Below are 169,808 nucleotides of genomic sequence, written 5' to 3'. Positions count from 1 at the left end.
TCATCGGGAAAATAGGCTTAAAAAAGCCCCAAAAACTGCGGTTTTTTCGCAGCCTTTGAGGTCTTTTCTCTATGTTCAGGATATTTAGTTTTGCCCCTTGCAGGATAGAAGGGTTTGTCTGGTGACATAGAGTAAAAACCTTGATTACATTATATCATTATTTTTTGAATTATCAAGGCTTTACTTCTATGTAAAATATATTAGTTTTTATTTCGTCGTACTTCCAAATCCACCGTTTCTTACTCCATCACAATCATCATCTACTGTAATTCCATACTGCATAAACACTCCCTGTGCAAATCCTTTTCCAGCCGGAATGTTAATTTCTTTGTCTCCACGATTCACAAGTTTGATCATGATGTGACCTTCGTTATCAGAATAAAAATAATCTGAATCTATTAGTCCTAAAGTATTAGAGATGCCTAACTGATATTTGAATCCCAGACCGCTTCTTGGCAAAATAAATAATGCGTAATCTGGATTCGTTTCACAACAAATTCCCGTAGGAATTACAACTGCTTTTCCAGGCTTAAGTCTAATATTCATTGGAGCATAGAAGTCATAGCCGGCAGATCCTGTTGTAGCTCTTTTTGGTAATTCTAATTCATCATAAGCACTCTCTGCAAGAAACCAATGATTATCTGCACATTCTTTTACGATTTCTCACATCTTCCTTTGTAATTTTTCTTTTGCATATTTACCACCCTTCTTTTTCCCAAAAACGTCCCCAAAAACGTTAGAAAACTCCCAAAAACATATAAATTTTCCCAAAAACATTTATTTTTGGGGAATTTCAAAAGTCCCAGAACCATTGATTTTACTGAGGTTGCGAGCATTTTTTAGATTTTCCCAAAAACGTGGTTCCCAAAAATCTATATGTCAAAAAACAACCCCTTCTATCCTCAAAAAGGCAAACTCATTTATCCTCTAACATTTTTAGCACATTTTCAGTTTGATTTTTCAATTTTTCATCATTCTAATGAAATCCCCGTTTCATCGGGAAAATAGGCTTAAAAAAGCCCCAAAAACTGCGGTTTTTTCGCAGCCTTTGAGGTCTTTTCTCTATGTTCAGGATATTTAGTTTTGCCCCTTGCAGGATAGAAGGGTTTGTCTGGTGACACCTCTTACAGCAAAATTATATTATGTTTTTCGCATTCCTCACGCATATCTGAAGGCCAGATACTAGCCTGTACTTCTCCTACATGTGCACGGTCCAATAACAGCATACACAGTCTTGACTGTCCGATTCCGCCGCCGATTGTATATGGAAGCTCACCATTTAACAGCATTTTATGGTATGGAAGATTCTTTCTTTCTTCGCATCCGGCTTTTTTCAGCTGTTCTTCCAGAGATTTTTCATCAACACGGATACCCATGCTGGAGATTTCAAGTGCGCAGTCAAGTGTCTCGAACCAGAACAGAATATCTCCGTTTAACTGCCAGTCATCATAGTCCGGTGCACGTCCGTCGTGTGGCTCTCCACTTGCAAGTTTGTCACCGATCTTCATAAGGAATACACAGCCGTGTTCTTTTGTGATCAGATTTTCTCTTTCCTTCGGAGTTTTATCCGGATACATGTTTTCCAGTTCCTGTGAAGTAATGAAATAGATATCTTCCGGAAGCTTTTTTACTGCCTGTGGGTATTTGTACCATACTTCGTGTTCCATATGTTTGATGATCTTGAAGATTGTACGCACTGTTTCTTCCAGTGTCTCTACGGTACGTTCTTCTTTTGTGATCACCTTTTCCCAGTCCCACTGATCCACGTAACAAGAATGTAAGTTATCCATCTCTTCATCTCTGCGGATTGCGTTCATGTTGGTATAGAGTCCTTCTCCTGGTTTGAATCCGTATTTGTGTAATGCCATACGTTTCCATTTTGCAAGGGAATGTACAACTTCGATTGTTTCTCCCGGAATACCGGCGATGTCAAACTGTACCGGACGTTCTACACCGTTTAAGTCATCGTTCAGACCACTGCTCTTTTCTACGAATAATGGTGCAGATATTCTTTCCAGGTTCATTTCTTTTCCGAATTCTTTCTGGAAGGTATCCCTGATGTATTTGATTGCTTCCTGTGTTTCTCTTACGCTTAAGCGTGGGTCATAATGTTCTGGTAATACTAATCCCATGATATGTTCTCCTTTTTCTTTGTCTGCTGTATCATTTATAAAAATGTCTCTGTTATCATTGATTATGCTTCTTCAAATACTCTCTGCGCATAATAGACGGACTGCATTGCGTCCTTTCCATAGAAATCTGCACCGATCATATCTGCATAATCCTGGTTCAGCACAGCTCCCCCTACCATGACTTTACACTCAGGTTTTTTCTCTCTCAATAACTTAATGGTTTCTTCCATACTCACAACGGTTGTTGTCATAAGTGCACTCAAGCCTACCAGACGGATATCCTGCTCAACTGCAGTCTCTACAATCACTTCCGGAGGTACATCTTTCCCCAGATCGATAACATCAAAACTGTAATTCTCCAGAAGGACTTTTACGATATTTTTTCCGATATCGTGAATATCACCTTTTACAGTTGCAAGAATTACCTTGTTCTTTGCCTGCACTTCCCCGCCTTCCTGTGCAAGTACATCCTTAATTACCGCAAATGCTATCTTGGCTGCATCTGCACTCATCAGAAGCTGCGGAAGGAATACGGTTCCTTTTTCAAATCCCTTTCCGACACTATCCAGAGCCGGAATCAGATGTGCATTAATAATATCAAGCGGAGCCTGTTCTTTTAAAAGTTTTCCGGTTGCATGATGCGCTTCTTCTTTCAGTCCTTTTTCAATGGCTTCTTTTAATGTCAGCTCTGTTTTTGCTGCCGTCACCGGTGCTCCGGCTTTTTGATTGCCATATACCCGGATATAATCTTCACAGTTTTTATCGTAATTCATCAACGCGCAGAAGGAATAATATGAACGCATCATATCTTCTGATGACGGATTGATAATTCCTGCGCTCAGTCCATTCTGCATGGCCATCGTATAGAAGTTCGAGTTGACTGCCGGACGATACGGAAGTCCGAAGGAAATATTGGAAACTCCGAGAACCGTACAGACTCCGTATGTTTCTCTTACTTTTTTCAATGCTTCCAATGTAACTTTAGCACCTTCCGGTTCGGAACTGATGGTCATTGCAAGTACATCAATTACAATATCTTTTTTATCAATGCCATATTTTTTTGCTTCTTCAATAATCTTTCCTGCCACACGGACTCTTCCGTCAGCAGTTTTTGGAATGCCTTCTTCATCGATGGTAAGACCGATCACAACACCACCATAACGTTTGATAAGCGGAAATACCGCATCCATGTTCTCCTGTTTTCCATTTACAGAGTTCACCATCGGTTTTCCGTTATAGATTCTCATAGCTGCTTCCATAGCTGTAATGTCTACGGTATCGATCTGCAGTGGGAGGCTTGTCACACTCTGCAGTTCTGTGATGACTTCTTTCATCATCGCCGGTTCATCAATATCCGGAAGTCCTACATTGACATCCAGAATGTGTGCACCTTTGTCCTGCTGTGTAATCCCTTCCTTCAGGATATAATCCATATCGTGGTCTTTTAACGCCTGTTTGAATTTTTTCTTACCGGTCGGGTTGATTCTTTCTCCGATGATCATTGGCTTTCCGCCAAGGATAACGGCGTGTCCGTAAGAAGATACCATGGTGATATCTTTCTTTGTTACCGGAACCACATCCATTCCTCTGGTGTGATCGATCATTGCTTTGATATGCGCCGGTGTCGTACCACAACATCCACCGATAACGTGTGCACCCATTTCAACAATTTTTTTCATATAACCTGAAAACTGTTCCGGTTCTACATCATAGTAGACTTCTCCGTCACGTTGTTTTGGAAGTCCTGCATTTGGCTTTACAATAATCGGGATCGAACAGTATTTTAATATGTCTTCAAGGATCGGCATCATCTGCTCCGGTCCCATACCACAGTTGATCCCCAGTGCGTCTACACGAAGTCCTTCAAGCATGGCAACAACTGCCGGGACATCTCCACCGGTTAACAGTTTTCCTTTTTCATCAAAGATCATGGTAACAAATACCGGAAGTGATGTATTTTCCTTTGCCGCAAGAACTGCCGCTTTCACCTCGTAACTGTCACTCATTGTCTCTATATGAATCAGGTCTGCTCCTGCTTCTTCGCCGTAGATCATCGTTTCTTTAAATGCTTCGTACGCATCTTCAAAAGCCAGGTCTCCCATTGGCTTTAAAAGCTTTCCGGTCGGACCTACATCCAGAGCCGTATACACTTCTCTTCCATCATGTACACCTGCTTTGGCAGCTTTTTTTACATTCTGAATACCGGCAGTTACAATATCTTTCAGCTGATATTCTGAATCATGAAATTTGATTGCATTTGCACCAAATGTATTAGACAGGACAATGTCACTTCCCGCCTCAAAATATTGTCTGTGGATATCAATGATTTCTTCTGTATGTTCCAGATTCCAGACCTCTGGGAGTTCTCCGGGTTTTAGTCCTCTGGACTGCAGAAGTGTTCCCATTCCACCGTCAAAATATAATAATTCTTTTCCCAGTCGTTCTAATAACATCTGTCTGCTCCTATTTTTTACTTGTATCTTATGCTCTGCGATATGCACAGTCTGTTTTCTGACATGCTTCGCATCCTTTGGTATGGCATGGTACTTTTTCCCTGCTAAGTCCGATCAGGGCTGTAACGGATTTTGAAGGAGTCAGCATATTTCCATCTGTAAGTGACAGACCGATTTTTTTTGCAGAGTCCAGCATCCGCAGGATCATATCCTGATGGTCAATGGAAAAATCCCCATATCCCGGACTAAAGCGCGGTCTCAGATAATAGCCCTCTTTTTGCATCTCCCGGCCCAGATTATCCTGCCATTCATCCAGATATTCTTCCAGCATAGCTGCTGCACATGCCTGCAGCGTAACAACTCTTGCCATATCACCAAGTGAATATTTTCTCAAAAGAAGATCCACCTTTGGTCCAAGCGTTGCGCCAAGAAGAACTGCTTTTTCACATCCGATCAGGTTTCTGGTCAGATTACGGCTTTTGATATCTAAGCTTCCAAGTTGTATCTGTCCATTCTCGGGAAATTCCAAGTCAAAAATGCGATAGACGATTCTACCACATGCTGCGTGCGAAAGTTCTTCAAAACAGCTTTCCACCAGTGCAAGTGTATGCTCATCTACCGCATGTCTGCCATATCCCAAGTAACGAATTGCTTCTTTCGTTCTTGCGTCCATTCTATATTCCTCTGCTATTTATTCAAAATATAAGAAAGGTTATCCATGATCGCAGATGCAACTTCCGGCTTATTCATAGAATATACATGTACATGGTTGATGCCATTTGCGAACAGGTCAATAATCTGATCTGTTGCATATGCTACACCTGCCTGCTGCATTGCTTTTGGATCATCTCCAAAACGGTCTACGATTGCTTTGAATCTTTCCGGCAGGTTTGTTCCTGACATCGATAAGATTCTCTTTACCTGATTTGCATTTGTTACCGGCATGATTCCAGGAATGACAGGAACCATAACCCCCTTCTCTCTTGCTCTGTAGAGGAAGTTATAAAGAATATTGTTATCAAAAAACATCTGTGTTGTCAAAAAGTCTACACCACAGTCCACTTTCTGTTTTAAGTGCAGGATATCATCTTTTTTATGCTCGGATTCTACATGTCCTTCCGGATAGCATGCAGCACCGATACAGAATTCTCCCTGGCTCTTAATATCCTGTATCAGTTCATATGCGTACTGATAATGATTCGGAAGCGGGAATTCGCTGTCCTTTGGAATATCTCCGCGAAGTGCAAGGATATTTTCAATTCCGGCTGCTTTTAATTCATCGATTACCTGGTGTACTTCATCTTTTGTTGATGATACACAAGTAAGATGTGCAAGACTTGGTACGTCAAATTTGTCTTTGATATGCGATGCAATCTTCACAGTATTCTTACTTGTACCGCCGCCTGCTCCATATGTAACACTCATATAAGATGGCTTCAGTGCAGCAATTGCTTCCGTTGCACTTAACACGCCATCGAAAGCTGCATCTGTCTTCGGAGGGAATACCTCAAAAGACAGATGAGGTGTCTTTTCTACTAATATATCACGAATCTTCATGTATTGTGTCTTACTCCTTTAGCTTGATTTTACATTTCGTCGTATAATGCTTCGTACTGTTTTGCAGAATTCTTCCATGAGAAGTCTTTGTTCATAGCACGTTCTATAATCTTGTTCCAGTCACGCTTCTTATCATAGTAGATCTGCTCGGCGTAACGTACAGTTGCCATCATTTCATGCGCATTGTAGTTTGTAAAGCTGAATCCAGTTCCAGTCTTTTCATACTCATTGTATGGCTCTACTGTATCTTTCAGTCCACCAGTCTCACGTACGATTGGAACAGTTCCGTAACGTAAGCTCATCAGCTGGCTGAGTCCGCAAGGCTCAAATAACGATGGCATAAGGAATGCATCACAGGATGCATAAATCTTATGAGACATTGCTTCTGAATAGTAAATGTTTGCAGATACTTTTCCTGGATACTTCCATGCAAAATGGCGGAACATATTTTCATACTGTTCTTCACCTGTACCAAGTACCACGATCTGGATGGCGTCCTGACACAGTTCATCCATTACATATGCAACCAGGTCGAATCCCTTCTGATCAGTCAGTCGTGAAACAACACCGATCATCATAGTCTTTGGATCTTCGTCAAGTCCAAGTTCTTTCTGAAGTGCAATCTTATTTTTAATCTTTTCTTTGCGGAAATTATTTACGTCATAATTTCTTTCGATCTTATTGTCTGTCATCGGATTATAATCATCATAATCGATACCATTTACGATTCCTGAAAGACAATTTGAACGGGCATTCATAAGACCATCCAGTTTTTCACCATAGAATGGTGTCTTGATTTCTTCTGCATAAGAATTACTTACAGTTGTAACTCTGTCTGCATACACAATACCACCTTTTAAGTAGTTTGCATCTTTGTATGCTTCCATCTTATCCGGTGCAAAATAGTACTGTGGAAGTCCTGTAATGTCTCTGACACGTTTTGGATCCCATGTTCCCTGGAATTTTAAGTTATGTATCGTCATAACTGTCTTGATACCGCGGTAGAATTCGTTACCATATCTGAAGTTATCCAGATAGATTGGTACAAGTCCTGTCTGCCAGTCGTGACAGTGAATGATGTCTGGTCTGAAATCAATTAACGGAAGAGAACTTAAAACAGCCTTTGAGAAGAAGGCAAATTTTTCGATATCCGCATACATATCACCATATGGTGCATATCCGTTAAAGTAGTACTCATTATCTATAAAATAGAATTTGATTCCGTCATACTCCATCTCCAGTACACCAACATACTGTTTTCTCCAGTTAAGATCCATATAAAAATGTGTATGGTACTGAAGTTTTTCTTTCCATTCATCTTTCATGCACATATACTTTGGCAGCATTACGCGCACATCGTATTTTTCTTTATCAAAATATTTCGGTAATGATCCGACAACATCGGCAAGTCCTCCTGTTTTGATAAATGGGACTGACTCTGATGCCGCAAATAATATTTTCTTCATTGCATTTCCCTCCCAACTTTAGAATACTTTATCATTATAGCGTATTTTTATTCAGAATAAAAGGGTTGTTTATCGGTTTTTATTTTCTAATCGTATCGTATCGGCAATTAATGCAATGAATTCCGAATTTGTCGGCTTCCCTTTTCCATTACTGACGGTATATCCAAAAAGTTCATCCAATGTATCCAGCTTTCCGCGGCTCCATGCCACTTCGATCGCATGTCTGATTGCACGCTCCACCCTGCTTGCGGTTGTTTTGTGCATCTTGGCAATCGTCGGATATAAAACCTTTGTGATCGCATTTAACACATCCATATCATCGACCGCCATGATGATCGCATCCCTGAGATAATGATAGCCTTTGATGTGTGCTGGTATCCCAATTTCATGGATCATATCTGTGACGCGCGTTTCCAGATTATATTCTTTTTTCTTTATACCAGATTCCAGTGTTTTTGCAGGTACGGCTACTGTGTGTCCGCTTCCGGCGTCTTTGATTCTTCTTACGATCATATCATTCTGAAATGGTTTCATCACATAGTAACTTGCTCCTTTTCGAAAGGCATCTTCTGTAATCCGTTCCTGCCCTACAGCAGTAACGATGATAAATTCAGGGCGTTTGGTAATGTGTATGTCAGAATTTACTTTTTCCATCACGCTGAGTCCATCCAGTTTTGGCATGATCAGGTCTAATAACACAACATCCGGCGTTTTTTCTTTGATCAGACGGTAGATATCTTCTCCGTTATTTGCCTTTCCAACCAGGTTTAAGTCTTTGTCCTGTTCTATGATTTCTCCCAGCATGTCTAAAATTCTTTCATTGTCGTCAGCGATTGCTACATTAACTTCTCCCATTTTACGTAATGCCTCCTTGTTTCTTCAATAAATATGTCGAGTTTTATTATATATTTTCACATATTTCAGAACAAGAAAATGTTGTCGTAAAAGCATGACCCGCATCGACATTTTTCTGATTATTCTACATGTTTCAGCATCTTTTCGATAAATATGCCATATCCTTTCGTAGGATCATTGACAAATACATGGGTGACTGCACCTGCTATTTTCCCGTTCTGGATAATAGGTGCACCGGACATTCCTTGTATGATTCCCCCTGTAATTTCAAGGAGTTCCGGGTCTGTCACTTCGATCTCAAGTCCCTTGTTTTCTTCTTTCGTGAATTTGTCAATTTTTGTAATACGAATTTTATAATCTTTCACTTCCCCCTCTACATTGCACCGGATTAACGCCGCTCCTTTTTCAAGTTCCTGTTCTGAAGCAACTTCCAGTGGTGTCTGGTCAAAAAATAATGTATCGATACGGTCAAGTTTACCAAAGATTCCGCAATCCGTGTTTTTATCAATGTTTCCAAGAACATTGTACCGGTTATATACGATTACGCCTTCGATACCTCCTGGTTCTCCGTTCTTCCCTTTTTGAATGCTGCGGATACTGGTCTCATATACACTGCCTTTTTTTATCTCCATCAGTTCATTGGTATTGGTATCATGAATTCCATGTCCAAGCGCACCGAATCTGCTGTTTGAATCCAGAAACGTAACTGTGCCAAGCCCCTGTGCATTGTCCCGCACCCAGATGCCAAGCTTTTTTTCACCATGTTTATCTGTTGCCGGCGTTATTTTTATCTTCAGATATTTTTCATTTCGTCTGATCTTTAATACCGTTTCATTATCCGGAAGGTTTTTTAATATGCGCTGAAGTTCTTTTTTGTTCTGGATCATTGTCCCGTTACACGCTACGATATAATCTCCGGCTTTTACAAGATGCGCCGCCGGTTCACAGGATACGCCGTCTGCACTGCTTATTTTATCTGTCCCAAGTACCATAACTCCTTCCGTTTCCAGATAGATTCCAATCGGCATGCCTCCGGGAATTACCATGTCCGGTGCAAGCGTATCGGAACTGACTTCCTGCTTAGAGAGCTCTTTTTGCATCTCCTTTACAGAATATCCCGTTCCAAAAATGACAGAACCAATCAATATAATCATTAAAACTCTCCGATACCAGTATATTCTCATCATCCGCACTCCTATAAAAAAAGATAGACGTCTTTTTTACGTCTATCTTAGTATGTGGTATTTTCCCAAAAATACTCTGTATATTTTATTTTGTCTGTTTTGCGAGATGTTTCATTTCTTTTGCACTTTGTATTACCGTATCAGTTATCTTCGCACCGCCAAGAATTCTTGCAAGTTCCATGACAGATGCTTCTTCGGACAACGGATAAATCTTGGTACGTGTAACTGCATCCTGCGTCGACTTTTCAATCAGATAATGATGATCTGCCATTGCTGCAATCTGTGCCAGATGTGTGATACAGATCACCTGATGTTCCCTTCCAATCAATGCCATCTTTTCCGATACTTTCTGTGCAGTCCGGCCACTGATTCCTACATCAATTTCATCGAAGATCAATGTCTCGATCTCGTCCTGATCTGCCATAACAGCCTTAATTGCCAGCATAATTCTGGAAAGTTCACCACCCGATGCAACCTCTGCCAACGGTTTTACAGGTTGACCCTGATTTAATGATATCTGGAATTCAATATCATCGATTCCGTCTTTTGCATAGTCTTTCCTTTCGGAAAAATGAATCTTAAACTGTACCTGTTCAAAATTAAGATCTTCCAATCCTTCCTGGATTTTCTGTTCCAGTATCACAGCCTGTTTTTTACGATATGCAGACAATTTCCCTGCTTCTTTTAAATACAGGTTTTCCAATTTCTGACAGGTTTCCGACAGATTCTGAAGATAGGTATCAAAGTTTTCCAGAATTTCAATTCTCTTCTCCTGCTTTTCCCGGTAAGCCTGTATTTCTTCCAGGGAGTTGCCATATTTTGTCTTCAGGTGATTGATCTCATTCAGACGTTTTTCCGTCTCATAAAATTCCTCATCTGAAAAATCACAAGATTTATTATATTCAGCCAATTCATGATTAAAATCATTCAACAGATTATCAACATCTGTCAACTGTTCATACAACTGTGCTGCATGTGCATCTACATCAGCAACCTCTGCAAGTGCACGAAGTGCACGTCCAAGTCCTTCACTTGCACTATCATTTCCCTCTCCGGTATAATGATAGGCTTCTGTGATGCTTTCTGCAATCTTCTTGCCATTAGACATCCGCTTATAAAGCGCCTCCAGATCTTCATCCTCATGTAGTTTCAGATCTGCCTGTTCAATCTCATCCACCTCAAAATGCAGAAATGCCAGTTCCTTCGCACGCTCTGCCTCATCCGTAGATGCTTCTTTTAATTCTTTTACTTTTGCTTTATATTCCTGGTATGCATCTGCCACTTTCTGCTTACGCTCTCCTGCTTCTTTCCCGGCAAATGCATCCACTATCTGCAGATGATTTTTCTTATATAACAGTGACTGATGTTCATGTTGTCCATGAATGTCGATCAAAATCGCGGATACTTCTTTCAGGGTTGCCATCTGGACAGTCTCTCCGTTAATCTTGCTGACACTTCTGCCTTCCATAAGCCTTCTTTGTAAAGTCACAAATCCTTCTTCCGGATAGATATCCAGTGCTCTTAACTGTTCTGTCTGTCTTTTGTTTTCTACTGAAAATGTCAGTTCGACAAGGCCATATCTTGTCCCTTCCCGCAGAATGTCTTTTGTATAGCGGCCGCCAAGTGCCAGACCAACTGACCCAAGTATAATTGATTTACCGGCACCGGTTTCACCGGTCAGGATATTTAATCCTCTGCCAAATTCTACTTCAATCTCATCGATCAAAGCCAGATTCTTCACATGTAAATATTGTAGCACGCTTCCTCCTATAAGATGATCTTACTGATCTTGTCCATTACTTTTACGGTATCGTCTACACTGCGGATTGCACACATGATGGTGTCATCACCTGCAATACTTCCCACAATTTCATTCCATTTCATGGCATCGAGTGCTGCACATACTGCACTTGCCATTCCCGCAACTGTCTTGATCACAAGAATATTCTGTGCCATATCCATAGAGAGATAGCCTTCTCTTAATACACGGATGTATTTCTCACTCATGCCATTTTCATGATGACTTTGATGCAGGGCATATCTTTGTTTTCCGTTCTCAGATGGAATCTTAGTCAGCTTCAGGTCACGGATATCTCTGGACACTGTCGCCTGTGTTACTTTGAATCCTTCCTGGTTCAGATATTCTGCCAGTTCTTCTTGCGTTTCAATATGATATTTATTGATAAGTTCAATAATCTTTGCATGTCTGTTTACTTTCATACTATCAATTTCCCTTCATTTTTCTACGTAATATTTCCAAAAAACTGATTTTATTTATTTTCATAATTCTGGTTGTTTCTTTTGCTTTCTGAATCGTTAAGCGGTCTCCCGTCTGCAGTCCGATACTGGTAGCCCCATCAAAAGTCACAAGCACTTTTTCAATATTGCCACGTCTGCCTTCCCCGATCTCGATCACAATCTCATCATCCCCGGATAATACAATGCTTCTTGTATTCAATGCATGAGAACAGATTGGCGTGATCACGGTAAGAGAAGCCGTAGGCTCCACAATTGGTCCGCCAGCAGACATATTATATGCGGTAGAACCTGTCGGTGTCGATATGATGATTCCGTCTGCTTCATAAGAATTCAAAAGTTCTCCATTTACAAATAATTTAAAATAAATAATCCGCAGATCGTCTCCCTTTCGGGATACAACAATATCATTTAACGCAACATCTCTATGTCCATTTTCAAAGATTCCTTCCAGCATCATCCGCTCTTCGTAGAGATACTCCCCGCGGAGCATCTGGGAAATGTCATCTTCCAGATTGCTTAGTTCTATTTCTGTCAGATATCCAAGCGTTCCCATATTGATACCAAGAATCGGGACATCTCTTTTCCACAATGTCCTTGCGACCTCGATCAGACTTCCGTCCCCACCTATTACGATCGCACAATCCATCATGTCCGGAATCCGTTCCCTGATAATATTCTTTTCTGCATCTTTTTCACACAACATACAGCTTCTTCCGGAGATTTCCAAAAGTTCTTTTACCTTTCCTGTCACTGCATGGTTGGTGTCTTTTCCATCATTTGTAACAATCCAAAACTTTTTTAACATATGTCTTTAACCTTTCGCAAGTGTATCAAATGCCTGGTCGACTGTCTTATCAACATCAATCAGTTCAGATATCTGGTCCGTCTGTCCACATTTTTCAAGATGTACCAGATATTCAATATTGCCTTCCGGTCCTTTGATCGGGGAAAATTCCAGATTCAGGACTCTAAAGCCTATAGACATTGCATAATCGATTACTTTATGAATGACTTCTCGGTGTGTACTTTTTTCACGTACCACGCCTTTTTTTCCAACCTTTTCACGACCCGCTTCAAACTGTGGCTTAATCAATGCTACGATCTGTCCATCTTCTGTAAGATAGTTACTGATCGGCTGTAAAACCTTTGTAAGTGAAATAAAGGATACATCAATGGACGAAAACTGTACCGGTTCCCCGATATCTTCCGGTGTTACATAACGGATATTCGTTTTTTCCATACATACCACGCGTGGATCCTGTCTTAATTTCCAGTCAAGCTGTCCACGCCCTACATCGATGGCAAATACTTTGACTGCCCCGTTTTGAAGCATACAGTCTGTAAATCCACCGGTAGAAGAGCCTACATCCGTGCAGACCTTTCCTTCTACACTTACGTCAAAATTCTTGATTGCTTTTTCTAATTTCAGGCCGCCACGACTGACATATGGAAGTGTATGACCGCGGACTTCGATCAGTGCCTCTTCTGGAAATGTAGTTCCGGCTTTATCTTCTTTCTGCCCGTCTACATATACAATCCCTGACATGATAATCGCTTTTGCTTTTTCTCTGGACGATGCCAGATTTCTTTTTACCAGTAATACATCTAATCGTTCTTTCATTCGTTTTTTATTTCTCCCTTAATCTTTTATATGCGTTCTGGATACGCATAGTCATAGAATCAACATCCAGTCCGGTTTCTTTCCTGAGCACATCAATATTACCATGCTCTACATAATCATCCGGAAGCGCAAGAATCAAAGTCCTTACATCTGCCCCGGTTCTGGAAAGATATTCCGTCACATGTTCACCAAATCCACCTGATTGAACATTTTCTTCGATTGTTACAATCATTTTATGTGTCTTTGCAAGCCGGTCTAAAAGTACAGTATCCATTGGTTTTACAAATCTTGCATTGACAAGTGAGCAGGAATATCCTGCTTCTTTTAACTGTTTTCTTACTGCAAGTGCTTCTTCAAACATATGACCTACAAATACAATCGCAATGTCCCTCTCTTCATACAGTATCTCACCTTTACCGTATTCAACCGGACTTCTGAATTCCTGACAGACATCGGATGCACTTCCTCTTGGGTAACGGATCGCAATCGGGCCGTCATATGACAGCGCGAATCTCACCATATCTGCCAGTTCCCATTTATGCTTCGGCGACATGACAACCATATTCGGGATATTACTCAGATACGAAAGATCAAAAATCCCCTGGTGTGTCTCGCCATCATTTCCCACCAGACCGGCCCGGTCCACTGCGAACACTACAGGAAGGTTCTGTAATGCCACATCATGGATCAGTTGGTCATATGCTCTTTGTAAAAAGGAAGAATACACCGCAAATACAGGTTTCATTCCACCAGCTGCAAGTCCGGCTGCAAACGTTGTTGCATGCTCTTCTGCAATTCCCACATCGAAGAAGCGGTCCGGATATTTCCTGCGGAACTTTGAAAGTCCTGTTCCATCTGCCATAGCCGCTGTGATTGCTACAATTTTCTCATTGCGTGCCGCTTCATCGTATAATACTTTTCCGAATACATCTGTATACGTATCTTTTTTCTTCGGATTTTCCGGTTCTCCGGTTTCTATCTGAAATGGTCCGATTCCGTGGAATTTATCCGGCTGTGTTTCTGCCGGTTCATAGCCTTTTCCCTTCTGTGTCAGAACGTGAAGCAATACCGGACCTTCTATTTTTTTCGCTTCATTAAATGCCCGCACAAGCATCGGAATATTGTGTCCCTGGATTGGTCCAAGGTATGTTATCCCCATGTCTTCAAAGAACATACCCGGAACGATCAGCTGTTTCAGACTGCTCTTTGTCTTGCGGATATGTTCGATCATAGGATTCCCTACAACCGGCACGTTGTGAAGCATATTTGTCACACCTTTTTTCAGATCTGTATAAAAATCTGCTGTGCGCAGTTTTGCCAGGTAATCAGACATTCCTCCTACATTTTCAGAAATGGACATGTGATTATCGTTCAATACAATAATAAAATTTTTCTTCAGGCGTGAAGCATTGTTTAATGCTTCATATGCCATACCTCCTGTAAGGGAACCATCTCCGATTACAGATATGACACTATAATCTTCGTTTTGCAGATCTCTTGCGCATACATATCCAAGTCCTGCTGAAATCGATGTGGAACTATGTCCGGTATCAAATGCATCACATGCGCTTTCTTTTCGTTTCGGGAATCCGCTCATCCCACCGTATTTTCGCAGATCATCAAATCCATCTTTTCTTCCCGTTAGGATCTTATGTGTATAGGACTGGTGTCCCACATCCCAGATGATCTTATCTTCCGGAAGCGTACATACCAGATGCATTGCCATTGTAAGTTCGACAACGCCAAGGTTGGATGCCAGATGTCCGCCCGTTTTACTGATTTTTTCAATCAGAAATTGTCTGATCTCCTGCGCAAGTGCCGGCAGTTCTTCCGGATTCAGTTCTTTTATATCATTTGCTTTTTGGATTCTTTCTAACATAACCAGATATCCCCTTTATCTGTCCCTGTGAATCAGCTGTACTAAAAGCTGCTCCAGGAATTTGTTTTCTCCCGGGAGTTCATGTAACAGTTCAATGGCCTGTCCGGAAAGATCTGCCACAACCTCTCCCGCTTTTTCAATTCCCATCAATGTGACATAAGTCGTTTTTTCGTTCTTTTCATCACTGTGAATTGGCTTTCCAAGAACTTCTTCCGTACTTGTCACATCCAGAATATCATCCTGTACCTGAAATGCCACACCTACATAGTGCGCAATCTTTTCTACTTTTTGAACTTCTGCATCCTCTGCACCACCAAGTACCGCACCGATCATCATGGCACATTCGATCAGTGCACCCGTTTTCAGTTCATAGATGGTGTCCAGAACATCTTTTGATATAGCATGACCAGTTTCTTTTACGTCTATAACCTGGCCGCCGATCATTCCATAGATACCTGCTTTTCTTCCGAGAATAGCAAGTGCACGTCCAATCTTCAAACTGTCTTCCGGAGATTTTTCAAATGCACGGAACGCTGTTTCAAATGCATAATTAAGAAGTGCATCTCCTGCCAGGATTCCCATATCCTCTCCATATACAATATGTGTCGTCTTGCGTCCTCTGCGGTATTCATCGTTATCCATAGCCGGCAGATCATCGTGTACCAGAGAATAGGTATGGATCATCTCCAGTGCTGCCATGAATGGATGCAGTACTTTTGAGGTATCTTCTTTTCCGATTCCTTTTACATCAGCAAACAGACGGTAAGTTTCCATCATAAGCATCGGGCGAAGACGTTTCCCGCCTGCCATAAGGCTGTATTCCATCGCATCCATGATAATTTTCTGATATCCGGTTTGTTCCGGCAGATACGATACTAATATCTGTTCGATTGTGCTAACTTTTTCTTTCATCTGTACTGAAAATTCTTTTTCTGAAATTCTATTTTCCTTAGAATTCATGCTCTTCACCCTCTTCATCCAGTAGAAGCATCTTCTTTTCTACTTTATCAATTTTATCATTGCAGGCTTTCAGCATATCCATTCCCTGATGATATAACTGGAAAGATTCTTCCAGGGAGATATCCTCTTCTTCCATTTTTTTCATTGTGCTTTCCAGTTTTTCAAAAATCTCTTCCAGATTCATTTCTTCCCATATGGTCTGTTCATTTTCTGCCATTTTTATTACCTGCCTGTTTTATTTATTATTACTGTCTGCACAGTAAATGTAATCGTCTCTTTCGTTAAATCAGTTTTTCTCTTTTTTCTACACCATCTACAGATGCATGGATCACTCCATCTGTTACATGAATACGGAACTTCTGATCTTTTCTTACCTGGCTGACCTTCTTTATTACACGTCCATCTTGATCTTCCACATAAGAAAAGCCCTGATTTAACTTTCGAACCGGCGATACCCCGTTCATTCTCTCTATCTGGATTGCAAGTCTGTGTCTTGCATCTTTTACTTTTTCTTTCATACAATCTCTTAGTTTTTCTTCCAGATCCACTGCCCGTTGTTGTTGTTCCTGAAGCTTGTATCTTGGATGCTGGTAAGAAAGCCTTGTCTGAAAATCTCTGGCATGAAGACGTTTCATACGGATCTGTGTCATCATAGTCCGTTTCATACGTACCTGGCATTCATTCAGATAAGCAGCATATTGCCTGTAATCCCATACCGCCAGCTCCGCAGCTGCCGAAGGTGTCGGTGCTCTTAGATCTGCAACATAATCGGCAATGGTTGTATCGGTCTCATGCCCTACAGCTGAGATAACCGGAACACGGCAGTTAAAAATCGCTCTTGCAACTTCTTCTTCATTAAAAGCCCAAAGATCCTCGATCGAGCCACCGCCCCGTCCGACAATAATTACATCCACATCATGACTTTCCAGCATCTCGATTCCACGCACGATACTTTCTTTTGCGCCTTCTCCCTGTACCTGGGCAGGAAATAAGATGAGCTGTACATATGGATTACGCCTTGCGGAAATGTTCATGATATCCCGGATTGCGGCTCCTGTCGGTGCTGTTACAATCCCAATCCTCCTGGCGAATCCCGGAATTTCTTTTTTATATTCCGGTGCAAACATCCCCATCTCCTCTAATTCCTGCTTTAACATCTGGAATTTCTCATACAGGACGCCTTCTCCGTCCAGACGGATTTCTCTTGCATACAGCTGATACGATCCGCTTTTTTCGTACACATTTACTGATCCAAGTACAATTACCTGCTGTCCTTCGCTCATATGAAAAGAGAGCCCGCCTCGCTGCCCTGCAAACATAACACAGGCAATCGTTCCGGACTCATCCTTTAATGAAAAATATATATGTCCCGATGTGTGATACTTACAGTTAGAGACTTCTCCTTTCACATAGATACGGTTCAGCATAAAGTCCTGGGTGAACATATTCTTGATGTAAGAATTCACCTGTTTTACTGTATATACATTTCGAGCCATTCTCTACCTCTGTGATTAATCTGCAAGTTTTGCCAACACACCATTTACAAATGATGCACCGCCTTCACTGCTGTATTTCTTTGCAAGATTTACAGCTTCATTGATTGCAACTCCTGTCGGAACATCTTCGTCCCATTTGATCTCATACACTGCAAGTCTTAAGATGGTAAGGTCTACTTTGTTCATACGGGTTGTCTTCCATCCGGTTGTATGTTCATTGATCAAAGTATCGATCTCTTCAACCTTTTCCATTATCTTCTGTGCTTTTTCACTGATATAGCTGATGTCCTTTTCAGTTGCACCTTCTAACTGCTCAAAGTATAACTCTGTCTGAACGGTATGCTCTGCGGCATCATTAAAATCTGCACCAAATATTAATTTAAAGATATGTTCTCTTTGTTCTGTTCTTTTCACTTATGCTTCCTCCGGTATCTCGACTCCGGCAACACGGATATTTACATCGGCTACCTCAAGTCCTGTCATATTCTCGATTGCAGCTTTTACTTTTTCCTGCACTTTAGAAGTAATATCTTTAATGCTGTATCCATAAGTCAGATTCAGCGCCAGGGATACAGTTACGATGCCATCTAACACATCTACTTTTACTCCTTTGGATAAAGACTTCATTCCAATCTTACTGATCAGCTCTCTGGTTGCATTACCAGCCATAGAAGATACACCTTCTACTTCCATTGCTGCAAGTCCTGCAATGATTGCAACGACTTCGTCTGCGATCTTAACGTCTCCAAGGTTTGCATCTGCTTTTATTGTATACGTATTCTTTTCTTCTTTACTCATCTTTTTAGAAACCTCCCGTCTGGTTTTTCACTGATTTTTATTATAACAAATTTATATTCATTTGAAAACCCCCAGACACGCCGGGAGTCCTCGTAAATATATTTTATTTTCCAAATTCTGTCAGTCTCAGGCCTTCATTACGGTCAACGGTCATACGGATACTCCATTCATTGACAAACAGAAGCAGCGGACGGCCCTTCAGGTCTTTGACTTTCTTCATGTCAGAAGTTCCTGTAAGCTTATCCAGATCAATCTCTTCGTTTTCAATCCAGCGGATGTATTCATACGGAAGGTTTTCCAGACGGATCTCTACGTTGTATTCATTTTCCAGTCTGTATTTTAATACGTCAAACTGCAGTACACCTACAACACCAACGATGATCTCTTCCATTCCGGTATTATATTCCTGGAAGATCTGGATCGCACCTTCCTGGGCAATCTGGTTGATTCCCTTGATAAACTGCTTTCTCTTCATCGTATCCACCTGTCGTACACGTGCAAAATGCTCCGGTGCAAAGGTCGGGATTCCTTCATAAGTAAAGCGGTCCTGTGCAGTTGTCAGTGTATCACCGATGGAAAAGATTCCCGGATCAAATACACCGATAATATCTCCGCCATAAGCCTTACTGATCATTTTACGTTCACTTGCCATCATCTGCTGCGGCTGTGAAAGACGCACTTTCTTACCACCCTGCATATGATAAACATCCATGCCTGCTTCAAATTCTCCGGAGCAGATACGCATAAATGCAATTCGGTCACGGTGTGCTTTGTTCATATTTGCCTGAATCTTAAATACAAAGGCAGAAAAATCTCCTTCCTCCATCGGGTCGATCGCACCCTTATCCGAAATTCTCGGAAGTGGTGAAGTTGTCATCTGAAGGAAATGCTGCAGGAACGTCTCTACACCAAAGTTTGTAAGTGCAGAACCAAAGAAGACCGGTGAAAGTTCTCCTTTGCTTACAAGCTCCTGATCGAATTCTGCTCCTGCACCATCCTGCAGTTCGATCTCTTCTTCGAGCTGCATTCTCTGGTCGTCTGTGATCAGCCATGAAATCTCCGGATCATTGATGTCTACTTTTTTTACTTCTCCCTGTGTTGTTCCTTTTTTCGTATCAGAGAAAATCTCTACCTTCTTGCTTGCTCTGTCATATACCCCTTTGAATTCTTTACCGGAACCAATCGGCCAGTTGATCGGGCATGTGGCAATTCCAAGTTCATTTTCAATATCATCCAGAAGTTCAAACGTATCCATCGCTTCACGGTCCATCTTGTTGATAAATGTAAAGATCGGGATATGACGCATGGTACATACTTTAAAAAGTTTTCTTGTCTGCGCCTCGACACCCTTTGATGCATCGATTACCATCACTGCGGAATCTGCTGCCATCAGTGTACGGTAAGTATCTTCCGAGAAATCCTGATGTCCCGGTGTATCCAGAATATTGATACAATATCCATCATAGTTAAACTGCAATACAGAAGAAGTAACCGAAATACCTCTTTCTTTTTCAATCTCCATCCAGTCAGAAACTGCATGCTTTGCTGTCGCTTTTCCTTTTACACTTCCCGCCTGATTGATAGCTCCTCCATATAACAGGAACTTTTCCGTAAGTGTCGTCTTACCGGCATCCGGATGCGAGATGATTGCAAATGTTCTTCTTTTCTTTATCTGATTCTTTACTTCATTCGTAATCTGTGACATATATTAAACACTCCTAATTATAGTATATCCGTTTATAGGCACTATTAATCAGTATAACATATGTACGCTGGATGCTCAATTATATTTTTTATTTGTTTATAGATTTGTTTGCGGATTATTTATTCGTGGATTCATCGGCATATACCGGATTGATCACAATATTCTGTGCGGCAACACCGGTCTTTCTGGTCACGATATCTTCGATCTGTGCACGGTTTGCATCGCTTAACTCAGATGCGCCGACGATTACATCCGCCTGTTCATCTGTAATGCTGACGACTGCATCGGAGAATCCCTTTGCTGCAAGCAGTGATTCTGCTGCCGTCTCTTTTTCAGAGATTTCCGTCATCTGGACCATCTGGTTAATGGCATCCTTTTTTTCTTCTTCACTGATGTCCTTATTATCAATAATATTCTGAAGCGTTTCTTTATTCCTGGATCTTACCTGCTCCCGGCTTACTTTTGCCTGTGCTGCTACCGAACTGACATTTCCATTTGTCAGCACTGCTTCTCCAGGTGTCCCATCCACGCTGCCATCGCTTTTGGTTCCATCCTGACTATTGATATCTCCGGAAGTGGCAGCTGCATCTTCCTCGGAAATGTCAAGAAGTTCCTTGCTTGCAAGCTCTGAACTGGTCTGCTGCGTCTTACTTTTTCCAGAAAATATTTTTCCGGAATAATTCATATAACCGGCAGCAGCTATCATAACTGCAAGTGTTGCGATAATGATCTGATTCTTTCTGGCTATCTTTTTCACGGTTCGTCCTCCTGCTCTTAACATAGTTAACTGGTCTGCTTTTTCATTATTCTAATCTTATGCGGTTCAATATCAAATAATGCCTGGACAGCTCCGCTGATATTTTCCTTTACCACAGCATTCCCGCCTCCATCTGCAAGCACCACTACACCTTCTACTTCCGGACTTAGTTCTTTGCTTACGTACGGACTTTCGTCCGTATTACTTCCGTCATAGATTGTAGATTCCTTTTTATTTGACCGGCTGGTCTGTCTTGTGCCTCCCTGGCTGTCTCTTTCCGTCGTTGTCTCCTGATCAGACTCCACATCTTTATCAAGCACTTTTTCCGAAGAGGACTTTAAGGTAATCATAACTTCCACATTTCCTGCTCCATCTATCTGGGAAAGGAGCTGGGCAAGCCGCTGCTCCAGATTCTTTGTATAAGCAGTCATATCCGCACTCCCCTGACCGGATATGGAGAATCCACTCTCATCTGATGTTCCTGTATCGTATGTTTCCGACGATCCATTTTTGGACGTATTTTTTACCGGAACTGCAATTACCATCAGAAGAATGCCAACAAGCAGCAGGATAAGGAGCTGATCTTTCCTAAGATTCCGAAGTGAAGCTATTCCAAAATTTTGCGACGAAAATTTTTTCCACTTCTCATTCTTCCAGAACGGCATTCCCGTCTTTTCTGATTTCAATCCGCTCCACCTCGATTCTTTGATTATGTTCTATATCATCATTTTCCAGATCTTTTTCATTCGTTCTGTTTTTTTGCTCAAGAACAGTGATCTGTTCTATCAACTCCTGGCTTTTTTTACTATTTTCCTCCAACTGCTCCCTATATTCCCTGCTTTTATAAATATCCGTAAAAATATTTTCTTTTCCGGTCACTTTGAATATCGGAAGGATCAACATCGACACCATCAGAAGCCCGGTAAAAAAGCGTACATATTTTTGGAATCCCTGATCTGGTATCATCTGCAAAACAGCTGTACTTAATATTGCAAAAAAAGCCAGATTTTTCACCCAATTATATACGGTATCTATGATGCTCAATATAACGCTTCCCTTCTATTATTGGTTCTGCCAGTCTGTAAATATATATTGTCGCAGACCTTTAGTTTCCCGTTAATGCAGCTACAATTGCAATTGTAAGCAAAAATAACAATCCCACAGTAAACACCATTTGCAGCAACAATCCGCATCCTTCTGCTACCGCCTCCACACATCCAATAACCCTGTCATCGGAAACCGGTTGTATCATCACTGCCGTCATCTTATAAAGCAACTCTGTTGCCGCAATCTGTATAAGCGGAAGTGTACAAAGTGCAATGCAGATAAGAGCACCTGCCATTCCAATCCCGTTTTTCACCAGAACAGCCGTACCAATCGCCACTTCCGTCATTCCTCCAAGCAGATTTCCGACGCCCGGAATCGCTTCTGCGCCTTTTGTCACGGCACTTCGCCGGACTGTATCAATGGCAGGACTGATCATTCCCTGGATCAGATTCACTCCGATCACACAGGCAAGAGCAGTCCTTAATGTCCACTTTACAATCAGTGCCAGAAGTTCTGAAAATTTTTCAAACATTTCTTCCGGCGTCAAAAAATTAAGAACCCGGATCATCATATAGACTCTCACTACCGGCAGCAATATTTTCCCAATAATCAATTCTACCCCATAGATTAAAAATAACATCAGATTATAAAACGCCACAGACGTTACGCTTCCTTTAGCAACCGCTACCGCCAGAAAATACACTGGACAAAACACACTCATAAAGCCTGTAACTGCCAAAATTCCAGCTTCAACCTTACTTAACACAACATCGAATGCAGTAATCGTCAATGCAATCAGCATCAGATAAATAATATAAAATCCTATCCCCGCCACTTGTCTGTTCTGCAGAATTCCGGTAAACTGATTCATCACTGCTGCGATCATGGCAATCATTACAATATAGATCAGCGTCTTTTTTTCCATCTGCAGCAGATAGACGCACTGTTCTTTGGCAAATGTTCCTAACAATCGAAAAGAATGCTTTAAATCCCCGCTCAAAATCTCTGATAAAACATCTTCGAATTTTACCTGTGCATCCGGGAACAATTCCTTTAAAGAGTTATCGATCTCTCCGTAATCAAACGTCGAAAAGATAGCATCCCGGATTTCCGAAGATGATTCAGATATGGATGCTGATGTGTCCGTATCATCTGCATAAGCAACGGTATATAGACAGAAACTGCATAAAACGATGCACATGCACAACACCACACCAAGCATGACCAGACTCTTATGTATTATTCTGGCTGTTTTGCTGTTATGAAAACTGGTATTCCCATATGCTTTCATATCAGGAAGCTCCGTATTGTTTGTAATAGTGCCATCAAAACAGGAAGGCTTAATACCATAATTGTAATTTTGGCAAACACTTCAATCTGAAGGGCAATCGTCTGATATCCGGCGTCCTTACAGATGGAAGAAGCAAATTCTGCCACATAAGTAACTCCAAGCACTTTCCATAATGTTTTCAGGTAATCCGAATCCAGATTTACCGCATCTGCAATCTCCTTTAATACCTCCATGAGCCAGCTGATCTTATCTAAAAGAGAGGCAAATATTAATAGTCCAAGTGCAAGACTTATGTACATTCCATATTCTGCTTTTACATTCTTAAACTGTACCGCCAGAAGTACCCCTGCCACTCCAAGCACTCCTACCTGCAGCATACTCATAAAGCAACTTCCACCCTTTCCTGTCATTTTATTATTTATGGCTTTCACTCTATAAAGAAAACAAATTCTGAATAGATTCGAACAGATCATATATATATGGCACAATCCAGAACAATACCAAAAGCAGCCCGGCAAGACTAGTAAGAAATGCCTGTTCTTCTCTTCCGCTGTGCTTTAATACCTGGCATAGAATCGATACCAGAATTCCTACGGCTGCTATTTTAAAAATCAGATTTATGCTCATATCAATACTCCCTGTTTTTATAACAATATAATAGAAAGAAAGATTCCCGCCGTAATACCTATACATCTATGCAGGCGGATTCTTTCCTTTTCTTCTGCATGCAGTTCTTCCATCCGCTGCTCCATACTTTCCATATACAGATCCAGCGTCCGTATCTGCATCTGCAAGTCAATTGTTCCAAGCTCACTTCCAATTCTTCCAAGACTCTCCACGATTTCTTCCGGAAGCTCTGCGTCTGTCAGATACTCTTTCACTTCTTCCTGCCATATGACCGAAAGACTTGTACCTTGTCTGTTGCGCAGCCTTTCATACAGGGACAACAACCATGACTGATATGGTTCCTGCGCATCTTTTCCTGTCAGCAATACGGCTTCCGGAAGCATCTGTCTGGAATACTGTAGCTCACTTCGTAATCGGAAGATCAATTTTCTTAGATAACGCATCTGTCTATAACATTCCTCTATCTTCCATGCCTGACACATTCCCCATCCAGTAGTTGCAATAATAATCAGCATTGCACCAATACATCTTTGCATCTTCCATTCACTTCGCAATCTCTTCCAGTTCCCTGTAAAGAAGGCTTCCTCGATTATCAAAAATCCCTTCGATCTGTCCTACATGAGAATCATTACCAAGCAGGATATAACGATCGAATCTCCCCTCGCCAACCATCCGGTTAAACAGTGGTTTCTTTCTCAGCTCTTCCATAGATTCTGCATGCACTGTTGCCAGCATTTTGCATCCACAATGCATTGCATATTCAATGGCATGTACATCTTCCGTTGTCCCGATTTCATCTACTGCGATTACCTGCGGTCCCATTGAACGGATCAGCATAATCATACCTTCTGCTTTAGGACAACCATCTAATATATCTGTCCGGATTCCCAGATGATTCTGTGCTACCCCCATGTAACAGCCGCCGATTTCAGATCTTTCATCCACCACACCAACAGCAAGACCCGGAAGCCATGTATTCCCTTCCGAAATCTGCCGGATCAGATCCCTTAAAAGTGTTGTCTTCCCACATCCTGGCGGCGATACAATCAGCGTATGACATAACGCTTTATTGCATACAATATATGGAAATACCCGGTCTGCACAGCCAAGCATCTCATGTGCCACACGGATATTTACGGAGGAAATATATTTCAGATTCTTAACCTTTCCATTTTCCATAATAGCCTGTCCCGATAATCCCACTCTGTGCCCTCCTTCGATTGTAATGAATCCCTGACGCATCTCCTGCTCACATGCATAGAGGGAATAATTACTGATGTATTCCAGCATTTCACGGATATTATCTTTAGTCACCAGATATGGTTTGTTCATCCCAGATCCCGGAATAATCTCTGTATCATGATATAAGAAAATCAGAGGTTTCCCTTCTCTGAGACGGATTTCCTGTAAATATTCAAATTCCAGCTTTTCCTTTTGTATAATACTTCTGACATCCCATGGCAGGACTTTTAAGATCGTATCTTCTTTCATTATCATCACCCCTTTACATCCATGTATATTGTGAAAGACATCTGGATATGACTAAAACATCTTTTATCTTTTATTTTGTACGACAAGGTCCTGCGCCTGTCTGAAAAATCATTCTTTTTTCACCGGAAGTTTTCTTCTGTATTTTGTCTGTTTAACAAAAAACGTCTCTTTTCAAGATTCTGAAAAGAGACGTTTTCAAAGAGAAAAATGCTACCTTTTATCAAACACATATTTTGTGAATATCAACAAACTTTTATCCAATTCCACCATAGAAAATTCCTGCCACAAGTGCAATTGCCGCACATGAGCAATATACGTATTTTCCAAGAGGGTAAAACCATGAACCAATTGGTTCTTTCATTCCTTCGCTTACTGCATGTTCCACATATTCTTTTCCCGCGATCCAGAAAAAGAATACCGCCGCCAACAGTGCTCCTAACGGGCAGAGATAAATTGATACAATATCCATCCAATTCGATACAACTGCCTGAATAAAGAGCGCAACAGCTCCCCCAAAAGCCAGGATTGATGCAGTGGCCGGTAAACGTTTCATACCGAATTGTTCCTGTAAAAATGCTACAGGTGCTTCATATAGATTGATAATAGAACTAACCCCGGCAAATGTTACACATATAAAAAATACAACCCCTACGATTCTTCCGCCAGCCATACCATTCATGACATTAACCAAATATATAAACATCAGTCCCGGTCCTCCGGAAGACAACTCTGCATTTCCAACAGCCATAGCCGGGATAACGACAAGAGCAGACAATATTGCCGATAGAGAATTAAAGAATGCTACGCTTAACGCTGCTCCTGGAATGGATTCACTTTTACTTAGATAGGAGCCATAAATTACTGAACCATTCCCTGCAACCGACATCGAAAAGAACGCCTGCCCAAAAGCAAAAATCCATACTTCCGGATTCATAAGTCCTTTTGGATTCAATGTAAAGATATAGCGATATCCATTCATTGCTCCTGGAATTGTCGCGATGTAAACCGCAAGAGCCAGAAACATTAAGAATAAAAGCGGCATCATAATCTTATTCGCCTTTTCAATTCCTCCTGCAACTCCCATCACCATAATGGCAAAGCTCGCTATAATCGCGATGATAATCCACACATTAGCTCCCCATGCTCCTGCAGTAGATTCAAATGTTCCGACAATCGTATCCATATCCTGTCCCATCTTGAAAAGATTCCCATTTACAGACATCACTGTATATTTGAAAATCCATCCAATGACGCATGTATAACCAATTGCCAGAGCTAATGCTCCTATAATCGGAATCGCTCCGACACGCTCCCCTATTTTTTGATTACCGGTCCGTATCTTCGTACATTTTCCAAATGCACCTACCGGACCGGCTCCTGCTGAACGTCCCAATGAAAATTCCCCAATCACACCGGTCGCTCCGATCAAGACAATAAAAAGGAAAAATGGAATCAAAAACGTCAGTCCACCATACTTCGAAACCATAATTGGCAGGCGCCAGATATTCCCCATTCCGACTGCCGAGCCTACACATGCCAAAATAAATCCCCACTTTGACTGAAAACCGTCTCGAGTTTCTTGTATTGCTTTTTCGTTAGCCATAATATTCTCCTATAGATCCTATTGCATTGCACCGGTGCATATTCACTTAGTTTCAGCTATTTTGTTTTATTCTTTTATTTTTATCTTTTTATTACAGAACTTTTTATAGATATCCTGCTTCTTATTTTTCTTCATTTGGATATGGCTCAAGGAACGCATGGAAGTGACGCATTGGTAATGTATGTCCCCATACAATTCTCATGTTCGGAATATTTTCACGATCTTCGTAAAGCTCTTTTACCGCTGCAATTACATAATCCAGATGTTCTTTCGTAAGTCTGCTGCGATCAATTGCGAAACGTACTACATTCGCAAGTTCTGCCTGCTGTTCCGGTGTCTTCAAATCGTATTCCATAGAATAATCACCAAGTTCCGATGTACGGATACCATAACGTCTGATCAGCTCAATACTGAATCCCTGTCCGGCAAATGTATCATGTCCTCTCTTGCCATCAAAGAATTCATCCATGTTAATGTATACCGCATGACCTCCTGCCGGAAGAACCACTCCCTTAACACCTGCATTGTAGAATCCTTCTGCCAGGTAATTACACTGTCCGATACGATCGTGCATATAATTAAAATCACAGCTTTCATATAAACCAACAGAAAGTGCCATGATATCACGTCCTGACATACCACCATAGGAATCATTACCATAACATGAAATCTGTTTCACTTTCAAAAGAACGCCTACATCTGTTTTGATTGTTCCGTCTTCATTGAAATCCGAGAATTTCTTCCAGAATAAACCTCTGTCTCTAAATGCCAGCATACCACCCATATTTGCATGTCCATCTTTTTTCGCAGACATTGTAAATGCATCACAAAGCGAGAACATCTCTGTGGCAATCTCTGCCATGGATTTATCGGCATAGCCTTCTTCATTCATTTTAATGAAATAACAGTTTTCAGCCCATCTTGCGGCATCGAATACCAGCGGGATATCATACTTATGAGCAACACGGTTGATTTCTTTTAAGTTTGCCATGGATACTGCCTGACCACAGATTGGGTTATTTGTAATACAGGTAAAGATTAAAGGTACATTCTCTACTCCGCAGATATTGATCAATTCTTCCAGCTTTTCAATATCCATATTTCCTTTGAATGGATTCTTTTCATATTTTCCACCTTCAGGGATCTCATATAACAGCTCTTTGTTATATAAATTCCTAGGAATCGAACCCATCTGTTTGATATTACCTTCTGTTGTATCAAAATGTCCATTAGAAGGAATTGTAAATACTTTTCCCGGATGTCTCTGTGCAAGAATCTTCTTTACAATCTCCATCAGTACAGATTCTGCTGCACGTCCCTGCTGGATAATGAATGTATTCGGACGTTCCATCTGTGCTGCTCCACCATTAAAAAGTCCGCCTTCATATTCACACAGATACAATTCATCCATCATCTTTTCAACATCTCTGCAATCTGTTCTTACAAGGTCGATGGAGCGTTTCCAGTTCTTTTCACCTCCACGCTCGAAAATATCGCGGAAGGTGTCCAGCAATACATAGTATCCTGTGTTACGGCCATAAGATTCATCCCCAAGAAAAAGTGACGCCCACTGATGGTTCGTCATTGCTGTTGTACCGGAATCCGATAACATATCAATGGTAAGCATACCGGCAGGAAATGCAAACTCATTGTAATGTGTTGCCTTCAATGCACGTTCCCTCTGCTCTACCGTTACGTTCGGAATATCTCGAACAGCAAATGTGTAGTGGCTAGGTGCCGGAACATTCAATGGGTATTCTTTTGTACTTTTTGTCATGTTGTTTACCTCCGTTTTTATTATTTTTGTGATGAGAATACATTATCATGATAATAAATTATTGTCAACTTATTTTGTCGTTTTTGTGTGTTATGCATGAGTATTTCAGCAATTATTTGTGCATAATGCTTATATTTTATGCTATTATTTATCATTTTTGCATTTCTCCATCTTGATTTTGAGAATATTTTATTGAACCAGATACTTTCAGATGCTATAATAAAAAAAATTAGAAACATACAGAGGAAGTTATGATATGAAAGAAAATTCACTTCAACAATTTGTAAAACTGGTTCCATTTCTTGGGAGCATGCTGGGACCAGATTATGAGATTGTATTACACGATCTGGCAGCAGATCCCCCATCTGTTATCGCCATTGCCAACCAGCATGTCAGCGGGCGTAATATCGGAGCTCCGCTGACGAATCATGCCATGCAGCTGATCGCTGATAAAGCATACAAAAAGCAGGACTGGGATCTAAATTACAGAGGACAGGCTGAGAATGGTAAAGTCCTTCGTTGTTCCACGCTCTTTATCAAAGATGACGATGGTGAACTGGTCGGACTCTTATGTATAAACTTTGACGACTCACGTTACCGTGATCTGTCTGAACGTATCTTTGCATTATGTCATCCGGATGAATACGCCACACAAAATATCAGCATCAATGCGGCACCATTCAAATCCGCTGCTGAAGATAACGAACAGGAAAGCTTTTATAATTCCATATCTTCTGCTATCGATGATGCCCTGATTGCCGTAATGAATAGTTCACAGGTACCGGCCGAGCGACTCACCCAGGATGAAAAAGTCAAGATCTTACAACTATTAGAAGAGCGTGGTATCTTCATGCTCAAGGGGGTTATTCCGATTGTTGCACAGAAACTTGCCTCCTCCCCGGCAAGTATTTATCGTTATTTGAATAAAATCAAATTAGAAGGACGTCCAAGATCGTCGTAGTATATGATTGTTCATAAACATCAACGTTTTTTGCGAAACACGAAGCGGACATCTGCAATCGAAGCAAGAGATTTACTTAATTTGGTTAAACTTTATTATTGTGGGAACACTCTAGATAACAAAATAACGGGAAATCCCTCAAAGATTGATTTTCCCCTTATTTTTTGCTATATTTTAAGGGGAAAGGAGATGATTAAGGGAATGCGGACATTTAACTATTCAAAAATCAAAGATCAGACATGGGATTCTGAAATTCTCGGTCTGATTGCTGCTATCTATAAAGAAGTTGGGAAACAGGAACTTTATTTGAAACAAAAGCCAGAAGAATTAGAAAAATTAGTTGAAATTGCAAAGATTCAAAGTACCGAAGCATCTAATGCTATTGAAGGTATTGTGACTACAAGTACACGTATCAAACAACTGGTCGAGGACAAAACCACTCCCAAAAACAGGGATGAACAGGAAATTGCCGGTTACCGAGATGTTCTGAATATCATTCACGAAAATTTTGATGCTATTCCAATTACACAAAACTATATTCTTCAATTGCATAAAATCATGTATAGCCATATGAACAATCCAATGGCAGGAAGGACAAAAAATAATCAAAATTATATCAGTGCTACTTATCCAGATGGGCACACTGAAATACGCTTCACACCTCTTGCTCCATATGAAACACCAGAAGCCCTTGATAAAATCTGTGAACAATATAATCTTGTCATTGGAAATTTCGAAGTAGAACCGTTAATTATAATCCCCATTTTTATTCATGATTTTCTCTGCATTCATCCTTTTAATGATGGGAACGGAAGATTGAGCCGTCTGCTTACTACGCTTTTATTGTATCGGAGTGGATTCTATGTTGGAAAATATGTATCTCTTGAATCAAAAATTGCTCAAAACAAAGATTTATACTATTCTGCTCTTAACCAGGCACAGAATGGCTGGCATGAAGGAAGCGAAGATGTAATTCCATTTATCAAATATATTCTCGGAACAATTCTTGCAGCATATAAGGATTTTGAAGACCGTGTTTCAATAGTCGAAGAAAAGCTGCCTGCTATCGACATGGTACGTAAAGCCGCTCACAATAAACTTGGACGTTTTACCAAACAGGATATCCGCGAATTCTGTCCTACTCTTAGTGACAGTTCTATTGAAGGAGCTCTCCGAAAAATGCTGGATTTAGGAGAATTGCGACGCGAGGGCGTTGGCCGTGCTACGTGTTATGTGCACCTGAAATAATCCTGCTATATTTATATTTCCTGATGATTTCTCTATATCAACACATCTATTGGTAATATAATAGATGTGTTGATATAGAATTTTATAAATTATCTAATTTCCCTTTTTTCCAAAAGCTTCCTGTTGGTTGAAATTGATTTGCATCTGAAGTCCCGTTTATGAAATCTTTAATAACACCATCATTTCCAATATATCGGATACAAATATCTGGATTTCCTGGTTCCATATAATAACGGTACTCTTCACCATTTCCATATACAAATGCAAAAAGAAGCTCATTATCTTCGTAATAATATTCTGCCGTATATATATTTCCGCCGGGTACTTCACTTTCAGGAAAAACACCTGCCGGAACTATAATTTTCTTTATAAGCGCACCTTCGGAATACACCGTTTTGCCTCTTTGTACTGATTTATTATAAGAATCCAGTTTTTCCTGTGTTCCGTAATATACGTCCCGAATATGTTGTATTTTAGCATTTTGGCTTGTGTTTGTATCAAAATTTTTCGATTCCTGACTTTGTGCTTGATCCGAACTTATATTTGTATTTTCTGTTATATCAGTCTCTTTATTTTTTTCCAGGAAATTTTTTATATTTATAACAGTCTTATCTGCCACTTCGCTATTTATCTCTTCTGACAGTTGTTGATCTAAAGTAAATGTCTTATTGGTCTCCTGCATATAAAATCGTACTTCTTTTTCCGTGTCATTGTTTACTTTATATATATTAATAATCATAATATCATCAAGCTTGTCATCATTATAATCAGTAAATGAAAAATCTTCTATCTTTTCATATTCTTTTCCAGTACGAATATTATTCTGTTCCATTGCTGGTAATTTCATATCCGTTCCATCTTGAAGCTTTACATGAAATATGGCATCTGCATATTTGTTTACAGAAGTATCTGGATTAAACACTATAAATTCAATATCCCCAATTCCATTTAATGTAGCTTTTACTGATAATGCTTTAGTTTCTCTAGTTTTAGCGTTTTCCTTCGCTTTAATTTTTTTGCTATTTTCCTTAACTGTTGTTTTCTTTTCTTCTTTATTTCCTAGAATATCAGGAACAAATTTAATTGTAAATACAGCGATTATTATAATTACCACAGTAGCTACAATAAATGAAAATAGAATCTTTCCTCTTGATTTTCTTTTTTTATCTAAAGTGGGGAAAGAATCTTTTTCACTTTTTTCGAAATTTGACATAAGGAACTCTTCTACAGGTTCACCACATTCTGGACAAAACATTGCTTCATCTACTAATTTCTTTCCACAGCTTGTACAATATCTTTTTCCATTAGTTTCCATATTTTATTCTCCGTAATATTTAAATATCCAGCTAGATTTGAATCAAATTCTTCTGTATAAATCGTCATGTATTCAGAAGACTCTATCCGTGTTTTCTTCTATAAATCAAACGGGTTCCATAGAACAAGATGGTACCCGTTTGATAATCTTCATTTAGTTTAAATATTATTTTGCAGTATACGTTTCCGTAGCGGTATCCGTTTTTAATACCAGCTTCGTATCATCAACCGTATAATCTGCATAATAATCATTATTCATATCTACATCTTTATCTTTGGATTTGGAAAAGTACAACTTGCCATCTTTGTATTTATAATTTCCCTCTTTTTCCCACTCTGTAATGAGTGTTTCAAATTGTTCTAATTTTAATTTTCGATCAACTTCATAAAAATCATTAATCATTTCTTCAGTGCTGGAATATCCGCTATCGACTGCTCTCTCCTTAAGATTTTTATATTCTCCATCTTTTTCATCTGCTTCTTTCAAATTGCGTATCATTCTCTTTTTAATTTTTTCTTCGTACCTATCAAGTACTTCTTGGTAATTTTTTTCAAATTTCCTTTCAGATGCAGATATCTTGTAAGTTTTGAGTGTAAAATTAAGCGTAAATTCAACGTTTAACTCATCCAAATCTACGACTTTTGTAAAATTCCCCTGATAGATTGCTTCTTGATTTGATTCACTTGTACTATCTATAATGTCCTGGATATTTACTTCTCTTACCCATTTTCTGGCCAACCCACCAGATCCTATTGATTTGTTTCCACATCCTACCAGTACTGTCGAAAGGCTCAAAACAACTGCCATTCCTGCACACATCTTCTTCATTAGTTCTCTTTTTTTCATATTCTTTTTCCTTTCCTACCAGGATTATAATATCCTGGACTTTTTGTAATAAAATTTATCATTTTTCAATGATTTTCCATATACACATCGATTCCATCAGCAATCCCTTGAACCATCTTCTGCTGATATTCGGTTGACTGCATTAACATATCTTCCTCCGGATTTGTCATATACCCCATCTCTACAATCGTCACTGGTACCTTGCTCCAATTATTTCCACTCATGGTATCTGTTTCCCAAACATATTCCTTATTGCATCCAGTAATTTCACAATATTTATCAAGAATTGCTTCTGATAATGCTTTACTTTCTCCATATATCGTGGAATTGTAAGGACTATTTGCTGTTGTACAAATTGTCATAGCCCCTTTTGCATTAGAATTTTCTGAACCATTGGCATGAATTCTTACATATGCATCTGCATTAGCGTTATTGGCAACCTCCGCTCGTTGTATACAACTAATTGGAACATCATTTGATTCTCTTGTCATAATCACCTGATATCCTCGTTGTTCCAACACTTCTTTTAATTGTAAAGACACATTCAATGTTAATTCATACTCTGGTACACCACTGGAAACACCACTTGTCCCACTGGCGTCTGCTGCTTTTTGCTCAGTTGATCCGGGTCCTAACGGTTCCATTCCTGTTGCTACAACTGCTGAATGCCCCGGATCAAGAACAATAATTCTTTTATCTATAGCATTCTGGTTTTCATAAACCGTATTGCTCTGTGAATCAGTGGTCGTAGAATTTGTTTCATTGTCCACTGTATCAACTGAACTATCAGCTTTTTTAGGAGCTTTTTTGTTCTTTTGCTTCTGTGCCTGATTTGTCTGCCTATTTTCACTGATTGTTTTTACATGCGCTTTTTGCGTACAGCCACATAATGCAAACAGAACAATTAGCAAATATAGTGCTCTTTTCATATTCTTCATATCTTGATATTTTCCCTTTGTTTATTGATCTAATTGATATCCTCCATTTTGCGCCCTGTTCTCTGCATCTTTTAAAAATTCTGCATTTCTTTTTTCAATATCTGAAAGCAGTTGGTCACTGTAATTTGCATCAAAACTACTTCCGTCATATTTTCCGACATACCAGCTTTTACTTTCGAAATAATTTCTTAATTCCTGTGAATCGAATTTTCTTCCATGTCTTGCATATATTTCATTTTTGGCATAATTTAATTCTCTTGCCGTCAAACCTTGAATATCTGAATCTGTTAATAATCTTGTCGCACTGTCTGCTATGATATATTCACTGTTAGTAGTATCTTCCGGCTGATTTTTAGCAGATTCATTATTTTGATATACATTCGAAGTAGAATCTTCCTTTTTTACTGATTTTGTATCTTCTTTTTTCTTTGTCTTCTTTTTATTATTATCTTTCTTTTTGGCCGTTTTGCTTTTTTCTTCTGTCGTTACCTGCTCCTTTGTATTCACATGAATTGTTGCATAAAGCGTAGCTATTCCAGCTATAATTACCAACGACACAATTGTAGCAACTATCATATAACCTTTATTTTTTCTGGAAACAGGTGTCCCGCAATTACTGCAAAATACAGAATCTTCTGCCAGCTCTTGTCCGCATTTTCTGCATCTCATATCTTTGCTCCTTTTTCGCTTTGATGTACCTTCTTTACTGTTTGATTCTTGAAACAACTTTAATATCAACAAAGGATGTCATGAACCAATTTCCATTTTCTTTTACCAGGGAATATTTACATTCCTGAGTCATTAGTTGTAATGCTTCTCCTGAAACCTGTACATAATAAGTTTCCCTTGTTGAAATGACACAATTGTTTTCATCACTATAAGACACGTCCGTCAATTCATACGAATCCAATTGTTCAGATATATCTCTCTGTACATATTTTTCCTGTTCTGTATAAATCGGACTGCCCTTTTGCAAACAATTAGATATTAATGAAAAATCAGAATGATTTACTGCATCATCAAAGTTTTTCAAATAGTCTTCAACGACTGCCTCCGGACCATCTTTATATAAGGTTGCGCTTCCCGCACTTAATAAAACATTTGGTGTATATGTATAATTACATTCTCCTCCATATTTTACGCTCTTATATCCTGTCTTTATATCTGACTGGGCGTTAATATCAGCTCCTGTCCCGTCTTCAAATTCAACCATATATAATTGTTTTTCCATACGGTAGATCTTTTCATATATTTCCTGCATAGAATTTACCGCATTGATGTTATAATATTCTCCGCCAGTCTGATTTGTAATCGTATAAAGATCGGTTGTATCTACGGAGCCGATTCCAATAATAAATACAGGGACATGATATCTGTTCGCAACATTTACAACATCCATTGCCGAGCAATCACTATAGTTATCATTCCCGTCTGTAAATGCAATGACACATCTTGCTCCTGACTGTGTTGCAACTCTTTCTACCGCTGTATAAAGCGCATCATACAAACTTGTCATATCCCCGGTGATCAAATCATTGATTTCATCAATTAAAAGAGAAGCATCATCTGTAAATTCCTGTTCTAGTCTTACTCCTGTTGCAAACGAGGTAAGTTCTACCTGATCACCCGCATCAAACTGCATACTATTTACAAAATTTGACATACACATTTTGGCTTCACTTAACGGAGTGCCACTCATGCTTCCACTTACATCCGCAACCATATCTACTTTTAAAGCTTCCTGTTCATTAAGCTGTGAAACCGCTTTTACTTTCTGTTTTACATAATTTGCTGTTGCATCCTTTTTTAACACGTAGAACGATGTATCATCTAAACCACTTGGAACATTTCCCGTATTTTCATCCCGGATATTCAAATATAATTTCACTTTCGGGAAATCAGATGCATCTACTTGCTGTATAGAAATGTCTAATACATTTTCCGGATCTATATACATATAAACCGTTTGATCCATTTTTGAAAAAGCCTTTTTAATTGCTTTATAATTTTTATCTTTTGCAGCTACTAAATTATTGATTTTTTCTAAATTTTCTTTATATTCTTTCTTCTCACTGTTCTCTGCATTTGCCATATCGATCGCCTGATACATAGAAACACGGTCTTTAATATATTTATTATCTGCATTTATCAAATTAGTTCTGGCCGTTTCTACTTTATTGTATTTATCAAATGTATCCTGTGCTTTCTTATTGATAATCGCTTTTTGACATTGATTTAAAGCTTTGACATATTTCTTATAACTTTCTTCATCTAATTTATAATTTTCTTTATTACCTTGTAACTCTTTTATACTGTTGCTGCATTCAGTAAATTTATCTACATTGCTCCCAATCTTCTGCAAATCATTAATTACAGCTTTTTTCCCTGAAATATCAACAATCCCACAACGATTCCATTCATGTACTGCTTTTGCTTTTTGTTGATTAAATTCCGGTATATCTGCTTTTTCTATTTTAGTTATCAGCTTTTCCTTTTTCGTATTTAATCCTACCGTGGCGTACAATACACCTGCCACAATGATTACAATTAGAAAAATTCCCAGTATCATATATTTTTTCTGGTTGTTCTTTTTAGGCTGCTGATAGTCATTATTTCCAGATCTTTTAATTTCAGAGCCACATACCGGGCAGAATGCGGAATCATCATCTATCTTACTGCCACATTTTCCACAATACATTTAATCACCTTCCTTTTTCATAAGTTCATATCCTTCAGCGATGCCTCTTGCATCTGCATCAGCCCATTTTTCCAGTAATTCTCCTGTTAATACAAGTTTTCGTATTTCAGGAATGGTATGAAAACCATGCTCTATAATTAGCCCTGGTACATTTACTGTAGCAGCTCCACGTAACACACCATAGTAATCACCATGTTCTCCCCATCTGACACATACAGTTCCTGGTACATTTAGTTGATCATTATATTCATCAGACCATTTTTTTACTTCTTCTTTACTCTCAATGCTCTGAAACTTTTCAGATTCTGATACTTGCATATTGTAATTCACTTCTGTAAGATATGATCCGATTGCATTGGCAAGATGTAACATCCTGTTATCTTCATATGCCACTGCATTAACAAATACCAATGTCTTATTAATACTGATTGGCTGTTTATCTGTAGCATATCCATTTGCATTATCCTGATTTGCATTCGTATGAAGTGACAGGAATAAATCACTTCCCTGCGCATATCTTCCTCTTAAACTAATATGCCCTTCGTCTAAACTATCATTTGTATAGCCACCTAAAGTGATGTCGTCTGTCGTTCGGGTTAAAATACATGTTATACCGTAGCTAAGTCGCAATTTCTCTTCAAGATTTTTTGCAAGTATCAATGTTGCATTACCTTCTGAATAGCTGCTCCCATCTGCATCTACTATTTTGTTTTTTCCTGAAAAATGTCCCGGATCGATACAGATAAGCAAATTACTGGCATAGATACTATTTCCTTCTACTGGTTTATATTTTTTCGTATCTGTAACACTGACGTCTATTCTGTACTCATATTGCTGTACCGTATCTTCTTTTAGAATATCTGCCAGTGTTAATTCTCTGTCTTGTATATTATGATCTGATTGAAGCTGTCCAACCTGTTTCCATTTATTTTCATTAGGCTTTCTTCGCATCAAATAATATGTATCTACATACGGATTCTTCTGATCAGACCAAGTAATATCAATTTCTTTTTCCGAAACACGTACAAATTTTATATCTGAAATGCAGATTTTTTCTGTTTCCCAATCATCTGAAAGCTTTTCTTCCTTGCAAGTTTTTAGAACTTCTTTTTTTTCTTTTTGCGTCTTATTATTTTCTTTTTGAGGAATGCATAAGTAAATAACGACCAGTAACACCGTCATTAAGAACAGCATAATTAATCTTTTATACTTCATCCTTTATGACACCTACTTTTGCAATAAACTTTTATCGGTAGTTTCTGCGCTTTCTACCGGATATGAATTGGAATAATATTCTTCATCCTGTCCAAGCTGTTTATTGGACACTTCTTCACTTTCGATTTTTCCATTATTAATTTCAATATGTGAAATGGTTTCTCCCATCATATATCCCTGTACCTGAATTATATATTTTTCTGTTCCTCCATTTTCATCTTTATAAAACATCGTATGAAATCCAGATATCTCTCCAAGGTATTTACTTTTATTATTCTGTATTGTATATGCCTGATAAGTATAATCTGCTTCACATGTTCCATTTTGAACAAGAAGTTCCTTTATTCCATCTTTATCTATATCGCATAAAAAGTAATTCATAACTTGTATCCCGTCATAATACTTACTGTATGCAGCATCAATAATCGGTCCATATTCTGCAAGATATGTATCAGATGTTACAGAATTTGAACTTTCAGCTATGGATTGACTATCTATTGACGTTTCTTTTGAAGACGAATTAGTTGTATCTCCATACTTTATCTGAATCACAACTTTTCCAAACTCATCTGGATTATATCCTTGTATAGAATTAGTCGCATTACTATAAACTTTATCAGCATCAAACCCTTCATTTTTTCCTTGAATTCTTAATAAAATTTCATCTACGGAATCTTGAAATTCAAATACTGATTTTCCTGTTTCTTTTATTTTTGCAGCATCCTTATTCAAACCAAGTTTTGTGAGCATTTCTATCATCTTTTGTTGTGTTTCATCTGGCATGAAATCTGATCCTGACATTGGTTCTGTCTGACCTGCTTGTTCTACAAATTGATTATTTTCATAAGTTAATACAAAAGATTTAATTGTTGCTCCAGTGGCATAAGTACACACTACTTCATCATTACTTCCACATATATATGTTTTTTTATCTTTTGTAATTAAAAAGATACCTGCATTTTCATTATCCCCATATCCAAGAACAGGATATAATCCCCAGTATTCATCCTGTAATGTTACTTCTCCATTAACCAACGCATACATTTGTAAATAAACTGCATTCTGATTTTCTCCAATACCAATAGAATTTTTTTCACTTTTCTTCAGTAACAATACCAGCAATTCTTCCTTGCCATCATTGTCATAATCCATGATATTCCAATTCATTACGCCTTTTTCAGATTGAAGAGGTTTTACACTAACTCCATTATAAGAAGTCCTCTCATATTTGCATTCATATTGACCTTCTTTACATTGTCCTTCTTTTGGGATCAATACTTTATCTACATACGTATACAGATCATATCTTTGCTGAATTTCTTCTGATTCTTCCGTATCTACATTTTTCACAGCTTTTTTTAATATATTCGTTGCTTCCTTTTGCTTTCCCTGAGCCATATAAAGATCTGCAAGTTTGATATATGGTTCTTTCTTTTTCGGTTCGATAGAAATGGCTTTCAGATATTTATCTTCTGCTTTTTCATAATCTAAATCTTCAATATACTTATTTCCCTCATCCATCAATGCCTGATAATTATTATTTTTCTTTACATTATCTGTTCTCCGTGTGGCATATGACATTCCAATCCCTACAGATATTGCAATAATAAAAAATGCAATAATCAATGGCCATATTCTTTTTTTCTTTTTTACATTGTTTGTCGCATTTGGCTTTTCACGACCTGACGCTGTCTCCGTCCCACAATAAGGGCAGAAACGGGCATCCTCTCTAATTTGTTTCCCGCATTTTTTGCAAAACATGCTTTCTCTTCCTTTAACTAATCAACATATTTATTTACAAAACGATCCGCTGTCGGAACGTGTATAGTTCCCTGATTCAAAGCTTTCACTCCCAATATAATAAAAAGCAGTTTCTGGATTATCTCTATAACACCTGTAATTGCTATCGTAAGATTGGTCACGAATTTTTCCGTAAAATCTATTCCCATAGCCAAAATGATATGTTCCATACAATCCATCACATCTGGAATTAAATGTACGATTGTAGTTGCCATGGAAAATATGATCATTAATACAATTGCTTTTACAGCATTCCTTCTAAGCCACTGATTATTTTCCACTAGCAATACATATCCTGTTAAAAATACTGCAACAAAATATCCCCCAAATAATCCAGTAAAATATATTGCCGCACATAACGCACCTACCGATATTCCCAACTTTGTCTTTTGCATTCTTTTTCTCCTCTTCTCAATTATTCTTATCGTTTAAGAATAATCTTTATCAAATATTTAAATATATAAATCATCAGCTGCATATATCCTGCTCCGCAAATGATTCCTGTAAATAATCTTCGGACATTCGTTGACTCTTTTATTCCCAGATATTGAACATGCCAGTCTACGAACATAATTATGCACATAGACAGGCATACTTCTATTGAAAAATGTATTTTTAAATACAACAGTCCACCAACCAAATATCCTAATCCAACGCCTGTACATCTTGCACATACAGGGAATTGATAGCCGTGCCAGAAAAAGCTTCGATCTGCTCTTTGATGACATCCGGATGATTTTCCTATCTTCATTAAGTATTGATGTAGTTTATGCTTCTGTAGATTCATGTTCTAATTTTTGATATTCCTCTTTCTCTTTGCGCAGCAGATTCCATTGTGCAAATGCCATTAAAACATAGACAATTGCCAATATTAACAAGAGCTTTCCCATGAAAGAAATATGAGACACCCAGAAAAATGCAGCACCTAAAAGTGCAAATACACTAATACAAAGTGACGCTTTCATTGCGGTATCTTCTTTCTCCAATTCATTTTTCCAGTCTTCAAGATTGCGGAATTTATTACCACAATCCGAGCATACCCAATAAGTTTTATTTGTAGTATCTACAGATGTCTTCTGCTTACTTCCACAATTTCCGCATAGCAAACCAAATGGTCCTAATACTAACCATCCCAAACATCCCTTTGTAGATGAATATCCTCCACCTGAGGTTTTTACATGTGTATCTGTTTCTGTAGTAATTTGTAATCTTTTTCCACCACACTTCGGACACTTAACTGTTTTAATCTTATAATCTTGAGGTTCAGATTCCTGTTTTTTTGCTACAGAATCAGGCATTCCCTGATATACAATCTCTGGTTGTTTTTCATCTGTGTTGACAGAATTCTGTTTTTGTTCTGCGCCACATGCTCCACAAAAACGTGCCCCCTCTGGTAATTTGTTTCCACACTTTCTACAATACATCTCTTTTCCTCCGTATCTCTCTATTCCTTTTCTAAATATATAGTATCTGTTCCATCTTGTAACTTTTCAAACTGAATTCTGACCTTTTACTCACATTCTGCTTTTCAATCTTTTGGATAACTTGGAAATCCTGTTTTGCACCACACACGCCACAAAACTTTGACCCATCCGGTAGTTTTTTCCCACATTTTTTGCAATACATCTTGTTAATCCCTTTTCCTCGTATGATAATTATTCAATCTTCATCCCACAGTTGATACAAAACAAATCGCCCTGTTCAACTTCTTTACCACAATTTGGACATTTATTCTGCAGAATTGTATCATCACTAATCTCATCAATCGCCTGTTCTAATTTCATTCCGCACGATATACAGAATTTCTGCTCCTCATTAACCATTACATTACATCGAGGACATCTTTTTTCTGGTGCTGTTTCTTCCATTACTATTGGGTTTTCTCCTGTTTCATTGCTGCTTTTTTCAACTTTCCATCCGCATCCTGTGCAAAAAGTATTCCCCTGAGTTATAACTTTTCCACAATTCGGACATACATTCATATTTTCTTCTGTTTCACTTTCTTCATTTACCATTTCTTCTAATGTGTCTTCTTCCTTTTCTCTTTCAACAATTTTATGGCCACATGATGTACAGAATGCAAATCCATCTTCTATTGGTGCACCACAATTTGAACATCTCTTTTCCTGCTTCGCTTTATCAGGTACTTTCTCTACTTTCATCCTGCTTCCACATGCATTGCAAAATACAGAATCCGAAGATACCTCTGCACCGCAATTGGGACAATTTATCATTCCCCTTAAGACATTAAGTTGTTTTTGCTTCAAGAGAACTCTCTCTTTACCTTCATCAATTTTCTGGCACAGCTCTTTCAACTGTCCTTCTGCATCTGATGAACAATTTTCATAAAAATAAATACCTATCTGCTTATATAATTCTTCCTGATTTTTTTCTTCTTCCTTAATTTCATTGGATATCTTCATCGATCCAGACATTTCTTTTGCTTTGTCTGTTCCTGCATTGATCCAATTGGATAATCTCTGATCCACATCGTCTAATAAAGCCATCTCTTCTCTCCTGTTCATTTAAAATATAATCAATTCTTTGTGTAATTAAATAGTGAAGTCGTGCATTCCGCAGTATCTACATTAACATCCGCTCCTGCAACAAATTCGCCATTTTCCGTAAAAGTTACATTTACTAATGTACATTCTCCTGTTTCCCAGTAATACGGATTATCTGATATCGTCATTGCAATATTGTCTGAGTCTGGTACTCCTAATTGTTGTTTTATATATGCTATTTGCTCACGTGTAAATATACCGTCATTTTCTGTATTTTCAGATTTTTCCGTTGTATCTTCAACCGCATCTGTTATATTATTCTCTGGCTTAGCTTCACTTAATTGAATGACTCCCCATTTTCCATTCTTTTTCACCCAGCATTTTCCATCATATACCGGAAGGATTTTTTCAAAAACACCCGGAAGAATTACCAACTTATTATCTGTAGTCCTCATTTCCCATTTTTTGTTTTTAAAAAGTGTAATATAACCTTCTGTTGCAGCATAACAATAATCCTTCTGGATTGTTTGTCCTAAATCCGCATAATATTCATTCCATGAGGCATCATACTCTATTGGAATAACTTCCTTTCCGAGTTTATCTATGTACCCCCATTTTCCATCTTTTTGCACTGCCATTAATCCTGAATTTTCAGATCCACATTCATCATATATGTAACTACCGATCAAATTTCCATCTTTCCACAATGCATATTTTGATGAAAGATTTTCAATCCATATTCCTGGGTCTCCATTTGATGATTCATTGTATAACCTATCCGCTTTCTTCAATGGAATGGTTGTTGATAATTCTTTAAGTTTTTCAGTATATTCCTGATCGTCAGAATATTTCATTCCAGATAATGTATTCTCTATACTGTTATAAAAATAATAACTTCCCTGTAATTCTATCTTCTCATAATCCGGACAGTTCTCTACTTTTCCCTCGTCCGTAATGATACAACTGTCTCCGCCATCTACGCTTAACCAATAATAGCCATCTAACGTTTTTACACTATCAACAACAAATTTCTTATTTGAATCAGAATTACTTTGTCTCGCAAATGTGTTTACGGCCTTATCTAAATCAATAATCTTTCCATCCATTTCAATCAGGCTATATCTATCCTTTTGTTTCAAAACAGCGTATTTTGATTCCTTTTGTTTTTGAAGTTCATTTGTAGCGTTTTCCCGGTTATCACTTGCTCTTAAGTAATAAATATCATCCGCTTCAATTTCAGGCTGTAAAACCCATGTATATTCTGAGGCATTTGATATCTCTTCTTTTTTCTCTTCAATTTCTTTTTTTATTTTAGAAATATCATTATTCTTTTTTCCTTTTTCCTCTGTTACTGCCACATTTTCAGAAGCTTCTTCCAAGATTTTTACTGCTTTATCATATTGTTCCTGTGCAACATATACATCAGCCAGCTTTAGATATGGATCCTTTCTTTTAGGATCTATCTTTATTGCTTTCAGATAAGATGCTTCTGCTTTTTCATAATCCAGATCTTCTACATATTTATTTCCCTGTGTAATCTGATTATTATATTCGTTTATCTGCTTTTCTTCCTTTGGCTTTGATATCCAAAGTCCGGCAATTATACCTGCAACAATTATTACCAGAATAAAAAAGATTCCCCATTTCTTTCCTGTATTTTTCTTGCTAGCTTCCTTGTTTTCTTTCTGTAAAGCATATGCTGACTGGTCATGCTGCAACTGACTTCCGCAATTTTTACAGAACTTCGCACTATCATTATTCTTGGTCCCACACTTTTTACAAATCATAACTTTTCCTCATATTATTTATCCGATTTTCGCACCACAATTTCCGCAGAACATATCTCCTGCTACAACCGGCTTTCCACACTTCGGGCATCTGCCTTCTGTTTGCTGCTTTATAAGCATGTTGTTTTTTATCGTATTAATTTTTTCAAAAAGAGGTAACAGTTGTGGCAATGGATCTTCAAAGGCTCCTTCGTAATATTCCTTTCCAAGTTCCATATATGCCTGCTCTAACATATCTTTTGTATTCATTTTTTCTTCATTTACCAGTACGGTTCTATCATTTTCCATAATTCTTCCCCTTTTCTTATCTATGCTAATCTGAACATATTTTCATTCAGACCTTGTTCATTTTTAATTACAATTTTCATTGCCCGGGGCAGATAATAAATTCTTCCAGCTCCCAGTGGTTGCCCGCTTTCCAGGTGAACACAACATTTCTTTTGAGGTATTACAACATATTCATCATATTTCGTATCATAATATATTTTTGCAAGACACTTTTCTTTACCTTGATTATTTTTTAAGATAATGTTGTTATTCTCCTTTAATATGTATACATACTTTTCTTTGTCCATTGGAAATACTTTTCCCGTATAAGGAATCTGCACTCCTTCTATTGCCCCAAAAAATTCTTTCTGTTCTTTATGATTAACACTGATATCATTTACTGGATAAGTTTTCACATCTTCATGGATATATGGAGTGGTTGGAATATAATCCGGTACAAATTCTTTTCTGTATTCTTCCTTTTTATATTCTTCTTTTCCCATATTCATAAGACCATATATATTTATTACAACCGCTGCAATCTGCAATAATCCCCACAGAATAAACGGCATCATATTGAATTGCACAACATTTCCGATTCCAAAATAACTTACAGTACTCCCGATCATATCCAATTTTTCTTTGATCATCCGAAACAGCAGAACTGCTGTAATAACTATCACTGCCTGTCCTGCAAGTTCTATACAATAAACCGCTGATGAGCGTATTACCCATGCTGAAACTCCAACAGCAATTGTTAATATAATCAAAAACAACAACATATATATGTATGAACTCATATATTGCTTTAGTGCTGCCTGAATGCTTCCTGTAAAGGTGTCGTTTGATTTACCATATATCATATTTAACATTTTCAGTAATGACACATCCCATGTACTTATTTTCAGAACAGGGAAAAATATAATTTCTAATGTTAAAAGAATCAGTATGCCTGATATATATTTCTCTTTTCTATCACTCATCCCTTTTTCTCCTACTCTTCTTCGATTTGTGTAAGTAATTGCCGTCGCTCTTTAGGGAACTTCCGCATTGTAAAAAGTAAACCACCTATGCTTCCAACAATTCCGATACAACCAGCTATCACTATTAATAAGCCTCTTGTAATCTCCATTTTATAGCCATCCCCCGCTTCTTACCTGTTGATATACATTTTCCAATAATTGCATTTCTGAATCTGTATCATTATTTTTTAATTGTGCATAATATAATTTTTCAGCACGTTCATAATACTTTTCAAATGCTGAATAATCCCGGAAATCATTGCCTTTTTGTTCCTGCTTATCTATCTCTAAAAAAGCAAGGCGTTTTTCGATATTATAATCATCTCCGTAAAGTTCTATCATTTGTGTGAGTATATCTGCAGTGTCTGCCAGATTCTTTTGTTTCTGGTATAAAATTGCCAGGTTATTATATGTTGTATACGTTTCCCATCCTTGTTCAATTACTTCTTTACTAAGATTAATTGCTTCGTTTCTTAACTGTGTGTCTCCGGCATCAGCAAGATCAATATCAACTTGAATCAGTTTTTCTAAAATCTGCATCTGATTCTCCATCGGAAGATTATTTCTTGCTTCAAGTAATATTGCTCTTTCTTCTTTATCTTCTCCGGCTTCTTCGTATATTTCACTTAATAACAGGTATGCTCTTGTCTTCAATTGATCATCCTCTGTAATTCCAATACATTGCCGGAATTCTGATATGGCATCACTTTCGTTATTTAGTGCTTTTTCAATCTCACCTTTTGTAAAATGAATAGAATCTTCGTTCAGTCCTTTATCAATGGCATCCTGTAAGATTTCTTCGGCTTTTTCTGTATTTCCGTTATATGCTAATGCAATGGCATAGTCTCTGTAATACAGACTGTCTTTTGCTCCAAACTGGAATGCTTTTTCAAAAACGTCTACTGAACTTTCGTAATCTTCCAGTTGGAAATAACTTTCCGCTTCCAGATAATACAAATCTCCCATTCTCTCATCTATAATATCTACTTTTTCATTTTGCAGTACATCATATTCTACAAAGTCTATACATTTTTCATATTTTTCTTCATCATACAAGGTATATGCATTTTGATAATAGCTTTCCAACTTATCCGGAAATACTTTTATTGCACTCTTATAGACTTTTCGTTCTTTTCCATATTTCCCTGCCTCACGGTACATAACCTGTTTTTCGACAAGATTATTGTATTTTTCAACACGTTCTAGCTTTACTTCATGTATTCCATATCCTGTGCCAGCTATAGATATTCCAAGCAATAATATAAACCCAGCCCTTATAGCTCTTTGTCTTGCCAATAACCGCTTGTATCTTTTATCTTTTTTATAAATATTTTGAAATGCCTGATACATCTCATAAGCATTCGCATATCTTTTATCACGTTCTAATACGATTGCTTTCATGATGACACTTGCAAATCCTTCACTGACATGCTCCTGTAACTCTTCATATTCTCTTCCAGATCTGTGACGCTCCAGTTTATGTCCTGTAATCAGATGATAAAATGTTGCCCCTACACTGTATATATCACTTTTTTCATCCACCACAGTATGATTCGGTATCGCATGTATAGATTTTTTATCTAATGCAATAATGTATTGTTCCGGAGAGGTATAACCCTCGGTATATCCAAGAACCGTGTTTTCATCCATAAAGAAGGAAATATTAAAATCAATCAGACATATATTTCCCTGTGGCGTTAACATAATATTTGCCGGTTTAATATCGCCATGAACAATCGGTGGCTTCTGGCTATGCAAATAATACAAAGCACTACATAACTGCATTCCCCACCGTATTAATTGATTTTGTGAAAACTGAACTCCTTCCTCTAGTAATTCTTTAAATGAGTGTCCCGGTATAAAGCTCATAACCGTATAGATTTCGCCGTCAACATTCAAAAAATCTAATACTTGTGGTAAATATGAATGATTCAGATTTTTCAATATATCTACTTCTTGTCTGTTAATCCTCATATTTACATTCTTTTGTTTAATTCTTTTTAATACAACCTCTTTTTTTAATCTCTTGTGATAAGCTTTATATACGGCACCTCCGCTTCCAGATTGAAGATACCCTATAATTTCATATGTATCTGAAAATATATTTTTTTCATTGCTCATAATACTGTAATCCTTTTTATCTCCGGTCTTTTGCAACATTCTTTAATAGTATCGTTCCCAATACCATCATGATGACCGTCATCCCTATCAGGATTCCCCAGGAAGATACAACATGCATTTTTGATGCTTTAAAAAAGCTTTCTGCTTTGTGTTCCAGCATTGGAAAATCTGCCTGCATTTTTAATTCAAGTTTATTCAATCTGGCAATACTTCCAAGTGCTTCTACTGACCATCTACTTACTGTGCAATAGGAAATTTTTTTACCCATTCCTTCCAGGTTAAAAAGAATTCCACTAAACAGAAGTTGTATAATCAATACAAATGGAGCTGCTGTCATCGCCTTATCCCCGCTTTTAGCTATAGACGAGATAATAAATCCCATTGCAATAGCTGCCACAACGGTCAACCAGATTGTAAAGAGTATTTCTATTCGAAAATTTCTAAGAAAAATACCTTTTTCCCCGCTTTTCGTTAATGTAAGAAATACCATTGTCAAAGTAACTGCCTGTACCATTCCAAGTAACATTTGCAATACAAATTTTGACATCATATAACATGGCAGTTTTAAATTAGCCATGTATTCTCTTTTTAAAATAACTCTTTCTTTACAGATTTCCTGTATAGAATCAAACATTCCAATCCAGATTCCTGAACAACTCAATGCAAACAAAATAGATTTTGTGCTCTCATATATATTGAAAATATTCTCATCTGCCACGATATTAAGTAATATCGCAATCAGACACGGCTGCAATAACAAAATTATCAAACGCAAACGGTCATTCCATAATAATTCAGCATATCTTTGTGTCAAAATCAAAAATTGTCTTACAGCCGAAACTTTACTTCCTTTTTGTTCTATATTTTTCTCAACAGGTTGATTTATAGTTTTTCTGCTATTTCCATGTCTGGAACGTTCGAATTTTTCCTGCCAATATTGTGGATTTTCCGCTATCATATTATATATATTTACTAATTCACCGGTCTGATAAAATGCTTTCGCTTCCTGTACATTTCCGCAAAAACACAAACGGCCTCCGGGACCCATAAAAATGACTTTATCGCATAATTGCAGATTCTGTGTCGTGTGAGTAACTATAATAACGGTCTTATTCTGTTCTTTCGCCAGATCTCTAAGCGTCACCATCAGATTTTTTTCTGTTCCAGGATCAAGTCCAGAAGTAGGCTCATCTAAAAAGAATAATTTAGGATCAGCTAATAATTCAACAGCTATACTTGCTCTTTTTTTCTGGCCACCAGATAATTTCCTTATATAAGTATTCTGATGCTCTGTCAGATCAACCATTTTAAGAACTTCTGTGATTCTGTCTTCCATTTCCTGTCTTTGTGTATCTTCAGGCATCTTTAATTTTGCAGTATATAGAAGCATTCTTTTCAATGTAAGATTTTCATAAATAATATCCTGTTGAGGGACAAATCCAATAATATTTTTCATATATTGAAATTGCTCTATCAGATTGATTCCATTACAATATACATTTCCTGAAAACTCTTTTTCAAAACCGCTGATTGCATTCATCAACGTAGTTTTTCCAGCTCCCGATCCACCAATAATTGCAACAAATTCATTTGGATGAATTTCACAATTTACAGATTGTAATATCTTCTTTTTCTTTTTTCCTCTTCCAACTGTTTTATTGATATCACAGGCTCTGAGAGAAATTCCAGAAGTTAGCGTTCTATAATAAATACAGGTATTAGAATAGAATAATTGATAATCAAGAATCTGAATAATATCTTTGTCCATCAATTCTCTGTACTGTCTGACCGGACTTCCATTTACCATTACACCATTCGCACTATTCAGATCACGGAGAATCGTTTGGCCGTCTTTTTTATATATTGCACAATGGGTTTTTGATATACCTGGATGGTTTAATACAATCTGATTCGAACTGTTTCTTCCTATTAATATTTCACTTTTATCTAAAGATTGTCTTTTCCACATCTTATATTCATCTGCCATTTGATATAAAATAAGTACCATTTTTTCTGGCTCATGAATATTCCCAATTCTCATAATTGATTGATCATAAAGATCTACATATCCATCTTTCTTTTCAAGCATTTTCCTTTTTTCTGCACTTCCAAGATATGTCCCATTACTGCTATCTTCGTCTCTATATAAAAGATACGAATGTTCCACCTGAAATGTCCCATGAATTTTGGATATGATTGAATCTGCTATGACAATGTCGCATTTACTTTCATCTCTTCCCATATAAAGCAGTGTTTTACCAAATTGATTCAAATCAATTTCTGACATGTTTCCACTGCTATCTATAATCGTTAATGTTCTCTTTAGCATAGGCTAATTCTCCATAATTTCTATAACTTCAAATTCTTCATCTAAAGACAACCGAAACTTCATTCCGGGAATGAGTTTAACAGGTTCACTTATCACTTTATCATTCACAAATGTATGGTTTAGTGACTTCAAATCTTCCAGCCAAAATTCACAATTGATTTGATAAATCCGGGCATGTCTTCTGCTTATCATAGGATTATCCTTTATTACATAATCATTTTCTGCCTGTTTACCTATCATAAATTCATTGTCATCTACTTTAATCCGTTCTCCTGTTTTGAGTCTTTCTAAAGTCAAACAACATGCTTCAAATGGTGCAAATACCGTTTCGTCTTCATCGATATAAAGATTTTCTGCCAGAATGGTTTCATCATTCTCTTCTACATCTGGAATTAATTCCTCTTCTTCAGGCAAACTAATATTTCTAAGAATTACAGTTTCTGTAAAACCTTGTTTTTTTACCGGCGGAATATATACCTCAGTTCTATCTTTCCATCCTAAAAGTAGTTCTCTCATCCCTCATATTCCTTTCTACTCTTATCTTTCGATATATTCGTTCTTACGAAGATATTATATTCTTTTTTACGAAGATATTCAATCTATAAAAACTATTTTATGCTTATTGTATGCGCAAACAGGAGGCACAAGTATAAAATGATTGACTATAGCCCTTTTTGGAAAACACTTGAGAATTCTAATGAGAATTGGTATACATTAACAAATAAACATCATATGTCCAATAGTACCCTGCACCGTCTAAAACATAATAAAGATATCTCTACCAAAACATTGAACGATTTATGCAGGATATTGAACTGTAATATTCAAGATATTATTCAATACATTCCTTCAGATACAGATCAAATTTTATAAAAAATACCTCAGACTTCCACTTTCGGAAGCCTGAGGCATTTTCATATCTCTATCTTATTCATATGATTTTTTCAATTCTATTCCGCTACATCCTTCATTGAGAATGAAATTCTTCCCATCTTGTCTTTTCCAAGGCATACTACCTTGACAACATCGCCAAGTGTGAGAACGTCTTCTACGCGGTTTACTCTTTCTTTGGAAAGTTTGGAGATGTGTACCATTCCCTCTTTTCCCGGTGCAAACTCAAGGAATGCACCAAAATCTTTGATGCTGACAACTTTTCCTTCCAGAACCTGTCCTGCTTCAAAGTCTGTTACGATGATGTGGATCATCTTCTGAGCTTCTTCCATGCCCTTAGCATCTGTTCCACAGATAGATACTGCACCATCATCTGTGATGTCGATCTTAACACCTGTCTGCTCGATGATTGCGTTGATTGTCTTTCCACGCTGTCCTACTACGTCACCGATCTTCTGTGGATCGATCTGCATCTGGATGATCTTTGGAGCGAATTCTCCAACCTGTGCTCTAGGAGCATCGATTGCTTTATTCATAACTTCATCAATGATGTAAAGTCTTGCTTTTCTTGTCTTAGCGATTGCTTCTTCAATGATTGGTCTTGTCAGTCCGTGGATCTTGATATCCATCTGGATTGCTGTGATACCCTTGTGTGTACCAGCTACTTTAAAGTCCATGTCTCCGAAGAAGTCTTCGAGTCCCTGGATATCTGTAAGTACAAGGTAATCATCATCTGTCTCACCTGTTACAAGTCCACATGAGATACCAGCTACTGCAGCCTTAATTGGTACACCTGCTGACATCAGTGACATAGAAGATGCACATACACTTGCCTGAGATGTAGAACCATTGGATTCGAATGTCTCAGATACTGTACGGATCGCATATGGGAATTCAGATTCGCTTGGAAGTACTGGAAGTAATGCACGCTCTGCCAGCGCTCCGTGTCCAATCTCACGACGTCCCGGTCCTCTGGATGGTTTTGTCTCTCCTACAGAGTATGATGGGAAGTTGTAGTGGTGCATATATCTCTTTGTTGTCTCTGCTTCATCTAAACCGTCCAGCTTCTGAGCTTCAGAAAGTGGTGCCAGTGTACAGATATTGCAGATCTGTGTCTGTCCACGAGTGAACATTGCCGAGCCATGTACTCTAGGAATCAGGTCAACTTCTGCAGCCAGAGGTCTGATCTGGTCAATCTCTCTTCCGTCCGGACGTTTGTGGTCTTTTAAGATCATCTTACGTACAGTCTTCTTCTGATACTGGTAAACAGCCTCTGGAAGAACTGCAAGCCACTCTTCGTTTTCTGCAAATGCTTCTTCTAACTTCTCTGTTACGACACGGATATTTTCTTCTCTTGTCTGTTTGTCATCTGAGAATACTGCTACTTCCATCTCTTCTGGTGTAACGATCTCTTTGATTGCTGCGAAGAGTTCTTCCGGAACTGCACAGCTTTCATATTCGTGTTTTGGTTTTCCGCATTCTGCTACGATTGTGTCGATGAATGCGATTACCTTCTGGTTTAATTCGTGTGCTGCAAAGATTGCATCGATCATCTGCTGTTCTGGGACTTCGTTTGCTCCGGCCTCGATCATGATTACTTTTTCTCTTGTTGAAGCAACTGTTAAAGCCATGTCAGAAACTGCTTTCTGAGCTGCTGTAGGGTTGAATACGAATTCTCCGTCTACCAGACCTACCTGTGTTGTAGAGATTGGTCCGTCAAATGGGATATCTGAAATTGTTGTAGCAATTGCTGCACCAAGCATAGCTGTAAGCTCTGGTGAGCAATCCTGATCTACAGATAATACAAGGTTTTCCAGTGTTACGTCATTACGGTAATCCTTTGGAAACAGTGGTCTCATCGGACGGTCGATAACACGGCATGTCAGGATTGCATTTTCAGATGCTTTTCCTTCTCTTTTATTGAATCCTCCAGGAATCTTTCCTACTGCATACATTCTTTCATTGTATTCTACGCTTAATGGGAAGAAGTCGATTCCCTCTCTTGGTTTTTCTGATGCTGTTGCTGTACAAAGTACAGTTGTGTCACCATAGTGCATTAATACTGCACCGTTGGCCTGTTTTGCAACTCTGCCTACGTCAACTCTTAAAGTTCTGCCGGCAAGTTCCATCTCAAACTTTTTATACATAAATGTTTTCTCCTTTAATTTTTCTTTTGTGGTTTAAGATTACCCCGAAACTACTGAAAAACACATTTTTTAATTAAAAAAAGTCACTGCTGACAGCTGTTTTGCCATATAAAATCACTGCCCATAACTGTTTTTTAGATAAAATATACTTTTCAGTGGTCTCGGTGAAGTTTTCCCAATCCACAATCTTAATTATTATAACATATCACATATCACATTGCTACTCATATTTCAGGAAATCTGTAAATTCACGAAAGTATTGTTACTGTCCACACGTTGTGCAAACAGTAACAATAATTGCAACGTTTATTTTTTTACATAAGCAGCAAAGAAAAAGGGGACATTCTTCCGAATGTCCCCCATAAAAAGCATGAATTATTTTCTTAATCCAAGTTTTTCAATCAGTGCACGGTATCTTTCGATATCTGTTTTCTTCAGGTATGCAAGAAGTCCTCTTCTCTGTCCTACCATCTTAAGAAGTCCTCTTCTTGAGTGGTGATCCTTGGGATTAGCTTTGAAGTGATCTGTAAGATCATTGATTCTTGCTGTCAGGATAGCGATCTGTACTTCCGGTGATCCTGTATCTCCTGCTGTTCTACCATACTGTGCTACGATCTGTTCTTTCTGCTCTTTAGAAATCATTGTTGTTCCTCCTAATTATTCTTTCTTATAATTCTAAACGCCTGATATACGTGAAATCTGCTGTTCACATCTTCCACTGCATACTTAAGTATTAAGTAACGGTTGGAGTTTCCAGTTACCGAACACCGGCTTCAACGTTGCTTAGTATATCATATGCCCCAGTCAATGTAAAGGAAAATTTACGCAATTCCAAAATATTCTTTTCCTCTTGCAATGTCTCCATCTATCTGCTCTTTCAGCTCTTTCACCCCGGCAAATTTACGCTCAGGTCTGCGGAATTCCACAAGCTCGATCTTTGCACTTTTTCCATATGCATTGCCGGAATATCCGAACAGGAAACTCTCGATCAAAAGCCGCTTTTCTTCTGTTACCGTCGGTTTAATACCAATGTTGGCAATTCCCGGATATTCTTCCCCGTCAATCTGAACTCTGCAGAGATAGACCCCATGTGCTGGTACCAGTTTGTTTTCCGGCCATGCAATATTAAGCGTTGGAAACCCCAGTGTCCTTCCAAGCTTCTTTCCATGCTCTACAACACCTTCTACTGTATACGGATAGCCAAGCAGGGTTTCCGCCAGGCCTACGTTACCTTCTTTTACTACTTCTTTTACATAGGTGCTGCTGATAATACGGTCTTTGTACCGCTCTTTTTCAATTACGATCAGCTGATAGTCATATTTATCTGCATATTCTGCCAGCATCTTTACATCGCCCCGTTTTTCACAGCCGAAATTAAAATCTGTTCCTACCACAACGTATTTCGCATGGAACAGCTGATAGATGATCTTTTCAATAAAATCTTCTGCACTTACCTGACGGAAAGACTCTGTAAACGGGCATTCTATCAGATAATCAACATCAGTTTTCACATGCTCATACCGTTCTTCTCCTACCATCAGAAGCTGTGGTACAATATTCTTTTCCTTCCATAACGGTGTCATATCAAACGCACACACTACGCTGCTTATATGTTCTTTTTCTCCTAATTCATGGACTTTTGATATCAGTTTTTGGTGTCCTCTGTGCAACCCGTCAAACTTTCCAAAAGTCACTGCTGTCCTGCCGCTTCCTTTATAATCCGCAAGCCATTTGATATACTGCATATTTTTCGTCCTCGTTAATCGTTAAAAAACATTTTTACGATATGGTATTGTCTGTCTTTTTCTTTCCATTTATAAATGGCAATGAACTTTCCTTCTTCATCATAGAGACGTACCTGTGTTTCATCAGCCGGTATCGTTTTTCCATCTGTCAGCATCTTTGGCTCTAACGGATTGCCGTTTTTTGCAAATGCTTTCCACTTTTCTTTCACTATGATTTTCGGATATGAAGGAAACATTTCATCAATCGGGACCAGTATCTTACTGAGGATACCGTCCCCTCTTAGCTGTTCAATCTCGCTTAACGTCTTGGCATCTGCAATCTGAAAACTCGATACCCTGGTACGGATCAACGACTCCATACAGCCGCCACATCCCAGTTTTTCACCTATATCATGGCACAATGTCCGGATATAAGTTCCTTTCGAACATGATACTTCCATTCTGACTCTTGGAAGATCTACATCCAGTATGTTGATCTCCAGGATCTTTACCGGGCGTGCCTTACGTTCTACTGTCTTACCTTCACGCGCCAGCTCATATAATTTTTTCCCATTCACCTTTAATGCGGAATACATCGGTGGTATCTGATCATAATCACCGACAAATCCCATAACGCACTCTCTTACCGCTTTTTCTGTAAGATCCTGCGTGCTCCTTTCTTCCAGTATCTCACCGGAAGTATCCTGTGTATCCGTTGTTCTTCCAAGAAGCAATACTGCCTCATAGGTCTTATCTTTATCCGTCAGAAGATCACACAGCTTCGTTGCTTTTCCAAGACACACCGGCAGAACACCTGTCGCATCCGGATCCAGTGTTCCCGTATGGCCGATCTTTTTCTGACCGACAATTCCACGAAGCTTTGCTACCACATCGTGGGATGTAAATCCCTTTTCTTTATACACATTTATGATTCCGTGTATCATAGTTTACTGCTCCTGTGTTTTTTCCAGTTTTTCCAGCTGTTCTTCAATCTGTTTTGACAGATTGTTAAGCACATCGAATGGTGTTCCCGCCATTGTAAATCCTGCTGCCTTTTTGTGACCGCCGCCTCCAAAGTACTGCGCGATCTTGCTGACATCCAGTTCACTCTTGGAACGGAGGCTTACTTTGAATTCATTCTGTTTTAATTCATACATGAATACTGCCACTTCTACACCTTCGGTTACCCGAAGCTGGCTTACAATTCCTTCCAGATCTTTTGGTACTACACCGTAAAAATCCATGACATTTTTCCGGATAAAGGAAGCGATTCCGACTCCATTTAAGAACAGGATACTTTCCATCAATGCCCGTCCCATTACCTGGTTCTGTGCATAGGATTTGGCATAGAATGTATCTTCTATGATCTTTGGTCCGTCAATTCCTTTTTCCAGAAGTTTCGCTGCCACGCGGAACGTCTCCGGTCCTGCACACGAATACTGAAATACACCGGTATCGTGTACAATTCCAAGATACAGTGCTTCTGCAACATTTTTCGATATCTTTTCTTCATCCAGCAACCCATATACAAGCTCTGATGTAGAACTTGCTTCCGCTACAATATGATTTACATCAGCAAATCCGATATTGCTGATATGATGATCTACACAAAATGTATGCTTTGCATGATCCAGTAATGGTTTGGAATAATCAAGTCTTCCTGTATCCCCACAGTCCAGTGCGATGAAGAGATCGTATTCTTTCTCTTCATCTGCTACGGACTCCAGAATCGTCTCGGTTCCCTTTAAGAAATGAAATGACTCCGGGATATCTTTCAGATATATATCTACGGTTTTATCACTGTAGTTCTCACGGATATACTGTCCAAGTCCTACACACGAACCCACACAGTCTCCATCCGGACGTACATGCCCGCCGATTGCGATCGTGGACACGCTTTCCAATACTTTATTCAGCATCTTCCTCAACACCTTCCGTTTTCAGATCCTTGGTTACTTCATCAATCTTCTTTGACATATTCACGCCATATTCGATAGACTGATCCAGAACGAACTTAATCTCCGGTGTATTACGAAGGTTCAGTGTTCTTGCCAGTTCACGGCGGATATATCCTTCTGCACTCTGTAATCCCTTGATCGTCTGTTCCTGCTCATAAGCATCACCCAGTACACTGATATATGCCTTACAGGTCTTAAGATCCGGTGCAACTTCTGCTGCTACAACAGAAGTCCATGGTGCAACACGAGGGTCTTTTAAGCCCCCGCGGATAATATTAGATAACTCATGCTGCACTTCTGTGTTTACTCTTGTATTTTTTATACTTCTTTTTCTCATTTATATCAACTCCTAGCGTGGAATCTCTACCATCTTGAATGCCTCTACGAGGTCTCCTTCTTTGATGTCGTTGAAGTTAGCAAATACGAATCCACATTCGTAACCTGCTTTGACTTCTTTTACATCGTCTTTGAATCTCTTCAGAGATGCCAGAGGTCCTTCAAATATTACAATACCGTCACGTGTCAGGCGGACAGAGCAGTCTCTTTCAAATACACCATCCAGGACATAAGATCCTGCGATTGTTCCAACTCCGGAAGCCTTAAATGTCTGACGCACTTCTGCGTGTCCGAGTACTTTTTCCTCAAAGACTGGATCCAGCATACCCTTCATGGCAGCTTCTACGTCTTCGATTGCATTGTAAATGACACGGTACAGACGGATATCTACACCTTCACGGTCTGCTGTTTCTTTTGCTGTTGCATCCGGACGTACGTTAAATCCGATAATGATTGCATTCGATGCGGAAGCCAGACTTACGTCTGATTCGTTGATCGCACCTACACCACCGTGAATGATCTTAACAACAACTTCATCGTTAGAAAGCTTCAGCAAGCTCTGTTTGATTGCTTCTACAGATCCCTGTACGTCTGCTTTTACTACGATTCCAAGTTCTTTTAAGTTACCTTCCTGAATCTGTGTAAACAGATCATCCAGAGAAAGTTTTGATTTTGTCTCTTCCAGAAGCTTAACCTTGCTCTGTGAGATGAATGTCTCGGCAAAGTTTCTTGCTTCTTTTTCATTTGCACATCCTACGATGACTTCTCCTGCATTTGGAACGTCATTCAGTCCAAGGATCTCTACTGGTGTAGACGGTCCGGCCTCTTTGACTCTTCTTCCTTTATCATCCATCATGGCTCTTACTTTACCGAATGCAGAACCAGCTGCGATTGGATCTCCGACACGGAGTGTTCCTTTCTGAACCAGGATATTTGCAACAGAACCTCTTCCTTTATCCAGTTTTGCTTCCAGTACAAGACCTCTTGCACGGCGGTTTGGATTGGCTTTTAATTCCATTACTTCTGCTGTTAATGCGATCATTTCCATCAGATCTTCCAGACCTTCGCCTGTCTTAGCTGATACTGGAACGAAGATTGTGCTTCCACCCCAGTCTTCCGGAATCAGTTCGTACTCTGTCAGTTCCTGTTTTACACGGTCAATGTTCGCACTTGGTTTATCCATCTTATTAACGGCTACGATAATCTCTACACCTGCTGCTTTTGCATGGTTGATAGCCTCTACTGTCTGTGGCATAACACCGTCATCGGCTGCTACTACAAGTACAGCGATATCTGTAGAGCTTGCTCCACGCATACGCATAGCTGTGAACGCCTCATGTCCCGGTGTATCAAGGAATGTGATCTTTTCTCCGTTGATCTCTACTACATAAGCACCGATATGCTGTGTGATACCACCAGCCTCGCGGTCAATGACATTCGTATGACGGATTGCATCAAGAAGGGAAGTTTTACCGTGGTCAACGTGACCCATAACGCACACTACAGGCGGACGTTTTTTCATCTTCTTTTCGTCTTCTTCCTCTTCTTTAAGAAGTTCTTCGATTACATCTACAACTTCTTCTTTCTCGCAGAGAACGTCAAATTCTAATGCGATCTCTTCTGCTGTCTCATAATCGATCTCCTGGTTTACTGTAGCGATCTTGCCCTGCATGAAGAGTTTCTTAATGATTACAGACGGAACGATCTTCATCTTATCAGCCAGTTCTTTGATTGTAAGAACTTCTGGAATTGTGATCTGTTTGATCTCTTCTTCTACCTTCTGTTCTTTCTGCTGCGGCTTCTGAAGCTGCTGTTTTGGCTCGTTTTTCTTCTTGCCCTTTGGCATTCTTTCTTCATCATCACGACGGTAATCTTTTTTCTTATGATCGTCTTTACCCTTTACATTCTTTCTCTGTGGCTTCTGTCCTTCGATTGCAGGAGCAGGAATGCTTGGGTTATTCTTTCTGTCGTTTCTTCTGTTGTCATTTCTGTCTGAGAATTTGCGTCCCTGTCTGTCATCTCCACCACGGTTATTATCGCGTCTGTTGTCACGGTCTCCCTGATTTCTGTCGGAACGGCCATTCTGTGGACGGTCTCCTCTCTGGAATCTCTGTCCGCCTCTTCCTTCCTGACGGTCAGAACGTCCGTCTCTTCCTCCCTGACGTCTTTCGCCGGAGCGGTTATTATTTCTGTTGTCGCCTCTTCCGTCATTTCTGTCATTTCTTTCCGGACGTCTGGAAGTCTGTGGTCTGTCGGATGTTCTTTCTGTATTTCTCTTTGGTGCCTGGTCTGCGCTCTCTGTTCTCTTGGCTGTGTCATCTGCTGCCTGGCGTCTGGATGGGCGTCCGTTATTAACCTGCATAGTTTTTCCCTGTGCGCCCTGTCCCTGACGGTTTCCACCTGTTCTTCTGCCTTTATTTCCGCCGTTCTGTGTATTCTGCGGACGGAATACGTGCACGATGTTCTTTTTCTTTGGTGTTTCTGATTTTTCTATATTTTCATTTGTAGTTGTCTCTATATCTTTGTTTGACATATAATCTGCCTCCTCTATGCAATTGTCTCATTCTCTGTGTCCATATGTTTCCGGATCCCTTTGGCAAATCCCTTATCAAGGATTACCAAAGATGCTCGGAATTCTTTTCCCATTGCATGCCCCAGCGTATCTTTATCTTTGTAAAAATAAATCGGGACCTGATAAAAGTCACACATGTTCTGAAATTTCTTTTTTGTATTGTCTGATGCATCTCCCGCAACGATCACAAGATATGCTCTTCCGGATTTTACTTCTTTTTCCGTGCAGAACTCACCACTTGCAACTTTACCGGCTTTTGTGGCAAGACTGATCATGGATAATGCTTTACTCTGACTCAAGTACTTCCATCTCCTTTTCCAGTGCTTCATACACTTCTTTTGGGATAGCCTGCTTAAAGGATCTTTCAAGGCCCTTGTTTTTCACTGCTTTTGCAAGACAGTTACTGTCCGGGCAAAGATAAGCACCGCGTCCGTTCTTTCTTCCTGTTGCATCCAGAAGAAATTCTCCCTCCGATGTGCGGATGACACGAATCATTTCTTTTTTATTTTTCATTTCCTGGCATCCTACGCATTTACGCATAGGAACTTTTTTATTTGCTCCCACGAATTATCACCTATTCCTCTGTATCCTCTACTTCATTGAATGTGATCTCTGCGTCGTCTTCTGGAACTTCTGTCTCATCAGCCACTTCCTCTACATCCATGACTTCTTCCTGATCGTTATCATATTCCTCTTCGAATACACCTTCGCTCAGTTCCATATAGTTCTCCGGAAGTTCTCCTGATTCGATAGCCTGTGTCTCATTCTTGATATCAATCTTGTATCCGGTAAGTCTTGCTGCCAGTCTTGCATTCTGACCTTCTTTACCGATGGCAAGTGATAACTGATAGTCCGGAACGATAACGCTTGCTGTCTTCTCATCCGGATCAGCCATTACAGAGATAACTTTTGCAGGACTTAATGCATTCTCGATCAGGATGGCCGGATTATCGCTCCAGTTGATGATATCGATCTTCTCACCACGCAGTTCATTTACAATTGCATTTACTCTTGCACCGTTCATTCCGACACATGCTCCTACTGGATCTACATCCGGGTCATTCGACCATACAGCGATCTTTGTTCTGCTTCCTGCTTCTCTTGCGATGCTCTTGATCTCTACAATTCCGTCTTTTACTTCTGTCACTTCTGATTCAAACAGACGTTTTACAAGCTCCGGATGTGTACGGGATACTAAGATCTTAGGTCCTTTTGTTGTATTCTTAACTTCTACGATATATAACTTGATACGCTCTGTAGGTTTGAACACTTCACCTTTTACCTGTTCGTTCTCTGTCAGCATTGCATCTGCTTTACCAAGGTCGATGCTGACATTCTTTCCAACATAACGCTGTACGATACCTGTTACGATATCTTTTTCCTTTTCAAAATACTGATCGTATACAACTTTACGCTCTTCCTCACGGATCTTCTGAAGAATCAGGTTCTTTGCATTCTGTGTTGCAATACGTCCGAAAGATTTGGACTCGATCGGAATGTGCACGATATCACCAAGTTCAAACTTGCTGTCGATTTCTTTCGCATCTTCCAGGCTGATCTCTTCCAGTTTGTCTTCTACTTCTTCTACAACTGTCTTTTCTGCATATAACTGATATTCGCATGTCTCTTTGTTCATGATCAGTTTGATGTTGTCTGTTTTTCCAAAATGGTTCTTACAGGCGTTCATCAGAGAATTTTCAATTGCATCTAACAGCGTCTCTTTGCTGATATCTTTTTCTTTCTCTAATATATTTAATGCTTCTAATAATTCTGTATTCATGGTCTTATTCCTCCTTACATGTGCAACTAAAAATCAAATGCTAATCTGATCAGTGCAATTTCGCTTTTTTCAAATGTTTTTGTTGTCTCATCTTCCAATTCGATCGTTACAGTTTCTTCATCATAATCTTTTAAGATGCCGGTAAATTCTTTCTTTCTATCTATCATGCGGTAAGTTCTGATCTCAACTTCTTCCCCAAGGCTTCGTTTGAAATCTTTTTCCTTCTTCAGCGGTCTGCCAAGTCCAGGCGAGCTGACTTCCAGGATATAAGAATCATCGATATAATCCTTTTCATCCAGAATATCGGAAAGTCTGCGGCTTACTACTTCGCAGTCATTCACTCCAATTTCCCCCGGTTTATCAATATATGCACGAAGGTACCAGTTGCTTCCTTCTTTTACATACTCGACATCCACCAGTTCAAATCCATATTCTTCCACGATTGGAAGCAGGATCTCTTCTGTTTTCTGTTCATACATTTCTCTTTTTGACAATCTAAAATCCTCCTTATGCAGACCTTTCGTATGTGTTCTGATATCTTGTAGAACCGGCAGTCTTTTCAAAATGCGTAAGCAACAAAGAAGAGTGAACGATATGTCCACTCTTCTGCCGGTTGATTTATGTAGCTGTTATTAACTATAACACCGATATTCTGTAAAATCAAGGGATTTTGCGTATTTTTTACACTTTCCCGTGTTTGAACGCCATCATCATCTCATTTGTCAGGCTTAAATCTTCTGCCTCTACCGGCATGTTATCCCGTTCGAACCACTCTGCCATTGCAAGCTCTTCTGTATCCAGGGTGATTCCTTCCGCGCCGTCCAGCTCACAAAAGAATCCAAGTAACAAAGTATCCGTAAATGACCACGGCTGGCTCTTATAGTAACGGATATTCTTTACTTTTAATCCTACCTCTTCCATGACTTCACGGCGTACAGTTTCTTCTACCGGTTCGCCGATCTCACAGAAGCCGGCAAGCAGGGCATATTTTTTGTATTCTCTGCCTGCATACTTTGACATCAGGATCTTATCTCCATGTGTCACTGCGATAATAACTGCCGGACAAATCTTAGGGAATTCCATCATACCGCAGTCCGGGCAGCGCATCATACGCTCTTTATCATCATGTACCAGCGGCTGGCCACAGTGTCCACAGTACTTCCTGGACTGATACCAGCGGTATAACTGCCATCCAGTCACCGCTGCAAACTGTCTGTATTTTGGTCTTGCTTCACGGAAATACTGATTATCCATCAGTTCATATCCCGGAAAATTCTCCGGATCGATTCCCTCTGCCAGATAATATCCCTGTCCATCAATGGAAAATAAATACGTATATTCTTCATAAATATCCGGATGATACTTTCCTGCTTCTTCAAATGACAAAAATGAAATCTCCTGGTTTTCTATCTTTACCAGAACTTTTCTTCCTTCATAATATAAAAGTACGCTGTCTTTTTTTGGCGGTTCCGGTGTATATTCATTCCGGTATTCGTGTGGTTCTATATTCTGTATCATTTCTTTTATCCTCTGTACGTTGTGTCCCGTGGTTTTTCTTCGCTATCCCCGGTATTTTGTTCCTGTTCCATCTCGTTTTGCCTGTTTCAGACGATTCAGTGTAACTTCTTTTTCATGGTATTCTATCTTATATTCTGTTCCGTCATCGAACAGATATACATGAATCAGTTCATCATTTTTCTTAAGTCTGATACCTCTGACACCGATAGCACCTTTCTTTTTCTCCGTAACCTCATCTGCTGGAAACCTCAGGAAAAATCCGTCCTGTGTCTGTAAGACAATCTGCTGGTTCTCTGTAACTACCTGAATCTGTATCACTTCATCTTCCGGCTGCAATTTGGTTGCCGCAATGGTCCGCTTTGTTACCTGGAATTCGGATCCATCTACTTTTTTGACCATGCCCTGTTTTGTAGCAAATAAAAGTTTGACATAGCGCATCTGCTCCGCATCGCAGATATAGACAATCTCTTCCTGTGTGCTGTCGTAATTACTGATGTTGTCGATTGGAAGACCCTTGTCCCTGAATTTTCCATATGGAATGTCCATCACTTTTACCTGATGCATCTTACCGTCTTTTGTAAAGATACAGATCTTGCCGGTATTCATGCAGTTCAGGATATATTTATTCTCGTTATCTGCCGCCTCTTTGTTACGGTCATATGTGCTCTGGTCTACCGTCCTGGTATATCCGAAACGGTCCATCAGGAAGACTACCTGCTGTTCTTCGATCTTCTTTTCTTCGAATACTGCTTCTTCTGCATTTTCAACTACGGTTCTCCTCTTTCTTGAAAATTCTTTCTTGATATGATCCAGATCTTCCATAATAACTGCTGCCATTGAATCATAGTTATTCAGAATATCTTCGTATCTTGCGATTTTTCCAAGTGTTTCTTCGTGTTCTTTCTGAAGTGCTTCAATCTCCAGACCGATCAGCTTATACAGGCGCATCTCCAGAATAGCCGTTGCCTGGCGTTCTGTAAATCTTAACATTGCTGCCATCTTTTTCGATACTTTTGACTTGAATTGTATATTCTCTGTCTCTCCATGCATCAGGCAGGCTTTTGCGTCTTTGACATTACGGCTTCCTCTTAAGATCTCGATGATCAGATCGATGACATCACAGGCTTTGATCAGACCTTCCTGGATCTCTTTTTTATCCTGTTCCTTCTTAAGAAGTGTGTTATATTTTCTGGTTGCCATATCAAACTGGAAATCCACATGCGCTTCGATGATCCGTTTTAATCCCATCGTCTCTGGTCTTCCATCTGCGACCGCCAGCATATTGACTCCAAAGGTATCTTCCAGACGCGTCTTTTTATAGAGCATATTTGTAAGGTTCTCTACATCTGCTCCTTTTTTCAGTTCGATGACGATACGGATTCCTTCTTTGGAAGACTGGTTGGAAATATCTACAATGTCCGTCGTCTTCTTTGTTTCTACCAGATTGCAGACGTCATTTAAGAATTTTCCGATTCCGGCACCGATCATCGTATAAGGAATCTCTGTGATCACGAGACGTTTTTTTCCGCCTTTCATGTCTTCTACTTCTACTTTTCCACGGATCTTGATCTTTCCAACCCCGGTCTCATAGATTTCCGGAAGGTCATCTTTATTTACCACAATTCCTCCGGTCGGGAAGTCTGGTCCTTTGATGTATTTCATCAGTTGTCTGGTTGTAATCTCATCATTTTTCATGTAGGCTTTTACGCCGTCGATCACTTCTGCCAGATTGTGCGTCGGTATACTGGTTGCCATACCTACGGCAATTCCCTCTGCTCCGTTCACCAAAAGATTGGGAATACGCACCGGAAGTACGACCGGTTCTTTTTCTGTCTCATCAAAGTTAGGCATAAAATCTACGATATCTTTATCTAAGTCTGCCAGATATGCTTCCTGTGTGATCTTCGCAAGCCTTGCCTCTGTATATCGCATGGCAGCTGCCCCATCTCCTTCGATAGAGCCAAAGTTACCGTGGCCATCGACCAGGATCATGCCCTTTTTAAACTCCTGCGCCATCACTACCAGTGCATCATAGATGGAGCTGTCGCCGTGCGGGTGATATTTACCCATTGTATCTCCGACGATACGGGCACATTTTCTATACGGTCTGTCGTAACGTATCCCCAGTTCATGCATGTCATAAAGAGTACGTCTTTGTACCGGTTTTAATCCATCTCTTACATCCGGCAGGGCTCTGGCAATGATAACACTCATTGCATAATCAATATATGATTTTTTCATTACATCCGAATATTCGGTACGGATGATCTGTGAATCCTGCATTCTTTTTCTCCTGTCTTATATGTCTTATTTTCTTATTTTTAACCACTTATATGAGAATCAGTTTCTTTATATGTCAGTTTCTAAAACGTCTTATATATCAAGCTCTGCTTCCGTCGCATTTTCATAAATGAACGAACGTCTCGGCGGAACTTCTGATCCCATCAGCATCTCTGTAACACTGGATGCCATTCTTGCATCTTCAATCTCAACCAGCTTCAACAGTCTCGTCTCAGGATTTAACGTTGTCTCCCAGAGCTGCCCGGCATCCATCTCTCCAAGACCCTTATATCTTTGAAGGGTAAATGGACCATCATGCGTCTTTCTGTATCTTTCCAACGCTTTATCATCATAGAGATATTCTTCTTCGCCTTTCTTTGGCATCGCCTTATAAAGCGGCGGCATCGCAATATAGACATGTCCTTCAAAGATCAGCTCCGGCATAAAACGGTAGAACAAGGTAAGCAGCAATGTGGAAATGTGTGCTCCATCCACATCCGCATCGGCCATGATAATGATTTTATCATAGCGCAGCTTACTGATATCAAAGTCATTGCCATATCCTTCGGAAAAGCCGCAGCCAAATGCATTGATCATGGTCTTGATTTCTGCATTGGCAAGTACTTTATCAATACTTGCTTTTTCTACGTTCAGGATCTTACCACGGATTGGCAGGATTGCCTGGAACATACGGTCTCTGGCTGTCTTCGCCGAACCGCCGGCAGAATCTCCCTCGACGATAAAAATCTCGCATTTGGATGCATCACGGCTTTCACAGTTCGCAAGCTTACCGTTACTGTCAAATGAATATTTCTGTTTGGTCAGAAGATTGGTCTTCGCACGTTCTTCTGTCTTTCTTATCTTTGCGGCTTTTTCTGCGCAGCCGATTACTTTTTTCAGAGTCTCCAGATTACGGTCAAAGAAACGGATAATCTCATCGGTCGTTACTTTGCTGCAGGCTTTTGCTGCATCTGGATTATCAAGCTTTGTCTTCGTCTGTCCTTCGAATCTTGGATCCGGATGTTTGATCGATACGATTGCCGTCATTCCATTACGGATATCTGCACCTGTGAAATTTGCATCCTTTTCTTTTAAGATTCCAAGTTCTCTTGCATATTGATTAATTGCTGTTGTAAATGTCGTCTTAAATCCGGTCAGATGGGTTCCACCTTCTGCGTTATAGATATTATTACAGAAGCCAAGAACATTTTCATGAAATTCATTGACATACTGGAATGCAACTTCTACTTCGATTCCCTCTGCTTCGCCTTTAAAATATACCGGTTCGTGTACGGCCTCCTTTTTGTGATTCAGCTCACGGATAAATCCAAGGATTCCATCTGGTTCATGATATACGATATGTTCTGTCTCTTCGCCACGTTTATCTTCGAATATAATCGTAAGTGCCGGATTCAGGTATGCCGTCTCATGCAGTCTGCTTTTTACCTCTTCTGCCTTAAACCTGGTTTTTTCAAATATCGTATCATCCGGAAGGAAGTTTACCTTCGTTCCTGTCTTTCTCGTCTTTCCAATCGTTGGAAGTAATCCATTTTCCAGCTCAAGTACCGGTTTTCCCTGCTCATATCTGTCATGGTGGATATATCCGTCCCTGCTGATCTGTACATCCATATAGGTAGATAATGCATTTACAACAGAAGAACCTACTCCGTGCAATCCACCGCTGGTCTTGTATGCAGAATCGTCAAACTTTCCTCCTGCATGTAAGGTTGTATATACCACTCGTGCAGCAGATACTCCTGTTGCATGCAGATCCACCGGAACCCCACGTCCGTTATCTGCAATGGTAGCCGATCCGTCTTTTTCCAGCGTCACCTGTATCTCACTGCAATATCCGGCCAGATGCTCATCTACGGCATTGTCCACGATCTCATAGATCAGATGATTCAGTCCTTTTGTGGATACGCTTCCTATATACATTCCGGGTCTTTTTCGTACCGCTTCCAGTCCTTCGAGGATGGAGATACTGCCCGCATCATATGTATTTTTTTTCGCCATTCTATCTATATCCTTTCGTTATTTTATCGCTATATATTTTATCGCTATATTTAATAGATATTTAATAGTACAGATGTTCCCATACTTTGATTATCTTAACATAAAACATTTACCGAATCAAGCCAGCACCCGGTGCAGAAGATCTGCCAGAAGCTCCATTGCATTACGCATCTCTTCCACCGTATTCGTCTGTGCCCCGGCTTCGATCAAAAGTGTTTTCGGTCTGAAATGCATATTATAGCGGTAAGCTCTTAAGAAAATGTTTCTTGCAAATCCCGGGTAATACTCCGCAGCTGCAATCTCCATCTGCAGGGAAAATGCCAGGTTATCTTCCAGATATGGGTTCGCAAGATAACTGATATTACCATTAGCCCTGGTCCGGCTTAGTCCGTTAAAGAACATGATCTGTGCTGTCTGTTTTCCATCTATTTCCGTTACAAGATGTGTAGTATCTGCAACTCCGTCCCGGTGCAGGTCGATCACCACCTCTATACCGGGATTCTCCTTCAGGATTTTTTGCACTTCTGGTTCCGCCAGCTGATACGCTTTACTTCTGTCAAGTTTTCCATTTACCAGATCATACACACCTTCATGATGTAATGTCTGTATTCCATATCTCTGATTCAATAGTTCTGTCAGATATGTTCCCATTCCCACGATTGACGTTCCTGGATCTCCACTGACTGAATCAGCAAACATTTCCTGTGAATGGGTATGATATATGAGGACTTTGGGTGTTCCGTCCATGGTAATCTTCATGCTCTTACCCAGAAGTTTCTCCGCGCTGATCAGATCCGGATCTGCCATTGTACTGCTGTCTACCGTATAAAAATGACTCATGAGGTATTCGTAATCTTTCAATTTTTCCCTGTCAACCGCTGTCTTTGGAACGGCTTCCTGTACCGTCTCCGGAATCTGTTTGTCCGCTGTGATCAGCTGTCCGTTCTCGTCTACGGCATTTTCATCTTGTTCCTGCTGTTCCAGAATGAATGCATACATCTGCGCGTCTTCTGCTTCTGTATCTGCCTGCACCTGCGCTGCCGTATATGTTCCTACCGGCCAGAATGCCATGGCAGCCTCTGCCAGCATAGTCCATAGCATCTGTCCCGGACGTGCTCTTTTTATCTCTGCGTCAGAAGAAATGCCTTCGTGATTCATTGCACTCCCGTAAGAAAATGCAGGCATGATAATCTCCACAGCCCGTTCTGTGATCTCTCCCGTCCAAAGCCTGGTCAAAGAATCCCCCTGACGCCTCCATATTCCTGGAAACCGGCAGACGCATAACACCACACTGATGATAACCGCCAGTACTTTTACGGTCTGTATCAAGAGTTCCTGCCTGTCTTTTTTCTTCACCTTATCACCTCATTCTTTTTATCCTGTTCCTTTCTTATTACTTTATGCCCTGTTCTTTGAAATATGCACAGCTTTCCCGGAAAAGAGGATGTTCAGTGCCTCGGATATCGTGTAACTGATTCTTCTTATCGTCTCATCAATATCTTTTGGGGTCACAAACATCCCATTCAGATGTGGCGAGATTAATTCTTTTACCAGTTCATATTTTTCTGCGGAATTATATCCCTGAAGTACCACCCCTACTCCGCGCAGGCTGTCCGATGTTTCTAATGCTGCGATAAAGTTTTCCATTGTGTCGTTTACAATCGTTGCTGCATCCACAACTGTCGGTACTCCGATTGCTATGACAGGAATCCCCATTGTATCTTTTGTAATTGCACTTCTGTGGTTCCCGACTCCGGCTCCCGGGTGAATCCCGGCATCCGATATCTGTATCGTCCGGTTCAGTCTCTTCGTACTTCTTGCAGCCAGTGCATCGATTACCATGATAAGATCCGGACTGGTCTCCTGTACAATCCCTTTTATGATTTCTGCCGTCTCCATGCCGGTCTGTGCCATTACGCCCGGCACGACTGCGCTGACACTTCTTCCATTTTCTTCTTCTATGGCATATTTTCCGTATTCCTGCACGATATGTCTGGTAATATTCAACTGATCTACCACATACGGTCCCAGCGCATCCGGTGTTACTTCCCGGTTGCCAAGTCCGACTACGAGTACGGAATACCGATCTCTTTGTTCCTTTCCTTTGTTCTCATCCTGCATATATTCTGCCAGAAATCCAGCCAGTGTCTCCGATATCTCCCGGTGGTATCCTTCATCCCCCGCCGCAAGGTTTGGAGCTTCCAATGTCAGATAGGTTCCCACAGGCTTGCCCATCGTCTTTGCTCCATTTTCCGTTTCGATTTTAACAGTTGTAATCTTAATCTCTTTTTCTTCATCATATTCTTCTTCCAGAACGACCCCTGACACTTCTACATGATCTGATTCAAACCGCTCTTTCTGTTCCATCGCCAGATCCGTTCGGATTGTATACTTTTCAACCATCACGTTTTCTTCCTTTCATACGTCATTATCAGTAGCACTACTGTATCATATGGAATTTTCAGTTCAGAAAATTCCTGCCAGTGAACAGTAATCATGTTTCTACTATTTTTTCCAAGATTTCCTGAAATATGTATTGACAGAATGAGATTCATGACATAAAATAAATTCGTATGTTTCGTTAGATCGTCCGTGTCCGGCTCTAACGAACTGGAAATCGAATTAAAATCGAAATACATTGATATCGGAGGTGGACAAATTGGCTAATATCAAATCTGCAAAGAAAAGAATTTTAGTAAACGAAACAAAAGCTGCTAGAAACAAAGCAATCAAGTCTAAAGTAAAAACTTGCGTAAAGAAAGTTGAAACAGCTGTAGCTAAAAAAGATGCCGCTGCTGCTGCAGACGCATTAAAAGTTGCAATCGTTGAAATCAACAAAGCTGGAAGCAAGGGTGTTTACCACAAAAACACATGCTCTAGAAAGATTTCCCGTCTGACAAAAGCTGTTAACGGAATTGCTTAATAATAGAGATTAAACTCGAGTTGCAAACCAAGACCAGATCATCCCGTCAATGATCTGGTTTTTTTGTGTTTAATAGTGTATTAAACAGCAAAGGGTATGGCGACCGCCATACCCTTTGCTGTTGTTATATGTATCTGATTAGTTGTTGATCAGTTTGTCTTCTCCGTTCCAGCTGTAAAGCTTTCTGATCTCTGCTCCAACTTTCTCTGATGGATGCTCTGCAGCAAGTTTTCTCATAGCTTTGAAGTGTACCTGACGTCCTGCTGTAGACATATCTAATAAGAAGTCTTTTGCAAATGTTCCGTCCTGGATGTCTGTCAGGATCTGTTTCATAGCTTTCTTTGTATCTTCTGTGATGATCTTAGGTCCTGTGATGTAATCACCATATTCAGCTGTGTTAGAGATAGAGTATCTCATTCCAGCGAATCCTGACTGATAGATCAGGTCTACAATCAGTTTCATCTCATGGATACACTCGAAGTAAGCGTTTCTTGGATCATATCCAGCTTCGCAAAGTGTTTCGAAACCAGCCTGCATAAGTGCACATACACCACCGCAAAGTACTGCCTGCTCACCGAAGAGGTCTGTCTCTGTCTCTGTTCTGAATGTTGTCTCAAGAAGACCAGCTCTTGCTCCACCGATTCCAAGACCATAAGCAAGTGCACGATCCCAAGCTTTTCCTGTAGCATCCTGCTCTACAGCGATCAGACAAGGTGTTCCTTTTCCAGCCTGGTACTCACTTCTTACTGTGTGTCCCGGTGCCTTAGGAGCGATCATTGTTACATCTACATTCTTTGGTGGGTTGATGCATCCAAAGTGAATGTTGAAACCATGAGCGAACATTAACATGTTACCTTCTTCAAGGTTTGGCTCGATGTCTTTTTTGTACATATCTGCCTGTAACTCATCGTTGATCAGGATCATGATGATATCAGCCTGTTTTGCTGCTTCTGCTGCTGTATATACTTTGAATCCCTGAGCTTCAGCTTTTGCCCATGATTTGCTTCCTTCGTAAAGACCGATGATAACATCGCATCCAGACTCTTTTAAGTTAAGAGCGTGTGCATGTCCCTGGCTACCATAACCGATGATAGCGATCTTCTGTCCGTCTAATACTGATAAATTACAATCTTCCTGATAAAAAATTCTTGCTGCCATTTTAGCATTCCTCCTAAAAAATAAATTCATTTTTTATTCTTAAACATGGGGCTTCCCGTTTCCCAGGGCTTGTCTCTGTTTAATGTCTTTTATTATGTAACTGTTATAGTCTGTTGATGTTGCCGTCCTGATCAATGATCGTTACATGCTTGATTCCTCTTTGAAGTCCGGTAATACCGGTTCTTGCAAGTTCCAGAATCTCGTAACCTTCCAGCAGTTCCAGAAACGCATCTACTTTTGAACCATTTCCTGTCAGTTCCACCATCAGGGAATCTTTCTCCACATCAACAATCTTCGCACGGAAAATATCCGCTACCGATATAATCTCCGTTCTCTCCGTCTTATTCGCTCTTACCTTGACCATGATCAGTTCACGGTATACCGAATCATCCGGATCAAGTACTTTGATTTCAATGACATCTTCCAGCTTTCTGACCTGCTTTTCGATCTGTGACAAGATCAGCTCATCTCCACTGGATACAATGGTAATTCTTGTGAATCTCGGATCTGCTGTAACTCCAGCGGTAATGCTGTCGATACTGTATCCACGTCTGCTGAACAGACCGGACACACGGCTTAAAACACCGGGATTATTATCTACCAATAATGAAAATACTCTTTGCATATTGCACCTCTTTTCTATCTTTTATAAAAAACAGAGTGCGTTCTGTTTTTTTATAATAACAATAACTTCCTGTTTTGTCAAGTATTGGGGTTCAACTTTTTCATGATTATTTTAAAATGATATCTGCAATATCTTCCGGTGTATCTGCAATGCACACTGCCCCGGCTTTTTCCAGTTCTTCACGATTGCCAAATCCATATAATACACCCATACAGTCAAGACCTTCTTTTTTCGCTCCCAGCACATCATGTTCACGGTCGCCGATCATCAGGATCTTATCCTTTTCCTTTACCCGGCACGTATCGATCAGATATTCGATTACTTCTGCTTTGCTTCCACGTCCTCCATCTAACTCCATACCGGCTACATATTCAAAATACTTTTCCAGTCCAAAATGTTCTATGATCCTTCTTGCGTATACCTCCGGTTTGGACGTTGCAACAAAGAGACGCTTTCCCGCTGCCTTTAGTTCTTTTAGAGACTCCTCCAATCCATCATATACCGAACACTCAAAGATGCCTGTATCCTGATAATACTCTCTGTAATATTCCACTCCAAGCCAGCTTTTCTTCTCATCAAATCCATAGAACCTTGCAAAGGAATCCGTAAGCGGCGGCCCGATGAATTTATACAATTTTGCCCTGTCTGTTTCTTCTATCCCGAATTTTTTCAGTGCGTATATCACCGAATTGGTAATCCCCGGCGATGAATCAATGATCGTTCCGTCCAGATCAAAGAAACAAATGTCATATGTCCGGTTTAGTTGTTCTTTCTTCATATCCCGTCTCATTCTATTGTCTGCACCTATATATGCACACTTATCCTTCCTTCATTTTTTCTCCAAAGTATGTCTTAAAAAATGCTTTCTGCAAGATATATATCACAATTTGTGGGAGATTTTATCTGAGTAAGGGGCGGCGTAGCGGGCTACGTCAACTGAATGAAGGCAAAATCTCCCGCAAAGCGGGGCATATAGATTGCAGGAATGATTTTTCAGCACACGCTCTAAAATACCGGGACAGTTTCATCGCATTTATATGCGCTTACACATGTCCCGGTATTATTATAACCACCCTATATATACTTTTGCAAACTGTATCAACCATAAGACAAAAAGATGTGCCGGATAGAACCCATAGAAAAACCATTTTTCCCATCGGTATACGTTTCTCTTTTTATCCCTGTTATATGCGCACTGTATCAGAATCCCCGAAACTGCCGGTCCGATACATGCACATACCGAATGCAGCAATGCCTGACCAAAGCCATACAGATTCCTATATGACAATATATTTAAAATCATGAAAATCCCGATTCCTTTTATATAAGCCAGCATTGTTTTCTTCCTGTCTCCATATGCATGTACAAACATAATAGTAAATACCGGTGCCAGAAGCGCCCAGTCTGTCCACAGGGAGCAGATTACCAGCAGGCTCAAAATCGCATTTCTCTCTCCCTTATTTTTCACATGATCCATAATCCACACCACACCCAGACAAAAAAGTAGGCTGAACATCATATTCAGGTTTGCTTCCTTAAGCGCCAGCATGAACGGAAGCTGGGAAATGATGCCAAACACCAGCAGTCTCATGGCATACTTTTTCACAGATCTTGTATAATGATATCCTTCCACCAGAAAGTAACACATGGTAATCGCTGTGAAGTACCCGATATCAATCATTACTTCCTGCGTGATACTTCCTTCTTTCAGAAATACATATGCAAAATGATTGCAGAACATTGTTATTATTGCAAGATATTTTATGGCGTTTCTACTCATACCTGCCCCTCTCCTATTCTTCTATATTCCGGATAAATCCTACATATGTTGCTCCAAAATATATCACATATACACCAAAGAACAATACAAATGAAATCGCAAAATACTGTAATACCGGCGTGCTGACTCCTGTATAAAAATTGAATCTCGCACCCATATATACAGCTATAATCCCGCTGATCACCGCCGAAAAGACCGCTGGACACAGATAATAGCCAGATAACTGCCGGAGTACTGTCCGGTGTATGTCACGTTTCCCGAGTCCGATTTTAGAAAGTACCTGATAGCGGAATCTGTATTTTGCAGAATCGCTCAACTGTTGTACGGATAATACCGTCAGTGCAATACACAGGAATACAAGTCCGATATACATACATGGAAATGTAATGCATGTCAGCATATAGCGTACCTCCGCCGAAGCATTTTCCCGCACCAGATTCACTGCATCATATGTAACAACGGTATCAGTACCAAAGCATACATTATCTTTTTCTTCTTCCATATATGTGTGCCCTGCATAATCATGCTTATCAGAAAGATTATCCAGTTTGTTCTGCAGGTTATCCGGTACTTTTCCATCCACACTTACCGCAAGCTCAGAATAGTATGCTGCCATATGCTGTATCCTTTCATCCGGCACAACGATGATATAATCCCCTCCGTTATGACCGTCCTGTGAAAATGACTCTGTACAGATCTTTTTACACTTCAGTATCTCTCCCTGATCCTGGATCTTCACTTCATCCGTAAAGTCTCCTGTCTCTTTATATACTCTTTTTTTCATCTGCAGGATATATTCGTCACTTCCAAGGGTTTCTTCCGAATATCCAAGCATGCTTCTCAAATGATTATAATCACTCAGACTCATATAGGTATCATATCTGCAATATGTCGCATCCCCTGCACCCTTGCTTATTTTCTTTTCATTTGGCGTTCCATCTGCATTAAGATATGTATCACCAAAATAATGCAGATGCGTATACAGCCATGTATTCATTTCATTCGTATGATTTTCATAAATGTGGTATATGCATGTATCTTTTATATCCGTTTCTTTTGCGACTACTTTTAATTCCCGTGCAAAATCATATTCCGGGTTGCGGCTGTTCACCTGTACGTCAAACGGGAACTTCATTTCCAAAACCTGATTCTGCCAGTCCGTGAACATCAACGCTACCGAACATCCCAGAAACGAGATCATAAAAAGCACGGTAAGCGTCCCCATGGTAAACCGCATCGTCTTTAACTTTGAAGCAAACTGGCGAAGCAGGAACAGATTTTGTCCCCGGTAGATTCCTTTTCCTTTTTTCTCCACATAACAGATAATCCATGCCGAAAGTCCTGTATAAAAGATGTAGACAGTAATAAACAAACCTGCCAGGAAAGCCGATGCCGTACCTACAGACTGAACATTTCCACTTAGTATCCAGACTCCAAAAGCGATAATAAATAATACTGACACCGGCAGCAGTATGCGTTTTTGTTTTTCATGCGCTTCTTTCATTTCTTCATTTTTCTGACTTTCACTCATCAGATTATGAATATTCATCTTACGGAATCTTCTCCTGCAGCGGAATAACGCCAGAAGATAACATCCGGCAAAACAGCATACCGTCATCAGAAGGCAGTACCGGTTAAATTCCAGATGTGGTTTTAATTCCACCTGCACAATGGTGTAAAGGATTACGATCAGCACCTGCTGTAACAGTACCCCAAGTCCGAGACCTATGACGAAAGAACCTACTCCAAGCATCAGATTTTCCTTCATATAGAGTATTGATACTTCCTTTTTCTTCATTCCGATCAGCAGATAAATGCCAAATTCACGGCTTCTCTTTTCCAGCATGAACCGCACCATATAATTGATCAGCCATGCTACGATCAGTACAATAAAAAATGTTGCAATACCGATCATTGCTGCCATCATCGTCGCCATCTCATACATTTTCTGGAGATCTCTGGAGAAAATAATACTGTTAAATGCAAATATCAGTGCCACTATGAATGTCATTGTCAGTACATACACCAGATAATCTCTGGCTGAACGCCTGACATTGCGAAATGCAAGCTTACTGAACATCTGAAAGTTCACCTCCCGTCAGGGAAAGTACGTCCAGGATCTTATTTAAAAATACACGTCTTTCTTCTACTCCTCTTATCAGTTCATGAAATATCTTTCCATCTTTCAAAAACAGAATCCGGTTACAATAGCTGGCTGAAAATGCATCATGTGTAACCATAAGGATCGTCGACTGCATGTCATGATTCATTTTACGGAATGTTTCTAATAATGTCTGTGCTGCTCTGGAATCTAATGCCCCTGTCGGCTCATCTGCGAGGATCAGTTTCGGATGGTTGATGAGTGCTCTTGCACAGGCGCATCTTTGCTTTTGTCCTCCTGATACCTGGTACGGGAATTTGTTTCTGATTTCTTCGATATGTAAAAGCTTCAGTATCTCATCGCATTGCTGCCAGATCTGTTTTTTATTCTGACTGTGCAATGTCATTGCCAGGATAATATTTTCTTCTATCGTCAGTGTGTCCAACAGATTATAGTCCTGGAACACAAATCCCAGATTCTCTTTTCTGAATTCTGACAATGCATCTTCACTCAGTTCTGTGATATCTGTATTTCCATAATAAATATGTCCGGACGTTACGCGGTCGATTGTAGAGAGCATATTTAGAAGTGTCGTCTTACCGGAACCGGATGCTCCCATGATGCCTACAAATTCTCCTTTTTGTACGCAAAAGCTCACCCTGTCTACAGCTTTCGTGATATTCGTATCATTTCCATAATATTTTTCTACATCACATACCCGGATTTCTCCATCCGGAATTCTTTCGTCTTTTCTTCTCATCTATCTCATCCTTTCTGATCTTTTATTATTGTCCATATCTACACCAGATGCAGACACTGACAATCATTTTTCATCTTATGGTTTTCTTTTCCCTTTTACTTTACTCGCCTGGACCAGAAAGTTGTATTGATGCATCTTTCAGTTATCTTACATTTTTGAAAGATAACTGCTGACTGGAAATGTAAGAATCATCTTCGTTCCTTCTCCCAGGACAGATTCTGCTTCAATGGAAATGCCGAGCTTTTCACATAATTTTTGGCAAAGATACAGCCCCATACCCGTAGATTTCTTTCCGTTTCTTCCGTTTGAACCGGTAAACCCTTTTTCAAATATCCGTGAAAGTTCTTCTGTACGAATGCCGGTTCCATTATCTTCGACGACCAATCTGACACCATGGCCGTATCTTTCGGTATAAATGCGGATATATGGATGTTCATCCACATCTTGTTTTTTATATTTTACACTGTTTAGTACAAGCTGGTTCAATATAAAAAGAATCCATTTCTTATCTGTATACACATGATCCGGACATGCTACTTCACCATGCACCCCACTGCTGATCAGATAGTACTTATTTTTCATGAAGATCTCCGAAGCCGCCTTTCCAAGATTGGTCTCCTCAATCATATAATCTTTGTAGACCTTTTCCATCCGGGCATAATACAGAACCATGTCTACATCATTTTCGATGCGCTGGTTCTCAAGACTGATCTGTCTGGTTACTTCATCTTTATGGTTCTCACATGCAAGCTGAATGCTGGTAATTGGTGCTTTGATCTCATGTACCCAGCTTTCGATATAATCCCGGTAGTCTTTTTGTTCCTCTTCGATCTCACGGATACGCTCGATTACCGACTTATTAGACCTCCGTATCATATCTCTGTAAAGACGGTCTTCCAGATAAGGAGAAGACGGCAGCAGTTCACCAAGCAGATATCTCTGATCTACCTCCTCCAGAATATGCGCCGCCTGGTCAAAATATTTTTTCCGCCTGTAATATCCCGTCAGAATCCAAAGCACCAGTATGATCCACCAGAAGATCAGTATCAATGCAGATGCGTTCTTACTATATCCAGTAATATAAAAGAATGCCATCAGAAGCATCATACACAGCAGATGCAATAAAAAGATCAAAATCTTATCTTTTATATATTCCGAAAATCTCATATCCGGTACCCCATTCCGCGTTTTGTTTCGATAAAGTCTTTGACTCCAATTTCTGAGAGCTTGTTTCTAAGTCTTGTGACATTAACACTTAACGTATTATCATCTATGAATACTTCATTGTCCCACAGGTATTCAATCATATCCATCCTTGGTACGATCTCCCCTTTTTTCTGATATAAAAGATGCAGGATTTTCAACTCATTTTTGGTAAGATCCGTCTTCTTCCCGGCATGTTCTACGTAGGCACCGGCAAGATTCAATGTGACACCCTTATATTCCAGGTGTATCGTATCATTTGTTGATTTCACAGCGTTTTTACTGGTAGTTCTTTTTAAAACCACTCCTATTCTTGCCAGTAAAATCGGCGGATTAAAAGGTTTGGTAATGTAATCGTCTGCTCCATTTAATATCCCGGTCAGTTCATCCATGGAGTCTGTTCTGCTGGTCAGGAATATAATTGGGATATCTGAATATTCTCTGAGTTTCCTGCAGACATCAAAGCCGGATTCCCCAGGTAAATTAAGATCCAGAAGAACCAGATCCGCAGCAGGACACAATACACGTATCTGTCCTGCTACATCTGTAAATGATTCTATCACTGTCACCTGATAGAATGCATTTTCTAAAAGCCGCTTTAATTCTTTGCGGATTCCTTCATCATCTTCTACAATAACTATTTGCATGTTTTTCTCCTTATGACGTCATATTTCAACGTTTTTAATTATATTTATAAGTACACTTACAATAATTCTTTCTCATAAAAGCCATTTTACTGTCATGTAGATAGTTTGTCAATTCTCGTCTGTTTTTTAATATCGGCTTTGTCATCTACAGACCCCGGAACCTACAAAGATCTTCCGTTGGCAGCTTCTTCCGAACACATGGCAATAAAAAAACCTCAAGATACAGGCAGCTTCTCCTATATCTCAAGGTTATTTATAATCTTTTGATTTATATTACTTCATAAGAAGTGATGTTCCTGTCATCTCAGCAGGCTGTTCCATACCCATCAGTTCAATCAGTGTAGGTGCGATATCCGCAAGGCATCCACCTTCTTTTAACTTGTAAGCAGGATCTGCATTTACAAGGATAAATGGTACTGGATTTGTTGTATGTGCTGTGAATGGCTCTTTTGTCTCTTCATCGATCATGTATTCTGCATTTCCGTGATCTGCACAGATGAACATCTGTCCGTCAGCTTCTTTTAATGCATCATAAGCTTTTCCTACGCACTCATCTACTGCTTCGATTGCTTTTACAGCAGCTTCGATTACACCTGTATGTCCTACCATGTCAGGGTTTGCGAAGTTGATCACGATTACATCATATTCATCAGACTTAATTGCTGCTACCAGCTTATCACATACTTCATATGCACTCATCTCTGGTTTTAAGTCGTAAGTAGCTACCTTTGGAGATTTGACAAGGATTCTGTCTTCTCCTTCATTTGGTTCTTCTACTCCGCCGTTAAAGAAGAATGTTACGTGAGCATATTTCTCTGTCTCAGCGATACGGGCCTGTTTCTTGCCATTCTTTGCAAGGAACTCGCCAAATGTATTCGTAATTTCTTCTTTTACGAATGCAACCTGTTTGTTCTCGATTGTAGCATCGTATTCTGTGAAGCATACAAATGTTGTCTTGATTCTGTCTCCTCTTTCAAATCCATCAAAGCTGTCATCGCAGAATGTTCTTGTGAGCTCTCTTGCTCTGTCAGGACGGAAGTTAAAGAATACTACTGAATCATTCTCTTTGATTGTTGCAACCGGAGCTCCGTCTTTTGTTACTACAAATGGTACTACGAACTCATCTGTTACATCTGCATCATAAGAAGCCTGGATTCCTTCTGTTGCGGAAGCAGCTGTCTCGCCTTCGCCTGCAGAAAGTGCCTTGTAAGCCTTTTCTACACGATCCCAGCGGTTATCACGGTCCATTGCATAGTAACGTCCAGAAACGCTTGCAACTTCACCTACGCCGATTTCTTTCATCTTAGCTTCTAACTGTTCTACATACTCTTTTCCTGAAGCCGGTGGTGTATCACGGCCATCTAAGAAGCAGTGTACATATACCTTCTCAAGTCCCTGTCTCTTAGCCAGTTCCAGAAGACCGAAGATATGTCCGATGTGGCTGTGAACACCACCATCAGATACCAGTCCCATCAGATGCAGTGCAGAATCATTCTTCTTCGCATTCTCGCATGCTGCAAGAAGTGCCTTATTCTCAAAGAATACGCCATCTTCGATTGCCTTTGTAATCTTTGTCAGTTCCTGATAAATGATACGTCCGGCACCCATGTTCATATGACCTACTTCTGAGTTACCCATCTGTCCGTCCGGAAGACCTACTGCAAGTCCGCTGGCATTTCCCTTTACACATGGATATTCTGCCATCAGCTTATCCATTACAGGTGTCTTTGCCATAGCAATTGCGTTACCTTCTGTCTTTTCGTTCAGTCCATAACCATCTAAGATCATAAGTACTGTTGGTTTCTTACTCATTCTTAATATCACCTTTCGTCTATATATCGTCTTAATATATCGCTTTTGATATCACTTTTCATCATTGTAGATATCACTTTTGCAACACAAAGCCGCAGGAAGCAGTCAAAACGAAAGCCTCCTGCGGCTGATATTACTTTTATCAACCCTTTAGCGTTAAGGCTGCAGGTTCTCAAAGTCATAAGTATATTCTTTTATACTTATTTTCTATTTGTAGTTGACAATCTTACCGAAATCAGCTTTCAGAGATGCTCCACCTACAAGTCCGCCATCGATATCAGCCTGAGCAAATAACTCTGCTGCATTTCCAGCGTTTACAGATCCACCGTACTGGATACGGATAGCTTCTGCTGTAGCTTCATCATATACTTCTGCGATGCATGCACGGATACCAGCACAAACTTCTTCAGCCTGCTCTGTAGTAGCTGTCTTACCTGTTCCGATAGCCCAGATTGGCTCGTAAGCGATCACTGCTGTTTTAGCCTGATCAGCTGTTACATTCTGGAATCCAACTTTCACCTGCTGACGGATGAAGTCCATTGTTACACCCTGTTCTCTCTGCTCCAGAGTCTCTCCACAGCACATAATTGGTGTAATACCATGCTCGAAAGCTTTGAGCATCTTCTTATTTACTGTCTCGTTTGTTTCTGCGAAGTATTCTCTTCTTTCAGAGTGTCCAAGAACAACGTATTTTACTCCTGCATCTGTAAGCATAGCTGGAGAGATTTCTCCTGTGTATGCTCCGCTTTCTTCAAAGTACATATTCTCAGCACCAACCTGGATGTTAGTTCCCTTAACAGCTTCTGCTACAGGGATAATGTCGATTGCAGGTACGCAGAATACTACGTCTACATCTTCATTAGCTACTAATGGTTTTAATTCTTCAACTAAAGCTACTGCTTCACTTGGAGTTTTGTTCATTTTCCAGTTTCCGGCTACAATTTTCTTTCTTGCCATTGTTCCAAATCTCCTTAATCATTTTGTATCCAGAAAAATGCTGGATACGCGCCAAATGCAAGGCAGATAAGGCGCAGGCGTACTATGTACGTCAAGCCTCATCTAACGCAGCAATTGGTGTGTATACACATTTTTCATCACTTTATTTGTCGTTGGCTGCTGCAACTCCCGGCAGTTCTTTTCCTTCAAGGAATTCCAGAGAAGCTCCACCACCTGTTGAGATGTGTGTCATCTTATCTCCATATCCTAACTGGTTAACTGCTGCTGCAGAGTCTCCTCCACCAATGATTGTTACAGCTTCTGTGTCTGCAAGTGCTTTTGCAACGGCTTCTGTTCCTTTTGCAAATTTAGGCATTTCGAAGCATCCCATTGGTCCATTCCATACAACTGTCTTAGCATCTTTTACTGCATCGCAGAAAATCTTAGCTGTCTCTGGTCCGATATCAAGACCTTCCCATCCTTCTGGGATTTCGCCTGCTTTTACTACCTGTGTATTTGCATCGTTAGAGAAGTCATCTCCGATTACGTTATCTACAGGGAGAAGAAGTTTTACTCCTTTTCCTTTTGCTTTCTCGATCATGTCAAGTGCGTACTGGCAATAATCTTCTTCCAGAAGGGATCTTCCAACTGTACCGCCCTGTGCTTTTGCGAATGTATAAGCCATTCCTCCACCGATGATCAGAGTATCTACTTTTTCAAGAAGGTTCTCGATTACAGAAATCTTGCTTGAAACTTTTGCTCCACCAAGGATTGCTACGAATGGTCTTTCCGGATTGTTGACTGCATTTCCGAGGAAGTCAATCTCTTTCTGCATAAGGTATCCAACTACTGCTGTGTCAACATATTTTGTAACACCTACGTTTGAGCAGTGTGCACGATGTGCTGTTCCGAATGCATCATTAACAAATACATCACAAAGAGAAGCGAGATCTTTGCTGAATGCATCTTCATTCTTTGTCTCTTCAGCTCTGTAACGAGTATTTTCAAGAAGGATTACATCTCCGTCTTTCATCTCAGCTACTGCAGCTTTTGCATTCTCTCCAACCACTTCTGGATCAGCTGCAAATTTTACTTCCTGTCCAAGAAGTTCTGAAAGGCGAACTGCTACAGGTGCAAGAGATAATTCTGGAACTGGCTGTCCCTTTGGTTTTCCGAGGTGAGAGCAAAGAATAACCTTTCCGCCATCAGAGATTAATTTTTTGATTGTAGGAAGAGCTGCTACAAGACGGTTCTCGTCTGTAATCTTTCCATCAATCAGTGGTACGTTGAAGTCACATCTTACAAGTACCTTTTTTCCCTTTACGTTAATGTCGTCTACAGATTTTTTATTAAGCATAGTACTGCCTCCTGGTTAATTATTTTTTAACTGCAAAAAAGGTCCGGTCCAATAAGACCGGACCCTTTGTGAGTCTTAATTCATGCTCTAAATTATGCTAATTCAGAGAAGTATTTGATTGTTCTTACCATCTGGCTTGTGTATGAGTTTTCATTGTCATACCAAGAAACAACCTGAACCTCTGTAGTTCCATTTTCCAGTGGAAGTACCATTGTCTGAGTAGCATCGAATAATGAACCATATCTCATTCCAACGATGTCGCTAGATACGATTTCATCTGTGTTGTATCCGAAGGACTCTGTAGAAGCTGCTTTCATAGCTGCGTTGATTTCATCAACTGTTACATGTCCTTTAACAACTGCTGTAAGGATTGTTGTAGATCCTGTAGGTGTTGGTACACGCTGAGCAGATCCGATTAACTTTCCGTTCAGTTCTGGGATAACAAGACCGATAGCTTTTGCAGCACCTGTGCTGTTTGGTACGATATTGACTGCAGCTGCACGGGATCTTCTGAGGTCACCTTTTCTCTGTGGTCCGTCAAGAGTCATCTGATCTCCTGTGTAAGCGTGAATTGTACACATGATACCAGACTCGATTGGTGCAAGGTCGTTAAGAGCTTTTGCCATTGGAGCCAGGCAGTTTGTTGTACAAGAAGCTGCAGAAATTACTGTATCTTCTGGTTTCAGAGTTTCGTGGTTTACGTTATATACGATAGTTGGCAGGTCGTTTCCAGCTGGTGCGGAAATAACAACTTTTCTAGCTCCTGCTTTGATATGAGCAGATGCTTTTTCTTTAGATGTATAGAATCCTGTACACTCCAGAACTACGTCTACACCGATTTCTCCCCAAGGAAGTTCTTCAGCGTTAGCCTTTGCGTAAATCTTGATTTCTTTTCCGTCAACGATGATAGAATCATCTGTTGCTTCTACAGTATCAGCTAAAGCATATTTTCCCTGTGAAGAGTCATATTTTAACAGGTGAGCAAGCATCTTAGGAGATGTTAAGTCGTTGATTGCTACAACTTCATATCCTTCTGCTCCGAACATCTGTCTGAATGCAAGACGTCCAATACGTCCAAATCCATTAATCGCTACTTTTACTGCCATGATTAATTCCTCCTAAAGTTTGTTTATTAACTACTTATGCAGTCTAAATTGTGAAATCTTGTCCTAGCTTTTGGGGGCTTTCTTTTTCAAAGACTTCTCAACTGCTAATAATTGTACTTTATCTGATACAAAATTTCAAGAGGTTTTCCTATTTTTATGTAAGTTGCTTAAAAACCGGCTTCCGTTCACAAAATTCTGTATAAAATTTAAAGCCGCAAGACTTTAAAATCTCTGCTGTCTGCGCAAAATCATATGCTACATGCTCCGGCTTATGCGCATCCGCACCGATAGTAATAATCTCACCGCCAAGTTCTTTGTATCGTTTTAATACATCCGGATGTGGATGTGGATATGGAAGACCGTATTTCAGGCCTGCCGAATTCACTTCCAAACCTTTTCCTCTCTGGATCAGGATTTTTAAAATCTCATCAATCAGATCTGCCAGATCCATATACGAATAATCCCTCTCCCGGTTCTTTCCATAGCGGATCACATAATCCAGGTGTCCCAGTGTGTCAAAACAGTCCATACATCTGACATTTTCCAGTATCGCCTCCATCATCAGACGGTATGCTTCTTTATCGCTTCTGCCCTGGAACATTTTCTCAGCTGCCGGATCGGTAAATATATCTTTTCCCGCCGCATCTTTTTTATACGGCGCATTATGAACAGAGCCTATGATAAAGTCAAACGGATATCTTCCCGTCAGTATTTCATAATATTCTTTCAGATACGTGCGAAGTCCTAATTCGACTCCGATTTCGATCTTTAATCTGCCTTCATATTCTTTTTGCAATTTTGACAGTTCTTTAAAATAAGCATCTACATCAAAGATTCCTTCTTCGCCCCACTCCAGATCATCCTTGTCAAAATGATCGGTAAAGCAGATCGTACGGAGACCTTTCTTGATCGCCGCTTCTGCCATGTCGTGCGGACAGGCTTCGGAATCTGTTGAAAAATGTGAATGCATATGCATATCTGCCTGTATCATCGATTTTCCTCTTTAATTATTATTTTACTTATCTGCAATAATCGTTCCGCCGCCGAGTACATACTCTCCATCATATAGAACGACTGCCTGTCCAGGTGTAATTGCTCTTTGTGTTTCTTCAAATGTGCAAAGGATCTCATCGTCTCCTGTTTTTTCCACTGTGCACCATGCACCTCTGTGGTTGTAGCGGATCTTTGCCCATACTCTTTTTGGCTCTTCAAGATCTTCAACCGTCATGAAATTCACCTGATTCGCACGGACATATACAGACATGGATTCTTCATTGGTTCCAACCACAACTTCATTGGTCTCTGGACGGATCTCCAGAACGAATACAGGATGTCCAAGGGATAAGCCAAGGCCTTTTCTCTGTCCTACTGTGTAATGAATGATTCCTTTATGTTTTCCTACGACCGTTCCATCAGACAACACAAAATTTCCCGGCACAATCTTTGCATCGGAATTTTCTTCAATATAAGAAGCATAATCTCCGTCGGATACGAAACAGATATCCTGGCTGTCCGGCTTATGCGCAACAAGAAGCCCGATCTCGTCTGCCATCTTACGGATCTGGTCTTTGGTATATTCTCCTACAGGCATCAGTGTCTTGGAAAGCTGATCCTGGGTAAGATTATAAAGCGCATAAGTCTGGTCTTTTGCTGCAGTTGCCGAATTACGGATCGCATATCTTCCGTTTGGCAGTTTTTCTACTCTGGCATAATGTCCGGTTGCAATATATTGTGCACCGATGTCCAGACTTCTCTTTAACAGTGATTCCCATTTTACGTAACGGTTGCAGGCGATACACGGATTCGGTGTTCTTCCGTGCAGATAGTCATCGATAAAATAATCAATGACATTTTCCTTAAATTCTTTTTTAAAATTCATGACATAATAAGGAATCTCGAGCGCTGCTGCCACTCTTCTTGCATCATCTACGGCACTGAGACCACAACAGCCGCCATGTTCTTCCATCGCGGCTTCTTCTTCATCCTGCCAGATCTGCATCGTTACTCCGATTACGTCATATCCCTGATTTTTTAAAAGCCAGGCTGCCACGGAGGAGTCAACTCCTCCAGACATCCCGACTACTACTTTTTTCTTCTCCATATAAAGTCTCCGGCTTAATACTCGTCCTCTTCTTCCTCTTCACCTTCGTGAATATCAGATTTTGGTTTCTGAAGTCCTTCAATCTTGATATCGTGTTTTTCTGCATAGTCCCACAGAGCTGCATGAATTGCCTCTTCTGCAAGAAGGGAACAGTGTACTTTTACCGGCGGAAGTCCATCCAGAGCTTCCATAACGGCTTTATTAGTAACTTCCATTGCTTCCTGGATGGTTTTTCCTTTTACCATCTCTGTAGCCATACTACTTGTTGCAACGGCTGCCCCACATCCGAATGTTTTGAATTTTACATCCTGAATGATCTGGTTTTCATCGATATCAAGGTAGATTCTCATGATATCTCCACATTTTGCATTACCTACTGTTCCAACACCACTGGCGTTTTCAATCTCTCCTACATTTCTTGGATGTTCAAAATGATCCATTACCTTTTCTGAATACATATCTTAATTACTCCTTTTTACGTCTTTTTATCTAAATGTTCTGTATCAGTTTTCTGATTAAAAATCTGATTAATTCTATCCCTGTTTTTTCTGTTTTTTAATGAAGTCTTCGTACAGAGGTGACATTTCTCTTAAATGTGCTACAATCTCTTTCAGATTCTCTACTACATAATCAATATCTTCTTTTTCGATTTCTTCATTCAGAGTCAGTCTCAGCGATCCGTGTGCGATCTCATGAGGCAGTCCGATTGCAAGCAGGACATGGGACGGATCCAGTGATCCTGATGTACAAGCAGATCCGCTTGATCCACAGATTCCTTTCATGTCCAGTTTGATCAGGAGGGATTCTCCTTCTACAAACTGGAAGCTGAAGTTTGCATTGTTTGGAAGTCTGTCTGTTCTGTGTCCGTTCAGACGGCAGTAAGGAATCTCATTTAATACTCTGTCAATCAGATAATCTCTGACTTCTCTTTCTTTTGCTGTTCTTTCTTCCATGCTGTCTGCCGCACGTTTTGCAGCTGTTCCGATTCCTACGATTCCAGGAACATTTTCTGTACCTGCACGACGTTTTCTCTCCTGTGCCCCACCATGAATGAATGAACGGATCTTCACACCTGTACGGATGTACATGATACCGATTCCCTTTGGTCCGTTGAACTTATGTCCGCTGGCACTTAACATATCGATATGACATTCGTCTACATTGATTGGGAGCTGTCCAAACGCCTGTACAGCATCTGTGTGGAACAAAATACCATGCTCATGTGCAATCTCACCGATTTCTTTGATTGGCTGGATTGTTCCGATCTCATTATTTGCAAACATAACCGAGATCAGGATTGTAGTTGGGCGGATAGCTGCTTTCAAATCATCCAGTTTTACTTTTCCGTCTTCATCTACGTCCAGATAAGTAACCTCAAATCCACGTTTTTCCAGATATTCAGCTGTATGAAGGATCGCATGATGCTCGATCTTTGTTGTGATAATATGATTTCCTTTATTTCCATAAGCTTCTGCAGTTGCTTTTAAAGCCCAGTTATCAGACTCAGAACCGCCGCCTGTGAAATAAATTTCATTTGTCTTTGCGCCGATCATCTCTGCGATTGTATCTCTCTGTTTGTTGATGACCTCTTTGTTTGCTGCCGCAAAGCTGTATACGCTGGATGGATTTCCAAAATGCTCTGTAAAATATGGAAGCATTGCTTCTACAACTTCTGGTGCTGTTTTTGTTGTTGCTGCATTATCAAGATATAATAATTTACTCATTTTATCTCCTCCGTTTTCCTTATATATCCTGTATTTTACTGATTATCAGATATTGTCTTTTTTATTACTGGCTGCATTTCGGGCTCTCGCAGTCCCCGTCCGGATTGATGCTTTTGCTCTCCTGGATCAGTTCGTCCAGTTTGATCTTATTAACCGTATCATTGATACTGTCATTGATCTTGCGCCACACATATTTTGTCACGCATCCATCCGATGCCATACAGCCTTCTCCGGAATCCGCGTCAAATGCTGCACATTTTACCGGTTCCAGGCTTCCTTCTAAAGCTCTTAAAATATCGCCAACGGATATTTCCTCCGGCACTTTTGCCAATACATATCCACCTGAGGCTCCCCGGATGCTTTTTACCAGTCCTGCTTTCTTAAGAAGTGCCACCAGCTGTTCCAGATACCGTTCCGATATTTCCTGTCTTGCCGCAACGCTTCCGATAGACACAGGCTCTTTCTCACTATATCTGGCAAGATCTATCATGGCACGCAGTCCATATCTTCCCTTCGTGGAAAGTTTCATCTTATCACCTCTTTTAATCCCCAGTATTTTACTAGGATTTTTACTTCTGTAGAATATCACTGCTTTCTGGTTCTGTCAAGCACTTATCTTGAATAACTTATAAAGATACAATCCTGTTTTTTGGAGGTGCTTATTATGTCCCAGAAACAGACTCTGATCAGAGGAACCGCCATCCTGACTCTTACCAGTTTCTGCACCCGTTTTATAGGCTTTTTTTACCGTATTTTTCTAAGTCATACATTCGGAGAGGAAAATGTCGGGCTCTATCAGCTCGTCTTTCCTGTCTATACTCTCGGATTTTCCTTGTCCTGTGCTGGTGTGCAGCTGGCACTTTCCAGATGTGTTGCCAGACACACTGCCTGCGGAGAAGTAGATAAAGCAAAAGAGCTTTTAAAGACAAGTCTTCTTTTTACTTTTACTCTTTCCTGTATTATTGCCGTATTTTTACAGCATCATTCAGCCACTATATCGACTGTCCTGCTGCACGATGCCCGGTGTACTTCCCTTCTTATCCTTTTGTCCTATGCTTTTCCATTCGCTTCTATTCACAGCTGTATCTGCGGATATTCCCTCGGTCTTAAGGGGACGAAAATTCCTGCGGTCTCTCAGCTTATAGAGCAGGCCTTCCGTGTTCTGTTCGTGTTTCTCGTTTATCTTTATGCAGATAAACAGGGAATCTCTGTGTCAATCGTACTTGCTGTTGCAGGTCTTGCTGCCGGAGAAATCTTTGCATCTCTTTATTCACTTATGGCAATATATGGCATCACATTTCGCATCCCGTCCCCGGCTCTTTCTGTCCATTCTTTTCTGATTCATTTTCAGGAGCTCTTTAAACATGCCCTGCCACTTACAACCAGTCGTGTCCTTTTGAACATTCTCCAGAGTGCCGAGGCAGTATCCATTCCTCTTTGCCTGCAATATTATGGACTTTCCGTCTCAGAATCCCTGAAAATCTATGGCGTACTTACCGGTATGGCACTGCCTTGTATTCTCTTCCCTTCTGCCATTACCAATGCAGTTTCTTCCATGCTCCTTCCAACCGTTGCCGAGATGCAAGCCGCACAGCATCAAAAAAATCTTCGTTCTGTCATCGTACGTGTTACCTGTTATTGTATCTTTCTTGGAAGTGCTTTTGGTGTTCTTCTGCTTTTATCCGGAAAATGGCTTGGCATATTTTTATTCCACAGTGAACTTGCCGGTCAGTTTATTCTTACACTTTCCTGGATCTGTCCGTTCCTGTATACAAACACAGTACTTCTCAGTATGGTAAACGGTCTCGGCAAGACATTTTTTTCTTTTTCTGCTAATTTTATCAGCCTTTGTATCCGGATTGCAGGGGTATTCCTCTTTATCCCGCAGTTTGGAATTCTTGGATATCTGATTGGTCTTCTGGTCAGTCAGATTGTACTTTTTTCTCTCTGCCTTCTGCGCCTGAACTTCTACTTGCATACTTAGGCATCAAAAAAGCAGTGTTCTAATATAAATCAATACATTAAAACACTGCTTTCATTTATTATAACGATTTTAAAAACATGTGAACGATAACCGGATTCACATAATATTCCATCAGCACACCCACACTCATGATCAATACTAATTTTACAGTCTTTTGTATCTGCCAGCGGACCAATGGATATCCCAGCATATACCGGAACAACAACAGATACCCTGCCGCATACAGCAGACCGTGCGGCACCAGTGCGACCAGACACAGAACGATTCCTTTTAGCTGCAGCCTGGCAATCGCTGTGCATAATACCATACCGGCACAAAAGCCTGCCCACAATATGCTTAACAGAACAGCCGCTTTTTTGTATCTGCTACCGGACACCGCCGCCAGGATCACAAGCGGAATGCTTCTGACTTTTATCAGATACCACAAATATGCTTCTGTGCGTATGTCCATCTGCTGATACTGTTCCAGAAAGAATTCATGAAATATCCCTATGTCCCATATGTACTCTTTCATCCACAGATTCACGCACACACTTCCTGCCAGAAATCCTGCAATTCCTACCGCAAACACATAATTTTTCATGCTTAACTTTTTCACGTCCGGTATTCTCCTTTCGCGGCCATAGTTCATTATATGTGTTCACGTTTCAGATATGCTTTTACTTGCGGATATATTTTGATTCGTATGCCAGGATTGCTGCCATTGTCTTCGAATCCTGGATCTTGCCTTCAAAGATCATCTGTTTTAATTCTTCCAGTTCATATGCTTTTACATCAACGAATTCATCTTCATCCAGATGCTGTTTGCTCGGAATCAGATCTCTCGCAACAAATACTTCAATTCTTTCGTCGCAGAATGCAACGGTTGTACGGATAGTAAGCATCCATTCCAGATTCTCAGATCTGTATCCTGTCTCTTCCTCCAGTTCCCTTGAAGCACATACAATTCCTTCTTCCTGTGGATCATCTAACTTTCCTGCCGGGATCTCAAGTGTATCTCTCTCCAGTGCATTCCGGTACTGTTTTACCATCAGGATCTTTCCGTCGTCCATGATTGGGATAACTGCTGCAGCTCCGTCATGATGGATAAAATCCCACTCTGCTGTATTTCCATTCGAAAATTTCATATGATCTTTGTATACTTTTAAAATTGTTCCCTGATAAGCCAGGTCTCTTCCCATACGTTTTACATCTTCACTCATCTTTTCATAATCTCCTTTTTATGTATGATTCTGCATACTTAGGTATACAGAGAACCTGCCACCGGCAGCTTCTCCTGCATGCTTTGGCACGCAAAAAGAACCGGCTGCAACAACCGGTTCTTTATTTTATCTTCTACTTGGCGTAGTCCGTAACACGTGATTCACGAATTACATTAACTTTAATCTGGCCTGGATATTCTAATTCAAACTCAATCTGTTTTGCAATATCTCTTGCCAGCAATACCATATCTGCATCAGATACTTGTTCTGGAACTACCATAACACGAATCTCTCTACCTGCCTGAATTGCAAAAGACTTATCAACACCCTTGAACTGGTTGGTGATATCTTCTAATTGTTTTAACCTGTTTGTGTATGTTTCTAATGTTTCTCTTCTTGCGCCCGGCCTTGCTGCCGAAATCGTGTCTGCAGCCTGTACAACACACGCAATCAGAGTTTCCGGTTCTACGTCACCGTGATGTGCTTCTACAGCATTGATAACTGTAGCTGACTCTTTGTACTTTCTACAAAGATCCACACCAATCTGAATATGTGATCCTTCCACATCATGATCGATGGATTTTCCGATATCGTGGAGAAGACCTGCACGTTTTGCAAGTCTGACATCCAGTCCGATCTCTCCTGCCAGAAGTCCGGAAAGCTGTGCCACTTCAATCGAATGCTTCAGTGCATTCTGTCCGTAGCTTGTTCTGAACTTCATACGTCCCAGAAGCTTGATCAGTTCCGGATGGATTCCGTGAACTCCAACTTCAAGAGCTGCAGCTTCACCTTCTTCACGGATCATCGTATCAACTTCTTTTTGCGCTTTTTCTACCATCTCCTCAATTCTTGCCGGATGAATACGTCCGTCAACAATCAGCTTCTCCAGCGCAATTCTTGCAACTTCTCTTCTTATCGGATCAAATCCTGATAATACAACCGCTTCCGGTGTATCATCAATGATGAGTTCAACACCTGTCAGTGTCTCTAACGTACGGATGTTACGTCCTTCACGTCCGATAATTCTTCCTTTCATTTCATCACTTGGAAGCTGTACAACCGAAATTGTAGTTTCCGCAACATGATCTGCCGCACATCTCTGGATCGCAGTGACAACATATTCTTTTGCCTTTTTATCTGCCTCTTCCTTTGCCTGCGCTTCTAATTCTTTGATCATCTTTGCAGTGTCATGTTTTACATCTTCTTCAACAGTTTTTAACAAATATTCTTTTGCCTGTTCGGAGGTAAGTCCTGAGATTCTTTCTAGTTCCTGTACTCTTTGCTGACTCAGCTCTTCTACTTTCGCTTCACGCTGCTTCAGTTCTTCTTCTTTTGCTGCAAATCCTGCTTCTCGTCTTTCAATGGCCTCTGACTTTTTGTCTAAAGCTTCCTCTTTGGAAAGTACACGCTTCTCGTAACGCTGCAATTCCGATCTGCGTTCCTTAGTCTCTTTTTCAAGTTCATTCTTGTTCTTAATAGACTCTTCCTTGATTTCCAAAAGAGACTCCTTCTTTTTGGCCTCCGCTGTCTTCACGGCATCATCAATGATTTCTCTCGCCCTTGTCTCTGCATTACCAATCTTGGATTCTGCATTATTCTTCAGAGTTGAGACCGTCATAAAATGACTGACTACAGCGGCCAGAACGATAAGTACGATTGCTACAACAATCAATATTCCTATCGGCACAGGAGCACCTCCTTATTTAATTTTCATTGTACGATTACAACAGTTCAATTTTATACTTTTTTCACAAATATGTCAAGCTTTCACTCGCAAACTTGCGACAATATTACACGCACTTTTGGTCGACATTACCAAATGTCTGAATCTGCGCTGTTCAGCACGGAATTTACATCTTCGTATCGGAATCCTTTTCTCATCAGATATCCCATCAGCTTCTGCTTTTCTTTGAGGTCTGCGCTATCTGGATTATAATTTCTTTTTCTCATCAGTGCTTCGATCGCCTGTCTGGAATCTTCCTCTCCGTAATCCATTTCTTCAAAAACCTGTTCGATAATGTCTGAATCTACTCCTTTTTGCTTCAGAGCTGCGTAGATTTCTTTTTTACTTTTTTTCTCTTTTCTGCTGTCAATAAAGCTCCTTACATATTCCGCATCATTAATATAGCCAAAAGATTTTACATATCTGATTGCTTCTTCTACCGCCTCATCCGGATAGCCACCCTGCTTCAGTTTGGTACGCAGCTGCGATTCGGTACGTCCCATATCAGAAAGCAGATGCATTGCCCGGAGCTTCGCTCTTTTAATAACAAGTTTCCTTAAAATGTCATATACTTCCTCATCTATCCTATTATCTTCCGCTATATGATAACGGGACAGTTCACCCTTATATAATGTAAAAGCGAACTGTCCTTCTATGAATACTTTATATCTGCTTTTTGACAGTGGTTCTATCTTACTCACCGTCATCATCTTTTTATTCTTCTCCGTCTGTTGTCATGCCTTCTGCTGTCTTAGCACTTTCTTCCTGTGCCTCTTCCGAATCTTCTCCGATATGATAATGTGCACGGATCTTCTGTTCCAGTTCATCCATGATCTCCGGATGTTCGGACAGATAAGTCTTTGCATTCTCACGTCCCTGACCAATCTTATCACCGTTATAGGCAAACCATGCACCACTTTTACTTACCAGGTCACACTTCACTGCAAGATCCAGGATATCACCCTCTTTTGAAATTCCCTTTCCAAACATGATATCAAATTCAGCCTCTTTAAACGGAGGAGCAATCTTATTCTTTACGATCTTTACTCTGGTTCTGTTACCTACCATCTCTCCGCTCTGCTTCAATGTCTCGATTCTTCTGACATCCATACGTACAGATGAGTAGAACTTCAGCGCACGTCCACCAGTTGTTGTCTCCGGATTACCGAACATTACACCTACTTTTTCACGCAGCTGGTTGATAAAGATGACTACACAGTTAGACTTACTGATAACCGGAGTCAGCTTACGCAGTGCCTGAGACATCAGACGTGCCTGAAGACCCACATGGCTGTCTCCCATATCTCCTTCGATCTCCTGCTTTGGAACCAGTGCTGCAACAGAGTCAACTACGATAATATCCATCGCTCCCGATCTTACCATTGTCTCAGTAATCTCAAGTGCCTGATCCCCGCTGTCTGGCTGGGAAATATAAAGCTCATCAATATCCACTCCGATATTCTTGGCATATACAGGATCCAGTGCATGCTCTGCATCGATAAATCCGGCAATTCCGCCTCTCTTCTGTACTTCTGCGATCATATGTAATGCTACCGTTGTCTTACCACTGGATTCCGGTCCGTAGATCTCAACGATACGTCCCTTCGGAACTCCTCCGAGCCCCAGTGCCAGATCCAGACTCAGTGATCCTGTCGGGATTGTCTCCACTGCTACCTGTGCGGCCGGATCTCCAAGACGCATAACTGTTCCTTTACCAAAATCTTTCTCCAATTTTGCAATCGCTGCATCTAATGCGCGTTTCTTATCTTCACTTGCCATAGTTATTCTCCTTTTTCGTTCACCGAACGGGTGTTCGTCTTCTGGTTAATATAGTATTATACTTCCCTTCGAATGTCAATATTAATTTTGTCCCTCACACTGATTTTCTTTGGATTATTTTACAGAATCGTAATCAGAATACCTGTCTTTTTCAGATATGTCTAACATACCACACTCTTCCGTCTTTCGTCAATACAGACTCGCTTTTTCCAGAATAACACCAAGTATCTTTCCATACGTCCTTTCCGGTACTGTCTTTCCTGCTGTCACTTTATAACTGCAGATTTCTTCTCCGTCCAGTTCATACGAAACATTTCCCATTACCATTCCCTTTTTTACAGGTGCCTTCTTTTTCTCCTGTATCGTAACATTTTTTTCAATTCTTTCTCCGTCCCGCATCAGGATATGTGTCTGCTGTCCATTCTCTTCTATCTCCAGCGGAACATTTACGCTGCTGCAATATGGTCTGCATGCATCAAAGCCATCCAGTACCGCAAGACACGGAAGGTCTTCTGTCTTTTCCGGTTCGGTCTCTTTATACTGATAATGCTCTATGCCATATTGCATCAGCTGCATCGTATCTTTCCATTTGTATCCTTTGTTACCCGGCCATCCACATGCCAGAAGTGATACGATGAACACCCGGTCATCCCTTATCACCGCCCCTACATAACAGTATCCGGCATCCCCTGTAAATCCTGTTTTTCCGCTGACTGCACCTTCCATCATATCCAGAAATGCATTGTGATTCCGGCATGAAAAGTTCCTTTTCTGATCCACATCCTGGAACTGATAACTTCTGGTACCGGTAATCGTAAGAAATTCCCCACTTGCTTCCGACTGTGTCATACAGTACCGCATAATTAACGCCAGTTCTCTTGCAGTCGTCGCATGGATTCCTGTATCATCCTTTGCATCCAGTCCGTTCGGAGTGATAAAATGTGTATTCTTGCATCCAAGTGCCCTTGCTTTTTGATTCATCATCTGTGCAAATTGCGCTACACTTCCTGCAACCCCTTCTGCCACAGCGACTGCACTGTCATTATGTGATTCCAGCATCAGCGAATATAACAAATCCTGCAGATAATACTTTTCTCCCTCCTGCATTCCCAGATGTACTTTCGGCTGCGCTGCCGCCTCTTTGGATACCGTTATGATCTGATCCGGGTGCTCCTTTAGGAATTCAAGTGCCAGAATACAGGTCATTATCTTCGTTGTGCTTGCCATCGGACGGATCGTATCTGCTTCTTTTCCATACAGCACTCTTCCGCTTTTCCCATCCAGAAGCACCGCTGACCTGGCATAGAGCTGATCTGGTTCATCTTCAAACTTCCTGGTAGTTCTTTGTGCCTGCACGGTCGTTTCTTTTTCTATTTCTTTTACTATTTCTTTTACTGCTTCTTCTGTGTTAATATCAACATCTGCCGCCTGCTCTTTTTGCTGCTGATATCCGCTATAGGAAGCAACTGTACCCACTATCAGCAGCCATAATAATGTCAGAACTAGCCTTCTCATTCTTTTGCCGTTTTTATGGATTCCCGGATATTTTTCTTTCATGAGTAGTCCTGTTATCTTCTCTCTGTCCATATCTGCACTCCAAAGACTTCCGTCATAAAAACATATGTCGCAGACAATAAAAAAATCACTTTACCACAGACTTTCTGTACGTTTTCCCATCAGGCCCCAAAAAAGCCCCGGCATACATGCCAGTCTCATGATAAAATGATCTTTTATTCTAAATATCCAGTTTTAATTCCACTTCTTCCTCTGCTTCTTCCTTAAATGTCTCTACCTGTTCCGGATTCGGACTTGGCAGATCATCCAGGGACGGGATACTAAACCTTCGTAAGAATTCTTCCGTTGTTCCAAATAAAATCGGCTTTCCTGGAGCATCCAGTCTTCCTCTTTCACAGACAAGATTATACTCCACAAGCTTATTCACTGCGTGATCCGATTTTACTCCCCTGATCTTTTCAATCTCCAGCTTTGTTACCGGCTGCTTATAGGCAATGATCGAAAGCGTCTCCAGAAGTATATCCGTAAGCGCATGCTTTTTTGGCTGTGTCGCAACACGGATCAGATATTCATACGTCTCTTTCTTCGTGCACATCTGAAATGAATCTTCTAGCTCTATAATGCGGACACCTCTGTCCTCAGATTCATATTTGTCCATCATTCTATGTATTAATTTTCTGGTCGTATCTACATCTTGTTCGATTGCTTTTGCAATCTTGCCGACTTCCACCGAATCCCCCATCGTAAAGAGAATCGATTCGATGATTCCTTCCATCTGTTTTATTTTTAATCTTCCCATATTATCATCCTATAATTATGCTTCTACTTTTGATGTGATTATAATCTCATCAAACGGCTGATCCTGTTCTATAAAGATCACCCCTTCTTTCATAAGCTGCAAAATTGCCAGAAATGTAACCACGATCTGCACTTTCGAGCTCTGACGCTTTAACAATGTCCGGAAGCCGAATTTTCTGTGTGTTCTGGCATATTCTGTCACATATTCAAGTTTATCCGGAAGCGTCACTTCTTCTTTTTCAATCTTTCCAAACTTGCTTCTTACCGGATCCAGTTTATTTTCCTGACGTCTCATGACCTCTTTGAAAATGCGGTTCAGGTGTACCAGTGTCAGATCACCCAGAAGTGCATCCAGATCCACCGGCGGCACATAACTTTTCACCTCATCCGGGATTGTAGATGCTTTATACATCACCCGGTCACCATCCAGTTCCCGGTCCCGCAGTTCATAGGACATGAACTTGTACATCTTATATTCCAGAAGCTGCTCTACCAGTTCCTGGCGCGGATCTTCTTCTTCTCCTTCTTCATTGACTTCTTTTGGAAGAAGCATCCGGCACTTGATGTCCAGAAGCGTCGCTGCCATGACAAGGAACTCACTCATGATGTTCATGTCTTCTTTTTGCATGGCTCTTATGTACTCCATATACTGGTTCGTGATCTCTACGATCGGGATATCATATATATCTATTTTATTTTTTTCAATCAAATGCAGCAACAGATCCAGTGGACCTTCAAACACCTGCAGTTTTACCGGAATCCCCATATATATCCTCCAACTGTCAAATCTGCGTAAAATACTGCTGTTTATATGCTGTACAAACTGTAGCAGCAAGACCTCTTATTCTTACATTTCACATCACATTCTTACAACGCTTTGACGACCTAAATATTATACAGGAGATACCAGAATTACTCAAGGATTTTCCTCTCTTTTCTCTATAGAGTTACTGTTCACATGCTGTGCAAATAGTAACTCTATGACGATTTTAATTCCAATACGATCAGCTCCGGCCAGTTCCAGAGTCTTATCGGAACGGAATGTGTGCCAAGTCCTCTGCTTACTACCACAGTACTATCCTTTTCATGGTAAATTCCCCCTGAATATTTTGGAAAAAGTGTAAAATTCGGAGCGATCACGCCGCCAATTTTCGGAAGCTGTACCACACATCCATGGTAATGCCCGCTAAGAGTCAGATCCGCACCCCAGTGAACGTATTCTTTTATATATCCCGGGTGATGTGCAAGCAGCACCTGATAGTTTCCGTCTGGTTTTCCAATCTTTTCCGTAATTTCTTCTTCCGGAAGTGCCTTTTTACCAAAACGCGCATACGCCCATAACGGTATTTCAAGTCCGGTCAGTGTAAGTTTCTGTCCTTTTAACATCACTTTCACGGAAGCATTCTCAAGCATGTGGATTCCTGCTTTTTCAAGTTCACTTTTGTATGTTTTATAAGACTGTTTGTAACATTCCGGTTTTTCTTTTAACTTCTGCTCATGATTGCCATTCGCATAATATACCGGACAGATTTCAGGAAGTCTTCTTAAAAAATGCAGCGTTTCTTTATAAGAAGTCCCATCCTTACGTACCAGCATATCCCCTCCGATCAAGATCAGATCCGGATTGTTTTCTACAATCTTTTTCCATAATTTTTCATTGTCTTTTCCATATACCCGGTTATGCAGATCACTGAGGAAAATAACTTTTCCGGTACCTGTCATTTTATCCAGTTCAGGTGATGATATCTGATATGTTGTCACATGAAAATCCTTTAGTTCCCGTCTTATCTCAATCAGGCAGTATACTCCAAATATAGCTGCCAGTACTATTATCATCCATACTATTTTCACGTAATATTTTCTCCTTTTCATTGTTCAGCCTGTCAATAAATATAAATTGCTTATCTGTAAAGGCATATGTTCACTGGTAGGAATTTTCTGAACTGAAAATTCCGTATGATGCTATCCTTTTGACACTTACATCATATAATTATTTCTGTTCATTTTCAATCAGTTGTGATAGAATTGTTATTTGAAGGTATATCACTCGTTACTGTTTACCCAGTTGCGAAACTCTTATCGCTTTGCTGCAAATGTTACAGTAACTATCAATTCATTATAAGGAGGTTTTTATTATGAATATACCAGAAAGAATCTCCGCTCTTCGCGTATTAATGGAAGAACGAGGATATGATGTCTACATGGTTCCTACTGATGATTTTCATCAGAGTGAATATGTCGGCGATCATTTCAAAGTGAGAGAATATATTACAGGATTTACAGGTTCTGCGGGAACTGCCGTATTTACAAAAGACGAAGCCGGGCTTTGGACAGACGGCAGATATTTTCTTCAGGCCGACCAGCAGTTAGCCGGAACCGGTGTGAAACTTTTCAAAATGGGAGAACCGGGTGTTCCTACAGTAGAAGAATTTATCGCTTCCGCCCTGCCGGAAGGTGGTACTCTTGGATTCGACGGCCGTGTCGTTGCTATCGAAGAAGGTGCCGCTCTGGAAGAGGCTGCTGCATCTAAGCATGCAAAGATCAATTATTCTGAAGATCTGGTTGGTAAAGTATGGACCGACCGTCCTTCTCTTTCTGAAAAACCTGCTTTTGCACTTGGCGAAGAATATACAGGTGAAAGCACAGAAAGCAAACTTGCACGTGTCCGCGAAGCTATGAAAGCTGCCGGCGCCGATGTACATGTAATTGCAGCACTTGACGATGTATGCTGGATTACAAACTTGCGTGGAGACGATGTGGATTTCTTCCCATTATTACTGTCTTATGCGGTCATCACAATGAACGAGATGAAACTTTACATCGATGAGCGTAAATTAAATGACGAGATGAAAGCTGCTCTTGCAAAGAACAACATCACTGTCCATCCATACAACGCAATCTATGAAGATCTTAAGAACTTAGATACTGCATCTACTGTTCTGGTAGACCCGAACCGTCTGAACTATGCACTGTTCAACAATATTCCGGACGGTGCAAAAGTTGTAAAGCAGGTAAACCCTACAATTGCAATGAAGGCAAAGAAAAATGACGTCGAGATCAAGAACATCATCAATGCTCATAAAAAAGATGCTGTAGCCATGACAAAATGGATGTACTGGCTGAAGACCAACATTGGTAAAATTGAGATTACAGAGCTTAGTGCTGCCGCAAAACTGGAATCATTCCGTAAAGAACAGGAAGGATACTTATGGCAGAGCTTTGAACCTATCTGCGCATCCGGTGAACACGGTGCGATCGTCCACTATGAACCAACTCCGGAAACCGATATTCCAGTTACACAGAACGGATTATTCCTGTCTGACACAGGTGGAGGATATCTGGAAGGTTCTACTGACATCAGCCGTACTTTTGCATTCGGTGAGATCACACAGCGTATGAAAGAGGACTTTACAACCGTATTACAGTGTAATTTTAACCTTGCACATGCTGTATTCCTTGAGGGAACTACCGGTTATAATCTGGACGTGCTTGCAAGAATGCCAGCATGGAGACGTGGCATCAACTTTAACCACGGCACCGGACATGATGTCGGATATCTGATGAACATCCACGAAGCTTCCTGCGGTTTCCGTTGTGCAATCCGTGAAAAAGAACAGGCTCCTTTGATGGATGGACTTGTAATTACAGACGAACCTGGTATCTATATCGAAGGAAGCCACGGTGTTCGTACCGAGAATGAACTTCTCGTAAGAAAAGGTCCTAAGAATGAATATGGACAGTTCCTGTACTTTGAACCTATCACATATGTTCCGATCGATCTGGATGCGATCATTCCTGAAATGCTGACAGATCAGGAACGTGAGCAGTTGAATGAGTATCATAAAAAGGTTTATGAGATTGTAGCTCCACATCTTAGTGATGAGGAACGGGAGTGGTTGAAGGTTTATACCAGAAGTATTTAAATTGGCTGTTTCATTCACCACTTGAGATACCCCGTACCTCCATAAAAAGCAACCAGGTCTGCGAATGCACTGAAAGACCTGGTTGCTTTTTATTCCGTGTGTATCGAATGCGTAAGATATGCTGAATGAAACGGAGGGCGTAACCGTGAATGTCTCCTCCGGAAGATTTATATTCAACACCAATTTTACAATGCATACTGTTCTAATATATTTTCCAGTGAAATCTTATAATTTATTTTTTTCACACTCTCCTGTGTAACGATATCTCTCGTTCCAATCTTTTTCCCGTTTAAATAGTACACGCTTTCTCCTACTTTTTCTCCTTTTTTCAGTGGTGCTTTTATATCTGATTGCATCCTGGTTTTTCTTTTTATTTTGGTCAGGTCTGCGCCTTTTGTGTCTACGTATCTGAAGATGTCTTTTTGCTGCACGTTTACCTGCCTTTCTGCGCCTCCTTTTACCTTAGCCGGCGGTATCTGCTTTTTGTTTTTTTCTTCGTATTTCTGACATTTTCCAAATCCGTAATTCAATAATGTAATGGCATCTCTGACTCTGGCTTTGCTGTCATCTGCTGCCATGATCACGGCAATCAGGTCGATATCATCTTTTCTTCCAGTTGCGGATACGCAGAACTTGGCTTTACTTGTAGATCCTGTCTTTAACCCTGTTGCATATTCGTATTGGCGGATCAGTTTGTTTGTATTGGTGAGTCCAAATTCTGACTCTCCTTTTTTCGTTTTGTGCGTGATATTTTCCATCCAGATATTACAGTAATCAAAGATTTTTGGATATGTAGTGATCAGTTCTCTAGACATCAACGAAATGTCTCTTGCTGTTGTCAGATGACCATCCGCATCCAGACCATTACAGTTTACAAAATGCGTATTCTTCATGCCAAGATTTTTTGCACGTTGATTCATCTTTTTGACAAATTCTTCTTCATTTCCACAAATATACTCGGCCATTGTCACACAGGCATCATTCGCACTGGCTACAGAGATACATTTGATCAGTGTGTTTACCGTCTGCGTCTCCCCAGGCTCCAGAAATACCTGTGAACCGCCCATGGATGCTGCATATTCGGATGTTGTCACTTCGTCTTCTAACTTGATCTGTCCGCTTTTCAGTGCATCAAATATTAGCAGCAATGTCATAACTTTCGTTACGCTTGCCGGCGGTAATTTTTCATCCGGATTTTTCTCATATATAATCTGTCCAGTCGATGCTTCCATAAGAATAGCGGATGGTGCACTGATCTGTTCTTGTTCATTTTTCTTACTTTCCGTACTATTTTCTTGTGAATTCCCTGATTCGTTCTCTTCCATCGGAACTGCATACACTGGTTGTAAAAAAAGCACAAAGCACATTAAGATTGCACTGATACCTCGTCTATACCGCATCGTTTCTGGTTCCTCGCTGATATCTTTTCGATTATTATTATCTTACTCGGAGTAATTGTGCATTATTCCATTCTCTAATAAAATGTACGGAATAAAATTGTACATTATTCCGTAACGCTATTGTTTTCCTCCACCAAAAATCATATAATAGACAGGAACAATTTTGAAAGGATGACGAATTATGAAATTTATATACCCTGCAGTATTTCACAAAACAGAGGATGGTCATTATAAAGGATATTTCCCAGATCTGGAATGTTGTTATGGTGAAGGTGAGACTTTAGATGATGCTATTGAAAGTGCCAACGAAGCAGCTCGTGACTGGATCACACTGGAGCTTTCTGAAGACGACCCTTTAATCCCTTACGTATCCGATATTGAAGACATCGAAGTAAAAGAAGGCGAGATCGTTCGTAATATTTCTATGAATATCCGTTTCTACGAAGGCTGGGACGAATAACAGCATAGCTGATCAGAACAGCAATATAGATTCTGCAAACAACATACATCCGAAAAGCATTTTTTCATCAGAAAAATCTTCCAGATTATGAAAACACTTCTAGTGTAAAAAATATATTTCTCCACATACTATGGATGTAACAACAAGGAAAAAGTTACAGAAGTTACAAAAAGGAGGAGTATAAAAATGGCAAATCGTTCATCAAACAAAGCAGCAGTACCAGAAGCAAAGGGTGCATTAGACAAATTCAAGTATGAGGTGGCAAGTGAACTGGGTGTTCCATTATCAGACGGTTATAATGGCGACCTGACATCCAGACAGAACGGATCTGTCGGCGGCTATATGGTTAAGAAAATGATCGAACAGCAGGAAAAACAGATGGCTGGTAAATAACCAGTATCTTACAGATGCATTTCAAGACAAAAGTTTTCTTGAAATACCGTATCTAAAGCAACATTGAGTTCAACTTCGAATCAAAAAACATCGACACATGACATTTATCCAAAGACTGTCATGTGTCGATTCTTTTGTCCTTTCTTTTCTTTCTGCAATATTTTATACTTACCGGTTCCCCAGTCAGCAAAAATATAACCAGATTTTACATATGAGTTTTTATATAACTACCGCCGCTGCGCTTTCATAATTCGGCAGTTTCCGGATCCATTCTTCATCTTCTGTGGTCAGCTGGTCTGCCGCTTCATTTGCCATCTGAAGGATCTTGGCATCCTGATAGACATCTCCGAGCCTAAAGTTCATAAGACCGCTCTGGCGGATACCAAAAAGGTCTCCCGGACCACGGAGTCTTAAGTCCTCGCTTGCAATCTTGAATCCGTCATTCGAATGATTCAGAATATCCAGACGTTCTTTTGTCTCTTTTGACTTCGAAGCACTCATGAAGATACAATACGACTGGTATTTTCCACGTCCCACACGGCCTCTTAGCTGATGCAGCTGCGCAAGACCAAAGCGCTCTGCATTTTCAATCATCATGACGGTTGCATTTGGCACATCAATACCGACTTCAATAACCGTTGTAGATACCAGGATCTGGATCTCATTTTTCCCGAACCGGTCCATGATGTCGTCTTTTTGCACCTGTTTCATCTTGCCATGCAGACACGCAACCTGTATCTGATCCCCCATCTCTTCCTGCAGAGCCACCGTATAATCTGTAACATTTTCCGCTTCCATCGTCTCACTTTCTTCAACCATCGGGCAGATCACATAACACTGACGGCCCTCTGCAATCTGTTTTTTCATAAAATTATACGCTGTATTCCGGTAACTCGTATCTACGACACAATTTTTAATCGGAAGACGGTTCGCCGGAAGTTCATCGATCACCGAGATATCCAGATCCCCATATAAGATAATGGCAAGCGTCCGCGGAATCGGCGTCGCACTCATAACCAGCACATGAGGCTCACCGCCTTTTAACGCAAATGTTTCTCTCTGCTTTACCCCGAATCTATGCTGCTCATCGGTAATCACGAGTCCCAGATTATCATAGCTGACAGCCCCCTGGATCAATGCATGCGTTCCAATGATAATTTTCGCAAGTCCACATTCAATACGGTCATACGCCCTGCGTTTTTCTTTTGCCGTCATAGAACCGGTCAGAAGTTCTACTTTGACCGGAATATCGTAATCTTCGAACATCTTCGTGATATTTTCATAATGCTGTCTTGCAAGTACTTCTGTCGGTGCCATCATGGCTCCCTGATAGCCGTTGAATGCAGCATTCATAAGTGCCAGCACTGCGACGATTGTCTTACCGGAACCTACATCTCCCTGTACCAGCCTTGACATTGTCCTGTCTGATCCCATATCTTTCTCAATTTCTTTCCAGACTTTTTTCTGTGCACCGGTCAGTTCAAACGGTAATCCTTCCAGAAATGCCTGTACTTCCGGACGGGGCTGCATCGGATAATTGTTAGCCAGACGGTCATTCTTTTCTTTCAGCCGCCGGATCGACAGAATGAATTCCAGGAATTCTTCGAATACCAAGCGTTCTCTTGCATGGTAAAAGACTTCTTTATCCTCAGGAAAATGTATTCCCCTCACTGCATAATTATATTCTGCCAGACCATATCTTAAGCGCAGAGAATCCGGCAGTATCTCTTTTGTAAGATCCAGACCGTCCAGCGCCTGCTTCATGGACTTCATAACCATATTGTTGGATAAGCCTGCCGTCAGACCGTATACAGGTTGTAATGTGTTAAGCTTCTCCTCGTATTTTGCGGAAGGGTAAAATATTTCCGGATGTTCCATGACCAGATCTCCCGTTTTCTTCCGAACGACTCTTCCACGCAGAGTGATTACACCTCCATCGGATAATGTATTTCTAAGAAATGGCATCCTAAACCAGATCACCTTTAATGTGCCGGTAATATCTTTTACATGAAGTGTCGTCACCTGCATCCGGCTGCTTCCGGATACCTGCACACGCCCGTAGATTGCACCGGTAACCGTCTGGATTTTATCCTCCTCCAGTTCGCTGACAGGCACTGCCTCCTCATACACGTCATATCCGTGCGGATAATAACGGATCAGGTCGCCTACGGTATGAATATTGATCTTTTCAAAGAGCTTTTTCGTCTTCTCTCCGACTCCTTTTAAGTCTCCGATGTCTGTCTTTTCTATCATACGATTCTTACTTCTCCCATCATATAAATACAATCTCATATTGCAAAATTACTTATACTTCATGTATACAGAGAACCGAATTTATATACCAGAAATATCATCATTTCCGATATACAAATTCGGTTCTATACATATCTGCCCCAATCATAAATCGGGACAGATTTTGTTCATTTATTATTCTATACAGAAAACTTGCCACTGGCAACTTTTCTTGCATACTTTGGTATACACCGCTTACTCTACAGCAAGAACATAATAATAGATCGGCTGTCCACCAAACTGAATATCCACATCTACATCCGGATACAGTTCTGAGATTTCTTCTGTGAATTTCTCAGCATCTTCTTCTGATACTTCTTCACCGTAGTAGATACTGATCAGTTCTGAATCCTCATCTACCAGATTGGCGATCAGTTCCTTTGTTGTCTCTTCCAGTTCTTTGCCGACTGCAAGAATTCCGCTGTCACCGATACCCATGATATCTCCTTCATGGATTTCTTTGTCATCGATATGTGTATCTCTGACCGCGTAAGTTACCTGTCCGGTCTTTACGTTCTTAATCTCTTCCAGCATTGTTTCTTCGTTTGTCTTGGCATCTGCGTCCGGCATGAAGTTAATGATTGCTGTAATTCCCTGTGGAACTGTCTTTGTAGGAATGACGATGATTTCTTTATCTTCTACCAGTGATTTTGCCTGGTTTGCTGCCAGAACAATGTTCTTATTATTTGGAAGAATAAATACAGTGTCCGCATTTACCTGATCGATGGCATTGAGCATATCCTCTGTACTTGGATTCATGGTCTGTCCGCCTTCGATGATATAATCAGCACCCAGCTCCTTGAAGATTTCATTCATACCAGCTCCGATAGAAACTGCGATGAATCCCATTGCTTTTCTTGGCTCTGCTGATTTCTTTTCTTCATATGCAGCTTCTTCTTTTGCCTGCTGCTCTGCTACTTTTTCAGCATCACGGATCAGTTTTTCCTGATGTTCTTCACGCATGTTATCAATCTTCATCTTAGAGAGCTGTCCATAAGTCAGTGCTCTCTGGATTGCAAGACCTGGATCATTCGTGTGTACATGGATCTTCACAACATCATCATCTGCAACGCATACGATCGAATCTCCGATCGAACTTAAGAATTTCTTGAATTCATGCTCATCATCTTCTGTGAATTCTTTTTCTGTCAGAATGATGAATTCTGTACAGTATCCGAATTTGATATCTGCAGTGTCTTCTGTATTCACCTTAGTGACCGCTACGCCTGTACTTGGCTTAATTGCACTGTAATCAATCTCTTTTCCAAGGAAAGCATCATATCCTCCCTTGATTACTTCTAAAAGACCCTGTCCGCCGGAATCTACCACACCGGCTTCTTTTAAGACCGGAAGCATCTCCGGTGTCTGATTCAGTACTTCCTGTGCATGATCGATAACCGCCGGAATAAACTCTTCCAGATCATCCGTCTCTTCTGCCATCTCTGCTGCCTTGGTTGCAATTCCGCTTGCAACTGTAAGGATTGTTCCTTCTTTTGGCTTCATAACAGCCTTATAAGCTGTATCTCTGGCTCTCTGACAAGCTGCAGCAAGTGTCAGCACATCAATCTCTTTTTCTTCCTTGATTGCTTTTGTAAATCCTCTTAAAAGCTGGGAAAGGATAACTCCGGAGTTACCTCTTGCCCCGCGAAGGGAACCGGATGAAATCGCCTTTGCAAGATCTTTCATCTCCGGCTTATCAAGCGCTGTTACCTCTTTTGCTGCTGCCATAATTGTCATAGACATATTGGTTCCTGTATCCCCATCTGGTACCGGGAATACGTTCAGTTCGTTAATATAGTCCTTTTTCGCTTCAATGTTCTGAGCACCTGCAAGAAACATCTTTGCAAGCACGTCCACATTTATCGTCTTCGTAGCCACTTCTTACGTTCCTCCTTAAATCCACAAACTAATCAATGACTCTTACGCCTTCGATATAGACGTTGATCTTATCTACCTGCATACCGGAAAATTCTTCCACTCTGTACTTTACATCACTGATCAGGTTATCTGTTACAGCTGAAATACTTACACCGTATGCCACAATAATGTGGAAGTCAATACTGATATGGTTGTCGTCACTTATATTTACATGGATTCCTCTTGTCAGGCTTTCCTTTTTCAGAAGATGAACCAGTCCATCTTTCATATTTACAGCCGCCATTCCAACAATACCAAAGCATTCAACGGCTACTGTTCCTGCATATTTTGCGATTACTTCAGGATCAATCGTAATAATTCCCAAATCTGTACTCATACATCCTTTCATAGCAAAAACCTCCACTTCTTTATAATCTATCTAAATCAAAACATAATATATTTTATTATACTCTGTTCCAGTTTTATTTACAATACTTTTTATTGCGCAAAAAAACTCAGATTCCACACAGCGAAATCTGAGTTTCAATACATCTTATGCACGCTCAACTTTTCCTGATTTCAAACAAGAAGTACAAACATACATCTTCTTTGTAGCTCCGTTTTCTGTTTTCACGCGAACAGATTTTACATTTGATTTCCACATCTTTGGTGATTTTCTATGAGAGTGGCTTACGTTGTTTCCAAAGTGAGCACCCTTTTCACAAATAGCACATTTTGCCATGACTGCACCTCCTAACGCTCATAATAAGTTCTTTGTCCGAACTCGCAACAATAGTTATTCTAGCAGAATAATATTGAAATTGCAAGACTTATTTCGGATTTTTTTATTCTCTATCTAATTTCCACAGTAAAACATACAATATCCTACCGTTACGCACAAAATAATACATAGAATTTCCGAAAATAAATTCGGCAAAAGCAATGAAAGAATCATTCCCACCGCCACCCAGAATAAAGCAAAGCCTATAATCCTTTTCACCGGTGACACCTGCTTTTTTTGTATAGTCTATGTATCACAGAAGCAGAGTATACCTACTTTTCTGCTTCATCCAGGATCTTATTCACATCCTCTTCTGTGACATCATCTTCTTTTCTGGATGTAAAACGATCCATAACATCCGGAATCATATCTAAAAGTTTGGTAACCGTATCCTGGTTTTTAATATTGACAAGCTTCGTATGTCCGTTCTGAATAACCAGAACCGCACTCGGTGTCATCTTTCCTCCGATTCCTCCGGCTCCTTTTTCTTTTTTATCCGCATTGAATGCGCCTGCTCCTACTGCAAATGATACATCTACCAGCGGAAGAATGATCGTATCGCCTATATGAATCGCATCTCCTACTACTGTTTTGGATGACACTACTCCGTCCATACCGTGGAACAGTGCTTCTACTGTTCCTTTAAAATTATTATCTGCCATCTGCTCTCCTCCTATATTTTTTCCATTTATGATCCAGTATTTTCAAATTACTATCTGTTGGAACTTTTTCTTCTATGAAATATCTATCTCTTATTATCCATCTTGATCCTGTACCTGTTCTTATCACTTTTCCGACAGATCAAAATTACGGATATCATGATACGTCTGTCTGACCGCTTTGCACCAGATCAGATTCCACAAAAAGCACACCAGAGGTATGATCGCAATCTTTCCTGCAATCTTAAGTTTCCCTTCCAGGATTCTCTGTTCAAAATCCGGATCTACCGACAGATTACCACCCAGAAATGGATAGATCATACTAAACAGCGCCAGTACCTGTCCGGTGTGATAAGGATCTTCAAATCCAAAATGCACTGCACCTTTTAAAGTCTTCGGTTTCCACCTTCTAAGAAGCTTTCCAAGCTCTTTTTTTACTTTTGTAAATGCTTTCTGATGAGCCGGGTCTTCCAGTTCTTTTATGATCCGGTCTTTGGTATCTGACACACTCTCTGCCGTACTTGTCACTTTACTGATTATGTGTTTTATCTTATCACAGATACTCCTGATTGTACATTTGATCTTAGAAAATATACCTGCTTTTTCTTTACTGCCTTCAGCCGCTTCATCTGTTTCTATCTGTTTCCGATCGGGATCCATCTTCTTTCCGGCTGTCTTTTCAGAATCCGTCTGATGTTCTTTTTCATCTTCAGAACTCTTCTTTTTCTCTTTATCCTTTTCTTCCAGTTTTTCAGGTTCAGCAAGTTTCGAAGGCTCTTCATGAATCTCTGCTTTCTTCTCTCTTTCTGCAGTTTCACAAGCTTCTTCTCTAATTTTTTCAGGTCGTGTCTCTTCAGAAACTTCTGCAGTTTTTTCGCATTCCGCTTTTCCAGCTTCCTCATGCTTTTCTTCAGGTTTTTCAGGTTTAACAGCTTCCTGCATTTCTGTAAGTTTTTCCGTCCTGTTTTCTTCATGAGGCTTTTCATGTTTATCGTCCTGATTTTCTTCATAGACTTTCTCCTTTTCCTTCTCGCTTCCCAGCGTCTTCCATGCAATCCTGATCTTCCATCTAGGTGACTGCCCTTCATATGCCACATCTATCCTCACCAGATGCAAAAGCCATGTAACGCAGGCCCTTCCCTGGCTTTTTCTCCACTCTTTATCCAGTGTTCCTTCTAACCGGTATCTCACCGGGGTACATAGCACAACGGCCAGCAGAAGGATCAGCAGTCCCAGGATGACTGCAATGATGATCCCTATGATTTTTAATATGATCAATAGAATATGTAACATCTTACCTTCCCTGTTCTTTTTCTAAAATATAAGACCGTATATTACACGTACCCGTCTTTTCATACACTTCTGTGACAATACGTTCTACCAGTTCCACCGCTTCCTCATATCCTCTGGCAATTCCTACCACGAACAGCTCGCTGTATGGAAATGACGGCTGCTTAAACTGTATCGTATTATAAATCTCCAGCTGGTTCTTTTCATTTACCGCAAGCGTGATCACATGTATATCCAGTGTAAGCTTCCCTGCGTCTAATTTGCGGATCAGTTTTTCTCTTTTCTTTTCCAGTCCTTCTGCCAGATACAGATACTTATAATATTGCATACTTCCCGTCCTTCTATACATCTACTGGTTATAATATGAATCAAAGATCTCTTTTGCGATGTTTACCGCCTTTGCATTACCATCTGAGGATTCAATAATAATACTTACAACAAGTTCCGGATCTTCTACATTAGACATACCGATAAACCAGGAGTGATCTTTTTCTTTGTCAGAACTATATTCTGCTGTTCCGGTCTTCCCGGCTGCGGTATAGCTCTGTCCGCTTAATACAGATGCTGTACCATAATCTACGACACTCTTCATATATGCTTTCAGCTGTCCTGCCTCATCTGCCGTCATCAGCTCTTTGTATTCTTCCGGTTTACTTTCTTTCATGACTGTTCCTGATGCATTCGTTACTTTATCGATCAGATACGGCTTCATCAGGGTTCCGTCATTAGCGATTGCGGCTGTGATCAGTGCCATATGATATGGTGTCACCTGCGTCTCTCCCTGTCCCATAGCAGTCATCATCTTCGTACCATTTCCTGCAGACGAATCTAATGTAAAACTGCTCTTACTATACGGAAGATCACTTGGAAGCTTGGAATCAAACAGCACATCCTCTGCCGTATTTTTGAACTTGGAAGGATCCAGCGACAGTCCGATATTCGAAAATGATGCGTTGCAGGAATAGGCAAGACTGTCCTGCAGATCTACCTGTCCATGGACATGTCCGTTGTAACAATGAATACGGATTCCGTCACGTTCAATAGAACCCCTGCAATTATAAGAATACGATGCATAGTCCGGATTTTCCCGCATGTATTCCAGTGTCGTCACAACCTTAAATGTCGATCCGGGTGCATACTGCCCCTGTGTTGCACGGTTCAAAAGCACACTGTCTCCACTTGAACTTAAAGTATCCCAGTCTGCCACCACTGTATTTGGATCAAAATCAGGCTTTGATACCATCGCCAGTATTTTACCAGTCTTTGGATCCATAACGACTACCGCGCCTCTGTTATCCCCAAGTGCCTGATATGCTGCCTGCTGCAGGTCTGCATCCAGTGTAGTAATGACTGTATTTCCTACATTTTTCTTATCCTGAAGCTGATTCTTTAATTTAATCAGGAAATTTTCATCTGAATTCATCAGTTCAGTATTTTCCAGAGATTCGATTCCGGATTTTCCCTGCGCACTGTAACCGACTACATGTGCAAATACATTACCATACGGATAATCTCTTGTCTGTGTTCCGTCTGATGCCGTATCTGTCTTTGCAAGCACATTGCCATTCTTATCCAGTATCTTTCCTCTGGTGATCTGTTTTTCATTCGAATTCTGTCTGGCATTATACGGACTCCGGATTACTTCCTGGCTTTTCTTCACCTGAAAATATGTGATGTAACCGAGCATGACCAGAAAAAGTGCCACAAATACATAGGTTACCCTAGCGAATTCTTTGTTTCTGGCGCGCTTGGCCTTTTTCTTTTTCTTTTCCAGCCGTTTCGCTTCTTTTCTCTCTTCCCGGCTCATATACTGCATCTCGATATCTCTTCTCCATCTCTTGTCCGCTTCTCTTTGCTCGTAGCCTTTCCTTCTTCTTTCTTTCAATATCCTCTTCCTCGTCTTCTCTTAATATATAAAGTCCCTGGATAATTGCAAACATGATCAGCGTACTGATCAGCGAACTTCCGCCATAACTTACCAGCGGAAGTGTAACTCCCGTCGACGGGATGAATTTCGTAGCACCGCCAATGGTTAAAAACACCTGAAAGATATAACAGGTACCAAGCCCGAGTGCTACCATCTTATAAAACATACTGCGAAGCTGCATTGCAATATTTAAAAACATTACATAACAGCTGACACAGATCAGGATCAGACACATTCCATAAATCAGTCCCATTTCTTCAGAAATCGCTGAAAATATGAAGTCCTCTGCCGATACCGGTATGGTATCCGGCTGTCCCTGATAAAGGCCTACACCAAACCATCCACCGGTTCCGATGGCAAACAGTGACTGTGCCACCTGGTATCCACCGTTATTATAGGTTCCAAACGGATCTTTCCATACATTTACCCTCGTCTTAACATGTGTAAAAAGGTGATATGCAGCAAATGCACCGACACTTCCCGCTCCTAATCCGGCAAGAATATAAAGCGGCTGATGCGTTGCCACATACAACATGACCAGGTATACCACAAAAATGATCAGCGCAGCACCAAGATCCTTGGATATAACCAGGATCAGTACATGAAATGCCGCCACAACCGTGGTAATGACAAGATCCCGGAATTCCGTAGACCGCTTGAAGCTTGATGCCACAAAAAATACGAATACAATCTTTACAAGCTCCGATGGCTGGATGTTAATACCTGCCACAGTAAATCCAAGCATCGCTCCATTTGAAACTTTTCCGACCACGACAACCGCAGCCAGTGATACGATTCCCAGCACCCCGTAGAAAATTCTCCATTCGGATAACAGCTTAAACTTTCTTATGATCACCGGGATTACCATGCAAAGCACCAGTCCTCCCGCTGCGATCAGATACTGTTTTGCTGCTTTATCATAATTGAGTCTTGTAATCATGATAAACCCAATACTGAGTAACATACACATATTATTTACAACAAGTCTCGACACTCTTGGATAAATGAACATATACAATACGATCGTTCCGCCAAGCAATGTCACCTGCATCAGGTATAATGCAAGAATCTTGATGTCCAGTTTCACCAGAAACATCACAAGAAATGCGGTCAGATGCATCACAAACATTAACACATTCTGTTTTTTCAGACACCTGTCCTTTTTATCCGGGTCATAATATCCAAAAATACTGAAACAAAGATACGTATACATTATGATCAGTACGATCATCAGATATTTTGACAGCTGTACAATTATATTTAACAATTCGTCACCTACTTTACTCCTCGTTTAAAATGTCCTCTTGTATAGTCTGAATTCAGCGGCTCTACGTCCTGATGTTTTATAAATGCCTGATTATAAATCGTTATGATTTCTTTTACCTGGGATGCACTTTCTTCTGTAAAGTCCAGACGGATCTGCTCTGGATGTAAATCTTCTATCTCAGAAGCCCGGTCCGCCAGAAAAAGTGGTGCTGTATTATACATTACATTATAACAGTCCCTACAGTTTCTTTTTACTGTAAATTTTTTCTGATACCGGTCAGTCAGTGTTATAATGCTGCCTTTTCCGTCGCATTTTTCTGCCGTTTTCTGAATACAGCCTGCACTGATCATCACCGGCTGGTATCCATATACGATCAGTGTCTGCCGGTCCAATCCAAGTCTTTCCAGTTCCCGGCTATTAAGCTCTACCGATGCCGTTGCCATCTGTATCTTCCGACCCAGCACCTCTTCTTTCGCACGGCGGTTAAAGATATATACATTATAATCGCTTCGGATTTCTTTCTGGTACTGATGACGCTCAAGCCACTCATAGGATTCCCAGTTGCGGATCAGAACTCCGTCATATTTTTCCTCTATCTGCTCATAGATTTTTTCATATCTTTTTATTGTCTTTTCTCTGAAAATGTATGGCATAACCAGAAAATACTGAATCCCTTCACGCCGTTCAAACGCCACCTGTTCCTCCAGGTAAATACAACGGATTCCCGAAGCAATTGCCGCTTCCAGCTGTGCTGAGGTCTGGACATATGCCGTTATGAATGCTGCCTTTTGCTGTGCCTGCTGATTTTCAAAGTCTGAATCATTGTCTCGAAATTCTGGTTCTAAGTCTTTTATCTCATACACTTCTGACTTCTGACAGACTGTGCTGCATTCTTCTGTATTATCTTTTTTATACTCATCTCTCCGGTATTGTTCCTGGATCTTTTCTTCTAACTTTTCCAGTCCATACCGTCTAAGTTCATTTAAAGCCTGCATCGGCATGAAGACATTTCCCCGTGTCTGGATATCCAGATGATCAAAGGTGAATTCTGTATTTCCTGTTTTTCTCATCTGTTTTTCAATACGGACCGGATCTAACGGCTGATTCTTTGCCGCCTGTACTTTCTGCCCGGTACATTCCACGGTAATATTCTGAAATGCTATTGTCAGTTTAGCACATTCACCCACAGAAAGTATTAACTTCCCATTAATTTTTTCTTGTACTTTTATATCCTGCCATGTATTTTCTTCTTTTCCGTCCTTTTTATCTGCCTGCGGACGTTTTAAAGAAACCATATTCTTTCCATTGTGCTGATGATAATATCCTTCACAATAGCCTCTTCTCTGATACGTCGCCATAAGCTCTTTTTTATCCGCTTCTGATACATGATATGCTGATTTTTTCTTTCCGTTTTTTATTATATCCAGATACAGATCTGCATATTTGCGGTACATGCGTACGACTGTATATACATATTCCGGCTGTTTCATTCTGCCTTCGATCTTGAATGAATCAATCCCTGCATCGATAAGCTCCGGCAGAATATCGATCGTACACAGGTCCTTCAGGCTCATGATATCCACCGCTTTTTTCTCATTCACCTGGTAAGGCAGTCTGCACGGCTGGGCACACTGTCCACGGTTTCCGCTTCTACCCCCGATCATACTGCTTAACAGACATTGACCGGAATAACAGTAGCAAAGCGCACCATGCACAAAACATTCCATCTCAAGTCCGGTTATCTTTTTCATCTCTTCGATCTCTTCCAATGATAATTCACGGGCCGGTACGACTCTTGTGATTCCGTATCGTTTTAAATATTCTGCTCCCAGCGTATTGGTAATCGTCATCTGGGTGCTTGCATGAACCGGCATCTCCGGGAAATGCTCTCTGATGTAGCTGATTGCTCCGATATCCTGTACGATCACACCATCCAGTCCGGCTTTATAATATGGAAGAAGATAATCATATAATTCATCCATTTCCCGGTCTTTTAAAAGTGTATTAACCGTCATGTAAATCTTTCTTCCATGTATATGCACATACTCAATTGCTTCGATCAGATCTTCCTCAGACAGGTTCTTCGCATAAGCTCTTGCGCCAAATTTTGTCCCGCCAAGGTACACCGCATCTGCGCCCCCGGCAATGGCTGCATGCAGACTCTCCATCGATCCTGCCGGTGCCAGTATCTCTACATTTTTCTCCATATTTATCTATCCATACTTCCTTTATATTTGTCCTGTATATGCAGGGAATCCTGCCATACATATCTTACCTATCCTGTATTGTAAAAAAGGCTGTCATATGACAGCCTAGTTTTTATTATTATTTTTAATCTCTGTTTCCAGCTGCACGATCTTCATCTGAAGTTCTTTGTTCTCTTCCTTCAGTTTGTCCATCGCTTTTTCTGCATTTTCCAACTTAATCTGAACGGATATCAGTTCATGCTTTAAGTCATACATTTCTTTATCTTTTGCTTCGATATCACTTTCCAGTGTACCGCCCTGTTTCTTTGCTTTGAAGTAATCGTCTGCAATATTCAGTGCAAGTAAAATACTTCTGGTCTCCGCACTTTGCTTGCGGTATCCCTCACTGCTGGTACACTCATCCAGCTTATGGTTCAGATATGTGGAAACCTTCTGCAGATAATCTTCACTTTCAAATCCGCTTAAGGTAAATACCTTGCCTCCTATTAATACTTCTGTATAGTTTTTTGATGATGCCATAAGAAGCCTCCTCGAACTTTCATAATTTCTGATAACTATTATAAACTAATCTGTAAGAAAAACCAACCTCTTTTATTCATTTTCATGAGAAATCGACAAAATCCACATCCACTGCTGCATCATACGAAATTTTCAGTTCAGAAAATTCATACCCGTGAACAGTAACAATCTGATTACAAACTAATTCCCAGATGTGCATATGCCGCATCTGTCACGACACGTCCTCTTGGTGTCCGCTGTATGAATCCATTCTTGATCAGATATGGTTCATATACATCTTCGATCGTACCGGAATCTTCTCCGATCGCAGCCGCTAAAGTATCCAGCCCCACCGGTCCTCCCTGGAATTTTTCAATCATTGTAAGAAGGAGTCCCCTGTCTGTCTGATCCAGTCCTTCTTTATCAACGTCCAGAAGATCCAGCGCATAATTGGCAACGTCTTCTGTGATATACCCGTCATATTTAACCTGTGCAAAATCTCTTACGCGCTTCAAAAGTCTGTTCGCAAGACGCGGTGTCCCTCTGGATCTTCGTGCCAGCGCATAGGCACCCTTTTCATCAATGCCTACTTCCAGTACTTTCGCCGACCGCATGATAATCGTCTTCAGTTCTTCGATGGTATAGAATTCCAGACGGTTTACCACTCCAAAGCGGTCTCTTAGCGGTGCTGTCAGCATCCCTGCCCTGGTGGTTGCTCCTACCAGTGTAAACTTCGGAAGATCCAGACGAATCGATCTTGCTGATGCACCTTTTCCGATCATAATGTCAATCGCATAATCTTCCATTGCCGGATACAAGACCTCTTCTACCTGACGGTTCAGACGATGGATCTCATCTACAAAAAGGACATCTCCTTCCTGCAGATTATTAAGAATCGCTGCCATCTCTCCTGGTTTCTCGATTGCAGGACCCGATGTGATCTTGATATTTACATTCATTTCATTTGCAATAATTCCGGCAAGTGTCGTCTTTCCAAGTCCCGGCGGACCATAAAACAGCACATGATCCAGTGCCTCATTACGCGCCTTTGCCGCTTCAATATATATTTTTAATGTTTCTTTCGCCTTTTCCTGTCCAATATAATCATCCAGGAGCTGCGGCCTTAAATGATTTTCAATCTTAATATCTTCTTCCAGATTTTCCGTTGTGATAATTCTTCTGCTCATCTGTCTTCTTCATCACCTATATCATATATTTGAGTGCCTGCCGCAGAACATCTTCGACATTCATCCCGTCTGTAACTTCTACCTGACGCACTGCCTTTAACGCTTCTGTGTTGCCGTATCCCAGTGCCACCAGTGCCTGTACTGCTTCACTGGTCATTGCATTTGCAGATGCATCTGCTATTCCATCTGAAGATACCACGGATGATTCTCCGGCATGTTCCAGTGCATCTTCAAGTTTTAATTTGTCTTTTAATTCCAGTATCAGCTTTTCTGCCGTCTTCTTCCCGATTCCCGGTGCTGCCTGGATTGCCTTTACATCATTGGATGCAACCGCAAATCTCAAATCATCCGGTGTCAGTGCTGATAATATGCCAAGACCGCCCTTGGGTCCGATTCCACTTACACCGATCAAAAACTTAAACACTCTAAGCTCGTCCGCAGTAAGGAAACCATATAACTGCATCAGATCTTCTTTTACGTGCATATATGTATGCACTTTTACTTCTTTTCCAATTCCAGGAAGTCTTCCCATGGCAGTTCCCGACATATAGATTCCATATCCGATACCGCCTACATCTATAATAATACGATCTTCCTCCATCCCTTCCAGGATTCCCCGTACATATGCTATCATATTCTCTTATCTGCTCCATTTCTACGCATTTCCACAATCTTCTTATAGCTGAATGTTCTTTAATCGTTTTAACATTTCTGCCGAAACAATTCCTATCAACAGTCCTGTCAGCAGTCCGGCTATCAAAAGTACCGGAAAATAATATCCAACGCTAAATGTCTCTACTACCAGCATCGCAACGATCAGCTGTCCCACATTATGGAACACACCACCAGCCACGCTGATTCCCAGTACACTAAAACCACCCTTTTTCTTCAGAAGTGCCATCACTGTCAGACTCAAAAGTCCTCCTGCAAGGCTGTAAATAATACTGAAATAATTGCCAAATATAAATCCTGACAACAACACCCTGACAACCGACAGAAGATATGCCTCGGATACTTTCATCTTATATAACGCAATAACGATCACCAGATTGGCCAGTCCAAGCTTCACACCCGGAATTCCGAAATTAATCGGAATCAATGTCTCTACATAACTGAATATCAAAGCCAGTGCCGTAAACACGCCAAAATACGCTACTCTGTTCTTCTTCACATTTTCCTCCTAATTTGCCACCGCATCAAATTCACTCGTCTCACCATTTTCCACTTCTACTACAACCTTATTCGGCAGACAGATGATGCTTTCATGATTCTTTGATGCTTCTTTCTGATGTACACACAGCTGATCCGGACAATCTGCATCGATCATTTTCGCTTTTCCATTTTTGATTCTAAGCTGATTGGTTCCGCCATTAATCTCTATCGTCTGATCCTTATCAAGTGAATAGGTTCCGGTCACCTTCCCATCTACCTTCACTTTTACCACATTGCCGCCATTTCCACCGATAAACTGATGTCCCAGGTAAGCGGCTGCTGCAACCACAAGGATAAGCAGGATAAGAATTCCATCTTTTTTCTTCATATTTTCTCCTTATCTTCAGTCAGGAACATCTGAAAGCGTGTCTTAAAAATGAATGCATTTTTCAGATACACTCTGACATTCCCGGATAAAAATATGCCATCGGATTATTAAACTCTGCACATCCCGTTGGCATCTCGGTACTATTCTAGCACAACCACCTCAACCGTTCAACAAAAAAGAAAATATGTTTGGTTTTCATCTGCATTTTTTCATGCTATACTACATGATGTATAAAATAACTGATACAATTTAATCAATACGAGGATTCTTATGAAATGTAAAAAATTATTAACACTAATCACAGCCGCTACACTCTGTTTATCCGGCTGTTCCGGTATATCCAGACACGCTCAGGCAAATCAGGATCTTTCCTATACCGACATGCTTTTTGACACAGTAATCAAGATTCAGATCCTTGACTCTGCTGACCAGAATATACTGAACGGACTAAAAAAACTTTGTCAGAAATATGACACCATGTTTTCTACTACCAATGAAGACAGCGACCTATATAAACTAAATCACGCAGGCGGCGCACCGGTGACCGTTTCCGATGAGACGGCAGATCTGATCCATGAAGGGATTCATTACAGTGAATTATCGAATGGTGCCTTTGACATCACGATTGAGCCAGTCTCCTCTCTCTGGGATTTTAAGTCAGAATCTCCTGAGGTGCCATCTTCCGAAGCTATCGCTGAAGCAGTCAGTCATGTAGATTATACCGGAATCTCTCTGGATGGGAATACAGTCTCCCTTGCAGATCCCAATGCCGGCATTGACCTTGGTGCCATCGCCAAAGGATATATTGCTGACCAGGTCAAAACCTATCTAAAAAGCCAGGGTGTCCGACACGCCATCATTAACCTCGGGGGAAATGTCGATGTCATCGGCACAAAACTGGATGGCAGCAAGTACAACATCGGTATCCAGAAACCATTTGACGAAACCGGCGAGGCTATCACTTCTGTAAAATTAAAAGATCAGACCGTTGTTACCTCCGGTATCTACGAGCGCTACTTTAAAAAAGACGGCAAACTCTATCACCACATCCTGGATCCCAAAACCGGATATCCATGTGACAACAATCTATACAGCGTATCCATCATCACCGATTCTTCTACAGAAGCGGATGCACTTAGTACGACTTGTTTTTTACTTGGGTATGAAAAAGGGATGAAATTGATCAATGAGATGAATGGGGTTGAGGCTATCTTTATTACGGATGATGAGGAGGTGCATCGGTCGAAAGGGATTTGATGTTTCATTCATCCCTTTGGATACCCGCACCTTCATAAAAAGCAATTTAGTAATATATCACCGTCCGCGTCAAAACCGATCCAAACAGCAGGAAAAATACCAGATAAATAACCAACAGTACTCCAAATATAATCAACTGTGCCCTGCAGAAGTTCCTGCGGTTGATATTTCCTTTGTCTCCGAAGGCCCATACAAAATACATTACAATTCCCACACAAGGAATCATCAATACCACCAGTGTCAGCACCCAGTCTTTTAAATCCATTGGGGATGTTTCGTTCTGGGAATTTTGTTCTGTATAATCCTGTGTATTTCTTTGGTTCTCTTCATAATGATTGTCATGGTATGCAAATTTGTTTTCTGATTCGTCAGGCTGTGTATCATTAGCCGCTTCTTCACCTGCCTCTATCATATCATCGACATTTTTATTATTATATTCATCCATCGGCTGTTTCCTCCTTCGTCAGTAATCCATCCTATCTTATCATTTTACAACGCCAAATGCAACGGTCACTCTTTTCTCCTTTTTTCAAAATAATACCCATCTTACTTCTTTACAATACCAAATGTAATAGCTGCCAGTCTTATAAGATTGTCCGGATTATAAGTCATCGGCGGCACTTGGGGATAGAAACGATACATACGCCATAGATAAAACACAAGCATCCATATTATCGTTACTATTAAGATTACCTTCTCTGGATTCCTATTCTTTTTCTGACGGATATAACGGTTCCATCCAAATATGAATGCCAGAATCAGGAACACATATATAAAAGGATGCATCTCCCACGCACCTTTAAAATCCAAGCGAAGCAGGCACAGCCCTGCTCTGGTAAGCCCGCATGCCGGACATGGGAATCCCGTAAGCCATGTAAGCGGACATACACTGTGCAGTATTTTATTTCCGAATACAAAATAGGCGATTATTATCATAATCGCCCATCTTGCATTCTTTATATCATTTTTCAATAATACAAATCCATTTTTTAATATTTTGTTCATTCCGTTATCTTTCTTAAGCAATTCTTTTTGCAGAATGCTTTTTGAAATACATACTTTCGAAATTACCTTTTTAATAATTGTAAATCTGTCTCTACAGAATAACTTTCTTAGGACATTTTACTGCACATGCACCACAGTCTTTACATTTTTCGTAATCAATGTGAGCAATGTTATTCTCAACTGTAACAGCTTCGAACTTACATGCTTTTTCACACATCTTACATCCGATACATCCTGCTGTACATGCCTGCATAACAGCTTTACCTTTATCCTGTGAATTACACTGTACCAGATGTTTCTGATCATATGGTACGATCTCAATCAGGTGTTTTGGACATACAGCTACACATTTTCCACATGCTTTACATGCTTCTTTATCTACAACTGCTACGCCATTTACAATATGAATCGCATCAAATGGACATGCTTTCACACAGCTTCCGTCTCCAAGACATCCAAATGAACATGCCTTCGGTCCACCATCCTGCATCATGTTAACCATAGTACAGTCACTCAGTCCGTGATATTCATATTCCTGTTTTGCTTTTTCACAATCTCCGCCACATTTTACAAATGCAACTTCGTGTACCTGTGCACCTGCAGCTACGCCCATGATTTCACCGACTTTTGCTGCTACCGGAGCGCCTCCGACTGGACATCCGCCAACTTCAGCCTCTCCTTTTACGATTGCTGCTGCAAGTCCGGAACATCCGGCGTAACCACAGCCACCGCAGTTATTTCCAGGAAGTACGCCAAGAATGGCCTCTTCTCTTTCATCTACCTCTACTGCAAATTTCTTACCAGCAACTCCGAGGAATACACCAATGAATAATCCGGTGCCTCCTACGATAACTGCCGCAAGAATAATACCTGTAACACTCATTGTCTGCTCCCTCCTAAATTAATCCTGAGAATCCACAGAACGCAATCGCCATCAGACAAGCTGTGATCAGAACGATTGGTGTTCCCTGGAAGGACTCTGAAATATCATTGTATTCCATCTTCTCACGGATACCAGCCATGATCACGATCGCGATCAGGAATCCAACAGATGTACCAATACCATTGACAATACCTTCTAAGATAGAATATTCTTTCTGAACGTTTGTAAGTGCCACACCAAGTACTGCACAGTTTGTTGTGATCAGTGGAAGATACACACCAAGTGCATTATAAAGGGATGGCATACTCTTCTTCAGGAACATCTCTACAAACTGTACCAAAGCTGCGATAAACAGAATGAATACGATTGTCTGCAGATATTCAAATCCCAGTGGGACCAGAATAAATTTGTAGATCAGTCCTGTAAAGAATGATGATAATGTGATAACGAATACAACTGCTCCACCCATACCGGTTGCAGTCTCAACCTTTTTAGAAACACCGAGGAACGGACAGATTCCAAGGAACTGGCTGAGTACAACGTTATTTACGATAGCTGAACCAATTGCAATAATCAATAACTCTTTCATACTATGTACTCCTCCTACTCTTCATTCCCTGTTGGGAATACTTTGCTTCCGCATCCGCCGCATGATGCACAATCTGTACCACATCCCTGTGGATCAGCAATCTTCTTGCCTTTCTGTGCTGCGTGTCTCTTAAGTCTGTTCATGCCTGCTACCAGGAATGCAAGAACAAGGAAAGCTCCTGCAGGCAGGATGAAGATTGTTACTGGCACATATCCGCCTTTTCCTGCTGCTGCATCTGCAAGTGGAAGGATCTGAACGCCAAAGATTGCTCCAGTTCCGATAAACTCACGAACGATAGCGATACAGGTAAGACCAAATGTAAATCCAAGACCCATACCAATACCATCAAAGATAGATGGAAGTACCGGGTTCTTAGATGCATAACTTTCTGCACGTCCAAGGATGATACAGTTAACAACGATCAGCGGGATATAAAGTCCAAGTGAGTCATACAGACTTGGAACGAATCCCTCTAACAGGAACTGTACAATTGTTACGAAAGATGCTACGACTACGATGAATGCCGGCATTCTGACAGAATCCGGGATTACTTTACGTAACATAGAAATCAACATATTTGACAGTACAAGTACGACTGTTGTTGACAGTCCCATACCTAAACCGTTAATAGCGGATGTTGTTACCGCCAGGGTCGGACACATTCCTAACATCAGAACGAAGGTAGGATTTTCTTTGATCAGACCGTTATATACTCTTTCAGTACATTTATTCATGATATACTACCTCCTATTTAAATGCATTCTGATAATATCCGAGTGCTGCATTGACAGCTCCTGTTACAGCTCTTGAAGTAATGGTTGCACCACTTAAAGCATCAATCTGTTCACCGTCGCCGCCGTCTTTGGAAACTACGAATTTATCAGCCTGTTTGTCAACATACTGGTTATAGAATGCAGGCTCTGTAGCCTTCATACCAAGACCTGCTGTCTCGCTGATAGAAAGAATAGACACACCATTAATTGTTCCGTCTTTCTTAATACCAACTGTGATCTGGATGTTACCGCCGAACCCGTCTTTGTCTGTTGTTGTGATGACATATCCTTCATCACCTGCTGTACAGACTTCATCTACAGTCGCATTAACACCCATATCTTTAACTGCTTTATCAGCTGCTTTCTGATCTACGTCTTCCTGAGTAAAGTCATCTAGGTCTACGTCAGAAAATACTGCCTGCCATGCCTCTTTTTTAGCTGTCTCCTGCGCTTGGGCAATCGGGCTTTTTGTAATCTCATATACAGCTCCAAGTAAGAATCCGGCAATGACAGTGATCAATGTAAGGATCAGTGTATTCTTAACAATCTTATTCATTATTTTTCTCCTCCTTTACCAAATGGTTTTGGAAGAGTAACTCTCTCGATCAATGGCACCAGAAGGTTACTGATGATGATCGCATAAGAAACTCCTTCTGCTGAGCCGCCAAACAGACGGAACAGACCTGTTAACACACCAAGGATAATACCATATACAAACTGTCCCTTTGGTGTAATTGGAGATGTTACATAATCTGTAGCCATGAACCATGCACCAAGCATCAGTCCACCACCACAAAGATGTGCTGTAATATACTGTGGGTCAAAGAATCCAACATCCGGATTTGCAACATGTCCGAAGATTCCGACAAAGATTACAAATGTAACGATATATGTTCCAGGAATTCTAAGATCAATAACTCCCATAAGGATCAGGAAGATTGCTCCGATCACAATTGCGATCACAGAAGTCTCACCGATTGTTCCAGGAATTTTACCGATCAGCATATCCATTGTATTAACTGCATTACCAGCCTTTAACTCAGCCAGTGGTGTTGCACCTGTCACACCGTCATATACAAAGCTTGTCATCTGGCTTGTAAATGAAAGTAACAGGAAACATCTTGCTCCAAGAGCCGGGTTCATGAAGTTCTGTCCCAGACCTCCAAATAACTGTTTTACGATCAGGATTGCAAATACACTACCGATAGCTCCCATCCACCATGGTGCTGTAGGAGGCATATTCAGTCCGAGTAACAGACCTGTTACTGCTGCACTCCAGTCATTAATCGTAATTTTCTTATGCATCAATTTCTCGTATATGTATTCTGTCAATACTGCTACAACTGTTGTTGTAACGAGCATTCCGAATGCTGGCAGTCCAAAGTTCCATACACCAAATGCAGATGCCGGCAAAAGTGCGATGGCCACCAGCATCATGATATTACTGGTAGTCGCTTTGGAACGAATATGTGGTGAAGATGACATTTTCAAACTGTTCTCACTCACTTTTGTTCACCTCTTCTTCTTTCTCGTATTATTTTTTCTTTCTACGGTTCGCCATTACAATCTTTCTCATAGATCCGATTGCCTGTTTCAGCGGACGCTTAGCTGGACATACAAAACTGCAGGAACCACATTCCATACATTCCATTCCTTCATGTTTTGTAAATTTCTCTTCATCATGGTGTTCTGCATAATCCGCCAGTCTTGATGGGATCAGGCGGCTTGGACAGGCTTCTACACAACGTCCACAGTTGATACATGCAGATGGCTCCATCTTAGCAACTTCATCTTTTGTAAATCCAAGGATAGATGAAGAAGTCTTTGTTACAGGTACGTCTAATGAGAACATAGAGAATCCCATCATCGGTCCACCGGAGATCAATTTCTCAGGCTCTGTCTTGAATCCGCCTGCTGCTTCTACCAGTTCCTGCTGGTTGATACCAAATGGCACACGGAAGTTACCTGGTTCTGCAACTGCGTCTCCACTTACTGTAACGACACGTTCCATAGAAGGTTTTCCTTCTACTACAGCCTGATAAATACTTACCATAGTTGCAACGTTGTCAACAACACATCCTGCATCTGCCGGAAGCATAGTCGAATTAATTGCACGTCCTGTGGTTGCGTAGATCAGCTGACGCTCACCACCCTGAGGATACTTTGTCTTCAGTGCCATAACCTCGATACGTGGCTCATCTTTTGTCAGTTCTTTTAACTTTTCAATACAGTCTGGTTTGTTATCTTCTACTCCGAAGATACCTTTTGCATTATCAAACAGACGGAGAATGATTTTCATACCGCCGACAAGCTTTTCAGGTGTCTCGATCATTGTTCTGTAGTCAGCTGTAATGTATGGTTCACATTCTGCACAGTTTGCAATAATGTAATCAATCTTTTCTGGCTCTTTTGGAGACAGTTTTACTTTTGTAGGGAAACCTGCTCCTCCCATTCCAACAACTCCTGCGGTTCCGATTGCATTCAGAATGTCTTCTTTGCTCATCTCTTCCAGCGGAGTTACAGCTGGATATTCTACTTCTTTGTACTCACCATCGTTTTCAATTACGATGCTGTTCACTCTTCCTCCTGTTGGATTCAGATGTGGTGCGATAGCTTTTACAGTTCCTGATACGGATGCATAGATAGGGGCTGATACAAATCCTCCCGCCTCTGCTATCATCTGGCCTTTTAAAACATGATCGCCAACGGCTACTACTGGATTCGCCGGAGCACCGATATGCTGCGATACCGGATATACCAGATTGCCCTTAGGTTTTACTTCGACAATTGCCTTATCTTTAGCCAGGCTCTTGCCGTCATCCGGGTGAATTCCACCCTTAAATGTTAACAATGCCATCCTTTTTTCCTTCCTTCCTATTTACTCTTTATATAATATACAGGAATTACAGGCAATTTTCTATAGAAAATGACGAATTCCGTGTATATTTTCGGAAACATCTTGTTGCATTTTTAACAATGCATATAATTATAAATTTTCCTCTATATCCTACAACACGCAGAAAACCTGCCGGTGGCAGGTTCTCAAATTCGCGGCACAACATAAATATAATTTCAAAAAACTCAATTTTCTGACTAAAATATACACCAATCGTGCGTTGTACCAACGATGTAGGCGTAGAAAGGATAGAGGTTTTCCTCTATCCTTTCTGCTTCTTTTATATCTTACTTGATATTATTCTGCTTCAATATTATTCAGCATCTGTCTCTTCAGCTGCTTCTTCTGCTGGCTGCTCTAAAGCTTTCATGCTCAGGCTGATCTTCTTCTCAGCTTCGTTCAGATCTACAATCTTAGCTGTGATCTCCTGTCCAACTGAAAGTACATCAGATGGTTTGTCAACATGAGCTCTTGAAATCTGTGATACATGAAGTAATGCGTCTACTCCAGGAGCAAGCTCTACGAATGCACCAAAATCTGTCATTCTTGCAACTTTACCTGTGATAACAGTTCCAACTGCATAATTCTCTGCTGCATTAGCCCATGGATTAGACTCTGGGAATTTCAGGCTGAGTGCGATCTTTGTATCGTGGATGTCTTTGATCATAACTTCTACTTTATCGCCAACCTGGAATACTTTCTTAGGATTCTCAACACGTCCCCAGGACATCTCAGAGATGTGAAGAAGTCCATCTACTCCACCGAGGTCGATGAATGCTCCGAAATCTGTAACATTCTTTACAGTTCCTTCCATTCTGTCACCTACGCTGATCTTCTCGAATAATTCTTTCTGTTTTTCAGCACGCTCAGCAACAAGAAGCTGTCTTCTGTCACCGATCACGCGGTTTCTTCTAGGATTGAACTCGCTGATCACGAACTCGATCTCCTGTCCCTGATATTTGCTCAAGTCTTTTTCATATGTGTCTGAAACAAGGCTTGCTGGAATGAATACTCTTGCTTCATCAACAACAACGCTTAATCCACCACCAAGAATCTGTGTTACAGGAGCCTTTAACACTTCGTGATTCTCGAATGCTTCTTTTAATCTTTCGTTTCCTTTTTCTGCTGCAAGTCTCTTATATGTCAGGAGAACCTGTCCTTCTCCGTCGTTTACTTTAAGAACTTTTGCGCTCATTGTGTCACCAACTGATACAACTGTTGTAAGATCAACATTTGCCTCGTTAGTATATTCGTTTCTTGTAATGATACCGTCTGCTTTGTAGCCTATATTCAAGATGATTTCATCAGGTTTAACGTCGATGACTGTACCATCTACAACCTCTCCATTTCTTATTGTCTTAAAAGACTCTTCCAACATTTGTTCAAAAGTTAATTCTGACATTATTTTGAACCTCCTCAATTATTTTATTGGGCGTGGATGCCCCTGCTGTAATACCTACTGATTCCACGGACCTTAATTGATTAATATCCAAATCGTCAAGTGTCTGTATATAGTACGTATTCAAACATTCCTCTTTGCAGATTTCAAATAGCTTCTGAGTATTCGAACTACGCTTATCACCTATCACAACCATAGCATCTACTCTCGCTGCAATTTGACGGGCTTCTGTCTGCCTTTCTTTTGTCGCATTGCAAATCGTATTTAAAACAACTATATCATACCTCTTTTTTGAAATAATTTCAACTAATTCTTTGAATTTATTGTAGTTAAATGTCGTCTGGGCCACGATACATACTTTTTGCTCTTTTCGGACCAGTTCAAACCGTTCTGCATCTTCCGGTGTCTGTATAACACTTACCTGGTCACCTGCCCATCCCTTGATACCCTCTACCTCAGGATGTTCGCTGTTTCCAATAATTATAATATAAGAGCCTTTTTCGCTTTCTTCCGCCACAATCTTGTGAATCTTTTTTACAAATGGACAAGTCGCATCTACACATGCGATTCCTCTTTCATCCATGATGTCATAAATATATTTTGCCACACCATGGGAACGGATTACAACTACATCTGCATCCACCGTCCGGAGTTCTTCTTCATCCTGAATCACTTCCACACCATGGCTTCTCAGATCCTTAATCACTTCTTCATTGTGAATAATCGGTCCGTAAGTGAAGATTTTCTCATTCTGGTGCTTTTCCACTTGTTCATACACTGTATCAACGGCACGTTTCACACCAAAACAAAAGCCCGCTGTCTTCGCAAGTTCTACATTCATATATGTTGTTCCTTCCTGTTACCAATCTTTATTGCCGTGATTTTCCCGGCAATTCCTGCATCATCCCGGAGATTTTTCCTCATTACCCGGACCTTCCGGCATATTCTTATCTGCACAGATCTACAATCGTCTGAACAACCTCTTCGATCGTCATATCCGAACTGTCGACCAGCACTGCATCATCTGCCTGCTTTAACGGAGCGATCTCACGGTTCATATCTCTGTTATCACGTTCTTCAATATCGTGCGCAATCTCTTCCAGATTGCACGGTTCTCCTTTTTCCAGAAGTTCCTGATAACGTCTTTTTGCTCTTGTTTCAACACTGGCTGTCAGAAAAATCTTTACATCCGCATCCGGAAGTACACATGTTCCGATATCTCTTCCATCCATGATCACATCCTGTGTCTTCGCCAGATTCTGCTGTAATTCCAAAAGTTTCTTTCTCACTTCCGGAATTGCTGATGTCACAGATGCCATATTACCAACCTCTTCATTGCGAAGGCGTGCTGTAATATCTTTTCCATTCAGATACACATGCTGCACACCGTCCTCATAAGCAATCGTAACCTCTGCATCTTTGCATGCCTCGATTACCTTTTCTGTCTCACCTTTTTGAATCCCTTTATCAAGGAAATGTATCGCAAGCCCTCTGTACATCGCACCTGTGTCTACGTAAATGTATCCTTTTTCCTTTGCTACCAGTTTTGCGATAGTACTTTTTCCTGCGCCTGCAGGTCCGTCGATTGCTACGTTATATCCCATGATTTCCTACTCCTTGTCTTTCATTTTTATCTTTTAATTCTTGCATACTTAAGTATTTAAACTGCTTACACTATATTCTTATGATTCAATTCCTGTTCCTGCAGCATACGCTGTTGACCACGCAATCTGTAGATTAAAACCACCAGTTACTGCATCCAGATCCAACACTTCTCCCGCGAAATGTAACCCTTTCACAAGCTTTGACTCCATCGTACCTGGATCTACTTCTTTGATCTTAATGCCACCCTTTGTGATGATCGCCTCATTATAATCTCTAAGGCCGGTAAGTGTTATTGTTAATCCCTTGATCAATCGTACAAATCCAAGTCTTTCTTCTTTCGTGATCACATTTACCTTCTTCTCCGGATCAATGCCGCTTAATCCGATCATAACCGGAATCAGCTTTGATGGAAATAATTTGTGGATTGCATTTTTAAACTGACGGTTCTGGTTTTCTTCAAACTCCCTTAACACGCGGTGATCCAGCTGTTCTTCCGAAAGTGCCGGCTTTAAATCAATTTTAAGCGTCAGCTCTTTTGCGTTCAGTTTCTTTCCGACATAACTGCTTGCACTTAAGATCAACGGTCCGCTCACTCCATAATGTGTAAAAAGCATTTCTCCAAAATCTTCGTATAATTTCTTTTTGCCATCCAGAATCGTGACATCGACATTTCTAAGCGAAAGCCCCTGAAGATCTGTTACCCAGTCTTCTTTGCACTCCATCGGTACCAGTGCAGGCATACATTCTGTCACCGTATGGCCAAGACTCTGTGCAAACCGGAAGCCATCTCCGGTAGATCCTGTTGACTGATAAGAAAGACCGCCGGTTGCCACTATACATGCGTCTGCATAAACTTCCGTGTCATCTCCAAGAACAACCTTTTCAAAATGTCCCTCTTTTTCCACCACTTTTTTTACCACTGTTCTCAAATGTACCTTCACACCCAGACGGTTCATCTCCCGTTCCAGCCCGCATATGACATCCGATGAATGATCCGATACCGGGAACACTCTGTCTCCTCTTTCTACTTTTGTCGGGACTCCGATCCTTTCAAAGAATTCTATAACCTGTTCGTTGGTATAGCCATAGAAGCTGCTATATAAAAATTTTACATTTGTCCGTACAGCATCGAACAGGCCTTCCATGTCGCAGGCATTTGTGATATTACACCGCCCTTTACCGGTTATAAAAAGCTTTTTCCCAAGCTTTTCATTTTTCTCATATACTTCAACCTGGTGTCCGCATTCTGCAGCTGCTATGGATGCAAACATCCCGGCTGCACCGCCACCAATGATTACTACTTTACTCATTCACTTCTTCCTCATCTTCTGAAAATTCTACTCTGTCACCAACCATATTCAGTTCATCTTTACTGTAGACCTGATATTCATCCCATATCTGCTCTAGTGTCTCAAGCGTGGTAATTACTTCTTTTTGCTTCTTCATGCATAATGCAACCACCAATGCATTGATCACGCTGAGCGGTGCTACCAGAGAGTCTACAATGGATGCCATGTCACTTCTTGCGATCAGATTGCAGGAAGAATACAGGGTCATCGGTGAATGTATACTGTCCGTAAGTGTGATGACCGTTGCTTTCCGGTTGCTGGCAAATTCCAGAGCTTTTAATGTACGCATCGAATATCTCGGGAAGCTGATTCCAATCACTACATCATCTGCGCTGACACGGATCAGTTGTTCAAATATCTCACTCGAGCTGTTCGTATTCACCGCTGTCACATTATCGCAGATCAGATTCAGGTAAAAGCTTAAGAAACTTGCAAGTGGTGAACAGCTCCGGATTCCAATTACGTAGATTCTCTTCGCCTTTAATATGGTATCAACCGCCATTTCAAATGCTTCGTGATCAATTGCCTCCATTGTAAGCTTGATCTTCTCTATATCCGAGTGCAGTACCGATGTCAGAATCTCCCCCTGGCTGATTCTTCCATAGGTTACTTCCATTCTCTGTATGGAATTCAATTTCATGCGGACCAATTCCCCAAGTGCCCTCTGAAATTCCGGATATCCGTCATATCCAAGTGCTGTCGCGAACCGGACTACCGTCGATTCACTGACTCCAACTTCCTCCCCCATCTTTGCAGCCGTCAAAAAAGCCGCCTTATCATAATCCTCACGGATAAAATCCGCCAGTTTTTTCTGTCCTTTGCTGAATTTCTGATATTTTTCGTCTATCATTTTCAGCAGTTCATTCTTTGCGCTCATGCAATATACCTCTTTTTCAAACAATAGTTTTATTATATAGCTTTGTGGGGGAATAGTCAATTGGTGCCGGGAGTGTGTGGTTACGGGAGAGGCGTGGAGGGCTTTCCAACATCTGCAAAAAACATTCACTCTCCCATCCCTGCATAGTTTCACGAACAGCCAAGTGTAGAAGTGCCTGTTACAATGCATTCGCAAGGCACTTTGCAAGGCCGTTGGTGAAAAAAGACGATAAAATAAGATTCGGGATGTGCCACAAGCACATCCCGAAAGAATACCTGAGATGAGAAATCATCAAGATTTCTCGTCGAATGTATTCGGTTCTTATTTTATCGTCTTTTTTCAACTTACGGATTGCTAGTGCCTGAAGTAGCATTGTAACAGGCACTTCTACACTTGGCGTCCTGCGAAAACTATACAGGATAACTTCCATTCTCCGTATCCGCTACTGTCGCATCCACCTTAGTCTGCTGTGCTTCTCTATACTTAAAGAACTCAACAGCAACCTGCGGGAACAGTGCGTAAGACAGTACGTCTTCATCCTGCTGGATCCACTTCTCGCATTCTTTGCGGAGTGTATCTAATTCATCTGGAATCAGGTCAGCTGGACGGCATGTGATAATCTCTGGATCGTCTCCAAGAACTTTCTTGATTACGTCTGGATTCATCGGTTTTACTGTCTGTCCGTATTTTCCACTTAAGAGGTCTTTTGTCTCTTTTGTAGCTACTTTGTAACGTTCTCCCATCAGTACGTTGAATACAGCCTGTGTTCCAACGATCTGTGATGAAGGTGTAACAAGTGGTGGTTCTCCAAGGTCTTTACGTACTCTTGGTACTTCCTCAAGTACATCATAGAACTTGTCTTCAGCACCCTGCTCTTTTAACTGAGATGTCAGGTTAGAAAGCATTCCTCCAGGTACCTGGTACAGAAGAGTCTTGATGTTAACACCAAGGTTCTTTGGATTTAAGAGTCCACTGTCAAGTGCTTCGTCACGGATTGGACGGAAGTAATCAGCGATCTCAGCCAGAAGGTTCTGGTCAAATCCTGTATCATAAGGTGTTCCCTTGAATGTCTCAACCATAACTTCTGTTGCAGGCTGAGATGTACCAAGTGCGAATGGTGACATAGCTGTGTCGATTACGTCAACACCAGCTTCTACAGCTTTCATGTATGTCATAGAAGCAACACCTGATGTGTAGTGTGTATGCAGCTGGATTGGAAGATCTACTGCTTCTTTCATTGCTCCAACAAGCTCTGTTGCCTTATATGGTGTCAGAAGACCCGCCATATCTTTGATACAGATAGAGTTTGCACCCATATCCTGAATTCTCTTGGCAATATCTACCCAGTAATCCAGTGTATATGCATCACCCAATGTATAAGATAATGCGATCTGTGCTTCTACTTTTTCTTTGTTTGCTGCTCTAACTGCGGTCTTCAGGTTACGAAGATCATTTAAGCAGTCGAAGATACGGATGATGTCGATTCCGTTTGCAGCAGATTTCTGTACAAAGTACTCTACTACATCATCAGCATATGGACGGTATCCAAGAATATTCTGTCCACGGAATAACATCTGAAGTTTTGTATTTTTGAATCCATCACGGAATTTACGAAGTCTTTCCCATGGATCCTCTTTTAAGAAACGAAGAGATGCATCGAATGTTGCTCCACCCCAGCACTCTACGGAATGGTATCCAACCTTGTCCATTTTATCAACGATCGGAAGCATCTGCTCTGTTGTCATACGTGTTGCGATCAGGGACTGATGAGCATCACGCAGGATCGTTTCTGTAATCTTTACAGGTTTTTTTTCTATAGCTGCCATTTTATTTCCTCCTAATTATATATCGCTTAAATTCCTACGCCAAAGATTGCCATGAATGTTCCGGCAGCTACGGCTGTACCGATAACACCCGCAACGTTTGGTCCCATTGCATGCATCAGAAGGAAGTTTGTCGGATCTGCTTCAGCTCCAACCTTCTGTGATACTCTGGCTGCCATTGGAACTGCAGATACACCGGCAGAACCAATCAGTGGATTAACCTTACCATGTGTTGCAACACACATCAGTTTACCGAACAGTACACCTGCTGCGGTACCGAATGCGAACGCAATCAGTCCGAGAATTACGATCTTGATTGTATCCATATTAAGGAACGCCTCAGCACTTGTTGTTGCTCCTACAGATGTTCCAAGTAAGATAACTACGATGTACATCAGTGCATTAGAAGCTGTCTCTGTTAACTGTCTTACAACTCCGGACTCACGGAACAGGTTACCAAGCATTAACATACCAACCAGTGGTGCTGTTGTAGGAAGAATCACGCAAACAACGATTGTAACGATGATTGGGAATAAAATCTTCTCAAGCTTAGATACAGGTCTTAACTGTTCCATCTTAATCTTACGTTCTTTTTCTGTTGTCAGAAGCTTCATAATTGGTGGCTGGATAATCGGAACCAGTGACATATATGAATATGCCGCTACCGCGATAGGTCCAAGTAAAGCTGTCTGCTGTAACTTACCTGCAAGGAAAATAGAGGTAGGTCCGTCAGCACCACCGATGATTGAGATTGCTGCTGCCGCTTTGTCAGAGAATCCCATAGCCATAGCTCCAAGGTATGCAGCAAAGATACCGAACTGAGCTGAAGCACCCAGAAGGAAACTCTTCGGGTTCGCAATCAGAGGACCGAAGTCAGTCATCGCTCCTACACCCATGAAGATCAGGGACGGAAGGATTGACCACTCATCCAGTTTATAGAAGTAGTAAAGCAGTCCGCCTGTTCCGTTTGCCGCATCTTCTGCATGAAGCATGATATCCGGATAGATATTAACCAGTAACATACCAAACGCAATCGGAACGAGAAGCAGAGGCTCAAATCCATGTCTGATTGCAAGATAAAGGAAAACACATGCAACCGCGATCATGACTACATTGCCCCATGTAAGACTGAAAAACGCTGTCTGATGCACGAGGTTTCCTAATGTTGTCGTTATATATTCCATTTTTTAACCTCCAGTCGTGTTAGATAAACACCATAAAATGATGCTAGTTCAATGTAGCAAGAACAGCGCCTGAGTCAATTGCATCGCCTACTGCTACATCGATACTTGCAACTGTTCCATCTTCTGGTGCTACAACTGGGATCTCCATCTTCATAGCTTCGATGATGATAACTGCATCACCCTTCTTTACAGCCTGTCCAACACTAGCTTCGATCTTGAATACTTTTCCTGCTGCTCCAGCTTTTACTTCGATAGATCCTGCTCCACCTGCTGGCGCTGCCTTTGGAGCTGCTGCAGGAGCTGCCGGGGCTGCCTTAGGTGCTGCAGCTGGTCTCGCAACTGGTGCTGCACCTGCTCCGTTTTCTTCTACTGTTACATCATATACATTGCCATTCACTGTGATTGTATAATTTTTCATTGAATTCATCCTCCTAATTAATTATGCGTGCCACTTATTTGATGGACGACGCTTGATGCTTCTTACTACGAAGCCGTCTGTGCTTCCACCAGCTTCTGCTTCATAAGCTGCAATTGCTGCGGAAATAACTGCTACCAGTTCATCATCATTTGATACTTCTTCTGCTACAGGTGCTGCAACTGCTGCCGGAGCTGCTTCCTGTTTTGTTTCTGTCTTTCCTTTGTTCTTGAATTTTTCTTCAAGAGCCGGAATATACTTGAACAGAGAGATCAGAAGTGAGATAAAGATCAGGATTACGAATACAGTTCCCATACCAAGGATTGTATTAAGTCCTGCTTTTTCCATGATCTCGCCAATATCATAATGTGCATCGATCGTAGTACTTTCAAGATAAAGCTCATCATCAAATACGAACATAATCTCTGCATCACGGTCTTTGAACTTTGCACTGGTCGTTACTTTCAGTTCGTCAGAGGATGGCTCGAATTTGTAATCGTCGTGGCTTACATATTCTCCACACTCTTTTGTACCCTGCTGCCATGCATCCAAAGCTGCAAGGAAACTATCTTTTGTAAATGGAACACCTGCCTGATTCAACTGAGATTCAATCTGGAAATCAGTCATCTTATTCCACTGTTCGATAGTATCTGCATCTGCGCTGTTGCAATACTCGATCAGAAAATCTGTTGCCTGTGTGATTGTTGATTTATCATACTGAAGATTTTCTTTCTTACTTCCACAAGCGGTAAAGCAGAGCATTGCGACGAGCACACAAAGTAATACGCTTAATTTTTTCTTCACTTTGCCTCACCTCTCTAAACCGTGCCGTGCTTTTTCACCGGACGATCCTCTCTTTTTGTGAATAACATTTCAAATGCACCGATCACATATTTTCTTGTATCTGCCGCTTCGATGATTGTATCCACATATCCTCTCTTAGCTGCTGATAATGGGCTTGACTGCAGATTCTTGTACTCTGCTGCTTTTTCTCTGATAGTTGCTGCATCAGCATCTGCATACATGATCTTTGCTGCCTGGTTAGCATCCATCATTCCGATCTCAGCTGTAGGCCATGCATATACCATGTCTGCTCCTGTAGCTTTGCTGTTCATTGTTACATAAGCACTTCCGAATGCTTTACCGATTACAACATTTACCTTTGGTACTGTTGCATTAGCGAATGCATAAGTAAGTTTTGCAGCTGATTTTGCGATACGTTTTTCATCATATTCACTTGCTGTAAATCCGCTTACATTTGTAAGTGTCAGTACAGGGATGTTAAATGCGTCGCAGAACTCAACAAACTCTGCTGCTTTTTCTGCTCCGTCAGCTGAAAGAGAACCATCAAATTCTGCTTCCACTTCTGCTTCTTCGTTATATACTTTAGAACGGTTCGCAACTGCACCAACTGTCATTCCATTCAGTTTGATGAATCCTGTCACCATATCTTTTGCATATGCTTTTTTCACTTCAAAGAAAATGTTATCATCAGAGATCATTGTAAGAGCAAGTGCTGTATCTTCTTTCGCATTTTCAAGATCTGCACAAGCACGGTTCAGATCATCAGTGCATTCTTCATAAGAAACATCTTCTTCATTGTTGCATGGTAACATGCATACAAGAGAACGGATATCAGCAATAACCTCTTCTTCTGTTCCGATTCCGTCAACAAGACCTGTTATCTCACTCTGGAATTTCGCACAGGATGTATCGCATTTTGAAATATCATTTCCCGGGATTGCATTTGGAGTATTTGTGAACAGTTTTGCGTTCTTAGTCTCCATAAATGTAAAATCAGTAAGTGCAGGTACGATAGAAAGTCCGCCGCCGCATGTTCCAAAGATTGCTGTGATCTGTGGAATCACGCCAGAAGCCATAGACTGTTTCTGGTAAAGCTTTCCAAATGCCTCTAAAGCATCTGTAGCTTCCTGAAGTCTGAATCCGGCACAGTCTACCAGTCCGATTACTGGTGCTCCCATCTTCATTGCCATATCGTAGATGTTAGAAATCTTCTTTGCATGCATCTCACCGATTGCACCGTTTAATACAGTTGCGTCCTGGCTGTATACATACACCAGATTTCCATCGATCACTCCGTATCCGGTGATAACACCATCAGCTGGAGTTTCTTTTTCCTGCATGTTGAAATCAGTTGTTCTGGCAGTTACTGCTCCACCAATCTCAACAAAACTGCCGGCATCAAGTAAACTGTTGATTCTATTACTTGCTGCATTGTCTGCTGCCATGTTGCCCATAGTCTAGCCCTCCATTTTCATTATTTTAAATTGGGTTTTCGTTTTTTATTCAAAAAGTAAAACCAAATTTTTTCCAATTATATTATACTGTCTTTGTTACATTGTTGCAATAGTTTTATTGTTTTTTGTTAAATACTTGTCAACTTTTCTCTTCTATTATAAGTAGGAGTATTTTCCACTTTTCAAAAGTTAACTTTTATCCCCCAAAAAGTTGACTTTTAAATATTCATTTTCTCGGTATATTATACCACACCTTGTTTTGATTTTGTATCCATGATTTTTTTCTGCCGGACCATGCAAGCCATGGAAGCGGGATTTCCCGGCTTTTTTTACTGTTTCCTCGGCTTCATGGGACATGAGGACGGAATTTCCCGACTAAAAAAACAAAGCGGTCATCTTTCAAATCATCAATTAAAAAGATAACCACTTTGTTTCTCTGTCTTCATTCTTTATTATATTGTTTCAAAATATATCTAAAATTTTTTCACAGTCTTTCTCCGCATATTCGTACATCTTTCCAGCAGAAAGTTTTTCAGTTCTTCCACTTGTCCGCCTTCCAATGCATCTTTTGGAAAACCTATCATTGCTCTCGCCGACCCCTTTGTCTCCATATCAGATTTGATCACAACTCCAAGCGCTTCCTTCGTTTCCAGTATCTTTGTTACCTGTTCGTACGAAAAGGATTTGGTTTTCTTTTCTGTTACGCTTTCAAAATGATCATTTGTAAAGCGTATTTCAGAATTAACCGGACCACCATTTAATCTGCATCTTCTTTCAAACTGTTCTTCTGCCTGTCCCGTCGCACTTGCATTCAACGCTTTTCTCCAGATGGTTCTATTTAGTACCACCGCTACTATGAATGCTAATATCCATATTAAGACATATTTCAACAAAAATAGTACCATTCCTCCTGTAGTTCCATTTCCCGGATTTCCATAGCTGCATACGAAATACAAAACCAGAGGCCCCAGAACTGTCATCACGAATTTTATTGTTATATCACTGCTGTCTACCTGAAACAGTTCGCAGATCTGCCGCAGTGTATTTTGTGACTCTTTATATGCCACACGATAATAATTTGCCATATCATATTTTCCCCTTTACAAAACATTGAATTTATTATATCCTCATATAGTTGATTATTCAAGAAATATTCCGCTTTTGTTTATTAATTATCTATAAACAATTCTACTTATTTACTATCTCAATTATTCTTTTTATCTATTATTACCCATTTGTTTCCATTTTTACTTTCTCATTTGTAACATTTCAACACACAACATCAAAAGAAAGTATGAAAAACCTTAACTTTTTCTTAAACAATTAGTTGTACTTTAGTCTAGTTTGTGATAAGATTAACTGCGTTGAGAGTTTTAATCATAAGAGGGGATTTTCCTCGTATTGTTAAAACCAAAGAAAAATTTCATATTGGAGGGTGAATCTCATGGAGAACACTAAGAAAAAATTACCATTTGGTTTCTATGTGTGCTGTCTGACTTTCTCTTTTGAAAGACTTGCATACTACGCTGCTAAATGGGGGCTTACGATTTTCATCGCAGCCAGTGCAGCAAACGGTGGTCTTGGACTTGACAAATCCGTAGGTGCTGCAATGAGTTCTAACCTGGTAGCGTTCACTTATATCACACCTATTATCGGTGGATATATCGCTGACCGTTGGATTAGTCCTCGTATTCTCGTACCTGTAGGTGAGATCATGATGGGTCTCGGATATCTGTGTGCCTGGAAAGCTAACGGAGTCGGAATGCTTTGGGCAATGATCATTCTTGTTTCTATCGGAACTGGTTTCTTCAAAGGAAACGTTTCTGGTATCAACGGACGTCTCTTCCCATTAGCTGATCAGGACGAACTGGACACTGTATTCAACTTACAGTACATGTTCGTTAACATCGGTTCATTCTGCGGAACTACTTTCCTTTCACTGGTTGGTAAGAACGCTGGATACCGTGCAATGTTCCTTGTTTGTGGAATCTTCCTGTTCATCGACTGTGTATGGTGGATTATTGGAATGAAATCATTCGGCGAAGCCGGAAAGAAACCATTCCTTGTTGACAACCGTACAGAAAATGTTGACAAAGCCGATAAAGAGAAAGACAACGCTCCTCTTACCAAGCTTGAGAAAAACCGTGTTATCGCTATCTGCATCGTAACACTCTTCTCTGGTATCTTCTGGCTGATCTGGTACATGGCTTACATGCCTGTTTACTATGAATTCGGTCCAGTATCAGAAGCCGGACTTGGATGGGCTAACTGGAACATCGGTTCCTTCGAAATGCCTACAGCTTGGTTTGACTCAATGAACGGACTTCTTTGTATCATCCTTTGTCCTGTATTCGCAGGAATTTGGGCTAAGATGAGACAGCGTCCACAGGGTGACTGGGGAATGTTCACAAAAACAGCTATCGGAATTATTGTACTTGGTCTTTGTACAGCTTCCATGGTACTTGCAGCAGTTCTTTGCGGACAGAGCGGAGAGAAACCAGTTGGTATCTGGGTAATCATCCTGGCTGCTGTATGTATGACAGTCGGAGAAGTTATCTTCTCACCACTTGGAAACTCATTCATCAGCAAATATGCTCCAAAGAAACTTCTTGGAACTATGCTTGGTGTATGGCCACTGATCATCTTCTTCTCTGGTAAAGCTTATGGACCACTTTATAACTGGCTCGAAAACTTCGATTTCATCAAAGCTTATGGTGCCGTTACAATCATCATCATTGCCTGCGGTGTTATCATGCTTGCATTTACTAAGAAGTTCGACCAGATGGTTGAGGGTAAATAACTACGAATTAAATACCTTACATAAAAGAAGGCTTGCATTTTGCAGGTCTTCTTTTTTTGCTCACTATGTGGTTACTAAAGCATCCACAAGGAACTATTCAGCGACAAGTCCTGCAGACGAAGTCTTCTATGCAAAAAAAGAAAACCACATCATTTTTTGCAAATGCCATGGTTTCCCTTTACCTTTCACAGTAATCTTATCTTCTCTTTTTATTTCCCTTGCTGTAGCTTCTCTTAATCTGATTATTATTATTTTTCTTCTTTTTACTGCTTTTTTTCTTATTATTTTTTGCATTAATATCCCGTGATCCATAAGGCGTTATTTTCTTCTTGCTGCTGGAACCAATCTCCCGCTGATCTTCAAACGCAGGTTTTAAGAGTAATTCCGCGCCAATCACAAAACATGCCACCTGTACTCCAAGCTGTACCATCTCGCCCCAGTCCCCAAGACTGTCAAAGAACGGATCCAGTACTCTGGCTCCCATAAGAATGACAAGGCTGAGCCCTGCATAAGTAAACAGCGAATAAAACATCATCGGCTTTCCGTGTCCTTCATTCTGTTTCATGTAGTAATATCCAGCGATGAAGATTACTCCTCCCAGAATCATCAATATGTACTTTAACATTGTTATTCTTCCTCCCAATTATCATAATATTTTTAGCCGCTCTCTATAGTAGTTCTTTTCATTACTACTCATACTCATTGCTATTCTAAGCGCTTTTCTTACTTATTATACATGATATTCCGTATAATTCCCATCCTTTCTATGAGATTTGCAAAATTAATTCCAGATTTTCTGGCATCCTATATCAGCATTTCTATTTCCCATTTTGTTTTATCCCAAACAATCATGATAATATATTTATTTTCACTTCTCTTTTCTATACTCATTTTCTATCTTTTCAAATTATTTTATCTATATATTTGTACTTTAGTCTAATTAGTGTTAAAATATAGACATATTAAATTACCAAGGAGGTTTTTTACATGAAAGTATCAGAAAGAGTCGCAAAACTGCGTGCTCTGATGGCTGAAAAAGGAATCGACGCATACGTTGTTCCAACAGCAGACTTCCACCAGAGTGAATATGTAGGGGAACATTTTAAAGCAAGAAAATTCATCACAGGATTCAGTGGTTCTTATGGAACAGCCGTTATCGCAAAAGATGATGCCGGCCTTTGGACTGATGGACGTTACTTCTTCCAGGCAACGAACGAGCTGGAAGGAAGCGGGGTACGTCTGATGAAGATGTTCGTTGATGACACCCCATCCGTTACAGAATACCTTGCAGAAAATGTACCGGAAGGTGGCAAAGTTGCATTTGACGGACGTGTACTTGCAGTAGATGAAGGAAAGGAATTCGAGGAAGCTCTGTCTCCTAAGAACATCATGATTGATTATTCCGAAGATCTGATCGACCAGATCTGGGAAGACAGACCACCACTTTCCGACAAGCCTGCATTCTTCCTGGAAGAAAAATATTCCGGAGAAAGTTCTGCACATAAGCTGGAACGTGTACGTGAGGTTATGAAAAAGAACGGAGCCACGGTGCATGTGATCGCATCTTTGGATGATACCGGCTGGCTTCTTAATATCCGCGGAGACGATATCGATTTCTTCCCTCTTCTTCTTTCTTACTCGATCGTAAGAATGGACGGTGTAGATCTCTATGTGGATGACAGCAAGTTAAATGACCAGATTCACGAAGAACTGGCTAAAGTAAATGTAACGATTCATCCATACAACGATATCTATGAAGATATCAAGAAACTGGATGCATCCGAGACATGCCTCATCGACCCGATGAAGATGAACTATGCGCTCTATAAGAGTATCCCTTGTAAGGTTGTGGAAGCAGCAAACCCAACCATCCTTATGAAGGCTATGAAAAACCCTGTAGAGCTTGAGAACATCAAAGAAGCTCACATCAAAGACGGTATTGCCATTACAAAATTCATGTACTGGGTTAAAACACGTTACGACAAAGAAGATATCACTGAGTTAAGCTCTGCAGATAAGCTTACTTCTCTCCGTGCGGCTCAGGAAGGCTATATCAGAGACAGTTTCGAACCTCTGTGCGCATTTGCCGATCATGCAGCTATGATGCACTACTCTCCTTCCAAAGAGACAGACGTAGTATTAAAAGAGGGCGCCATGTTCCTGAATGACACAGGCGGCGGATACTACGAAGGATCTACCGATATTACACGTACATTTATCCTTGGATCCATCGACCAGGATATGAAGAAATATTTCACAGCCGTTGTACGTGCCATGATGAACCTGTCACGCGCAAACTTCCTGTATGGATGCCACGGTTACAACCTGGATGTGCTTGTAAGACAGCCAATCTGGGATCTGAACATCGACTTCCAGTGCGGATCCGGACACGGTGTCGGATATCTTGGAAATGTACACGAACCACCGACAGGCTTCCGCTGGTACATTGTTCCAAGTAAGAACGAGCATCATCAGTTAGAAGAAGGCATGGTCATCACAGATGAGCCGGGTATCTACGAAGACGGCAAATTCGGTATCCGTATCGAAAATGAATTCATCGTACGAAAGGGCGAGAAGAACAAATATGGTCAGTTCATGCACTTTGAGACCATTACATTTGCTCCAATCGACCTGGATGGAATCGATCCTGAGGAAATGACAAAATCTGAAAGAGAATGGCTGAATAACTATCATAAAGATGTATATGAGAAGATCGGACCTCATCTTACAGATGAAGAGAGGGAATGGCTGAAGGAATATACACGTGCGATTTAATTAAGAAATTATGACGATAGTAAAATAACAACAAGGACATGTGAAAAAATCTCTTACTTTTCGCATGTCCTTTTATTAACACTTCCGAATATATAATTTTACCAATATTCAAGCACTAACCACTGTCAGCTGTAATAGATTAATTTTACTATATATCATATTTTTCCCTTCTTTTGGCTGCTTCTTTATATACTTGATCATCCGTACGTGCTGAAACTACTACTATTTTCATAATTTCATCTATTCTCTCAATTTTATATACCACCCGGATCCCAATATTTCTAAATTTTATCTTCATCAAATTAGTCAGTTTCGTTCCACTTTTATTCCCCAACGGTTTCCCATAACCGCCTTCATCCACCGGCAAGGGATTCTGACTCACCTTTTTGATTCCTTTCAACACTTGAATCTGCATGGAATGATCGAGCTTTTTCATATCCTTTTCCGCTTCCTTTAAAAATTCCACGTCCCATATCATTCGATTTCTATATCCTCCATGTCATCTAAGTCAACTTCATCTATCCCAAGGTTCTCCATTACTGATTCCATTGATACTTTTGTCTGATTTTCTTCTAATCTTCTATTTGCTTCCAGTAATAAATAATAATCTTCCTCTATCTCTGTCAGACGCGAATATTCTTCCGGCGATAAAATTACTGCCGATGGTTGATTATTTTTCAATACAATCAGTTCCTTTTCCGAACGCAGCCTGTCAAATATTTTCGCCGCCTGCCCTTTATTAAACTGAGATATCGGAATTAAGCTATGCAAAAGATTTGCTGTAAATGCCATTGTATTCACCTGCCTTTTTCTTTTATTATATCCGTTATTCTTTCTTTTTACAACTTAATTACTTATAATTTATTATAAAATTTATTTTTAAATTTTCAATTATATTTATTATTTTCAATAATCTCACCAATCCATCCACCTCTCATTCCAACCGCCTCATCCAACAACCTCCGCGTCATTCCAGCGCAGCGCTGAATGACTCCCCCACAAACTTTCCCACTTCCGCAAGCCAATACACAGCAATTGCCCGGCTGCCCGGTGGGGGACATTGGATGGAGCGATTACAAGATGTTCGTTTTTCCGGGAGTGAAATATTAGATGAGGGATGTGCCACAAGCACATCCCTCAAGAATATCTGAGATGGAAAATTCTTTCAGAATTTCTCCATCGAATATATTCGATTCTAATATTTCGTTCCCGAAAAAACGCTACATCTTGTTCGCGAACATCCACGTCCCCCACCGGGCAGCCGGGCAATTGCGTCCCTATTTCTGATTACGGAACTGCATAGGAGTCATATCATAAGCCTTCTTAAACAGGCGGTTAAAATGCTCCACATTCTGATATCCCACAGACATCGCAATATTCTCAACTGTCATATTGCTGCTCTTAAGCAAAGCCTTCGCCTTCTTCATACGGATCTTCTTCACCAGATCCCCAAACGTCATTCCTGATTTTTCCTTAATGTATTTTGACAGATAAGGCTTTGACAGGAAGAACTTCTCAGCCAGATCATCTAATGTAATATCGATATAATTTGCCTGCACATAATTCATGATCTCGATCATTCTCGGATCTGTACACGCATCTGCACTTCCAAGCTCTTCGATCTTATTTACAGCAACGATCAGCGCTTCAATTGATGCACGGATGATGTCAGGATCAATTCCAACTCCCCAGAACATCTTGCCCTTGCAGATAATACCTACATAAGCTACGGCCTTAGAAGAAGATCCCTTTGTGAGCGAATGTTCCTCGTATACAGATAATTCATAGCTGATGTTAAAGTACTGTTTGATTGCATTACTTACAGCATCCAGACGTCCATTTCCATTCGAAGTAATCACTTTGCTTTCTCCGGCATGGTTGATTGTAACTTCTGCTGTAATTCCATCTACCTGTTTGAAATGGCATTCATCAATGTGGAAGATAGACTTTGTATTAATATAATGATCTGTGAAGATCTGATATACCCAGTCAGGTGTCAGCTCTTTGTGCGCTTTATCAGATACATCTTTTACCATGTAACCTACCTCTTCACGCATTGCCTTTGGAAGATTGATTCCGTGGCTGTGCATCAAGATATAGTTTACGCCGCCCTTACCCGACTGGCTGTTGATACGGATAACGTCTGAGTCATACTCTCTTCCGACATCCTTTGGATCGATCGGCAGATATGGAACTGTCCATTTATCACATTTCTTCTCATCTCTCCATGCCATACCTTTGGCGATCGCATCCTGATGAGATCCAGAGAATGCAGTAAATACAAGATCTCCGGAATATGGCTGACGGTCATATACCTGCATTCTTGTCAGGCGCTCATAAGTCTCACGGATCTTCTTCATATTAGAGAAGTCAAGTCCAGGATCTACGCCCTGTGAATACATATTCATACCAAGTGTAATGATATCCACATTACCGGTACGCTCACCATTTCCAAATAAGGTACCTTCAATACGGTCAGCACCAGCAAGGATACCAAGCTCTGCAGTTGCAACGCCACATCCTCTGTCATTGTGCGGATGAAGTGAAAGTACAACGTTCTCTCTGTATTTCAGATGCTTATGTACATACTCTAACTGGCACGCAAATGTATGAGGCATTGCATTTTCAACGGTTGTCGGGATATTGATGATCGCTTTATTGTCTGCTGTTGGCTGCCATACATCCAGAACTGCATTACATACTTCTACCGCATAGTCAACTTCTGTACCATGGAAACTTTCCGGACTGTACTCAAATGTAAAGTTCCCATCTGTTTCACTGGCCAGTTTCAGAAGTAATTTTGCACCGTCGATTGCGAGCTGTTTTACCTGCTCTTTATCTTTTCTAAATACCTGTTCTCTCTGTGCAACAGATGTTGAGTTATACAGGTGGATCACTGCGTGCGGAGCACCTTTTACAGCTTCAAATGTTCTTTTGATGATGTGTTCTCTTGCCTGAGTCAGAACCTGTACCGTTACATCGTCCGGAATCATATCCATTTCGATCAATGTTCTCATAAACTTGTACTCTGTCTCAGAAGCTGCCGGGAAACCAACTTCGATTTCTTTGAATCCGATGTCGACCAACATCTGGAAGAACTCCAGCTTTTCATCCAGGCTCATTGGCTCGATCAGTGCCTGGTTACCATCTCTTAAGTCAACGCTGCACCACTTTGGCGGCTGTTCTACTGCATCTTTTTTCGCCCAGTCGTATGTGACCTCCGGCGGCATAAAATAACTTTTCTCATATTTCTGATAATTCTTCATAATTCAATATCCTCTCTTTCTACCCCATATTTTAAATGTGATCACTTCGACAAATTTCTTTCTCTCCATGAATAATAATCATCAATTTCGTTGTTCATTTTTAATACTTTTATATCCTAACATATGTACACACAAAAGGGAAGTGATAAATTTAATCACTTCCCTTGATGTTTTTTAATATGTTCGATTTTTCAGATTATTATATTTAATTCTGTTCCAGAGAACGCTTTTTCGTAATCACAACTTTTTCATCGTAGCATGTAAATATTTCATCTACTTTCTCTTTCTGAAGCTTCGGTGTGATCAGGCTTACAACCGGTACAATAATCATTCCTGCAACCATTGCAATTGCTCCCGCATTGATTGGGGATGCGATAAAGTGGAAGAACAGATTCAGAACTGTAATTCCGACACCAGCTGCAAAACTTGCCCATACAGCTGCTCTTGTCACACCTTTCCAGTACAGACCATACATGAACGGTGCAAGGAATGCTCCCGCAAGTGCGCCCCATGAGATACCCATCAGCTGTGCAATGAAGGTCGGAGGATCCATTGCGATCACTACCGATAATACAATGAAGAATACTACCATCACCTGCATGGTGCGTACCTGTTTCTTCTCGCTCATGTCTTTCATCACGTTATCCTTTAAGAAATCCAGTGTCAGTGTCGAGCTGGATGTAAGAACCAGTGACGCAAGTGTGGACATGGATGCGGATAATACCAGTACCACTACGATACCGATCAGGATATCCGGAAGTGTTGATAACATATGAGGAATGATTCCGTCAAAAATCATGTTTCCAGCTTCATCATGTAATTCTGCTGCATCAAACAGTCTTCCGAATCCTCCAAGGAAGTAACATCCTCCGGAGATTACGATTGCAAACAATGTAGAAATAACGGTTCCTGTGTTGATGGATTTTTCATCTTTGATTGCGTAGAATTTACCAACCATCTGTGGAAGTCCCCATGTTCCAAGAGAAGTCAGGATGACAACTCCAAGAAGATTCAGTGGATCCGGTCCAAAGAAAGAAGTAAATGCTCCCGGCTGTCCCATTGTCACAGGCACATCACTTGGGATCTCTGCCATGGCCTTAATCGCCTGAATAAATCCGCCCTGACCATTTAACACTGCCAGGATGACTGCAACAATGCCACCCAGCATAATGATTCCCTGAATAAAATCATTGATCGCCGTAGCCATATATCCACCGAGGATAACATAGATTCCTGTAAATACTGCCATACCGATCACGCAATATTTATAAGGAATGTTAAATGCCATTCCAAACAATCTTGACAATCCATTGTATACAGAAGCTGTATACGGCACCAGGAATATGAATACGATCGCTGAAGCCGTAATCTTCAGCGCCTTACTTCCATATCTCTCACCGAAGAAATCCGGCATTGTCTTGGAATTCAGATGCTGCGTCATTACCTTGGTACGTCTTCCAAGTACCACCCATGCCAGCAGACTTCCGATGATCGCATTTCCGATTCCGATCCATGTCGACGCAAGACCGTATTTCCATCCGAACTGTCCTGCATATCCTACAAATACAACCGCAGAGAAGTATGACGTACCATACGCAAATGCCGTAAGCCACGGGCCTACCGATCTCCCCCCTAACACATAACCGTCTACACTTGTCGCATGCTTTCTTGCATAGATGCCAACCGATACCATAATTGCAAAAAATATCACCAGCATCAATAATTTCATCGCCATAACCTTTCTCCTCTACTTTCCTCATTTCTTTTTTACTTGTTACTTTGCTAATCCGCTTTAAAGCGTTGCGCTTTAAAGCGTTAAAGTTTGTAGTGTTAGAATAGCACAGATGTTACAGTATGTCAATCTTATTTTGCAGAAATATAAAAAAAGCCAAAAAACAGCTGCGATTCCTTTTTTTACGGAATACGCAGCTGCTCTATGGCTTCTATTTCATCTTCTCCACTCTGTCCTGAATGGTCTTATTAAAGTTCTCTACCTTTCTTTCATATGTAGAATTCATAAATTCAGACTTCAGCATGAAATCTGCTGTTGCAAGATTATTAGCTGTAGGGATATCGTAAAGAACGGCAATACGGGATAACGCTCTTACATCCGGGTCGTGTGGCTGCGCCTCTAACGGGTCCCAGAGGAAGATCATGAAGTCGATCTGACCTTCTACAATCTTAGCACCGACCTGCTGGTCTCCACCAAGTGGACCACTGTTGTATCCTTTTACCGGAAGTCCTGTCTTCTCGGCGATCAGACGTGCAGTTGTACCTGTACCGCAAAGGAAATGTCCTTTTAAAATCTCTTTATTCTTATCACACCACTCAATCAGTTCCTTTTTCTTACCGTCATGGGCAACCAGTGCGATATGTTTTGCTTTTCCTATCTCAAATGTTACATAATTTTCATTTAACATAGCATTCAGCTCCTTTCTGTTATTCTTCTTTTTACATGCAGAGGACCTGCCATTGGCAGCTCCTTTCGAACGCATGGTGCTCTTAAAAGAAACGACATCCATTTCATCACCTGGAATTCTTTCCGGCCCCGAATTGAAATCAGGATAAAAAGCAACGCCAGCACAATCGTGACCCCGATACTCCAGAAACTCACTGCCTGTATTTTAATCTTCATCCGTCCCCCTTCTTTCACCTGCGTTAACATGCATTATTTTTAGATTTCCTGCATTTCATATTTTAACGCAGTAAAGTCTTTCCTTATAATTTTAGCAGTTGTAACAAGGAATATCAACCTGTAAACGAAAAATTTACATATTTTGGTATAAAAAAGATGAACTGTTATATATTAAATCATCAAACAGTTCATCTTTCTTGTTCTTATCATATTTCTCAGTGCAATGTCGGAAGCAACCGGCTGGTATAGATTCCATTATTACAATCCTTCGCCCCTATGCCTTTGCGTCCCTGTCTTTCGGCAAGTTTGCCTTTGTTTTTTCATTACATCTTATTATGTTTCACAAAATAATTGTAATATGCCTCGATCATTTCCCGTCTTCCGCGGACACGGATTGGGATGATCGTATCGTCTTTTAATATAAAATCATCTTTCACATCTTTTATGTAGTCCATATTGACCAGATAGCTCTGATGGCAGTGGAGGAACCTTGGTTCGTCCATCTTCTCTTCCAGAGATTTTAACTTTTCGGCAGTCACGATCTCTGTCCCGTCTGCAATATGTATCGTCACATAATGACGGTCGCTTTCCATATATAAGATGTCGTCTATATACGGATAACGGTACTGCCTCCGTTCTTTGATTACGACTCTGCGCTTTAAGTCTACTTTTAAAATGTGATTCAGGAGATTTTTCAATTTGTCTTCTTCGAATGGTTTTAAAAGATATCCTGCTGCCTGCACGTCATAGCTTTCCACCGCAAAATCCGGTGATGCGGTCAGGAACACGATCGGTGCGTTGCAGTTCAGATCACGAAGTTTCTTCGCGGTCTCCATTCCATTCAATTTCTTCATGTAGATGTCCAGAAGGATCAGTTCGGCTTCCACGTACTCTTCTTCAATATCCGCAACCAGTGATTCCCCGGAATCATAGGTCAGGATCATCACTTCTTCATTAATTTCTTCGAAATATGAGGTTAAAATTTCTTTCAGCATCTCGCGCTGAATTTCTACATCTTCACAGATGACTATTCTTCTCATCCGCTTTCCCACCTTTATCTTCTTGCACTTTCTCCCAAAACGCAATATATTATAACAACTCATGTCGACAATTTCAAGAATATTTCTTCATATGTCGAATGGTTTTCCGGAATTTCGCAAATGCTCCTCTTATCATTGAAATTCCTCTCATAACATACTATACTACATTTATGAAAAAATATACACATTCGAGGTGAAATTATGCATAAAGAATTTTTAATGGGTAATGCTGCCATCGCTCTTGGAGCTGTCGCTTCAGGGGTAAATGTGGTCGCCGGTTACCCAGGTACACCTTCTACAGAAGTGCTTGAAACTATCGCAAAGCACCGTCCTGACGATGTCTATGTGGAATGGTCTGTCAATGAAAAAGCAGCCATGGAACTCGCCGCAGGTGCCGCTTATGCCGGTGCCAGATCCCTTGTTACGATGAAGCAGGTCGGGTTAAATGTTGCATCCGACCCGTTGATGAGTCTGGAATATGTCGGTATCAAAGGCGGTATGGTCGTTCTCGTCGCAGATGATCCGGGACCGATCTCTTCACAGACGGAACAGGATACAAGACATTTTGCCGCATTTTCAAAGCTTCCTTGCTTTGATCCTTCTTCCGCGCAGGAAGCCTATGAGATGATCCAGGAGGCCTTCGAATATTCGGAAAAATATGGCACACCGGTATTCTTACGCCCTACTACCCGTGTCTGTCATGGCTATGCTTCCATCGATATCAAGGATGAGAGCGAATATACCGTACATACACCGGAAGGGTTCATCAAAGATTCGAAACGCTGGGTAATCTTCCCTAAACTTTCATTTATGAATCATCAAAAAATTGTAGCAAGAAATGTGGAATTATCCGACGTATTTTCTTCTTATGATAAAAACAAAATCATCCCGGCCTGCGATACCTGGAAGGATTCCAAGAAGGGAATTGCTTCTGCCGGCATCAGTTATACTTATGCAATGGAGACACTTCAGGAAACCGATATGGTAAGACATCTGAAAGTATCTACTCCATATCCATTTCCTGAGAAGCTGGCTGTCGAATTCCTGACGGGTCTTGATGAGGTTCTCTGTCTTGAAGAGCTTGATCCGGTAATCGAGCAGGAATTAACTTATATCTGCGGGAAATACCATCTGCCAACAAAGATCACCGGCAAGTTAGACGGAACCACTGCCTGTGCAGGTGAAAATACACGTGACAGCGTATCTTCCTATATACATACATTTCTTGGTCTTGAAAAAGCTGGTTCCTCTTCACTTCCGACACCGCCGGAGCTTCCGGTCCGTCCACCGGTTCTTTGCGCCGGATGTCCACACCGCGCTTCTTTCTATGCGGTAAAGAAAGCAATGAAGGGTCAGAAGACGATTTTCTGCGGTGATATCGGATGTTACACTCTGGGAAATGCAATGCCGCTTGATATGGTTGATACCTGTCTGTGTATGGGTGCCGGACTGAATATTGCACAGGGTGTGGAAAAGATAGAGCCTGATACCACCTGCTTTGCATTCGTCGGGGATTCCACTTTCTTCGCTTCTGCGATCACGGGTGTGGTCAACGCTGTATACAATCAGGCGAATATGGTTCTGGTCGTGCTCGATAACTCTACGACTGCTATGACCGGTCATCAGCAGCATCCGGGAACCGGACGCACGGTCATGGGTGAAATCGTCCAGAAAATTAATATCGAACAGGTGCTGCGCGGCATCGGTGTGACAGAGGTAGAAACGGTCAATCCACTGGAACTTGAGGCTTCTGTTCTATGTGTACAAAAGATGGCCAAAAAACCTGGCGTGAAGGCAATCATTTTCAAATCACCTTGTATCGCCGTGACCAGGCCGGATGCCCCGCTTCATGTGAATCCGGATAACTGTATCGGATGTAAAAAATGTATCCTCGAGCTCGGATGTCCTTCTATCGTTCTTGATCAGGGTAAGGTCTGTATTGATAGTTCTATGTGTACCGGATGCGGACTTTGCAGCCAGGTATGTCCGGTGCATGCGATAACAGGAGGTGCTTCTCATGAGTAATACGATTCATACAACGGATAATAACCATAACATCGTTCTCTGCGGTGTCGGAGGACAGGGAACGGTCCTTGCCTCCAAGCTTCTCGCAGCAGCCGCTATGAGTAAAGACATCCCGGTTATGAGTGCCGAGACCATCGGTATGGCACAGCGCGGCGGAAGTGTATTCAGCCACCTGCGCATGGGCGATAACCTGTACTCTCCGATGCTCGAAAACGGAACTGCCGATCTGATCATTGGATTCGAACCCGGGGAGACAGTCCGGATGCTTCCTTATCTTAAGAAGGACGGCTATGTAGTTGTCAGTACGCGTGCTGTCAAGCCTGTCACAGCCACTTTATCCGGTTCTGATTATGACACGCCGCAGATGCTGGATTATCTGAAGGAAAATGTCGAACATCTTACATTGGTTGATGCAGAAAAGGCCTGTACCGATATTGGTTCTGCCAAAGTACTTAACATGGTGCTTTTAGGGGCTGCTATACGTACGGGAGTTTTGGGTTTTACGATTGAAGAGATTGAGGATATTATGAAACAGACATTGCCGGAGAAATTTCACGAGATGAATCTGAAGGCATTAAATTATAGCACCCAATAATATTTACTCACAGAAAGGATGGACCATATGCAGATTACAGAAACACAACTTGCACAAGTAAACCAACAGATCCAGGCTCTTATAAAAGCCGAAAGCTTTTATGGGAAGAAATTAGAAGAAGCCGGAGTCAGCAGCATCCAGTCTGCGGAAGATTTTGAAAAGCTTCCATTTTCTGAGAAGGATGATCTAAGAAATGCTTATCCTCTCGGACTTATGACCGCTCCGGAAGAAAAAATCGTAAGAATCCACTCTTCTTCCGGTACGACCGGACTGCCGGTCATCATCCCTTACACAGCTAAGGATGTAGATGACTGGGCAATTATGTTCGAACGCTGTTATAAAATGGCCGGCATGACAAACATGGACCGCATCCAGATTACTCCGGGATATGGCCTCTGGACCGCCGGTATCGGATTCCAGGCAGGTGCTGAAAAGCTTGGTGCCATGGTTGTTCCTATGGGACCTGGTAATACCGATAAGCAGTTACAGATGATGATGGATATGAAGACTACCGTTCTTGGTTCTACTTCTTCTTATGCTCTGCTTCTTGCAGAAGAGATTGAAAAACGTGGTATCAAAGACAAGCTCCATCTTAAGAAAGGTATCATCGGTTCCGAGCGCTGGGGCGAAAAGATGCGTAAACGTATCACCGAGGAACTTGGTATCGAGATCTATGATATCTATGGCCTGACTGAGATCTACGGACCAGGTATCGGTATCAGCTGTTCGCATGACTGCGGTATGCATTACTGGGATGATTACATTTACATTGAGATTATTGATCCTGTCACAGGTAAGGTCCTTCCGGATGGCGAGCTTGGTGAGATTGTCATCACAACACTTGTAAAAGAAGGGGCTCCTCTGATCCGTTACCGTACACACGATCTGTCACGCATCATCCCTGGAGAGTGTCCTTGTGGAAGTAAGTTCCCTCGTCTGGATCCGATCATGGGACGTACGGATGATATGATGAAGATCAAGGGTGTCAATGTATTCCCTGCCCAGATTGAAGAGATCTTAAAGGAATTCCCTGAGGTTTCCAGCGAATACCAGATCCGTATCTCTCATCTGGAAGGCAAAGATACGATGCGTATCTACGTTGAGACCAACGGAACTGTTGATTTCTTAGATCTCGCAAAACGTATCGCTGCTACCGTTAAGAGCCGTATCGGATTCACTCCGCTTGTGAAGGTGGTTGAGATTGGCCTGCTGCCTCGAAGTGAGAAGAAGACGAAACGTGTGATTGATGAGCGTTATGAATAAAATGTTGCTGACAGCTCTACTGGATACATAGATATAAAAACCGCAGCTGATGTGTGCTTATAAGATGCACATAACGGTTGCGGTTTCTATATTTTTGCCTATTTTACCTTTTTCTATTTGGTTTGTCACCCACTAATTGGTTCTTCATTTTTTCAAGCTCTTTAATACTCTTGCGCTGATCACACATCCAGCCATGCACCCCAGACTATTGTGTATGATATCATCAAGCTCAAACAGTCCTCTATGCAAAAGCAGCTGTAATGATTCAATCCCGAAAGATAACACGATACCGCATAGTAGTCCCTGCCACCATCTTACTTTTCTTCCACACATAAATGGCAGAAGCAATCCAGCCGGGAATAACAGGATGCCGTTTAAGAGACTTTCTTTTAACATCTCACGGCTTCCTGCCATCACTGCCTTCCATGACCAGAATATCTCCAGATTGTAGCGGGCATAGGGTTCCGGATTTCTTGTGAATACGGTTGATGCGTAGACAACGGCTATGAAAGTCAGAAATAAAAGTCCCGCAATGGCCTGTGATTTCCGGATCTTTTGTTCTTTTACTTTTCGTATGGATATTGCTGCTGCGATGGCAAATATGAGTAGAAATGCCAGGATTTCCCGCTGTGTCCATGCTTTGTTGTATTCTATAAAAAGCTGATATATATCCATTCTTTTTTTCACTTCCTTTGTATCTATCTAATGCCGATTGTCATAGCTTTTAGTCTGCCATAAGTCAAGCTCCCGCAAAGCGAATCACCTAAATTGCAGGAATGATTTTTCAGACGCGCTCCAGAAGCTTCGTCGACTTCCGTATACAATACAGACAAGTCGGTGCAATATAACAGCAGGCTGTGATCCAGGCTGTCTGATCTGCAAAGCAGATGGCCGTGTATCCATAAGTTCCGACAAATCCAACACTTACAACGATTCTCGCTATCATCTCCGTCACACCAGAGAACACTGCTCTTCCAGAATATCCAAGGCCCTGTGTCACCATACGGCATACGTTGAGGATTCCAAGACTCCAGTAAAAGAATCCAAGGCAGCGTAGATATTTGCCCGATGCATTCAGGACGTCTACAGCCGACTTGCTTACGAATATCATCGAAAGGGTCCGTCCCGCAAAGATCAGAACCAGTCCGCTTACGATACCGTATCCGACTCCTACCATAAGGCTCTGGCGGAGGCCCTGCTTAATTCTGTCCGGTTGTCCGGCACCAAGGTTCTGACTGCAGAATACGGAAGCCGCTGTTGCAATCGCATCAAATGGACACATTGCAAACTGTTTGATACGCATCGCTGCCGTGAATCCGGATACGCAGACGCTTCCAAGTCCGTTATTTGCTGACTGCATAACCATACTTCCGATCGCAGTAATCGAAAACTGCAGTCCGGTTGGAAGCCCCATTGCGAGAAGTTCTTTCACCGCACGACCCTTTACCTCCATATCTGTTTTCTTAATACGAAGTACTTTCACCTTACGGAACATGTAGACAAGACATAAGATTCCGCTGGTTGCCTGCGCTGTGATCGTTGCAATTGCAGCTCCGGCGCAGCCCCATTTTAATATTACAATGCAGAACAGATCCAGGAAAATGTTCAATACCGCTGAAAATGCAAGGAACATGAACGGTGTCCGGCTGTCTCCTACGGATCTTAATATGCTCGATAAGTAGTTATATAATAAGGTAAATGGAATTCCAAGAAAGATAATCAACAGATACGAATACGCTCCGTCGAAGATATCTTCCGGTACAGATAATATATGTAAAATCTGCGGACATAATATAGCACAGGTACTCGTTACGACCGCTGCGATCACTACGGTGATCACGGCTCCGTTAAAGACGTAATTACGCATCGTGTCTAATTTCTCCGCCCCGAAATATTTTGCAACCGGTACGCCAAATCCGGTACAGCATCCCATGCAGAATCCAAGTACCAGAAACTGCACGCTGCTGCTTGCTCCTACACTTGCCAGCGCCTTGGCTCCTAAGATCTGCCCTACGATTGCTGCGTCAATAATATTATAAGTCTGCTGTAATAAGTTTCCAATTAAAAGAGGCAACGCAAACTGCAGCATCAGCTTTAGCGGGTTGCCTTTTGTCATAGATGTTGACATGTAATCTTGCTCCTCCCTTGTGACGGATCCGGATTTTTCTTGAATATAATATACATAGAATCTATCCGTTCCTTACGAACACATATTGATTCACATAAATTTTCTATACCAAATTTTCGAATTATGTATGCCGGATTTCGTACAATATCTTATTATATATCATTTTGTTTTAACTGCAATACCTCTGTTTGCAAATTTCTCTCTATATTAGTAGTGACTTTACCACACAAACGTGATAAAATAAACCAATCCCGTGTATGAATATTTTTCATACACCATTACCAAAAACTTATAAGAAAGAGAGGAATGGCTGATCTGTTTATAGAGACAGGTCAGGAAATAACATGAACAATGAAACAAACAAAAGAAGTACCTTCTCCGGTAAGATTGGATTCGTCTTGTCGGCAGCAGGTGCATCGGTAGGACTGGGAAATATCTGGAGGTTCCCGTATCTGGCGGCAAAATATGGCGGGGGTATCTTCCTGCTGGTTTACATTTTGCTAGCACTGACATTTGGTTACACGATGATCGTTGCAGAATCGGCTCTTGGACGTATGACACGCAAAAGTCCGGTAGGCGCTTTCAAATTTTTCGGGAAAGCCGGATGGCTATCCTTTGGCGGATGGATCAACGCGATCATTCCAATCCTGATCGTACCGTATTACTCCGTAATCGGTGGATGGGTCATCAAGTATCTGGTCGAGTACATTCAGGGAAATGCAAAGGCACTTGCAACAGATGGATATTTTTCAGATTTTATTTCAAACGGGGTATCCACAGAAGTCTGCTTTGTAGTCTTCTGCCTGTTCACGCTGATCATCATCTATGCTGGTGTGCGTAACGGAATCGAGCGAGTATCAAAATTTATTATGCCGGTGCTGATCGTGCTTTCTATCATCATCGCCATCTACTCGGTAACAAGACCCGGTGCAATTTCCGGTGTGAAATATTTCCTCGTACCGAACATTAAGAACTTTTCATGGATGACAGTTGTTGCCGCAATGGGACAGATGTTCTACTCTCTGTCAATCGCCATGGGTATTCTGGTAACATTTGGTTCTTATATGAAGAAAGATACTTCAATTGAAGATTCTACAAGAAATGTAGAGGTATTCGACACTGCGATTGCGATTATGGCGGGTCTTATGATCATCCCTGCGGTATTTGCTTTCTCCGGCGGCGATCCGGATACTCTGCAGGCAGGACCATCACTGATGTTTATTACAATTCCAAAGGTATTTGCCAACATGGGATTTGGAACGGCTGTTGGAATTCTTTTCTTCCTGCTTGTATTATTTGCAGCAGTAACAAGCTCTATTGCACTGACAGAAAGTGCTGTCTCTACTTTTGAAGATGAGCTTGGCTGGGGACGTAAAAAAGCAACTGTGATATGTGGTGTTATCATGCTTGCACTTGGTACACTCTCCTGTCTTGGATACGGACCACTTGCATTTGTAAAAATCATCGGTATGCAGTTCCTGGATTTCTTTGATTTCCTGACGAACTCTGTGATGATGCCGATCGCGGCTCTTATGACCTGCTTATTCATAACAAAAATTGTTGGCCTTGACCGCATAGAAGAAGAGATTCGTCTTGGAGAAGGATCCTTCCGCAGAAAGAAGATCTTTGTCGTTATGATCAAGTATCTGTGCCCGGTTTTTGTTATTATTATCCTGGCAAGTTCTGTGGCGAATGCGTTTGGATTGATTTCTATGTAAGATAATTTCTATAGTAAGACGATTTAAAAAACAAAAAAAAGACTGATAAGATATTTCTTCTGCCTGCTTTCTCTTTGAAGTATGGCAGACAGGGATTTTATCTTATCAGTCTTTTCTCTTATAACATTTTATTCTGTTTTCATTATTTAGCGTATCAATTAAGTGTATATGCTTATAGTCACAAATGCCTTGTGTGCTTTTGACACTTCTATCATACTTATACGTATTTTTTCAAAATAGCATTCATCTCATCAAACTGCTCTTCCATCTCTTTTACCAGACGGAACTGTGTTCTTGCGCGGACCAGGTTGTGCTCCGGGTAAGCTGTCTTAAAGTACACATCTCCCTGAAGGAAATCTGCGAGGAAACGCATGCCGCATTCCAGTGTCATCAGCCTTGCTCCCCAAGGAAGGCTCTCAATCTCTGCCGGAGTCAGCACATCTTTTGCCATCTCCAAGTATCCTTTTACGTAAATATCATAAAGATCTATATCAAAATGTACCTTGTCCAGATCTTTCTCATCCTCTTCTGCAGTCGACGCACCAAAACGGATCGAATCGCCAAAGTCATTCGCTGCAAGTCCCGGCATGATCGTATCCAGATCGATGATACATAATCCTTCGTCTGTATCCTTATCAAAGAGAATGTTATTCAGCTTCGTATCATTATGTGTAACACGAAGCGGCAGTTTTCCCTCTTCTAACTGCTTTATCAATACATCGCAGTCATCCTTACGGGATAATACGAAATCAATCTCCTCACGGCACTGGCGCGCTCTGTTCTTTACATCTTTTCGCTGTGCGTCTTCAAAATCACGAAAGCGCTTAGCAGTATCATGGAACTTCGGAATCGTCTCATAAAGGCTCTCCGCCGGATAATCACCCAACTGCTTTAAGAAATGTCCGAAACTAAGCGCAGACTGATAGAACTGCTCCGGTCTTTCCACCATCTGATAGCATACGGAATTCGGCACATAGTGCAGGCAGCGCCATGGCTGTCCGTCCGCATCTTCAAAATATGTTTCTCCGGATTTTGTCTTAATATAAGATAATGTCTCACGGTCCAGATCGCCGCCTTCCTCACGAATCACATTTCTTAAATATTCGGTAACGCCAAAGATATTGTCCATAACCTGGTCCGGATTCTTGAATACGTTGATGTTAATGCGCTGAAGCACATACAGCGGCACATCCGTACCGTCTGCTCCCGGCATATAGACCGCATATGTCTCATTGATGTGTCCTTCTCCAAACGGCTTCACATAGCTGCACTGCGTTCCAAAACCAAATGCATAGATCGCATCTTCCAGGCTTCTGCTGTCCACACCTTCAATCTTTCTTCTGGTAGAAAAGATCACTTCACCGGCCTCGACCTTACGTCCGGATTCGATCACACAATCCGATTTTACAACGCTTCCAAGTCCGATATGTGCACCTGCACCGACACTTGATCCGTGATCTACGATTGCACCACTATTTACCAGTACGGCGCGTTCAATCTTCGTATGTGTATTCACGACCGCTCTTTGCATCACAAAGCATCCCGGCTCCAGAACTGCACTTGGACTTACAATTGCTGACGGGTGCACAATTGCCGGAACTTCATAGCCTTCTTCCAGTAATTTGTCCGTCCAGTACAGACGTGTCTTATTATTCCCAAATGCTGCTACTGCGACCGGATATTCCTCATGCCGGATCACATAGTCGCAACACATACCGATGACATCATCACTTTTCACTGCGTCATCTAAAAATACTACTTTTTCATACCCCAAAGCCTGCGCGGTTTCCTTTACCATACGACCGAAACCACCGGCGCCTAGAATTAGTAAACTTTTCATTACTTTTTTCTCCCAACTGTATTTGTCTTTTGTATTTTTTCAATACTGAGCTTTTTATATCATAACATATATTTTTATACATTGTATATAAATATTGGTTTTTAAATAAATAATCTTTTCATCTCATTATCTGTTTAGCCATGTGTTTTCCGGACGTGTATGAAATAGAAATGCTTAATACAAAATATACACCAGCGTCTTAAGAGATCCAAGAGGCTGGGTGTTCTCCGAAGGCCTTGGAGGGGTTGATCCGGTACTTAAGATTCATTACCTGGACGATGCTTATCTGAAAGGTGATCCTGACTTTGTCGGAAGATCGACTGTGCCGGCAATTGCAGATATGACAACCGGAGCCATCGTGCAAAATGAAGCGTGGGATATTCCGAGATATTTCGTCATGGACTGGAAGAAATATCATAAAGAAAATGCCCCGGATCTTTACCCGGAACATCTCCGCCCGGAGATCGATGAACTCAGTGCATTTATCAACAAACGTATCAATGCATATGCCTGCGGATTCGCAAGATCACAGGAGGCTTTTGATGAGGGGTATGCAGGTTATTTTGAAGCGCTGGAGGAACTGGAAGAACGGCTTGGTACGAAGAGATTCATCAATGGTGATTATATTACGTTGTCAGATATTCATCTGTATGTGGCGCTGATAAGCTGCTCTATCAGACATTATTGCGCCATGATTATATCTATTATTATCTCTATAAATTGAATTTTGCGAAGAGCTTTGATTTTGAGAATATTGCAAGATATGTGACGGAATTGAAAGAGATTCCGGAAATCGCTGATTCGATACAAATTGAGGAGGAAAAGAAGAAGGCTTATCTGGGGCTTGAGGAGGCGTGGAATCCTTACCGGCTTGTTTTTGACGGGCCTGAGGATGAAATCTGGAGTAAGTAATGTCAGTGATGAGGGCACAGACATTTTTCTTGGACTATCCAAATGACCGCTCAGACGAGTGTGTAAATAATTGGACCTGTTGACAAACTACTTATATTCGCGATTTCTCACTTGTGAATTTAATCAAATATTCAAAAAATGACTGGTTAAGGCTTTGATTACATAGCCTTAACCAGTCGTTTTAGATTTAATGCCATAGCTGAAAAGAGGCATTCTTCTTCCGCATGAATAATCCCTCTTTTATGGATTCTTTTTAAATTGTGTTCCCTTTTTAAGACTGAAAAAGTGCCTTCAGCCCATATTTTTCTTAAACGCATTACTTTGACATATTCAGGTGTATGATATTTTAGTTTATTACGATGAAATGCAGGATAATTCCCACTGGCGTTGATCCGAATAGCTCCTTGATCTATTTCGCAAATAGAAAGTCGTGGACAATCTTTACACAGTTTACGGGCACGAGAATACAGTCTATAATAATTCAAGGTGCTTCTTTTGAAGACAAGCCTTTGAAAATTTAACTCTTTCTGATTTTCGCATACAAAGCAGTCTTTATCTTGATTATATGTAAATCCCTTTTTTAAAGCATTATTCTGGTATTCGCGAATTGCTGTATAGCCTTCGATTCCAAGTAATTCCAGTCCTCTATGAACAGCCCCAACATCATAACCGCCATCCAATGCCAGCACCTTTATATCAATAGGTAAGGCCTCTTGTTGCTGTTTTACATGATTGAGAATAATATCACTTTCACGATGATTTGCTGGATAACAATTAACGCCTGTGATTATACCATGTCCCGTATCTACCGTCATCTCTGTTAAATAACCAAGCCCCCTTTTCCTTTTTTGGTTTATATATCCACAATCAGGGTCTGTTGTACTTTTCAGAGTACGCTTTGTAACTTCTTTCGTTATAGGTTCTTTATAGCCCGGAATTTCAGACATTTCTTTTTCCAGTTCATCAAGGTAGTGGATGGAAGACTGTTGTACTGTCTCTATTACTTCTATAGAACTGTTAACAGAAACATTTCCTGGTAAAAATGATCCATCAGCAACTACCGTATTACCACTTACAATTCCCATATTTATACATTGCATTATGATTTCATTAAAAATATCTCTGAAAAGAGTATTATCTCTAAAACGTCTCCGACGATTTTGGCTAAAAGTACTATGGTCAGGAATCTTCTGCATCAGATCAAGTTCACAAAACCATCGATATGCTAAATTTAAAGAAACTTCCTCTTCCAATCTGCGTTCTGATTTGATTCCATAAAGATATCCAATTAATAGCATCTTTATCATAACAACTGGATCAATAGATTTTCTTCCTGTATGTGAATAAAAAGAGGACGCTTTTTCATAGATGAAATCAAAATTTACACTGTTTTTAATCTGTCTCAACAAATGATTTTCCGGAATCATTGAGTCTAGATCCAGAATAAGAAGTTGCATTTGATTATCAATTCTTCCCATCATAAAAAGTACCTCCTATGGCAAAATTATTACATATATTTTACCATAAAGAAGGTACTTTTTCTTTACTTTGTCAACAGCTCCAATATTTTACACTCTCGCTCAGACAGAGAATACTCCCGACTCGAAAATACGAACATAAACTTGGACTACCTAACTGACTAATCCAAGTTTATGTCTGTATCCCTCTCATTTGTCATTTTTTCCGAAGATAGAAGGTAATAAAATGCTTCAGATTTACCTATCATAAAGGAACACTCTTAACGGATGGATTCATTTTCCCCGCTATGAACCGTAGTCGCTCTTATTACAAGGCATCTTTCGGGCAATGCTTCACACATTCCATACATAGAATACACTCTGTTCCGTTCGCTCTTTTTCTTGAATTATCCGTAACATCCACTTCCATCGGGCATACTTTTTTACATTTGCCGCAGGAAATACATTTGCTTTTATCACATTTTATACGGACCAGTGAGAAATAGCTCATAGGTTTTAAAAAGACGGTGACCGGGCAGATATATTTACAGAATGCCCTGTTATCTTTACATATAAAAGCCAGGATTATTCCAGTTATGTAATATAAAACATTACCTATAATAAACGCCCAGAACATAATCCTCTCAATATTTCCCACATGTACAAAGAATAACGCCAATACAAACAGCAAAGATACACCAAATACAATATATCTGATCCAGCCGATCTTTTTTCTCGGCTTCTCCGATGTCTTATACGGAAGAAAATCCAGAATCATCGCTGTCCAGCAGGCATAGCCGCACCAGCCTCTTCCGAAAACCAGTGGGCCAAAAATCTTGGCAACAGCATAGTGAATCGTGGCCGCTTCAAATACGCCTGTGAACAGATAATACCAAAATCCTTCGATCTGCATATTCTCACCGCAGATCAGGCCTAAGTATACCATCATATAGGTTCCAACCAGAAGCTGTGCAATCCTGCGGGCGTAACGGTATCGCTTTATATATAAGAACATCGCAAGTGATAAGGATACTCCGATATATGTGAAATTGAACAGGTAGAAAATATTGTCTTTTGTTAACCATAGGGTGATGGCTATGGTTTCGAAAATTGCCAATAGGATGAGTGGGATGGATTGTTTTTTCATTCTTGTATGTCTCCTCTTCTGCTTTTGCCAGAGATTGTATTCAAATTTTTCTTTTATCTTTTCTTTATCATAAGAAAAAGAGAAAGAACAACCTCACTTACAATGCGTCCTTTCTCTCTCTCATAAGTACTGCATACTCAAACCATATTACAGGGTTATACCCTCATAAATGGTCGCATATCTATCAACAGTCACTTATATTGCTATACCAATATTATATTAAAAAATTTCTCGCGAATATGCAAGCTTTTTCGTATAAAATTTTCATCAGTCACCAGATCCATATACCTATTCTGTCAAGTGTTTCGGGACTTCAATTGCTGCACATTTGGCTATTTTATCTTTTTCTTCTTTGCGGATCCGCTCTGCAAATTCCGTTATCTTATTACAGATCCACATATAGGCAGTGGTTCCTTCCGTATAATCCGCCTCTGCATACATATTGATCCGGCCGTCTGCTCTCATTTGCTCGACTTGTTTCATTGCGGCCATATCCCCTTTTGGGTAAATAGCAAATGTTGCACCATTATTTTTATTCACAACGGAAAAAGCCGGTATGTCACTTGGTCCGTCCGCTATGTATATCATATTAATGAAATGAACCCGTCTGAATTCTTCCGGAATCTTTGTATTTACACTTACTCCGCTTCTGCTTTCTTCACTGTGGACGCCTTTATTAATTTCAAATAATGCACATGTTTTGCTTGTATTATCTATTGTATAACCGATTATGGATCTCCCTCGTCATCCTTTCCCTCAATGAGTTCACAGCCCCATGCATGTTCGACATATTGCATGACAGAAGAACCTTTTATAACCTGCGTCATTCCGGTGCTGACAATGTAATGCTCTACTCTTATATCGTATTCTTTGTATATTGGATTATTTTCAATTAGTTCTTTTGTCTTTTTGAATATCTCTGGAACACCTTTATAAAATTTAAGATCTTTGCCAAATTCTTTTAACTTTTCGTTTGTCAGACCTTTGAATTTACCATTTTTGCATAGCGTATGAATTAGTTTAAATAGATAGTTTCCGGATTGACTAATACGCCTTGTTCTTCTTTGTATTTTTTCGGTAATGAATTTGTTTCTTTCCAGAATGCTCCTGAATCTACCTAGTAGTGTTCAAAAATGGGGTCTTGCATGTAGCCGTCTACTAGGGTTTTGTCAAAATCCCATACGATTGCGATTATGTTTGCCATGGTGTGGTTCTCCTTTCGTTTTTAATGTCTACTTTTGTAATATCTGGTCAGAAAGAAATTTTCAAATTCCTTCTTTACTTAATATGCTTTTTAACACAACTTATTTTGTAATAATTTTTACTCTTCTATTTCGTCTTCTGACAGGCAATCCATTTGATTCTAACATTAATCTCCTTACAAGAAGCTCTTTTAATATATCTCCCCCAGTTCAGATAAAATCTCTAAAATTGTTGTTATTTCCATTTTATCATTATAATTTATTACTGTAACATACAATTCTCTTCCATCACGGCCATGCCTTACTTCACCGCACATACTTTTCAATTTATTTATTACATATTCTATTTTTTGTGGTGTTATATCTTTCTTTAAATGCACTCGAAACTGATTATATTCTTCCTTGCCATTCCACTTTAAATTTAGTATTTTATCCCTATCAGCCTTACTCATCATATCTTGCAGCTCCCTGATACGCACATTATCTATTTTAGGTACAAATTCTGATGTTCCCATGCCACCGGTTATATTACGAATCTCCTTCACTTCACTCATAATACTATTTAACATAACTTCCATACGATCTTCTTTTGAAATTTCTCCTACATTCATACTTGCAGTTTCCGCCCGTACTATTTTTACGATTGAGTTCTCTTTTCCTTCTCTTGTAGAAATAATTGCTTCTGTTATCTTGATCCGTGCTTCCATAACATTTTCGTATAAACGTTCACTACTATACTGTACTGTATTAATTCCTGATACATCAAATATTCTTTGTGTTTTTTCATCTTGTACCAATACTACTGGCTTATCATATGCCTGACGCAATCCTAATTCATATAATACATTGGGATTACGGTTACTTAGATCACACAATGCCATCGGACAATTTTGAACTGCATCAAATATTTTATTGATAATTGGATTGCTGATTTTATCTTCATCTACCCGATAGGCTTCATATCCAGCTGCTTCAATTGCTGGTTTAAAAATTTGATCATATACCTTGGTAAAATGTCCTTTTGGATAGTCTCCCTGATCACTGATAGGCATAATCACAAAGCATTTTTCCTGTTCATCCTTTAACTTATCTGTCGTGTTTTTAACATTATCTTTCATCTCTTAGCTCCTAAATTCCCTCTGTTTCAAATGATTTGCAAAATATCCAAATGCCAATGTTATAAAGAAAAATTTTATTCCCCGGTTCGTATAATTCAATATTTCTGTATAACGCCCAAGTTCTATTCCTCCCGGCAGCTGAATTGCATCTCCCATAACACCGGCACTCATTGCTATTTTAAATGAAATATTTTTTAAATTATCTATATAAAACAACAAGGCCATATCAAAAGAAACTTCAACATAATTAACAAGCAACAAAATCATCGAACGTATAACATTCGCCGAAGGCCCCTGAATATCCGCTAACAACATCAATGCTACAAGATATGTAACTGTATCTGCCATACTATATATTATGATTACTATACATATTTCTTTTGTATAACTTCCTAACATGTGATTTCGAATAAAAAAGAGCAATATAAATGGCAGTAAAACTTTTATAAATGTAATAATCTCTGTTACTTTACGCCTTGTATGCCAGTCATACTTTCCAATTATGTCTTTGAACAAAAGAATCGGCATGAACAACATTCGAAGTAACGCAATAAACAAACGTATTGTCTTTGCTACTGAAAAATAACCTTTTGTTTCATCAAATTTGATTATTTCATACGCCTGTCTGCATTGTGCCTGCCAGGTTGTCTGATACACCACTCTATGTTGCCGCGCAAAGACTTCATCATATTGTTCTAATATTTTATTAGCAATACACATCAGCTCATTTTGTTTACTCATATCCGGATCATAAATACAGAATACTATTTTCTTTAATGGCATGTACTGAAAATATTCTATATCTTTATTCTTCCATTCGGTTAATATATTTCCAACTGTACCAATAGCAATTCGTACAGCAACTTCAAATGGTATTCCATAATTTCCGCTTCCAATGATTGGTATTGCAACTGTTTCTATATCTCGTTTCTTCTTTACCTGTTCCATAATATTTCGATAACAAGTTTCCAATACTTTCGTACAACGACTTGTACAGCACCACGGTTTTCTTTCGTTCTTCTTCTCTCCATCACACTTGGGTCCAACCACATGTATTATATACTCGCAAAAATCATAACCAGATGTTATTACAGCATTTCCTCGCTCACATCGAATTATTTCTTCTGGATAATCTTTATTTTCATCTAATTCTTTACGTATCTTATCTTTAAATTTTTCTCCTTTGGGCAATTTTTTATTTACTATTTTATGTATCTTATGGTCTACGCCATGATGAATGCTTCCCATTAATGTTGGATTAGCTGCATTTACAACCGCACTAATATCATTTTGCTTTACATATTCTGTTATTTCCCCTGCGTATATTTCTAACATTTGAGAAATCGTTCTTATTCCATTTTCTTTCATATATTTTTTCTCCCATGTGCAATATCTATAAGTTTTTTAATATATTTTTTCTCTTTTTCCGTTGGTATGTCATCATAACTTATTCTGAACCTTATACTAATTTTATCACACATCCAAATAAGTAGTTCTTTGTCTTTCTATTGTACTATCAAATTCTTCTATTTTATTTATTTTTATAATTTTAACCATCAGTAATTCATTTCTTATCATATATATTAAGTACAGTAACAATATGCGCCACTTTCCCAATGCTTCTGGCGATTCTATGTTCTGCTATCAAGCATCTTTTTCTATATTTTTGAAAGCCTCCCTTAAAATGTCCTCTCTTTATTATATACACTTAACTCTCTAAAAACTGTCGCCTTTCGACAAAAAAATTTGAATTTTTAGAATCTTCTCATTCTGTATCACTTTAATTCGATAAAATCTTTCTATAAAATATAAAACTGACCATACAAAGCCAGTTTTATATTTTTAAACTTATTAAAGAATTTTCTTCCAACATATTACTTGATTCGTAACACACTATCCCTATATACAGCTTCCGGGCAATACATCTTTATCAAAGAAACTGCCATTATTTTTTCCGCATCACTCATCTTTGGTCCAAATACAATTTCTATATCTTTTAATACATTCTCATCAATCTTTAAAAATAATTGCTTATATGCCGGTTCCAATTCACTATTCTCAATCCTTCTTAATTGTTCTTGCTGTTTCTTAAAACTTGGTGGATTTATTTCCTGCAAGCCCATAGGTGACGTTGAAATTATATATCTCCATTCTTTTTGAAATTTCCAGTTTTCTCGTTTATATCGACCTAAATCCTTTATTGAATAATTTATTTCTAAGTTATCGTTTCCTTTCAAATCATCTAAATCTTTAGCTTCCAAAAATTTTTTCAACGCATCTTTCTGCGATTCTGTTTTTATTTTAGGAAATAATTTATTCTGTTCATTTGTATATTGTACTTCAATCAAATTTAATGATGTCAGGCACCTTATAATATCTCGAATTTTTTCGGCTCCCGTTCAAAATGGTCAAAGGCTTCTTTCCAAATCCGGACGGAGCATACATGAGTTATCTGCCCTATCCCCGAAGAGTAAAATATCCAGATAATACTCAACAACCGTCAGTTCCCTGAGAGAAATCATAAACTTTTCGTGTTCCTTTGATGAAAATCTGATTTCTGACATATTTTTCTCCTTTTCCGGCACTAAAAAAACGCCACAAATTGTGACGTTTTTTAGTACCCTTTATATTTCAGTGAGATTTCTTGATTCTAAAACTCACTTTTTCCATATTTTACAGTTACCACTGCAACAACTTTTTCATTTTCAAACACTTCATAAATGATAATATAATTTTCTACAATCAACTGCCTATATCCTTTAAAAGCATAAAATCCATATTTTCTTTCTGCCCCTCGATATGGCTGTTCTTCCAAACTTAAAATTGCTTTTTCAAATTTTTCTGCCAGTACGATTGCATCATCAGCATAATTACTAACAAGAAGTGCCTGCTCGTATATCTTATCAATATCTCTATATGCCTGTGGAAACATTTTTACGGTATATTTATCCAAAGTGTTTCCTCCTGAGTTCTCCCAATGCCTCACGTGCATCTAATAATTCTGCACCTTCTGCGACTTCCCGTTCTGCTTCAAAAATTGCCTTATCAATCTGATTTGTGCTGAGTAATTCTTCATAAGTTTCCATACTCATAACTACTAAATCTCCATAGCCATTTTTTGTAATAAATACTGGTTGCTGTTGTTTGTGACATATTTCAGATATTTCATTTGTATTTCTTAAATCTGTAATTGGTTTTATTACCGGCATTGTAACTCCTCCTTTCTTTGTACATTATTATAACAGAATATTGTACATTTATCAATTTGCAAACCAATTTTTTTAATATCTGAAAATAGTATAATTTTACATTCTTCCCCGGTTAAAAATTTAATGGTGTCAGGCACCTTTTTACTCATGCATACGTCACCTCGTAATCATATATTGCACATTTCTATCATTTATGCAGAAGGTGTATTTTCTTTTATCCTCTTTTTGTCTTTATACATCTTCTCGTCAGCACAATGGATCAGCTCCGGCAGATTCTTTTCCTCTGCATCTGTCCAGACATATCCCATTGCAACAGAGATAGGAATGTCACTTTGTTCATCGGCAAATTCAATCTCTGCTCTGACTTGCCTTATGATTTCTTCCGTTTCTTCGGCTGTCTTGTTTTTCAGAATAATCACGAACTCATCACCGCCGATTCTGTAACACTGACCGTTCTGTCCAACGGCAGCTCTCATACACTTTGCGATCGTGATAATAAGCTCATCACCTTTATTATGTCCCAGGCTGTCATTTATCTTCTTCAGATTGTTGGCATCCATCATTATGTAGGAAATCATTCCCGGGAAAACAGCATTACTCTTGTTTTCCTCCAGAAATGCCGTTCTGTTTCCAAGACCGGTCATCGTATCCATATAGGCCATTCTTGCATAGATCTCGATATTGGCATTCTCCTGAACCTGCTCATACATTACGATACAGGCTGCATTGATCAAAAATGCGATAAATATCGCAATACCGACCGAATAGATATAGGAATAGCTCACTACATTTCCATAATAAAATGAAACGAGTGCTATAATGCTGAAAACACAATATGCTACACATCCATTAATAACTCTTTGCAATTTAAGATTTTTATGCTTTTTGTTCCCATTGATTCCATTCCAGATCACGCGCAGAAGTGTTACTGTCATAAGCAGATGCTCACAGATAAGTATTATGATCATCAAATCACATCCGCTGATATAATTTATCAGATAAAGGGCTAAGGTAAAAACAAACAACTTACGCATCACGGACAGCACCCTGTGTTTGCCCGGCATGATCTCTTTGATAAATCCCAGAAGAGGGAACGGCAATGTGAAAAAGGACAAGAATGATATCTGCTCAATAATACTGGTGTGCTGAGTGACTAACAGCAAAATCTGTGAGTCTGTCACCACCCAGATTCCTTCGGTCAAAATACAGATTCCCAAATTCCGCAGTGCACGGTAGATCTTCTCCATTTTTCCCGCTTTCATATAAAGACAGGCGACAATACACAGCACACCAAGAGCAAGCGACAGCGCACCGATAAGCACCGCATAAAGGTTATCCTTTATGATCCGTCTGTACATACTGGTTTTGTCTCCTATCAATATCCCCGAGTTCTCAATGCCTTTCAGATTATCTTTCGTCCCACCGATAAAGCTGATCGTCAAACTGTCTCCTGATGGAATATCAAACAAATGCACTGATCCATCTCTTTTTCCGTTCCTGTGATAGATCGTCTCATCCCCCACACGCACATAATAATTTTTCCAATGAGACCTGAGAAGCAGCACCCATTCCTCGTGCTCTCCTCTATCTGAGAGGCTGAAGGTGACCTCCGCCTTCGTAACACCGTCGGAAGCATCAATCGTCCACTCACCTTCCGGGGCACTTACTTTTCCTGTGAAAATTCTGTCGGGAGCATTCTCATATCTCCCGCAAATATATAATGCAGCTACCATAAAAAAGATAATTATAAGAGTAACTGCAGTATGCATCTTTTTCATAAACATCCTCTTTTATAATCTTTTTTGCCATTCCGGCAGATATAACCACGTCAGCATAACTGCTGGATTATTTCTGATTATACCATAGATTCTCATTTTTGAGTTTGTTTTTTTAAAGCCAATCTATTACATTAATTACTTTTATACCATCATAATTTCCAAGCGAAAAATGATCCCGTGTTAAAACAATTTTTTCATAATTGTCTTTAATTTCCTTTAATGGTCTCATTTCTCTTTCAAAAGTTTCTTCTGCTGTCATATCTGCCGTCCCCATCGGCACTATCTTCCACCGCTTTCGTTATAAAAGCGTTCTTTACTTTCATACATTCTCTCATCTGCAGCTTTTGAAATCTCATACACACTATTCCAATTTCTCTCTGTGCTGAAAACCCATCCGTATGAGACACTCATTGAATCCACAAACTCACCTCTCCAATTTGC

Annotated in this window: 164 protein-coding genes, 1 pseudogene and 1 riboswitch; of the genes and pseudogenes, 17 read left to right on the top strand and 148 right to left on the bottom strand. The window is 40.5% G+C overall.

The window, feature by feature from the left end; translation table 11 throughout:
• Window positions 1-207 precede the first annotated feature (207 nt).
• From ACWJAF_RS02760 to ACWJAF_RS02620, 29 genes are all read right to left on the bottom strand, one after another.
• On the bottom strand, window positions 208-660 hold the full coding sequence (locus ACWJAF_RS02760; RefSeq protein ID WP_448862043.1) for a dUTP diphosphatase: 453 nt from the start codon (window positions 658-660) through the stop codon (window positions 208-210).
• Between the two features lie 464 nt (window positions 661-1,124).
• Window positions 1,125-2,132 (bottom strand): aspartate--ammonia ligase, encoded by a 1,008-nt coding sequence (gene asnA / locus ACWJAF_RS02755; protein ID WP_448862033.1) that lies wholly within the window; start codon window positions 2,130-2,132, stop codon window positions 1,125-1,127.
• Window positions 2,133-2,194: 62 nt separating this feature from the next.
• Window positions 2,195-4,585, bottom strand: coding sequence for a homocysteine S-methyltransferase family protein (locus tag ACWJAF_RS02750; RefSeq protein WP_448862031.1), 2,391 nt, complete (start codon window positions 4,583-4,585; stop codon window positions 2,195-2,197).
• A 28-nt stretch (window positions 4,586-4,613) separates the two neighbouring features.
• On the bottom strand, window positions 4,614-5,258 hold the full coding sequence (locus ACWJAF_RS02745) for a Vitamin B12 dependent methionine synthase activation subunit (RefSeq protein WP_448862029.1): 645 nt from the start codon (window positions 5,256-5,258) through the stop codon (window positions 4,614-4,616).
• A gap of 14 nt (window positions 5,259-5,272) precedes the next feature.
• Entirely contained in the window at window positions 5,273-6,142 is an 870-nt protein-coding gene (gene metF, locus ACWJAF_RS02740; protein WP_448862027.1) for a methylenetetrahydrofolate reductase [NAD(P)H], read from the bottom strand.
• 29 nt (window positions 6,143-6,171) lie between these two features.
• On the bottom strand, window positions 6,172-7,608 hold the full coding sequence (glgA, locus tag ACWJAF_RS02735) for a glycogen synthase GlgA (protein WP_296032848.1): 1,437 nt from the start codon (window positions 7,606-7,608) through the stop codon (window positions 6,172-6,174).
• A gap of 69 nt (window positions 7,609-7,677) precedes the next feature.
• Complete coding sequence (gene spo0A, locus ACWJAF_RS02730; protein ID WP_448862026.1) at window positions 7,678-8,463, bottom strand: sporulation transcription factor Spo0A; 786 nt, start codon at window positions 8,461-8,463, stop codon at window positions 7,678-7,680.
• A 119-nt stretch (window positions 8,464-8,582) separates the two neighbouring features.
• Window positions 8,583-9,617, bottom strand: coding sequence for a SpoIVB peptidase (gene spoIVB, locus ACWJAF_RS02725; protein ID WP_448862024.1), 1,035 nt, complete (start codon window positions 9,615-9,617; stop codon window positions 8,583-8,585).
• Between the two features lie 115 nt (window positions 9,618-9,732).
• Window positions 9,733-11,406: a DNA repair protein RecN gene (gene recN, locus ACWJAF_RS02720; RefSeq protein WP_448862022.1), complete on the bottom strand. Its 1,674-nt coding sequence runs from the start codon at window positions 11,404-11,406 to the stop codon at window positions 9,733-9,735.
• A gap of 8 nt (window positions 11,407-11,414) precedes the next feature.
• Window positions 11,415-11,867: an arginine repressor gene (gene argR / locus ACWJAF_RS02715; protein ID WP_296032855.1), complete on the bottom strand. Its 453-nt coding sequence runs from the start codon at window positions 11,865-11,867 to the stop codon at window positions 11,415-11,417.
• A 4-nt stretch (window positions 11,868-11,871) separates the two neighbouring features.
• The gene (locus ACWJAF_RS02710) at window positions 11,872-12,711 is read right to left on the bottom strand and encodes an NAD(+)/NADH kinase (protein WP_296032857.1); all 840 of its coding nucleotides are present in this window, start codon (window positions 12,709-12,711) and stop codon (window positions 11,872-11,874) included.
• Between the two features lie 6 nt (window positions 12,712-12,717).
• Window positions 12,718-13,527 carry a TlyA family RNA methyltransferase gene (locus ACWJAF_RS02705; protein ID WP_296032859.1) on the bottom strand — a complete coding sequence of 270 codons (810 nt, stop codon included), beginning with the start codon at window positions 13,525-13,527 and terminating at the stop codon, window positions 12,718-12,720.
• Window positions 13,528-13,534: 7 nt separating this feature from the next.
• Window positions 13,535-15,406 carry a 1-deoxy-D-xylulose-5-phosphate synthase gene (gene dxs / locus ACWJAF_RS02700; RefSeq protein ID WP_448862019.1) on the bottom strand — a complete coding sequence of 624 codons (1,872 nt, stop codon included), beginning with the start codon at window positions 15,404-15,406 and terminating at the stop codon, window positions 13,535-13,537.
• Window positions 15,407-15,421: 15 nt separating this feature from the next.
• Window positions 15,422-16,366 (bottom strand): polyprenyl synthetase family protein, encoded by a 945-nt coding sequence (locus ACWJAF_RS02695; RefSeq protein WP_296032864.1) that lies wholly within the window; start codon window positions 16,364-16,366, stop codon window positions 15,422-15,424.
• Window positions 16,356-16,583, bottom strand: a complete 228-nt coding sequence (gene xseB / locus ACWJAF_RS02690) for an exodeoxyribonuclease VII small subunit (RefSeq protein ID WP_296032866.1) — start codon at window positions 16,581-16,583, stop codon at window positions 16,356-16,358. The genes ACWJAF_RS02695 and xseB overlap by 11 nt, the downstream gene beginning before the upstream one ends.
• 64 nt (window positions 16,584-16,647) lie before the next feature.
• On the bottom strand, window positions 16,648-17,862 hold the full coding sequence (xseA, locus tag ACWJAF_RS02685; protein WP_448862016.1) for an exodeoxyribonuclease VII large subunit: 1,215 nt from the start codon (window positions 17,860-17,862) through the stop codon (window positions 16,648-16,650).
• 15 nt (window positions 17,863-17,877) lie between these two features.
• Window positions 17,878-18,276 carry a transcription antitermination factor NusB gene (gene nusB / locus ACWJAF_RS02680; protein ID WP_448862014.1) on the bottom strand — a complete coding sequence of 133 codons (399 nt, stop codon included), beginning with the start codon at window positions 18,274-18,276 and terminating at the stop codon, window positions 17,878-17,880.
• Window positions 18,277-18,660 carry an Asp23/Gls24 family envelope stress response protein gene (locus tag ACWJAF_RS02675; protein WP_448862012.1) on the bottom strand — a complete coding sequence of 128 codons (384 nt, stop codon included), beginning with the start codon at window positions 18,658-18,660 and terminating at the stop codon, window positions 18,277-18,279.
• 103 nt (window positions 18,661-18,763) lie between these two features.
• The gene (locus tag ACWJAF_RS02670; protein ID WP_296032873.1) at window positions 18,764-20,365 is read right to left on the bottom strand and encodes a peptide chain release factor 3; all 1,602 of its coding nucleotides are present in this window, start codon (window positions 20,363-20,365) and stop codon (window positions 18,764-18,766) included.
• A gap of 115 nt (window positions 20,366-20,480) precedes the next feature.
• The gene (locus tag ACWJAF_RS02665) at window positions 20,481-21,122 is read right to left on the bottom strand and encodes a SpoIIIAH-like family protein (protein ID WP_296032875.1); all 642 of its coding nucleotides are present in this window, start codon (window positions 21,120-21,122) and stop codon (window positions 20,481-20,483) included.
• Window positions 21,123-21,148: 26 nt separating this feature from the next.
• Window positions 21,149-21,808, bottom strand: a complete 660-nt coding sequence (gene spoIIIAG / locus ACWJAF_RS02660) for a stage III sporulation protein AG (protein ID WP_296091606.1) — start codon at window positions 21,806-21,808, stop codon at window positions 21,149-21,151.
• Entirely contained in the window at window positions 21,768-22,136 is a 369-nt protein-coding gene (locus ACWJAF_RS02655; protein WP_448862042.1) for a stage III sporulation protein AF, read from the bottom strand. The genes spoIIIAG and ACWJAF_RS02655 overlap by 41 nt, the downstream gene beginning before the upstream one ends.
• Window positions 22,137-22,227: 91 nt before the next feature.
• Window positions 22,228-23,460, bottom strand: a complete 1,233-nt coding sequence (locus ACWJAF_RS02650; protein WP_448862009.1) for a stage III sporulation protein AE — start codon at window positions 23,458-23,460, stop codon at window positions 22,228-22,230.
• A complete protein-coding gene (gene spoIIIAD, locus ACWJAF_RS02645; RefSeq protein ID WP_296032883.1) occupies window positions 23,457-23,843 on the bottom strand; it encodes a stage III sporulation protein AD in 387 nt (128 codons plus the stop codon). Before spoIIIAD ends, ACWJAF_RS02650 begins: the two co-directional genes overlap by 4 nt.
• Before the next feature lie 49 nt (window positions 23,844-23,892).
• Window positions 23,893-24,087 carry a stage III sporulation protein AC gene (gene spoIIIAC, locus ACWJAF_RS02640; protein WP_296032884.1) on the bottom strand — a complete coding sequence of 65 codons (195 nt, stop codon included), beginning with the start codon at window positions 24,085-24,087 and terminating at the stop codon, window positions 23,893-23,895.
• Between the two features lie 17 nt (window positions 24,088-24,104).
• On the bottom strand, window positions 24,105-24,623 hold the full coding sequence (locus ACWJAF_RS02635) for a stage III sporulation protein AB (protein WP_296032887.1): 519 nt from the start codon (window positions 24,621-24,623) through the stop codon (window positions 24,105-24,107).
• A 7-nt stretch (window positions 24,624-24,630) separates the two neighbouring features.
• Window positions 24,631-25,578 carry a stage III sporulation protein AA gene (gene spoIIIAA / locus ACWJAF_RS02630; RefSeq protein ID WP_296032889.1) on the bottom strand — a complete coding sequence of 316 codons (948 nt, stop codon included), beginning with the start codon at window positions 25,576-25,578 and terminating at the stop codon, window positions 24,631-24,633.
• 253 nt (window positions 25,579-25,831) lie between these two features.
• On the bottom strand, window positions 25,832-27,181 hold the full coding sequence (locus tag ACWJAF_RS02625; protein WP_296091600.1) for a sodium-dependent transporter: 1,350 nt from the start codon (window positions 27,179-27,181) through the stop codon (window positions 25,832-25,834).
• A 121-nt stretch (window positions 27,182-27,302) separates the two neighbouring features.
• On the bottom strand, window positions 27,303-28,958 hold the full coding sequence (locus ACWJAF_RS02620) for a tryptophanase (protein WP_296032892.1): 1,656 nt from the start codon (window positions 28,956-28,958) through the stop codon (window positions 27,303-27,305).
• 256 nt (window positions 28,959-29,214) lie between these two features.
• Between ACWJAF_RS02620 and ACWJAF_RS02615 the strand changes: the two genes are divergently transcribed.
• On the top strand, window positions 29,215-29,919 hold the full coding sequence (locus ACWJAF_RS02615; RefSeq protein ID WP_448862005.1) for a helix-turn-helix transcriptional regulator: 705 nt from the start codon (window positions 29,215-29,217) through the stop codon (window positions 29,917-29,919).
• 201 nt (window positions 29,920-30,120) lie between these two features.
• A complete protein-coding gene (locus tag ACWJAF_RS02610; RefSeq protein WP_448862040.1) occupies window positions 30,121-31,167 on the top strand; it encodes a Fic family protein in 1,047 nt (348 codons plus the stop codon).
• A gap of 82 nt (window positions 31,168-31,249) precedes the next feature.
• Here ACWJAF_RS02610 and ACWJAF_RS02605 read toward each other — a convergent pair whose 3' ends face one another.
• From ACWJAF_RS02605 to ACWJAF_RS02515, 19 genes and pseudogenes are all read right to left on the bottom strand, one after another.
• Window positions 31,250-32,482, bottom strand: a complete 1,233-nt coding sequence (locus ACWJAF_RS02605; protein ID WP_448862003.1) for a zinc ribbon domain-containing protein — start codon at window positions 32,480-32,482, stop codon at window positions 31,250-31,252.
• A gap of 165 nt (window positions 32,483-32,647) precedes the next feature.
• Window positions 32,648-33,328 carry a hypothetical protein gene (locus ACWJAF_RS02600; RefSeq protein ID WP_448862001.1) on the bottom strand — a complete coding sequence of 227 codons (681 nt, stop codon included), beginning with the start codon at window positions 33,326-33,328 and terminating at the stop codon, window positions 32,648-32,650.
• Between the two features lie 65 nt (window positions 33,329-33,393).
• Window positions 33,394-34,257 (bottom strand): N-acetylmuramoyl-L-alanine amidase, encoded by an 864-nt coding sequence (locus tag ACWJAF_RS02595; protein ID WP_448861999.1) that lies wholly within the window; start codon window positions 34,255-34,257, stop codon window positions 33,394-33,396.
• A gap of 30 nt (window positions 34,258-34,287) precedes the next feature.
• On the bottom strand, window positions 34,288-35,007 hold the full coding sequence (locus tag ACWJAF_RS02590) for a YARHG domain-containing protein (protein ID WP_448861997.1): 720 nt from the start codon (window positions 35,005-35,007) through the stop codon (window positions 34,288-34,290).
• Window positions 34,970-36,964 (bottom strand): VWA domain-containing protein, encoded by a 1,995-nt coding sequence (locus ACWJAF_RS02585; protein WP_448861995.1) that lies wholly within the window; start codon window positions 36,962-36,964, stop codon window positions 34,970-34,972. The genes ACWJAF_RS02590 and ACWJAF_RS02585 overlap by 38 nt, the downstream gene beginning before the upstream one ends.
• Window positions 36,965-38,179: an N-acetylmuramoyl-L-alanine amidase gene (locus tag ACWJAF_RS02580; RefSeq protein ID WP_448861993.1), complete on the bottom strand. Its 1,215-nt coding sequence runs from the start codon at window positions 38,177-38,179 to the stop codon at window positions 36,965-36,967.
• A gap of 12 nt (window positions 38,180-38,191) precedes the next feature.
• A complete protein-coding gene (locus tag ACWJAF_RS02575; RefSeq protein WP_448861991.1) occupies window positions 38,192-39,940 on the bottom strand; it encodes a zinc-ribbon domain-containing protein in 1,749 nt (582 codons plus the stop codon).
• A 17-nt stretch (window positions 39,941-39,957) separates the two neighbouring features.
• On the bottom strand, window positions 39,958-40,374 hold the full coding sequence (locus ACWJAF_RS02570; RefSeq protein ID WP_448861990.1) for a hypothetical protein: 417 nt from the start codon (window positions 40,372-40,374) through the stop codon (window positions 39,958-39,960).
• Window positions 40,375-40,400: 26 nt separating this feature from the next.
• Window positions 40,401-40,730 carry a DUF2085 domain-containing protein gene (locus ACWJAF_RS02565; RefSeq protein ID WP_448861989.1) on the bottom strand — a complete coding sequence of 110 codons (330 nt, stop codon included), beginning with the start codon at window positions 40,728-40,730 and terminating at the stop codon, window positions 40,401-40,403.
• A gap of 16 nt (window positions 40,731-40,746) precedes the next feature.
• Window positions 40,747-41,277, bottom strand: coding sequence for a hypothetical protein (locus ACWJAF_RS02560; protein ID WP_448862045.1), 531 nt, complete (start codon window positions 41,275-41,277; stop codon window positions 40,747-40,749).
• A 63-nt stretch (window positions 41,278-41,340) separates the two neighbouring features.
• Window positions 41,341-41,403: pseudogene (locus tag ACWJAF_RS02555) on the bottom strand (zinc-ribbon domain-containing protein); the annotation flags it as partial.
• 31 nt (window positions 41,404-41,434) lie between these two features.
• Window positions 41,435-41,605 carry a zinc-ribbon domain-containing protein gene (locus tag ACWJAF_RS02550; protein WP_448861988.1) on the bottom strand — a complete coding sequence of 57 codons (171 nt, stop codon included), beginning with the start codon at window positions 41,603-41,605 and terminating at the stop codon, window positions 41,435-41,437.
• A gap of 29 nt (window positions 41,606-41,634) precedes the next feature.
• Complete coding sequence (locus tag ACWJAF_RS02545) at window positions 41,635-42,402, bottom strand: zinc-ribbon domain-containing protein (protein WP_448861985.1); 768 nt, start codon at window positions 42,400-42,402, stop codon at window positions 41,635-41,637.
• A 113-nt stretch (window positions 42,403-42,515) separates the two neighbouring features.
• The gene (locus tag ACWJAF_RS02540) at window positions 42,516-44,270 is read right to left on the bottom strand and encodes a WG repeat-containing protein (RefSeq protein ID WP_448861983.1); all 1,755 of its coding nucleotides are present in this window, start codon (window positions 44,268-44,270) and stop codon (window positions 42,516-42,518) included.
• An 18-nt stretch (window positions 44,271-44,288) separates the two neighbouring features.
• Complete coding sequence (locus tag ACWJAF_RS02535) at window positions 44,289-44,558, bottom strand: zinc ribbon domain-containing protein (protein ID WP_448861981.1); 270 nt, start codon at window positions 44,556-44,558, stop codon at window positions 44,289-44,291.
• A 20-nt stretch (window positions 44,559-44,578) separates the two neighbouring features.
• Window positions 44,579-45,520 (bottom strand): hypothetical protein, encoded by a 942-nt coding sequence (locus ACWJAF_RS02530; RefSeq protein WP_448861979.1) that lies wholly within the window; start codon window positions 45,518-45,520, stop codon window positions 44,579-44,581.
• A 150-nt stretch (window positions 45,521-45,670) separates the two neighbouring features.
• Complete coding sequence (locus tag ACWJAF_RS02525) at window positions 45,671-47,680, bottom strand: protein kinase domain-containing protein (RefSeq protein ID WP_448861977.1); 2,010 nt, start codon at window positions 47,678-47,680, stop codon at window positions 45,671-45,673.
• 16 nt (window positions 47,681-47,696) lie between these two features.
• Window positions 47,697-50,009, bottom strand: a complete 2,313-nt coding sequence (locus ACWJAF_RS02520) for an FHA domain-containing protein (RefSeq protein ID WP_448861975.1) — start codon at window positions 50,007-50,009, stop codon at window positions 47,697-47,699.
• Between the two features lie 3 nt (window positions 50,010-50,012).
• Window positions 50,013-50,525, bottom strand: a complete 513-nt coding sequence (locus ACWJAF_RS02515) for an FHA domain-containing protein (RefSeq protein ID WP_448861973.1) — start codon at window positions 50,523-50,525, stop codon at window positions 50,013-50,015.
• 138 nt (window positions 50,526-50,663) lie between these two features.
• On the opposite strand from ACWJAF_RS02515, the gene ACWJAF_RS02510 reads away from it, so the two are divergent.
• Window positions 50,664-50,882: a helix-turn-helix domain-containing protein gene (locus tag ACWJAF_RS02510; RefSeq protein ID WP_448861971.1), complete on the top strand. Its 219-nt coding sequence runs from the start codon at window positions 50,664-50,666 to the stop codon at window positions 50,880-50,882.
• A gap of 77 nt (window positions 50,883-50,959) precedes the next feature.
• Here ACWJAF_RS02510 and ACWJAF_RS02505 read toward each other — a convergent pair whose 3' ends face one another.
• The 16 genes from ACWJAF_RS02505 to gpr all read right to left on the bottom strand — a co-directional run bounded on the left by ACWJAF_RS02505 (window position 50,960) and on the right by gpr (window position 69,634).
• Complete coding sequence (locus ACWJAF_RS02505; protein WP_296029855.1) at window positions 50,960-53,047, bottom strand: polyribonucleotide nucleotidyltransferase; 2,088 nt, start codon at window positions 53,045-53,047, stop codon at window positions 50,960-50,962.
• Window positions 53,048-53,422: 375 nt separating this feature from the next.
• Window positions 53,423-53,689, bottom strand: a complete 267-nt coding sequence (rpsO, locus tag ACWJAF_RS02500; RefSeq protein WP_006427570.1) for a 30S ribosomal protein S15 — start codon at window positions 53,687-53,689, stop codon at window positions 53,423-53,425.
• 179 nt (window positions 53,690-53,868) lie between these two features.
• The gene (ribF, locus tag ACWJAF_RS02495) at window positions 53,869-54,792 is read right to left on the bottom strand and encodes a riboflavin biosynthesis protein RibF (protein WP_296029864.1); all 924 of its coding nucleotides are present in this window, start codon (window positions 54,790-54,792) and stop codon (window positions 53,869-53,871) included.
• A 14-nt stretch (window positions 54,793-54,806) separates the two neighbouring features.
• Window positions 54,807-55,715: a tRNA pseudouridine(55) synthase TruB gene (truB, locus tag ACWJAF_RS02490; RefSeq protein ID WP_448861968.1), complete on the bottom strand. Its 909-nt coding sequence runs from the start codon at window positions 55,713-55,715 to the stop codon at window positions 54,807-54,809.
• A gap of 3 nt (window positions 55,716-55,718) precedes the next feature.
• The gene (locus ACWJAF_RS02485) at window positions 55,719-56,690 is read right to left on the bottom strand and encodes a DHH family phosphoesterase (RefSeq protein WP_448861967.1); all 972 of its coding nucleotides are present in this window, start codon (window positions 56,688-56,690) and stop codon (window positions 55,719-55,721) included.
• Entirely contained in the window at window positions 56,680-57,066 is a 387-nt protein-coding gene (gene rbfA / locus ACWJAF_RS02480; RefSeq protein ID WP_006427574.1) for a 30S ribosome-binding factor RbfA, read from the bottom strand. The genes ACWJAF_RS02485 and rbfA overlap by 11 nt, the downstream gene beginning before the upstream one ends.
• A gap of 12 nt (window positions 57,067-57,078) precedes the next feature.
• Window positions 57,079-59,598, bottom strand: coding sequence for a translation initiation factor IF-2 (gene infB, locus ACWJAF_RS02475; protein ID WP_448861965.1), 2,520 nt, complete (start codon window positions 59,596-59,598; stop codon window positions 57,079-57,081).
• A 14-nt stretch (window positions 59,599-59,612) separates the two neighbouring features.
• Window positions 59,613-59,912 (bottom strand): L7Ae/L30e/S12e/Gadd45 family ribosomal protein, encoded by a 300-nt coding sequence (locus tag ACWJAF_RS02470; RefSeq protein ID WP_448862038.1) that lies wholly within the window; start codon window positions 59,910-59,912, stop codon window positions 59,613-59,615.
• Between the two features lie 10 nt (window positions 59,913-59,922).
• Window positions 59,923-60,177 carry an RNase P modulator RnpM gene (rnpM, locus tag ACWJAF_RS02465; protein WP_448862036.1) on the bottom strand — a complete coding sequence of 85 codons (255 nt, stop codon included), beginning with the start codon at window positions 60,175-60,177 and terminating at the stop codon, window positions 59,923-59,925.
• A gap of 34 nt (window positions 60,178-60,211) precedes the next feature.
• The gene (nusA, locus tag ACWJAF_RS02460) at window positions 60,212-61,417 is read right to left on the bottom strand and encodes a transcription termination factor NusA (RefSeq protein ID WP_296029876.1); all 1,206 of its coding nucleotides are present in this window, start codon (window positions 61,415-61,417) and stop codon (window positions 60,212-60,214) included.
• A gap of 26 nt (window positions 61,418-61,443) precedes the next feature.
• Window positions 61,444-61,911, bottom strand: a complete 468-nt coding sequence (gene rimP / locus ACWJAF_RS02455; protein WP_448861963.1) for a ribosome maturation factor RimP — start codon at window positions 61,909-61,911, stop codon at window positions 61,444-61,446.
• A gap of 187 nt (window positions 61,912-62,098) precedes the next feature.
• Window positions 62,099-62,935, bottom strand: coding sequence for an NAD(+) diphosphatase (gene nudC, locus ACWJAF_RS02450; protein WP_296029880.1), 837 nt, complete (start codon window positions 62,933-62,935; stop codon window positions 62,099-62,101).
• A gap of 42 nt (window positions 62,936-62,977) precedes the next feature.
• Window positions 62,978-65,218, bottom strand: coding sequence for a DNA gyrase/topoisomerase IV subunit A (locus tag ACWJAF_RS02445; protein WP_296029885.1), 2,241 nt, complete (start codon window positions 65,216-65,218; stop codon window positions 62,978-62,980).
• Window positions 65,219-65,308: 90 nt separating this feature from the next.
• Window positions 65,309-67,231, bottom strand: coding sequence for a DNA gyrase/topoisomerase IV subunit B (locus tag ACWJAF_RS02440; RefSeq protein WP_296029889.1), 1,923 nt, complete (start codon window positions 67,229-67,231; stop codon window positions 65,309-65,311).
• Window positions 67,232-67,348: 117 nt separating this feature from the next.
• Window positions 67,349-68,587, bottom strand: coding sequence for a stage II sporulation protein P (locus ACWJAF_RS02435; protein ID WP_448861960.1), 1,239 nt, complete (start codon window positions 68,585-68,587; stop codon window positions 67,349-67,351).
• A gap of 42 nt (window positions 68,588-68,629) precedes the next feature.
• On the bottom strand, window positions 68,630-69,634 hold the full coding sequence (gene gpr / locus ACWJAF_RS02430; protein WP_296029892.1) for a GPR endopeptidase: 1,005 nt from the start codon (window positions 69,632-69,634) through the stop codon (window positions 68,630-68,632).
• A gap of 256 nt (window positions 69,635-69,890) precedes the next feature.
• Here gpr and rpsT point away from each other — a divergent pair, with 256 nt between their 5' ends.
• The gene (rpsT, locus tag ACWJAF_RS02425) at window positions 69,891-70,154 is read left to right on the top strand and encodes a 30S ribosomal protein S20 (RefSeq protein WP_296029894.1); all 264 of its coding nucleotides are present in this window, start codon (window positions 69,891-69,893) and stop codon (window positions 70,152-70,154) included.
• Between the two features lie 138 nt (window positions 70,155-70,292).
• On the opposite strand, the gene ilvC is transcribed toward rpsT, so the two are convergent.
• The 18 genes from ilvC to ACWJAF_RS02335 form a co-directional block, all read right to left on the bottom strand.
• The gene (ilvC, locus tag ACWJAF_RS02420; protein ID WP_448861958.1) at window positions 70,293-71,312 is read right to left on the bottom strand and encodes a ketol-acid reductoisomerase; all 1,020 of its coding nucleotides are present in this window, start codon (window positions 71,310-71,312) and stop codon (window positions 70,293-70,295) included.
• Between the two features lie 103 nt (window positions 71,313-71,415).
• Window positions 71,416-71,937 carry an acetolactate synthase small subunit gene (gene ilvN, locus ACWJAF_RS02415; RefSeq protein WP_448861956.1) on the bottom strand — a complete coding sequence of 174 codons (522 nt, stop codon included), beginning with the start codon at window positions 71,935-71,937 and terminating at the stop codon, window positions 71,416-71,418.
• A gap of 106 nt (window positions 71,938-72,043) precedes the next feature.
• Window positions 72,044-72,715: an HAD family hydrolase gene (locus ACWJAF_RS02410; RefSeq protein ID WP_448861955.1), complete on the bottom strand. Its 672-nt coding sequence runs from the start codon at window positions 72,713-72,715 to the stop codon at window positions 72,044-72,046.
• A 102-nt stretch (window positions 72,716-72,817) separates the two neighbouring features.
• Window positions 72,818-72,937: a DUF6783 domain-containing protein gene (locus ACWJAF_RS02405; RefSeq protein WP_448861952.1), complete on the bottom strand. Its 120-nt coding sequence runs from the start codon at window positions 72,935-72,937 to the stop codon at window positions 72,818-72,820.
• 63 nt (window positions 72,938-73,000) lie between these two features.
• Window positions 73,001-73,717 (bottom strand): TraX family protein, encoded by a 717-nt coding sequence (locus tag ACWJAF_RS02400; protein WP_448861951.1) that lies wholly within the window; start codon window positions 73,715-73,717, stop codon window positions 73,001-73,003.
• Window positions 73,718-73,730: 13 nt separating this feature from the next.
• The gene (locus tag ACWJAF_RS02395) at window positions 73,731-75,797 is read right to left on the bottom strand and encodes an ABC transporter permease (protein WP_448861949.1); all 2,067 of its coding nucleotides are present in this window, start codon (window positions 75,795-75,797) and stop codon (window positions 73,731-73,733) included.
• Entirely contained in the window at window positions 75,787-76,578 is a 792-nt protein-coding gene (locus ACWJAF_RS02390; protein ID WP_448861947.1) for an ABC transporter ATP-binding protein, read from the bottom strand. Before ACWJAF_RS02390 ends, ACWJAF_RS02395 begins: the two co-directional genes overlap by 11 nt.
• 147 nt (window positions 76,579-76,725) lie before the next feature.
• Complete coding sequence (locus ACWJAF_RS02385; protein WP_448861945.1) at window positions 76,726-77,745, bottom strand: sensor histidine kinase; 1,020 nt, start codon at window positions 77,743-77,745, stop codon at window positions 76,726-76,728.
• A complete protein-coding gene (locus ACWJAF_RS02380) occupies window positions 77,742-78,428 on the bottom strand; it encodes a response regulator transcription factor (RefSeq protein ID WP_296029911.1) in 687 nt (228 codons plus the stop codon). Before ACWJAF_RS02380 ends, ACWJAF_RS02385 begins: the two co-directional genes overlap by 4 nt.
• A gap of 273 nt (window positions 78,429-78,701) precedes the next feature.
• On the bottom strand, window positions 78,702-80,240 hold the full coding sequence (gene gpmI / locus ACWJAF_RS02375; protein WP_448861943.1) for a 2,3-bisphosphoglycerate-independent phosphoglycerate mutase: 1,539 nt from the start codon (window positions 80,238-80,240) through the stop codon (window positions 78,702-78,704).
• A 207-nt stretch (window positions 80,241-80,447) separates the two neighbouring features.
• On the bottom strand, window positions 80,448-81,197 hold the full coding sequence (gene tpiA / locus ACWJAF_RS02370) for a triose-phosphate isomerase (protein WP_006427595.1): 750 nt from the start codon (window positions 81,195-81,197) through the stop codon (window positions 80,448-80,450).
• A gap of 142 nt (window positions 81,198-81,339) precedes the next feature.
• On the bottom strand, window positions 81,340-82,533 hold the full coding sequence (locus ACWJAF_RS02365) for a phosphoglycerate kinase (protein ID WP_448861941.1): 1,194 nt from the start codon (window positions 82,531-82,533) through the stop codon (window positions 81,340-81,342).
• Window positions 82,534-82,625: 92 nt separating this feature from the next.
• Entirely contained in the window at window positions 82,626-83,639 is a 1,014-nt protein-coding gene (gene gap, locus ACWJAF_RS02360) for a type I glyceraldehyde-3-phosphate dehydrogenase (RefSeq protein ID WP_118308900.1), read from the bottom strand.
• 154 nt (window positions 83,640-83,793) lie between these two features.
• Window positions 83,794-84,630: a histidinol-phosphatase HisJ family protein gene (locus ACWJAF_RS02355; RefSeq protein ID WP_296029921.1), complete on the bottom strand. Its 837-nt coding sequence runs from the start codon at window positions 84,628-84,630 to the stop codon at window positions 83,794-83,796.
• Between the two features lie 24 nt (window positions 84,631-84,654).
• Entirely contained in the window at window positions 84,655-85,740 is a 1,086-nt protein-coding gene (mnmA, locus tag ACWJAF_RS02350; protein WP_448861938.1) for a tRNA 2-thiouridine(34) synthase MnmA, read from the bottom strand.
• Between the two features lie 14 nt (window positions 85,741-85,754).
• Window positions 85,755-86,198 carry a Fe-S cluster assembly scaffold protein NifU gene (gene nifU / locus ACWJAF_RS02345; RefSeq protein ID WP_296029924.1) on the bottom strand — a complete coding sequence of 148 codons (444 nt, stop codon included), beginning with the start codon at window positions 86,196-86,198 and terminating at the stop codon, window positions 85,755-85,757.
• A 75-nt stretch (window positions 86,199-86,273) separates the two neighbouring features.
• The gene (nifS, locus tag ACWJAF_RS02340; protein WP_448861937.1) at window positions 86,274-87,464 is read right to left on the bottom strand and encodes a cysteine desulfurase NifS; all 1,191 of its coding nucleotides are present in this window, start codon (window positions 87,462-87,464) and stop codon (window positions 86,274-86,276) included.
• Window positions 87,465-87,528: 64 nt separating this feature from the next.
• Complete coding sequence (locus ACWJAF_RS02335; RefSeq protein WP_448861935.1) at window positions 87,529-87,993, bottom strand: RrF2 family transcriptional regulator; 465 nt, start codon at window positions 87,991-87,993, stop codon at window positions 87,529-87,531.
• 135 nt (window positions 87,994-88,128) lie between these two features.
• On the opposite strand from ACWJAF_RS02335, the gene ACWJAF_RS02330 reads away from it, so the two are divergent.
• Complete coding sequence (locus ACWJAF_RS02330; RefSeq protein WP_448861933.1) at window positions 88,129-89,448, top strand: polysaccharide biosynthesis protein; 1,320 nt, start codon at window positions 88,129-88,131, stop codon at window positions 89,446-89,448.
• A 58-nt stretch (window positions 89,449-89,506) separates the two neighbouring features.
• Here ACWJAF_RS02330 and ACWJAF_RS02325 read toward each other — a convergent pair whose 3' ends face one another.
• The 9 genes from ACWJAF_RS02325 to ACWJAF_RS02285 form a co-directional block, all read right to left on the bottom strand.
• Complete coding sequence (locus tag ACWJAF_RS02325) at window positions 89,507-90,046, bottom strand: stage II sporulation protein M (RefSeq protein ID WP_448861931.1); 540 nt, start codon at window positions 90,044-90,046, stop codon at window positions 89,507-89,509.
• Between the two features lie 61 nt (window positions 90,047-90,107).
• On the bottom strand, window positions 90,108-90,650 hold the full coding sequence (locus ACWJAF_RS02320) for an NUDIX hydrolase (RefSeq protein ID WP_296029937.1): 543 nt from the start codon (window positions 90,648-90,650) through the stop codon (window positions 90,108-90,110).
• 133 nt (window positions 90,651-90,783) lie between these two features.
• Window positions 90,784-92,337, bottom strand: a complete 1,554-nt coding sequence (gene rny, locus ACWJAF_RS02315; protein WP_448861929.1) for a ribonuclease Y — start codon at window positions 92,335-92,337, stop codon at window positions 90,784-90,786.
• A 125-nt stretch (window positions 92,338-92,462) separates the two neighbouring features.
• Window positions 92,463-93,080 carry a regulatory protein RecX gene (locus ACWJAF_RS02310; protein WP_296030096.1) on the bottom strand — a complete coding sequence of 206 codons (618 nt, stop codon included), beginning with the start codon at window positions 93,078-93,080 and terminating at the stop codon, window positions 92,463-92,465.
• A gap of 7 nt (window positions 93,081-93,087) precedes the next feature.
• A complete protein-coding gene (gene recA, locus ACWJAF_RS02305) occupies window positions 93,088-94,152 on the bottom strand; it encodes a recombinase RecA (protein ID WP_296029940.1) in 1,065 nt (354 codons plus the stop codon).
• Between the two features lie 189 nt (window positions 94,153-94,341).
• Window positions 94,342-95,739, bottom strand: a complete 1,398-nt coding sequence (locus ACWJAF_RS02300) for a D-alanyl-D-alanine carboxypeptidase family protein (protein WP_448861926.1) — start codon at window positions 95,737-95,739, stop codon at window positions 94,342-94,344.
• Window positions 95,740-95,887: 148 nt separating this feature from the next.
• The gene (scpB, locus tag ACWJAF_RS02295) at window positions 95,888-96,466 is read right to left on the bottom strand and encodes an SMC-Scp complex subunit ScpB (RefSeq protein ID WP_296029944.1); all 579 of its coding nucleotides are present in this window, start codon (window positions 96,464-96,466) and stop codon (window positions 95,888-95,890) included.
• Window positions 96,467-96,481: 15 nt separating this feature from the next.
• Window positions 96,482-97,231: a segregation and condensation protein A gene (locus tag ACWJAF_RS02290; RefSeq protein ID WP_296029946.1), complete on the bottom strand. Its 750-nt coding sequence runs from the start codon at window positions 97,229-97,231 to the stop codon at window positions 96,482-96,484.
• A gap of 212 nt (window positions 97,232-97,443) precedes the next feature.
• Window positions 97,444-98,316, bottom strand: coding sequence for a metallophosphoesterase (locus tag ACWJAF_RS02285; protein WP_448861924.1), 873 nt, complete (start codon window positions 98,314-98,316; stop codon window positions 97,444-97,446).
• 284 nt (window positions 98,317-98,600) lie between these two features.
• On the opposite strand from ACWJAF_RS02285, the gene ACWJAF_RS02280 reads away from it, so the two are divergent.
• A complete protein-coding gene (locus ACWJAF_RS02280) occupies window positions 98,601-100,388 on the top strand; it encodes an aminopeptidase P family N-terminal domain-containing protein (RefSeq protein WP_448861922.1) in 1,788 nt (595 codons plus the stop codon).
• Window positions 100,389-100,573: 185 nt separating this feature from the next.
• Here the strand turns inward: ACWJAF_RS02280 and ACWJAF_RS02275 are convergent, their stop codons facing one another.
• Window positions 100,574-101,788: a D-alanyl-D-alanine carboxypeptidase family protein gene (locus ACWJAF_RS02275; RefSeq protein ID WP_448861920.1), complete on the bottom strand. Its 1,215-nt coding sequence runs from the start codon at window positions 101,786-101,788 to the stop codon at window positions 100,574-100,576.
• Window positions 101,789-101,969: 181 nt separating this feature from the next.
• Between ACWJAF_RS02275 and ACWJAF_RS02270 the strand changes: the two genes are divergently transcribed.
• Both ACWJAF_RS02270 and ACWJAF_RS02265 read left to right on the top strand, forming a co-directional pair.
• A complete protein-coding gene (locus ACWJAF_RS02270; protein ID WP_296029953.1) occupies window positions 101,970-102,248 on the top strand; it encodes a type II toxin-antitoxin system HicB family antitoxin in 279 nt (92 codons plus the stop codon).
• A 186-nt stretch (window positions 102,249-102,434) separates the two neighbouring features.
• Entirely contained in the window at window positions 102,435-102,641 is a 207-nt protein-coding gene (locus ACWJAF_RS02265) for an alpha/beta-type small acid-soluble spore protein (protein WP_006427628.1), read from the top strand.
• A 219-nt stretch (window positions 102,642-102,860) separates the two neighbouring features.
• Here the strand turns inward: ACWJAF_RS02265 and recG are convergent, their stop codons facing one another.
• The 15 genes from recG to ACWJAF_RS02190 all read right to left on the bottom strand — a co-directional run bounded on the left by recG (window position 102,861) and on the right by ACWJAF_RS02190 (window position 118,146).
• A complete protein-coding gene (gene recG / locus ACWJAF_RS02260; RefSeq protein WP_448861918.1) occupies window positions 102,861-104,894 on the bottom strand; it encodes an ATP-dependent DNA helicase RecG in 2,034 nt (677 codons plus the stop codon).
• 234 nt (window positions 104,895-105,128) lie between these two features.
• Window positions 105,129-106,811: a DAK2 domain-containing protein gene (locus tag ACWJAF_RS02255; RefSeq protein WP_448861917.1), complete on the bottom strand. Its 1,683-nt coding sequence runs from the start codon at window positions 106,809-106,811 to the stop codon at window positions 105,129-105,131.
• 28 nt (window positions 106,812-106,839) lie between these two features.
• Entirely contained in the window at window positions 106,840-107,199 is a 360-nt protein-coding gene (locus tag ACWJAF_RS02250; protein ID WP_022415555.1) for an Asp23/Gls24 family envelope stress response protein, read from the bottom strand.
• A 144-nt stretch (window positions 107,200-107,343) separates the two neighbouring features.
• Entirely contained in the window at window positions 107,344-107,532 is a 189-nt protein-coding gene (rpmB, locus tag ACWJAF_RS02245) for a 50S ribosomal protein L28 (RefSeq protein ID WP_022415556.1), read from the bottom strand.
• Window positions 107,533-107,843: 311 nt separating this feature from the next.
• Window positions 107,844-108,233 (bottom strand): GerW family sporulation protein, encoded by a 390-nt coding sequence (locus ACWJAF_RS02240; protein ID WP_296029968.1) that lies wholly within the window; start codon window positions 108,231-108,233, stop codon window positions 107,844-107,846.
• Window positions 108,234-108,356: 123 nt separating this feature from the next.
• On the bottom strand, window positions 108,357-109,523 hold the full coding sequence (locus ACWJAF_RS02235; protein WP_448861914.1) for a DUF2953 domain-containing protein: 1,167 nt from the start codon (window positions 109,521-109,523) through the stop codon (window positions 108,357-108,359).
• Between the two features lies 1 nt (window position 109,524).
• The gene (locus ACWJAF_RS02230; protein WP_296029974.1) at window positions 109,525-109,848 is read right to left on the bottom strand and encodes a hypothetical protein; all 324 of its coding nucleotides are present in this window, start codon (window positions 109,846-109,848) and stop codon (window positions 109,525-109,527) included.
• Between the two features lie 21 nt (window positions 109,849-109,869).
• Complete coding sequence (locus tag ACWJAF_RS02225) at window positions 109,870-111,207, bottom strand: peptidoglycan D,D-transpeptidase FtsI family protein (protein WP_296030100.1); 1,338 nt, start codon at window positions 111,205-111,207, stop codon at window positions 109,870-109,872.
• Between the two features lie 34 nt (window positions 111,208-111,241).
• Complete coding sequence (locus tag ACWJAF_RS02220; RefSeq protein ID WP_448861912.1) at window positions 111,242-112,714, bottom strand: FtsW/RodA/SpoVE family cell cycle protein; 1,473 nt, start codon at window positions 112,712-112,714, stop codon at window positions 111,242-111,244.
• A gap of 8 nt (window positions 112,715-112,722) precedes the next feature.
• Window positions 112,723-114,921, bottom strand: coding sequence for a peptidase U32 family protein (locus ACWJAF_RS02215; RefSeq protein WP_448861910.1), 2,199 nt, complete (start codon window positions 114,919-114,921; stop codon window positions 112,723-112,725).
• A gap of 105 nt (window positions 114,922-115,026) precedes the next feature.
• A complete protein-coding gene (gene zapA / locus ACWJAF_RS02210) occupies window positions 115,027-115,440 on the bottom strand; it encodes a cell division protein ZapA (protein ID WP_296029983.1) in 414 nt (137 codons plus the stop codon).
• 173 nt (window positions 115,441-115,613) lie between these two features.
• Window positions 115,614-116,606 carry a Holliday junction branch migration DNA helicase RuvB gene (ruvB, locus tag ACWJAF_RS02205; protein WP_296029987.1) on the bottom strand — a complete coding sequence of 331 codons (993 nt, stop codon included), beginning with the start codon at window positions 116,604-116,606 and terminating at the stop codon, window positions 115,614-115,616.
• Window positions 116,607-116,622: 16 nt separating this feature from the next.
• Entirely contained in the window at window positions 116,623-117,240 is a 618-nt protein-coding gene (gene ruvA, locus ACWJAF_RS02200; RefSeq protein ID WP_448861908.1) for a Holliday junction branch migration protein RuvA, read from the bottom strand.
• A gap of 42 nt (window positions 117,241-117,282) precedes the next feature.
• Entirely contained in the window at window positions 117,283-117,777 is a 495-nt protein-coding gene (locus ACWJAF_RS02195) for a Gx transporter family protein (RefSeq protein WP_296029992.1), read from the bottom strand.
• Window positions 117,778-117,786: 9 nt separating this feature from the next.
• Window positions 117,787-118,146, bottom strand: a complete 360-nt coding sequence (locus ACWJAF_RS02190) for a NusG domain II-containing protein (protein ID WP_296029993.1) — start codon at window positions 118,144-118,146, stop codon at window positions 117,787-117,789.
• Window positions 118,147-118,416: 270 nt separating this feature from the next.
• Between ACWJAF_RS02190 and ACWJAF_RS02185 the strand changes: the two genes are divergently transcribed.
• Window positions 118,417-119,403 (top strand): FAD:protein FMN transferase, encoded by a 987-nt coding sequence (locus ACWJAF_RS02185; protein ID WP_448861906.1) that lies wholly within the window; start codon window positions 118,417-118,419, stop codon window positions 119,401-119,403.
• Window positions 119,404-119,449: 46 nt separating this feature from the next.
• Here ACWJAF_RS02185 and ACWJAF_RS02180 read toward each other — a convergent pair whose 3' ends face one another.
• The 19 genes from ACWJAF_RS02180 to ACWJAF_RS02090 form a co-directional block, all read right to left on the bottom strand.
• Entirely contained in the window at window positions 119,450-119,848 is a 399-nt protein-coding gene (locus ACWJAF_RS02180) for a hypothetical protein (RefSeq protein WP_296091554.1), read from the bottom strand.
• Window positions 119,849-119,949: 101 nt separating this feature from the next.
• Window positions 119,950-120,408, bottom strand: a complete 459-nt coding sequence (locus ACWJAF_RS02175) for a DUF2752 domain-containing protein (RefSeq protein WP_448861904.1) — start codon at window positions 120,406-120,408, stop codon at window positions 119,950-119,952.
• A 91-nt stretch (window positions 120,409-120,499) separates the two neighbouring features.
• Window positions 120,500-121,291: an RnfABCDGE type electron transport complex subunit B gene (locus tag ACWJAF_RS02170; RefSeq protein ID WP_296030003.1), complete on the bottom strand. Its 792-nt coding sequence runs from the start codon at window positions 121,289-121,291 to the stop codon at window positions 120,500-120,502.
• 13 nt (window positions 121,292-121,304) lie between these two features.
• Window positions 121,305-121,880, bottom strand: coding sequence for an electron transport complex protein RnfA (locus ACWJAF_RS02165; RefSeq protein ID WP_296030007.1), 576 nt, complete (start codon window positions 121,878-121,880; stop codon window positions 121,305-121,307).
• Between the two features lie 14 nt (window positions 121,881-121,894).
• The gene (gene rsxE / locus ACWJAF_RS02160) at window positions 121,895-122,614 is read right to left on the bottom strand and encodes an electron transport complex subunit RsxE (protein WP_296030010.1); all 720 of its coding nucleotides are present in this window, start codon (window positions 122,612-122,614) and stop codon (window positions 121,895-121,897) included.
• Between the two features lie 13 nt (window positions 122,615-122,627).
• Window positions 122,628-123,209: an RnfABCDGE type electron transport complex subunit G gene (locus ACWJAF_RS02155; protein ID WP_296030013.1), complete on the bottom strand. Its 582-nt coding sequence runs from the start codon at window positions 123,207-123,209 to the stop codon at window positions 122,628-122,630.
• Window positions 123,209-124,138, bottom strand: a complete 930-nt coding sequence (locus tag ACWJAF_RS02150; RefSeq protein ID WP_296030103.1) for an RnfABCDGE type electron transport complex subunit D — start codon at window positions 124,136-124,138, stop codon at window positions 123,209-123,211. The genes ACWJAF_RS02155 and ACWJAF_RS02150 overlap by 1 nt, the downstream gene beginning before the upstream one ends.
• A 49-nt stretch (window positions 124,139-124,187) precedes the next feature.
• Window positions 124,188-125,510, bottom strand: coding sequence for an electron transport complex subunit RsxC (gene rsxC / locus ACWJAF_RS02145; protein WP_296030016.1), 1,323 nt, complete (start codon window positions 125,508-125,510; stop codon window positions 124,188-124,190).
• Between the two features lie 352 nt (window positions 125,511-125,862).
• Window positions 125,863-126,951, bottom strand: a complete 1,089-nt coding sequence (gene rpsA / locus ACWJAF_RS02140; protein ID WP_296091552.1) for a 30S ribosomal protein S1 — start codon at window positions 126,949-126,951, stop codon at window positions 125,863-125,865.
• A complete protein-coding gene (ispH, locus tag ACWJAF_RS02135; RefSeq protein ID WP_296030022.1) occupies window positions 126,932-127,789 on the bottom strand; it encodes a 4-hydroxy-3-methylbut-2-enyl diphosphate reductase in 858 nt (285 codons plus the stop codon). Before ispH ends, rpsA begins: the two co-directional genes overlap by 20 nt.
• A gap of 106 nt (window positions 127,790-127,895) precedes the next feature.
• Window positions 127,896-128,552, bottom strand: coding sequence for a (d)CMP kinase (gene cmk / locus ACWJAF_RS02130; RefSeq protein WP_448861900.1), 657 nt, complete (start codon window positions 128,550-128,552; stop codon window positions 127,896-127,898).
• Between the two features lie 78 nt (window positions 128,553-128,630).
• A complete protein-coding gene (locus ACWJAF_RS02125; protein ID WP_448861898.1) occupies window positions 128,631-129,863 on the bottom strand; it encodes an NAD(P)/FAD-dependent oxidoreductase in 1,233 nt (410 codons plus the stop codon).
• A complete protein-coding gene (locus ACWJAF_RS02120) occupies window positions 129,856-130,779 on the bottom strand; it encodes a MurR/RpiR family transcriptional regulator (protein WP_296030031.1) in 924 nt (307 codons plus the stop codon). Before ACWJAF_RS02120 ends, ACWJAF_RS02125 begins: the two co-directional genes overlap by 8 nt.
• A gap of 410 nt (window positions 130,780-131,189) precedes the next feature.
• Window positions 131,190-132,605 carry an oxaloacetate decarboxylase subunit alpha gene (locus ACWJAF_RS02115; RefSeq protein WP_296030034.1) on the bottom strand — a complete coding sequence of 472 codons (1,416 nt, stop codon included), beginning with the start codon at window positions 132,603-132,605 and terminating at the stop codon, window positions 131,190-131,192.
• 26 nt (window positions 132,606-132,631) lie between these two features.
• A complete protein-coding gene (locus ACWJAF_RS02110; RefSeq protein WP_296030036.1) occupies window positions 132,632-133,786 on the bottom strand; it encodes a sodium ion-translocating decarboxylase subunit beta in 1,155 nt (384 codons plus the stop codon).
• A gap of 43 nt (window positions 133,787-133,829) precedes the next feature.
• Complete coding sequence (locus tag ACWJAF_RS02105; protein ID WP_296030038.1) at window positions 133,830-134,204, bottom strand: biotin/lipoyl-containing protein; 375 nt, start codon at window positions 134,202-134,204, stop codon at window positions 133,830-133,832.
• Window positions 134,205-134,225: 21 nt separating this feature from the next.
• A complete protein-coding gene (locus ACWJAF_RS02100; RefSeq protein WP_448861895.1) occupies window positions 134,226-135,005 on the bottom strand; it encodes an OadG family transporter subunit in 780 nt (259 codons plus the stop codon).
• Between the two features lie 14 nt (window positions 135,006-135,019).
• Window positions 135,020-136,459, bottom strand: a complete 1,440-nt coding sequence (locus tag ACWJAF_RS02095) for an acyl-CoA carboxylase subunit beta (protein WP_296091548.1) — start codon at window positions 136,457-136,459, stop codon at window positions 135,020-135,022.
• 473 nt (window positions 136,460-136,932) lie between these two features.
• Entirely contained in the window at window positions 136,933-137,544 is a 612-nt protein-coding gene (locus tag ACWJAF_RS02090) for a YcxB family protein (RefSeq protein WP_296030043.1), read from the bottom strand.
• Between the two features lie 359 nt (window positions 137,545-137,903).
• On the opposite strand from ACWJAF_RS02090, the gene ACWJAF_RS02085 reads away from it, so the two are divergent.
• Window positions 137,904-139,259, top strand: a complete 1,356-nt coding sequence (locus ACWJAF_RS02085; RefSeq protein WP_448861892.1) for a peptide MFS transporter — start codon at window positions 137,904-137,906, stop codon at window positions 139,257-139,259.
• A gap of 196 nt (window positions 139,260-139,455) precedes the next feature.
• Here the strand turns inward: ACWJAF_RS02085 and ACWJAF_RS02080 are convergent, their stop codons facing one another.
• Entirely contained in the window at window positions 139,456-139,884 is a 429-nt protein-coding gene (locus ACWJAF_RS02080; RefSeq protein WP_448861890.1) for a hypothetical protein, read from the bottom strand.
• 362 nt (window positions 139,885-140,246) lie between these two features.
• Between ACWJAF_RS02080 and ACWJAF_RS02075 the strand changes: the two genes are divergently transcribed.
• A complete protein-coding gene (locus ACWJAF_RS02075; RefSeq protein WP_448861889.1) occupies window positions 140,247-142,034 on the top strand; it encodes an aminopeptidase P family N-terminal domain-containing protein in 1,788 nt (595 codons plus the stop codon).
• A 148-nt stretch (window positions 142,035-142,182) separates the two neighbouring features.
• On the opposite strand, the gene ACWJAF_RS02070 is transcribed toward ACWJAF_RS02075, so the two are convergent.
• The 7 genes from ACWJAF_RS02070 to ACWJAF_RS02040 form a co-directional block, all read right to left on the bottom strand.
• A complete protein-coding gene (locus tag ACWJAF_RS02070) occupies window positions 142,183-142,500 on the bottom strand; it encodes a type II toxin-antitoxin system RelE family toxin (protein ID WP_448861887.1) in 318 nt (105 codons plus the stop codon).
• Between the two features lie 8 nt (window positions 142,501-142,508).
• Window positions 142,509-142,826, bottom strand: a complete 318-nt coding sequence (locus ACWJAF_RS02065; RefSeq protein WP_448861886.1) for a type II toxin-antitoxin system Phd/YefM family antitoxin — start codon at window positions 142,824-142,826, stop codon at window positions 142,509-142,511.
• 485 nt (window positions 142,827-143,311) lie between these two features.
• Entirely contained in the window at window positions 143,312-145,300 is a 1,989-nt protein-coding gene (locus tag ACWJAF_RS02060; protein WP_448861885.1) for a 2-isopropylmalate synthase, read from the bottom strand.
• 205 nt (window positions 145,301-145,505) lie between these two features.
• Window positions 145,506-147,035 carry a sodium:solute symporter family transporter gene (locus ACWJAF_RS02055; RefSeq protein ID WP_448861883.1) on the bottom strand — a complete coding sequence of 510 codons (1,530 nt, stop codon included), beginning with the start codon at window positions 147,033-147,035 and terminating at the stop codon, window positions 145,506-145,508.
• 208 nt (window positions 147,036-147,243) lie between these two features.
• Entirely contained in the window at window positions 147,244-147,720 is a 477-nt protein-coding gene (locus ACWJAF_RS02050) for a methylglyoxal synthase (protein WP_296030060.1), read from the bottom strand.
• 5 nt (window positions 147,721-147,725) lie between these two features.
• A complete protein-coding gene (locus ACWJAF_RS02045; RefSeq protein ID WP_448861881.1) occupies window positions 147,726-147,935 on the bottom strand; it encodes a hypothetical protein in 210 nt (69 codons plus the stop codon).
• A 228-nt stretch (window positions 147,936-148,163) separates the two neighbouring features.
• Window positions 148,164-148,256, bottom strand: a riboswitch (cyclic di-GMP riboswitch).
• A 2-nt stretch (window positions 148,257-148,258) separates the two neighbouring features.
• Window positions 148,259-148,975, bottom strand: a complete 717-nt coding sequence (locus tag ACWJAF_RS02040; protein ID WP_448861879.1) for a LytR/AlgR family response regulator transcription factor — start codon at window positions 148,973-148,975, stop codon at window positions 148,259-148,261.
• A 201-nt stretch (window positions 148,976-149,176) separates the two neighbouring features.
• On the opposite strand from ACWJAF_RS02040, the gene iorA reads away from it, so the two are divergent.
• From iorA to ACWJAF_RS02025, 3 genes are read left to right on the top strand one after another with little or no spacing between them, the layout of a single operon-like run.
• Window positions 149,177-151,000: an indolepyruvate ferredoxin oxidoreductase subunit alpha gene (gene iorA / locus ACWJAF_RS02035; RefSeq protein WP_448861877.1), complete on the top strand. Its 1,824-nt coding sequence runs from the start codon at window positions 149,177-149,179 to the stop codon at window positions 150,998-151,000.
• Window positions 150,993-151,595, top strand: a complete 603-nt coding sequence (locus ACWJAF_RS02030; protein ID WP_448861875.1) for an indolepyruvate oxidoreductase subunit beta — start codon at window positions 150,993-150,995, stop codon at window positions 151,593-151,595. The genes iorA and ACWJAF_RS02030 overlap by 8 nt, the downstream gene beginning before the upstream one ends.
• A gap of 27 nt (window positions 151,596-151,622) precedes the next feature.
• Window positions 151,623-152,858, top strand: a complete 1,236-nt coding sequence (locus ACWJAF_RS02025) for a phenylacetate--CoA ligase family protein (RefSeq protein WP_448861874.1) — start codon at window positions 151,623-151,625, stop codon at window positions 152,856-152,858.
• A 144-nt stretch (window positions 152,859-153,002) separates the two neighbouring features.
• Here ACWJAF_RS02025 and ACWJAF_RS02020 read toward each other — a convergent pair whose 3' ends face one another.
• Window positions 153,003-153,533, bottom strand: a complete 531-nt coding sequence (locus ACWJAF_RS02020; RefSeq protein ID WP_448861873.1) for a VanZ family protein — start codon at window positions 153,531-153,533, stop codon at window positions 153,003-153,005.
• Window positions 153,534-153,642: 109 nt separating this feature from the next.
• Entirely contained in the window at window positions 153,643-154,986 is a 1,344-nt protein-coding gene (locus ACWJAF_RS02015; protein WP_448861871.1) for an MATE family efflux transporter, read from the bottom strand.
• Between the two features lie 344 nt (window positions 154,987-155,330).
• Between ACWJAF_RS02015 and ACWJAF_RS02010 the strand changes: the two genes are divergently transcribed.
• Window positions 155,331-156,704, top strand: coding sequence for a sodium-dependent transporter (locus ACWJAF_RS02010; protein WP_448861869.1), 1,374 nt, complete (start codon window positions 155,331-155,333; stop codon window positions 156,702-156,704).
• A 217-nt stretch (window positions 156,705-156,921) separates the two neighbouring features.
• Here the strand turns inward: ACWJAF_RS02010 and ACWJAF_RS02005 are convergent, their stop codons facing one another.
• Window positions 156,922-158,544 (bottom strand): phosphotransferase, encoded by a 1,623-nt coding sequence (locus ACWJAF_RS02005; RefSeq protein WP_448861867.1) that lies wholly within the window; start codon window positions 158,542-158,544, stop codon window positions 156,922-156,924.
• 220 nt (window positions 158,545-158,764) lie between these two features.
• On the opposite strand from ACWJAF_RS02005, the gene ACWJAF_RS02000 reads away from it, so the two are divergent.
• Both ACWJAF_RS02000 and ACWJAF_RS01995 read left to right on the top strand, forming a co-directional pair.
• Window positions 158,765-159,268, top strand: coding sequence for a glutathione S-transferase C-terminal domain-containing protein (locus tag ACWJAF_RS02000; protein ID WP_448861865.1), 504 nt, complete (start codon window positions 158,765-158,767; stop codon window positions 159,266-159,268).
• Between the two features lie 41 nt (window positions 159,269-159,309).
• Window positions 159,310-159,456, top strand: coding sequence for a hypothetical protein (locus ACWJAF_RS01995; RefSeq protein ID WP_448861863.1), 147 nt, complete (start codon window positions 159,310-159,312; stop codon window positions 159,454-159,456).
• Window positions 159,457-159,614: 158 nt separating this feature from the next.
• Here the strand turns inward: ACWJAF_RS01995 and ACWJAF_RS01990 are convergent, their stop codons facing one another.
• The 11 genes from ACWJAF_RS01990 to ACWJAF_RS01940 form a co-directional block, all read right to left on the bottom strand.
• Window positions 159,615-160,937, bottom strand: coding sequence for a transposase (locus ACWJAF_RS01990; protein ID WP_448861861.1), 1,323 nt, complete (start codon window positions 160,935-160,937; stop codon window positions 159,615-159,617).
• A gap of 304 nt (window positions 160,938-161,241) precedes the next feature.
• Window positions 161,242-162,060 (bottom strand): 4Fe-4S binding protein, encoded by an 819-nt coding sequence (locus ACWJAF_RS01985; RefSeq protein ID WP_448861859.1) that lies wholly within the window; start codon window positions 162,058-162,060, stop codon window positions 161,242-161,244.
• 288 nt (window positions 162,061-162,348) lie between these two features.
• Window positions 162,349-162,648, bottom strand: coding sequence for a hypothetical protein (locus ACWJAF_RS01980; protein ID WP_448861857.1), 300 nt, complete (start codon window positions 162,646-162,648; stop codon window positions 162,349-162,351).
• Between the two features lie 805 nt (window positions 162,649-163,453).
• Window positions 163,454-164,380, bottom strand: coding sequence for a hypothetical protein (locus ACWJAF_RS01975; protein ID WP_448861856.1), 927 nt, complete (start codon window positions 164,378-164,380; stop codon window positions 163,454-163,456).
• Window positions 164,381-164,383: 3 nt separating this feature from the next.
• The gene (locus ACWJAF_RS01970; protein ID WP_448861855.1) at window positions 164,384-165,748 is read right to left on the bottom strand and encodes a macro domain-containing protein; all 1,365 of its coding nucleotides are present in this window, start codon (window positions 165,746-165,748) and stop codon (window positions 164,384-164,386) included.
• A gap of 506 nt (window positions 165,749-166,254) precedes the next feature.
• Window positions 166,255-166,728, bottom strand: a complete 474-nt coding sequence (locus ACWJAF_RS01965; RefSeq protein ID WP_448861853.1) for a hypothetical protein — start codon at window positions 166,726-166,728, stop codon at window positions 166,255-166,257.
• A 60-nt stretch (window positions 166,729-166,788) separates the two neighbouring features.
• Entirely contained in the window at window positions 166,789-166,944 is a 156-nt protein-coding gene (locus ACWJAF_RS01960) for a hypothetical protein (protein ID WP_296091516.1), read from the bottom strand.
• Window positions 166,945-167,030: 86 nt separating this feature from the next.
• On the bottom strand, window positions 167,031-167,333 hold the full coding sequence (locus tag ACWJAF_RS01955) for a type II toxin-antitoxin system RelE/ParE family toxin (RefSeq protein ID WP_296091514.1): 303 nt from the start codon (window positions 167,331-167,333) through the stop codon (window positions 167,031-167,033).
• Window positions 167,326-167,589: a type II toxin-antitoxin system prevent-host-death family antitoxin gene (locus ACWJAF_RS01950; protein WP_144101848.1), complete on the bottom strand. Its 264-nt coding sequence runs from the start codon at window positions 167,587-167,589 to the stop codon at window positions 167,326-167,328. The genes ACWJAF_RS01955 and ACWJAF_RS01950 overlap by 8 nt, the downstream gene beginning before the upstream one ends.
• 191 nt (window positions 167,590-167,780) lie before the next feature.
• Entirely contained in the window at window positions 167,781-169,367 is a 1,587-nt protein-coding gene (locus tag ACWJAF_RS01945; protein ID WP_448861850.1) for a GGDEF domain-containing protein, read from the bottom strand.
• 112 nt (window positions 169,368-169,479) lie between these two features.
• A complete protein-coding gene (locus tag ACWJAF_RS01940) occupies window positions 169,480-169,626 on the bottom strand; it encodes a hypothetical protein (protein WP_448861849.1) in 147 nt (48 codons plus the stop codon).
• Window positions 169,627-169,808: the final 182 nt, after the last annotated feature.

This window comes from Dorea sp. (assembly GCF_977044405.1).
This window is presented reverse-complemented; position numbering and strand designations above follow the sequence as displayed.

Bases quoted from the DNA above. Each gene is read 5' to 3' on its own strand.
- asnA (WP_448862033.1), bottom strand. From the start codon at position 2,132: ATGGGATTAGTATTACCAGAACATTATGACCCACGCTTAAGCGTAAGA.
- ACWJAF_RS02750 (WP_448862031.1), bottom strand. From the start codon at position 4,585: ATGTTATTAGAACGACTGGGAAAAGAATTATTATATTTTGACGGTGGA.
- ACWJAF_RS02745 (WP_448862029.1), bottom strand. From the start codon at position 5,258: ATGGACGCAAGAACGAAAGAAGCAATTCGTTACTTGGGATATGGCAGA.
- metF (WP_448862027.1), bottom strand. From the start codon at position 6,142: ATGAAGATTCGTGATATATTAGTAGAAAAGACACCTCATCTGTCTTTT.
- glgA (WP_296032848.1), bottom strand. From the start codon at position 7,608: ATGAAGAAAATATTATTTGCGGCATCAGAGTCAGTCCCATTTATCAAA.
- spo0A (WP_448862026.1), bottom strand. From the start codon at position 8,463: ATGGGAGAAGTTAATGTAGCAATCGCTGACGACAATGAAAGAATTTTA.
- spoIVB (WP_448862024.1), bottom strand. From the start codon at position 9,617: ATGATTATATTGATTGGTTCTGTCATTTTTGGAACGGGATATTCTGTA.
- argR (WP_296032855.1), bottom strand. From the start codon at position 11,867: ATGAAAGTAAACAGACATGCAAAGATTATTGAACTTATCAATAAATAT.
- ACWJAF_RS02710 (WP_296032857.1), bottom strand. From the start codon at position 12,711: ATGTTAAAAAAGTTTTGGATTGTTACAAATGATGGAAAAGACACCAAC.
- ACWJAF_RS02705 (WP_296032859.1), bottom strand. From the start codon at position 13,527: ATGAAAGAACGATTAGATGTATTACTGGTAAAAAGAAATCTGGCATCG.
- dxs (WP_448862019.1), bottom strand. From the start codon at position 15,406: ATGTTAGAAAGAATCCAAAAAGCAAATGATATAAAAGAACTGAATCCG.
- ACWJAF_RS02695 (WP_296032864.1), bottom strand. From the start codon at position 16,366: ATGAATTCTAAGGAAAATAGAATTTCAGAAAAAGAATTTTCAGTACAG.
- xseB (WP_296032866.1), bottom strand. From the start codon at position 16,583: ATGGCAGAAAATGAACAGACCATATGGGAAGAAATGAATCTGGAAGAG.
- xseA (WP_448862016.1), bottom strand. From the start codon at position 17,862: ATGGCTCGAAATGTATATACAGTAAAACAGGTGAATTCTTACATCAAG.
- ACWJAF_RS02675 (WP_448862012.1), bottom strand. From the start codon at position 18,660: ATGAGTAAAGAAGAAAAGAATACGTATACAATAAAAGCAGATGCAAAC.
- ACWJAF_RS02670 (WP_296032873.1), bottom strand. From the start codon at position 20,365: ATGTCACAGATTACGAATGAAGTAAAGAATCAGATAAAGAAAAGAAGA.
- ACWJAF_RS02650 (WP_448862009.1), bottom strand. From the start codon at position 23,460: ATGAAAGCATATGGGAATACCAGTTTTCATAACAGCAAAACAGCCAGA.
- spoIIIAD (WP_296032883.1), bottom strand. From the start codon at position 23,843: ATGAGTATGCTGCAGGTAGGAGTGCTTGGAGTGGCAGGGGTACTTCTG.
- spoIIIAC (WP_296032884.1), bottom strand. From the start codon at position 24,087: ATGAGCATAAATCTGATTTTTAAAATAGCAGCCGTAGGAATTCTGGTA.
- ACWJAF_RS02635 (WP_296032887.1), bottom strand. From the start codon at position 24,623: ATGCAAAGATGTATTGGTGCAATGCTGATTATTATTGCAACTACTGGA.
- spoIIIAA (WP_296032889.1), bottom strand. From the start codon at position 25,578: ATGAAAGAAGATACGATCTTAAAAGTCCTGCCATGGGATGTCAGAAGT.
- ACWJAF_RS02625 (WP_296091600.1), bottom strand. From the start codon at position 27,181: ATGGCTAACGAAAAAGCAATACAAGAAACTCGAGACGGTTTTCAGTCA.
- ACWJAF_RS02620 (WP_296032892.1), bottom strand. From the start codon at position 28,958: ATGACAAAAAGTACAAAAGAATACCCATTGAATGTTCCGGCACCTAGC.
- ACWJAF_RS02615 (WP_448862005.1), top strand. From the start codon at position 29,215: ATGAAAGAAAATTCACTTCAACAATTTGTAAAACTGGTTCCATTTCTT.
- ACWJAF_RS02610 (WP_448862040.1), top strand. From the start codon at position 30,121: ATGCGGACATTTAACTATTCAAAAATCAAAGATCAGACATGGGATTCT.
- ACWJAF_RS02605 (WP_448862003.1), bottom strand. From the start codon at position 32,482: ATGGAAACTAATGGAAAAAGATATTGTACAAGCTGTGGAAAGAAATTA.
- ACWJAF_RS02600 (WP_448862001.1), bottom strand. From the start codon at position 33,328: ATGAAAAAAAGAGAACTAATGAAGAAGATGTGTGCAGGAATGGCAGTT.
- ACWJAF_RS02595 (WP_448861999.1), bottom strand. From the start codon at position 34,257: ATGAAAAGAGCACTATATTTGCTAATTGTTCTGTTTGCATTATGTGGC.
- ACWJAF_RS02585 (WP_448861995.1), bottom strand. From the start codon at position 36,964: ATGTATTGTGGAAAATGTGGCAGTAAGATAGATGATGATTCCGCATTC.
- ACWJAF_RS02580 (WP_448861993.1), bottom strand. From the start codon at position 38,179: ATGAAGTATAAAAGATTAATTATGCTGTTCTTAATGACGGTGTTACTG.
- ACWJAF_RS02575 (WP_448861991.1), bottom strand. From the start codon at position 39,940: ATGTTTTGCAAAAAATGCGGGAAACAAATTAGAGAGGATGCCCGTTTC.
- ACWJAF_RS02570 (WP_448861990.1), bottom strand. From the start codon at position 40,374: ATGCAAAAGACAAAGTTGGGAATATCGGTAGGTGCGTTATGTGCGGCA.
- ACWJAF_RS02565 (WP_448861989.1), bottom strand. From the start codon at position 40,730: ATGAAGATAGGAAAATCATCCGGATGTCATCAAAGAGCAGATCGAAGC.
- ACWJAF_RS02560 (WP_448862045.1), bottom strand. From the start codon at position 41,277: ATGCCTGATTCTGTAGCAAAAAAACAGGAATCTGAACCTCAAGATTAT.
- ACWJAF_RS02550 (WP_448861988.1), bottom strand. From the start codon at position 41,605: ATGTATTGCAAAAAATGTGGGAAAAAACTACCGGATGGGTCAAAGTTT.
- ACWJAF_RS02545 (WP_448861985.1), bottom strand. From the start codon at position 42,402: ATGAAGATATCCAATGAAATTAAGGAAGAAGAAAAAAATCAGGAAGAA.
- ACWJAF_RS02540 (WP_448861983.1), bottom strand. From the start codon at position 44,270: ATGATTTGTAAAAAGTGTGGGACCAAGAATAATGATAGTGCGAAGTTC.
- ACWJAF_RS02535 (WP_448861981.1), bottom strand. From the start codon at position 44,558: ATGGAAAATGATAGAACCGTACTGGTAAATGAAGAAAAAATGAATACA.
- ACWJAF_RS02530 (WP_448861979.1), bottom strand. From the start codon at position 45,520: ATGAGTGATAGAAAAGAGAAATATATATCAGGCATACTGATTCTTTTA.
- ACWJAF_RS02525 (WP_448861977.1), bottom strand. From the start codon at position 47,680: ATGAGCAATGAAAAAAATATATTTTCAGATACATATGAAATTATAGGG.
- ACWJAF_RS02520 (WP_448861975.1), bottom strand. From the start codon at position 50,009: ATGCTAAAGAGAACATTAACGATTATAGATAGCAGTGGAAACATGTCA.
- ACWJAF_RS02515 (WP_448861973.1), bottom strand. From the start codon at position 50,525: ATGAGAGAACTACTTTTAGGATGGAAAGATAGAACTGAGGTATATATT.
- ACWJAF_RS02510 (WP_448861971.1), top strand. From the start codon at position 50,664: ATGATTGACTATAGCCCTTTTTGGAAAACACTTGAGAATTCTAATGAG.
- ACWJAF_RS02505 (WP_296029855.1), bottom strand. From the start codon at position 53,047: ATGTATAAAAAGTTTGAGATGGAACTTGCCGGCAGAACTTTAAGAGTT.
- rpsO (WP_006427570.1), bottom strand. From the start codon at position 53,689: ATGATTTCTAAAGAGCAGAAAGAACAGATCGTAGCACAGTATGGTAGA.
- ribF (WP_296029864.1), bottom strand. From the start codon at position 54,792: ATGCAGTATATCAAATGGCTTGCGGATTATAAAGGAAGCGGCAGGACA.
- truB (WP_448861968.1), bottom strand. From the start codon at position 55,715: ATGATACACGGAATCATAAATGTGTATAAAGAAAAGGGATTTACATCC.
- ACWJAF_RS02485 (WP_448861967.1), bottom strand. From the start codon at position 56,690: ATGCTGAATAAAGTATTGGAAAGCGTGTCCACGATCGCAATCGGCGGG.
- rbfA (WP_006427574.1), bottom strand. From the start codon at position 57,066: ATGAGAAAAAGAAGTATAAAAAATACAAGAGTAAACACAGAAGTGCAG.
- infB (WP_448861965.1), bottom strand. From the start codon at position 59,598: ATGTCAAACAAAGATATAGAGACAACTACAAATGAAAATATAGAAAAA.
- ACWJAF_RS02470 (WP_448862038.1), bottom strand. From the start codon at position 59,912: ATGATCAGTCTTGCCACAAAAGCCGGTAAAGTTGCAAGTGGTGAGTTC.
- rnpM (WP_448862036.1), bottom strand. From the start codon at position 60,177: ATGCGTAAATGCGTAGGATGCCAGGAAATGAAAAATAAAAAAGAAATG.
- nusA (WP_296029876.1), bottom strand. From the start codon at position 61,417: ATGAATACAGAATTATTAGAAGCATTAAATATATTAGAGAAAGAAAAA.
- nudC (WP_296029880.1), bottom strand. From the start codon at position 62,935: ATGATACAGAATATAGAACCACACGAATACCGGAATGAATATACACCG.
- ACWJAF_RS02445 (WP_296029885.1), bottom strand. From the start codon at position 65,218: ATGCAGGATTCACAGATCATCCGTACCGAATATTCGGATGTAATGAAA.
- ACWJAF_RS02440 (WP_296029889.1), bottom strand. From the start codon at position 67,231: ATGGCGAAAAAAAATACATATGATGCGGGCAGTATCTCCATCCTCGAA.
- gpr (WP_296029892.1), bottom strand. From the start codon at position 69,634: ATGGTTGAAAAGTATACAATCCGAACGGATCTGGCGATGGAACAGAAA.
- ilvC (WP_448861958.1), bottom strand. From the start codon at position 71,312: ATGGCAGCAAGAATTTTTTATCAGGAAGATTGTAATTTATCAGTATTA.
- ilvN (WP_448861956.1), bottom strand. From the start codon at position 71,937: ATGCAAAGAGTATTTTCATTATTGGTAGATAATAATCCCGGTGTTTTA.
- ACWJAF_RS02410 (WP_448861955.1), bottom strand. From the start codon at position 72,715: ATGAAGAAAGAACAACTAAACCGGACATATGACATTTGTTTCTTTGAT.
- ACWJAF_RS02400 (WP_448861951.1), bottom strand. From the start codon at position 73,717: ATGAGTAGAAACGCCATAAAATATCTTGCAATAATAACAATGTTCTGC.
- ACWJAF_RS02395 (WP_448861949.1), bottom strand. From the start codon at position 75,797: ATGTTCAGTAAGCTTGCATTTCGCAATGTCAGGCGTTCAGCCAGAGAT.
- ACWJAF_RS02390 (WP_448861947.1), bottom strand. From the start codon at position 76,578: ATGAGAAGAAAAGACGAAAGAATTCCGGATGGAGAAATCCGGGTATGT.
- ACWJAF_RS02385 (WP_448861945.1), bottom strand. From the start codon at position 77,745: ATGAGATTTTCGGAATATATAAAAGATAAGATTTTGATCTTTTTATTG.
- ACWJAF_RS02380 (WP_296029911.1), bottom strand. From the start codon at position 78,428: ATGCAAATAGTTATTGTAGAAGATGATGAAGGAATCCGCAAAGAATTA.
- gpmI (WP_448861943.1), bottom strand. From the start codon at position 80,240: ATGAGTAAGAAACCAACAGTACTTATGATCTTAGATGGTTATGGACTG.
- tpiA (WP_006427595.1), bottom strand. From the start codon at position 81,197: ATGGCAAGAAAGAAAATTGTAGCCGGAAACTGGAAAATGAACAAAACT.
- ACWJAF_RS02365 (WP_448861941.1), bottom strand. From the start codon at position 82,533: ATGCTTAATAAAAAATCTGTAGACGACATTAACGTAAAGGGAAAAAAG.
- gap (WP_118308900.1), bottom strand. From the start codon at position 83,639: ATGGCAGTAAAAGTAGCGATTAATGGATTTGGACGTATTGGACGTCTT.
- ACWJAF_RS02355 (WP_296029921.1), bottom strand. From the start codon at position 84,630: ATGATACAGGCAGATATGCATATGCATTCACATTTTTCAACAGATTCC.
- mnmA (WP_448861938.1), bottom strand. From the start codon at position 85,740: ATGGAGAAGAAAAAAGTAGTAGTCGGGATGTCTGGAGGAGTTGACTCC.
- nifU (WP_296029924.1), bottom strand. From the start codon at position 86,198: ATGTATTCAGAAAAGGTAATGGATCATTTTGAACATCCAAGAAATGTA.
- nifS (WP_448861937.1), bottom strand. From the start codon at position 87,464: ATGAGTAAATTATTATATCTTGATAATGCAGCAACAACAAAAACAGCA.
- ACWJAF_RS02335 (WP_448861935.1), bottom strand. From the start codon at position 87,993: ATGAAACTTTCCACGAAGGGAAGATATGGACTGCGTGCCATGATAGAT.
- ACWJAF_RS02330 (WP_448861933.1), top strand. From the start codon at position 88,129: ATGTCCCAGAAACAGACTCTGATCAGAGGAACCGCCATCCTGACTCTT.
- ACWJAF_RS02320 (WP_296029937.1), bottom strand. From the start codon at position 90,650: ATGAGTGAAGATGTAAAACGTATGGGAAGAGACCTGGCTTATCAGGGA.
- ACWJAF_RS02310 (WP_296030096.1), bottom strand. From the start codon at position 93,080: ATGACGGTGAGTAAGATAGAACCACTGTCAAAAAGCAGATATAAAGTA.
- recA (WP_296029940.1), bottom strand. From the start codon at position 94,152: ATGGCAAGTGAAGATAAGAAACGCGCATTAGATGCAGCGATTGCAAAA.
- ACWJAF_RS02300 (WP_448861926.1), bottom strand. From the start codon at position 95,739: ATGGACAGAGAGAAGATAACAGGACTACTCATGAAAGAAAAATATCCG.
- scpB (WP_296029944.1), bottom strand. From the start codon at position 96,466: ATGGGAAGATTAAAAATAAAACAGATGGAAGGAATCATCGAATCGATT.
- ACWJAF_RS02290 (WP_296029946.1), bottom strand. From the start codon at position 97,231: ATGGGGATTCCGGTAAAACTGCAGGTGTTTGAAGGTCCACTGGATCTG.
- ACWJAF_RS02280 (WP_448861922.1), top strand. From the start codon at position 98,601: ATGAATATACCAGAAAGAATCTCCGCTCTTCGCGTATTAATGGAAGAA.
- ACWJAF_RS02275 (WP_448861920.1), bottom strand. From the start codon at position 101,788: ATGCGGTATAGACGAGGTATCAGTGCAATCTTAATGTGCTTTGTGCTT.
- ACWJAF_RS02270 (WP_296029953.1), top strand. From the start codon at position 101,970: ATGAAATTTATATACCCTGCAGTATTTCACAAAACAGAGGATGGTCAT.
- ACWJAF_RS02265 (WP_006427628.1), top strand. From the start codon at position 102,435: ATGGCAAATCGTTCATCAAACAAAGCAGCAGTACCAGAAGCAAAGGGT.
- recG (WP_448861918.1), bottom strand. From the start codon at position 104,894: ATGATAGAAAAGACAGACATCGGAGACTTAAAAGGAGTCGGAGAGAAG.
- ACWJAF_RS02250 (WP_022415555.1), bottom strand. From the start codon at position 107,199: ATGAAAGGATGTATGAGTACAGATTTGGGAATTATTACGATTGATCCT.
- rpmB (WP_022415556.1), bottom strand. From the start codon at position 107,532: ATGGCAAAATGTGCTATTTGTGAAAAGGGTGCTCACTTTGGAAACAAC.
- ACWJAF_RS02240 (WP_296029968.1), bottom strand. From the start codon at position 108,233: ATGGCAGATAATAATTTTAAAGGAACAGTAGAAGCACTGTTCCACGGT.
- ACWJAF_RS02235 (WP_448861914.1), bottom strand. From the start codon at position 109,523: ATGTTACATATTCTATTGATCATATTAAAAATCATAGGGATCATCATT.
- ACWJAF_RS02230 (WP_296029974.1), bottom strand. From the start codon at position 109,848: ATGCAATATTATAAGTATCTGTATCTGGCAGAAGGACTGGAAAAGAAA.
- ACWJAF_RS02225 (WP_296030100.1), bottom strand. From the start codon at position 111,207: ATGCTCGGTTACATCACATATTTTCAGGTGAAGAAAAGCCAGGAAGTA.
- ACWJAF_RS02215 (WP_448861910.1), bottom strand. From the start codon at position 114,921: ATGGAGAAAAATGTAGAGATACTGGCACCGGCAGGATCGATGGAGAGT.
- zapA (WP_296029983.1), bottom strand. From the start codon at position 115,440: ATGGCATCATCAAAAAACTATACAGAAGTATTAATAGGAGGCAAGGTA.
- ruvB (WP_296029987.1), bottom strand. From the start codon at position 116,606: ATGAGCAGAAGAATTATCACAACGGAAAATCTGGAAGAAGATATTAAG.
- ruvA (WP_448861908.1), bottom strand. From the start codon at position 117,240: ATGATAGCATATGTACGGGGAATCCTGGAAGGGATGGAGGAAGATCGT.
- ACWJAF_RS02190 (WP_296029993.1), bottom strand. From the start codon at position 118,146: ATGAAGAAAAAAGATGGAATTCTTATCCTGCTTATCCTTGTGGTTGCA.
- ACWJAF_RS02185 (WP_448861906.1), top strand. From the start codon at position 118,417: ATGAAATGTAAAAAATTATTAACACTAATCACAGCCGCTACACTCTGT.
- ACWJAF_RS02180 (WP_296091554.1), bottom strand. From the start codon at position 119,848: ATGGATGAATATAATAATAAAAATGTCGATGATATGATAGAGGCAGGT.
- ACWJAF_RS02175 (WP_448861904.1), bottom strand. From the start codon at position 120,408: ATGAACAAAATATTAAAAAATGGATTTGTATTATTGAAAAATGATATA.
- ACWJAF_RS02170 (WP_296030003.1), bottom strand. From the start codon at position 121,291: ATGAGTGTTACAGGTATTATTCTTGCGGCAGTTATCGTAGGAGGCACC.
- ACWJAF_RS02165 (WP_296030007.1), bottom strand. From the start codon at position 121,880: ATGAAAGAGTTATTGATTATTGCAATTGGTTCAGCTATCGTAAATAAC.
- rsxE (WP_296030010.1), bottom strand. From the start codon at position 122,614: ATGAATAAATGTACTGAAAGAGTATATAACGGTCTGATCAAAGAAAAT.
- ACWJAF_RS02155 (WP_296030013.1), bottom strand. From the start codon at position 123,209: ATGAATAAGATTGTTAAGAATACACTGATCCTTACATTGATCACTGTC.
- ACWJAF_RS02150 (WP_296030103.1), bottom strand. From the start codon at position 124,138: ATGTCATCTTCACCACATATTCGTTCCAAAGCGACTACCAGTAATATC.
- rsxC (WP_296030016.1), bottom strand. From the start codon at position 125,510: ATGGCATTGTTAACATTTAAGGGTGGAATTCACCCGGATGACGGCAAG.
- rpsA (WP_296091552.1), bottom strand. From the start codon at position 126,951: ATGTCAGAATTAACTTTTGAACAAATGTTGGAAGAGTCTTTTAAGACA.
- ispH (WP_296030022.1), bottom strand. From the start codon at position 127,789: ATGAATGTAGAACTTGCGAAGACAGCGGGCTTTTGTTTTGGTGTGAAA.
- cmk (WP_448861900.1), bottom strand. From the start codon at position 128,552: ATGGGATATAACGTAGCAATCGACGGACCTGCAGGCGCAGGAAAAAGT.
- ACWJAF_RS02125 (WP_448861898.1), bottom strand. From the start codon at position 129,863: ATGAGTAAAGTAGTAATCATTGGTGGCGGTGCAGCCGGGATGTTTGCA.
- ACWJAF_RS02120 (WP_296030031.1), bottom strand. From the start codon at position 130,779: ATGAGCGCAAAGAATGAACTGCTGAAAATGATAGACGAAAAATATCAG.
- ACWJAF_RS02115 (WP_296030034.1), bottom strand. From the start codon at position 132,605: ATGGCAGCTATAGAAAAAAAACCTGTAAAGATTACAGAAACGATCCTG.
- ACWJAF_RS02110 (WP_296030036.1), bottom strand. From the start codon at position 133,786: ATGGAATATATAACGACAACATTAGGAAACCTCGTGCATCAGACAGCG.
- ACWJAF_RS02105 (WP_296030038.1), bottom strand. From the start codon at position 134,204: ATGAAAAATTATACAATCACAGTGAATGGCAATGTATATGATGTAACA.
- ACWJAF_RS02095 (WP_296091548.1), bottom strand. From the start codon at position 136,459: ATGGGCAACATGGCAGCAGACAATGCAGCAAGTAATAGAATCAACAGT.
- ACWJAF_RS02090 (WP_296030043.1), bottom strand. From the start codon at position 137,544: ATGGCAAATTATTATCGTGTGGCATATAAAGAGTCACAAAATACACTG.
- ACWJAF_RS02085 (WP_448861892.1), top strand. From the start codon at position 137,904: ATGGAGAACACTAAGAAAAAATTACCATTTGGTTTCTATGTGTGCTGT.
- ACWJAF_RS02080 (WP_448861890.1), bottom strand. From the start codon at position 139,884: ATGTTAAAGTACATATTGATGATTCTGGGAGGAGTAATCTTCATCGCT.
- ACWJAF_RS02075 (WP_448861889.1), top strand. From the start codon at position 140,247: ATGAAAGTATCAGAAAGAGTCGCAAAACTGCGTGCTCTGATGGCTGAA.
- ACWJAF_RS02065 (WP_448861886.1), bottom strand. From the start codon at position 142,826: ATGGCATTTACAGCAAATCTTTTGCATAGCTTAATTCCGATATCTCAG.
- ACWJAF_RS02060 (WP_448861885.1), bottom strand. From the start codon at position 145,300: ATGAAGAATTATCAGAAATATGAGAAAAGTTATTTTATGCCGCCGGAG.
- ACWJAF_RS02055 (WP_448861883.1), bottom strand. From the start codon at position 147,035: ATGGCGATGAAATTATTGATGCTGGTGATATTTTTTGCAATTATGGTA.
- ACWJAF_RS02050 (WP_296030060.1), bottom strand. From the start codon at position 147,720: ATGTTAAATGAAAATTATGTAACATTTGAGATAGGAAAAGCAAAACAT.
- ACWJAF_RS02045 (WP_448861881.1), bottom strand. From the start codon at position 147,935: ATGAAGATTAAAATACAGGCAGTGAGTTTCTGGAGTATCGGGGTCACG.
- ACWJAF_RS02040 (WP_448861879.1), bottom strand. From the start codon at position 148,975: ATGAGAAGAATAGTCATCTGTGAAGATGTAGAAATTCAGCGCGAGATG.
- iorA (WP_448861877.1), top strand. From the start codon at position 149,177: ATGCATAAAGAATTTTTAATGGGTAATGCTGCCATCGCTCTTGGAGCT.
- ACWJAF_RS02030 (WP_448861875.1), top strand. From the start codon at position 150,993: ATGAGTAATACGATTCATACAACGGATAATAACCATAACATCGTTCTC.
- ACWJAF_RS02025 (WP_448861874.1), top strand. From the start codon at position 151,623: ATGCAGATTACAGAAACACAACTTGCACAAGTAAACCAACAGATCCAG.
- ACWJAF_RS02020 (WP_448861873.1), bottom strand. From the start codon at position 153,533: ATGGATATATATCAGCTTTTTATAGAATACAACAAAGCATGGACACAG.
- ACWJAF_RS02015 (WP_448861871.1), bottom strand. From the start codon at position 154,986: ATGTCAACATCTATGACAAAAGGCAACCCGCTAAAGCTGATGCTGCAG.
- ACWJAF_RS02010 (WP_448861869.1), top strand. From the start codon at position 155,331: ATGAACAATGAAACAAACAAAAGAAGTACCTTCTCCGGTAAGATTGGA.
- ACWJAF_RS02005 (WP_448861867.1), bottom strand. From the start codon at position 158,544: ATGAAAAGTTTACTAATTCTAGGCGCCGGTGGTTTCGGTCGTATGGTA.
- ACWJAF_RS01990 (WP_448861861.1), bottom strand. From the start codon at position 160,937: ATGATGGGAAGAATTGATAATCAAATGCAACTTCTTATTCTGGATCTA.
- ACWJAF_RS01985 (WP_448861859.1), bottom strand. From the start codon at position 162,060: ATGAAAAAACAATCCATCCCACTCATCCTATTGGCAATTTTCGAAACC.
- ACWJAF_RS01980 (WP_448861857.1), bottom strand. From the start codon at position 162,648: ATGATATACATAGCGGACGGACCAAGTGACATACCGGCTTTTTCCGTT.
- ACWJAF_RS01975 (WP_448861856.1), bottom strand. From the start codon at position 164,380: ATGAAAGATAATGTTAAAAACACGACAGATAAGTTAAAGGATGAACAG.
- ACWJAF_RS01970 (WP_448861855.1), bottom strand. From the start codon at position 165,748: ATGAAAGAAAATGGAATAAGAACGATTTCTCAAATGTTAGAAATATAC.
- ACWJAF_RS01960 (WP_296091516.1), bottom strand. From the start codon at position 166,944: ATGTCAGAAATCAGATTTTCATCAAAGGAACACGAAAAGTTTATGATT.
- ACWJAF_RS01950 (WP_144101848.1), bottom strand. From the start codon at position 167,589: ATGCCGGTAATAAAACCAATTACAGATTTAAGAAATACAAATGAAATA.
- ACWJAF_RS01945 (WP_448861850.1), bottom strand. From the start codon at position 169,367: ATGAAAAAGATGCATACTGCAGTTACTCTTATAATTATCTTTTTTATG.
- ACWJAF_RS01940 (WP_448861849.1), bottom strand. From the start codon at position 169,626: ATGACAGCAGAAGAAACTTTTGAAAGAGAAATGAGACCATTAAAGGAA.